Origin of the sequence: Agathobaculum ammoniilyticum (assembly GCF_025567315.1) — a bacterium.
Classification (GTDB): Bacteria; Bacillota; Clostridia; order Oscillospirales; family Butyricicoccaceae; genus Agathobaculum; species Agathobaculum ammoniilyticum.
On the sequence record NZ_JAOQJE010000001.1, the window covers coordinates 204433 to 433950 of the forward strand.

Genomic DNA, 229518 nt, shown 5'->3' on the forward strand with positions numbered 1-229518 from the left:
AAGCAGGCGACGCAGATGGCGCGGGCGATGGTGACCAGTTACGGTATGAGCGAGAGGATCGGGCCGATTGATTACGGCGCGGACAACGGCGAAATATTCCTGGGCCGTGATTTTGCGGCAGGGAAGGGCTACTCCGAGGTCAAGGCAGCGGAGATCGACGATGAGATCCACCGTATTATCGAGGAGGCGCACCACGCCTGTGAGAAGCTCCTGACCGAGCATATGGAGGAGATGTCCCGTGTCGCGGAGTATTTGATCCGTAATGAAACAATGGACGGGGAAACCTTCCTTAAGGTCTATAACAATGAGATCGTTCCGGACAAGGTACTCGGCGAGGATTTGATGCCTGAGCTTCAAAAGGAGCTGGATGAACAGGCACAGAAAAAAGACGACGGCCAGGAAACAGAATAAAAAGAAATCCCACGGGAACCCGTGGGATTTCTTTTGTGGAGAAAAGTCAAAAACTCTTGACATTTTTAAAAGTGTGAGGTATGCTGAAAATGTAAAATAAGTTTGACACTATGCAAAGGGGAGGGAGAGCTTGATATGGGTGCAAAGAGCTATATTTTGATGGCGCTGCCAATAGTGTTTCTGGTTGGCTTTCTTGCGCTGTTTATATGGATTGGGAGGAGGCGGCCGCTGCGTTTCACCGCATTGGCCAATAAGCTTGGTTTGCAGCCCGGGATGCAGCGAGCGGACGAGATGGAGCGGCTGATCCAATACAAAGCAATCTCTATTGCATACACGGTTATGCTGTTTGGTTTGCTGGGATGTACATTTTACAGCGTATTTGTTAAAAATGAAAGCATACCGCTTTCCAACGGCGTTCTGCTTCTGGGCGTGCTGACACAATCGATCGCCACACTTGCGCTGCGGCATCGGTATACGGAGGGAGACGAGGAATATAAGCCCTATCCGCTGTGGAAGACTCTGATGATTGTGCTGGTATTCAGCCTTGCAGTCGGTACGCTGGGAGCGATGCTTGCTATTGGGATTATGATGATATAAGTGAAAATATATGAAGAACGGCATCAAAGCGCTGCGGAAAGCTCACGGCCTGCGGCAGGAGGATATGGCAAAGCTGCTCGGTGTTTCGCGCCAGACCGTAGTTGCAATGGAAAATAACAAATATGACCCGACCCTGGAATTGGCGATGAAGGTTGCCCGCTTATTGGAGCAGCCGGTAGAAAGTATTTTCTTTCTGGAAGAATAAAAGAGCTTCCCCTTAAGGGGAAGCTCTTTTATTGTCCAATATGGTCCCCGCAATAAACGTCAGCCAATGCCACCGGGGATCAGGAAGCTGAATACGACGACGAGCGCTGCCAGGAAAACATAAACATATTTTGCGAGAGGATCAAATACACGGCTGAGCGTTTTTTCCCGACCAAGCATAAGCTCTTTTTTGATTTCCTTGACGCCCAGCACCCAATAAATCATGACCGCGCCGAGAATCGCGCCGATCGGGACCACATAGATCGTAATAATATCCATCCATCTGCCCATAAGCGCCTCCTGCTCGATCAGAAGGCCGACAGCAAGCGTTGCAACGCCGGAAAGCACAACAGCGGTTTTCCTCTTGAGCTTGAGACGGGTCTGCGCCGCTTCGGAAACCGCCTCGAGCATGTTGGCAAGCGACGTGATGCCGGCAAAAAGGACGGAAAGGAAAAACAGGAAAGCAAACAGCCGCCCCATCGGCATTTGCTGAAAGACGCGGGGCAGAGTGATAAACAACAGTTTGGGACCGGATGCAGGATCAAGCCCAAATGCAAAGACCGATGGGATAACGGCAAAGCCGGCGAGCATAGCTGCGCAGGTATCGAGCAACGCGGTCATTGTGGAGGAGTGGACGATATCCTCTTTTTTGCTCAGATAGCTGCCGTAGATGATCATACCGGAGCCCGTGACGGAAAGGGAAAAGAATGCCTGCCCCATCGCCATGACCCAAGTTTTGGGATTCAAAAGGAACTCCCATTGGGGGACAAACAGATACCGGTAACCATCCAACGCGCCGGGCAGGAAAGCGACGCGCACCGCGATAATCAAAAACAGGATAAAAAATGCGGGCATCATAACTTTATTGATTTTTTCGATGCCGCCCGACACACCGTAAATCAGTATGGCGACCGTCATCAGTACAACGATCGTGTGCCAGGGGACGCTGGACAAATGCGCGCTGCTCATTTGGGAAAAGAATACTTCCGGCTCCGTGCGCATCAAGGTGCCGGTCAGTGCGCCAAACGCGCTGCGGACCACCCAACCGACAATAATGGCGTAGCCGATCGCAATGCCGAGCGACCCGAACAACGGGATCGCACCGAGAAAAGCGCCGCCTTTTTTGCCGCGGCTTTTCATCGCGTACTCATATGAGCCGATCGGTCCGGTGCCGGTCAGACGGCCGAACGCAAATTCGCCCGACAGGCCGACGTATCCAAACAGAGCGACAAACAGCAGGTAAGGAATCAGGAACGCCGCGCCGCCGTACTGCCCTGTGCGGTATGGAAACATCCAGATGTTTCCCATGCCGACTGCGGAGCCGACTGCGGCAAGAACAAAGCCTACTTTCGAGGTAAAGGTTCCATTTTCGTTTTTTTGTTTCATAGTACGATTCTCCGTCTCTAATTTCACATGTTTTTTTAGTATATCATAGTTTAGGAAATTAAGCCATATTGGATTTGCCAATAAATCGGATACAGCTTTGTCGAATCATACAAAAGGATTTTGTGAAAAACAAGAATTTTATCACATATTCCCTTGCTTTGCAGGGGTTCATATGGTATGATAGGAAAGCGTGAAAAAGACATCTGTCTTTTTAGGGAGGACAACGCATGATTAAGCCAAAATATTATCTGGTCGAGCGGACATTACTGCCCGAGGTGTTTCAGCGCGTGATCGAAGCAAACGAAGCGATTGCCTCCGGAAAAGCGGCTACCGCAAGCGAGGCGGCGAAAATAGCAGGACTGTCCCGTAGCGCCTATTACAAATATAAGGATGGCGTCCGGCCATTTTTTGAGGCGACGACCGACCGGATCGTAACATTCCATTTCATGTTGCATGATCAGCCTGGGATGCTGTCGAGTATCCTGGGGCTTATGGCGCGGTCCGGCGCCAACCTGCTGACGGTGAACCAATCCATCCCCATGCGGGGGCAGGCCTCGGTCACGATAGCCGCGCGCACCGGTGAAATGAAATATTCCGTCGAAGAACTGGTGCATCGGGCAGAAGCGCTGGAGGGCGTAAATAAGGTGGAAATTTTAGCATCCGAATAAGAGAACAGCCGAAAGGAAGAGAATGACGTATGGTGAAAGCAGCTATCATGGGCCATGGCACGGTTGGCTCTGGCGTATATGAGGTATTTGAAATGAACGCGGAAAAAATCACCCGCGTGCTGGGGGTGCCGGTTGAGGTGAAATATGTACTCGACCTGCGCGATTTTTCCGCATTGCCGTATGGGAATAAATTTGTAACGGATTTTTCTGTTATAGAAAACGATCCGGAGATTTCGGTCGTAGCTGAGGTCATGGGTGGCGTCGGCGCAGCGTATGAGTTCACCAAGCGTTGTCTGCAGGCCGGCAAGAGCGTTTGCACCTCCAACAAGGAGCTGGTCGCGACCCGAGGGGAGGAATTGCTCCGGATTGCGCAGGCGCACGGTGTAAATTATATGTTCGAGGCATCGGTCGGCGGCGGTATCCCAATCATCCGCCCCATGCTGCAGTGTCTCGCGGCAAATGAGTTCGACGAGATCTGTGGTATTCTCAACGGAACGACAAATTATATCCTGACCCAGATGATCCATAACGGCGTCACTTTTGAGGACGCGTTGAAGCAGGCGCAGCTCAACGGCTACGCGGAAAAGGACCCCACAGCGGATATTGAAGGGCATGACGCCTGCCGCAAGATCTGCATTCTTTCCGACCTGGCTTTTGGAGATAAGTTTGATCCGGATGCGGTTTCCTGCGAGGGCATCACGAAAATAACGCTTGAGGATGTGGCTAACGCGGATAAGCTGGGCTGTGTGATCAAGCTGCTGGGCCGTTCCGTACGCTGCGAGGATGGAACCGCGTATGCGTATGTTGCGCCGCACCTGATCCACAAAGAAAGTCCGCTGGCTGCGGTGGAGGATGTGTTCAACGCAATCATGATTAACGGCAATGCCACGGGGGAGGTTATGTTCTACGGAAAAGGAGCCGGCAAGCTGGCGACAGCCTCCGCAGTCGTGGCGGATATGATGGACTGCATGGAACACCGTGACCATCGCCGCCGTATTATGTGGGGGGATGGCTCGCGCTGTTTGCTTCGGCCGTTGGATACGCTGCAAAGCGCATGGTATGTCCGGTTCAAGGGCAGCCAGAAAGATATGGAGGCGGTTTTGCCGGTCGAAAGCGTGACAGAACCGGTTGACGGCGTGGTTGTTGTGAAAACCAGCAAGCTGGCGACCGCCGATATGCAGAAAAAAATCCAGCAGCTCAACGCCTGCGGCAAGGTCTGCGCAGCGATGCGCATGCTCTAAGGGGGGAAACACATGGTAAGGGTAACGGTACCCGCGACAAGCGCGAATATGGGGTCGGGCTATGACAGCATCGGCATTGCGCTTGAGCTTTATAATATTATCGAGATGGAAGAATGCGACCACATTGATATTTCGGATAAAAACGGTCAGTTAATTCCTAAGGATTCGCGGAATTTGATTTACCAATGCGCGAAAAAGGTGTATGATGAATGTGGCTACAACCTGAACGGGCTGCGCATCGTCGAAGACTGTGCGATCCCGCAGACAAGAGGGCTCGGTTCTTCCTCTGCCTGCACAGTGGCGGGGATTATGGGAGCGAATGAGATGCTGGGCGAGCCGCTTGACCGGCAGGCTGTGATCGATCTGGCCGCAACGATCGAAGGGCATCCGGATAATTCCACACCGGCGATTCTCGGCGGCTTCTGCGTCGCGCTGCTGGAAAACGGGCATGTACACCATGTGCGTGTGCCGGTACACAGCGCCATTGACTTTATTGTGTTTATCCCTGACTTTAAGCTGTCAACGGAAAAAGCGCGCGCCGCGCTGCCCAAGACGATCGCGCATCATGACGCGGTCTATAATTTAGCGCGTGCCGCCCTTCTTGCAGGCTCGCTGACGACCGGAAAGCTGGATAATCTGGATGTTGCGACAGGGGACTGCCTGCACCAGCCGTACCGGTTCGGCCTGATCGAAAACGGGGAGGACATCATACAGGAGGCAAAGGAACTGGGGGCGTTAGGCGCATTTATCTCGGGCGCCGGCCCGTCTATTATCGCAATGGTCTATAAGGGGGACCGTGACTACGCCGCGCGAGCGCAGGCCTTGTGTGCGGAAAAATATCCACATTGGCATGCGATGCAGCTTCGCTGTGACGAGGTCGGCGCGACAGTCAAGCGTATTTGAAGCAGGACCGTTTTTGACGGTAGGCGATATAAGGAGGAAACGTAACAAGTATGAGTCTTATTGTGCAGAAATTTGGCGGAACCTCGGTAGCAAATACCGAACGTCTGAAAAACGTGGCGGACATTGTGACGAAAACGGCACAGGCGGGCAACCAGGTTGTTGTCGTCGTATCCGCGCAGGGCGACACAACGGATGACCTGATCGCAAAGGCGGCGGAGCTGAACGACCATCCCTCCAAACGGGAGATGGATGTGCTGCTCAACACAGGGGAAATGATTTCCATGTCCCTGCTCGCGATGGCGATTCAGAAGCTCGGTTTTTCCGTGGTTTCGCTGACCGGCTGGCAGATCGGGCTGGAAACCAACAGCAATTATTCAGACGCGCGCATCAAGCGCATTTCGGGCGACCGGCTGAAGGCGGAATTGGATAACGGGAAAATTTGCATCGTTGCAGGCTTCCAGGGCTTGAACAAAATGGGCGACCTGACAACGCTCGGCCGCGGCGGATCGGATACGACTGCGGTTGCGATCGCAGCGACGCTGGGCGCGGACCTGTGCCAGATTTATACGGATGTGGACGGTGTGTACACGACCGATCCGCGTATCGTACCCGGCGCGCGCAAGCTGGAAGCGATCACCTATGATGAGATGCTGGAGCTGGCCTCGCTCGGCGCGCAGGTCCTGCACAACCGAAGCGTTGAGATGGCAAAGAAGTATAACGTCGACCTGGAGGTCATTTCGAGTTTTACCCGCAATCCGGGTACAAAAGTCAAGGAGGGTTCTCACATGGAAAAAATGAACGTTTCGGGGGTTGCCCGTGACAATAACTGCGCCCGTGTTGCGATTATCAATGTTTCCGATACACCCGGCACCGCGTTCAAGGTGTTTTCGCTGATGGCTAAGCATAATGTAAATATCGATATTATCCTGCAGTCCGTCGGTCGCGATAATAAAAAATCCATTTCGTTTACCATACGGCAGGATGATGCGGACCGTGTGGGAAAAATCCTGCGGGACAATGCCGAAATGCTGGGATATGAGGACGTGTCGATCAGCACCAAAGTGGCGAAGGTTTCCATTGTTGGCGCAGGCATGGCGTCTTCCGCAGGCGTGGCCTCCAAAATGTTTGAAGCGCTGGCCATGGCTGGAATCAATATCCGTATGATCTCCACTTCGGAGATCAAGATATCCGTCCTGATTAACGAAGAAGACAGCGAAAAGGCAGTCAAAGCCATTCATGAGGAATTTTTTGGCGAATAACCGCTATTGATATTTATTTGTCAATCTCGTTGACAATCGGTTGGACGCACGCTATAATTAAACCAGAGTTTGACGACAAGAAAGGGAGAATTACAAATGAAGAAGCTTTGGTGCCTGTTCCGCCGCCGCTTTGCAACGGGGACGGAAAAGCTTTGTGTAGCGTTTTCCGAAACAGAGGGCCGCGTCCGTGCCTGTCCTTACGCGACAGAGGAAGAAGCGAAAGAAAAGTGCGCGGAATATGCTTTCAACAACCGCTCCGAAGGGGAAAATGAGGGCATAGAATAAACCGGTTTACATAAGGCTGAAAAAAGCTCCGGAAGAGACGTCTTTCGGGGCTTTATTTGTCCCTTTCGCGCATGTCAACCGTTGGTTGACAAAAAGAAACGACCGGTTGGTGGCATTTTCAGAGGAAAAGCGGTAGCCTGAAATAAAGAAAAGGCGGTGATCAAATGACTACGGGTGAAAAAATAGCAGCCCTGCGCCGGAAGGCAGGCATGAGCCAGGAGGCGCTGGCGGACCAACTGGGGATATCGCGCCAGGCGGTATCCAAATGGGAAGCGGATCAGGCAGTGCCGGGTATGGATAATCTGGTGGAGCTGGGGCGGATATTTGGCGTGCCGGTCGATGCGATTCTGCGTCCGGACAGCAGACTGCCGGAAAGTGAATCCGCAGAACCGGAAAACGCAGCATCCCCAGGCGTCCCTCTGAAGCGGCCGGTGCTGACAGGGAAAATCAGGTGGTTTGCCATCGCGGCTGTGCTGCTTGCTCTGGCAGGGGCTTTGTGCAATCTTGTGTCCCTCATATGGATTGGACGCCTGCAGGAGCGCGTGGAGGCGCTGCAGGCGCAGGTCAATGCCATACCGGAACGGACGGATACCGTTTATATCCCGCAGTCCGGCGCGCAGGAGGAAAGCGCGCTGGCAGATTTCGATGTATCCTATGATTTGCAGTATGACCCGAACGCACAGACAGCGGAGATGCTGCATGTGTCAATTTATGCCCGGCCGAAAGAACTGCATCCGGAAAATGAAACCGCGAAGTTCTCCATCCAAAGCGGTTCATCAAGCTGGACCTGCAGTGCGCTGTTGGGCCAGGACAACGCTTATTCCGGCGATACGGAAATCCCCATGCGGGATGCGTTTTCGGTTTATCTGGTGCTAACAGATGAAGAAAGCGGCATGGTCCGTAATATTTTGGTGGATCATTTGACAGGCGTGGAGGACGCATATACGCTGCAATTCAGTTCGAGATGGCAAACCGGAGGTATTGCATCCGATTGGGGCGGGACACATGTGTCGGGGTATTTGGAAATTCAAGTGTATTCCCTTGCTCCGTCCATGCGTGTTGCACCCCAGAGCGCGGCGCTCGTTCTGCGCAAAGGGGATGAGGAACTCGAACGCATGGGCGTAATGGTTAACGCAACGGAGGAGGAGTTAGCGCTCCATATGCTACATGAAATCTACCTGTATGCGAAGCCGGACTGGACGGTCAGGGAACCGTTGGAGACGCTGACGGTAGAACTGGAAATTGTGGACGACTACGGCCGTATCACTGTATGGGAGATCGATTAAAGGGAAAAGAGGGACCGCCTAAACGGTCCCTCTTTTCAGCGGTTGATTACGGTCATTTGCAGCCCCTGCATCACATCGAGCGCCTTTTCATGCAGGACAGGGTCAAAGCTGCGGCACAGGGAAGCGTCCACGATAATCTGGGCTTCCGGCCATTGCGCCTGCAGGAGCGCGGCATTGGAAATGACGCACATGTTCGTCACAACACCTACGACCATGATCTCCTTCAAATCGGGAAGCTCACTTCCCAGCTTGGTAAGCTCTGCCGGCGGCATGCCAAAGGTGTGCTTGCAGATGTTGTGAATTTGATGATTGGCACAGGTCTCACAGCATAACTCCTGCGTTTTCCCGTAAAGGCGCCAGCCCTGTTCTTTTGGATTGCAGTGGGGAATGGGCAGCGCGCGTCCTTCCCGCGTCTCCAAATACAGGTCGTCATGGGTGTCATAGGTGAATAAGACGTGATCCCCCTGCGCCAGATAAGCCTGGGCCTGGTGGGCGATCCCACCATCGATCGCGGCGGCCCCGTCAAAGCCGAGCGAGCCGGTCACAAAGTCATTTTGATAATCGATCACTGCAAGAAGCTTGTTCATAACCCATATCCCTCCATTTTTATAATTTTATCATAGCATGATTTTGTGCCGGCAACAACGATTTTATTGCACCGTGCTATGAAGTGGATTATAATAAAAGCACGTCGCGCATATGTTTGGAGCACGGAGGTGCGCGCGATGCAGATCAAGATGGGAAAAAGAATGGTGCTTTGCGTAATGGTTGGATTGCTGGCCGGCCTGACCGCAGTTCACAGCAGCGGTATTGTGCAGACAATAGCGGAAAGCCGCGCCTCCCGCACACTGGTGATCGATGCGGGACACGGCGGTTTTGACGGCGGTGCGGTTGGGTCGAACGGCACCGCCGAACAGGACATCAATTTAAGCATTGCGCAACGGCTGTATGGCTTGGCCGGTTTTTTCGGTGTGCAGGCAGTGATGACACGGCCGGATACGAACGCCTTGGATTACGACCCCTCCCGACCGGTGAGGGAAAATAAAATTTCGGATATCAAGGCGCGGGAGCAGATCGTGCAGCAGGCGGCAAATCCGATCTTTCTCAGCATCCATCTGAACAAGTTCAGCGACCCGCAATACCATGGGGCGCAGGTGTTTTATTCCGCCAACCATGCGGGCGGCCGCGTTCTGGCGGAATATCTGCAGAATAGCCTGATTTATGGCTGCGATCCGGAAAACCGGCGTCAGGCCAAGCAGGCGGAAAGCTCGATCTATTTGATGAAAAAACTCACCTGTCCGGCGGTAATCGTCGAATGCGGGTTTTTATCCAATGCGGAAGAGGAAATGAAGCTGAACGATCCGGACTACCATAAAAAACTTGCCGCCTGCATATTGCGCGGATACCTACAATATGCAAATGGCGACTGACGGAGGAATTATGAAGCAAAAATCGGTTTATTTGTGCAGCGATTGTGGCTATGAAAGCCCGAAATGGTTCGGGAAATGCCCTTCGTGCGGCGCCTGGAACACAATGAGCGAGTTCAAAATACAGCCGGAATCAGCGGCCCGCGGGACCAACAGCTTCCCGCGCGGCGCATCGCGGCCGGTGCCGCTCAGCGAGATTGAAAGCGGGGATGAGGCGCGGTTCCATTCCGGTATCGGGGAGCTCGACCGCGTTTTGGGCGGCGGCGCGGTACATGGCTCCTTTGTTTTGGTCGGCGGCGAACCGGGGATCGGCAAATCCACGCTTTTGCTGCAGATGTGCCAGGAGATGTGCCGGAACGCCAAGGTGTTGTATGTATCGGGTGAGGAATCCCTTCGGCAGATCAAGCTGCGCGCGGCGCGACTACAGATTTCTTCGCCGGAGCTATACATTCTGTCCGAAACGGATATGGAGCAGATCATCCAGGAAACTGAGCAGATGGAACCGGATATCCTGATCGTGGACTCGATCCAGACCGTTTATAAACGGGATCTGACCGCCGCGCCGGGTGGTACAACGCAGATCAAGGAATGTGCGATGAGCCTGATGCAGTACGCCAAAAATAAAAATGTGACTATTTTTATCGTCGGCCATGTCAACAAAGAGGGAACACTGGCGGGGCCAAAAATTTTAGAGCATATGGTGGACTGCGTGCTGTATTTTGAGGGAGAAACGACAGGGCCGTTTCGCTGTCTGCGCGCGGCAAAGAACCGTTACGGCTCCACCAACGAAATCGGTGTATTTGAGATGAGCGACCATGGCCTGCTGGAGGTTAACAATCCTTCGGCGGCCATGCTGGCCGGACACCCACAGGGTGCCTCCGGTAACTGTATCGCCTGTGTGATGGAGGGCAGCCGTCCTCTGCTTGCCGAGGTGCAGGCGCTCGCGGCAAAAACACAGTTCGGCGTGCCGCGGCGCACGGCGGCTGGGGTGGACTATAACCGGATGGTTCTGCTGCTGGCGATTCTAGAAAAGCGCTGCGGCTTTTTCCTTTCGTCCTCGGATGTATATGTCAATGTGGTCGGCGGCATGCGCCTGGACGAGCCTGCGGTTGACCTGCCCATGGTTCTGGCGATTGCGTCCAGCTTTCGGGACAAGCCCCTGCCGGAAGGGGTAATGGGCTTTGGGGAGATCGGGCTTACCGGCGAGCTGCGCGCGGTGTCGGGCGCGGCGCAGCGGATCAACGAAGCGTACCGGCTTGGCTTCCATACCTGCATCATGCCGATGCAGGACATCGACGAGACGTTGACGAAAAAAATGAATATCGTGCGGGTGCGCACGGCCGCCGATGCGATTCGCGCGGTATTATAAAACTGCAAATTACTACAAAAAATACGAGAGTAAATCCGACCTTTTTGCCGCAGACTATCAGTAGTCTGCGGCGGGAGGTCGGTTATTTTATGGAAAAACAAGCGCGTATTGTTTTAGCTATGACTGCGGTGGTGCTATCGGTAATGCTGGGGGTGGCCTGCTTTTTCCGCGCGCCGAAGCCGGCAGCCGTACAGACGGCGGTCGCTTCCGCACAGGATATTTACAACAGCATCACCGTACAGGGTATTGTGGAAGCGGCCGACAGTGTTGCGGTATGTCCCTATGAAAACGCGGTGATAACAGCGGTATACGCTGCGGTAGGTGATTCCGTAGAGGCTGGAGACATCCTTTGTTCGCTTGTGCCGAGGGAAGGCAAGGAGCTGGAGGCATCAAGCCTCCAGAGCGTTTGGAAATCTTTTTCCGAATCATCCGATCAGACGGTGGCCGCGGAGGAGCGGGATGCGATACGGGCGCCTGTTTCAGGGACGGTTCTTACGCTTCCGATGGAGAATGAACAGGTGTGGTCGGAGGTACCCTGCGTGCAGATCGCGGACCTGAACAATATGCAGGTTCGGGTGCGCACCCCCGAGGTCTATGCAGGCAATCTGCAGCGCGGCCAGATGGCGAACATTACAGCGTCCGCTGCCGGGGAACGGGTGTACAGCGCATCGGTCGCTTCAATATCACCGGTTGCGGTCCGCACGGTTAGCTTGACAGGAGAGAGCGGGGAGGCCACGGTGGAAGCGGTGCTGCCGTTGCGGGGAAGCACCGAAGGACTGCGGCCCGGCTACTCCGTTACGGCTAAAATATTTACCGACTATCATCCACAGGCGGTTGCCGTACCCTATGAAGCGGTATGCCAACGCGGCAAACAGGAATATGTATTCTGTGTGCAGGATGGCAGGGCAGTGCAAAAAGCGGTCACGACAGGTTATCTGTTGGAGGAAGTCACGGAGATCACCGAGGGGCTAACGGCCGGAGAGCTTGTGATCCTCTCGCCGTCGGACGACCTGACGGACGGTACACCGGTCGAGGTGGCGGCATGAGGCTTGTCGATTTATTTCGGCTGGCCCTTGGAAATCTGCGGGAAAACCCCTTGCGCACCGGACTATGCGCCTTATCGGTTGCGGTTGGCACCGGCGCCTTGCTCCTGATCGCCTCGATCGGGCTGTTTGGCAAAACGCAGGTAGATGTGACGCTACAGACGCTTGGCGTGAGCGGGCTGACCGTTTATCTGGACAACCACGGTTCCGGCAATCCGCTGTCCGCCGAGCTGGCCGATCAGATGGGACAGGCGGTGGAGGAGATTGAGCAGGTAATGCCGATCAAGGCCAAAACAGGAACGATCCGCGCGGGATATGTGAGCGAGAACGCTGTGTTTCTCGGCGCGGATGAGCGCCTCGGGGATGTGATGCGGCTGGAGGTGCTTTTCGGCAGCTTGCTTACGGAGCGTCAGGCCGCGTCCGGCCAGCCGGTGGCAGTCGTTGGGGACGATCTGGCGCAGGCGCTTTATGGGCGCGCCAACATTGTAGGGCGCACCGTGCGAGTCCGTTTGGACGGAGTGGAGCAATATTTTACGGTCTGCGGCGTTGTTCGGGCACAGACAAGCGCGCTGGGCGGCGCGCTTTCCTCCTTTGCGCCGCACCTGATCTACATTCCTTATGCGTATCTGGCATCACGACAGGAGAATGCGGATCAAGTGTTTGTCCAATGCGCTGCGGAAGCGGACCTGTCCCATGTCAGTAGCCGGATATCCGGCTACCTGACCGATCGGGGAAAGGTGGACGGGACCGTGCGGGTACAAAATATGTCGGGCATGGTGGACGCGGTGGAGCAAATGGCCAACCTGTGCATCCTGCTGTTCCTTGTTGTGGGTGGGATCACATTATGTGTGGCATTGATCGGCGTATTATGCAGCATGCTGGCCGCGACGCACGAAAAAACAGGGGAGATCGGTGTGTTTTTGGCGCTGGGGGCGCAGCCGCGTGATATCCGGCGTCTGTTTTTGCTGCAATCCGCTCTGCTGTGCGCTTTTGGCGGCGTCTGCGGCTGGGGATCGGTTTGCCTGCTGCTGTTGTTCGGTGGTACTGTTTTACTGCCGGGCTGGATGCTGTCTGCGGCGATCCTGCTCCTTTCCCTCGTCTGCGGAGCGGTGGCAGGCCTGCTGCCAGCCATTCGGGCGGCACGGCTCGACCCGATCGACGCAATCCTGAAATAGGCCTTTCCTTTCAAATCCCCCTGTGTTAAAATGGATAGGGAAAACAGACATGAGGAAAGGTTGAAAACCATGCGCCATATCATTGATCTTAGCGATTTAACAGAAAAAGAGTTCGCTGATCTGTATAAACTGACAACAAATATAATCGATCGTCCGGAAGGCTATACGGATGCCTGCCGCGGCAAGGTGCTGGGCAGCCTGTTTTACGAACCGTCGACACGGACAAACCTGTCGTTTTCAACAGCGATGATGCGGTTGGGCGGCAGTGTGGTTGGCTTTTCCGATCCTGGCTCCTCCTCCACGGCAAAGGGGGAGACGCTGAAAGACACGATCAGCATGGTATCCAGCTATGCGGACCTGATTGTCATGCGCAACCCGCGCGAAGGTGCGGCGAAAGCGGCTTCGATGTACTCTTCGGTTCCCGTGATCAATGCCGGCGACGGGGGACATCTGCATCCCACACAGACTTTGACCGACATGGTGACGATCCTGCGTCTGCGCGGCTCGGCGGATGATATGAAAATCGGCCTGTGCGGGGACCTGAAATATGGGCGCACGGTCCATTCGCTGCTGCATTTTCTGGAGCGCTACCATAATGTGCAGGTTTATCTGATTGCACCGGAAGCGCTTAAGCTGCCCGACTATATGATTCGCTTCCTGAACGATCACAGCATGCCGTATTGTGAAGTGAACAGTATTGACGAAGTCCTGCCGGAACTCGACGTGCTTTATATGACCCGTATCCAGCGCGAGCGCTTTGTGACTGCGCAGGAATATAAAAACCTGGAAGGCAGCTACCAATTGACTGCGGAAAAAATGAAGCGCGCCAAAAAGGACATGCTGGTGCTCCACCCGCTGCCACGTGTGGACGAGATCGCGCAGGACGTGGACGAGGATCCGCGTGCGGTTTATTTTCGTCAGGCGAGGTTTGGGATGTTCGGCCGTATGGCGTTGTTGCTGACGCTTTCCAAATTGCCATTCATCCGTGCAGGACATCAGGAGATCGGCGCGCACGGCGTCCGTTGCTCCAACCACAAATGTATCACCAAGACCGAACCATACCTGCCGCTGGAAGGTACACCCGGCAGCCGTTGTCCCTATTGCGACGCGCCGTTGGAGATGCTGCTGTAAAATCAAAAGCCCTGACCCGAACGGGTCAGGGCTTATTCTATTTGTCCCAATCCACCTTGTGCTGCAGTGGACCGGAGCCATGCCCCAGCGCCAGGCCATAGCGGATACAGGCGGTCAGATAGCGTTTGGCGCGTTTAACGCTGTCGGCCAGGGGGATTCCCTGCGCCAGCCCGCAGGCAATTGCGGAGGAGAGCGTGCAGCCGGTGCCGTGGGTATTGGGATTATCGATGCGGGGCGCAGACAGCCAGTGGAGCTGGCCGTCCGCAAACAGAAGGTCGTCGGCACAGTCCCGCAGATGCCCGCCCTTGACCATCACAGAGCCTTGGGTCAAGGGGGCGATCGCCTGCGCGGCCTGTTCCATGTCCGCACGGCTGCGGATGGTATGGCCGCATATCGCGGCCGCTTCCTGCAGATTGGGAGTAACGAGCGCGCACAGGGGGAACAACTCGTCCAAAAGCGTTTTGGCGGCGTCAGGGCGCAGCAGCGCGCTTCCGCTGGAAGAAAGCATCACAGGGTCGAGCACGATGTTTTCAGCATGGTAGGCGCGCAGCCGCTCCGCCACCGTGCGGATGATATTGGTATCATACAACATACCCAGCTTTACGGAGTCCGGACGGATATCCTCAAAAACGCAGTCGATCTGTTTGGCGACAAGCGCTGCGGAAACAGGCTGCATATCAAAAACGCCTGTTGTATTCTGTGCGATCACGACCGTGATAACGGCCATACCATACAGGCCGTACGCCTCGATTGTTTTCAAATCGGTCTGGATACCGGCGCCGCCGGTGGGATCGGTGCCGGCGATGGCGAGTACGGTTTTCATTTTTCTTCCTCCAATCCACTTCCGTCAAACGCAGGAATAAAGCTCTCTCCAACTGCTTGCTCCTGCTGAAAAAAGCCGCTCAGCCCGAGCGAGCGGAACAGCGTGCAGGCATCCTCATACTCTTGGTCCGTGACCGTGCGGTTCAGTTCGGGCCAACACTCCATGTCAAACGGCGTATACTGCCGCATCAGGCTCACCAGCACAGTATCGCTGAATCGGACCGCGATATCACGAAGCACCTGGGCGGTATCGCCGGCAAGCCCCGGCAGCATCAAATGCCGGATAATTGTTCCGCGAAGGAGCAGACCGTTGGCATCATACTGGGGCGGCCCGCTCTGCCGTACCATTTCCGCAATCGCGTCAACAGCGGTTTCACGGTAGTCCTCTGCATGGGAATAGCGCGCAGCATAATAGCTGCTGTAATATTTATAATCCGGCAAGTAAATATCGATCCATCCGTCGAGCAGGGCGAGCGTATCCTCGCTTTCATAGCCGCTGGAATTGTAAACAATAGGGATATTCAGCCCCAGCAGCCTGGCCTGTGCCAGCGCCTCGATGACCTGTGGCGCATAGTGCGCGCCGGTGACCAGGTTGATGTTGTGCGCGCCTTTGTTCTGAAGCGAAAGAAAGGTTTTTGCCAGCTCGGCTATAGAAACGGTCGTGCCGCTCGCCGCGCGGCGGCTGATCTGGCGGTTTTGGCAGAACACACAGCCCAGGGAACAATGGGTAAAAAATACCGTGCCGGAGCCGTGCGTGCCGGAGATCGGCGGTTCCTCCCACAGGTGCAGCGAAGCGCGGGAGGCCTCCACCTGCGCGCCGGCGCCGCACAGGCCGCGTGTGCGTGTCCGGTCGGCACCGCAGGCGCGCGGGCATAATGTACAGTGTTTGAGCAGACCTGTCAAATTTACCCCTCCAATGAAGTATATTATAGCGTATTTTGGTCTGGAAATAAAGACGGGATTTATGCTATACTAAATGAAAAGCAAAACTGTAGGAGATAACCGACATGAAAATATCTGACATCTTAAAGCAGGACAAGGTGACGCTGTCCTTTGAAGTGTTTCCTCCAAAGAACGGCAGCAGCTATGAATCGGTTGCGCAGGCCACGCAGGAGATCGCGGCACTGCGGCCGGACTTTATGAGTGTGACCTATGGCGCGGGCGGCGGTACGAGCGAGCATACAGTACATATCGCATCTGATTTGCATAAAAAATACGGCGTTACCGTATTGACGCATCTGACCTGCGTATCCTCGACGAAAGCGCATGTATCCTCTATGCTGGAAGCGTTCAAGGCGCATGGCCTTGAAAATGTGCTTGCGCTGCGCGGCGATATTCCGGCAGGCGGCGCCCCTGCAAACGATTACCGTTTCGCGGCCGAACTGGTGTGCGATATCAAGGAGCAGGGAGATTTTTGCGTGGGCGGCGCGTGCTATCCGGAAGGGCATGTCGAGGCGTCCAACAAAACCGAGGATATTCTCCGACTCAAGGAAAAGGTGGAGGCGGGCTGCGAATTTTTGACGACCCAGATGTTTTTTGATAACAATATCCTGTATAATTTCCTGTACCGGATCCGCGAAAAGGGGATCACCGTACCGGTGGTCGCGGGCATCATGCCGGTAACGAATGTAAAACAGATCAAGCGTATCACCGCAATGTCTGGTACTTATCTGCCCGAACGCTTTAAGGCGATCGTCGACCGCTTTGGCGACAATCCAGCGGCGATGAAGCAGGCGGGTGTGATTTATGCCACCGAACAAATCATTGACCTGATCGCCAATGGAGTAAACCATATCCATGTTTACTCGATGAACAAGCCAGAGATCGCTGCGGAGATCCAGGCAAGCCTGTCGGAGATCCTCAAGTGATTACGTTCGACCGCAGCGAAGCGCTTCGATATTTGGGCTACCGCGGAACCGAACCGGATGCGGCGGTGGAGGAAAGCCTTGTCCGCTGCGCGGAGGGATTGCAGGACGTCATCCAGCCCCAATCTGTCTTCCGGCGGTTCCCGCTGCGCCATCCGGCTGAGAATATGCTGGATGTGGCGGGCGTTGCAATTCACAGCAATCACCTGGCGCGCAACCTGAAAGACTGCACAGACGTTTACCTGATGGCGGCAACGCTGGGGATAGGGGCGGACCGGCTGATTGCCCGTGCATCTGCCGTGCGCATGAGCGACGCGGTGATTTATCAAGCTGTCGCCGCCGCGATGATTGAGGCTTATTGCGAGGAAGTGAACGATATGCTGCGTCGGGAAGCCGGCAACTACGGCCTGTACTGCCGGCCGCGCTTCAGCCCCGGGTACGGCGATTTTGACATCGGTCACCAGCGGGATTTGAGCCGTCTGCTGGATACGCCGCGAAAGATCGGGCTGACGGTAACCGAAAGCTGCCTGCTAGCGCCGATCAAATCGGTGACCGCGGTGATCGGGCTGTCCGCCACGCCGCAGCCCTGCCACCGAAAGGGTTGCGAGGAATGCGGAAAAACAGACTGCGCTTTTAGGAGATAAGGAATAATGGAACTGAAAGAACGCTTAGGGAAAGAATGGTTGTTTTTTGACGGCGGCACAGGCACGATCCTCCAGGAACGCGGCCTTGCGGCAGGGGAACTACCGGAAACCTGGAACCTGACGCATCCGGAAGAAATCATATCGCTGCATTGCGGCTATTTCGAGGCGGGCAGCGATATCGTCAACACCAATACCTTCGGTGCGAATGCTCTTAAATATCCGCATAACCTGCGTCGGATTGTGCAGGCGGCAGTAGCGCATGCCAAAGAAGCAAGGCGGCGCACCGGACGGGAGGACGCCTATATCGCGCTTGATATCGGACCAACCGGCCGGCTACTGCAGCCGATGGGCGACCTGCCGTTCGAGCGCGCAGTTGAATTGTTTGGGGAAGTCGTGCGTATCGGCGCTGCCGCCGGCGCCGATCTTGTTTTGATTGAAACAATGAGCGACAGCTATGAGGCCAAGGCCGCCGTGCTTGCGGCAAAGGAAAACTGTCGGCTGCCAGTGCTTGCAACAATGATTTTTGACGAGAAAGGCAAGCTGCTCACCGGCGGTACGGTGGATTCCACAGCGGCCATGCTGGAGGGCCTGGGAGTGGATGCGCTCGGCGTTAACTGCGGGCTTGGACCAAAGCAAATGCAGCCGATTATAAAGCGGCTGACCGAGGTCAGTTCACTTCCCATTATTGTCAACCCCAATGCAGGCCTGCCGCGCAGCGAAAACGGCAGGACTGTATTTGACATCAACGCGGATGAATTCGCCCGCCTGATGGGGGAAATCGCAGAGATGGGGGTACACCTGCTCGGCGGTTGCTGCGGCACCACGCCGGAGCATATCCGAAAAATGATCGCCGCCTGCAGGACAAAAAGCTTTGCCCCCGCGGTCAGGAAGCACCGCACAGTCGTTTCCTCCTTCTCCCAGGCGGTCGAGATTGGCGGTAAACCGGTCATTATCGGAGAGCGGATCAACCCGACCGGAAAAAGCAAATTCAAGGCAGCGCTGCGGGAAAATAACATTGAATATATCCTTTCTGAAGGGATGGCGCAGGAGGACAGAGGCGCGCATATTCTGGATGTCAACGTCGGCCTGCCGGAGATCGACGAGCCGGCTATGATGGCACAGGTGGTGACCCGACTGCAGAGCGTAATCGCGCTGCCGCTGCAGATCGATACCTCAAGCGTTGAGGCGATGGAGCGCGGCATGCGGCTGTATAACGGCAAGCCAATGATTAATTCGGTCAGCGGAAAACGGGAGAGCATGGAGGCAGTGTTTCCGCTGGTGAAAAAATACGGCGGCGTGGTGGTCGGTCTTGCGCTCGATGAAAACGGCATTCCCTATACCGCAGAAGGGCGCGTGCAGATAGCCAAAAAGATATATGAGACAGCCGCGTTCTACGGGATTGCAAAGGAAGACATTGTGATCGACGGTCTGGCGATGACAATTTCCTCTGACAGCGGCTCAGCGCTTGTTACATTGGAAACGCTGCGCCGGATTCGCGACGAACTGGGTGGGCATACGATACTTGGTGTGTCCAATATCTCGTTCGGACTGCCGCAGCGGGAAATTATCAATGCTAATTTCTTTACCATGGCGCTGCAGAACGGGTTATCTTGCGCGATCATCAATCCAAACGCCGAATCGATGATGTGTTCCTACCGGTCTTTCCTTGCCTTGAGCGGGCAGGACGAACAGTGCGCGGGCTTTATCACAGCGTATGGAAATCAGCAGGCGGCCTTGCCGGCTTCAGCCGGGGCGGTCATGGCGCTGGGCGAGAGTGTGGAACGCGGCCTTCGTGAGCGCGCTGCGGAAGCGGCGCGGGACCTGCTGCGGACCGTGCCGCCGTTGGAGTTGGTGAACAACGAGCTGATTCCGGCGCTTGACCGCGTGGGAAAGGGCTTTGAAAAGGGGACGGTATTCCTCCCGCAGCTCCTGATGAGTGCGGAGGCGGCAAAAGCCGCGTTCGAGGTCGTCAAGGACGCGATGCGCGGCGCACCGCAGGAAGTGAAAGGCAGAATCATCCTGGCGACCGTAAAAGGGGATATCCATGATATTGGGAAAAATATCGTCAAGGTACTCCTCGAAAACTACGGTTATCAGGTCATCGACCTTGGAAAAGATGTGCCGCCGGAAACGATTGCCGACACAGCGGTCAGGGAAAACGTGCCGCTGGTGGGTTTGAGCGCGTTGATGACCACCACGGTCGTCAGTATGGAGCAAACAATCCGGCTGCTGCGCGAACGCAAGCCCGACGCAAGGATCGTGGTTGGCGGCGCGGTGCTGACACAGGAATATGCGGATTCCATCGGCGCGGACTGCTATGCGCGTGACGCAATGGCGACCGTGCATTACGCCGACCATATTTTTGAAAGCTGATAAACAGGGCTGCGGAAATATTCCGCAGCCCTGTTTTCGGGTATATTGTAGTTAAGCGGCTCCTGCCAGCTCTTCCAGCGCTTCCTGCTTGGTATCGGCGGAAAACAGAAACGCGCCGGTATCGTCGTATACCTCGATGTGTCCGTTTACATATTCGATCGAGTAGCTCATATTCGGTTCTCCTTTCTTTGTTGTACTTATTGTACCAAGAAAAGAGTCCGATAATCAGGACTTACTCAAGCATGGCTTGTAATTGGTGTTGAAAAGCGGCGCGTACCTCCTCGGGCTCGACGATCTGTACCGCACCGCCTAGGCCAAACACCCAAGAAAAAAACTGCGGACTGACCGCAACATCCACACGGATGAAAAAATGCGCTTCATCCGCTTTTTGTACCATCAGTTCTGCGCCGAAACGGTCGCGGAGCACGCCGATAAACCGGTTTTCACATCGCAGGCGCACCGTTTTTTCCTCGCCGGAAAACATGCCGAACACTTTGCGCGAATAGGCGGCGATGTTGAAGCGGTCCTGAAACAGACGGCGCCCTTCGCGCAGCTTGTCAGTCAAAGAAATATGCTCCATTTTATCCACGCGATAGTGGCGGATAGAGTCCGATAGGTGATCGTATGCCACCAGATAATAATTTTCATCATCCCAAGTCAATGCCCATGGGCTGACCTGGTAAAGCGCCCCATCCTTGCGATAGCGCTTGCGGATACGCTGCGTGGAGGAAAAGTCAAGCGCCCACTCAAAATATTGGAACGTAATCTGCACCCCTGCGGAAACTGCGGTGTGCAAGGTGTCAATATTGTAATAGATGCTCTCGTTCATGGTTTTCACACGGTCGGAAACATAGACCTGCCGCTGCAGCGCGCGGGCTTGCGGTTCGCTGGCAAGAGCCTCTATTTTTTTGATCAGCTCATTGGATTTCTTTTCCGTAATAAATCGGGAGCATTGGATCGCGTCCACCAGCAACTTGAGTTCGGGCAGTTCAAAATCACGGGACGCAATATAGTACCCGCCGTTGGGACCGCGTTGGAGCATGACATCCAGACCGAAGTCCTGCAGGGCGGCAATATCGGAGTAGATGCTTTTCCGTTCCGCTTCAATCCCGCAGCGGGAAAGCGCGGAGAGAAGCTCATCCATGCTGAGCTTATGCCCCTCGTCCGTCTTTTGCAACAAGATTTTACAGAGATACAGCAGCTTCAGCTTTTGATTTGGATTTTTAGCCATCTGCCTGTCCCGCTTCTGCCAATGCGTCCTGATAGACGGCAAGCGTCGCGCGGTCAAAGCAGACCATGGTGACGCGTTCGATCTCCGGATGGGAGGCGAGGAAGTCTCCAATAGCAGCGATTGCGATGCGGGCCGCGCGTTCGACCGGAAAATGATAGACGCCGGTGCTGATGGAGGGAAAGGCAACAGTCTTGCAGCCCAGTCCGGCTGCGGCGGCCAAGGAATTGCGGTAGCAGGAAGCAAGCAGCGCATCCTCTCCGGATTTTCCGCCATTCCAGATCGGCCCCGGGGTATGGATGATATAGCGGCAGGGCAGGCGGTAGGCCTTGGTTGGCTTTGCCTCTCCGGTTTTGCAGCCGCCGAGCGTGCGGCATTCCGCGAGCAGCTCCGGTCCGGCCGCACGGTGGATCGCGCCATCCACACCGCCGCCGCCAAGCAGGGCGGTGTTGGCCGCATTGACGATCGCGTCCGTTTGGCATTTGGTGATATCGCCCTGAACGATTTGCAGGCGTTTCATATGCAATCCTTCTTTCTGGGAGTCTTATTGGACATATTATACGGCGAACCGAACCAAATTGCAAGTTTGACGCAAGGCATGCGAAAGGATATAATAATAACAGAATGACACAGCAGGGAGAGTGGAACAATGGAAAAGCCCATGTCGCAATACGCTGCGGATGCGCCGCGCGTGCTGCGAGATTTTCTCACCTATATTTCGACGATACAGGGAAAATCATCGAAAACCGCGCATGAATACTACCTCGATCTGCGGCTTTTTTTTAGGGTGTTAAAGCACAACAAAGGGTTGGTCCCGAAAGACCTGCCGCTGGATCAGATCCCGATCGAGGACATTGATATTGATTTCCTGCGGGATGTTACGCTTTCCGATGCCTATGATTATCTGGAATATATGTCAGGGGAGCGGCCGACGCAGCAAAACAGTACCGCGACGGATTTTGGTCTGAGCGGCACCTCCCGCGCGCGTAAGGTTTCGGCGATTCGCGCGTTTTTCCGATACCTGACGGATAAGCGGCATTTACTGGACAGCAATCCGGTCAGCAATCTGGAATCCCCAACCATTCGGAAAACATTGCCTGTTTATCTGACAACGGATGACAGCGTCCGCCTGCTCGAAGCCGTGCAGGGTGAGTATGCGGAACGGGATTATTGCATCCTGACATTTTTTCTAAACTGCGGGCTGCGCGTTTCAGAACTGGTGGGCCTGAACCTGACGGACTTCCAGGGGGATACAGTGCGTGTGCTGGGTAAAGGAAACAAGGAGCGCACGGTATATCTCAACCAGGCGTGCAAGGCCGCGCTCGAACAATACCTGCCCAAGCGTATCACACCGCACGAAAAGGATAAAAACGCGCTGTTTATCAGCCGCAACCGCAACCGTATCAATGTGCAAACCGTTAAATGGCTGGTTAAAAAGCATTTAGGGCAGGCGGGGCTGGATACACAGAAGTACTCGGCGCATAAGCTGCGCCATACGGCGGCGACGCTGATGTACCAAAACGGGGTGGATATCCGTACGTTGCAGAATATCTTAGGCCATACCAGCGTCAATACCACAATGATCTATACGCATATTGAGGACAGCAGCCTGCGGGAAGCGGCGGCAAAAAATCCGCTTGCCTCGGTAAAGCCAAGCCGAAAGCAGGAAACAGACAAGGAAGAGGGAAGCACCGGATAGTGCTTCCCCTTTTATTCTTATTGGAGTGCGCCATAGCCGGCGTTTCGAACACAGCGCTGGCCGTTTTCGGAGAGCATGAACGAAGCGAGCCGTCGGGCAAGCATATCCGCCGGAGTGTCCTTGCGCAGGACGACATAGGCAGAGGGTAGCTGCCATCCGCGATAGTTTCTTCCGTGGGTGCGATACCGTCCCCAGAAAGCAGCTTGATGTATTGCTCCGTATCCAGAACTGCATTGGAAGCGCAATAGTAGTAAAAAATACTGTAGCCGAGTCCATATCCCAGAGGAGCTTCGGTTCCGGCGCTCACGACATCAGTCAGGATGCTTTGCATCGCATAGGAGGTCGTCATGGCGGATGGTTTCGTTGACCTCGTTGCCATGCGCAATGGCGCTCCATCTGGACATGGCTGCCGCTTTCATTGTTGCGGCATAGGCCAAGCAACCTATGTGTACAGAAGACAAGCTACAAACCGGGAAAATGAACCAAAAAAACAGGGAGATATGCGGAAAGCATACCTCCCTGTTGTATAGGCAACGGAATTATTTGCGCTTGATGGTCTCCTTGGCGGCTGCGACGATATCCTCCACCGTCATGCCAAAAATCCCCTTCAAATAATCGATGGAACCGACTTCGCCAAAGCGGTCCTGCACGCCGATGCGCTTCATCGGAACCGGGCAATGCTCGCCAACCACCTCAGCCACAGCAGAACCAAGGCCGTTGATGACATTATGGTTCTCTACTGTCACGATCGCGCCGGTCTTCTGTGCGGCGGCAACAATCGCCTCAACGTCGAGCGGCTTCCAGGTGAACATATTCAGAACCTTGGCGGAAATGCCTTCCTTTGCCAGGATCTCGGCAGCCTTGATGGTATCCGTGGTGCAGTAGCCGGAAGTGATCAGCGTGACATCACTGCCATCTCGCAGCTCGACCGCCTTGCCAATTTCAAAGGTAGAGCCATCCTCGAAAACCTTGTCCACAACCTTACGGGTGATGCGGATATAGAATACGCCGTACATATCCTTAGTCTGACGCATCAAATCGGCCAGCATGACCGAATCGGTAGGCTCAAGCAGAGTGACCTCCGGAATTGTGCGCATCAGGCCCATGTCCTCAATCGGCATATGGGTGCCGCCATTGTAGGAAGCGGTGACGCCGGCGTCCGAACCGATCATGCGCACATTGAGCTTTGCGTAGGCAGCGGAGATGTAAACCTGGTCAATGACACGGCGTGCGGCGAACGGACCGAAAGTATGTGTGAACGGCTTGAGGCCGACCGCAGACGCGCCCGCGGCGACGCCGATCATATTTGCTTCCTGGATGCCGCAGTCAATGCAGCGGTCCGGATACTTTTCTCCGAAACCGACCATGCCAATGGAGTTGATAACGTCGCAGTCAAAGTATACGACGGCATCGTCCTTTGCGGCCATCTCTTCCATGGTGTCCGCAAAGGTCTTTTTCATCTCGACCTCTTCGGGACGAATCTCTTTAACAACTTTGTACATGCGATTAACCCTCACTTTCCAGCTTTGCGATCTTAGCGTCCAGTTCCTTGATGGCAGCCTCGTAATCCTCTTCCGGGAAACGGACGAAATGGTTGTAGAAAGTATCGGCAAAGCAGCAATCCTTGCCCTTGATCGTATTGAGAACGATCATCGAGGGCTTGTCAGCAACCTTTTTTGCTTCCTCGATCGCGGCGACGATAGCGGGGATATCGTGGCCGTCAACCTCCTGGGAATGCCAGCCGAAGTCCTCAAACTTCTGACGGAGGTCGCCCAGATCGCAGATGTCCTTGGTATATCCATCAAGCTGCTTTTTGTTGTAATCAACAAAGCCGATCAAGTGGCCGAGCTTCTTGGTCGCTGCGAACAGCGCCGCCTCCCAAACCTGGCCTTCGTCGCACTCGCCGTCGCCGAGTATGGTATAAACATAGTTCGGCTTTTTCTGATACTGCATGCCCCAGGCAATGCCGACTGCGGCGGATACGCCCTGGCCAAGCGAGCCGGTCGTCATATCAATACCGGGCGTGCGGTTGCGGTCGCAGTGGGAGGGGAGGCGGGTGCCTTCCTTATTCAGCGTATCCAGCTCGTCCTCGGGGAAATAGCCCATCAGTGCCAGCGTGCCGTAAACTGCGGGACCGCAATGGCCTTTGGATACGACCAGCCAGTCGCGCTCTTCCCACTGGGGGTTTTTCGGGTCTACCTTCATGACTTCACCATACAGCGCCGCCATCAGATCGGACATGGACATCGAGCCGCCGACATGGCCGCCGTGGAACGCGTTCATCGCGCGCAGGGCAGCTTTGCGGATCTGAGCGGCGAAGATGTTCATTTCTTTGAGACTTTTTTTCATTTTGCCCTCACTTCGCTTTCTTTGTTATTAATATACCGACTTATAGATCTCAACCATATCTTCAATGGTGAGCGGTACATAGTTGTTATTCAGCAGACGGGTCTGGCCAGCCATGACGCCCTCTGCAAAGCCCTGGAATTCCGCATCCGAAATGCCGAATTCCTTCAGCGGCTTGCGCGGCTGAACCTGGTCGAATAACTGGAACGCTGCCTCCAGCGCCTGATCAGCCGGAACGCCGAGCAGGTCGCCCCACATCTTTTCGAGATCGTTGATCTTGCCCACCGGCTGCTTTTCCTTGTACTTGCGGAACGTTGCCGCGAAAACAAGCTGGTTGGCTTCGCCGTGCGGGATGTGATAGCCGCCGCCGAGCGGATAGCTCAAAGCATGCACTGCGGCACAGCCCGCCGAGCAGAACGCAAGGCCTGCGAAGTTGGAAGCGTTGATAAACTCCTGCGCACGGTCCGTCCACTTGTCCAGGCCGTTTTTCACGATGTACTGATAGCCTTCGAAGATCAGGCGAATCGCTTCCTTGGAGAACAGCTCGGAAACCGGACTGGCCTTGGGGGAGAGGTAGGACTCAGTCGCATGGATAAGCGCATCGATCGACGAAGTAGCAAAGAACTTATACGGCAGGCCGGAAATCAGCTCCGGAATCAGCACAGATTTTGCGGGGAACATCAGAGGGCTGTTCAGGCCGCGCTTGGTGTGCAGGCTGGACAACTCGACGGCACAGGCGTTCGTCACTTCGGAACCGGTGCCACAGGTAGTCGGGATTGCATATACCTCATAGATGCGGGTGGGCTTCTCTGCGTCCGGACTCAGGTCGAACAGATCCTCGGTCTTGTTGGAGGAAACATGCAGGGAGCACATCTTCGCAATATCGATGACCGAGCCGCCGCCGACCGCAATCAGGCGCTTGACACCAGCCGGAATTGCCTTTTTAATTTCATCAACCATCTCGGTGGTCGGCTCGCCCTTGCCATACGCCTCGATGAAAAGGGAGCCGCAGTTGGGGTTGAGCGGCTTGACATACTGGTTGTACAGGAATTCATTTGTTAAAATAAAATCCTCTGCACCGACATTTTCTCCTTCCATAAATTCCTGAAAGGAATCATGGTAGACGATGTCGGCATACATCTTGAATTCTTTCATGGGGTATCCCTCCTATAAAATTTGCAGTACATGCGTGTGTAAGCGCAAAATCGCTCGCGGGAACGGTGCCGGACGCGGCAAAAAGAAAAGCTGCTCTAATGCGCTCGGTGCAGTGGCAGCCGCTGAAATAACATTTTGTGCTTTACATGGTCACTATACCACATTCCATGGCAAAGTCAATCCTAAAAAATAAAATTTAATGAAATTCGGTATTATGTCCAGAGCGGGGGATTGTAAATTTGACAGTCTGCACAAAAAACAAAGACAAAAAATGACGCATACCAGTCCAATATGGCTTCGGGAACGGTTTTATACGAAATAAACGAAAGAATTTCAAGGAAAATATACAATTCCCACAAAAACAAAACCGGCGACGAAAAGTTTTGAAAATTCTATTGACATTCCGGTCTGTTGCGTTTATAGTTTGTCACGGTAACCGAACCAAATTAGTACGCGGTCACGGTACCAAATGCGGCAAAATACCGTAATTACTAAAATTTTGCCACAAAAAAACCCTCTTACTTTCTCTCTTAAAAACAGAAAAGCCCAAAGGACAGAATTGTGCCTTTGGGCTTTTCTGTTTTACTTTTGCAGGGAAATTAGGGAAATTCAATATTGCGGGCTGCAATCACATCGTTCATATCGTATATCCCAGGCTTTTGGCAACCGACCATAAAGGCGGCTGCATCAACAGCGCCAACCGCAAAAACCTCGCGGGAGAGGGCGGTATGCTTGATCTCGATGATTTCGTCCCGTCCGCAGAACAAAACGGTATGTTCGCCAACAATCGTACCGCCGCGGATCGCAGATATACCGATTTCATGCGCAGGACGCTTTTCGCGGCGTTGGTGGCGGTCGTACACATAGGTGGCGTTATAGGGAAGCGCTCCTGCCACGGCATCGGCAAGCATCAGAGCCGTGCCGGAGGGCGCGTCAAGCTTCTGGTTATGATGCTTTTCGATGATCTCCACATCATATTGATCGCCTAAAATAGAGGCGGCTTCGCGAAGGAGAGCGGTCATCAGGTTGATACCGATCGACATATTGCCGGAGCGGAACACGGGGATTTTAGCCGCCGCGCTGCGGATCCGGTCGAGTTGCTCTCCGGTATGGCCGGTGGTGCAGATTACAACCGGAAGATGGTGCTTTTCACAATACGCCAGCAGATGTTCCGTGCTGGAAGCATTGGAGAAATCGATGATTACATCACAGTCAAGCGTACACTCAAAGGGGTCGGAAAAAACCGGAAAATCCGCATATTTTGCCGTATTGACATCAAAACCGGCAACAATCTGCATCGTATTACGGCTGGCGACAATATCGGCGATCACACGGCCCATCCGGCCGCTGCAGCCGGAAAGCGCGATTTTTAACATCTTTTCAAAACTCCTTTAATTTATAACTCGATCCGGCAGCCCACAGCCGCAAGCTCGCGCTGAATATAAGCGGTGTGCTCTTCACTAGGCTCGACAAGCGGAAGGCGCAGCGGCCCAGGATTCCAGCCCAACAGCTCCATAGCCTTCTTGACGGGGATCGGGTTGACTTCACAGAACAATGCGTCGATCAGGTTGTGGTACTTGAGCTGCATGGCAGCGGCTTCCGGATAGCGGTTTTCAAAGCACAGCTGCGTCAGGTCATGCGTTTCCTGCGGGGCAACGTTGGAAAGGACCGAGATGACGCCCTTGCCTCCCAGCGCCATCATGGGGACAATTTGGTCGTCGTTACCCGACCAGACGTTAAGGTCACCCCCGCATTTTGCCATGGTTTCGGCAAGAAGCGTGAAATTGCCGGATGCGGCTTTGATGCCGTTGATGTTCGGATGCTTGGAAAGCTCAAGCAGCGTGTCTGCCGTAAAGCATACGCCGGTCCGGCTGGGAACGTTGTAGAGAATGATCGGCAGGTCGCAGCTGTCGGCAATCGCAGTGTAGTGGGCGAGAAGGCCCCGCTGCGTCGTCTTGTTATAATAAGGGGTAACAGAAAGGCCGCCTTCGGCGCCACACTCCTTGGCAAACCTGGTCAGTTCGACTGCATAATCCGTGTGGTTCGAACCGACGCCGGCAATAACGGGAACCCTGTGGTTGACATACTCGCAGCACCAGGCGAGAACCTCGCGATGCTCCTTGTCGTGCAGGGCGGATGATTCGCCCGTTGTGCCGCAGACAATGATGGCGTCCGTGCCATGCGCGATCTGATAGTCGATGATGCGTCCGAATTCGTCATAATTTACCGCACCATTCGCCTTGAACGGTGTAATGATCGCAACACCGGCACCGGTAAAAACAGGCTTTTTCATAATTGTCATACTCCTCCTTATCGGTCCATATAGCCTTCGGCGCACAATAACTCGGCCATTAATACGGCACCGCCCGCTGCGCCGCGCAGGGTATTATGTGACAGGCTCACAAATTTATAGTCGTACAGGGCGTCCTCGCGCAGCCGGCCGATCGAAACGCCCATGCCGTTCTCCAGGTCGCGGTCGAGCCTGGTCTGGGGCCGGTCGTCCTCTTCGAAATAGGTCAGGAAATGCGCGGGGGCAGAGGGAAGCGCGAGCTCCTGCGCACGGCCCTGATAGCCACGCCAGCGCGCAATCATTTCTTCCTTGGCGGGTTTGTTTTTGAATTTGACGAACGCTGCCGCCATATGACCGTCCGAGCATGCCACGCGCAGGCATTGTGCGGTGATAACAGGGGAGGAGGCAGGCTCGATATGGTCACCTGCGACGCGGCCCCACACCTTCATCGGCTCTTTTTCACTTTTTTCTTCCTCGCCGCCGATGTAGGGGATAACGTTATCAACCATTTCGCGCCAGCTCTCGAAGGTTTTGCCGGCGCCGGAAATTGCCTGATAGGTGCAGACGGCAACCTCGGTCGGCTCAAAATCCAGCAGGGCGGAAAGGGCGGGTACATAGCTCTGAATCGAACAATTGGACTTGACTGCGATAAAGCCGCGCTTTGTCCCCAAGCGCTTGCGCTGCGCCGGAATGATCGCCGCATGCGCCGCGTTGATTTCCGGAATGATCATCGGCACATCGGGCGTCATGCGGTGAGCCGAATTGTTCGAGCAGACCGGACACTCCAGCTTTGCGTATTTTTCCTCCAGCGCACGGATCTCATCCTTTTTCATGTCCACAGCGCAGAAAATAAAATCCACCTTGGCGGCGATCTCCTCCGCGTCTTCCGTTGCGTCGTACATCACCATGTCCTTGAACTTTTCCGGCATCGGCGCGGTCATCTTCCAGCGGCCCGCGCAGGCTTCCTCATAAGTTTTGCCGCGGTTTCGGCCGGACGCCGCAAGCGCGGCGACCTCAAACCAAGGATGGTTTTCCAGCAGCAGGGAAAAACGCTGCCCGACCATGCCGGTCGCACCGACGATGCCAACTTTGTAATGCTTCATTTCCACATTGTCCTCCCCAAAATTACAAATCGTTGGATAATTTCCGCCAACACGGCAATAAAGAAAAAAACCGGTTGAAAAACCGGTATGATCTATACTATAATAGAAAAAGCGGACAATCCGTATTCTTCTAAAAAGGATAGCTCTCCACCGGCATTGCTGCTGATGACAGACGCAGGGATGTTTTCCTCGACGTCCAGCCCGCCCTGCCGTAACAAGGAGAAGGCTTCGGCGGCAGACCCTTTCTCGTCTGATCAAACGGGGTTACGGCCCCTTCCAGACGATACTGATGAAAACCGCGCCTCTATCGTAGTGACGGAATATACATATCGACTTTATTTTAGAATATGGTCTGTTATTTGTCAATAGAAGCCAGAAGAAATTAATAGGAGGACTTTAATGAAATGAACCGTATGAAAAAAATCCTATCCTTGCTGCTTTGCGTCACAGTGGTGACCGCCTGCTTCACCGGCCTGCCCGCGTCAGCGGCCGATACCAATGTAACGCTGCGCGTCGGGCTTACCATCAGTGGGGAAAACGCCTTTGCTGACCCAAAGCTGGAAAATGTATCCGGCGAGGAGGCCGGCTACACGGTCGGCACGATGGACGGCACCACATTTTCCGGCGGCACGGCTTTATCGGATACCCAGCTTACCGTGAAGCTGGTGAACGATGCTTTCCAGGTGTCGAACACGGCGAACGGTAAGGTCCTGTATACCTCGGCGGCGGGCGCGGATCATTTGGCCATCCGTCCGAACAGCGAGCTGACCTGGTTCAGGGGCTATCAGTGGCGCGGGGATTTTGTGTACAGGCGTTCTTCCAGCGGAAACCTGACTGTTATAAATTATGTTGGATTAGAAGATTATGTGAAGGGCGTTCTTCCGTACGAGATCGATCCGGAATGGCCGGAGGAAGCGCAGAAAGCACAGGCGGTATGCGCACGGTCTTTCGCGCTGGGAACGCATAAGCATACAAGCGACGGGTACGACCTTTGCAATACCACAAACTGCCAGGTCTATCTGGGCGCCAATAAAGCGACCGCGGCTTCTGATGCGGCGGTGGACGCCACAAAGGGGGAATACCTGACCTATGAGGGGGAGCCGGTCATCGGGTATTTCTTTTCATCGGATGGCGGCGCGACCGAGGATGCCGCGAACGTCTGGGGTGGTGACTATCCTTACCTGAAAGGCAAGATCGATCCTTACGAGGAATACGACAGCTCGTGGAGCGTGACCCTCACTGCGGCAGAAGTGCAGAAAAAGCTGATAAGCGCCGGATACACGATCGGCACCGTGGCAAATGTGGAAGTCACCAAGCGGACCGCGACGGACAACGTCAATGAAGTGACTGTGACGGATACGGCTGGCAAACAGGTGATCATTGAGAAAGACGAGGTGCGCACAGTATTCGGACTGGACAGCATCCGGTATACGATCACGCCCAATACCTCTGGCGCCGCGGCCGTCCTGCCGCAGCGCGCAAGCTTGAAGATCAGCCCATCCACGCATAAGGTAACCGCGGATGGCAAGCCGGTCGAGCCGCAGGGCTATAATATCAATGACAACAACTACTATAAGCTGCGCGATATCGCCTACATATTGAATGGTACGGACAGCCAGTTCAATGTGGCATGGGACGGCAGGAACAACCGCATCGAGCTGACCAAAGGTGCGGCCTACCAAACGGTCGGCGGTGAAATGGCTGCGCCGGGTACGACTGCGGTCGAAAGCTGTACGCCCTCGGATTCCACGATCCTGCTGAACGGGAAGGGGATTTCCCTGACAGGCTACCGTGTCAATGGGAACAACTATTATAAGGTGCGTGACATAGGGGAGGCGTTAGGCTTCTCGGTGGGCTTTGAAAACGAAACGGTTCTGATCCGCACTACGGAGGACGCGGAAGAGCAGGTTCCCGTTACGAATGCCGCGAGCTATACGTTTCAGGGCTCCGGCTGGGGCCACAGCGTAGGCATGAGCCAGTGGGGCGCCTATGCGATGGCCAAGCAGGGCTTTGACTATGAAGAAATACTCAAATTCTATTTTACCGGCGTTTCCGTTGCCGGATAAACGCGGAACAGACAGTAAAGGAGGAAAGCAGCATGGGCGCTCCGCGCGGGCGTCCATGCTTTTATGATGAAAAAAAGCGATTTTTATTTTGATCTTCCAGAGCGGTTGATCGCGCAGCATCCGCTGGAACAGCGTGACGCGTCCCGTCTGTTGGTACTGGATCGGACGGACGGGTCGGTCTCGCACCGGCATTTTCGCGACCTGCTGGCCTATGTCGAGCCGGGGGACTGTATGGTGTTCAATAATTCCCGCGTGATTCCGGCGCGGCTGATGGGGCATGCGGTCGGGCATACGACACCGATCGAGGTACTACTGCTAACGGATAAGGGCGAAGGGCTGTGGGAGTGCCTGACGCGGCCGGGGCGTAAGACACGCACCGGCGTGGAGCTGACCTTTGGGGATGGTATGCTCACCGCCACGGTTGAGGCCGTTCAACCAGACGGGAACCGCCTGATCCGATTCCACCATGAAGGGATTTTCCTGGAAATACTGGATCAGCTCGGCACGATGCCGCTGCCGCCGTATATCAAGGAACAGCTGGATGATCCGGAGCGGTATCAAACGGTTTATTCCAAAACGCCCGGCTCGGCCGCTGCGCCCACGGCAGGCCTCCATTTTACGCCGGAACTGCTGGAGGCGTTGCGGAAAAAGGGGGTAAAGCTTGCCTTTGTCACGCTGCATGTTGGCTTGGGGACGTTCCGGCCTGTCAAGGAGGAGGAGATCACCGACCATGTGATGCACGCCGAATATTATATCATGGATGCGGAAACCGCTGGCCTGATCAACGGTACGCGGGCTGCGGGCGGTAAGATCTGGGCCGTCGGCACGACCGCCTGCCGGACACTGGAAACAATCGCGGATGAAAGCGGGCAGGTACGGCCCCAGTCGGGCTGGACGGATATTTTTATTTACCCGGGCTACCAGTTCAAGGCGGTCGATCACCTTGTGACAAACTTCCATTTGCCGGAGAGCACGCTGATGATGCTGATTTCCGCGTTCGCCACGCGGGAGATGGTGATGAATGCATACCGGCAGGCGATTGGCGAGGAATATCGATTTTTCTCGTTTGGCGATTCCATGCTTCTCTATTAAAATGGGTAAAGGAAAAGAAACAGCGCCGGCAGATGCCGGCGCTGTTTCTTTATATCAGGTCTTGAACCATGCGTGGCCAAACCGCTCGAGCAGCCGGTCGGCCTGCACGGGTCCGGAGGAACCCGTAGGATAGCTGACAAGAGGCAGCCCTGCTTCGCGGTATGCGGTGCGGAGCTGCTCGACGTATTCCCAGCCGGTTTCGATCTGGTCCCATTGGGAGAACCAAAAGTGTTCGCCGCGGATGCAGGCGCCGATCAGCCGTTCATATGCCTCCGGTGTGTTGATGCGGTTTTCCAGCAGGCAGCTTTGGCAAAAATCCATCTTTGCCTGGGTGATATCAGTGGTATCGCCCGGTTTTTGGATATTGAACTGCAGATAGACGCCCTCGGTCGGCTGTATGCGGATGACAAGAACGTTATGCGCAACATCCGGACGGGGGCGCCGGAATGTTACGACGACGTTCATCTCCCGCTCGCCCAGCTTTTTCCCTGTGCGGATATAGAAGGGTGCGCCGCGCCAACGGTCATTGTCAATAAACAGACGTAAAGCAGCGTAGGTATCTGTCTGGGAATGGGCGCCCACCAGCTTTTCCTGCCGGTAGCCCTCATATTGGCCAAGGACGAGCGTATCCTTGATCGGCTCCTGGCCGACCGGACGCAGGGCATGCAAAACCTTGAGCTGTTCCGCGTGCATATCCGAGCCGATATAATCGCTGGGCCTCTCCATCGCCACGATAGAGAGAATTTGGAACAAATGGTTTTGCACCATGTCTTTCATGGCGCCGGCTTCGTCATAATAGCCGCCGCGGGATTCGACGCCAACGTCCTCCAGCGCGGAGATCTGCACGGATTCAATGAAGCGCGCATCCCACAGGTTGGTAAAAATCGGATTGGAGAAGCGGATTGTTTCAATGTTGCGGACCATTTCCTTGCCGAGGTAGTGGTCGATACGGTAGATCTGGTCCGGAGAAAAAATCGTTTCCAGCCGGCGGTTTAAGTCCTTTGCCGCTTCGAGCGTTTCACCGAACGGCTTTTCCAGAATCACCTTGCCGCGGGAGGCGCCTGATACCGACGCCAGATTTTCGGCGATCAGACCGAAAAAGCGGGGCGCGACTGCAAGGTAAAAAATAAATTCCTCAATTCCGTGCGCGCTGAAATAGTCATTCAGCTCCTGATAGGCGGCAGGGTCGGAGAAATCCATGCGGTAGTATGCGATGCGGGAGGCAAATCGCCCGAACGCGCGATCCGAGTAGGGCAGGCGCGCAAACTTCTGCACCCATTCACGGGCAAGCGCACAGTACTGCTCAGTGGTATACTCCCGCCGCCCGATGATAATGATTTGATAATCCTCGGATTCCGCGCCGGAAATGCTTCCGTTGTAAAGCGCGGGCAGGAGTTTGCGGAAGGTCAGATCGCCAGTGCCGCCAAAAATAGTAAAGGCCTTGCTCATTCCGTTTTCCTCCATTCGTGATGAAATGCTCCGGTACGGTCGGTGCGCTCATAGGTGTGCGAGCCGAAGAAGTCGCGCTGTGCCTGGATGAGGTTCGCGCCTGTATGCGGGGAACGGAACGCATCCAGATAGGAGAGCGCGTTTGTCATGGCAGGCAGGGGCAGCCCTGTCCGGATGCCCGAAGCGGCCGCGCTGCGCAGGCTTTGATGGTTTGCGGCAATTTTTTCGTGGAAAAAGCGGTCGAGCAGGAGGTTCCCGAGCAGCGGATCGCGCCGGAATGCGGCGGTGATATCGTTCAGAAAGTCTGCCTGAATGATACAGCCGGCGCGGAAAATAGCGGCGATCGTTCCCAGGTCAAGTGACCAGTGATAGCGTTCGGAAGCGTCCCGCAGCAGCGAAAAGCCCTGGGCGTAAGCGACGATCTTCGCGGCATAAAGCGCGCGGCGGATCTGTTCGGCAAATGCTTTTCGGTCCTGCACCGGAGGAACTGCGTCCACCTCAAGCAGACCAGCCGCCTTTTCGCGGGTTTCCAGCGCATTGGACATGACGCGCGCGCCTGCCGCCGCTGTGATCATGGAAACATCCACGCCCTGGCGAAGCGATTCCATACTTGTCCAGCGTCCGGTGCCTTTTTGAGCCGCGCTGTCAAGAATGTGGTCGATCAGATCGCCGTCCGCAAGGTCGTCCCTCTCCCGAAAAATGTCTGCGGTGATACCGACCAGAAAGCTTTTCAGCTCTCCCTGATTCCAGTCCGCATACAGCTCTGCAAGCGCAGCGTTGGAAAAACCACCGCAATATTTGAGCAGCAGGTAGCTTTCCGCGATAAGCTGCATATCGGCATATTCGATACCGTTGTGGACCATTTTCACATAATGTCCGGCACCATCCGGTCCGATATAGGCACAGCATGGCATTTGCTCCGCGGTCGCCGCGATGGATTCGAGAATAGGCTGCACCGCGGGATACGCGTCCGCATCGCCGCCCGGCATGATGGAGGGGCCGCGGCGGGCGCCTTCCTCTCCGCCGGAAATGCCAACGCCAAAGTATTGGATGCCTTTTTCGGAAAGCATCCGGCTTCTCCGTCGGGTGTCTTCAAAAAAGGAATTTCCCCCATCCAGAAGAATATCACCTGTGGCCAGCAGAGGGAGGAGCTGATCGATCACAGCGTCGACCGGTGCGCCCGCCTGGATCATCAGCATGACGCGGCGCGGCCGCTTGAGGGCGGAGACGAACGACTCCAGTGTATAAAACGGCATAAGATTGGGATGCGGGTGCTCCAGCACCACCGCTTCCGTGACCGAACGGCTACGGTTATAGCCGGCAACGCAAAAACCGTGGTCAGCCATATTGAGCGCAAGGCTACGGCCCATAACGGAAAGTCCGATAATGCCGATATCACAAAGCTTCATTTTTCATGTTCCTTTCTTTCTTGGGCATCAAAAACAATACTGACGCCTTGGTGGATGATTGTATGGCCGCAGGCCGCGCCGAGGCGGCCGGTGGCAGAGTCGCGCGGGAAGCTGACCAGATCGCCGGAAAAGCGGTTTGCCGCGAGCAGCCAGCGTCCGTCCGGCGAGAGGGCGATATCACGCGGATGTTCGCCTCCGGAGGGAATGCGCTGAATGACCTGCAGTTTGCCGTTCCTTCGCTCCAAAACGACGATCTGGTCTGCGCCGCGCACCGAGATATACAGGAACCGGTGGTCCGGTGAAAGACGGATCGCGGCGGCTTCGTCTCGCGCGGGGTCGGGGGAGACCAGCAGCGGAACACGCTGAAATAGGCGGAATTCTCTGTTTCCGCAGATATGGAAGCAGTAAAGGGAATTATCCTTTTGGGCGGCTACATACAGGGCTTGGGATGTCTCATCCAAAACGGCGTGCCGCGGGCCGCTGCCCTGCGGAAAGGGGATCGTGCCGCAGGGGGTGTGATCGGGAATATGGAACATGCGAATCTCGTCCAGCTCCATGCAGGGGACCAGCAGCGTATCCGCGTGAAAAAGGACCTGATGGCAGCCCGCGCCGGGCGCTATGGGTATTGTGTACTGAAAAACCGGTGTCTTATCAGCAATCCGGTAAAAAGAAACCGTTCCGGCGTGAAAATTGGCGGTATACCCATACGTCTGATAGAACGCCGCATGGCAGCCTGCGCTTCCCTCGGTGAGGGCTTCCACCTGAAAGGGGTGGGAAGACTGGCGCAGATCCGCCACACAGAGTCCGGCCTTACCTGCACGCCCTACGACCGACGCCAGCAAACCGTCTTGGCGTATGGCGAGGTATTTGGAGTCAGGCACGTCTAAAACGCAGTTCTCTCCTGCCAATTTACCGGATTCGGCGTCCAGAAAAAAACGATAAATCCCCTGCGAGCGGCTGGAATGGTAGGTGCCGACATAGCCTGTAAAGCGATCCATAAGCATTCTCCTTTGGTAAGCCTGCAGTAACTCCTGTTACTGTAATTGTATGGGCTGCGGATGAAAAAAACAAGTCAAAACGCAAACAATACCTAACAAAAAGATGCCAATCAAATATCCTGGGAATTGCTATAGTATACAATTCTGATAGAATTTTGTCAAAGCGCCGCGTTTGAGGCGGCAAAGCAGCCATTTCAGAGAGAAAAAACGAATTATTTGCGGTGCAACATTGAAACGGCTGGCGGTTTGTGGTAAAATAGACCCACTGCTTGAAAAGTAACGAGGGAATTATGAAAATAGGAACTTTTAATCTGCTCAAAACAGAGGGATACGCCAGAAGAGGGGAATTTTGCACCGCCCACGGCGTTGTGCAGACACCGGTGTTCCAAAATGTCGGAACGGCCGGCGCGATCAAGGGCGCGGTTGATGCGTTTGACCTGAAAGCGCTCGGATGTCAAATCGAACTGTCCAACACCTATCATCTGCATGTGCGGCCGGGGGATCAGATCGTCAGGCAAATGGGCGGGCTGCACCGCTTTATGCGTTGGGACGGCCCCATGCTGACCGATTCCGGCGGCTTTCAGGTGTTCTCTCTGGCTACGTTACGCAAAATCAAGGAAGAGGGCGTGACGTTCCATTCACATGTCGATGGGCGCAGGATTTTTATGGGGCCGGAGGAAAGCATGCGGATCCAGTCGAACCTCGGCTCGGATATTGCAATGGCGTTTGACGAATGCATTGAAAATCCGGCACCGCGCGAATATGTTAAAGACTCGATCGACCGGACAACCCGCTGGCTGCGGCGCTGTAAGGCAGAGCTTACGCGGCTCAACAGCCTGCCGGATACGGTAAATCCGCAGCAGATGCTGTTCGGCATCAATCAGGGCGGCACCTATGACGACCTGCGCATCGAGCATATGCAGGCGATTGCAGAGCTTGACCTGCCCGGCTATGCGATCGGCGGCCTCGCGGTGGGCGAAAGCACCGAGGTCATGTATCACATCCTGGATGTGGTGCTGCCGCATGCGCCGGAAAACAAGCCGCGTTATTTGATGGGGGTTGGCACACCGTCCAACATTATCGAAGGCGTGGCGCGCGGCGTTGATTTCTTTGACTGCGTCATGCCGACCAGAAACGCAAGGCATGGACACCTGTTCACGCATAATGGTATTTTAAACATTATGAACGCAAAATATCAGACGGATGACCGGCCGATCGAGGAAGGCTGCGGGTGCCCGACCTGCCAGAGATTCAGCCGTGCTTATCTCCGCCATCTGCTCAAAAGCGGTGAAATGCTATCTCAGCGCCTGTTGGTCATGCATAACCTGTGGTTCTATAACCATTTGATGCAGGAGATCCGTGATGCACTCGAACAGGGCACATTTGCTGCGTTCCGCGCGGAATACAGCGAAAAAATGAGCAAAAGGATATAAGGGTATACCAGGCTTTCTCCTATGTGGAGAAGGCCTTTTTCTTTCATATCCGTGCATAACTCGGCATAGCCTTAAAGTGAAATGGGGTCATGCCGTGCGGATTCAGAAAAAAACGATTCTATATGCGGCCGGAATCCTTGCCTGCGGCAATTTGGCGCTGCAGGCGCTGGGATTCCTTTATCGCGTTATCCTCAGCCACTTTGCCGGCGCGGAGGGGCTTGGCGTTTACCGCCTGGTCAATTCCGCCTATCTGGTACTCAATGCCGGCTGCCTTTCCGGCGTGACCATGGCCTGCTCCCGTCTGAGCGCGGCCAGCGAGGCAAGGGGAGAGCGCGGAAAAATCGGTGCGATCCTCCGGCTGGCGTTCACAGTTTTTTTTACACTATGTACATTCTGCGCGGCGGTCATCCTGCTTTTCGGAAACAGGATCGCGGCCGGATGGCTGGGAGATATCCGGTGCGCCAAGGCGTTCCCGTTCGTTCTATTATGCCTCACGCTGACCGGTGTGGAGAATATCTTCAAGTCCCTGTTTATCGGCCTGGAACAAATGCAGTTTACCGCCTATTCCGAGGTAGGAGAACAACTGATCCGGATTTTATCAGTCGGTATCCTGTTATATGAATACCAGGGAGAGGATTACGGAACGATCGCTATGCTGATTTTTGCTGGCATGGTGGTGAGCGAAGTGTTCAGCGCTTTGTTCCTGACACGTCTGTTCCAGAAAAATATAGCGGCTGGTCAGCGCGCCGGAAGACTCGACGCAGAGACAAGCAAGCAGTTTTTCTTTATCGCGTTGCCGCTTTCCGCATCGGCTTTGGTCGGCAATATCATCAGCTCGGCCGGTTCGGTCCTGCTTCCGCAGCGGCTGATGGTGGCCGGACTGACCTATGAACAGGCACTCTCGGCACTCGGTGTAATCTCCGGTATGGCGATGCCTCTGCTTCTTCTTCCAGTGGCGCTGGTCAGCTCAGTCTGCACCGCTCTGCTTCCGGCAGTCACCGCAGCGCAGGCGGTCGGGAATATCAAGCGCGTGCAGGCGTTAATCGGCAGATCGGTTTCCACCGTCGGCCTGATTGCGCTGCCTGCTACAGCGGTGCTGATTCCGCTTGCGCCGCAGTTGAGCGAGTTCTTCTTTGGCCAGCCGTTGACGGCCGGTTATGTAGCCCTGCTGGGAGCGGTCGCAATCGTCAGTTACTACCAGATGTCGTCCGGCAGCCTGTTGAACGCGCTCGGGCTGCAGCATTTGAATGTGGTCACGGCAGTCAGCGCGGAGCTGGTCCAGCTCTGCCTGATGTATCGCTGGTGCGCACGGCCGACACTCGGCATTTACGGTTATCTGCTCGCCATGCTGCTGACCAGCGCGGGTGCGTTTCTAATCAATTTCTGCATTTTGCAGCGGCATACCGGCTTCGCGGTCCGGCCGCTGCGCCGCTTTGGCGTTCCGCTACTATGCGGCGCTACCCTTTTTTGCTGGACGCGGATTTTCTACTCTGTTCTGCAAGAGTACCTCATGAATGATATTGCTGCACTGGGGGCGACAGTGTGCGGCGCAGGGCTTCTATACGTCGTTGTGCTGCGGCTGTTGGGCATACGTCTGATCCGATATCTGTCCCGCAGAATCGAAAAGCCACAGATGCCAAACGTCTGTATGTGGTAGACCGTCTTGACAAAATACCCCTGAACGGATAAGATTAAGTACAACAGAACGGCTCCTGCCCGGCAGCGGCAGGGGCTTTTTTTCGGAAGAAAAGAGGGAATCGAATGGAACTGACCATGTGCTGCCCGACTCTGTTCGGGCTGGAAGGGATCGTCGCGGACGAACTTCGGTTCGGGGGAAAGCTGGAGGAAGTGCATGCCGAGAACGGCAGGGTTTTATTTGCGGGAGATGAAAATACGCTCGCATGGGCCAATCTGAACCTGCGCTGTGCGGAGCGCGTCCTGATCCGTCTCGGCGTGTTTTCCGCGAAAAGCTTCGACGCTCTGTTCGAGGGTGTGCGCGCGCTGCCTTGGGAGCAGTTTATTCCGAGGGACGGGTCCTTCCCCGTCAAGGGGTACAGCCTGGATTCGGCGCTCCACTCCATACCGGACTGCCAGCGGATCGTGAAAAAAGCGGTGGTGGAACGTTTGGGACATGCCTATGGTCTATCCTGGTTCGAGGAAACCGGCGCGAAATACCAGATACAGTTTTCCATTATGCGCGATACAGCGGAGGTATTTCTGGATACCTCCGGCCTGGGGCTGCATAAGCGCGGATATCGCGCAAACAGCAACGCCGCGCCGTTGCGGGAGACGCTCGCGGCAGCCATGGTCAAGCTGGCACGCTGGCGTGGACGAGAACCGCTGCTGGATCCATTCTGCGGTTCGGGAACGATTGCGATTGAAGCGGCGATGATCGCCCAGCGGCGCGCGCCCGGGCTGCTTCGGTCATTTGAGGCGGAGAAATGGGGTTGCCTTGACGCAGACGCCTGGCGGCTGGCTCGCGAAGCGGCCATCGACCTGACGGATGGCGGCGCGCGGTTTTCGATTGTTGGAAGCGATATCGATCCAGCATGCGTCCAGCTTTCCATGGAGAACGCACGGAAAGCGGGCGTTGCGGGTACGGTGTTTTTTGAGCAGGTAGATGCTGTGCAGCACGATTACAGCGGGGAAGGGGTGGTGTTTGCCAATCCCCCATATGGCGAACGGCTGCTCGATGTGCAGCAGGCGGAAGCGCTCTATCGTGCGTTCGGACGCGCAACAGGGAAATCACCGATGAAGCAGTATATTCTAAGCTCGGACCCGCTGTTTGAGCGCTGTTACAGCCGGCCAGCGGATAAAAGGCGGAAGCTGTATAACGGCATGATCAAATGCGAGCTTCATATGTACTATAAGCACTCAATGCATTCGTCTGCTAAAAAACGAGAAAACGGGTCAAAGTGATTCACAAAAAATTCATAAATTTTATGTCAGTTTTTCCAAAAAAACTCTTGCACAACGAAAAGAGTTGATGTAATATAATAATCGAGTTAGCACTCAGGACGAAAGAGTGCTAAACCCTGATTCAGTCAACTTTAATTTTTATAGGAGGAACCCGTTATGAAACTCAAGCCCCTTTCTGATCGTGTTGTTATCAAGATGATCGAGGCGGAGGAGACCACTGCCAGCGGCATCATCCTCACCGCGTCTGCGCAGGAAAAGCCGCAGGTCGCTGAAATCATCGAGGTCGGCCCGGGCGGCGTTGTCGATGGTAAGGAGATCAAAATGGAGGTCCAGAAGGGCCAGAAGGTCATTACCAGTAAGTACACCGGCACAGAGGTCAAGCTGGACGGCGAAACCTACATCATCGTTCGTCAGGGCGATATTCTTGCAATCGTAGAGTAATTTGAGGAGGTAATTTATCATGGCGAAACAGCTTATTTACGGCGAGGACGCGCGCAAGGCGCTGCAGCGCGGCATCGATCAGCTCGCCGATACCGTTAAAGTTACGATCGGTCCGAAGGGCCGCAATGTTGTTCTGGACAAGAAGTACGGCGCGCCGCTGATCACCAACGACGGCGTCACCATCGCCAAGGAGATCGAGCTTGACGATCCCTATGAGAACATGGGCGCGCAGCTTGTGAAGGAAGTTGCGACCAAGACTAACGACGTGGCGGGCGACGGCACCACCACCGCGACCGTGCTCGCGCAGGCGTTCGTGCGAGAGGGTCTGAAAAACGTGGCTGCGGGCGCAAACCCGATGGTCATGCGTCGCGGCATTTCCAAGGCGGTCAATGCGGCGGTAGAAGCGATCGCCAAGAATTCCAAGGCGGTTGACGGCTCCAATGATATCGCCCGTGTCGGTGCGATCTCTTCCAGCGATGACGAGATCGGCCAGCTGATCGCGGAGGCGATGGAAAAGGTTTCGACCGACGGCGTAATCACGGTGGAAGAGTCCAAAACTGCGGAAACCTATTCCGAGGTTGTCGAGGGCATGCAGTTTGACCGCGGCTATGTCACCCCCTATATGTGCACGGATACCGAGAAGATGGAAGCAAATCTGGACGATGCGCTGGTCCTGATTACGGACAAGAAGCTGTCTAACATCCAGGAGCTGCTGCCGATTCTGGAGCAGGTTGTTAAGTCCGGCAAGAAGCTGCTGCTTATTGCCGAGGATATCGAGGGCGAGGCGCTGTCCACCCTGATCGTTAACCGCCTGCGCGGCACGTTCACCTGTGTTGCGGTCAAGGCGCCGGGCTTCGGCGACCGCCGCAAGGATATGCTGCGTGATATCGCGATCTTGACCGGCGGCACGGTGATCTCCGAAGAGATCGGCATCGAGCTTAAGGACGCCACCATGGATATGCTGGGTTCTGCGCGTCAGATCAAGGTCACCAAGGAAACCACTACGATTGTGGATGGCGCGGGCGACAAGCAGGATATCGCCAACCGCGTAGCCGAGATCCGCGGCGCGATCGAGCGCACAACTTCCGACTTTGACCGTGAGAAGCTGCAGGAGCGCTTGGCGAAACTGGCGGGCGGCGTAGCGGTCATCAAGGTCGGCGCTGCTACCGAGACTGAGATGAAAGAGAAGAAGCTGCGCATCGAGGACGCCCTCAACGCGACCCGCGCGGCTGTTGAGGAAGGTATCGTAGCCGGCGGCGGCGTTGCGTATGTCAATGCGATCGCAGCAGTCGAGGCGCTGGCCGAGACCGCCGAGGGCGACGAAAAGACCGGCATGCAGATCGTTGCGCGCGGCCTTGAGGCGCCGATGGCACAGATTGCGATCAACGCGGGCATTGAAGGCGCAATCGTTGTCGATAAGGTCAAGAATTCCGGCAAGGTCGGCTATGGCTTTGACGCGGCGACCGAGACATATGGCGATATGATCACCAATGGTATCGTCGACCCGACCAAGGTTAACCGCTCCGCGCTGCAGAACGCGGCGTCCGTGGCTTCCATGGTGCTGACCACCGAGAGCCTGGTTGCGGATAAGAAGGAACCTGTGGCTCCGGCTCCGGCTGCACCGGATATGGGCGGCATGTATTAATCCAAATTCCCGTTCGGTTGAAAAAATACTCCGACAATTAAAGTCGGAGTATTTTTTTCATAGGCACGGACACAGCCCTCATTTGTTTTTGCTGTACTTTTACCGCCGGTCATGATATACTGGAGCAAAGGAGGGGATAGTAAATATGATTTTTGGCGTTGACAGTCTCTATATCTGGGTGGCTGTTATCATCATCGGCGTTGCGGTTGAAGCTTTTTCGCTGGACCTGTCGGCAATCTGGTTTGCGGTCGGCGGCGTTGCAGCGTTGATCGCCGCGAGTATTGGGCTGGAGATGTCCGCGCAGTTGGTCATCTTCGTTTTGTTCTCCGCGGTTTTGCTTCTGCTGGTCCGTCCGTTTTGCCGGCGCTTCCTCAAGACCAAAAAGGAAGCGACCAATGCAGACCGCATCATTGGTCAATCTGCTATCGTAACGGAGGGGATTGACAATATCCGCGAAACTGGCGCAGTCCGTATATCGGGAAATATATGGACTGCACGCAGCGCGGATGATTCCCTTGTCCCGCAGGGCGCAATGGTCGAAATTTTGGAAATCCGCGGCGTCAAGGTGATCGTAAAAAGGTTGGATAAAGATTCAGTTAAGTAAAGGAGAACACTATGCCTTATTTAGTTCCGATGATTTGGATTGTTTTGGCGATCCTGCTGATTGTTTTTCTGGGCAGCAATATTGTTATTGTACCGCAGGCGAAAGCCTTTATCGTGGAGCGGCTTGGCACATACCGCGGCACATGGAACACAGGCCTGCATTTTAAGGTGCCGCTTTTTGAGCGGATCGCCCGCAAGGTGACGCTCAAGGAGCAGGTCGTCGATTTTCCGCCACAGCCTGTGATCACGAAGGATAACGTAACCATGCAGATCGATACTGTTGTCTATTTCCAGATTACGGACCCGAAGATGTTCACATACGGTATCGAAAGCCCGATGGCAGCGATCGAAAACCTGACGGCAACGACGCTCCGCAATATTATCGGCGATTTGGAACTGGACCAGACGCTGACCAGCCGGGACATCATCAATACCAAAATGCGCGCGATTCTGGACGAGGCTACGGATGCGTGGGGCATCAAGGTCAACCGTGTGGAGCTGAAGAACATCATCCCGCCGGCGGCAATTCAGGAATCCATGGAAAAGCAGATGAAGGCCGAACGCGAGCGCCGCGAATCCATCCTGGTGGCAGAAGGCAAAAAGCAGTCCGCTATTCTGGTAGCGGAAGGCGAAAAGGAAGCGACCGTTCTGGCGGCAGAAGCCAACCGCCTGGCAAAAATCAAGGAAGCGGAAGGCGAGGCGGAAGCCCTGCTGACCGTGCAAAAAGCGCTGGCTGATTCGATTTCCCTCCTAAACAACGCTGCTCCAACCGAACAGGTCATCAAGCTGAAATCGCTGGAAGCGTTCAGCAACGCAGCGGACGGCAAGGCGACAAAAATCATTATTCCGAGCGAAATACAGAGCCTTGCAGGATTGGCAACTTCATTTAAGGAAGTTATGACTGATCCGAAAACCGAAAAGTAAGCCGTGGCGGCCAGCCTGCCGGATATGCTCCGGCGGGCTGGTTTTTTGCTGTATTCTTGACAGATTGGCTTTTGAATGATACTATACTTTAATAGGTACTTATGTGTCTCGGGAGGGGTTTCGTTGGCAGTCAGAAAGAATCAAACCGAGGTGGAATGCTGCGAGGAGCATATCGTCCATACGGATGCTGTACGGCAGGCGCGCAGCACGATGCCGGGAGATGAGATCACATCGGCCGCTTCAGATTTTTTTAAGGCGTTTTCCGATAAAACACGGCTGCGCATCCTGACCGCTCTGGCAATAGAGGAATTATGCGTTTGTGATATTGCGTCGCTGTTGGGGATGAGCCAGTCCGCGATTTCCCACCAGCTCCGCTTTTTGAAGCAGGCGCGTCTGGTAAAGAGCCGGAAAGATGGAAAAACCGTGTATTATGCGCTGTGCGATGACCACATTCAGACAATTTTGGCACAGGGCATTGCGCATGTACAGGAGGGATAGACGATGGACGAAAAGAAAAACCGGTCGGAGGATCAGCCGGCTGGAAATCGTGAAGAAGGGCAAACGCCGCAGAATATGGGCGCGCCGGAAGAGCTTCTGGCGCAGGTTTCCGCAGGGCCGATCGCTTTTCCCGACGATTTTGTGGAAAATATTTTGTCCGATCTTGAAGAAAGCGCTTCTGATTTTCCAGAGCTTCCGGTAGAGCCGCTGACAGCGACGCCGATTGCCGGTTCCGCGCCTGCACAGACTCCTCCGCAGGAGGCAGAGGAAAAAACAGATTCGGCGCCGCAGGAAGAACTGCCGCAGGACGAGGAGCAGCCGGAAGCGAAAGAGGACGTTCCTGAGGAGGGACAGCCGGAAGCCGCGGAAGAGGAGGAACTGCCCGAACCCGAGAGGGAGACGGCTGAAGAGGAGAATACCGAAGCGCTTCCTCCGCTGGATGAAAGCCTTGCTCTGGTGCAAAATGAACCTGAGCAGCCAGATGAGACAGAGGGCATGTCTCTGATCGAACGCGCGCGGTATCACGCCCGAATGCGGCGGCGGGAGCAGACCCGCCTGCGCAGGGAAAACGCGCGACGCGGCGGCGCGGAGCCTTATCAGCCCATGTCTATGATGGATGTTCGCTTTACTTCGGTCCGTTTGGCAGTGGCGGTGGTTTTCCTGCTGCTAGGGCTGCTTTTGCAGCGTACCAGCGACACGGTCGCGTTCATTCTGTATCTGATCGCCTATCTGATCACGGTTCTGCCGATCGCCGCGAATGTGGCGCGCAACTTTACCCACGGGAAATATTTTGACGAATACCTGCTGATTCTGGTTTCTTCGTTCGGTGCGTTCCTGCTTGGGCTGCACGCGGAAGCGAGCGTGGTCCTGATCCTGCATGGCGTAGGCAAAATGATCAGCGATCTGGTGCTCAGTTCCACGCACAAGTCGCTTTCCCAGCAGGTTGATTTCATCCCAGAACGGGCGTCGGTCGTCAATATGCAGGGAGAAGAACGGCAGGTCACACCCGCCGAGATCCGTGTGGACGACTTTGTTCTGGTCCGGACGGGCGAGCGCATCCCGATTGACGGCATTGTATTGCGCGGCGAAGGCATAGTGGATGATACGGTCTTGACTGGCGACAGCGAGCCGGCACCGGTGGTTAAAAACGCCAAGGTACTGGCCGGCAGCCTGTATACCGGTTCTTTGCTGCTGCTGCGGGCGACCGCAAAATTTGAGGACTGCGCGGTCAGCCAGATCATGCGTGTACAGGAGGAGGGGGCGGGCCGGAAAGCCTCTCTGGAGGACAGTGTGATGCATGGCGCGGCGCGCTTTATTCCGGTCATTGTCGTTTTGGCGATACTCCTTTCGGTCATCCCGCCTCTTTTCAATTCCAGTACCCCGATGCAGAATTGGGTCTACCGCGCGCTGACGATTCTTGTGGTATGCTGCCCGACCGCGCTGGTAATTTCGGTCCCGCTCAGTTTTATGGGAGGAAGCGGCCGCCTGTCGCAAAAGGGCATCCATGTCAAGGGCAGTGAAGCGGTAGAGAAAATGGCCGAGTTGCGTATGGTTGTTTTCGATAAAACCGGAACCTTGACCGAAGGGAACCTGCGTATCAAGGAGATCCACGGAACACAGGATTTTAATCAGGAAAGCATCCTTGCGCTGGCCGCCGCTGCGGAGCAGCTCTCCAAGCATCCGGTCGCCCGCGCGGTCGTTTCCGCTTATCAGAGCGTGCCGCAAAAGATCAGCGAATTTGAGGAGTTCCCGGGACGGGGCGTGCGCGCGCGCATCGGCAACCGGAACCTGCTTGTCGGCAACCGCCGGCTGATGGTATCGCGCGGCGTAAAGGGCGTGCCGGATATCCGCGGCACGGTCGTTTATGTCGCCTATGAAGGCGATTATGCCGGCGCGATCGTGCTTGAGGATACCGTCCGTCCGGAAGCGGCGGAGGCGGTTTCCGGCCTCAAGAGCCAAGGGGTCCTGCGCACGGTCATTTTGACCGGCGATACCGAATCGCCTACCCAGCAGACCGCGGACGCAGTCGGAATCGATACGGTCCACTATGGCCTGCTGCCCGAGGAAAAGGCATCGAAAATGGAATTCCTGCTCCGCACGATCCCAACGGACGGTACGGCGGCTTATGTGGGTGACGGCGTAAACGATATCGAGGAGCTTAAGCTGGCGGACGTCGGTGTGGCGATGGGTGTAGCCGGATCACAGGAATCCGCGGACGCCGCCAATGTGCTGATTATGACCAACAGCCTGACTCGCCTTTCCGACGCCATGCGGGTCTGCCGCAGAACGCACAATATCGCGCTGCAAAACATGGTGCTGGTGCTGGCGATCAAAGTGATCCTGGTCCTGCTCACCATCCTGGGCGTGACAAGCATGTGGCAGGCAATCGCGGCAGATGTTCTGCTTACTATCCTGACCGTACTCAACGCGGCCCGCATTTTAGGCATCAAATAAAGAAAAAGACCATGCCAGATTCAAGATGGTATGGTCTTTTTGCTCGATTTATGTTATACTGATTCTGTATCTTGTTTTGGAGGAAAACGACTTGCACAAAAAGATGGAAGCCATCCTGTCCCGCGTACAGAAGCCGGCGCGCTACGTCGGCGGCGAATGGGGATCAGTGATGAAAAATAAAAAGGACGTAGACCTCAGGTTCGCTTTCTGTTTTCCGGACACCTATGAAGTCGCCATGTCTCACTTGGGTTCCCGCATTCTGTACGGCCTGCTCAACGACCAGAAAGGAATCTGGTGCGAGCGCATCTGCGCGCCGTGGATCGACATGGAGGAGGAAATGCGGCAGGCGGACATCCCGCTTTACGGTCTGGAAAGCGGCGATCCGCTTTATGAATTTGATATCATCGCGTTCACCCTGCAATACGAGCTTTCCTTTACCAATATTTTGAATATGCTCGACCTCGGCGGTGTGCCGGTGCTGGCGAAAAACCGCACGGAGCTGAAACATATGGTCGCCTGCGGTGGGCCGTGTGCTTACAATCCAGAACCGCTCGCGGATTTTGTCGACCTGTTCATGATCGGCGACGGCGAGGAGATCATGCTCGAGTTCACCGACCTGTACCGCAGGGCCAAGCGCGAGGGCTGGACCAAGCAGACCTTCCTGATTCAGGCGGCACAGATCGAGGGCATGTACGTTCCTTCGCTATACGAGGTCGCTTACCACGAGGACGGCACCATCGACCGCGTTACGCCCACGCATGGCGCGCCCGCGCTGGTGCAAAAACGCATCGTCAGTGATCTGGACACCATGTACTATCCGGAATCCTTTGTTGTTCCTTCGACCGATATCGTGTTCGACCGCGCGATGATCGAGCTGTTCCGCGGCTGCCCGCGCGGCTGCCGCTTCTGCCAGGCAGGGCATACCTACCGGCCGCTGCGCACCAAGTCCAAGGAGGTGCTGCTGAAGCAGGCGGAGGCCGTGCTCAAAAACTCGGGCTATGAGGAGATTTCGCTTTCCTCGCTGTCCACCAGCGACTACGGCGACCTGTCCGGCCTGACCGAGTGCATGCTCGACTACTGTGAGCCGCGGCACATCAGCCTGTCGCTGCCCTCGCTGCGGGCGGACAGCTTCAGCGCCGAACTGATGCAGCGCGTGCAGAAAACGCGCAAAAGCGGCCTGACCTTTGCCTGCGAGGCAGGTACCCAGCGCCTGCGCGACGTGATCAACAAGAACATCCGCGAGGAGGACGTGCTGCACGCGTGTGAAATCGCGTTTCAGGGCGGCTGGAACAATGTAAAATTATACTTCATGATCGGCCTGCCGACCGAGACTTATGAGGATCTGGACGGTATCGCGGAAATCTGCAAAAAGGTGGCCTACTGCTGGCGCATGAATACCAATAACCGTGCGCGCGGCGTGCGCATCACAGCCTCGGCCTCCTGTTTTGTACCCAAACCGCAGACCCCGTTCCAGTGGGACGCGCAGGATACGCTCGAGCAGTTCCGCGAGAAGCAGGCACATATGAAGGTCATCATGAAGACCAAAAACGTCACCTACAACTGGCACGACGCCGAGACTTCAGTGCTTGAGGGCGTGATCGCCCGCGGCGACCGGCGGCAGGGAAAGGCGATTTACCTCGCTTGGCAGCGCGGCTGCAAGATGGACAGCTGGGATCAGTGCTTTGACTATGAAAAATGGATGCAGGCCTTTGCCGACTGCGGACTTGACCCTGCGTTCTACGCGTCCCGCCAGCGCCCGCTGGACGAGATATTCCCGTGGGACCACATCGGCTGCGGCACACGCAAGGAGCACCTCAAGCGCGAATGGGAGCTGTCCCGCGAAGCGGCGGTCACGCCCGACTGCATGCACAAATGCGCGGGCTGCGGCGCGAACGCCCTGCTGAAGGGAGGGAAGTGCTGTGTTTAAGGCCAGAATGAAATTTGCCAAGGAGGGGCGGGCAAAGTATATTTCCCACCTCGACCTGATGCACACTATGCAGCGAGCGATGGCGCGCTGTCAGATGCCGCTGTGGTTTACCGAGGGCTTCAACCAGCACGCCTATGTGTCGGTCGCCCTGCCGCTCTCAACCGGTTATTCGGGCGAGTGTGAATTCCTGGATTTCAATATCACCTCCGAAGTAGTGCCAGAAAACGCGGTGGAAGCGCTCAACGACGTGTTCCCCGCGGGATTGCGCGCGATTGAGATTTATCCCCTCGAGGATGGGGGAATGAAGGTCGGCGCGATTGCATGGTCGCAGTACCGCATCACCTGGGGCTTTGAGGATGCGGCTCCCGCAGGCTTTACCGGCGCAGTGCGCGCGCTGTTCTGTCGCCCGTCGGTCGAAATCATCAAGCGCTCCAAGCGCGGGGAAAAGACGGTCAATATGAAGGACCTGATGTGCGATTTAACCGTTTCCGAAAGCGGAGACGAGGTGACCGCCGTCGTCACCACCGCCGCGGGCAACAATAACATGAGTCCGGAATACCTGACAAGGGCGATCCGGCAGTATCTGCCGCAGTACGATATCCCGTTCAGCGCGTATCACCGCATGAACGTATTTACGGCTGACGGCACCCCATTCCGATAAGAGGAGGCATAAAATGCCCGCTCCAGTTACTGTTTCTAAAGAACAGCTTGATAAACAATTTACCTATATCGATGCGGTAGCGGGGCTGATCCGAGACAAACGCCCGCGCGCCTATACGCACACCTTTGGCTGCCAGCAGAACGAGGCGGACACCGAGCGCATCCGCGGCATGCTGCACGAAATGGGCTACGAGATGACCAACAATGCCGATGAGGCGGATTTTATCCTGTTCAACACCTGTGCGGTACGCGAGCATGCGGAGGACCGCGCGTTCGGCAATATCGGCGCGCTCAGCCACCTGAAAAAGCGCCGGCCGGAGGTTATCATCGCCCTGTGCGGCTGTATGGCGCAGCAGGAGAAAAACGTAGAAAAGATCAAAAAAAGCTATCCGCAGGTTAGCCTGCTGTTCGGTACGCACGCACTGTGGCGGTTCCCGTCGCTGCTGTACCGCGTGCTGACGGAAAAAAAGCGCGTGTTCGATATCGGCGGGGAGGACGATATCGCGGAGGGCCTGCCTGTGTTGCGCGCACGCGGCGCGAAAGCGTGGCTGTCCATCATGTACGGGTGCAATAATTTCTGCACCTATTGTATCGTCCCTTATGTCCGCGGCCGCGAACGGAGCCGCCGGCCGGAGGAAATCGAAAGGGAACTGCGCGAGCTGATCGCCGCGGGATACAAGGAGATCACGCTGCTCGGCCAGAACGTCAACTCCTATGGTAAGGACCTGGGGCTAAATATCGATTTCGCCGGCCTGCTGCGAAGGCTGAACGCCGTACCCGGCGATTTCTGGCTGCGGTTCATGACCAGCCATCCCAAGGATGCTAGCCCCAGGCTGTTCGACGCCATGGCGGACTGTGAAAAGGTGGCAAAGCAGTTGCATCTGCCGTTCCAGTCGGGAAGTAACGAGATTCTGCGCCGCATGAACCGGCATTACACTGCGGAAAGCTATCGTACCCTGATCCAAGACGCGCGGCAAAAGATGCCTGATATCACCCTTTCGAGCGATATCATCGTCGGCTTCCCGGGTGAAACCGAGCAGGACTTTGCACAGACCCTTGCGCTGGTCGACGAGGTGCGGTTTGATCTGCTTTTTACCTTCCTGTACTCCCCGAGAAGCGGCACGCCGGCGGCCTCGTACGAGGATCCGGTGACGCCGGAGGAAAAACAGCGGCGCTTTGAACGGCTGCTCCGCGTACAGGACGAGATCGTCGCGGAACGGCAGGCTGCCTATCAGGGGAAGCGGCTCCGTCTGCTGGTGGACGGTATGGCCAAAGGCCCCGACTATCCCTATACCGCGCGCACGGAGGGGAACCTGCTCGTTTGCGTATGCGGAGACGGTATCCAAACTGGGGAATTTATCCAAGCTGAGATCGAAAAGACAACGCTTCGCTGCCTGTTTGCGCGAAAATTGTAGAAAGAGGTACGATAATGGCTGAACTCACGCCCATGATGAAGCAGTATTTCGAAATCAAAAACAAAAATAAGGACTACATCCTTTTTTACCGTCTGGGTGATTTTTACGAGATGTTTTTCGACGACGCCAAACTGGTTTCCCGCGAACTTGAGCTGACGCTGACCGGCCGTGACTGCGGCCTGGAGGAGCGCGCGCCCATGTGCGGCGTGCCGTACCACAGCGCGGAGGGGTATATCGCAAAGCTCGTGCGAAAGGGGTACCGCATTGCCATTTGCGAACAGATGGAGGACCCCAAGCTGGCAAAAGGACTGGTCAAGCGCGAGATTATCCGCAGGGTGACGCCGGGTACGGTCGTCGAAGCATCAATGCTGGATGAAAGCCGCAACAACTTCCTTGGCTGCATCTACGCGGAACAGGGCGGTATTGGCGTATGCTTTGCGGATATCACGACCGGAGAGGTCTATGCGACCGGCTCGGAAAGCTGGCAGCATATTTTCAGCGAGCTGGGACGCTTCGGTCCGCGTGAGGTACTGGTCGGCGGCATGGCAGTGGCTGACGCAACGCTGCTTTCTTTTTTGAAGGAACGGCTGGAAGCGCTGGTAGAGCCGATGCCGGAGGATTGTTTTGGCGCGCAGCGTGCTTCCGAGCGCATCTCCTATTATTTTCGCATAGAGGATTTCGATGCGGCGGGCCTGACTGCCCTACCTCGGGCCATACAATGTCTGGGCGGCCTGCTTGACTATCTGGAGCAGACCCAGCAGGCAAGCCTTGCCGCGCTCAATCATCTGGAGGTATACCACCAGGGGCAGTATATGGAACTGGATCTGATCGCGCGCCGCAATCTGGAGCTTTGTGAAACCATGCGCACCAAGGAAAAAACAGGGACGCTGCTCTGGGTGCTTGATAAAACACGAACCGCGATGGGCTCGCGCCTTATCCGCCAATGGCTGGAGAAGCCGCTGTACAACCCGCTTCAAATCGTGCGCCGCCAGCAGGCGGTCGGGGCGCTGTGCGACGATTTGATCGCCCGTACGGCGCTGGGCGACGCGCTTAAAAGGGTGTTCGACATGGAGCGGCTGATCGGCCGCGTGACATATGGCACGGCCAACTGCCGCGACCTGCGCGCACTTTCGTCCACGATCGCGTGCCTGCCTGCGATCAGGGAGCAGGCGGCGCTGTTCGGTCAGGCCATGCTGCAGGAGCTGACGGCCAACATCGACCTGCTGGAGGATATCCGCGCGCTGGTCGAGACTTCCATTGTGGACGAGCCTCCCATCCTACTGCGCGAGGGCGGCCTGATCCGTGCTGGCTACCATGAAGAAATCGATTACCTGCGCGACCTCGCCTCCGGCGGCAAGGGGAAGATCGCGGCGATCGAGCAGCGCGAGCGTGAAAGGACCGGTATCAGCAAGCTCAAGATCGGCTATAACCGCGTATTCGGCTATTACATAGAGGTCAGCAAATCCAACGCGGACGCTGTGCCGGAGGATTATATCCGCAAGCAGACGCTCGCCAACGGCGAACGCTATATCACTGAGGAACTCAAGCAGCTCGAAAGCACCGTGCTGGGCGCGCAGGAGCGGCTGACAACGCTGGAATACGAGGTCTTCGTAACGATCCGCGAACAGATCGCCGCCGAGGTGCATCGCGTTCAGAAAACCGCGCAGGCGGTCGCTGCGCTTGATGTGCTGTGCGCGCTGGCAGAGGTAGCCTGCGACAACAACTACACCTGTCCGATCGTGGATTTTACCGACCGCATCGAGATCAGGGATGGACGTCATCCGGTGGTGGAAAAAATGCTGGCGGACAGCCTATTCATCCCCAATGATACAGTGCTGGACAGCGGGGAAAACCGTGTCGCCATCATCACCGGCCCCAATATGGCGGGGAAATCGACCTATATGCGCCAGGTCGCGCTGATCACAATTATGGCGCAGATCGGCTCGTTTGTGCCCGCCTCCTCCGCGCATATCGGCGTGGCCGATCGGGTGTTCACACGCGTCGGCGCATCCGACGACCTGGCCAGCGGCCAGTCCACCTTTATGGTCGAGATGAGCGAGGTCGCGGATATCCTGAAGCATGCAACCAAATCCAGCCTGCTGATTCTGGACGAGATTGGCCGCGGCACCTCGACCTATGACGGCATGAGCATCGCCCGCGCGGTGATCGAATATGTCGCTGACAAGAAAAAGGTGGGCGCGCGCGCCCTGTTTGCCACACATTACCATGAGCTGACCGTTCTCGAAGAATTGGTAAAGGGCGTCAAAAATTATAACATCGCGGTCAAAAAGCGCGGTGATGACATCACATTCCTGCGCAAAATTGTGCGCGGTGGCGCGGATGACAGCTATGGCATCGAGGTTGCCAAGCTCGCGGGTGTTCCGAACGCGGTCATCAAGCGCGCCAAGGCCGTGCTATCGGACCTGGAAGCGACCATGCCCAAAATCGAGCTGCGCGCGGTCGCGGAAGAGGACGAAGTGCCGCAAATGACAATGGACAGCCTTTCCGGAAACGCGGTCGCCGAACGGCTGCGCGCGCTTCAGGTGGATACAATGACCCCGATCGAGGCACTGAACGCGCTGTATGAGTTGAAAAAGCTGGTTTGATAGGGTGTCTTATTATGCTTGACCTTGTATCCTGAAAGGAAGTAACGATGGCAATTATCCATGAATTATCCCCGCATCTGGCCGACCTGATCGCGGCGGGCGAGGTGGTCGAACGACCGGCCTCCGTCGCCAAAGAGCTGATCGAAAACGCGATCGACGCGGGTTCGACCCGCATCACGGTGGAAATCGAAAGCGGCGGCATCACTTATCTGCGCATCGCGGATAACGGCTGCGGCATGTCGGCGGAGGACGCCCCCATCGCATTCCGCCGACATGCGACCAGCAAGCTGCGAACAGAGGAAGATTTGGCCGCAATCGGCACGCTGGGCTTCCGCGGAGAGGCGCTCGCGGCGATCTCATCGGTCACGCGCATCGACCTGTTCACCCGCCAGGGGGGCGCGCTCGCCGGCCTCCATCTGCATCTGGAAGCAGGGGAAATACAGGCAAACGAGGAAGCGGGCTGTCCGGAAGGCACAACAATCGTTGTGCGCGACCTGTTTTACAACACGCCCGCGCGCATGAAATTCCTCAAAAAGGATTTCACCGAGGCAGGCTATATCCTTGGCGTGGTGCAGCATGCCGCGCTCTCCCATCCGGAAATCGCTTTTACACTGATTCGGGACGGAAAACAGGTATTTTCCACGGACGGGAAAGGTAAGCTTCTTGCGCCGGTATTTTCTGTATTCGGCAAGGAGATGACCGCCAATATGATCGAAGTGCCGAAAACCGAACGCAACGGCATGACCGTATACGGCTATATTGTGAAGCCGCACGCAGGACGGCCCAACCGATCGATGCAACATTTCTTTGTCAATGGGCGTTATGTCAAAAGCCGCTTGATGCAGGCCGCGCTGGAGGAAGCCTATCGCAACGCTATCATCACCGGCAAATATCCCTCCGGCGCGGTGTTTCTCGAGCTGCCGCTCGCAGCGGTGGACGTAAACGTCCATCCCGCCAAGACCGAGGTAAAGTTTTCACAGGAAAAGCCGGTGTTTGAGGCAGTTTATATTGCCTGCAAAAACGCGATCTCGGCGAATGACAATATGCCGCGGCTCGAACACAGGGAAAAGGAGGCTCCCGCCAGACCAAGAGAGGACCATTTGACGCAGGAGCAGCAACGGTTCGCGGTTCCGGCCCCCTCTTTTTCCACTGCACCCGTATCCAAGGCCACTGCCGAAGAACCGCCTGAACTGGAAGACTTTTTGGTTTCCGTGCCGCCGCGTGCGCAGAAGCCGCGCCCCTATACCGGCTATGCTGCCGCGCCGCGCATCTGGGAGGGAGACCCGCCGAAGCACACATTTCGTCCCTATCCGGTCCATGAGCCTGCGCCTGCCGCTGAATCGCGTCCGGAAGCGCAGGAGCAGCAGTCCACCGCTCCTGCGCCGCAGGAGCCGCGCCTTGAACCGCTTGACACTGGCGCGCGTGTGATCGGAGAATGCTTTCAGACCTATCTGATCGCGGAGGACAAGGATGGATTGATTCTGATCGATAAACATGCCGCGCATGAACGCATCCTGTTCAATAAAATGCGCGCGGAAACCGATATGCCGCAGCAGGAGCTGCTTGCGCCGGTAATCGTGGAGTTGACCGGAGAGGAAGCGGCGGCGATACAGGCTCGGCTCGGCGATATTCGGAAAGCGGGGTTTTCCATCGATCCGTTCGGTGAAAACAGCTTTGCCGTGCGCAGCGTACCGGCCTATCTGGACAGCGGAGACGTGCAAAGCGTGATCGGCGAGCTGGCTGAAAAGGCGATGAACAGCCGCGCAACCGTGCCGGACCAACTGGACGACCTGATCCATACGGTCGCCTGCAAGGCGGCGATCAAGGCTGGCAGGGCAACGACGCAGATTGAATTGCAAGACCTCTGCGACCGTGTTCTGGCAGACGAAAATATCCGCTCTTGCCCGCACGGGCGCCCAACCACCGTGCGGCTAACGAAATACGAATTGGATAAGCTCTTCAAGCGCGTCAATCAATGAGGGAGAAAGCCATGGAAAACCGTCTGATCTGCATCTGCGGCCCTACCGCGAGCGGTAAAACAGCGCTTTCTGTTGCACTGGCGGAACAACTGCATACCGAGATCATATCAGCCGATTCCATGCAGATATACAGGGGAATGGACATCGGCACAGCCAAGCCGACCACAGGGGAGCGGAAGGGCGTTCCGCATCACATGCTGGATATCTGTGCGCCTGACGAGCCTTTTTCCGTTGCGCGCTATGTGGAATTGGCGGATGCGGCGGCACAGGACATTCTGGCGCGCGGCAGGATACCGATTGTCGCGGGCGGAACCGGTCTGTATATGGACGCGCTGATAGAATGCAGCACTTTTTCCGGCGACGAAACCGATCTTTCCGTGCGGGAAAAATATCAGAGGATGGCGCGGGAGCAGGGGAACGCGGCGGTACATGCCTGCCTGTCCGCAGTTGATCCGGAAAGCGCGGGCAAGCTTCATCCCAATAACCTCAAGCGCGTGATCCGCGCGCTTGAGGTGTACGAACAGACCGGCATGACGATCCAGCAATTGAACCGCCTGCATAAACGGTCCGCGCCAAAGTATCGGGCGGCCAAGATCGGCGTCTGTCCGGCAAGGCGGGAAACGCTGTATCAGCGGATCGACAGCCGCGTCGATCAAATGCTGATAGACGGACTGCTGGAGGAGACACGACGCCTCTGGATGCAGGGCGCGCTGACCGGAACAGCCGCGCAGGCCATCGGCTACAAAGAGCTTTTGGGATATCTGGAGGGTCTACAGTCGCTCGAGGAATGCGTTGCACTCCTCAAGCAGCGCAGCCGAAATTATGCAAAACGGCAGCTTACCTGGTTAAAAAGAGATGACAACATCCACTGGATTTATTATAATAATAGCGAGGACTTTGCTTCCGTATTACAGGATGCGACAAATTATCTGCAAAAACTCGGTGTACAATGATACCAGAAAATGTAAATTATTGGAGGAATCATTGTGCGAAACGAAATCAATCTGCAGGACAGGATGCTGAGCGTGCTGCGCCAGCAGGGACAAACGATAACGGTTTTCCTGACAAACGGTTTTCAGATGCGCGGAATCATCCGTGGATTTGATAATTTTATTGTCATACTGGAAACCGATGGGAAACAGCAGATGATCTATAAGCATGCAATATCAACGATCATTCCGCAGCGGCGTGTCGATCTGTTTACTCAGAGGGAGGAGCACCTGCCGGCGGAATAATACATATGAGGACTCAGCATGGAAGAAGAAAGAATTCCCCAGCGAAAAAAGAAGAAACGCCGCAATTATGGAAACCGGCTCGCCTTTGTCATCGCCGGCGCCGTTATCTTTGCCTATGTGTTTTTTGAAATCTTTTCCGCTTATTTCGGCGGGCTGGAAACCGAGCCGGCCGTTCAGGTTTCGGTCAACGACAGCTTTAACGCAGTCGGTTGGTTTTTCCGCGATGAAGCGCCCATCGAGGGACGGACGGGGGAATCGGCCAAACATATCGTTTACAGCGGGGAGCGCGTCCAGAAGGACGCGCCGCTCGCAACCATCTATGCGGATGAAGCGGCGCTTGCCATCAGCCGGCAGTTGGAGCCTCTGGAAAATAAAATTGAGCTTTTGGATGCCGCGCTGCAATCGTCGAACGACGAAGCGGATTCGGCAAAGATTGACCAGTTGATTACGCTTGCCCTGCAGCAGATGGCCGGCCAGGTCCGCAGCGGTTCGGGGATATCGCTGTCCGCTTCTGCGGATTCCCTCCGTACCCTTTCACTCCGGCGGGAATCAGGGCATATCGATACCGCTGCAATTACTGCGGAGCGGGATGCACTGGCAGCCGAACGGGACAGCCTGAACGCGCAGCTTTCCGGCAAGACAAGCCAGCTTACTGCACCGTTTTCCGGCTATTTTTCGGATAATGTGGATGGGTATGAACAAATATTGACGCCGGAAGTGCTGGATGAGCTGACAATCGACACATTCCACGAGCTGACGCAGCAGGGAAAGGTACAGGCGGATTCCTCTTCCATGGGGAAAATCATTCAGGGATTCAGCTGGTATCTTGTTTCAGAGGTTTCCACCGAAGACGCGAACCGGCTTACAGAAGGGCAAAACCTGCGTATAAACTTCACACAGGCCTCTATGGAAGCGCCGGTATCGGTATATTCCATCATCAAGGAGCATAACAGTGAAACCGCTCTGGTCGTGCTGGAGGGGACAAGCTTTGACAATGAGATGGTTTCTATGAGGAGCCAGCCGATAGAGATCATTATCGCCTCCTATACTGGCCTGCGCGTTCCCAAGCAGGCGGTGCGCATGGATGGCAATGAAATCGGCGTATACATTTTAAGCGGCTCGGTTGAAAAATTCAAAACGATCCATAAATTGTACGAAACAGATTCTTATTATGTTGTGGAGCAGAGCGCAACGGATGCGGGCGCGCTGGTTGCAAAGGATCAAATCATTGTCCGCGGTAAAAATCTGCAAAATAATATGGTGGTGAGAACATGACAGAACAGGAAAAAAGCGAGCTTTACAGCCGGATACAGGCCGTACAGGAAAGGATCGACACCGCAGCGGAAAAAGTCGGCCGCGACCCGAAGGATATTATTTTGGTTGCCGCGTCCAAAATGAATGACGCTGAACGGGTGCGCACCGCTATCGCATGCGGCATCCGCGTCTGTGGGGAAAATCGGGTGCAGGAGCTGCTCGATAAATACGAGCAGAATGCCTATGCAGGGGCTGACCTGCAGTTTATCGGTACACTGCAGACCAATAAGGTCAAATACCTGATCGGCAAAGTATCCCTGATCCAGTCCGTTGGGTCGGTGCGCCTTGGCGAGGCGATCGCCAGGGAAGCGGAAAAGCGCGGCATCCGACAGGATATTCTTCTGGAGGTCAATATTGGCAGAGAGGCTGCCAAAAGCGGCCTGCTACTAGAAGAACTGGATGACGCGGTTTCCAGATTGTGTGAAAAAAAGTCGCTGCACATCCGCGGCCTGATGGCGATTCCGCCGATCGCTGACCAAACATCAAAAAACTTGAGCTATTTCACCGAAATGCACCAAGTATTTGTTGACATTTTGACGAAAAAATACGATAATGTAAATATGGATTATTTGTCTATGGGTATGACAAATGACTTCGAAACGGCGATTGCGTGCGGTGCGAACATGGTTCGCATTGGCACGGCGATCTTTGGCGCGCGGCCTTATCAGATCGTCTCGCCTTAAAACGTAAGGAGGAACTTGGTATGGGTTCGATCAAAGGCTTTATCGATTGGGTAAAGGGCGAGGAAATCGAAGATGAGTTCGAGGAGGAACTGCCCCGTAAGCGCAGCGAAGAGCCTGTGATGGGCAGCTCGCCTTCCGCTTATGACAGTATCGCTTCCGACACGGTTTCGTCCCGCCGCAGCAATAAAGTTGTCAATATCAACGCCACAACGCAACTGGCTGTTGTTCTTGTAAAGCCCGACCGCTTTGAGAATGCGGCGGAGATCGCAGACCATTTGAAAGATAAGCGCACGGTTGTCCTCAATTTGGAGCAGACCAATAAGGATGTTGCCCGTCGTCTGGTTGATTTTTTGAGCGGCGTGGCATACGCAAATGAGGGGAAAATAAAAAAAGTTGCCAACAGCACATATATCATCACGCCCTATAACGTCGATATTATGGGGGACCTGATCGATGAGCTGGAAAGCAGCGGCATGTATTTTTAAGGTTGGTCCGCTGTGATAAATCTTTTTATTTTGAATTTTGTCACGTCGATCGTTCGATGTTTGGAATTTTTGCTTTTCGCGCGGGCAATTATGTCTTGGTTCGCTCAGGGCAGGGATTCAAAGATATATGAATTCCTTTATACGGTCACAGAACCGCTGGTATTACCGTTCCGCCATTTGCTGGACGGGGTCCGGTCGTTGCGAAACGTTCCGATTGACATTGCTTTTTTGCTCGCTTTTTTTACCCTTGAGTTGGTTTTGATGCTGCTTTACAGCTTGTAATTTATGGGGAAAGCGAAGTGGTCGGGCAAAGCCCGGCCATTTTCCCGTAAAACGGCGGATATAGAATATAACGGAGGAAAACTATATGACGGTGCAGGAAATTCAGGAAATTGGTTTTGAAAAAGCGGTTTTCGGCGGATACGACATGAAATCAGTCGATACGTTCTTAGAGCGGGTCGCCGAAGAATTCGCCTCCATGCAAAAGGAAAACGCTGCACTCAAAGCGAAAATGAAAGTACTCGTCGATAAAATAGAGGAGTACCGCGGTGTGGAGGACGGCATGCGCCGGGCGCTGATGAGTGCGCAGACCATAGCGCAGGATACGATTGACAAGGCGAAAAAGGAAGCGGAGGAAATCGTTTCCGTCGCCAAAAATGAAACCGAAAACAAGGTGAAAAGCACGCAGGACGAGATACAGCTTGAGGAGCAGAAGCTCGAGGCTGCAAAAAAGAACACCATCGAGTTCATAGCGCGCGTTTCCGCTGTTTATCAGGCGCAGGCCAAGGCGCTTGTAGAGCTGGCGAAGGGGGAGAAGTTAGTCCGTCCGCAGCCGGCGTCAGCCGAGCAGGCATCGGAAAAAGCACCGCAGGCTGCTGCGGCGCCATCCAGTGCGGAAGCGGCTCCGCTGGAAAAGGCTGATGCGCCGATCGCGGATGCGACACGCAAATTTGACTTTGGCGAGCTGAAATTTGGCGCGGATTACGATCCGAAAGAAGTAAAGTAAAAGCGAAAGGACTGACACTGCAACATGCAGCAGGATTACAATAAGACGATCAATCTTCCCAAAACCGATTTCCCGATGCGCGCCGGCTTGCCGAAGCGCGAACCTGGCTTTTTAGAGGGCTGGGAAAAGCAGGACATCTATCATGAGATGATGAAAAAGAACGAAGGCAAGCCGCTTTTTGTGCTGCACGACGGCCCTCCTTATGCCAATGGCAATTTGCATATGGGCCATGCGCTCAATAAGATCTTAAAGGATTTTATTGTGCGCTCCCGCAATATGATGGGGTATCAGGCGCCGTATATCCCGGGCTGGGATACGCACGGTCTTCCGATCGAGCGACAGGCAATCAAGGCATACGGCATGGACCGTGATAAGGTTTCCACTGCGGAATTCCGTTCCAAATGCGAGGAATTTGCGCATAACCATGTGAACACGCAGCGGACGCAGTTCAAGCGTCTGGGCGTAATCGGCGACTGGGAGCGTCCATACCTGACGCTGACACATGATTACGAAGCCGCCCAGATTGAGATTTTCGGCGAGATGGCAAAGCGCGGGTACATCTACAAGGGCATGAAGCCGGTCTACTGGTGTCCGCACGATGAAACTGCGCTGGCTGAAGCGGAAATCGAATATCAGGATGAGCCCTGTTCCTCGATTTATGTCAAGTTTCATGTAACGGATGACAAGGGCGGCAAAATCGCCTCCATTACCGGCGGGCTGGAAAATGTCTATTTTGTGATCTGGACCACAACCACCTGGACGTTGCCGGGCAACCTTGCGATCTCGGTCAATCCGGTGTTTGAATATGATCTGGTCAAGGTTCCGTCAGGCGATATTTATGTGCTCGCCAAGGAACTGGTCGAAGCCGTTATGAAAGCAGCCAGGATTGATTCCTGGGAAGTGCTGGGTACGCTGCTGGGCTCCGATTTGGAGCTGATGCACACCAAGCACCCGATCATGGATCGCGAGAGTCTTGTGATTTGCGGTAACCATGTTACACTGGACGCCGGTACTGGCTGCGTTCATACCGCGCCCGGCTTCGGCGCGGATGACTTCATTGTCTGCCAGAAGTACGATATTCCGATCATCGTACCGGTTGATGGCAAGGGGATGACGACCGCCGACGCGGGCAAATACGCAAATCTGTATTATGAAAAGTCCACGCCAGTCATCTTGGAAGATCTCAAGTCCTGCGGCGCGCTGCTGGCAATCGAAGAGATCGTACACAGCTATCCGCACTGCTGGCGCTGCAAGAACCCGATCATTTTCCGTACGACCGAGCAGTGGTTCTGTTCAGTGGATGCACTCAAGGATGATGCTGTCAAGGCATGCGAGCAGATCAAATGGATTCCGGCCTGGGGCGAAGAGCGCATGACTTCCATGATCCGCGAACGTTCGGATTGGTGTATTTCCCGCCAGCGCGTATGGGGCGTGCCGATCCCGATCTTCACCTGCAAAAAATGTGGCAAGCCGCTGGTGAACGAGCGGACGATTCAGCTTGTTGCGGACCTGTTCCGTGACAAGGGATCGAACGCCTGGTTCGATATGCAGGCATCTGAAATTCTTCCATCGAATATCAAATGCGAGTGCGGCTGCAGCGATTTTGAAAAAGAAACCGATACTATGGATGTCTGGTTTGACTCCGGCTCATCCTGGCGCGCAGTCATTGAAAACCGCGAGCATCAGGCGACACCGGTGGATGTATATCTGGAGGGCAACGACCAGTACCGCGGCTGGTTCCAGTCTTCCATGCTGACGTCGATTGCCACGCAGGGCAAAGCTCCCTATAGGACGGTTATCACCCACGGTATGATCGTGGACGAGGAACGGCAGAAAATGTCCAAATCGCGCGGCAACGGCATTTCGCCGGATGATATTCTGGCACAGTACGGCGCGGATGTAATGCGCCTGTGGGTTGCATCCTCGGATTACCGGCAGGATATGCGTATTTCCAAGGACATGCTGGGGCATTTGTCACAGAATTACCTGAAGATTCGCAATACAGCGCGTTATATCTTGGGCAATCTGTTTGACTTTAATCCCCAGACTGATAAGATTGCGTATACGGAATTGCCGGAGCTTGACAAGTGGGCGTTGATGAAACTGAACGAACTGGTTGCCAAGGTTCGCGAGGGATACGATTCCTATGAGTTCCACACGGTATTCCATACAATCCATAAGTTCTGCGTTGTTGATATGTCCAATTTCTATCTGGACGTGATCAAGGACCGCCTGTATTGTGATGATACGACGGGCCTGAGCCGCCGTTCGGCCCAGACCGCAATGTATAATATCCTCAGCGCGCTGGTGCGCATGCTTTCCCCGATCCTGTGCTTCACTGCGGACGAAATCTGGCAGGCTATGCCGCACACAGAGGAGGACGACATCCGCAACGTAGCGTACAATGAAATGCCTGCTGTAGACGATTCCTTGGCGTTCAGCGAGGAGGATTGTGAAAAGTGGAACAAGCTAACCGCATTCCGCGATGATGTCAACAAGGCGCTCGAAGGCGCTCGGAATGAAAAAGTCATTGGCAAGCCGCTGGAGGCCAATGTCACTGTGTATGCAAACCAGGATACGGCGGCCTTCCTCATTGGCTGCGGCCAGGATTTGGCTGATCTGTGCATTGTTTCCGAGCTTGCTGTTGTCGCGGGTGAGGGAAGCGGCATGGTGAGCGAATACCTCCCTGGACTGAAGATTGCAGTCGGCCGCGCTGCGGGTGAGAAGTGCCTGCGTTGCTGGAAGCAGTCCCAGTCAGTCGGGGCCAACGCGAAGCATCCCGCCTTGTGCGCGCGCTGCGCCGAGGTTGTCGGCTAAATGAAAGCGAAAGGGGAACAGAATTTTCTGTTCCCTTTTTATGATAGGAGTCAATATGTATGCCATTATTTGTCTTCGCGGCACTGATTATGGTCGAAATTGACCAGCTTGTTAAATCTTGGGCGCTGAATGAACTGAAAGATCTGCGCACCCTACCGATTATTGGCGACGTATTCCATCTGACCTATGTAGAGAATCGAGGCGCCGCATTCAGCCTGTTCTCCCAGTTTGATTCCCGATGGATCTTTGTTGCGCTGGCTTGCGTTATCACCGTGGTCATTCTGGTTCTGCTGCAAAAAAAAGTAATGCAGACGCAGCTTGGACAATGGTCCCTGGTCCTGATTGCCGCAGGTGCGGTGGGTAATGCGATCGACCGTGTGATACACGGTTTTGTCGTGGATTTATTCGATTTTCGTCTGATCCATTTTCCAGTATTCAATGTCGCGGACATCTTTATTTGCACGGGCGGCGTGCTTTTCGTCCTGTATGTCATGTTCCAGCACAAAGAGAAAGAAGAACAGCCGCCGAAAGAAGCTGCAAAGCTCACAGAAGAGGACGAACAGACAATTTCGGAGCAGGCGCATGAAGAATAACTTTCGGTTATCCGTACCGGATACGGAATCCGGTCAGCGGATCGACAGCTATTTGGCGGAACAGATTCCAGGCTTGACCCGCTCTACAGTGCAGAACCTGCTTGCGGAACAGGCTGTCACCATTGCGGGCAAGGCTGTAAAAAAGAATTATAAGCTGTCGGGTGGAGAGGATATCCTGGTCCAGCTTCCGGAAGTGCGGGAGGTAGACCTGAGTCCCGAGGATATCCCGCTGGATATTATATATGAGGATTCAGACATCATTGTCGTCAACAAACCGCGCGGGATGGTCGTTCATCCCGCTGCCGGAAACTGGTCCGGCACTCTGGTAAACGCACTGATGTTCCATTGCGGGACCAGCCTGTCGGGTATCAATGGCGAACTGCGTCCCGGCATTGTACACCGGATCGATAAGGATACCAGCGGGTTGCTGGTTGTGGCCAAAAACGACACCGCACATCAAAGCCTCGCGGCACAGATTGCGGCGCATACCGCGTTTCGTGGGTACGAAGCAATCGTCATCGGATCCCCTAAACTGGACAGCGGGACCATCGATAAGCCGATTGCACGCCATAAAACCGATCGCAAAAAAATGGCTGTGATGGAAGGCGGACGGAACGCCGTGACCCATTATAAGGTGTTGCATCGTTTCCGCAGTTATGCCCATATGGCCTTTCAGCTCGAAACCGGACGGACGCATCAGATCCGCGTGCATATGGCATCGGTCGGGCATCCGATTATCGGCGATCCGCTGTACGGCCTTGCCAAAGACCGTTTCGCTCATATCGGCGGACAATGCCTGCATGCCGCGCGCCTTACCTTACAGCATCCGCGAACAGAGGAAGTCATGTGCTTTTCCGCACCGCTCCCTGACTATTTTACGGATATTATTGCAAAACTGGAGAAGATGGAATGAATAAATTTGAGGGAATGCTGCTGGCCTGTGATATGGATGGCACCTTACTTGACAGCAGCCGACGGATATCAGAACGGAATGAACGCGCACTGCGGTATTTTACGGAGGAGGGAGGACGCTTTTCCTTAGCCACTGGGCGCGCGCCCGGGGCAATCCGCAGCTACCTGCCGCAGCTTCCGTTTAATGCACCGTACAGCCTTCTCAACGGGTCGTTGATTTTAAACGAACAGCATCAGGTAATGCGCTGCGCCGGCATGCCGGTGGAAACAAAGGAATTGATTCAGACAACTTTGTTAGAATTTTCACAAATAGGTTGCGAAATTTTTATTGGCGACCGTATCCTGGTATGCCAGTCAAGTGAAGTAACCGAACAGCATATGCGCACCCTGCATTTGGATTTCGAGACGGTTTCTTCGAACCGTCTTCCGGATACTACAAATTGGTGCAAAATCAATTTTACAGGCGATCCCGCGCTTATGAATCAGGTAAAGGCGTTTTTGAAGCCATATCAGGATCGGTTTTGCATGGCATCAAGTATGCCTTCATTTTGGGAGGTTACGGCGCAGGGCGTCAACAAAGGAACCGCCCTGGAAACGATCGCACAAAACTGCGGAATACCGCACGACCGGATATTCGCCGTTGGAGACAGCTATAATGATGAGGATATGATCCACGCAGCATATCTGGGTTTTGCACCAGCAAATGCGGACGATGGGATATTACAGGCGGCAGACGTCCATGTCCGAGAGAATGACCTGGATGCGGTCGCCGCAGTAGTCGAATATTTGGAAGCGCATTATTCATGATGCGCTTCTTTTCACCCTCCCTCAATTATACAAAACTTTTCTTTTGTATAATTGTATGTATCTTCTTTTTAGAAAGCACCCTCTCTATTGGGGAGCGATATCAACGACGACAATCTCCGGCGGATTAAAAACACGGGGCTTCCAATCCAATACCAGGCCGCGTCCCACAATTTCCGTCATAGCACCAATTTGATACTGGCCACCGGCGTATTCCGGAAAAAAGCCTTGATTGGGCGCAATCAGACCATTCATGATATACGGGATTCTCCATTGGCCGCCGTGTGCATGACCGCAAAGCGTTAAATCAAACGGATGCGCAGCGTATTCCTCTATATATTCCGGACGGTGCGCCAGCAGGATATGAAACGCATCATCCTTGAACAGGTCGTCAAAACTTTGCAGCGCTTTCCGGTAGGACGCTGCATTCCCATATGAGCTTGGCACGCGGTCGCCATAGGCTGCCGGATCATCCACACCGCAGATCACATATTCTCGGCCGTCCACTGTTATACGCTCCCGTTCATTATGTAAGACGTGTATTCCATAGGACTCTATCATCCGGAATATCTGCTCCGGCTCACTGCTCCAATATTCATGATTGCCGGATACATAATAGCATGGCGCGATTTCTGTAATCTGTTTTAGCAGCAGCTTTGCGCCGTCCTGCGGTTGTTTATCGTCAACAATATCGCCGCATAGTGCGATAATATCCGGCTGCAGCTCCTTCACCCTGCGAAGAAGCGGTGTCTGGTCATTTCCGTAAACATAGCTGTGCAGGTCGGAAAGCATGACGATTCGCAGCCTTTCCTCTGCGTTGAGTTTGGGCGTTGACACCGTATAGCGACGTGGCATCAATCCGCAATATAGGCCGCATATCCCCACGCCGACCGCGCACATCAGGACAGCGGACAATATCCGTTTTCTTTTCATTACTGGGACTCCTTTTTTCTTTATTTATTAAAAAAGCGCGGCAGGTCCTCTCCCCTCCGCGCTTTTTGGTTCAGCCCACCTGCTGGCTTTTATGATGCAGGTCAATCTGTTTGGATTTAATAAATACGCTAAGCTTTTTGTAAGCCAGCATCGTAATCACCGTCAAAATTACCCCCTTAATCAGATTGAACGGCAATATGCCAAACAACAAGTATGCACTCATCCCATCAATCGCAGGATTGACCGCAGCGCACATCTGGAATATCGCATCCAGATTCCACCCCATTCCGTTCACATAAAACGGAATAATGAGAAAATAGTTGGTCAGCATCCCCATGCAGGCCATGGCCACCGCGCCGACGGCGCAGCCGATAACCGCAAATTTACGGCTTTTGTGCATGCGATAAAGCAACACAGCAACAATCACCAGGGTGGAAAGCATCAGGAAATCCGCCAATTCTCCCGAACCGGCCGTTTGGCTCTGTGTTAAATGAATCAGATCCTTGATACCGATCATGGTAATCGCCGGGCCAATTCCAAAAATAAACGCGCCGATCAGGACCACCGCTCCGGAAAGGTCCACTTTGAGAAACGGCGGCATAAACGGGATCGGGAATTCAAAATACATAAGAACGGTAGCGATTGCCGCAAATACGGCGGTATAGGTGATCTTGCTTGCTTTTGTCATGGTTCTGTCTCCTTTGTAAGGAGTTCTGTTTGGTTGGGTAAATAAAAAGCCCTTGGAAATCTCCAAGGGCTTGCAGACGTACCGAGATACACCTGTTTCTTTCATCCGGACTATAACCGTCGGTTGGGATTCACACCCATCATGCCTTGCGGCTCGCAGACTATCAGGAACAACGCCCTGTATACTGCCGGTGGAGACTTTCACTCCGCCCTGAAACAGAACTGATTTAATTTACGCTTTTATTATAGGTCAATTAGGATGGTTTTGTCAATGGTTTTCAGAAAAATGCTGCAGGATAGCCTCAATTTCCTGCCGTGTTCCGACTGCATTGATAAATTCCAGCAGTGCGTTGGCCGTCATATGCGCGGGCAGCGCCAGCTCCTGCAGGAGCCGCTGCCGCCGCGCTGCACTGTCAGTCCGACCGGTCAGTCCCCATGTATAGAAATCCGCTTTCGTGATCGGGCTATCGGAGGTATCCCTCCCTTTTTGCGCCTCCCCATCCAGAAAGGTCGCACCAGCCCTGCGCAGCGCGTCGCACAGAATATCCGGCCGCATTCCTTCGACGCCGAGTTTGCCCTCTTTGGAAGCGTGCCGCTTGCGTTTTTCCTTTCCCCAAACATCCGGTACATACGCCTGCTTGATGCGATCCCGAGGCAGTACGCCTTTCAGATAATTCCGGATCACAAAGCCCGCTCCATCGCTATCCGTCAGGACAATCAACCCGCGTGCCTGCGCGATACGCCGCAGCAGCTTCAGCCGGTCCTTGTCATGGAAGATACGGAAGCCGCCGGTCTCTAATACAACGGTATCCACCACCTGTTTGAGCGTATTGATATCATATCGTCCCTCTACAAGGATCGCTTCCCGAATACGGATCATGCACGCTCCCCCTTCTGCGCGGATGCAAGCGCAAGCAGGGTCAGCTCGATCTGCTTCTGCCGGTCGACAGCGCTCCCTTTCAGCGCGGTATCCGTCTGCGCGCAAAGAGACGCCGCCTGTCGCAGCCAGTCGAGTGAAACGCGGCGCGCGGCATTCTGTATCTGTCGGGCATAGTACGGCGATTTGGAGCCGATCAGCTCCATCAGCAGCCGCTCCCCTCCCCTTGCGCTCTCACACAGCTTAGCGCCGTATAGACGCTGAATGTGGCGCGTAATGGTCGTGAAAATCATAACCTCATTGTTTTTTTGCGCAATCAGCTCGCCTACCAGAGAAACCGCCCTGTCGAATTTACCCGCCGTGATCGCATCCGTCAGATCGAAAATAACCGCGTCCAGAACCGGCGAGCATACCGCGTCGATATTATATTTGCGGATCTCCCCTGTTGTCGTATGCGCGGCCGCCTTATCGATTTCGCCGGCCAGATTGGTCATCGAATTTCCGCACAGGAATATCAGGTATGAAGCGTTATCCGAGGTAATCGTGCAGCCAAGCGACCGGACCCGCCGCTCAATCCATGCAACCAGCTCATTCTCCTCCAAACGGCTGCATTCCGCGATGCAGGCGGTTTTCTCAAGCGTTTTATAGAGCTTTGTCCGTTTATCGAGCTTGCCCTCCAAAATGTCATAATAAAACACCAAGCATACATAGTCCGGCAGATCGCTGAGCATCTCGGGCAGTAAATCACCAAATCCGGCCGGCGGCTTGGAAAGGTCAAAGTCGGTAATAATAATCAACTTTTTCTCCGACATGGCCGGATAACTGTCGATCGCCTCGGTAAGCTGCTCCGGAGTCAGGCCTTTCCCCTCATATTCCAGCAGATTAAAATCTGCAAAGGCAGCATCCACTACCTTTTCCTTGAGTTGGCGCAGGTAATGCGCTTTCATATAGTCCTCGTCACCCGTTATGATGTATAAAGGCGCAAAGGAACACTCTTTCAGATCGTGGATCAGCTTTGCCTTGCCGTTATTCGCGTTCTTTCTGGGTGCAGCCATGCGCTATCCCTCCTTTTTGTAGCGTTCCTGCAGTTCGCCGGTGAAATATGGGCTTTCAATCGGCGTTCCCTCAAATTTATGCAGCACGTCCCCTGTGCTGGACTGCAAAATGATCCGCTGCGCGTTTGTATCTGATATAAGCTGACGCAGCAGCACGGTATCCTCCATATTCCGTTGTGAGAGTACAATATCCGGTGCGGAATACGACTCGGTTTCAAAGAATGCCGCAAGCTGTTTTTGCGTAGGACTGTGCAGCACTAAAACATAACCGCCAATCTGCACGCCAAGCTTACCGTCACAGACAGGAAAAACCGTGACCGGCGCGGCGGCGTCCAACTGCACCGTATCCTCTACGATCTCCGCATCCGCCTCCGCAACCAATTGCAATAACTCTTTGTTGTGCTGCGTCTCTTTGCAGCCGTTCGGAATCAAGATTTGTTCGACCGACGTATGCTGCAGCAGTTCAGGTAGATCGCGGGCATGCCCCTTATCCACCGCAGTCAAAACCAGTGTGTCAACCTGCCGGAAGCCGTTCCACTGCATCCATTCCCGCACGGATGCCGCAGCATTACGATATCCTCCGTCCCCCGCGCAATCGATAAGCGTCATGTTGCCAACAGCGTCGGATACAATGATTGCCTGCCCGCTACCACACGGAAGATAAGTCACGGAGTAGTGCTGCCGGTTATAATATGCGCCCGAAGCCGTGATGCCAAACAGCACAAGGCAGAAAACAGGCAAAACATAGCGCCATTTGATATGAGCGCCTGCAAGCAGCCAGGCTAAAATTCCAGCTAAGGACAAAACAAGCGCGGCAATACCAAAGCTGTCCGCCCAGTTAATCAGGCCGAACGGCAGGCCTGCAATCCAGTTGCAGATATCGAGGATATAGGTCAGCAATGGAGTGATCGCTTTTGCGAACAGCGTTGCTAAAAATGGGAAGAACACCGATGTCAGGCAAACCAGAAAACCGCCGATAAAACATACGGCAGTCACGCCGACGACCAAAAGATTGCTGAGTAGCGACAGAACGGAGACATAACCGAAAGCGCTGAGGATAATCGGTGTGGTAAAAATCGTCGCACATACCGTGCAAGAGACCGATCCGACAACTACGGACAGGATGCGGTACACCATTTTCGGAAAAGGCCGGAACGGCTTCATCATCCGCCGCTGCATTTTGCCGGCCAACAGGATCAGCCCCAGTGTGGCGCTAAATGAAAGCTGCAAACTGAGACTTGCGATTGCGTAAGGATTGAGGATGAGCAAAAGCGCGAGTGCTAAAAACAGGGAATTCAGACTGCTTGCTTCTTTGCGCAGCAGAAAAGCGCCGGCCGTGACCAAATACATGACCGCTGCACGGATTACGGACGGGCTCGCTCCGGCGATCGGCACAAATAAAAGGATGAACGGAATCGAAACCAGCGTACCGATCCTGCGGCCTAACAACGAGCAAAACGCCACCAAAAAACCGATATGCAGACCGGAAACCGCGACAAGATGGCTCAGTCCAGCGATGCGGAGTGCCAGAGCATCCGCATCGCTGATCCCAGATTTGTCGCCCAATAAAAGTGCTGTGAGCAGGCCCGCCGGCCGCTCCGGAAGTGCGCCCGCAATCGCCTGCTTGCAGTAGCGGGCAATCCGCTGCGGCAGAAAGCGCGGCGTGTCCCGTTCGGTACCGGTCATCTCAAACCGGACGGGCGTGTCTTCCTCCGTTTGGTTATAAGAGGACGCAATAAAACAGCGGTTAGATGCCTGATATACCGCACGGTCAAATCCCTCGGCAGTGCCCGGCAAATAAAATCCAACGTTGACCACAATATGATCCCCTGCATAGAGCGGGGTATCGGTCAGCGGAAGGTAGCAAAAGGTACGGAACGTCTGCTCCACCTCTCCGTTATGGGTGACGGAAAGCAGAGCACGCTGGCTGTCCTCATAAACGTCTGGATCTTCCAACAAAACAGCCTGGATATCCAGGCTTTGTCCATTCAGATGCCGGATTGGCTCGACAATATACAGGTTATAAATCGAGAAGCCGCAGAAAGCCAGATGCGCTGCGGCCAGCATGCCAAACAGCGCAAACGCCTTGTTCCGGTAGATGAATATACCGGCGAGCAGCAAAAACACGGCTAGCAAAAGCAGCGAAACCATCGGACTGGGAGCCCAGTCAAGGCAAACCGCGCAGAAAAGAGCCGCCGCAATTGCCGGCACCAAATAAATCAGCGGACGCTCCAGCATAAAAATCCCCTTCCGGCTTTTCTGTTTCAAAAAAGAAGTGGCACGGTCGTGCCACTTCTTTGCAACTGCTGTATCAGCCCGGCGGCCAAGTCATATCGCGGCCGGAAAGCACATGGAAGTGCAGGTGGAACACGCTTTGCCCTGCCTGTTCTCCGATATTGGATACGATGCGGAAGCTTTCCATGCCCTGTTCCTTCGCGACTTTTGCGATCACCTCAAAACAGTGGGCAACTACCGCGCTGTTGGAATCATCCACCTCCGCAGCGGAGCGGATGTGCTGCTTGGGAATCACGAGGAAATGCGTCGGCGCCTGGGGATCGATATCATAAAAGGCATAGCACAGCTCGTCCTCATAGACCTTTTTGGAAGGGATATCCCCGGAAATAATTTTACAGAACAGACAATCGCTCATGACGACCTCTCCTTTCTGATACCAGTATACCGACTTTACAACAGCGCGTCAACAATGTTATTGACCGCTTCGAGCGCTTCCTCCAGTTTTTCTGGCTGCTTTCCGCCCGCAGTTGCACTGTCCGGACGCCCGCCGCCGCCGCCGCCAACGATCTTGGCGACTTCCTTGACAATCTTACCCGCATGCGCTCCCTTTTTGACCGCTTCCGCGCCGCAGACGCACAGCAAGCTTACCTTGCCGTCGTTGACCGAGGACAGTACAGCGACCATGTTCGGCGCTTTTTCCTTAATACCGTCGCCCATCGTACGCAGCACATCCGCTGAAGCGTCTTCCAGCTTGGTTGCGACCACGTTGACGCCCTTGACATCACGCGATACGTTGAACAGGTCGACCATCTGCATCGAGGCAAGCTTTCCGTTGAGCTTTTCCAGCTTTTTGGCCATCGTGCGCAGGTCAGCCATGGTCTGTTCTACCTTGGCCGCCAACTCGTTCGGGGAGGTTTTGAGCGCGGCTGCGGTTTCGTTCAATATATGCTGGCGCTCATTGAGGAAATCCAGCACCGCTCTGCCGGTCACGGCTTCGATGCGGCGTACACCGGCCGCAACGGAAGCTTCTCCAATAATTTTGAGCATACCCGCCTTAGCTGTGTTATCCAAATGCGTACCGCCGCAAAGCTCAATCGAATCGCCGGCCTGAACAACACGCACAACCGCGCCATACTTTTCACCGAACAGCGCCATCGCGCCCTTTTTCTTCGCCTCGTCAATGGACATTTCTTCCGTGACCACCGGATAGCCGGCAAGGATCGCGTCATTGACCAGCGTCTCCACCTGCTGCAGTTCGTCCGCTGTCAATGCCGCGAAATGCGTAAAATCAAAACGCAGGTGATCGTTTGCAGTGTAGGAGCCTGCCTGCTCCACATGATCGCCCAGCACCTTGCGAAGCGCTTTTTGGAGCAGATGAGTCGAGGTATGCGCACGGCAGATCGCCTGACGGTATTCCGCGTCCACCTTGGCCTCCACCTCGTCGTCCACGGAGAGCGCGCCCTCGGTAACTGTACCGATGTGCATATACTTGCCGTCCTTGGTCTTCTGCACGTCAGACACGGTCATCACGCCGTTTTTGCCGATTAGTACGCCGTGGTCGCCGATCTGACCGCCCATTTCCGCATAAAACGGCGTATGATCGAGCACGGCCGTAATCTTTTCGCCCTTTGCCGCCGCTCCGGACGGTTCGCCCTCATTGACGATCGCCAGCACCTTGGCGCTTTCTCCCAGTGTTTCATAACCGTCAAAACGGGTTTTGATCGCCTTGTCCAAGCCAAGATCCTCGCTCTGCCAGCCAAGGTCGCCCATTTTTTTTCGGTCCTCGCGGGCGCGCTCGCGCTGCTCGTTCATCAGGCGGTCAAATTCCGCGCGGTCGGTGGTCATCCCCTGTTCTTCCAGAATCTCAAGCGTCAGATCGATCGGGAAGCCATAGGTGTCATAAAGCTGGAATGCGTCCGCTGCGGGCAATTCCTTGCTGTTTGCCGCCGCAATGCGTTCGTTCAGAATAGACAGGCCGCTGTCAATGGTTTTGTTGAAGCTTGCCTCCTCGTTTTCAATTACCTTGTGGATATATTTCTGCTTTTCGACCAACTCCGAATAAGCGCCGCCGGATTCCTCAATAACAGTGGTCGCCACCTCGGACAGGAACGGCCGGTCGATACCGAGCAGCTTGCCATGGCGCGCTGCCCGCCGCAGCAGGCGCCGCAGCACATAGCCGCGCCCCTCGTTGGAGGGGATAACACCGTCGCAGATCATCATAACGGTCGAGCGAATATGGTCGGTGACCACACGGAGGGAAATATCAGTTTTCTCGCTTTCCCCATAATGCTTCCCAGCGATCTCGGATACCTTATTGGTGATATTCCGCACGGTATCCACGTCAAACAGGGAACCTACCCCCTGCACCACGCAAGCCAAGCGTTCCAGCCCCATGCCGGTATCGATATTCTTCTGCTTTAATTCGGTGTAATTCCCCTGTCCGTCATTATCGAACTGGGAAAATACATTGTTCCAAACCTCCATATACCGGTCGCAGTCACAGCCGACCGTGCAGCCGGGCTTGCCGCAGCCGAACTCTGGTCCGCGGTCGTAGTAGATTTCCGAGCAGGGACCGCACGGGCCGGAGCCATGCTCCCAGAAATTGTCTTCCTTGCCGAAGCGGAAAATCCGCTCCGCCGGAATGCCGATATCCTTGTTCCAGATTTCAAACGCCTCGTCATCATCCACATAGATGGACGGATACAAAAGCTCCGGATCAATGCCGACCCACTCCGGACTGGTCAGGAATTCCCAGCTCCAGGCAATCGCTTCTTTTTTGAAATAATCGCCAAAAGAGAAATTGCCTAACATTTCAAAAAACGTGCCGTGCCGCGCAGTCTTGCCGACGTTCTCAATATCGCCTGTTCGAATGCACTTCTGGCAGGTCGTCACACGATGGCGCGGCGGCTCCTGCTCGCCGGTGAAAAAGGGCTTCATCGGCGCCATACCGGAATTGATCAGCAGAAGCGACGGGTCGTTCTGCGGAATGAGCGAAAAGCTCGGCAAGCGCAGATGTCCCTTGGTTTCAAAAAACTTCAGATACATTTCGCGCAGCTCGTTCAAGCCTCTGTACTGCATAACATTTATCCTCCAAAATTTAATATGACAAATAAAAAAAGCCTCCGCCCAATCCTGTCAGGGGCGAAAGCATGCTTCCACGGTACCACCCTGATCTGCGCTGTAAAACGCATCTCAGCGGTTCGATATCGGGAACCTGACCGGCCTGTTTTTTACAGGCTGCTCGGAAGTGGCCGTTTTCCGGACTGAACAAGGGGTTGCACCAGATCCCTCTCTCTTTGGATCACTCCGTTGGAAAACTCGTTTCGTCATCGCATTTTCTATCGCGTATATTATACCGCTTTCCCAGCCTAATGTCAACAAAAACCGCCAAAGCTGACGACCTATAGGGGCATTTATTAAAGCAACAACACTCCCCCAAAAAATTTGCGATGCAACCGCCAGTTGCCATATAGTTGTAGCCAAAAACAATAATTTCCGGTATACTCTTGATTGAAAAGAGGTGTTTTCTATGACAGTGGGAGAAAGGATCAAAGCCTGCAGGCAAAATACGGGAATGTCACAGGAGAAGGTCGCTGATCTGATCGGCGTAAGCCGTCAGGCCGTCACCAAATGGGAAGCAGACCAGTCAGCCCCTAACACAGAGAACCTGTTCAAATTAGCAGAGCTATTCGGCACAACAGTCGATATGCTGCTCGATACAGGAAATGCTGCCAATTCATCTGCTGTTGAACAGTTTTATACTCTTTTCAGGATGGAAGACGAGAGGAAACGAGCAGACAAAAGGAAGAGACGGAAAGAGAACCTGGTTTCGGCCTTGATCGTTGTCTGCGCGTATCTCACGGTCTATCTGATTGGCCGTTTAATCTGGTGCGACCGGTCCAATGTCAGCCTGCTTGGTTGGCTGGTATCTGCAAAACTATCCGGAAGCAATAGTTACCTTTATGGCTGGCTGCTCAGCAGCAATCTGTTCTGGATTGCAATGGCAATTTCTGCTGTCCCTTCTCTTTTCGGCAAGCATCGGTTTTCATTTGTCACGCTGATTGCCTTTGCACTCGGTTTGCTCGCCGGCATTGTGTTTGGCCCTAATCCTGCGGGAGCGCCGTATGGACACGGCCATTACGGCTGGGCGATTTGGGGCGGTATCTATCTGCTATCCATTATTATTGGAATTGTGGCAGAACTGTACAATCGTAAAAAATAACCGTCTATCGGAAAAGGCTCCGCCAATGTGGCGGAGCCTTTTTATCCAGCTTTGAAACGGGATGCTAACCGGCTATAAAGTGATGACCTTTAGCCTCCTAAGATGCGATAATCATGCGGATTTTCCCGCCATCCTCCGCATTTTTATTTGCGTACAGGCGGAAATTCGTATAATTGGCTTTTGCATTTTGCAGGGAAATAAATTCCCTGCGGTCGGATACATAAACACCGATATCATCCGTCAGATTGTAATACCCGTCCCTGGTCCGAACGCCGGTAGCCCCGTCAAACGCGGAAACCGATACCGTATCGACCAGTTTGAGCGGAAGCGTTGAGAACGAGCGGTTCACAGCGCTGCTCCCGTTTTTATACCCCTTTGGTATGCCGATCGCACTCCCGTTCAAGCCGCCCGGCAGAGCGTCTACCCGATATTCCTCGGATACGGTTTTTGAGCCGTCCCAATACTTGATACCGGCATAGTATTCCTTGTTGTCATCCTCGCCGCGGCTGGAGCCGGAGCCGATACCATAAATCCAGCTATCGCCGGTTACGTCGCCTAAAATAATGTTGGTTACAGTACCCGCGTTGTCGATCACCGTATAACGGATCTGACTGGACGACACCGAAGCCAGATCGATATCCGACTGGGCGATTGCTGACAAGGGCGCGCCCGGCGCAACCTCTTCATAAATCCGAACCTTGGGCGATACCACGGAATTTCCGATCTTGCCATCTGCAATCGACCAGTTTCCGGATACCCTGCCGGTAAGCGCTCTTTTTGTCAGATACGCCGAACCGTTAGAGGACTGTCCGACCGAAACCAAGCGGCCCATCAGTTCGTCCAGGCTCTCCGCTTCGGCCTGGATATGCAGGGTCAACCCATTGGTCAGTACGACCGTCACCTTTTTCCCATCTACTGCGGTAACGATCCCCTGCATGTCCGCGCTGACCATGTTTTTCGGATAGGCGGCGATGACATCGCCCGCTTCGCTGAACAGCAGCGTGATATAATCCTTGAGCTTGATATCCTCGAACGAGGCAGCCGCGCGGTCGGAGATCGAATAGGACTGCCCGCCGAACAGCTCTACCGTCTGTGGATAGGCGAAAGACGGCTCGCCCTTAGTGTAGCATCCGCTGATCTTGGCATCCGAAACGACCGCCTGGCGATTTGCGGGATCGAGCGTAACCACATCGTATTTTTTAATCCTGGAGCGGTCGATCACCGCGCCGTTCTTGATGATCTGATATCCCTCCGGAATATTGACGGAGGTCGCAAGGCCGTAAACGAAAGAGGTGTCGCTGGACGAGGTCGCGGACGGCAGGACCGCCATCAGCTGCAGCGCGCCATACTCGTCGTAGTAGAGCGTCAGGGTGTCGCCATGTTGAATCCCCGCCCACATATTTGAAAACTTATCCAGCTTTTTCTCCCGTGCAACATAGAGATCTGTGTCTCGGTTGGGGCGGAGGGTCTGCGTGCTGGTCGAGATACTGTCGGCCGCCGCGCTCGTTACAGTGTAGCTCTCGATCTTATTATTGTTGGGAACGACGCCTACCGCGACCTTATCCCCTTCCTTGCCGATCACGATCGTTCCGTAAACGCCGATCAGGCTTTTGTCCAGCGTACCCGCGGTCTTGCGCGGGGACTCATTCAGAGAGCCGTTTTCATAGAAAATCGCTTCATTGGGTGCCAGCGAGGAATCCGTTTCGCTGGTCGCCAGCAAAATACAGTTTTCAATGGTAGAAGAGGATATCTTATTCAGCAGCATGCCGGAGTTATCGCCTTTCAGTTCTGTCCCCAGCGTATTGAGTAGCAGGGTCGCCGCATCGCCGCGCTTCACGGCCGCTGTGGCGTTGGTAAGCGATACGTTTTCCGTCAGGCCGAGGGACTGCGCGCGGGCGATATAGTCCGCCGGCCAAAACGGGCCGATGTCGGCCTCCGTATAGCCCAGCATACGCAGCAGCATGGTGCAGACTTCTCCGAAGTTAACAGTCTTGTCCGGACCAAAGGTGCCGTCCGCATAGCCGCGGATAATGGAGTATTCTTTCAGATCAGGATGGCGCACTGCGGCATTGATATATTGCGCGGCCCAATGTGAGCTTTTAACGTCCGGAAAGATCGTATAGCTGCCATAGGCGCTTACATCGGAAACGCCCAGCGCGGTCACCGCCAGCTTACAGAACTGCGCTCTTGTCAGCGCGCTATTTGGATCAAACCGGTTTCCCCCCACCCCCTGCATGATCCCTAACGCGTCCAAGACGGAGACGGTCTGCGAAAGCTTGCTGTCCGTGATGTCGGTAAACGATGCCGAAGCAGGGGTGATCGCAAAAAGAAATGCCAGACACAGGCTGAGTAATCTTTTTTTCATTCCTACCTTTTCCTTTCTTTACTGGGTGCGCAGCGCGTCAACCGGCTGCAGGTTGGATGCCTTGTTGGCCGGATACAGGCCGAATATAATGCCGAGCAATGCAGAGAACAGGAACGCCCCCAGAATCAGACCAATCGACGGCAGTACCGTAAAGTGCTCGATCGATGGTAGATAGGTGTTCTGCGCCATCTGCCGCGCGACCATGAAATTGCCCAATATGGCCGACAGGAAACAGCCGACGATAATACCGATCACGCCGCCGCAACAGGATACGACAGCCGCCTCCACCAGAAACTGACCGATAATATCGCGTTTCCGCGCACCGATCGCCATACGAATACCGATTTCGCGCGTGCGCTCCGTAACAGAAACCAGCATGATATTCATAATGCCGATGCCGCCGACCAGAAGCGAAATGCCCGCCACACCGCCGCCAAGCAGCGCGAGCAGGTTGGAAGACGCCTCCTGCTGCTCCTGATACTGGCTGTCTGAGTAGGCGGAAAAGGATTCGCACCGGCTCTGCATATACTCCGGAAGCAGCGTTTCGGTAAGCTCTGCGATATCCTCGGTGGCGGCTGCTTTGATAATATAATTTTTGCTGTCGAAATAGCTTGTACTCATCATGGAGCTTTGCAGGGTATATGGCATAACCAGCATCTGATCCTGCGTATTGAGCTTGCCGCTGAATTTCCCCTTGTACACACCGACGATTTCAAAGCTTTTGCCACCGATACGCAGTTCCTGACCAATCGGACTCATAGCACCGAAAAAGTATTTGCGTAGCGTTTCGCCAATAACGCAGACCTTTGCGCGGTTATCGCAATCCGCTTTGGACAGGTCGCGTCCGGCTGAAATTGTGAGGTTACTCACCTCTCCGTAATGCTCGTTGCCGAAATACATATTAGTCCAGCCGTTGTTATCGGAATCGTTGGAAAGCTTTTTCGTCCGGTATTGGACGCCGTCGCTCTGCCAGTCATAGTATTGGATCTGCGGCGACCAGGCGGAAACCTTGTCCGCCAGCTCGGTATCCAGATATTCCTCGAAATCCTTCCAGTCCTTGCTGCGTCCGCCGTAACCGAATACATCGATACGGTTGACACCCATTGCTTCGTATTGCAGGCGCTGCAACTTACTCGTACCCTGAATGGAGGACACGATTGCGATGACCGAGGCCACGCCGATAATGATGCCCAGCATGGTCAGGATAGAGCGGACCTTATTGTTCAGGATGGACTTGAACGCCATGCGTACGGTTTGGAGCCAGTTCATTCGTCAAGCCCTCCCCTTCCCGCTTCGTCGGAAATGATGCGGCCGTCCTGAATCGTTACGATCCGCCGCGCCATCTGCGCCAAATGGTTATCGTGCGTGATAAGGATAATGGACGTACCCTGCTCGTTGAGCGCGGTAAGCTTCTGCATGATATCCAGACCGGAGGCGGAATCCAGATTGCCGGTTGGCTCGTCCGCCATGATGATCGGCGGCTTTGCCGCAACAGCCCGCGCAATCGCAACACGCTGCTGCTGGCCGCCGGACATTTCCCCCGGACGGTGTGACATGCGTTTTTCCAGCCCTACCGATGTCAGCGCATCCACCGCGAGCTGGTGTCGCTCCTCCCGTCCAAGGCCGCGGTAGATCAGCGGCAGCTCCACGTTTTCCAGCGCTGTCAACGCGGGAATCAGGTTGAAGCCCTGGAAAATGAATCCGATCTCACGGTTGCGGATACCGGAAAGTACAGAGGGCTTCATGTCGCTGACCGCCTGGCCGTTCAGGTAATAGGTCCCATAGGTCGGAATATCCAGGCAGCCCAGAATATTCATCAGCGTGGATTTTCCCGAGCCGGACTGCCCAAGGATGCAAAGGAACTCCCCCCACGGCACGGTCAGGGATATATTATCAAGCGCACGTACTTCGTTCTCCTTGCCTTCATTATAAATCTTGCTCATCTGCCGCACATCGATCAGCAGGTCGGAAGAATAATCCGTCTGCTGCTCGGCAATGGGCGGTTTGTTCTTTCCAAACATCGCGCCCTCCTTTAGCCTACGGCTACGCCCATACCCATTTCAGCGTACAGGTCCTGCGGGCCGGACAGATACACCGTCGTCCCTTCCTCGATCCCCCACAGGATCTCGGTATTGGAGGAATCGGAAATACCCGTTTCAACCGGAACGAGCTGGAATTCGGGCGGGATGCCCTCCGTCCCCTCCGGAATAGGCAGCGTTTCGCTGAACGGAATCTCCTCGCCGTTTTCATCAACCAGCGGCTTGGCAAAAACCGCTGCGCCTTCTTCGGCGTATACGATCGCGGAGGATGGGACCATCAGACAATCTGAGGAGGATGCGGTCGTGATCTGATATTCCACGCCCATGCCGATGGAAATGGACTGTCCCTCAATCGGATCAATGGCAATTACAGCGGGGAACGTCGCCATGCTGCCCTGGCCGCCATTGTTGTTCTGAGTCGGTTCCAGCGCGATCGACTCCACGGTACCGGTCAGCGTCAGCGTGCCGTCGTTTGTATACATGGTCATCACCGCGGGCTGGCCGGGCTGTACGGCGGAAACGTCGGTGGACATGATATCCGCGTTTACAATGATATCGTTCAGGTCCGCGACCACGACGAGCGGCTCGGTGCCGCCGACATCCTGCTCCGTATACGCGTTCAGGCTGACGACCACGCCGTCGATCGGCGATTTGATGGTGGAATCCGCGATCAGCTTTTTCAGCTCCGTGATCCGCTCCTGCTTTGCCTGGACCTGCTTCTGCGCGTTTGTCACGCCGTTGCGTGCGGTCACCACGGTATTCTGCGCATTTTTCAGTTCGTCCTGTGCGCTGTCGCTCGTCAAGGTCATAATCGTGGCGCCGCTGCTGTAGCTGTAGTAATCCAGACCATTGAGCGTTTTGATCTCACCGCCGGTCTGCACGGTCACCGCTTCCTCGCGGCTGTATTCCAGCGTTCCGGATTCGGCCGGATAAACCTCTCCCGCGGAGCTGGTGGATATCGTCGCGGTCGCCATCATGTCCTTGGTGAGCGTTCCGGGATTATCCATGGAAATGACGACACGGAACAGCTTGACGCCTTCTGCAGAAACCTTCTGCGCGCTTTCGACCGCGGAAACCGTACCCGAGACCGAACTCATCGCGGACGGAACAGAAACCGTCGCAGTCTGTCCGCTTTTGATATCGTTCGCATACGCCGCGCTGAAATACAGCGAAAGCTTCATTTTGCTGTCGTCGACCATATAGCCGACGATCTCCCCTTCGCTGAGCTGCTGCCCGACATGGTAGGTCGTGCTTTTACCCTCCGAGTCAGTGACCGGAATAATCTTTCCGGTAAACGGCGCGGTGATTGCCAGCTTGCCGATCCGCTTCTGGGCCGTGCTGACCGCGTTCTGCGCCTTGGTCACCTCGGCCTGCGCATCAGTGACACCACGGCGTGCGTCTGCCAGCTCATCCTCTGCAGTTTCCAGCTCCTTGCGGGTTTCGGTCGGGTTGACGACAACAAGCTTGTCCCCTTTTTTGACCTCATCCCCTACCTCTACCAGAACCTCGCTGACCGTTCCCTTCAAATCTCTGCCAAGCTCCTCGCGCTTTTTGGCGGCGGTGCTACCGCTTCCCTCTATGTAGGTTTCCAGCATGCCCCGGCTGGCGGTCGCTGTTTGCGTAACCGTTTCCTCCGTCCCCGCATTGCGGGACTTCAGAACAAGGAAGATGCCCAGTGCGATCAGAAGCACCACCACCGCAACGCCGATGCCAATGCGCATGCCTTTGTTGAGCCTGCTCTTTTTCTGATTCATTTTATCGGCATATTTGTTGCGTTTCGGCATGCCCGACGCCTCGCTGTCAGCCCCCGCGCTTCCCCCCTGCGCGGAAACCGTGGATACGTTGGAGCCGCTTTTGGCGACGTGTGCGCCGCCTTTCTGGACCGGCATGTTCTGCTGCTTTTTTTCTTCGCTCATACTCGTATTCCTTTCTGTTCTCTATCCTGATGGGCATTAACCGTACCAGGCCGGTTATTGGTACGCTTCACTATACCGTGTCCCGCACGGGATTGTCAACCGATTCAACCAAACTGTAATAAAAATGCGCGCTTATCTCCCGAAAAAGGCACGAAAAAAAACATGCACCTTTTCAGGCAGGCCGTCCAAGTCGCCGTCATTCTGGAAAACACCATCGTAGGAATATTCCAGTACGCCGTCATCCGAACGGTTTCCCAAAGCGCCGCGCGCCTGCTCCAAGGCAGGGCGCCGCACCAGAATTGTGGAGCAGCTTTCCCCAACAGCCGACCGGAATCGGTCGATTTCCTCCGGCTCCCGAATATGGACAAACAGGATTTGGGCGTCTCCCTGCAGAAAGCGGTGGTACCGCTCCATACAATAGGAGAACGGCAGATCGTTGAATTCCGTGCATACCTCTTTTAAGCGGGACAGGAAGCGGCGCGCTTCCGGCGTTTTCCGTCCGTCCCATCCGGCCGCGTACGCGACATCCAGGATCGGAGTGATTGACGAGATGTTTTCCGCTTTCCAAAATCGGGCCGCCGCCACGCAGACAGTGTCTTTCCCAACGCCTCCGCTGCCATTGATGACAAAAACATGCTTGTCCAACAAACTCCCTCCAAGGTGTCGATATTCATACGGATTTATCATAACACAATATATAGCGATTGGCAAGGCTTCTGCCCTGCCTTATAAGGGGTTTGACAGAAAAAGCGCGCCCTCTCCTGAGGGCGCGCTTTTTCCAACATGACTTACAGGATAATGCAGATCAAACCGCCTGCGCTTTCGTTAATGATTTTTTCCAGCGTTTCCCGTATTTTCCCGCGTGCATCATCCGGCATGCGGCTGAGCTTATGCGATAATTCCTCCCGCACCAGCTCGTTGAGGGATTTCCCGAAAATATTGGTGTCCCAGATTTTTTCCGGCTGCTCTTCAAATTCACTGAGCAGATAATGCACCAATTCTTCGGACTGTTTCTCCGTTCCTACGATTGGGTTGACCTCGGCTTTGATATTGGCGCGCATCAGATGGATCGAGGGGGCGGACGCACGCAGACGGACGCCGTACCGCCCTCCCTGCCGGACGATCTCCGGTGCCTCCAGGGAAAGCTCGTCAACCGACGGCATGACAATTCCATAGCCGGTCTGATATACCTGATCCAGCGCACCTCGCAGACGCTCATACTGCTGCTTGACCTTGGAGAAATCATCGAGTACGGAAATCAGGTCGGCCGCATCCCCAATATGGATACCGGTCTGTTCCCCAACGATACTGTAGAACACGCTTTCCGGAATATCCACCTTAAGGCGCGCCGCGCCGGTACCCAACGCGAGCTGGTCGATATCCACCCTTCCGATATAATCATTTTCCGCAATCGCCCCGCACATGGCGCGGACATCGCGCATCCTCTGTCCTGCACGCGCCGAGGAGCGGATGGAGCGGTAAACGCTGGATTGTACGGGGTGTCCGTCAGGCAGGGCGCCGATATATCTCGGCAGAACAAATCCGATCTCTTTCACCGGAAATTCATACAGCACCTGCTGCAGGATATCCGCGATCCCCTTGTCGTCCAGTTCCATGCAGTTGACTGCGACCGGTTCAACCTGGTACCGCTCCCTGAGCGTACTGCAGACTGTCTGCGCTGTTTCACCGCGCGGGTCAGCGGAATTCACCAAAACGACAAACGGCTTGCCCATCTGGGTCAGCTCCTCGATCACCCGCCGCTCAGCCGGTTCATAGCTTTCCCTCGGTATCTCTGTAAAGCTTCCGTCGGTCGTAACGACAAGGCCGATCGTCGAATGCTCTCCGATCACCTTATGCGTGCCGACCTCGGCCGCCTCAGCCAGCGTCATCGCTTCCTCCCGCCACGGTGTGGATACCATGCGCGGCGCGTCGTCCTCCATGCTGCCCAGCGCGCCATCGACCAGATAACCGACGCAGTCTACCAGGCGGACCCGACAGGAGCCTCCGTCCGGAAGGGCGATCTCCGCCGCCTCCTCCGGAACGAATTTCGGTTCCGCGGTCATGATCGTCCGTCCGGTACCCGATTGCGGCAGTTCATCGCGCGCGCGTTCGCGTTTATAGACGTTATCCATGCCCGGCAGGACCATGGTCTCCATAAAACGCTTAATCAGCGTCGATTTGCCGGTGCGTACCGGTCCGACCACGCCGATATAAATATCGCCGCCGGTGCGGGCGCTGATTTGATTATAAATTTGATTTTCCATAATATCCCTGCCTTTCAAGCCTGTATCGGAATCAGGAGCATGGTTTTCGACGCGCTGACCGCATCCGGCGGTAAATCATTTGCCCGTCGGATTGCTTCCATGGTCGTGCCGCAGCTTTTGGCTACTTCCCAAAGCGCCTGCTCCTGATCGATGTAACGCAGCACCAATGTAACACCATCGTTGTTTTTTGGGGCTTCACTTTCCTCTAATGCGGTGATATTGCGGAACACGCAGCGCTCCTCCAGCGCTGCCATACCGGATACCGCCACTGATAGAAGCAGTCCGGTTTCGCCTGCTGCTGCGGCGCGGGCATTCAGTTCGATCTGGGACAGCTCGCCCATAGCGGTACAGGAGGCGGTCAAGGGCAGCGTGCGCTGCAACGCAGAAAGCTGCTGTTCATCGTTCAGATATAAAACCTGCACCGCCACCGTGAGCTGCAGCGTATTGGTCGTGGTATTTCTCTTCGCCCCGCAGCAGACAGCGCCGGCGTGTATGATATGGGACACATGCTGCGCGGTCTGCAGTGTTTCATTCACCTCCGCGGCAAACGGCGTCAGCGGCGGCATAGAATGGAGCGCCGCCTTTTCCTCTTGGATCTGCAACGTTTTCCCAGGGATATACATGTCGTCGATCTGCTGGATGCTTTTGGTGCCGCGCACCGTGAAAGCGGCCTCCGCCGATATCGTATACGAAAGCAGCCCATCCGACTCCAAACGGCAGTCGACCTCGTGCGCCGCCAAACGGACCGATACCGGATCGCTCTCTTCCAGGTCTGGGATCTCCAATATCTGCGTAAACGGCGTGCTGTTTGAAAGCACGCGAACCGCATCATCCTCCTGCAGCGCAAGGCATTGCAGGACTGCCTCGCCTTTCAGCACAACTTTCCCACGCATCGCGCGGCATTCCGTGCTTTTCAGCGTGCAGGCCGTATGCAGGAGCTGTAGGTCGTTCGCATCCTGCAGCGTCACGTCTTCCAAAATCGTAATCGGGCAGCTATGCGCCTGCTGTACAACGGTAACTGTATGGGGCGTGCGCAGCATCTGTATCTGCGGCAGCTCAACGCCCTCTGTAACCTGACAATCAGCCTTGCAATAGCATTCCACCTCAAAGCAGAGCTGAGCGCTGACGTTCAGTTTCCGGCTGTTGACCGGCACTGCGTCCACCGCCGCAACACGGCACGATACATAACAGACGGCATCCGCATCCAGCCCGTCACACTCCTCTATATAGGCAAAGCTGATGGGAACGGACAGCCTGCGCAGCCCTTCCGCGTTTTCCGGCTGGTACAATATGGTCGTCTGCACGGCACCGGAAATCAGCAGACGTCCGTTCTGCGGTGTGCGGTCCTTGACCGCTGCCGTTCCATACGCGCAAATGACCCTTCCGATGTCCGGAAAGGTATCCGGAACGATCGAGTCGGAAGACTCGGTGCAGGAGGAAATCCCTGCAAGCCTTTTGTCATAGTAGCAGATGCTTGTTTGATTCAGTTCCATTGATGCTGCCTCCTTTGTTTCACTGCTGCTCCTGTTTAACGATATGTTCCCTTTTTGCTGAATATGAAAAAAGCAGAGGCTTTTCTGCCTCTGCTTTTCCCTCATGTAATATGGAACAGCTTGCAAAGAATACCGCGCAGATATTTCGGGCTTTTCCAAATGACCACTTTCATGCCTCCACCTCCCCAGTTATCAGCATTGAAACAAAAACACGCCTGCCGCGATCAATGCGAGCGCCAGCAGCCACAGCAGCAGGCCGGACGGACATATGCTGCCGACAAACAGGCCAAGTCCCAAACTGATCAACGCCAAACCGATCGCTTGCCCACGGCAGAACATTGCACATCACGCTCCTGTCATCAGTATAAGCAGCGTATCCGGAGATGGTGACAAAAAAGGGACCGCCAGCCGGCGGTCCCTCTGTTATTTTGTTGTGCTGCCAAAGCCTCCGGTGCGTTCTCCGTCCGCGTCATCGTCTTCGGTTATGCCGAAAGGCAGGAAAATCCCCTGTGCGAACCCTTCTCCCCCCACGATGGAGAGCGTCTTCCCCTGTCGGTTGGAATTGGTCATTTTGATAAAGATATGTCCTTCATTTTTTGCCGTGAAGTAATCGCTGTCAATGATTCCCACCGTATTATCCATCTGCAGGCGGTATTTGAACCCCAGGCCCGAACGGGGATAGATTTGCAGGACCCATCCTTCCGCGATTTCCGCGCGGATACCGGTGGGGATTTTTATGGTTTCATGCGGCACGAGCGAAAAGGCTTCGGGCGCAAAGAAATCATACCCCGCAGAGCCTACGGTCGCGCGGCGCGGCAGACGGATTTTCTGGTAGACCATTCTTGCCTCGGATACCGAACAGCCGGTTTCTGCGCACCAGTCATCGATAAATTGTTTCTCCGATACCTTGTGAAATTTCGCGATTTTCTGCATATCTGCTCGTTCTTCCTCTCTATGTGTTTTCTTTCAGCAAAGCGGGAACACGCTGCGTCAGCGACCGCCGTACATCGATCAACCGCTGATTGGCGCTTCCTCGCCAATGGAGCTGCGGATCCGCCCGCTCCTGCACAAAGCGTCCGTCCACGACAACATCTACCGCGTCCAAAAATGGCAGGTTCTCGATTTCCTCCCACTGATAGCCCGTATACAGCCAGATGGTTTTTTTCGGAAAACGCCGCCGGATCTCGCGGCACAGCGCCCCCACCGTATCACGGTTCACCGGAAAAAGCGGATCGCCGCCCGAAAAAGTGGCGCCCGAAACATAATCCTTTTCCAACTCGGCAAACAGCTCGTTTTTTGCCGCCTGATCGAACGGAATGCCTCCCTGCGCGTCCCACGTCACCGGATTATGGCAGCCGGGGCATGCATGGCCGCAGCCAGCGACCCACAGCACGACGCGCAGGCCCTCTCCATTGAGCATATCGTCCTTTGTGATGTTGTGGTAGCGCATTACATGCTTTTCCTTTCCGCGATCTCCGCCATTTTTGCGTCGTTCAGGCGGGTGTCGCCCTTGACGCGTGAATAGGAAAGATATCCGTTCATACGGTCGATCTTGGTCAGGTTGCGGCTGCCGCACTTGGGGCATACATCCATCGCCAGCTCCTCGTGTCCGCAGTCGTCGCAGTAGGACAGGGACAGGTTGACGCCTTCATAATATCCCAGACGCATCGCGCGGCGCACCAGTGTGCGGATAGCCTCCAGATTATAATCGATCGGGTATTTTACATACTGGATCTTGCCGCCGTTGCACAGGTTCCAGAAGCGTCCCTCCAAGTCCTGTTTTTCGATCGGGGTCAGTTCTTCGGTCACATGGCAGTGGAAGCTGTTGGACACATAAGGCCGATCGGACACCCCTTCGATTATACCATACTTTTTCCGAAATTGCTCTACCTGAAGTCCGCAAAGGCTTTCGGCGGGCGTTCCGTAAATCGCGTAGAGGTTTCCGTCCTCCTCCTTGAACTGATTGACCCTCCGGTTGATGTATTCCAGGGTTTCGAGCGCAAAAGCGCCGTCCTCCACTAGGGATTTTCCGTTATACAGCTCCTGCAGCTCATTGAGCGCGGTGATACCGAACGAGGCAGTCGCGGTTTTCATGATGGGCTTGATCTTGTCCGACGGCTTGAGATGGCCGCCATAAAAGCCGCCCTCGCAGTAGGCCAGCGGGTTGGTGGAGGCGCGCATCTCCCCCAGGTACGCATATGTGCGGATATGCAGCTTACGGATCAGTTCGAGATAGTAGTCCAGCACCTCATGGAATGGGCGATTCTCCTGCTGCGCTCTGGCGTAAATCATCGGCAAATGCAGTGATACCGCGCCGATATTCCAACGGCCGATGAATACCGGCTTATCCTCTTCATCCGCCGGCTTCATGCCGCCGCGCTCATACCACGGGGAAAGGAAAGCGCGGCACCCCATCGGGCTGACGATTGCGCCGTATTTTTGATACATGCTGGGAACATACCCTTCCCCCGAAAGCGAGAGCCAGTCCGGATACATGGCCTTGGAGGAGCATAATATCCCCGCCTCAAACACATCCTCCAGCGGTTTGTCGGGGCCGTGCAGCTCCTCATCGTAAAGAAAAACGATTTTAGGGAACAGCACCGGCTTTTTCTGCCCCTTTTTTCCCTGCCCTTTCCGGCGGACATGCAGCATTGTGATCGAAGCGAGCTTAGCAAACCGGCCCGTACCGGTACCCATGGTCATCGTGATGAACGGATAGTCGCCGCGACTGGAGGCCACCGTGTTGAATTTGTACTCCCAGCCCTGGAACCCCTGTTCGAAATCATTCAGTATATCCGCCATGACCTCTTTTTCGACTGCATCCGCAGCCAGCCCCAAGCGGCTGTATTTTTCAGTCAGCAGGTTGTAGCTGCGTTCCGCGTACGGTTCCAGCAAAAGATCGACCGAGGGTACGGTAAAGCCGCCATATTGCTGACTGGCAGCGGACAGCACGATGTCCCCGATCACATCGAACGCCACGTTGAGCGTTTTCGGTTCGTTATACCACAGGTTTCCCATTTCAAAGCCGCCTTTGAGTACATGTTCTACGTCAAACAGGCAGCAGTTCATCGTATCGCGGCGCGCGGACATATCGTGAATATAAATATAACCGTCTCGGCAGGCCTGCAGCTCCTCCGTATTCATGAAAAACTTCTGGTACAGCTCCTTATTGAGCTGGTTGAAAATCAGGCTGCGCTTGGTGGAGACCAGCGCGGAATCCGTATTGGAGTTCTCCTTGTCCCCGATATACATGATGGACTGGCTCTTCTGATACACACTATCCAGCATGCCGACAAAGTCCTGCTTGTAGTTGCGGTAATCGCGATAGCTTTTGGCGACTTCCGGCCGCACGGCCTCCAGCGCAGCCTCCACAATATTGTGCATCTGCCAAATCTGCACCTCTGTCATGCCGTGATCTCGGATGTATCCTTCCACATGGCCGCAGATCGCTTTGAGCTCATCCTCCGTGAAGGTATACAGCACACGGTTTGCCGATTTATTAACGGCAATAACAACCTTTTGTATATTGAATGCTTCTTTGGTGTGATCCTTTTTGATAACGCGTACCATCATTTTTCCTCACTCATATTATTTAGTAGCAAAAATAATTATAGCATACCATATATAGTAGGAAAAGAGGTACACAGCCAAAAATATTCCACAAAAACAGCCGGCTGAATTTGACGGTTTTTGTCATGGTTCAGGTCACCCTTTCCGCGGAAAGCTGAGCGTCGCCAACAGCCCCGGCTGGGTATTGACAAACCGCGCCTTGCCTCCGTGTGCGCGGGTGATCTGGCGCACCAGCACAATCCCAAGGCCGTGCTGCGGCAGCTGCTCCCCAGCGGGGCGCCGCATCTGCGCCAGTGCCGCCTGCGGAAGACCGGCACCGTTATCGGCAACCGAGACCGACCAGGACTGCGCAGAAACGGAAAGGGACAGCTTGATATGAACGCTTCCAGTGTTGTGAAAGACGCTGTTGCGCAATAAATTATCCACCGCACGCCGGAGCAGCGTTTCGTCTCCTGTCACCGTCAAGGCGCCGGCCTCGGATGGGATATCCACCTCCAGCGATACCCGATCGTCTGACAGCATATTGAGCAGTTCGGCCGCCGCTGCGCGTAGCATCGCCGCTGGCCGAAAACTTCCCTGGTGCAGTGGTTGCAGCTCGTATTCCAGTTTGGAGGCCAGGTTCAGATCGCTCACCAGGCGACCAATCCGCTGGCTCTGTTCACGGATGATGCGCGCTTTGCGCCGCGCCTCCTCCGGCAGCACTCCGCTGCTTTCCAACTGCGCCGCATTCCCCTGTACCAGGGACAACGGGGTGCGGATATCGTGCGAAACGCCTGCGATCCACTCGGTACGTGTCCGGTCGCGCTTCTGCAGCATCGTCCGCTGCGTGGAAAGCTGGCGGGAGACCCGATTCAAGTCGGCGGAAAGCTGTCCCAGCACACCTCGTTCAGCAAGCTGCGTTCCCTCCCCCTTTGCCAGCGCGCCGATGCCCTCCGCAAGCGGCGCGGCGGCGCGGTACATGCGCCAACCAAGCAGCAACGCAAGCGCTAGCGCGACCAGCAGGTTCAGCGCCAGTACGCTGGGCGCCCATACCGACAATTGCTCGATCGTATAGGCGGAGGCCCGCATCAGGTATTTCCACTCGCTGCCCGGCTCACTGGCAAGTACCAGCAATCCATCCTCATCCGACCAAACATAAACCGGATAATCCTTCAGGTACCAGCGGGAAAAGGAGGCAATCTCTCCCGCCGTATACTGCCGGGGCAGGTTTTCCGGCATGCGGTCGCTCCAAACAACAGCGCCACTGTCGTCAAGTTGCATTGCCCAAGCATAACGCTCCTCCATTGCCCGACGCGCTTCTGCGGAAACAGCAAAGCATCCGTCCGTCTGACGCTCAATCCCGTCAGCGATGACCTCGACGCGGTCCTCCGGTCTGGGTTTCTCATCCGAACAATGCAAAATGAAGCCCAGCATCACACCTAGATTCAAGATCAACAAAAACAGCCCCACGCCGATTGCCGCGCCTACATACCGTCCGAGTATCCTGCCAAGACCCTTCATTGCCTATCCTCCCGTGTGAGCTTGTACCCAAGGCCGCGCACCGTCAGCAGCCAGCGCGGCTTGGAGGGATTATCTTCAATTTTTTCCCGCAGCCGGCGGATATGCACCATAAGCGTATTTTCGTATCCAAAATTTTCCTCGTCCCACACGGCGCGGCACAGCGCGTCTATGGTAACAATATTGCCCCGATTATCCGCGAGCTTGCGCAACAGCGCGTATTCCTTTGCGGTCAGCGGCGTGGAGTTCGCGTCACGAAGCACCAGCCCGCTGCCCCAATCCACAACCGTTTCCCCCAGCGATAGACACTCCCCCGCATTTTGCAGATTTGCGGCATAGGAACGCCGGAGCACCGCGGTCAGCCGCAGCACCAGTTCCTGCGGAAGAAAAGGCTTGGCGATATAATCATCCGCCCCTAAACCGAGTCCGTGCAGACGATCCGCATCCGCATCGCGTGCGGAAAGGAACAGAATAGGGATATCTCTTTCCTGCCGCAGCTCCTGCAGCAGCGAAAAGCCATCGCCGTCCGGCAGCATCACATCCAGCAGGATCGCCTCCGGCCTGATATCGCCCACCGCCCGCCGCGCCTCCGTACAGCTTTGCGCGGTATATACCGCGAGGAAGCCCGCCTGCATTAAAATCTCCTTTATCATATTGCAGAGCGCCGCCTCGTCATCCACAATTAATATTTTGCAGCTATAAATATCCCGCATATTGCATCACCCCAGCTATGATAACACATATTTCGGTCTATTTGTAAAAAAGTAAGGTAATTGTAAGGTAGGCTTCATCTAATTGTAATCTTCTCATCGTATCATTGTAATATAACAAAAAGAGAAATGGAGTGTTCCCCTATGACGCAAAATCTGGTTGAAACAAAAGGGCTTTGTAAGAGCTATGGCGGTGCGCTGCGCGTCAAGGACCTGCACATGCAGGTGCCAGAGGGCGCGATATACGGCTTTCTCGGCCCCAACGGCGCCGGAAAGTCCACCACCTTGAAAATGATCCTCGGCCTGGCGCATCCTACCGGCGGCGAAATAGACGTATTCGGCAAACGGATGAATGCGAAAAACCGACTGGATATCTTAAAGGATATTGGTTCCCTGATCGAATCCCCTTCTTATTATGGCCATTTGACCGGCGAGGAAAATCTGAAGATCCTGCAGACGCTGCGGAAGGTTCCGGAACAGAATATTCGCGAGGCGCTCGAAATCGTTCGCCTGACCAGCCAAAAGGACAAGCAGGTCGCACATTACTCCCTCGGTATGAAGCAGCGGCTCGGATTGGCCGCCGCACTGCTTGCGCATCCCCGCCTGCTGATACTCGACGAGCCAACCAACGGTCTGGATCCTGCGGGGATTCAGGAAATGCGTGAGCTGATCTGCGACCTGCCGCGCCGCTTTGGCATGACCGTGCTGGTATCCAGCCACCTGCTCAGCGAGATCGATCAGATGGCGACCCATGTGGGTGTAATTGCGGATGGCGCCCTAGTCTACCAAAATACGATCGACCGTCTCCACGAGAAAAGCGAACATCATCTGGCGCTTCGTACGCTTAACAACCCGCTGGCGCAGGCGATCCTGACCCATGACGGCGTAATTAATGACTTGGACGCCGACGAGATTATTCTGCCGCCGCTGGAAAACGAAGAAGTCGCGCACTGCGTCGCCCTGCTGACTGACAGCGGGATTGGCGTGCTCCGTATTGAAGAACGCCGCAAAAACCTGGAGGATATTTTCCTGGAACTGACGGAGGGGGCGGCAAGCTTATGAAAGCGCTCAAAATGGAGTTTTTCAAATGCAGGCGCCGCCGGATATGGCTCCCTCTGCTGGTTATGCTGGCGGCGCAGCTCGCCTGGGGGCTGTACAGCCTCCGCGCGCTGTCGGAGCGGGAGCTGCAGCAGGGCTGGGCGATGATCCTATATAATTTCCCCATGCTCAACGCAATGATGACGCCTGTAATCGCGGCCGTGGTTGCCTCCCGTCTGGCTGATATTGAGCATAAGGGGCAAACCCTCAAGCTGCTTGAAACCGTGCAGCCAACCGGTTCGCTGTTCGACGCGAAGCTGATCTGCGGTGCTGCATACATGACCGGTTTTCTCGCCGTGCAAATGGCGGTCGTCCTGCTGTTCGGCATCTGCAGCGGTTTTGCCGGAAACCCACCGGTGACAAAGCTGACGGAATATTTTTTCTCCAGTTTGGTCACAACCCTGGCGATCCTGCTCTTACAGCTTGTCCTGTCTTTGCAGATCCAAAATCAGATGATCGGCATGATCGTCGGGCTGATCGGCTCGTTTATCGGACTGTTCTCCCTGTTTTTCCCGCCCAGCTTTCAAAAGGCTTTCGTATGGGCGTATTACGCGCTCCTGTATAACACCGGCATGGCGTGGGACGCATCGACCCGTATCTCAGACTATTACTTCATCGATTTCAATCTCAGCGGCTTTCTTTGCCTGATCGCATATTTTCTGGTGATTTATGGGGTTGGCCGCGTGCTTTTTATCCGGAAGGAGGTCTAAACCATGCTGTTACGCACAATCTATGCAGAATTTTGCAAGCTGCATCACTCGTTTATCTGGCTCGCGCTTATCATTCTCCCCATCGTGTCCGCAGGATTGGGTACGGCGAATTATTTGAATAACCTGGGTCTGCTCACGGACCAATGGTATTCGCTCTGGACACAGCACGCCCTGTTTTACTGCGCGCTGTTCGCTCCTGCCCTGACCGGCGTCTACTGCGCTTACGTCTGCCGTCTGGAACACCTCAACCGCAACTGGAACACCGTGATGACCCAGCCGATCCCTATCAGCGTCATGCTGGTTTCCAAGCTTTCCGTCGTATCCTTTTTGACGCTGCTCACGCAACTTTTCATCGGTATACTGTTCCTGATTAGCGGTAAGCTTGCAGGGCTGACCGCCCCTGTTCCATTTGCGCTTGTCTACTGGGTATTCCGCGGCTGGTGGGCGCTCACGGTGCAGGCGGCGCTGCTGCTTTGCGTTGCGCTGGTCATCCGGTCGTTTGCCGTTCCCGTTGCCGCAGGCATCCTTGGTGGATTTTGCGGATTACCCGCGCTGGTCAAAGGCTTCGGCGTGTACTTTCCTTTTTCTCTGCTCAGTCTTGGGATGTGTTCCCACCATCCGACCGAGCCAATGGACTGCAGTGCGGCGGCATTCCTTATCAGCTCGTGCTTTTACCTGCTCCTGGGTCTTACTGCCAGCCTGCTTTGGCTGAAAAAAAGAGATATCAAAACAACATAAAAAGGAAGCGCGGCACGCCGCGCTTCCTTTTCCCTTATTTACAAAGAAAAGCCGTTTCTGAAGAAACGGCTTTTATGGTGGACATTGACGGGTTCGAACCGCCGACCTTCCGCACGTCAAGCGGATGCTCTTCCAGCTGAGCTAAATGTCCATAGAAAGGACGGTAAGCGTACCGTCCGTATTCGCTTGTGCAATCAGTTCTTGCAGCGCTCGAGATACTCGCCTGTACGGGTATCAATCTTGATGCGTTCGCCCTGTTCGATGAACAGCGGAACCTGCACCGTAGCGCCGGTTTCAACCACTGCGGGCTTGAGCGTATTGGTTGCCGTGTTTCCCTTGAAGCCCGGATCGGTTTCGGTGATCTCTAACTCGACGAACAGCGGGGCTTCTACCGCAAACACGCTGCCTTTATAAGAGCAAACCTTGACATTTTCATTTTCCTTGACAAAACGAAAATCATCACCGAGCGTGTCCTTACCAATCGGGATCTGCTCGTAGGTTTCATTATCCATGAAGTAGTAAAGGTCGCCCTCGTTATAGAGATACTGCATATCGCGGCGCTCTACATATGCGGTTTCATATTTATCAGTCGGATTGAAAGAACGCTCGGTGACAGCGCCGGTGATCACGTTCTTCATCTTGACGCGAACAAAAGCAGCACCCTTGCCCGGCTTTACATGCTGGAACTCGATAACCTGCTGCACCTGACCGTCCATTTCAAAAGTAACGCCATTACGAAATTCGCCTGCGGTCATAATCGGTATTCCTCCAAAGAAAAAATCCTCGTTTTGCTGTCCTCACGAACAGCGCTTATTTATATTACCCCAATTTTCCCGTTTTGGCAAGAGGATTTTTCAATTTTTATTAAAATTTTTTTCACCCCACAAAACAGGCAAACGGCGCCGTTTATGAAACGGCGCCGCGCAGGCCCTATTCCCTTATATGTCGTGGCAGGTTCAGCAGCAGCAACCGCAGTTGTTTCCGCAGTTGTTCATATCGCTGTATCCATTATTGTTCTGGCAGCAGCAGATCCAGATCAGGATGACCACGATAATGATCCACCACCAGTTGTTTTCGCCCCAAAGAGAATTAGAAGAACACATAAGTTATTTCCTCCTATCAAAGATTTCACTTCATACTATGGAGGAAGCAGCGCGTTGGTTACACGGCGTCAGAAATTTTTCCCAGCAGTCCGTCCCGAAACAGCCCCCGCACCTCTACGGCTACCGGCGTATTCTTGCAAATCCCTCCCCCCTCTATATAGATAGGAAAGCCATATTGTCCATGCGACATCCAGCGTCCGCCCACACAGTGTTCCGGCAGGACCTCCAGCGTTTTCCCCACAAACCGTCCAAGGTATTTCTCTGTGAGCGCAGCCGCAGCCTTTTTAGCACGCGCGGCTCGTTCCGCCTTCACCGCTTTCGGCAGCTGCCCGTCCATTCGGGCGGCGCGCGTCTTTTCGCGGATCGAAAACGGGAACACATGTACTGCGGAAAACGCGCATTTTTCCAAAAACGCAAGCGTTTGTGCGAACTCCTCTTCGGTCTCCCTGGGAAAACCAACGATCAGGTCGGTAGTCACCGAGCAGTCCGGAAAATATTTTTTCAGCAGTTGTACTTTATCATAATACGCTTCCGTTGTGTATTTCCTTCCCATACGCTGCAGTACACTGTCGCACCCGCTTTGCAGGGACAAGTGAAAATGGCGTGCAAGGTTGGAAAATCCTGCTGACCGCTCGCAAAACTCCCTGTCAACAATGCGTGGGTCGAGAGAACCCAAGCGGAAACGCATCGCGGGATTGGCGGCCAGAAGCCGGCACAGCAGATCGGTCAGGGACACCGGCGGAACCAGGTCGCGGCCATAAGAGGCGATCTCGATCCCTGTCAGGACGATTTCATGCACGCCCTCCCGCAAAAGGCGGGCGGCTTCCTGCAGAGCCTGCTCCGGCACCATGGAGCGTACCCTGCCGCGAGCATAGGGAATAATGCAGTAGGCGCAGAAATTGTCGCAGCCGTCTTCGATCTTCAGCAAGGCCCGTGTGCGCCCATCCGGCACACCGGCAGGCAGATATTCAAAGCAGCCCTGTCCGTCCCGTTCCTCTCCTGCCGGCGGCAAATGGAGAACCGCATTTTCACACAGGCCGATCACCGCGGCTCGGTCGCGCGTGCCGCATATGATATCGACCTCCTCTGTTTTTCGGATGCGCTCCGGATCGATCTGCGCAAAACAGCCGCACGCGGCAATCACGGCATGCGGATTTTCCTTGCGCAGCTTATGAAAAGCACGGATATTTTTGTGGTCCGATACCGAGGTGACCGTGCAGGTGTTAACAATGACAGCGTCAGCACCATTTTCCACAATTTCATGCCCACGTTCTTGTGCAAGCTGCTGTAACGCTTGCGTCTCAAACAGATTTACTTTGCAGCCCAACGTAAAAAAAGCAAATTTCATACAGCACTCCTACTGGGTAAATTGGTATATTTTTTCTGTATTATAGCATAAAATCGGTCACTTTTCCAAGGAAACTTAAATTTAATTTGACAAATCCAGGCATACATGATATACTGTTTCCGTAATGTAACCTGAGACTGTAATCACTTTGTAACTATTAAGGAGTGCATATCTATGCCTACCACCGCCAAGAAGAACGATCTTCTGGAATATAAAGGCCATCCGCTGATGCGCAAGGAGAATATCATTTACTATGGTTCCATGAGCGACTCTCACATCATTATGATGCAGATCTTGGATGCCGGCGAGGTCAAAGGGCTTCCTGTCGCAAAGCGCGTTTCCGTACAGCTCCAGCAGACAAACCCCAATGTCCGCATGAAAGAGCGTATTGTGAAAAAAACCGAAAAAGATAGCCTGTGGGCGGCGATGGATATCGCCTCGATTTGGCTCGGACGTGCGCTCAACAGCAAGTAAAAGCCGAAGCATGGTAAAACGAAGGAGCTTATCCATGAATTCACCAAAAAAACTGATTCGGATCGCTGTCTCGGCCGCTTTAGCGGCTTCAATGCTTCTGCCGAACGCTTTCGCATTGTATCCCGCAAAGGTCAAGGCGGACGCCCTGTATCTCCGTGAGGCCCCTGAGGGAAACATTATTGCAACCCTGCCGCAGGATACGGTGCTTGCCGTGGTCAACAACAGCAACAGTTGGTTCAAGGTCGTTGTAAATGGCCGCGAGGGTTATGTCAGTGGCGAATACCTGACCGGTACGCTGACCAGCGACTTTAATTTAGGGACCGGCCATATCGTCTGCGATACGACCGTCAACCTCCGCGAACAGCCCAACACCTCCTCCTCGGTTCTTGCCTCCCTGTCCAACAGTACCGCCGTTTCTGTGACTGGCGTATACCAGGGATGGTATAAGGTGTCCTGTAATGGCAAAAACGGATACGTCCATCCGGATTACATAACGTTTGCCGCAGTGCAGACGCCGGCTCCGGCAGAGAACAAGGCTCCGGTCACCCCAGATTCCAACGTTGTTTCCTATACCGGAACAAGTGAAGCGCGGGCTGAGGTTCTGGAATACGCAGCCCAGTTCCTCGGGACGCCCTATGTTTACGGCGGAAGTTCTCCCAGCGGTTTTGACTGCTCCGGCTTTACCTCCTATGTATTTAACAATACGGTAGGATCCATCCCCCGGGTGGCGCAGTCCCAGTTTAACGCCACAACGCATGTTTCCCGTGAGGAGCTGTTGCCCGGCGATCTGGTGTTCTTTGGGAGCAGCGCTTCTTCCATCAGCCATGTCGGCATCTATGTGGGAGACGATACGTTTATCCACTCCCCCCACACAGGCGATGTGGTAAAGTATGAATCTCTCTCCGGTAACTATGCGTCCCGTTTCCAGGGCGGCGGACGAGTGATTTTCGATTGATCAAAAGCCTTTCGCTGTATACAGCGAAAGGCTTTTTCTATGCCTCCAGGGAAATGGCTCCATCCGCAAAACGGATTGCTTTCGGTTCTATCCCCCATGTCATGAGCTGACGGTTCAGGCTGTCCGCTATTTGCTCGGATATCTTTGCTGCGGTTTCCTCTGGTAAAACAATCCCGGCAATTTCCATCGTGGCGCAGTCCAGCTTTATACTGCCTGATTCCGCGGATATATTCCAAACGCTATACACCTTGCAGGGGTCTGGCAGAAACAATACCGCCGTTCTCATCCCCCCTGTTGCAAGCCCGCTGTCCACCAGGCTCTGCTTCTGCACGGACGCCCCCAGGGATACGATTCCATCCTTGCTGATTTTTGCAGTGATGCCGTCCGGTGAAAACGGAAGCGCCTGCACGATCATCGTACACAGGTCATCCTCGCTGAGCTGCATTTTCATCTGGAGATCCTCCTCTTCTTCTGTTTGCGGCGCCGGAGCCGGATTTTCCGGCTCCTTTGTCTCTATTTGATCGGCAGGGTGACCAAGCAGCATCCTGCCGATCATCAGCAGGCACAGCAGCATGCAGACACCCAATATCAGCGTATATACGAAACTGCGTTCCTCATCCATAAGGTGTTCCCGCCTCTTTTCATTCTGTCGTTACCGAATTATATGCATATACACCGCAGCATATGAAAAAAACCTGCTGGGAGCATCCCAGCAGGTTTTTCCATTTTACTCAGTTGCAGCACTTAGAGGAATTCTTATTCCCGCAGCCGCAGCTTCCGCAGGCGTTGCCGCCGCCGACATTGCCGGTCATGCAGTCCGAAAACTCCTGCTTGGGCGGGAAGAATTCATCGATCGGGAACTCAAAGTTCGCAAAGATCGCACACGGATCCTGCGCTTCACCAGCACCGCTGTTCGAGCAATCGCGGCGCGGCAGGCAGATATCGTAAGCCGGCATCAGCAGTTGGATATCACGTTCCAGACGAATGATCGAGAACTGGCCCAGCGTAATGAACAGCTGGTAGCCATCGGTACCCAGAACAAGATCGTCGCCCTGGAAGCAGCCGCCGATCGCGCGCGGCACTTCGTTCAATGCACAGCAGCAGCAGTTGCAGGAAACCTCCGGCGCTACGACGCGGGCGTCCAGCAGGATCGGGTCAACAACCTCCACCACCGCGGTCGGTTTGTTGCTGTCCGGACAGAGCTGGACATCCATGCCATCCTCTACAAAACGGGACGAGAAAATGCGTGCGCCGCCCTCGCCGCCGAACAGAACAACGCGCTTATCAAAGACGGACAGACCATCGATGATGCGGGGGCGTCCGACCAGGCAGCTGACTTCGCACTCGATCTTATAGAAGAATCGAATATCAATCGTGTAGAACCCGCGGTTGAACTGCACCTTCTCCACATCGATCTTGACGCAAAGCAGCTCTGCGGAACGCGGCTTCACCGATACGATGCCGCCGGAATTAAGCAGTTCCTGCGCATCGCGGCACAGATATACCCGAATATCGCGCAGGCATTCCTTGCTGCGGCAGGAATCATAAACTTTACTGGTGTGAACACAAACCGCCTCACGGATACCGCCGGCAACGTTATTATTACCATTGCCGCAGATCGGGCCGGGGCAGCAGACTTTATCAGCCATGTATATTACCTCCAAATAGTGATTGAAGAGACTTCAATACCAGTCTATTCAAAGGTACGCCGTGTGTTACTGCACCAAATCCTCGTCTGTGACAAAGAACTCCTGATCCATATCCATGCAGCGGCGGTCCAGCTCGGAGGTCGTGCCAAGCCGCCGCCGCACAGCGTCATATTCCTGCCTTGCCCTGGGATTCTCTTTCCCTGTGCGTACCGCGCGTATCAGCAGGTTTTTCGGCGTATCGAGCGGCGAAATATATTCAACCACAGAAACGCGGTAGCCCTCCGCCTCCAGTTTGAGCGCGCGCATACTATCGGTCAAAACATCGTTGAATCGTGCTTTGAATACCCCGTGTTTGGTCAGGGGGGCGAGGTCGGGCAGACGGTACTGATCCAGCAATTCCTTGTGGCAGCACGGCACACAGGCAATATATCTTGCCCGCGCGCGTATCGCGGTCGCCAATGCAAGGTCGGTCGCGATATCGCACGCATGCAGTGAAATCACCGCCGTTACATTCTTCGGCGGCTGGTAGGCTCTCAGATCCGCGCACTGGAATACCATATTATGATAACCGAGCCGCTTTGCCATTGCCCTGCTTTCTTCAATAACATGCTCATTAATGTCAACGCCGATCACGCGGCACCGCCGCCGCAGCACATTGTGCAGGTAATAATTCATCACAAAGCTGAGATAAGATTTTCCGCAGGCGCAGTCCAGAAGGACGATTTCCTCCCCGTCGTCTTTTTCGAACATGGGGGCAACCAGTTCAACATAGTGGTCTATCTGGTTATATTTACGGATCATATCGTTTTTGAGCTTTCCGTCTGCTGTGAGGATGCCTATTTCCCGTAAAAGCGGCGCTGCATGGTCAACGCGGATCAAATACTGCCGACCGCTGTCCAGCAGGGGATTCGCCGCAGTCGCCTGCTCTTCGGTTGTCGCTTCCCGCTCCGCCTGCTTCATCTGTACGCCGCGCGCGTCTACCGTCAGCGACACGACGGTACCGCGTTCGGTGTAGGACAAACGTGCTTCGTCGAATTTCTCCGCCTGCTGGGAGAAAAAAGCACAGAAAGCCACGGAGTCGACCGCCGTCTCCGTCCCTTGGAAGCGGAGCGTATAGCCTGTCTCCGCCCGTGCCAGGCTGGCGTCAAATTTCTTTTTCCCAGATAGGAATATGCAGTCTGCCCGCACAAAGTAATCCCTGTTTTTTGTCAGCCGCGCCGCAATACCGGTCAATAACAGCTTCAGCTTGGCCTGATCGCCTTTTTGCATACTATTCGCACCTCTTGCCCGCCCTGGCCGGCGGTGTTTTCCATTGTTTTAATATAACATATCACGCTGGTTTTTGCCACGCTGAAAACCGTTTCACAACGACAATGTGTGCCAATCTGGAAACAGCTTTTCGGTCTCGTGGGAAACCAGAACAACCGCGCGCCCCCTCCGGTACCGGCGCAACGCTTCTGCCGCATGCCAGAGGGTCTGCGCGTCCAGACCGGCAAACGGTTCATCAAGCACCAGGATATCTCCCTGCGCCGCAAGCGCCCGTGCCAGCGCGACCCGTCGACGCATCCCGCCGGAAAGCGTACAGACCGGCTGTTCCAGAGCACTGTCGGGAAGCAGCGTGTTCAGAATGCGGAACGCGGATGGACTGTCGTCGCAGACCAGCGCTACGTTCTGCAAAGCACTCCAATTTTCGACCAGACGGTCCTCCTGAAACACTGGGCAAAAGCGAACCGCAGCTGGTATGATCCGCTTTCCGCTATCGGGTTGCTCCAGCCCCATCATCAGCCGCAGAAGCGTTGTTTTTCCAATGCCGGAAGCGCCGGTTACCTGCCAGCACTCCCCTGGCCCGAGCGTCCAGCACAGGTCATGAAGCACCGCGTTTCCGTCAAACGCCTTATCAATATGCTCTATCCGCAGCATCATGCGGCGATCCCCCATTTCCTTTGCACAGTGGCAAGCGCGAAAACCAGCAGCCGCTCCAGCGCCAGGCTGAGCAGGATGATCACCAGCGACCACGCAAACAAATCCGCCGTATTTAGATAGAGCTTGGATAAATAAAGCTGCTCCCCAATCGACCAGCGCGGAAGCCCGATGATTTCACCCGCAACGCCAGCCTTCAGCGCCATACCGACGGATACACGGCAGGCGGACAGCAAATACGGCAGACAGGCGGGCAGCCACACGGCCCGCAGGCGTTTGGCTGGCGTCAAATGAAAAAGCTGCGCCATTTCCAGCATCCCCTGATCGGTCTGCTGCAGACCCTCGCCCAAATTGATGTATACAGCGGGAAAAACAACAAAAAATGCGGTTAAGACGGAAATCCATTCCGAACGAACCCAAATCAGCGCCACCACGATGAAACACGCCACCGGAAGGCTTTTCATCACCTGTATCAGCGGCCCGAGCAGCATACGGAGAACCGGCATCCGGCGGCAGGCGATGGCAAGCAGACAGCCTGTGCTAAAGGCCAGCAAAAAACCCGACGCGATTTTCCCCAACGAATGCGCGATCGAAAACCAGAATTCACTGTTCCGCAATAGGGAAAGCAGGCTCCGCACCGTCGGTACGGGACCTGCAAATAACAGCTTGGGCAAAAGCACAGCCGCCGCCTGCCAAACAGCCAGCCAGAAAAGCGCGGTCACACCGATGCGAAACCAGCGCTTAGCCCAAATAGTAGAAACCTTCATCGGGCAGCGTTCCCCCTACCGCGTCCGGCGCGATCCCGTAAAGCATTTCCAGATAATCCGAAACCCAGCCCTTCATCTCCTGTCCCGACGCTGCCGCCACAGGGTTGAAATTGGTCAACACGAGCTGTGCTACTGGCGCCTTGACGATACCGTATGCTTCGATCAACTGCGCGCCTGCCTCCGGATCGGAAACAACCGTTTCAACAGACTGCTGATGATCCTGCACGAACTGCGCCACCGCCGCAGGATGCTCATCCGCAAACGCCTTGCGGACGACCGTGACGCCGGTCGCGATCCCCTGCCCATTCGGGCTGTACGTTTTCCATGCGTCTTCCAGCGGGAAATTAATTGATAGTTCCTGATCCTGCATCAATGCAACGGTTGCGAAAGGCTGCGGCAGGATGCCGACCGCTTCTGCATCCTGCGACAGTGCGGATACCACCTCGGTCGCCTCGCTTTTGAATGCAATCGTCAAATCGCTTTCCTCGATACCGCTTTTGTCAAGCAGGTAACGCAGCGTCCACTCCGGTGTAGTCCCCTTGCCGGTCATATAAATGGTCCTGCCCGCTAAGCCCTCAAGCGTATTCAGGGCTTCGTCGTGAGAAACCGCGTATAATACGTTTCCGGCGTTGACGTCCAACACCTGCACGCCGCCCTCGGTCCTCTGGTACAGGGTTGCCGCCAGATTGGTCGGGATAAGCGCGATGTCCACCTCGTCTTTACCGATCAACGGGACGATCTCGTCCGCGGAGGTATAGAGATCGAACTGGTAATGTGTCTCGTCCCCCTCGTTATCCTTTATCATCTGAACCAGCCCCATGGCTGTAGGTCCTTTCAAGGCGGCGACGCGGATACTTACCCCGTCTTCGTAACCGGCTTCCACCGTCGCTGTTTGCTGCTGCTCAGGCTCCTGCAGCGCCGTATCGCCCTGTCCACAGCCCGCAAGCAGGGATAACGCCATCACTGACGCCACTAAACCGGATAAAATACGTTTCATTTCCATTCTCTCCTTATTTTGCCATCATGGATTTGACCTGAACATGCTTCAGCCGGCCCAGCTTGCCGCACAGTGCGTTGATCGTATCGATCGTGCTGTCCATCACGATCGTAATAATCGAACAGCTTTCACGATAATGCGGAAGCCCCATGCGCCCAATGATTGAGGCACCATATTCGTGAAGCAGGGCGTTGACTTCGCCGCTGGATTCGCGGTCCTCGACAATAATGCCCAAAATCGCAATACGGTTTTCCATTTTATTCCTCCTGCAACAAAAAACGTCCTGCATCCACACGACACAGAACGCCCGTTTTATGGTTTTTCGCTCTTTCATCGCAGATCGAATCTTTGACAGCAGACACTGATTTTATGCAGACGCTCGCCCGGCAGCGCATGCTTTCGGGAAAGGAAGTCCTTGAAAAAAGTATACCCCAGTTTGCTCGATTTTGTCAATGTATATTTCGCCCGTGATCGGAGAGACTAATGGGGAAATCAAAAAAGGAGGTCTTTCTTATGGATCGTTCAAACTGCAACAAGGCAATCCGCTGCACTGTCAATCAGTGCGCCAATCACAGTGACGGTGCAGAGTATTGCGCGCTGGACTGCATCACCGTAGGCACGCATGAGGCCAACCCGACGGTCGATCAGTGTACTGACTGCAAATCTTTCCAGAGAAAGTGCTGCTGATCTCGATTTCCCGATGGAAAGGAGCGGATGCCGCTTGGTACCCGCTCCTTTCCATTTATTTTTTTCGCAGCAAAACCTTATATGTGCGCTCAACGCCAAATGCGCCGAGCGGGGCGGTTATCAGGATCGACAGCACCGCGACGGTCAAAACAATCTGTCCGCACGCCAGGCCCATAGAAAGCGGCACGGCGCCGATCGCAGCCTGCACCGTTGCCTTCGGCATATAAGCTATCATACAGAACAGCCTCTCCTTTGCGTTCAGCACAGTCCCCAGCATACAGCAGAATATGCCGGCCATCCGGAATAAAAGCACACAGCATAGCAGTAATACAACGGCAGGGCCAGCCTGCGCTGCATAGCGGATATCGACAGCGGCACCCACCAGCACAAACAAAAGCACCTCTGCCGCGACCCATAGCCTGGAAAACTTGGCCGACAGACGCACCGCGACTTCAGGCCTGTTACGCTGCAGCAAGATGCCAAGGCACATAACAGCGATCAGGCCGGAAAACGGAACAATGCCTTTCACACGGTTTTCCAATGCCACCAGCAGGAATGCGGCGCTCAGGATTATCAGCACCTTTGCCGTATCGCGCATATGCTTTTTTCGAAAAAGCAATGCAAGCAGGTGCCCCAGCGCTGCGCCGCACGCTATGCCGAGCAGGATCGACAGCGGGACCTGTAAGAAATCCATCACGGCAACCGTATCTCCTTGGGAAATGCCTGTGAAAGCGGTAAATAGCACAATGACAAAGACATCGTCCACCGATGCACCCGCGAGAATCATCTGCGGTATGCTTTTGGCTGTTCCATAGCCTTCCTCCATCAGCCGGAGCATTTTAGGTACAATAACCGCGGGCGATACCGCCGCAATTACCGCTCCCATGACCGCTGCTTCCAGAGCAGTAATCCCCAGCATCTTCGGCGCCAGCAGCACCATGCCACATATCTCAAAGCAGGCCGGCACAAAGCACATAAGCACAGCCGGCCGCCCCACGCGTTTCAAATCCGCGATATTCAGCGACAGTCCAGCCCTTGTCAGGATGATGATCAGCGCGAGCTGCCGCAGGTCGGCGCTGATTCCCAGTAGCGCAGGGTCTAATAGGTTGAGTACACAGGGGCCGAGCAGGATGCCTGTAACCAGCATACCGAGCAGGCTTGGCAGGCCGATCCGGCTAAACACCCATCCGAGCAGCATCCCTAACAGGAACACATACGCCAAACTTGTTAACATTAACTTTTCCCTCCATTTTTGGCGGAGCATAAAAAAAGCTGATGCCCCGCACGTTTTTTCGTGCAGAAGTCATCAGCTTTTTCAAGCGGTTCAGGCAGTATGCGCCAAGGGAGAACTTCATTCCCTTTTGTTATTATATCAGGCTTCCTCTGCGTTTTCAAGATTTTTTGTATCGCCGGCGATAAATGTGATCGCCCGACTGAAGTTTGTAATGTCCGCGTGCTTTACCGCACCGCCAAACTCCCCGTCCAGCGTCCACAGGACATCGTTCTTCGCATCAAACGTGATCTGCGACGTCCGGAAATACACAAAGCGGCTGGAGTCCACATTTCCCGTCAGCAGGTCATTGGCAAGCCACTGAAGCTCCATGGGGTTTTCTACCGGATAGACCAAAAGCACCTCATACAAGCCATCGTCCAGCGCCACATCATCCGTTGAAATTGTTTTGAAGCCCCCGACGGAGACGGTATTGGACACCATGCCGAAAATAAAATCGTCCTCTACCGTCATTTCCGCGCTGTTCACACACATATGGTGTTCCCTGATGCTGGTCAGTGATTTGACACCTTCTATGATATACGCTGCGCGGCCAAAGACGTTTTTAGTCTGCTGCGGCGTTGCGTAGGATACCTCAGTAAACACGCCGAACGCCGCGATATAGTTGAAATACCGTTCGTTGAACATCCCGATATCGAGCGCTTGCAAATTGTCGCTGGCTGCGACAGCCGCCGCCTCCACCGGAGATTTGGGTATGCCCAGACTGAGTGCAAAATCGTTTGTCGTACCCGCAGGGATATAACCAAGCGGCGGGCGGGTCTGCGCTTCCATCAGGCCGGTGACCACTTCGTTGAGCGTTCCATCCCCGCCCGCACAGACAATGCGGTCAAACTCCGCCGCCCTTTCCCGCGCAACGCGGGTTGCATCTTTCGTCCCCTGCGTGGCATAGAGGGTAACGTCATAGCCCGCTTTCTGGAACGTACTCACGCAATCGACGACCTTGCCAGCGATCGCGCCGCGTCCCGCATGCGGGTTGACGATCCAAAGCAGCTTTTTCATCCAGGCATACCCTCTCCTCTAATTTATGAAATTAAACCGCACACCGCGTTGGCATAGGACACCGGATCATCAACCGGCAGGCCCTCGATCAGAAGCGCCTGCGTATAGAGTATTTCCGCGTAGACCGCAACTTTATCCGAGTTTTGCTGCTGCAGCTCGCAAAGCTTTTTGAAAACCGGATGCTCCGCGTTCAGCTCCAAAATGCGCTCCGCGTGTACGCGCTGGCTATCGTCGAGCGCCTGCTGGTTGAGTACCTTTTCCATCTCCAAGGTCACAGGCCCTTCCGCGCGCAGGCAGCACGGATGACTTTTCAGGCGGCCGGTTAATTCCACTTTCTTTACCTTACCCTCCAGTGCTGTTCCCAACGCAGCCAAAAGCGTCTCATTCTCCTCGGTCAGCTTTTTGATTTCCGCCTTTTCATCTTCGCTCTCCAGTCCGAGATCCGCGTCAGCGATCGACTTGAATTCTTTCTCCTGATAGCTTGCCAGCATTTTTATGCAGAACTCATCGATGTTATCATCCAGGCACAGAACCTCATAGCCCTTGTCGCGCAGCGTCTCCATCGCCGGCAGCAGTTTGATCTTATCGATCGTTTCCCCGCAGGCATAGTAGATATATTTCTGTTCCTCTTTCATGCGGGAAACATATTCCTCCAACGTGACCAGCTTATCTTCGGTGGAGGAATGGTAAATCAGAAGATCCTGCAGTAAGTCCTTATGCGCGCCGTAGTCCACATATGCACCATATTTAATCTGGCGTCCAAATGCCTTCCAGAACTTTTCATATTCCTCGCGTTGGTCTTTCTGCATTTTGAGCAGCTCGCTCTTGATTTTCTTCTCAATGCTCTGCGCAATCGCTTTCAGGTGACGGTCGTGCTGCAGCATCTCACGGGAAATATTGAGCGAAAGATCCGCTGTATCCACCATACCGCGCACAAAGCTGAAATGGTCGGGCAGCAGGTCGGCGCACTTATCCATGATCAGAACGCCATTGGAATAAAGCTGCAGCCCTTTCTCATAGTCCTTGGTATAGTAATCCATCGGCGCGTGCGCAGGGATGAACAGCATCGCCGTATAGGTCACCGCTCCCTCCACGCTGGAATGGATATGGCAGAGCGGGGGCTGGTAATCGTAAAATTTGGAAGTATAAAACGAATTGTATTCCTCCTCCGTCAAATCCTTTTTGGACTTTTTCCAAATCGGGACCATGGAGTTAAGGGTTGTGTTTTCCGTGTATTCCTCCCATTCCGGCTGGTAATCCTCCCCTGCATCCGCCGGCTTTTCCTTCATACGGGAGCGTATCATGTCCATCTTGATCGGATACCGAATATAATCCGAATACTTCTTTACCAATGCTTGTATCCTGTATGGTTCCAGGAATTCGTCATAGGTTTCGTTTTCCGTATTTTCCTTGATTGTAAGCGTAATACGGGTGCCGTTTTCCTCTTTTTCACACGGCGTTACGGTATAGCCAGCCGTGCCGTCGGATTCCCAACGGTTTGCCTGGTCGCTGCCGATCGCACGGGATACAACCTCAACATGGCTTGCGACCATAAATGCCGCATAGAAGCCAACGCCGAACTGGCCGATAATATCAATATCCGCCTGATCCTGGTTCTCTTTCTTAAAAGCAAGCGAGCCGGAACGGGCGATCGTACCCAGGTTGCTTTCCAGCTCCTCCGCTGTCATGCCGCAACCGTGGTCTTCAATCACAAAGCGACGGTTTTCCTTGTCAAGCGTCAGCTCGATCGGTAAGCTGTCGCGCGTGATGCCGGTCTTGCCATCTTTCATTGCGTTATAGTAAAGCTTATCCGTTGCATCCGAAGCGTTGGAAATCAGCTCCCGCAGGAAAATTTCTTTATGTGTATAAATCGAATTGATCATTAAGTCCAACAGGCGCTTGGACTCCGCCTTAAATTGTTTCTTTGCCATGATCGATGCACCTCTATTGATGAAATGATGTTAGCACTCTAACACTTCGAGTGCCAACACTGTAATGATAATACCATGGAAAGGAAAAATCAAGCCCTCCCTCCAAAATTCATTTTTTATTCAAAAAGAAATGGAAGTCGCATTGCAACAAAATAAAAAGGGCCACATCATAGCGATATGCCCCCTTTCTGCTATTTTGCTGCTTGTACTGCGTGAATTTTTACGGACTGCCTTTTCCTTTCTGCACGACGACCACATGAGGATAGGCGATTTCGATTCCTTCCTGCTCGTAGATTTTCTTGATATTTTCCTGCACCGTGCATTTCAGACTGAACGCAGTACCGTTGTCCTTGGCCCAAAGCGACGCGCGCAGCGTGACTGCGGATTCCGCCAGCGTCAAAACGACCACCTGTACCAGCGACACGCCGGCCGCAACCTGTTCGGGCGTACGCACATCAAGGAAGTCCGGCTGGCGGGCGATCTCCTGCGCGAGCAGCTCCTTTGCGCGGGCGATATCGGATTCATAGGTTACACCGATTTCGAGGAATGCGCAGACGCGGCTGTCGCCATAGTCCGCATTTTCGATAATCGAATTGTTCATCACGCTGTTCGGCACGATCACGCGCTTGTTTTCGTAGGTGCGGATAGCGGTGTGGTGCAGGGTGATCTCCTCGACCACACCGGAAATGTCGTTATCCACACAGCGCACCACGTCTCCAATCACAAACGGTTTGAACGCCAGAATCATCATCCCGCTGACTATGCTGCCCAGCGCCTCCTGCGATGCCAGACCGCCGACCACCGCGAGCACGCCGCCCGCGGCCATCAGCTTGTTCATACCCGCGCTGAGCGCCGGTATGTTGGAAACGATCACCGCAAAACCTGTGAAATATAAGGCTGCGATCGCAAGATACCGGCAGAACGCCAATATCGTCGCGTTGCCGCTGCTGACCTGCTTCTGCCGGTCGATCAGCCGGAGCATAATCCGGTTAACCACCCGCACGCAGACCAGCGTCACAATACTTGTGGCCGCGATAAACAGTGCGGTCAGCGCGATGCTGGGCAAGCCGTTCTCTATCAAGTTTTCCTGCCAGCTCACCCAAGCATCCCTCCTTCCACCGAATCTTTAGTACGCAATACCCCAAACGACCATTTTATGCGCCGGTTTCCCGCATACCGGACATACGTCCGCGATATGCTCCTGCTCGAACGGCATGCAGCGGCTCGGCATACCGGTTTCCTCCTTGATCTTTTCCTCGCAGGCTAGGTCGCCGCACCACATGGATTTGATAAAGCCCGTATGCTCGGTGAGGATCGACTTCATCTCGTCAAGCGTCTTCGCGGTATAGGTGTGCTCCTCACGGTTTTTCAGCGCCTTCTGGAACAGGGCATCCTGAATTTCCTGCAGCAGCGCCGGAATTTTTTCCGTCAGCTTTTCAAATTTCACAACGGTCTTTTCACGGTTGTCACGGCGTACCAAAACACACTGCCCGTTTGCGATATCGCGCGGTCCGACCTCCAGCCGGAGCGGCACGCCCTTCATCTCGTACTCGGCGAACTTCCAACCGGGGCTGTTTTCGGACAGGTCGATCTTTGCGCGCACACCAGCTGCTTTTACCATTTCATAAATCTCCTGCGCCTTTTCGGTCACGCCCGGCTTATGGCTTGCCACCGGAATGACAACAAGCTGTGTCGGCGCAATACGGGGCGGCAGTACGAGACCTTCGTTGTCGCCATGTGTCATAATAATCGCGCCGATCATGCGCGTAGACATGCCCCATGAGGTCTGGTACATATATTGGAGTGTATTGTTCTTATCCGTGTACTGCATTCCGAACGCGCGCGCAAATCCGTCGCCGAAGTAGTGCGAGGTGCCGGACTGCAGCGCCTTGCAGTCATGCATCATGGCCTCGATGGTGTAGGTTTTCTCTGCGCCCGCAAAGCGTTCCTTTTCAGTTTTCTCCCCCTTGATGACCGGAATAGCGAGCCATTCCTCCGCAAACCTGGCGTAAATATTCAGCATACGGAGGGTCTCCTCCATCGCTTCTTCCGCCGTTGCATGGACAGTATGCCCTTCCTGCCACCAGAATTCCCGGCTGCGCAGGAACGGACGGGTGGTTTTTTCCCACCGGACCACGCTGCACCACTGGTTATACAGCTTTGGCAGGTCGCGCCAGGAGCGAACGATTTTCGCGTAATGCTCGCAGAACAGCGTTTCCGACGTCGGACGGACGCAAAGACGCTCTTCCAGCTTTTCCGAGCCGCCATGCGTGACCCAAGCCACCTCGGGCGCAAAGCCTTCAACATGGTCTTTTTCCTTCTGCAGCAGGCTTTCCGGTATAAAAATCGGCATCGCGACATTTTCATGTCCGGTCTCTTTGAACATACCGTCCAGCGCCTGCTGGATGTTTTCCCACAGCGCCTGCGCGTACGGGCGCATAATAACGCAGCCCTTGACCGAGGAATAGTCGATCATCTCCGCTTTTTTCACGATATCGGTGTACCACTGCGCAAAATCCACATCCATGGATGTGATCTCGCTGACCAGCTTCTTCTGTTCTGCCATAATTGTATTCCCTCACCTTTTCCAAATAGATTTCATAAAATAACAATAGATTCTTATGTATCAAACAAAGGGGTAATCACTATGAACCTTTCTCAGTCCTTTTATGTCAAGCCTGCGGCTCATGAGGTCGTCGATACCACAGTATCCCTATATCTGGATCAGCGTCCCGCGGTTGTCGGGACAGTAGTGGATCAGAACGGGAAACCGGTTGAGGAAGCGCTTGTAACCTTTTACCGCGCAGACGCGCCCGCCACGCCTGTGAGCGCACTGTATACCGACGAGCTCGGCCGCTTCACCTTCGGCCCGCTGGAAGCCGGCCAGCTTTACCACGTGAAAGTTTTCAAGCGTTCCGACGCGATCCGCGCTCTGGAACAGGGGAACTAAGCCCTACCGCCGCCCCCCAAGAAGCGTATCGCGTACAAAAAACTTTTTCATCCTTTACCCCCGATGCGCCAGACTATGAGTTGACCCCGACGCCGAGCGCGTCCAGCCGTGCCTGCTCGACCGCGCATTCCTCTTCCGTATAGCCGGAAAATCCCATGCCCGGCGTGTTGACCAGCGCGCGCAGCCGGCCGTTCTCAATCGCATATTCGTAGGAGTGGTAATCCGCCATCCCCATCACATAGGTGTACTGTACACGCACCACACCCGCCTCCGCACAGGTGATCCGGTCAAAGGTCAGTCCATGCGCGGGCTGGTTCGCCAGCAGCACGGTTTCCGTACCGTCCGCCGCAATGCGTATCGCTTCGGTACCCGCCAGCGTAAAAACACCTGCACCATAATACCCTGGGCGTTCGTCTGCCGGCGAGGCCAACAGCACATAGCTGCCGTCTGCGGGGTCGATCTCACAGTCATATACCGGCTTGTCTGTGATCTGCAGCAGCTTGCCATCCTCTGCCCGATACAGCCCCGCCGTACCCCAGGCGCAGGAGCCGTTATCTGACAAGAGCTTCGGCGCATTCTCGCCCTGCCAGTAAGCCAATTCTTCCTCTGTCCTCTGTGCCGCATCTTTCGGCAGGGGATATAGGTTTTCTACCGTGTAGCTTCCGGCCGGCTCACCGTCCCAGCTCCAGCCCGAGATCACCGTGTGTTCGGCCGTGATATTTTCCGTCAGCAGCAGGCCGCTGCTCAGGACAACGGACAGCCGATCCCCTGCTGCAAGCGGCAAGGCGCTGGCGCCGTTTTCGTCCAAACGGTAGAATTTATGCTCACCGGCCTGGAACACACAGCCATCATCCCCCTGCAGGCAGGACAGCAATGCGTCGCTCCCTTCTTCCTTTGTCAGAGAAAGCACCGCTTCAGTCTCCGCGCCGCGGACCGCATAGACCGTATCCCCCTCCGGCTCGCGGAACAGGAGGTAGTCTGTCTCTCCCGCGTATCCCATGATTTTCGCCGTGCTGCCCTCCGGACCGCGCAGCAGCTCTTCCGCTTCCAGCGTCTCCTCATCGAGACGGAAGCATACATAGTTCTGCCCTTCCGACGCTTTCTCGCCATACAGTTGATTCAAGGAGGATTCGTAATAATAAATTACATCGATTTCAGCATCCGCACAACGCACCACCGGCACGCCCGCAATCACACAGGACAGGCGGTAATCCATATCATTGAATCCGTGTAATGTATCCTGCATGTATGCGCGCGGCAAAACGTCCCACGCCGCCTTCTTGAACTGCTCCAAGGAGAATACGCTGCGGTCGATCAGCTTCTGCGCGACTGTAATGCCGTTTGTGTCCTCGCATTTGAGATAGTATTCTCCCAGCAGGCGTGCGGACAACGATACCGCGTCCCCGCGGACAAACCCCGCCCTGTCGCAGTTGCCCTCCTCATCTATGCCGTAAAGCCCCAGAAAGTCATAGTTTTCCTCATCCGTTGAGGCGCGCGCAAGAAATGTGCAGTACTGCCCATAGGTCACGCTTTCCTCCGCTCCGTATCTGGTTGCGGATACGCCGCGCGTCAGACCGCTTTGATACAGCCAGGCAATATAGGGGGCCGCCCATTCGGGTACATCGGTAAAGGGGTGCGTCCACGCTCCTTCCAGCGCGGTCTGCTCTGCGCCGAGGAAGCGCGTCAGCATCACAGCCGCCTCTGCGCGCGTCATGGGCTGTTCCAGCTCAAACCCCTTTTCCGTCCCTCGAAACAGGCCGAGGTCGTACAGCATCTGCGCCTGCGCTTCCGTGTCGCCCGGATAGGCGTTGTCGATCGTGCCGACGTTTGCCGCCCCTGCGGCAAACGTCATCAACAATACTGCAAAACAAGTGGCAGCCAGCTTTTTCATAGCCCTATCCCCTTTCAGTGGATTACCGCAGCTTTTCTTTCACCTCATAGGACAGCTTTTCGATGAACTCCACCAGCTCCATCGGCGTGGTCTCGCCGGTTTTGCGCTCGCGCACTGAAATGATGCCTTTCTCCTCGTCCTTGTCACCGATAACGACCATATACGGCACCTTATGCACCTGCGCCTCGCGGATCTTGTAGCCGATCTTCTCGTTGCGGTCATCCATGCTCACGCGGAAGCCCGCTTCGGTGAGCTGCCCCACGACCTCCTGCGCGCAGGGGATATTGCGGTCGGTCATGGGCATGACGCGCACCTGCTCCGGAGCGAGCCAGGTGGGGAACGCGCCTGCAAAGTGCTCGGTGATGACGCCGATGAAGCGCTCGATCGAGCCAAGCACCACGCGGTGGATCATAATCGGGCGGTGCTTTTCGCCGTCCGCGCCGATATACTCCAGCTCAAACCGCTCGGGAAGCTGGGAGTCCAGCTGAATCGTGCCACACTGCCAAGTGCGGCCGAGCGAGTCGGCCAGATGGAAGTCCAGCTTGGGGCCGTAGAACGCGCCGTCGCCCTCGTTGACCACATAGTCCTTGCCCATCTCGGTGATGGCTTCCTTGAGGATATCCTGGTTGTGTTCCCACTGTTCGACCGTGCCGATGTGGTCCTCCGGCATGGTGGACAGCTCGATCTTATAGCTCAGGCCGAACACCGAGTACACCTCGTCGAACAGCTTGACTGTGTTTTTAATCTCATCCTTCATCTGGTCTGGCGTCATGAAGATATGCGCATCGTCCTGCGTGAAGCAGCGTACGCGGAACAGGCCGTGCAGCGCACCGGACAGCTCGTGGCGATGGACAAGGCCAAGCTCGCCCACGCGCAACGGCAGTTCGCGGTAGGAGTGCGGCTGGGACTTGTAGACCAGCATACCGCCTGGGCAGTTCATGGGCTTGATGGCAAAGTCCTCGTCGTCAATGACCGTGGTGTACATATTGTTCTTGTAGTGCTCCCAGTGGCCCGAACGCTCCCAAAGCTTGCGGCTGAGGATGACCGGCGTGGAAACCTCGACATAGCCGTACTTCTTGTGTACCTCGCGCCAGTAGTCGATCAGGGTATTCTTGAGCGTCATGCCGCCCGGCAGGAAGAACGGGAAGCCCGGGCCTTCCTCAGTCAGCATGAACAGGCCAAGTTCCTTGCCCAGACGGCGGTGATCGCGCTTCTTGGCCTCCTCCAGCATGTTCAGGTAGGCATCCAGTTCGTCCTTCTTGGGGAAAGCTGTGCCGTAGATACGCTGAAGCATCTTATTTTTGCTGTCGCCGCGCCAGTATGCGCCGGTGACGCTCATCAGCTTAATGCCGTTTCCCTTGACGCGGCCGGTGGTATCCAGATGCGGGCCGGCACACAGGTCGGTGAACTCACCCTGTTTGTAGAACGAGATGGTCGCGTCCTCAGGTAGGTCGTCGATGAGCTGCACCTTATATGGCTCGTCCTTTTCCTCCATCAGCTTGCGCGCCTCGGCGCGCGGCAGCTCGAAGCGTTCGAGCGGCAGCTTCTCCTTGCAGATCTTCTTCATCTCGGCCTCGAGCGCGTCCAAATTCTCCTGCGTAAAGGAGAACGGTGCGTCGAAATCGTAGTAGAAGCCGTTTTCGATCGACGGGCCGATGGCAAGCTTGACCTCGGGATACAGGCGCTTGACCGCCTGCGCAAGGATATGGGATACCGTATGACGGTAGGTGTCGCGGTATTCCGGATTTTCAAACGTGTACTTGTTTTCTTCGGACATAACAGTGTTCCTCCTTTTGTATTTTGGGGGGAGAACGAAAAAGCCCACCCCCGACATAAAATCAGGGGTGAGCATAAACCCACGGTTCCACCCTGCTTGCAAGCCCGTTTTCGGGCTTACCGCTCTGGAGTCCGTAACGAGGACGACACGCCGCGGCATACTGCGCTTTTCCGCCGCGGGGCTCGGGAATCGGTGCCGCTTTCTCCGCGCCTGCGGACGCTTTCAGCCGCGTCGTCCGCTCTCTGCCAGACGCTTGTTAGATACTTACGGGATTTCCGTCATCGCTTTTGCTTATGAATACATTTATATTATACCCCAATCCTTGCTTTGTCAACCGTTAATTCGCCGTTTCGTAGCGGCCGACAAACAAAATCTCGCCATTTGCGTTATCACGGATAACAAACCAGAACGGCTCATCCGCGGTGAACGTGCGCACCAGTTCGGGGCGGGACGGCAGCGCTGCGCCCGCACCATCCATCGCGGCGGTCACCGCCGCGGCTTCCGTGCCTTTTTCATCCACTGCGACGTATGTTTTGTGTACCACCGTGTCCAGGAAATGCTGCCTGGCCGGCAGTTCGGAGGGGTCGAGCATCGCGGTCAGATCCGCTTTTTCCGGCTCATACGCTGTCCGCACACCGAGCGCCTGCAGCGCTTCGTCCAACGGTGCGCCGTACTCCACCTTGAATCTGGGTATGGAGACCCGTACGTCACTATAGGTAAATTCCGCGTTATCCAGCAGGTTCTGCACGTCCAGCTCATCGTCCGCTTTAATCAGGTACATGCTGAAATCCGCGTCGCGGAAGTATTTCCAGTTGTCGCCCTCCCAATTGTCCACCGCGTATTTGCGGTAATCCATCCTGAGCGCTTCCACACCCGGGGTGGAATAATAGCCGAAGACATCGGTCTGGTGCATCATGTCTACCGTGCCGGCCGTACCATCCGCATTCGTAAAGTCCGCCTTTTCCGTATGTGCGGGGGAAAACTCTTTTTCCCAAGCGGCCTTGAAGTACACCGCGTTGATCAGCGCGGTGACAAACTCGCGGTTGTCCTCGGTCAGGATGGTCGGGATCTTGCCATGCGTTTTCTCGTCCGCCCAGGCGTTGACCCGTTCGACCGAGTCCGCATTTGTGACCTCCTCCACCACGGCGCGGAAATATTCGTCCATTTCGCGCGCATAGTCCGGCAGGAACTCGCCCGCCCCGTCAAACCAGCTTTGATTGATCCAAAGGGAATTGGCGGTTTCGAGCGACATAATGCGCGCGTAGCCGTCATAGGTCGCAAGCTGCTCTTTCACAGTCTGGTTAAACGCCTCCAGATCCTCGATCTGCAAGGCATCGAGCAGCTCCCGCTGCGTTTCCCCCTTCGTACCATTCGCCAGCATGGCCAGGCACATCCGGATGGAATAAGGCGACAGCGACCAGTTGCCCTCCGCATCCACCGCACGGATAAGGGCGTCAGCGAAACCCGGCTTCTCCGGTGCGGCGACCGCGCTCATATCAAGCGCATTTGCGTTTGCAATCCACTGCGCCGCCTCGCTGCCGGCAACCAGATCATTCGGCCGGAAATCCAATGCGCTGGATGTCGTGCCATCCGGATAGCTGACATTACTTTCATCCGACATATCGATCACACCGTACATCCAGCACTTGCTCACACCGTTCTGCGCCCATTCCGCAATATTATACGGGTCGGGCGAACCGGTGCCGCAGCCCGCGGGGAGCGCGGTGTATCGATAATCCAAATACCGTCCGAGCAGCGCCGCCGCTTCCTGCCGCGTGATCAGGTCGTCCAAGCGCAGCACCGCTTTTTCCCCGTCCTGCGCCGCTCCGTTCAGGATCCATTTTGCAAACGTCCACTTGACCTCGTCGGATGCTTCCACGCCGTCGGTGAAGTATTCCTCCATGTCGATCCACGCGCTGTCTGACACGTCCTCGCCGGACGCCGACGCAAGCGCTTCCAAAAAGTCGCCGCGCGTGACCGTTTTTGGCAGTTTCCGCAGAGCATCCTCTGTCGGGTAGCCGTACACCTCCTGCTCCTGCGCTGCACCGGCGCATACTGGCACCCCCATGCACAACGCAAGCACCCAGGCCATTATCCGTTTTTTCACTTGAAATCCCTCCCATTCTTTCAGTTTACTGGTTAGACGACCGCCTCTTCCAAGTAGTTCCCATATTTAATGTCAAAGCTCCCTATATAGGGAGCTTGTTTAACATTTGAGCGCCTCGTCAGTGATATGAGCCGTGATCCGCTCATAAAAATCGCGTTTCTGTCCCTCGTCCGTAAAAGCAGAAAAAGGCACGATGACCGCGGAAAATTCATCTACGAAAATATAGTAATGGGCAGCATCCGACGCTGTGCGCTGGACCGCTTCATATTGATAGGTCGTATCCTCGTTTTCCCCCGCAAGCTCGAATTCATTTTCCCGCAGGGTCAATGTTTTGGGTCCGCAAAGCTGCTTGTTGTTGGCCCTTTGCAGGATGCGCTCCACATTTTTTACAACCTTCCGCTTCATATACCACGGCGTGCCGAAAAAACAGACCGCCGCAAGCGCCAAATATCCGACAACGGATACCACGCTCAGCGCCTTGAGCCAATACATCAGCGCCGTGCCGCCCAGCGCGACGATCACTGCGGAAGCGATCCGCGTCGTCAGGATGCTGCGCTGTACGACTGCGTTATTGGTATAGTAATTCAAATTGAAGTCGATATAGTCCTGCTTGGTGATATCATAATGAAGTTCCATAAAGCGGGCTCCTTTTACAATCTGCTCTTATTGTACCGAATATCTGCGCCAAATGCAAGTAAAAGCGGCGGCCTTTTCTCCGCAGTCTGTATGTCTGCTCGCTTGACAGACACAGAATATTGGCATAGTATTATTTCCGGAAAGGAGATGTTCCATGAAGCGCGTTTTCCCTCGCATATTCCTGCCGCTCGTCTGCCTGCTGTACGCCTGCTTTCTGGTTCTTGACCTTACGGCGTTGGCCGACAGCACTTGGATCAAATACGTTTCCATACTGCTCTGCTTTTCCACCGCCCTGCTCAACCATTCCTCTCAGGATGGGAGGCTTGTCGTACTCGCCCTGCTATTTACCGCCGCCGCCGATTGGTTTTTATTGGTCCAAAACCGGAATTATCTGTTCGGCGTATCGCTTTTCTGCATCGTGCAGTTTATCTACAGTATTCGCCTGTACCGACTGCGGGGCAGGCTGTGCTTTGCATCGCTTCCATTCCGCATACTGCCTTTGTCGGCGTTCTTTTTCGGTATCGATACGCTTTCCGCGCTTTCGGTCTTCTATTTTTCCAACCTGGCTGTCAACGCATGGGAAGGTGTGCTTCTGCGGTCCTGCGGCCGGAAGCATCGTCTGTTTGCCTGCGGGCTGCTTTTGTTTGTCTGCTGCGACCTCTGCGTCGGCGCATGGAATCTGGGGATCTTCCCGTCCTGCACGCATTTTGGCATGTGGCTCTTTTATTTGCCTTCACAGGTCTGTATCGCCCTTTCATCCTATCCACAAGGAGCAACAAAACAATGAAACCATCAAAATCCCTGTCTATCCTGCTGTCAGTTGTATTGGCGGTATTCTTTCTGTCTGCCGCAATCGCTTTCCCTATCCTGTGCCGCCCGTTCTATTATCAGCAAATCCACTTGCTTCAGCTCACCGAGCGGACTGGCTGGAGCGAGCAGACGATCCGTGAGGCTTATGATGAGGTCATGGATTATCTGGTGTTCGACGCCCCATTCGGCACGGGCGACCTCGCCTGGTCGGAGGATGGCCAAGCACATTTTGCGGACTGTAAGATATTGTTCCAGCAGGACTTTGTCCTGCTGGGCGGCTCAGCCGCCGCGTTGGTTTTGCTTGCGCTGCTTGGCCACCGCTGCGGGCTCCGGTTTTACCGGTTCCGCGGGCGCGGGCCTGCATTTTGGTCGGCTGCCGCCATGGGCGTTGTTTACCTTATCACTGCGATTTGGGCGTTCTGCGATTTCAACAGCATGTTTACTGTTTTCCACCAGGTCTTTTTTCCCGGCAAGACCAACTGGGTATTCGACGCGCGCCTGGATGAAATCATCCTCATCCTGCCGGAAGCTTTCTGGGCAAGGACCGGCGCATTGGTCCTATTGCTCTCCTTTGGCGGGCTTTGTCTGGCCGCACTGGTCGGCGAACTGCTGTATCGGAAGAAAAAGCAGGCATTGCAATAAAAAGGACACAGGGTGCTTACCCTGCGTCCTTTTTTCGCATTATAGCTTACTTGGCCATGGAAGCGACTTCCGCCGCGAAGTCGTCCTGCTTCTTTTCAATACCCTCGCCCTTTTCAAAGCGCACGCACTTGGCCAGCTTGATCTCGCCGCCGAGCTCCTTGGCCACAGCCGCGATATGCTGTTCTACAGAAACCTTGTTCTCCTTGACAAATGCCTGCTGCAGGAGGCAGTTCTCCTCATAGTACTTGCCGATACGGCCCTCGACCATCTTGTGAATAATCTGCTCCGGCTTCGGCTTGGCAGCGGTCTTATTCTCTTCAAGCGCCTGCGCCAACAGGATTTCTTTCTCCTTGGCCAGAGTCGCCTCGTCCACCTGGGACTTATCCATAAAGGACGGGTTCATCGCAGCCGCCTGCATGCCGATGTCCTTACCCAGCTCCTTAACAGTCGCATTATCTTTCAGATTGTCCGAAACCTGTAGGCCGACCAGCACGCCGATCACGCCGCCCATATGGTTATAGGCTACGTTGACCGTGGATTCGTCAAAGCGCTCAAAGCGGCGGATCTGGATGTTCTCACCAATCGTCAGTACCTTCTCCTGCAGGGCTTCCTGAACGGTCAGGTCGCCCATCTTGCAGGTCTTCAGCGCTTCCACATCAGCGGGCGCCTCCCTGGTCACAACGCCAGCCAGATCAGCAACGAACTGCTGGAAGTCCGCGTTCTTGGCAACAAAGTCGGTTTCCGAGTTTACCTCGATAATCGCGCCCACGCCGTACTTATCGCATACGGTCGCGCAGACAACACCCTCGGCCGCGATGCGGTCCGCCTTCTTGGCAGCCTTGGCCAAGCCCTTTTCGCGCAGGAGCTCGATCGCCTTGTCAAAATCGCCGTCAGACTCGGTCAGCGCCTTCTTGCAGTCCATCATACCCACGTTGGTCATTTCGCGGAGCTTTTTTACGTCAGCAGCAGTAAAAGCCATTTTTATATTCCTCCATCATTCTATTTCAAAACAAAACCGTAGGGCGCGACGACCTCGGCGCGCCGGGTCGTCGCGCCCTACGAACAACTCACTAATTTCTATGCAGTTATGCTTATGCCTGCGCGGAAGCCGCTTCAGTCTCTTCCGCCTTTGCTTCAACCTCAAGCTGCTCGCCCTGCTTGCCTTCCAAAACGGCGTTCGCCATGGTCTGGGAGATCAGCTTGATCGCGCGGATGGCGTCGTCGTTGCCTGGGATGACATAGTCGATCTCGTCCGGATCGCAGTTGGTGTCAACGATCGCAACGATCGGGATACCCAGCTTGCGAGCCTCGGCAATCGCGTTCTTCTCCTTGCGGGAGTCGACCACGAACAGCGCGCCCGGCAGCTTCTTCATTTCCTTAACGCCGCCCAGGTACTTTTCGAGCTTGGCGATTTCGAGCTGGAGCTTGATGACTTCCTTCTTCGGCAACAGGTCGAACGTGCCGTCCGCCTGCATCTTCTGCAACTGGTTCAGACGCGCGATACGGGTACGCATAGTCTTGAAGTTGGTCAGCATGCCGCCCAGCCAGCGCGCATTGACATAGAACTGGCCGCAACGCTCCGCCTCTTCCTTGATCGCGTCCTGCGCCTGCTTCTTGGTGCCGACAAACAGGATAGACTCGCCCGCAGCGGCCATATCGCGCACGAAGAAGTATGCTTCCTCAAGTTTCTTTACAGTTTTCTGCAGGTCAATGATATAGATACCATTGCGCTCGGTGAAGATGTAGGTCGCCATCTTCGGGTTCCAGCGGCGGGTCTGGTGGCCGAAGTGTACACCGGCCTCCAAAAGCTGCTTCATAGAGATTACTGCCATTTTCATTTTCCTCCTTGGTTGTTTCCTCCATCCCTGATCATCTGACAGCGGCAACAGGCCGTTCGGCCCGTCACCGGCCGCTTTCATCACAGGATGTGCGAATTCATGCTCTAATAGTATAGCGCTGTACGCATCCAATGTCAAACATTATTTACTGATTTTCGCTTATTTTTTCCAAAAGCAATACGGTCTATACGCTTATCCCCACGCATCTTTCCATGCGCTCCCGCTTATTTTTTCCAGCGGACCAGGATATAATCCTCTCCCAGCGTTTCGATGCAGTTCCAGGGGATCACACAGTCGTCGCGCGAAAACAGGCTCATGATGCCGCCTTGCCCTGGGACAACGATCGCCGTGATCTGTCCGCAGACCGGATCGAACACTAGATCGCATACTTCCCCCAAACGCGCTCCATCGCACAGGTTGATCACTTCCCTGCAATGCAGCTCGGAAAAACGCATCGCTCCCATCCCTTCACTCTCCCAACGCCCTTTTGAGATAGCTTTCTGTGCTTTCCCCTGACGCACGATTATACCGCCCCATTTCATACAGGCATGATGGATCGCCTGTAACCAAATTCATCCGTTCCTCACATCCGAGCGTACATAGAAACCCCATTTCGCGCAGCACCTGCTCGCTTTCATCCGAGCATGCGCCAAACGGATAGGTATAGCACTGCGGCTCCGGCAGCCCATTCTCGGATAACAGTTCCTGTGTCTGACCGGTATCCTCCCGCAGCAGGCTTTCATAGGTGGTCTGGTCCTCCCCCCGCCTGCGCAGGCAGCCGCGGCGCTCCCCGTATTCGTGCAGGTTCCAGGAATGGTTCTGCACCTCAAAAACATCCTGCATTTCGCGCAGCCTGTCGATCGTCAAATGCGACCAGTAGGCGTTTTCCACGCCGCTTTCCGTATACTGGTCGGTCTGGCAGCCTATGATCGAAACGACCGCCCGCATGTTCCGCTGCTGCAGCAGCGGATATGCGTAAACATAATTGTTATAATACCCGTCGTCAAACGTGATCATCACAGGCTTTTCCGGCAGTGGCTCACCTTTATGTACATAGGCGAGCAGGTCGGAAACCGTAACTGTCTCGTAGCCCCGTTTTTGTAACGCATCCAGGTCCTCTGCCAGCACGGATGGCGAAACGACATATTTCCCCTGACGGGCGCTGTCTTTTAAAATGCTATGGTACATCAGGATCGGCAGCCTGACGCCGTTCTGCTCCCCAAACACCGCGTTTGTGTCGCCGCGCTGCAGCAACACCAGCGCAAAGCAAAGCACGATAACCGTACACACCGCCTGAAATGCTGTGTGACGAAAGCCCAGCTTCAAAAAAAATCCCCCCTCGGACCGCTTCCATGCTTCTCAGCACAGCGTATGCCCGCCGGGGGGATTTTATGAATCCGCAGCGCTCCGCGCCACGCGCTATTTTTTATATTTTGCAACGCCTTCCGTATAGAGGTTACCGCCGACGCAGTCCTGTGAAACAATCGCGCTGAAGTTTTCCACCGTCAGCCGCTTGACCGATTCGCAGCCCAGTTCCTCATAGGCGATCACTTCCACCCTTTTGATAGACGCCGCCTTGGCCGCGCCCGCGCCGCCGATCGCGACCATATACACCGCTCCGTTGCGCGCCATCGCATCCTGCACTGCTTGGCAGCGTATGCCCTTGCCGATCATGCAGGAAAGGCCCGCATCCAGAAGTCGCGGCGCAAAGGGATCCATACGGCCCGATGTTGTCGGTCCGACCGAACCGATCACCTGCCCCGGCTTGGCCGGCGTTGGCCCCGCGTAGTAGATTGCCGCTCCCTCTAACGCAAACGGGAGCGCTTCTCCCGCATCCATAGCCGCGACGATTTTTTTGTGCGCCGCATCACGGGCGGTATACACTGTTCCGGTTAGGGAGACCGTATCGCCGGCACGGAGCTTGGAAGCCATCTGCTTTAGCTCCTCTGTTTTCAGGTCATAGTGCGCCATTGCTCATTCCTCCGTCTTGATCCGCAGATTACTCAGTACATCGCGCAGGCCGGATTTGCTTTTGTCCGCTTCGCTCTTTCCAAGCGCGGCCGTAATGCGGTCGATCTCTCCCAGCACTTCCCCCGCTTTGCGCGCCATTTCCGCCGATTCCTGCTGACTGCGCGCCAAAACCGTCCGATAGTTCTCTTTCGCCGTATCGAGCTGGCGTTTGACCTGCTCGATCATCTCAAGCGACTGGCGGCGCAGCTTTTGCAGCTCGCTTTTGGCATCCTCCTCGATCTGCTTCGCCCGCCGGTAAGCCGAAAGCTCCATCTCTGCGATTTTCTCCTTGGAGGCATCGTACTCCCCGCATTTCTGCGCCAGCTTGGTATTTTCCGCAGTCAGGCGGTCATTTTCCGCCGCAAGCGATTCCGCCCGCGCGTTCTGTGCTTCGATTTCGGTCGTCTGCAGGGTAAAGCCCTTTTCGATCTCATCGAGCTTCGCTCTGATTTTATCGGTATCCAGCGTCATCTGCCCTAGCCGTTCCAGCAGCTCCGCGTTTTTCTCCGTCAGCTTTTCATTTTGCCCGCGCAACTCCCCCATCGCGGCCTGCGCCTCCGCCAGCTGCCGGCGAAGCTCCTCGGTTTCCGAAAAGTACCTGGTATCTGTTTCCTCTATGTATCGCAGCACGTCTTCCCGCTTAAACCCACCGAAAACGACGCCGCGGAACCCCTTGCTCTGCTCATCCATGACATTATCCTCCACTATACGATCTTCTTTAAGTATAGCAAAGCCGGACCTTTCTGGCAATAAAAAGATCATCCCCCCCTCGTTCTTCCCCATTTTATCGGGCAAAACAGACGCGCATCCTCGGATTTCCGCTTGCAATCCCGAAGCAAAAGTGCTATGATAAGTTCATCACGCTAAATCGGAGAAAGATATTATGTTAGAGCTGAAAGATTTCGAAGCGGCGGCCGACCGCCTGAAGAATGTGATCCATAACATCCCGCTGTCCACTTCCGGCACCTTTTCTGCCATGAGCGGCGCGGAAGTCTATCTGAAGTACGAGAACCAGCAGAAAACCGGTTCATTCAAGGTGCGCGGCGCATACAACAAGATTATGAAGCGCTACGCCGAGGGCGACCTCCATGCGGTCGTCGCCTCGTCCGCAGGCAATCACGCGCAGGGCGTCGCGTTCGCAGCCAGTTCGGTCGGCGTAAAGTCTACCATCGTCATGCCCCGTTCCACACCGATTGCAAAGGTGTCCGCGACGCAGGGCTACGGCGCTGAGGTTGTGCTTGCCGGCAATATCTATGACGAAGCCTATGCCAAGGCCTGTGAGATCTGCGAGGAAACCGGAGCCGAGTTCATCCATCCGTTTGACGACGAGGATGTTATGGCCGGTCAGGGTACGATCGCACTCGAGATTCTGCGCGATCTTCCGTTCGTCGATATCATTTTTGTCCCTGCGGGCGGCGGCGGGCTGATCTCCGGTATCGCGGCCTGCGCCAAGCAGATCAATCCGCGCATCCAGATTGTCGGTGTACAAGCAGAGGGCGCGCCGGCCATCGCCAATTCTTTCCGCGCGGGTACGCTCCAGCCATCGGATACGGTCCGGACCATCGCGGACGGTATCGCGGTCAAGTGTCCCGGTGAAAACACGTTCCGGTATATTCAGCAATATGTCGACCGTGTTGTCACGGTCTCCGATGAGGAGATTGCTTCCACCGTACTCCTGCTGCTTGAACGCTGCAAGCAGGTCGTGGAAACCTCCGGCGCGGCGCCCCTGGCGGCCGTACTCAACAACAAGGTGGATGTCAAGGGCAAAAAGGTCGTCTGCGTGCTTTCCGGCGGCAATATTGATGTGTCTTTCATCCATAAGATCGTGGAAAAGGGGCTTGTCACTCGCTGCCGCCAGTTGAAATTCTCGGTGCTGATGCCAGACGTACCCGGCGCGCTCGAACGTTTTGCACATCTGGTGGCCGAGCAGAACGCCAACATCATTCTGTTCCAGCATGACCGAGTGCAGGCTGATCTGGATATCGGCGAAGCGATCATCCAAGTCGTCTGCGAGGTCGGCGGCGTTGAGCACGCCAAGCGTCTGCTTGACGACTTGAGCAGGCAGGGCTATCAGGTTTTCACCTCACAGATTTAAAGGAGAAATAAATAAAGCTGCAGACATTGAGTCTGCAGCTTTATTTATTTGCGATTACGGATTGGGGGAGGTCGTTACGCCGGTCCCATTATCCACAGCCGCGCCGTTGTTGTTATTGTTATCGTTTCCGGTCAGTGCATCGCCGACATCCTCGGCGCCGTCTTTGATGGCGTTGCCCGCGTCGTCCACGCCATCGACTATGTCGTCTCCGACTCTATCCGCATCATTTCCAATGCTGTTATCCATCGTGTCGTTTTGATCATTCTGGCTGTCCGTAACCGTATTATCCGCATCGTCTTTATTTTGGTCGTCGGACGTATTGGAGCAGCCGCAGCCAATCAGCATTGTCATCATGGCCAGTAACGCAACAAGCTTTTTCATTGCATTTCCTCCTTTATATTTGCTCATAGTATAGGAGGATGCAAAAAAATTTATACATGAAACTCGATTTTTTTCATATGCGCAAGCACAACGGAACAAGTCAGGCCGGTCACAAGCCCAAGCGGGACGCTCATCACCAGCAGGAAAGGCAGATACGCCGCAACTGCCGCTGTCTGCATCCAGAATATTGCCGCAAGCACCTGCCCGATATTATGTGCCGCCGCCCCGGCCACACTGACACCCAGCAGAGAGCAGAACCGCCCTTCCAGCCGCAGCAGCAGGTACATGGCAACCAAGGAAAGCAGCCCCCCAAGCAGGGAAAACAGAAACGCGGTCACGCTCCCCATCAGTACCGAGGAAATCGTCACGCGGCATACCAAAATAAAAAACGCGTCCCGCACCGAAAGTCTTGTCAGCGCAAACAGGGTCACCACGTTTGCAAGGCCGAGCTTGACGCCGGGTACCGGCACGACCGCATCCAGTGGAAACAGCCGCTCGGCCAGCGACAGTACGATCGCGAGCGCGGTCAGCAGGCCGCAGAACGATACCTTTTTCGCTTTCATTCTTCCGCACACTCCCCTCTAACTTACGATCGCGTCAATATCGCTCTGCCCGCCTGTGATTTTCAGCACAACGCGGTTCGGGAGACAGACCGCCACCTGGCCGGCACGCGTTAATGTTCCGGTCCTGACGCAGACCTGGTCGCGGCAATCCGCATACTGCATTTTTGCCGTTTTGCCAAGCAATACCACTGTATTATGTCCATCAAGCTCAATCGTCCGGTCGGTCTGTTCCTCCAGTGCGACCCGCTCCACCAGACTGCCGTCTTTCCAGACCTCCGCATAAAGCCGGTCGCCCACCGCCTGCATTGCCAGCACAGCGGCCAGCGCGGCCGCCACCAGCAGCACCGCGCCGATAATCACGGCGTCTCCCCACTTCATTCTACTGCGCATAGGTATACCCTTTTTCCTCACCTAAAAACGAAAAGGTACAGAGCTCGCCGACCTGCTGCGTCGTGTAAACCTGCCGGTCCGCTGTGATGAAAACAGCGGCGATCTGATTTTCGGCGCAAAACATCATTCCCTCCTCAAGCCCCATGACAAACAGCGCGGTCGTCAGCGCATCCGCACGGGTAGAGCTTTCGTCGATCACGGTCACGCTGCGCAGGCCGCTTTCCGCCGGATAACCAGTAGCGGGGTCAAAAATATGGTGGTACCGTTTCCCATCCTGCTCAAAATAGCGCTCATAGTCGCCCGAGGTGACAACCGACAGGTCTTTTACCGCGACCGTTGCCAAATAATCCGCGCTGTTATCCGGATCTGCAATACCGACAACCCAGTTCCCTCCGTCGCGGTCGGAATTCTCGCCGAACGCCCCAACATTGCCGCCGAGACGGGCCAGCACGCTCCATGTCCCCGAACGGTCCCGTTGTTCCCAAGCCGCCTTAACCTCGTCCGTTGCAAACCCTTTGCCAATGCCGCCAAGGTCAAGCTGCGCACCGTTCAGCAGGCGCACTCGTCCGTCTCCTAGAAGCTCGATATTCTCATAGCCTACGCCGGACAGCGCCTGCTCGATCTCATTCTGGTACGGTACCCTGGCGTCCTCCGTATTGATACCCCACAGATCGGTCAGCGCAGCCATCGTTGGGTCAAACGCGCCGCCGGTCAGCTTCGCGTACTCCACCGCATCAGCGATTGCCGCATAGGTATCCTCAGCCACCGTGCAGACCGCCCCCTCCGCGTGGTTCAAACGGTAAAGGTCGCTGTCCTCTCTTGTGCGGGAAAGCGCCGGTTCCAGTACGTTTACACGCTGTTCCAACTCCGTTGCCAGTTCCTGCGCCGCTTCGGAATCCTCCGCGCCTTCCCCGCATACCGCTATGGACATAAACGTGTCCATGGCAAAAAAATCTGTGCTGCAGACGTTTCCGCTGCCGGAGCACCCTGACAGGCACAAAAGCGCCGCAAGCAGCGCAACTATCCGTTTCATCGCAATACCATTCTCCCGCATGCAAAATATGTATCATTATAATACAATCGTGAAAAAAACACAAGCGCGCCGCTCTCCAAAGTAAAACAGTACGCACCGCCGGCCGGCAATGCGTACTGTTTTGTTGTAACTTTAGACGTAAAACAGGATATCGGAATACGTCGGGAACGGCCAGTATTTCTTGCCAACCAGCAGCTCCAGATCGTCCGCAGGCTGACGCACTGCGTTCATGATCGGGATGACCATATCATGATAGTAATTCGACAGGCGCTTGGCATCGGCCTGCGGCGCCTGTGCAATGGCGTCGCTCAATTCGCCGCATTTTCTGTACAACTCCTCTGTCAACCCACAGACCTTGCGCAGCAGGTCAACCTCCATCGTATTGGATACGCCGACCTCTTTTTTGTTCCTTGCCGTTTGCGCCAACTCATTCTGGAACGTCGTGCAGGCGGGGAGTATCTCTTCCCGCGCCATATCGGCCATTGTCAGCGCTTCGATATGCAGCGTCTTATAATATTCCTCCAGCAGCGCCTCTTCGCGGGATTCCATCTCGATGCGGGTATAAACGCCATGCGTTGCAAACAGGCGGATGTTTTTCTCATCCGTGTAGTGCGGCAGCGCCTCGGCAGTCGACTTCAGGTTGAGCAGGCCGCGCTTTTCCGCTTCTGTAATCCAAGCGTCGTCATAGCCGTTGCCGTTGAAAATAATTCGCTTGTGAGCCTTGATCTCGCGCTTAATCAGCTCATGTAGCGCGCTCTCAAAGTCGGCGGCGCTTTCAAGCTCATCCGCAAACAGGCGCAGCTCCTCCGCGACCGCAGTATTAATCATGATATTGGGGCAGGCAATGTTGATCGCCGAGCCCAGCATGCGGAATTCAAACTTGTTTCCGGTAAAGGCGAACGGGGAGGTGCGGTTGCGGTCGGTTGTATCCTTCGGAATGTCCGGCAGCGCGGATACGCCGAGATCCATCTTGGTCTTGGTCATATCCGTATAGTCCGCATCCGACTCAATCGCATCCAGGATTGCCTGCAGTTCGTCGCCAATGAACATGGAAACGATGGCGGGAGGCGCTTCGTTCGCGCCCAAGCGGTGGTCGTTGCCCGCGGACGCAACCGAGATGCGCAGCAGGTCCTGATATTCGTCCACAGCCTTGATAACCGCAGTCAGGAACAGCAGGAACTGCGCGTTTTCGCTCGGCGTCCTGCCGGGCTCGAGCAGGTTTTCGCCCGTATCCGTGGAAAGCGACCAGTTGTTGTGCTTGCCCGAGCCGTTGACGCCCTCGAACGGTTTTTCATGCAGCAGGCAGATAAAATTATGCTTCTGCGCGACCCGCTTCATGACCTCCATGGTGAGTTGGTTATGGTCGGTCGCAATATTGGCTGTGGTAAACACCGGCGCCATCTCGTGCTGGCAGGGCGCGACCTCGTTATGCTTGGTCTTGGAAAAGATGCCGAGCTTCCACAGTTCTTCGTCCAGTTCCTGCATGAACGCCGCCACACGCGGGCGGATGGAGCCGAAGTAGTGGTCCTCCATCTCCTGTCCCTTCGGCGGCTTTGCCCCGAACAGCGTGCGGCCGGTGAAAATCAGGTCCTTGCGCTTGGCGTAGTCCCGTTTATCGATCAAAAAGTATTCCTGCTCCGGCCCGACCGTCGTTGTGACGTGGCGGACCTCCTTGCCGAACAGCTTCAGCACGCGGCAGGCCTGTGCGCTGATCGCTTCCATCGAGCGCAGCAGCGGCGTCTTTTTATCGAGTATCTCACCCGTATACGAACAGAACGCAGTCGGGATATACAGCGAGCCATCCTTGACAAAGGCGTAGCTCGTCGGATCCCAGGCCGTGTAGCCACGCGCCTCGAAGGTCGCGCGCAGGCCGCCAGAGGGGAACGAAGACGCGTCCGGCTCGCCCTTGATCAGTTCCTTGCCGGAAAACTCCATCATCACGCCGCCGTCGTCCGTCGGAGAGATAAAGGAATCATGCTTTTCGGCCGAAATGCCGTTGAGCGGCTGGAACCAGTGGGTATAGTGCGTTGCGCCCTTGGAGAGCGCCCAGTCTTTCATCGCTGTCGCCACAACGGCGGCAACGTCCGCATCGATCGCAGTCCCTTCCCGCATGGTCTTTTTGAGCTTGCGGTAAACATCCTTCGGAAGACGCTCCTTCATCACGGTCTCGTTAAAGACCATGCTGCCAAAAAGCTCGGGGACGTTCCTTGCCGTGTTCATACACATATCGCTCCTTACTACTCTGATATAGATTTTTCGTGATAACAATAAATAATCAGCCTGTTATTTGCTGCCCATATAACCATATAAAACAAGCGCTGCGGGGATGGTTTCCCACAGCGCGTTCTGCTGTTTACAAAAGAATTATAATCCGCATGCTTCCGGCTTGTCAAGGCCTCCTCCTCGTCTTTTTCCTCTTTGTTTAATCTGTACAGGTATCTTACGCGCGGGCGGTCCGTATTTTTCAGAATCCGCAAAGCGCCCGCTTCTTCCCTTTCCGTCGCATTGTCCGATTTCTTCATTTTTTGTATGATACCACCCAAAACCAGCCTTCGGGATACGACAAAATTTTTCCGGTTTTTTTCAATTGGGTAGAGAAATCGGAAAGGAATTATGCTATACTAAATTACATATGGGTTGCGGTGCGTGAAACGCGTATGCACGCCTCGAAAAATGATCTTCAAGGAGGGGAAACCGCGTGAAGCTGTCTTTTACCAAAATGCACGGCTGCGGCAATCATTATATTTATTTCAACTGCTTCGACCAGGCTGTACCCGATCCGGAGGCGCTTTCCATCCGGCTGAGCGAGCCGCATTTCGGCATCGGTGGCGATGGTATCATCCTGATATCTCCATCCGACCGGGCAGACGCGCAGATGCGGATTTTCAACGCGGACGGTTCGGAGGGCCGGATGTGCGGAAACGGCATCCGCTGCGTCGGCAAATACCTGTATGACAACGGCATGGTAAACGGACGGACAGCGGTCACGGTTGATACGCTTTCCGGTGTCAAAAGGCTCGAACTCGACGTTCGGGACGGCAGGGTTCAGTCTGTCCGCGTGGATATGGGCGCCGCCATTCTCCTGCCGCGCGATATACCGGCCGATTTCGAAGGCGATTCCGTCGTCGGCGCGCCGCTTGTGGTGGATGAAAGGGTTTATCACGTCACCTGTGTCTCCATGGGCAATCCGCACTGCGTAATCTTCCTGTCCGAGGATATCGATAGTCTCGACCTCGCGCGGATCGGACCCAAATTCGAGCATCACCCGCTCTTCCCTGCGCGCATCAACACGGAATTTGTCAATATCCAATCCGATGGCAGCCTGAAAATGCGCGTGTGGGAGCGCGGCTCGGGCGAAACTTGGGCCTGCGGCACCGGCGCGTGCGCCGTGGGCGTCGCGGCCTGCCTTACAGGGCGCGCGGAAAAAGGCAGCGATATCACCGTCCGCCTGCGCGGCGGTGATCTGAACATTCAATATACCGACGAAACCGTGTTCATGACGGGCGCGGCAACCACAATTTTTGAGGGGGAAATCGAGATATGACAAAGTACATCTTCGTAACCGGCGGCGTTGTTTCTGGTCTGGGCAAGGGCATCACGGCCGCGTCGCTGGGACGCCTGCTGAAAAGCCGCGGCCTCAAGGTGGCCGCGCAGAAGCTCGACCCCTACATCAACGTCGACCCGGGTACGATGAGCCCGTTCCAGCATGGCGAGGTCTATGTAACGGACGATGGTGCGGAAACCGATCTCGACCTCGGCCACTATGAACGCTTTATCGACGAGGACTTGAACAAATTCTCCAACCTGACCACCGGCAAGGTCTACTGGAACGTGCTCAACAAGGAGCGCGCCGGGGAATACCTGGGCGAAACCGTGCAGGTCATCCCCCATATTACCAATGAGATCAAGTCTTTCATTTATTCGGTCGGCAAGAAGACCTCGGCCGACGTTGTCATCACCGAGATCGGAGGTACAACCGGCGATATCGAATCCCAGCCGTTCCTTGAGGCGATCCGCCAAGTCGCGACCGAGGTCGGCCGCCGCAACTGCCTGTTTATCCATGTAACGCTCGTCCCCTACATCTCCGGCTCGAACGAGCCGAAAAGCAAGCCCACCCAGCATTCGGTCAAGGAGCTGCGCGGCCTCGGCATTTCCCCGGATATTATCGTAGCGCGCGTCGATCAGCCTATGGATGACGACATCAAAAGGAAGATCTCCATGTTCTGCACCGTGCCGGAGGACTGCGTAATTGAAAACCGTACGCTTCCCGTACTGTATCAGGCGCCCATGATGCTGGAGGAAAGCCACCTGTCCGATATCGTCTGCCGCGAGCTGGCCATCGGCGCGCCCAAGGGCGACATGAGCGAGTGGGTCGCCATGCTCGAGCGCATCGCAGCGCGCAAGGCGCATGTCCGGATCGCGCTGGTCGGCAAATACGTTAAGCTGCACGACGCATACCTGTCCGTTGCGGAAGCCCTGCAGCACGGTGGCTATGAAAATGAATGCTTTGTCGATATTGAATGGGTGGATTCGGAGGAGATCAACGACTCGACCGTGGACAAGCTGCTCGGCGAGGTCGACGGCGTCATCCTCCCCGGCGGCTTCGGCCCGCGCGGCATTGAGGGCATGATCTGCGCCGCCAATTATGCGCGCACACAGGGCATCCCCTATTTCGGCATCTGTCTGGGCATGCAGATTGCGGTCATGAGCTATGCGCGCAACGTGCTGGGCTTTGAAGACGCTAATTCGAGCGAGTTTGATCCGGATTCCACGCATCCGGTCATCGACCTGATGGAAAGTCAGCAGGGCGTTTCCAAAAAAGGCGGTACGATGCGTCTGGGCGCTTATCCATGTAAAATTCGTCCGGACACCATCATGTCTGCGGCCTATGGCACGGAAATGATTTCCGAGCGCCACCGCCACCGTTATGAATTCAATAATAATTTCCGTGAGCAGATCGAAAAACAGGGTATGCTGATTACAGGCACCTCGCCCACCGGCGAGCTGGTTGAAACAGTCGAGATCCCAAACCATCCGTTCTATATCGGCGTACAGTTCCACCCCGAATTCAAGTCCCGCCCCAACCGCGCGCATCCGCTGTTCAAGGCGTTTGTTGCAGCATCGCTGGAAAGGAGCAAAAAACATGCAGATTAATCAAAATTTTGACAATATCGCGCAGAGCTATCTGTTTTCCACCGTAGCCAAAAAGCAGCGCGAATTTCAGGCCGCCCATCCGGAAGCGGATGTGATCAAGCTGTCCATCGGAGATGTAACCCGTCCCCTGGTTCCTGCTGTGATCGACGCGCTGCACGCGGCGGTCGAGGATCAGGCCCGGCAGGAAACCTTCCACGGCTATGGCGACGAGCAGGGCTACAGCTTTCTGCACGAAGCGCTGGCCGGCTATTACCGGACGCATGGCGTTTCGCTTGATACCGATGAAATCTTTATTTCGGACGGCGCAAAAAGTGATCTCGGCAATATCCTCGACCTGTTCAGCGCAGATAATACCGTCCTGGTTCCCGATCCGGTCTATCCCGTCTATGTCGATACCAATGTCATGGCCGGCCGCAAGGTGATTTTTGCGGACGCCAACGCGGGAAACGGCTTCCTCCCGCTGCCGGATGCCGGCACAGCGTGTGATATCATCTATATCTGCTCCCCGAACAACCCGACCGGCGCCGCATATGACCGTGCCGGACTTCAGGCATGGGTGGAGTACGCCAACGCGCAGCATGCTGTTATCCTATATGATGCGGCTTACGAATGCTTTATCGAAGACACCGGTCTCCCCCGCTCCATTTATGAGATCGAGGGTGCCAAAACCTGTGCGGTCGAGTTCTGTTCGTTCTCCAAAATGGCCGGCTTCACCGGAACGCGCTGTGGCTGGACGATCGTCCCTAAGGCTTTGGCTGATGGAAAACTCAACAAAATGTGGCTGCGCCGCCAGACCACAAAATTCAACGGCGTACCCTATATCGTACAGAAAGGTGCGGCGGCCTGCTTTACCGAAGCGGGCATGCAGCAGATTCGGGAAACGCTCGGCTATTATAAGCAGAATGCCAAAGTGCTCAGCGAAACGCTCGATTCGCTCGGCATCTGGTACACGGGCGGTAAAAACAGCCCATATCTCTGGCTGAAATGCCCGAATAGCATGGATAGCTGGACGTTCTTTGACTACCTGCTGGAACACGCCCATGTGGTCGGCACGCCCGGCGCCGGCTTTGGCAAGAACGGCGACGGTTTCTTCCGCCTGACCGCGTTCGGCGACCAGCAGCGAACGGTTGAGGCGGCAGAGCGCCTGAAAAAGCTGCTTGGATAAGATAAAAAGGGCTGTCTCTTCGGAGTCAGTCCTTTATCCTTTGATCGGAGGGGTGTTATGGGTCTTATTTTTACAAAAACCTGTGTACTTTGCTGCAAAACCTTGGATGCTGACGCTGGGAAAGCCGCCATGCTTTGTCCTGCCTGCGCAAAGGCCGTGCGGGAGCAGTACCGATGCACCGAGCGGTTCCAGATCGACGGAGCCGATGATGCCGCCGCACCGCTTCTTTACACCGGTGCGGTCGCGGACGCGGTCAAGCGTTTCAAATTCAAGCACCGCCAGCACTATGCAGACTGGTTCGCCGCGCAGACCCTGCCGGTCTTAGCGGAGCGACTGGACACCTGGATGCCTGATCTTGTCACATTTATCCCCATCGGTGTGCTCCACTGGTACCAGCGCGGCTATAACCAGGCGGAGCTGCTCGCGCAGCGGATCGCCGCCCCGTTTTCGCTTTCCTGTGCCGCCACGCTGTGGAAGCGGCCGTTTACCCCCAAGCAGTCTGGCCGAAAGGACGCGGCGGCGCGGGAGAAGAACGCGAAACGCGCTCTGTGGATACGCGCCGGCATCGACCTTTCCGGTAAATCCGTTGTCCTTGTAGACGATATTATCACAACCGGTTCGACGGCTGCCGCGGCGGTCAAGCTGCTGCGCGAAATGGGCGCGACGCATGTTTATGTGCTTGCCCCTACCAGAACGCCGTCCGGCCGCAGAGATTAAAAAAGCAGGGAGATGGTGCTACCATCCTCCCTGCTTTTTCCATTTCAGTCGTCCCGCTCATCTCCCCAGAAAAACAGCGCAACCGTCCCTGGGCCGGTATGCGCACCGATTACTGTGCCGATACTGTTTATGGAGACCCTGCCGTTCAGATGCGGGAATCGCGCCTCTACCATATCCGCTACCGCGCGCGCATCTTCCATGCATGCGGACTGCGAAATAAAGCATTTTCCGCTGTAATCCAGTCCATTTTCCGCATGCTGCTCCATCATTTTAACAATTTCGGAAACGACCGCTTTTTTGCCCCGTATTTTCTTCCGAGGAACCAGACGGCCCTCAAAATCCACGTTGAGCAGCGGACAAATCCCCAGCAGCGTGCCAAAGGTTGCTGCAGCGGGCGAAATTCGGCCACCGCGCTTAAAGCTGGTCAGGTCGGTCGCAAAAAACCAGTGGTGGAGCCGGAGCTTGTTCTGTTCCACCCATGTGTGCAATTCATCAAGCGACATACCCGCGTCGCGCTTATCGCAGGCCGCATCCACCAGCAGCCCATAGCCGGAGGATGCCGCCAGCGTATCCACCACATAAATCTTCCGTTCCGGATATTTCTCCCGCATTTCTTCGGCCGCAATACAGGCGGACGCGCAGGAGCCTGACAGTCCGCTAGAAAATGACAGATGCAGGATGTCTTTCCCCTCCTGCAGCAGCGGTTCGAACAGCCGCTTGTATTCCTCCACATTTACCTGCGCCGTGGTGGGCTGCGCCCCCGCGGCTATTTTTGCAAAATACTCCTCATAGGGTATGGTTTTGCCGAGATCGTCCAGGTAATCTTCCCCCTCCAACTGAAAATGAAAGCTGGCGAAGGGTACCTGCCTCATCCGAAAGAATTCGGCGGGCAGATCTGCTGTCGAACAGCAGGTAAGCGCATATGAAACCATAAAACATTCCTCATCATTCCATCATTTGTTTCCAGTATACCATGAAACCGCTTTTCTGAAAAGGCATATACCGTAAAACGTCGACGCCTTGAAAGGCGGCAGAAAACCCGTTTCGGGAACGGTCCAGACATTTCTTTTCTTGACCTTTTCCCCCATCCATGTTATCTTTTGATTAGGATAACGCACGCAGGCACCGCGATTGAAGCACGCTTTCAATCGCTTTTTTTCTGCAAAGCAAGGAGCTGCCGCTATGGAAGAAAATATTAAATGGACCAAACTTACTCGTTGCGCAGGCTGCGGCGCCAAGGTCGGCGCCGGTATTTTGGCACAGTTGCTCGACGGCATAGAGGTCCACCGCGATCCTGATCTGCTGGTGGGCTTTGACAAAAGCGATGACGCCTCGGTTTACCGGCTGTCGGACGAGCTTGCGCTGGTGCAGACCGTGGACTTTTTTCCACCCATTGCGGACGATCCGTTTCTGTTTGGCCAGATTGCGGCCGCCAACGCCCTGTCTGACATTTACGCCATGGGCGGCGAACCAAAGCTCGCGCTTAACCTGCTCTGTATACCGGAGAAGATGCCCCAGAGCGCGGTCCATGCGCTTCTCAGGGGCGGCTATGGCAAGGTATATGAAGCCGGCGCGCTCATCACCGGCGGACACAGTATTTTGGATGAGGAGCCAAAATACGGCCTGTCCGTCACTGGCTTTGTCCATCCCGAGCGGCTGCTGACAAACGCAGGGGCAAGGCCGGGGGATATTATGTTTCTGACCAAGCCCCTCGGAACCGGCGTCCTCACTACCGCCGCCAAAGCGGAGCTTTGTCCCCCTGCCGCGCTCGCGCAGGCCTATCGCCTGATGGCAACCCTGAACAAAGCCGCGCGCGATATCATGGTGCGGTATCGCGTCCATGCCTGCACGGATGTAACCGGCTTCGGCCTTCTCGGCCATGCGGTTGAAATGGCGCAGGCAAGCGGGGTTGCGCTGACGCTTGACGCAAAAGGGTTCGACCTGCTGCCCGAAGCCCTCGCGCTGGCGCGCACCGGCATCCTGCCGGAAGGGATGTATCGCAACCGCACCTTTGCCCAGCCCTTTGTCGATGCGGGACAGACCGAGCTGGCTGTACAGGACCTGCTGTATGACCCGCAGACCTCCGGCGGGCTGCTGATCGCCGTCGATCCGGCGGACGCGGACGCGCTTTGGGACGAGTTGCGGCCATCCGTACCCAGCGCGCAGCGTATCGGCAAAGCGGCCGACTATACCGGAGGCGCAAGAATCATCCTGCGCTGACCGCGGCAATGGCTTCCAGCGCACGCCCGACCTCTTCTTCGGTCGTGAACCAACCGAAAGACAGCCGCACGCTTCCTCTTGGGAACGTGCCAAGCGTTTTATGAGCGGATGGCGCACAGTGCAAACCGCAGCGTGTCAAAATTCCATATTCGCACTCCAGCCGGTACGCCGCTTCCGCATTATCTTTTCCAGGGAAATCTAGGCTGAATACCCCTACCCGCCCCGCGGCGGTTCGGGGGCCGTACAGCACGACGCCCGGCACTCTCTGCAAGCCGTCCAGGAACTGTTCGGCCAGCACCCTGTCATGTGCGGCGACCGTCTCCACCGTAACGCCCTGCAGGTATTCCAGCGCCGCTTCCCAGCCGTAAATCCCCGGCACATTCGGTGTTCCCGACTCAAACCGGTCGGGCATATAACTTGGCTGTTCCTCGCTGTCTGACGCGCTTCCCGTCCCACCGGAAACAAATGGTTCCAGAGCCGCCGCGAAATCCGGCCGCAGAATCAGCGCCCCGATGCCCTGCGGCCCCATCAGGCCCTTATGCCCGGGAACGGATAGCGCCGCAAGCCCCAGCCTGCCGAAATCAATCGGCAGGTGTCCGGCCGTCTGCGCGGCATCCAGCGCAAACGGAACACCATGCGCAGCGCAGACCTGTCCCGCCCTTTCGGCGTCCTGCACCGTGCCGGAAACGTTGGAGGCGTGGCAAAGCAGCACCAGCCTCGTATCCGGCCGCAGCATCCGCTCCAGCGCCCGCAGGTCAAGGCATCCCTCCGCGTCGCACGGCACGCGCTCAAACCGCACGCCGTGCTGCGACATCTGCTGTAGCGGACGCATGACCGCGTTGTGCTCCATCGCGGAAACCAGACAGTGATCGCCCGGGCGCAGCGCGCCGTGCAGCAGCATATTCAGCCCCCAAGTATTGCCGGGCGTCAGCACCACATGCGCAGGGTCGGGAAAAGAGAACAGCGCACCCAGCCTTTGCCGCAGGCGCAGCGCGACCATACCCGCCTCCTGCGCGGCGCCATAGGACGACCGGTTGACCGTCGCGCCCACGGTTTCCACATATTCCTGCATCCGTTTCCCTACCGCCGGCGGTTTGGGGAACGACGTCGCGGCATGATCCAGATATATGGTTCTCATCGGCATCCCTCCATTGCCCTCTCTGTACAGGGCTCTGTTTTGACCAGTGTAGCACAGCCTGCAGCAAAAGTAAAATTTCGACCTCATTTTATTAAAGGAGATTCCCTATGAGCAAACACCACCGTCTCATCCTTCTGGCCGGTTTTATCACCGGCCTCGCTGCGCTGGGGCTTACCGCAGCAGGCAATCCCGCCAATATGGGCTTCTGCATCGCCTGCTTCCTGCGTGATATCGCGGGCGGGCTTGGTATGCACAGCGCCGCAAAGGTCCAATACATACGCCCGGAAATAATCGGGCTCGTACTGGGCGCGCTCCTGTCCGCCACGGCCGGCCGTGAATTCGAGGCGCGCGCCGGTTCCGCGCCCGCGCTGCGCTTTGTACTGGGTATGATTGTCATGGTCGGAGCGCTCGCTTTCCTCGGCTGCCCGCTCCGCATGGTGCTTCGGCTGGCCGGGGGCGACCTTACCGCCGTTTCCGGCTTTGCCGGCTTCGCGCTCGGCATCGGCATCGGTGTGTTGTGCCTGAAAAAAGGATTTTCCCTGGGCCGCGCCTATAAAGTAAAGCGGTCTAACGGCTTCGTCCTGCCCTGTTTTATGGCCGCCCTTCTTGTCCTTCTGCTTGCCGTACCTTCTGTGCTGCGCTTCTCCGAGGAAGGGCCGGGCGCGAGCCATGCCTACTGGCTGGTTTCCCTCGCCGGCGGGCTGATCGTCGGCGGGCTGGCGCAGAAAAGCCGGCTGTGTATGGCAGGCGGCATCCGCGACATATTCCTGTTCCGCGACTTCCATTTAGTGAGCGGCTTTGCGGCGATCTTCGCCACCGTGCTGATCGGCAACCTGCTGCTGGGCGGATTCCATCCCACGCTTGCCGTGCAGCCGATTGCCCATCATGATTATCTGTGGAACCTGCTCGGGATGGCAGCGGTCGGCTGGGGCGCTGTTCTTCTGGGCGGATGCCCGCTCCGCCAGCTCATTTTGGCCGGAGAAGGCAACGGGGACAGCGCGGTTACCGTATTCGGCATGCTGACCGGCGCGGCGCTCTCCCACAATTTCGGCATGGCCGGCAACGCGGATGCCATGACGGGCGGCGCCTTTGTCGCTGGAGGTGTGGGAACGCCCGGACAGATCGGGATACTGATCGGCCTGATCCTGCTGTTTATCATATCCGTCGTGAATCTGCACAAGGAGGAAAAAAACAATGGTTGATGCAAGAGGATATTCCTGCCCCATGCCGGTGGTCATGGTGCAGAAGGAAGTCAGCCGGAGCGCGCCCGACCAACTTGAGGTGCTGGTGGACGACCGCTGCGCGGTCGAAAATATTTCCCGCTTTGCCGGTCACAGCGGTTATGCGGTAGAGATTCGCGAGGTTGCGGATGATGAATTCTCTCTTCTGCTGACTAAACTGCCATGAATCGATATATTGCGACGTTCTACACCCACCTGAGCGCTCTTTTAAGCTTCCAAGCCCTGCAAAACGCGGATATTCCCGTCCGGATGCTGCCAGTCCCGCGCACGCTCAGTTCGTCCTGCGGCACCTGCGTCCAGTTTTCCGCCGAAACTGACTGCCGCGCGCTGCTGGATACGGATACCGAGGCAATTTACCTTGCGGGAACCACTGGTTATATTCTGCTTTGGCGCAGCGAAACCTGAAAGGAGTGACACCCATGTCGCCTTTCGTAATTGCCGCCGTAGGGGCCGGCGGGAAAACGACCGCCCTGCTTCATCTGGCACGCGCCCTCTCCCACCGTGCTGTCCTGCTGACCACCACGACCCATATGTTTCCAGTCCGTCCGCCGCTGTGCCGCAGCCTGCTGCTCGATCCCCCCCCCATCCAGCTTCAGGAACAGCTTCGCCGGACCGGAGTTACCTGTGCGGGTACGCGTTCTACAGACGGGAAAATGGGGGCGCTTCCCGCTGCCTTGCTGCAGCAATCCATCCGCGCTTCCGATATTACGCTTTGCGAAGCGGACGGCGCGCACGGCTTACCGCTCAAGCTGCACCGTCCGGATGAACCGGTACTCCCGCCGCAAACCAGCCTTTGCCTGATTGTTGCCGGCCTGTCCGCGCTTGGGCGACCGGTCGGGGCAGCGGTACACCGTTACCAGCTCCACCCCGTCTGGGCGCAGGCTCCCAGCCAGCGGATCGGTCCGCAGACCATGATATCCTGCATTCGGGAAACCGTCGCCGCGGTCGGACTTCCCCCTGACAAGCTGCGCGTCTTCCTAAATCAGTCGGATCTTACCGGTGTTCGGCCGCAGGCGAAGGAAATTTTGCAGGCGCTTTCCTCTGACGGCCTGGACTGCCGCATGGGAAGTCTACACGACACCCCTGCCCACTTCATCGACTGGCTGCTTCCCTTGACCTAAAAAACGGGCTGATACCAGCCCGTTTTTGTCGTTGCTTACAGTAACTCGATCCCCTTTTCTCCGGATAGCTCGAGAAGCGCTTCCACCACGCCGCCGCCGATTGCACGCGCCTTATCCGATATGGTATCGCAATAGGCCGCCTGTTCCGGCCGTGGGTCGATATCCGCGATCTTCAGCCCCGCCGATACCGGATAGCCCTCCCGAATCAGGCCGCGCAGAACGCCGTTTATCGTCGCGGAAACCGGCGTTTCTCCAATACGGGCGATGGTCTGCCCCGCGCGGACAATCGCGCCGATATCCACTGCCGCACCAGTTTCATCCTTAACAAAGCGCATCCGCCCTGCCGCCGGCGCGTGAATGACCCGTTCCACCGTATAACCCGCAATCGCCCCCGGCACACCCGTATCTGGTATTGCCGCACCCTGCCGAATCACACGCCCCAGATGGTGTCCCCGCATGGTCTCCACCACTGCGTCCACATCCTCGCCCGCAGTAAAGCCTGGGCCAATGCCAATCGTGATTTGAGCCAGGCTCCGGTCGGTACCCAAATTGTGTTTGGCCAAAATGGCATCCACCACTGCGGCGGGCCGCAGCACCCCGATGCAAGCCGCGCGTTCATCCACCAGCAGCGGCACTTCGCCCGTGCGGGATACCGCTGCCGCCTGCGCCACATCAGAAACGCAGCGGCAGCGCACGCCCTCCACCTTGGATGTCCCCCGCCAAACAGCCTCGCACAGCGCCGCCTTGCGCCGAATCGCGGAAGGGTCCGCACATTCAGTCGTGATCACCCTGAAGCCGCAGCGGTACAGGCGAACGATCACTCCGGTTGCCAGATCTCCTGCTCCCCGCACCAGCACCCACGGCCGCACTTCACGCTTTAACATTCCAGTTCACTCCTGCCCCAACAGATCCGTAAAATATTCCTGCGCCATCTGGTCGAGCATCTCATGTGCCTGTCTGTCGAACGCACGGTACCGCGCCAGAAGCGCGCGTCCTTTTTCAGTCAGCGACGCGCCGCCGCCCCCCGCTCCGCCGATGCGGCGCTCCAACAGCGCAAAGCCAAGCTGCTCCTCGCAAGCATGTACCACGCTCCATGCCTTGTTGTAGCTCATCTCCATGCGTGCGGCGCTGCGCCGCAGGGATCCCAGTTCCGCGACGCCCTCGAGCAACTGCGCCGCGCCCGGCCCGAAAAGCTTTCCCTCCCGCACAAGGCGCAGGCTTGCTTTCACCCGAATCCGCTCCGCCATTAGGTTTTCCTCCATCCGCCAATATGCCATCATTATAGCATGTCCCCTGTTCAAACGCAACGGCCCACCCGTTTTGCATACCTTTCGTTATATATTAATTAATATAACGAAAGGTGCGACAAAAACGCCCTGCGCTTTTCTATTCCTTATTTGTTGCCGAAATAGATTGCAGTATGGTATAATCGTGTTATACAAATGCCGCTGGACGCTTTTGTGAGCAGTCCGCAGCTTACCGCAGGAGGCTTTCCCTATGAAATTGATACGCACGCAGGACGCGGTCGGGCAGGTGCTCTGCCATGATATCACCCAGATTATCCCTGGCATCACAAAGGACGCGGTGTTCCGCAAGGGTCATATCATCCGCGAGGAGGATATCCCTATCCTCCTCAGCGTCGGCAAGGAGCATATCTATATTTGGGAAAATAACGAAACCATGCTGCACGAAAACGATGCAGCGGATATCCTGCGTGCAATCTGTCAAAACGCGCATATGCGCGCCACCCCTCCTAAAGAGGGGAAAATCGAGCTGATCGCTGAAGCCGACGGCCTGCTGCTGGTCGATATCGAGCGCCTGCGCGCGGTCAATGCGCTGGGCGAAATGATAATCGCCACGCGCGCCTCGGGCTTTCCCGTCAAGGCGGGCGACAAGCTGTGCGGCATGCGTGTGATCCCTCTTGTGATCGAAAAAGAAAAAATGGAGCGGGCTGCACGAACAACCGGAGACGAACCGCTCCTCCGACTGCTTCCATTCCGTCCCCGTTCTTTCGGCGTGGTCACAACTGGAAACGAGGTATATCATGGCCTGATTCAGGATGCATTCACGCCGGTGCTCGTGCGGAAAATGGCCGAATACGGCTGTAAAATGACCGCACATACGGTTTGCAGCGACAACGCGGGACAGATCACGGACGCAATCTGTCAGATGGCGGCCAGCGGCGTGGAGCTGATTCTCTGTACCGGCGGCATGAGCGTCGATCCGGACGACCGCACTCCGCTTGCCATACGGAATGCGGGCGCGAAAGTGATCAGCTACGGCGCACCCGTGCTGCCGGGCGCGATGTTCCTTGTTTCCTATCTGCCGGACGGGCATCCGGTCTGCGGCCTGCCGGGGTGCGTGATGTACGCAAAGCGTACCATCTTCGATCTGGTCCTGCCTCGTCTGCTGGCAGACATGCCTGTCACTGCAGACTGGCTCGCCGGTCTGGGGCATGGTGGGCTGTGCCTGAACTGTGCGGACTGCCATTTCCCGAACTGCGGCTTCGGCAAGGGCATATGACGCATCGGCTTCATCGTGGGAAACAGGAGGACGTTATGGCTTTTACCCATATTGATGCAAACGGCAATGCCGTGATGGTGGATGTAAGCGCGAAGCAGTCCTCTGTGCGCACGGCTTCCGCCTCTGGACGCATCCGCATGAGCGCGGAATGCTTTTCAGCTGTTCAAAGCGGCACATCCCAAAAAGGCAATGTGCTTGGCGTAGCACAGGTGGCGGGCATCATGGCTGCTAAACACACCGCCGACCTTATTCCGCTGTGCCACCGGCTGAACCTTACCAAATGCGAAATCGCATTTACGTTTTTGGAAGAAGAACGGAGCATCCAGGCTGTCTGCACCGTGCGTTGCGCCGGCCCGACCGGTGTGGAAATGGAAGCCCTGACCGGCGCTTCCACCGCGCTGCTCACCATTTACGATATGTGTAAGGCGATCGACAAGCGCATGGTGATCTCGGACATCCATCTGCTGAAAAAGCAGGGCGGCAAGAGCGGAGATTTCCGCTTTGCGGACAACAGCCATGCGTGACGCGCTCGGCCGCGAGATTAACTACCTGCGCTTATCCATTACCGACCGGTGCAACCTGCGCTGCCGCTACTGTATGCCAGCCGGAGGCATCCCGCTTTCCGCGCACAGCGCTCTGCTTCGGTATGAGGAGCTGCTGCGCGTCGCACGTGCGGCGGCGGCGCTGGGCATTGACCGGTTCAAGGTCACAGGCGGCGAACCGCTTGTCCGCCGGGGCTGTACGGATTTTATCCGCGCGCTGAAGGCAGTTTCCGGCGTGCGTCAGGTAACGCTGACCACCAACGGCCTCCTGCTCCCGCCTTTGCTGGACGAGCTGTGCCAAGCCGGTCTCGACAGCGTCAACATCAGCTTGGACACCCTCGATAACGCGCAGTATCAACGCATCACCCGCCGCATGCACACAGCAGACGACGTGCTCGCCGCCGTACGCCAATGCGCGGGGCGGCTCCCTACCCGCATAAACGCTGTGCTTCTGCCGGAAACAGCAGATCAACTCATCTCACTCGCGCGGCTGGCGGAGCAGCTCCCTGTAGACGTGCGTTTTATCGAACATATGCCGATTGGCGGCAGGAAAGCGCTTTCCGCCGCGTCTTCTTCCGTTCTTGACCGCCTGCGCACAGTCTGGCCGACGCTTGCGCCTTTTGGGGAGCGGCGCGGCAACGGACCTGCACGCTATTATTCCACGCCCGCTCTTCAGGGCTACATCGGACTCATCCAAGCGGTCAGCCATTCGTTTTGCGCAGACTGCAACCGCGTGCGCCTGACCAGTACGGGCATATTGAAGCCCTGCCTTTGCTATCCGCAAGGTACGGACCTGAAGCCGCTCCTGCGCGGCGGCGCGGCGGAAAACGCGTTGAGTACGGCCATCGAACAGGCAGTTTGGGCAAAACCTGCCGCCCATTGTTTTACCCGAACGCAGTACCCCGCCGAGCAAAGAAGCATGAACCAGATCGGAGGATAGTCAATGGGAAAGATAATCGCCGTATGTACGAGCGAAACGCGCGGCGTACAAAAGCAAAGCCGAAAGGAAGCTCTGCTGGAAAAGGATTGGGGTATCCGCGGTGACGCACACGCCGGACACTGGCACCGGCAGGTCAGTCTGCTTTCCGCAGAGGAGGTTGCTGCTTTTAACGCAAAAGGCGCGGATGTGCGCTCCGGCGCGTTTGGGGAAAATCTCGTGGTGGAGGGCATCGACTTCCGCAGCCTGCCGGTCGGCACATTGCTGCGCTGCGGGGATGTGCTACTTGAGCTGACACAAATCGGCAAGGAATGCCATCACCACTGTGCGATTTACGAAAAAATGGGGGATTGCATTATGCCGCGTGAAGGTGTGTTCGCCCGCGTGCTCGCAGGCGGGCAAATCTCCGCAGGCGATGAAATGACAGTCGAGCCGCGCACCGCGCCCTTACCATATCAGGCGGCGGTCGTCACCCTGTCCGACCGCTGCGCTTCAGGCGAGCGAGAGGATAAAAGCGGTCCTTTGGTCGCCGCACGGCTGGCCGCGGCCGGATTCGTGGTTGTCGAGCAGCTTGTCCGGCCGGACGAACGCGAACTGCTTGAGCGCAGCCTTATCCGCCTGTGCGACCAGCGGCAGCTCGACCTGATTCTGACCACGGGCGGCACAGGCTTTGCCCCGCGCGATATCACACCTGAGGCGACACGCGCTGTCGCGGAACGCGACGCGCCCGGCATCGCGGAAGCGATCCGCGCCGCGAGCATGCGCATCACGCCGCGCGCCATGCTCAGCCGCGCGGCGGCGGTCATCCGCGGCAAGACGCTGATTATTAATCTGCCCGGCAGCCCCAGGGCGTGTATGGAGGGCATGGACGTATTTCTGGACCAGCTCCCCCATGCGCTTGACCTCCTGCGTGGCATGCCGCAGGACTGTGGGCGCTGAGTTCTCTACATCAAAAAAGGAGGCTTTGATGCATACCATACCTCTTGAAACAGACCGGCTAATCCTGCGCAAATTTGAAGACAAAGATATGCAGCCTCTGCATCTTCTTTTGATGGATGAAACGGTAAACACGTTCTTACCCTGGTTCCCCGTCAAAAGTCTGGAGGATACCAGGACATTTTACGAAACGCATTTTGCAGGCAAGGCATATCATTTCGCAATTTGTCTACAAAGTGATAACATTCCGATCGGCTATGTAAAAGCAGATACGGACGACAGCCATGATTTCGGCTATGCGCTCCGCCGTGAGTTCTGGCACAGAGGGATCGCGACCGAGGCAGGCAAGACGCTTGTCGCGTATCTGCGAAAGGACGGTGTTCCTTACATCACGGCAACGCACGATAAAAACAACCCCAGAAGCGGAAAAGTGATGCGACAGATCGGCATGCGATATTGCTATTCTTACGAGGAGCAGTGGCAGCCTAAAAATATTCGGGTCGTATTCAGAATGTATCAATTGAATTTTGACGGACAGGACGACCGCGTATACCGGAAATACTGGAACCTTTATGATGCGCACTATGTTGAAAAGCATCTGTAATCTTGTCCGTATGCTATATTCCACCAAGAAATCCATGAAAAAGAAAAGAGAATCCCCTATGGAAAAACACATTGTATGGTTGCTCACGGCAGCAACGGCGCTCAGCCTGACTGCCTGCGACGGCACGGAAGCCGCATCCGGCGACGTCGCAGCAGGGCAGGAAACTGAACTGGTCGTTTTCGCAGCGGCCAGCCTTACCGAAACCCTGGACCAGATCGCCGAGGACTACAAAACCGTCGCGCCGGACGTGACGCTGACCTTTAACTTTGACTCCTCCGGTACACTCAAGACCCAGATCGAGGAAGGCGCGATGTGCGACCTGTTTATTTCCGCCGGCCAAAAGCAGATGGATCAATTGGATGCGACGGCTGACCCATCGGTCAACACCGACGGGCTGGATTTCTTGCTGGCGGGCAGCCGTGTCGACCTGTTGGAAAACAAGGTGACGCTCGCCGTGCCGGAAAATAACCCCAAGGGCATCGACAGCTTTGACATGCTGGCCGCGCATCTGGAAGCGGGGGATATCCTGCTCGCCATGGGCAACAGCGATGTGCCGGTCGGTCAATATACGCAAAAAATCCTTGCCTACTATGGCCTGGATGAATCAGCGCTCACCAATGCACAGTGTATCACCTACGGCAGCAACGTCAAAGAGGTCACCACTCAGGTCAGAGAGGGCAGCGTGGATGCGGGCGTTATTTACTGCACGGACGCTTACAGCGCGGGCCTGACCGTTGTCGATGAGGCGACACCCGAAATGTGCGGACAGGTCATTTATCCGGCGGCCGTGCTGCAAACCTCCGCGCATCAGGATGCGGCGCGGTCTTTTCTGGACTACCTTGCCGCAGACGAGGCCATGTCAGTGTTCGAAGCGGTGGGATTCTCTAAAGTCGCCTAACGGCGCAGGCTGGGTTCGGACAGAGAAAGGGATCCAGTCCCACACTGGTATCTGAGGAGGTAACGCGGGTGGACTGGTATCCGCTTTGGAACTCGCTGCGCATCGCGGCGATCAGCATCGTGCTGGTATGCTTTACAGGCATCGCGGCGGCATACTACGCCGTGCGCCTGCCCCGTGCGCTCAAAGGCGTTTTGGACATGATACTGACCTTGCCGCTCGTATTGCCGCCTACGGTCGTCGGATATTTTCTGCTGCTGTTGTTCGGCAGCCGGCGGCCACTGGGCATGGCGCTGGAAAGCGTCGGAATAAAATTCGTGATGACCTGGTACGGCGGTGTAATCACGGCGGCGGTCGTCGCGTTTCCCCTACTGTACCGCACCGCGCGCGGCGCGTTTGAAGCGTTCGACGAGACCTTAGCGCAGGCTGGGCAGACGCTTGGTCTCTCCAATTGTTACATATTCTGGCGTATCCGGCTGCCTGCCTGCAGGCAGGGGATTTTCGCGGGCGTCGTATTGGCGTTCGCCCGCGCGCTGGGCGAGTATGGCGCGACCAGTATGCTGATCGGCTATACGCCCGGCCGTACCGCGACCATCTCCACCACCGTCTATCAGCTGTGGCGCACCGGCGACGAGCTGCACGCATTTTACTGGGTACTGGTCAACCTTGCGATCTCGGCAGCAGTGCTGCTGACCGTGAGCCTGCTTGAGCGTCGCCAGCGGAAAGGAGGACATGTCGGGTGAACTTATTTGTCGATATCCGCAAGCGGCTGGGCTCTTTCACATTAAACGCTTCGTTTGAGACTGCGGACGCTGTTACCGGCCTGCTGGGCGCCTCCGGCTGCGGCAAAAGCATGACGCTCAAATGTATCGCCGGCGTGGAAAAGCCGGACGAAGGCTGGATCGTGCTGGACGGTGAAACGCTGTTCGATTCCGCTCGCGGCATCAACCTGCCGCCGCAAAAACGGCAGGTTGGCTATCTGTTCCAGCACTATGCCCTGTTTCCCCATATGACGGTGGAAAAAAACATCCTGTGCGGCCTGCACGCGGAAAAGGATAAGGCCACCCGCCAGCGGTGCCTGCGGGAAACGCTCGAAATGCTGCAGCTCACCGGTTTGGAAAAACACCGCCCAGCCCAGCTTTCGGGCGGACAGGCGCAGCGGGCAGCGCTTGCCCGCATGCTGGTCAGCCAGCCGCGCCTGCTGCTGCTGGACGAGCCGTTCTCCGCGCTGGACAGCCATTTACGCGACCAGCTCCAGCCCCAGTTCATGTCCCTGCTGCGCTCCTACGGGCGGCAGGCGGTGATGGTGACGCACAGCCGTGACGAAGCCTATCACCTCTGCACCCGTCTGTGCATTATGGAGGATGGCCGTATCCTGCGCGCGGGCGGCACTAAAGAGGTTTTTGCCGCCCCTGGCAGCGAGGCCGCCGCACGTCTGACCGGTTGCAAAAATATCTCCCGCGCGGTCAAAGCGGGCGCATATACCGTCGAGGCGCTCGACTGGGGCGTCTGTCTGACTGCCGCGCAGCCTGTGCCGGACAACCTGAAAGCGGTCGGCCTGCGCGCGCATGCTTTCCACCCGCAGGTTCCGTCCAACCGCTTGCCCGTGTTATGGGCAGACGCGTTGGAAGAGCCGTTTGAATGGATCCTGCTGTTCCGCTACCAGAGCCAAGCCGCAAGCGCGCCTGCGCTCTGGTGGCGCTTCCCCAAGGACAGGAAGCCGGCCGCGCTCCCTGATTCGCTCGGCATCGCGCCTGAGCATGTATTGCTGCTGACTTGAAAACGGAGGGTATCCCGCATGATCGAACTACTGCTGCAAACCGCGCTGTGTGAAATACAGGCCGGCCGGCCCGCGATGCTGGTATCCATCGTCCGCTCCACCGGTTCCACGCCGCGCAAGGCCGGCGCCCTGATGCTCGTTGGAGAAAACGGCCTGCTGTGCGGCACAATCGGCGGCGGACTGCTTGAGCATCGCTGCCTTGCGATCGCCTCGTCCGCCCTTACCGTACCGCGCTGTGAAGCCTTTGTGCTGGACAACCGGCAGGCGGGTAGCTTGGGCATGGTATGCGGCGGTACTGCCGAGGTTCTTTTTACCCCGCTTACCGACGCTGCGCCGCTGCAGCAGGCCGTGGACAGTTTCCGTGCTGTCCCGCCTGTCCGATTCTGCCTGCCGCTGGACGGCTCCGCGCCTCTACTCTCGCAGGAGCAGTCCATCCGCTCCTGCCCCGCTGTCGTCCTTCTGGAAGAGCGTCCAGTCCTGGCGATCCCCTTATCTGATGCCGGTCGGGTGTTTGTGCTGGGCGGCGGGCATGTGTCACTCGCCCTTTCCCCGCTCCTGTATCATCTGGAGTTTCGCCATATTGTCATTGACGACCGCGCGGCGTTCTGCTCGCCGGAACGCTTCCCCCATGCCGAGCATACCCTTTGCATCCCATTTTCCCTACTCACCCAAACATTGGCCGGTCCGATTTCCCCTGCCGCCGACGATGCTTTCTGTATCATGACGCGCGGCCACGAAGGGGATACGGACGCGCTCCGTTTCGCCCTCTCCACCCCCGCTTCCTACATCGGCGTAATGGGCAGCCGTCGCAAGCGGGAGTCAGTCTTTTCCCTATTGGAAAGCGAGGGCTTCCTCCATGTGCGGCAGCGTGTCATCACGCCGATCGGACTTGCTATCGGCGCGCAGACCCCCGCAGAGATTGCGGTATCGATTGCCGCGCAACTCATCGCATGGCGCAGCTCAAAGACCGCCGCCGCCAAGCTGTGAGCGGCAGCGGCCGCCGTATTTCCTCCCGCTTAGTTCCTCGCTCTGTCCCGCTCTTCCTGTTTTTTAAAACTTGTGGAAAAAGTCTTGACATATCTGCTTATCCGAGATATAATATAAAAGCTGTCACGGTTGGAAAACATTGCGACGGATATAATTCGAGGTGTGGCTCAGCTTGGTAGAGCGCTTCGTTCGGGACGAAGAGGCCGCAGGTTCAAATCCTGTCACCTCGACCATAAAAAGGTTTTGCATCTTGCAAAACCTTTTTGTTTTACGCAGGAAAAAGCGGGTCCAGAATGGACCCGCTTTTTTCACACGGTGCTTCGGTCATAATCCCGCTATCAGACAGTGCATAAAGCGCCGGAATTCTCCCCCGCGTTGTTCCGCAATCTGATTGACCTCCGCGCCAGAAAGCGGCTGCATCAAAACCCCCGCCGCCATATTGGTGATCATTGCAACCGCAGCTACCGGCAAGCCGCAGTGCGCCGCTGCGACCACTTCAAATACCGTGGACATCCCAACCGCATCGGCTCCCATCGCGCGAAACATCCGGATTTCCGCAGGTGTTTCAAACTGCGGCCCATTCACGCCGCAGTAAACGCCGGACCGGAGCGTCACACCACAGGATAATGCGGCCTTTCGTGCGGTATCCCGCAAAGCAGGTGCATACGCAAACGTCATATCCGGAAAGCGCACGCCCAAGCTGTCGTCATTCGGTCCGGTGAGCGGGCTTTTTCCCGTCATATTGATGTGATCCTCAATCAGCATAAGATCGCCGACCGAAAACGATGTATTGATCCCCCCCGACGCATTCGTCAGCACCAGCGCGCGCACGCCAAGCGCTTTCATTACATAGACCGGATACGCGATCTCCTCGGGCGCATAGCCCTCGTAGCCGTGCAGGCGCCCCTGCATACAAAGAACCTTTTTCCCCTCCAGCATACCGCAGATCAAACGTCCGGTATGGTCCGGCGCGGTGGATACCCGAAAATGCGGTATCTCTCCGTACGGGATACACACCGCAGCTTCCAGCTCCTCCGCCATCGGGCCGAGTCCGGATCCAAGAACCAATCCGATTTCCGGCACAAACGGCAGCCTGCTTTTCAAATAATCCGTCGATTCATCCACTTTTGTTTTTTTCATACGATATGCCCCCTTACAGTGCGGACAAAATCCGGCTGGTACGTAACCGTACCTCTGCCTTAACCTTTTCCAGATCGATCGTGGTATACGAACCGTCGCGGTATAATACCTCGCCATCCACCATCGTCAGCCGGATATCCGCCCCCTGCGCCGCATATACCACGTTGCAGGCCGCATCCGTCATGGGTGTGAACTGCGGCGTATCCGTATTGATGACGCACAGGTCGGCCTTGCAGCCAACTTTGAGAAGGCCGCTGTCCGTCCGCCCCTGTGACAAAGCGCCTGCGCGTGTCGCCGCATACAGCGCCTGCGCGGGAGTAATTAACGTCGCATCGCGATAATACCCTTTATATGCCACAGCAAACAGGTACAAATCCTGCAGGATATTAAGATTATTGTTGGAGGCCGCGCCATCCGTACCCAACGCGAGGTTAATACCCATATCGAGCATCCTGGGTACATTGGCATAGCCTGACGCGAGTTTGAGATTACTGGCCGGACAGCAGGCAACGGTAACGCCATGCTTCTTGAGGATGTCGAAGTCTTCCCCCTCCAGCCAAACGCAGTGCGCCGCTGTGGTCGGCACGTCGAATATGCCGTGTGCCTGCATATAGGCCGCCGGCGTCATGCCGTGCCGCTGCTTGCACGCCTCATGCTCCTCCTGTGTTTCCGAAAGATGAATATGCATCCGCGCGCCGCATGCCCCGGCCTGCGCGGCAACCGCCTCCACAACCTTGGGGGTCGAGGTGTACTCTCCGTGGATGCACAGGTCGCCCCGCAGCCGACCCTGATTCGCGCCGTTCCACTCGCCCAGCAGCCGCAGGTTATCCTGATATGCCGGCAGCGCTTCGTAAGAACTGTCGTCAAACACGGTAAGCCCCCTGCTCAAATTACATTTGATGCCGCTTTCCAGAATCGCCCTAGTCATCCCATCCAGAAAGAAATACATATCCGTGAATGACACCGTGCCGCAGGCCAGCATTTCAGCAATCGCAAGTTGTGTGCCGTGGTAAGCGGCCTCATCATCCAGCTTATCCTCAAATGGAAAGACCTTTTCATTCAGCCAGCGCTGCAGCGGGAGGTTCTCCGCATAGCCGCGCAGCAGGGTCATGGGCGCATGGCTGTGTACATTGTAGAAGCCGGGCAGCAGCAAACGGTGACACCCATCGTACCGCTCACCATAATCCGCGTCCGGCGCGGCCGGCCCGATATAATCTATCATACCATCCCTTGTTCCTACATATTGCCCCCTTTTCAAAATGAAGCCTTCATCCAGTACATCAATGTTACAGAACAGCATTGTTTTCTCCTTTACCTTGGGTATGTATGGCGCGGTCTTTTTTCATTTGGTTGGAGGTTTCCCCAAACAACGTTCATCGGCACGGCATAGGTGGAAAAACGCACGCCGAGATCGGTGTTAAAATGATCGATCGATTTCATCAGCCCGATACAGCCCACCTGGAACAAATCATCCGGCGATTCACCGCGGCCCTGAAAGCGCTGCACGACTGACAAAACCAGCCGCAGGTTACCTTGGATCAACTCGTCCCTCGCCTGCTTGTCTCCCTGCTTCACGCGCAGCAGCAGTTGGTCGGTCTTTTTGGCCGACAGCACCGGCAGCCCTGATGTATTTACCCCGCAGATCTCTACTTTGGTTTGCATGGAAAATCCTCCTGCCTCATGCACAGGTTGTGCGTTCTATCAGGATTTTCCCCGCGGTTCGGAAAGAATATACCGACGAAATTTTTTGCCAGCCGACATGCTTCGACCGGATTTTCCGTCCGGATATGCTTGGCCGGAAAATATTTCTCAGCCGCTTCCACTTTTATTTTACCTTATTTCATCCGTATTCGCAAGGCAGCAAAGGAAAAAGACCACCGACAGCCGTCGGTGGTCTTTTGGTGCGGATGGGGGGACTTGAACCCCCACGTCCTTGCGAACACTAGCACCTGAAGCTAGCGCGTCTGCCATTCCGCCACATCCGCATATTCTCTTGTCTCGCACCTGAGAGAGTGGTGCGAGTGACGGGACTTGAACCCGTACGTCGATTGACACACGCCCCTCAAACGTGCCTGTCTACCAGTTCCAGCACACTCGCATTTGCTTTCTCATCGAGTCGCCTCACTGTCAGCGACAATATGTATTATATCGAATAGAACGAAGTTTGTCAACAGCTTTTTTCAAAAATTTTCCCAGACAACAAAGAATTCTGTCTGCTAAAAATCCGTTAAATTTCATCCACGCTACGTCTTCTTTTCAACACAGCGTTGACTTTTCCTATTCATCCTGATAGAATAGCAACAGTCAGGAGGAACCGCATCATGCCAGAAAAGAAAGTCAGCCGCCGTGTGCTCTATACGCGCAACGCGCTGCGCGACGCCTTTATTGATTTGATTACCGAACAGCCGTTATCCGATATCACCGTGACCGATATCTGCGCGCGGGCCGATATCAACCGCAGCACGTTCTACCTTCACTATCGGGATGTCGATGCGCTTCTGGTCGAAATTGAAAATAATATCATCGACCATATCGAGCAGGAGTTTTCCCGTGCGCCTCATGAGCATGTGTTCGAGGAGCTGGTAGCCTTTCTAAAGCTTCTACAGCAAACACCGCGCATTCCCAAGCTGTTGTATGCGCTTACCGGCGAGCAGGGTGATCCCCGCTTTATCCGCCGCCTGCAGCAGTTGCTCTTCAACGCTTTCCAGCAGGGATGGGACTTGCTCATGCCGGAGAGCTCCCGCAGCTATAAGTTTTTGATTTATTCCTATACTCTCCCCGGCGTCATATCCCTGCTGTCATCTTGGTTGCGCGGCGACGCGCCTGATATGACAGCCGAGCAAACCGTGGAACTGCTCCATACGCTGATTACGCATGGCATGAGCGGTATTTCACCGCTTTTCCTTCGCCCTGGCGCTGGGGTTCTCAATTTATCTTGACAAGCTTTTCGCAGGGTGCTATATTAAAAAAGCTGCAAACCAAATATGCTCGCGTTTTTATCGCCGGATAAAAATTGCTGCGCCAGACTTTCTATCGTAGGCCTTAGAAGATAGAAAGCGCTGGCGTTTTTTATTGGTTAAAGGAGAACATCAAAATGGAACATACTGCTGATCTACGCTCCTTCGGGCGCTACGCCTCACTGAACGTGCTTGGCATGCTGGGGCTTTCCTGCTATATCCTTGCGGATACCTTTTTCGTCTCCTGCGGGATGGGCGCGAACGGGCTTGCCGCTCTCAACATCGCTATCCCCGCCTACAATCTACTCAACGGCCTGGGGTTGATGATTGGTGTCGGTGGCGCGACCCGCTATACCGTCAGCTGCGCCCAATGCGACAACATATCCGCGGATCGCGCGTTTACGCATGCCGTCGGACTCGGCCTTGCAGTAGGCTTGCTTTTTATGCTGATCGGGCTGGCTGGCGCGGCACCGGTTTCTCGTCTTTTAGGCGCAGATGCCGACACCTTTCCCCTGACCAGCGTTTATCTGCGCACCCTGCTCAGTTTCGCGCCTTTTTTTGTGATGAACAATGTATTACTTGCCTTTGTCCGCAATGACGGCGCGCCTGGGCGCGCTATGTGCGGTATGATAGTCGGCAGCTTGTCCAATGTTGTTTTGGACTATGTATTCATTTTCCCCTGCGACTGGGGCATGTTTGGCGCGGCTTTCGCCACTGGGCTTTCCCCAATTATCAGTCTGCTGATCCTTTCCGGCCATCTGCGCAGCCCTGTCCGCGGCTTTCATCTGTGCCGAGTGCGGCCGCAGGGCCGCCTGCTCGCTTCGATCTGCGCGTCCGGCATCTCTTCTTTCGTCGGGGAGCTTTCCTCCGCCGTCGTGCTGTTTTTATTCAATTTCGTCCTGCTGCGGATTTCCGGCAATACCGGCGTTGCGGCATACGGTATCGTCGCCAATCTGGCTCTGGTGGCCATCGCGATCTTTCAAGGCCTGTCGACCGGCATGCAGCCCCTTGTCAGCCACAGCAGCGGCCTGAACGACCACGGCGCGCTTCGCCGTTTCTACCGGTACGGCATCACGTCATCGCTCGCGATTGCCACGCTGCTTTATGTGCTGGTTTTCGTATTTGCCGCCCCCATTACCGCAGTGTTCAACAGCGAAAACAACGCGGTCCTCGCCGGCTACGCGGTCACCGGACTGCGCATCTATTTCTGCGGCTTTTGGTTCGCCGGCTGCAATATCGTCTCTTCTATCTTTTTCAGCGCGTCAGGGCGTTCCGCACAGGGATTCCTGCTCTCCATGCTCCGCGGCGTAATTGCAATTGTGCCGTTCCTCTTCCTTTTGACCGCATGGTTCGGTATCACGGGCGTTTGGGTCGCCTTTCCGGCAACCGAGCTGTTCACTTTCCTGTTCACCGCCGTATGCGCTGCGAAAGCGTTCCGTCGCACTGCGTAAAAAGACAGCCTCCGGTTATCCGGAGGCTGTCTTTTCATTTTGCTCACATACGGTTTTAAAGCGCTTCCACCAGTGATTTGAACAGCTTGCCGCGCTCCATAAAATTTTTGAACCGGTCAAATGACGCGCTGGCTGGACTCATGATGACCATATCGCCCGACTGCGCCTGCGCCTGTGCTTCGCGCACGGCGGTTTCGAGGTCCGGAACCTCAATGATCGGCGGGTGTTCCCCTTCGGCCGCCAGCACGCAGTCGCGTATCTTTGGTGCGGTCGCGCCGGTCAGGATCAGGGTCTTGACATGGGTGCAGATCGGCCCGCCCAGCACATCATAAGGGATGTGTTTATCATAGCCGCCCGCAATCAGGATCACTTTCTGCTGAAAGGATTCCAGGCCAGCGATCGTGCGCGTTGGGCTGGAAGCAATCGAATCGTTATAATATTTGACGCCGTCCTTTTCCCGCACGAATTCGATCCGGTGCTCCACCCCGCCAAAGGTCGTCGCAACCGCGCGGATATCGTCGTCCGGCACATACCCCTGCACAACGGCCGCAGCCATCATCATGTTGTATACGTTGTGCGCGCCGGGAATACGGATATCCGCCGCCGACATCAGCGCACGGCGCGTACCGTCCTCCGAAATATACAGCATATCATCTTTCAGAAACACACCGTTCGCAAGCTCCTGCGTTTTGCTGGTGCAGAACAGGTTGCCGGAAGCGTGCAGCGAACGGGTAACCTCGTCATCCAGATTGAGCACCAAACGGTCATCCGCTTTCTGGTTAAGGTAAATAGCCGTTTTCGCCTGCACATACTCGTCAAAATCCTTGTGGTAATCCAGGTGGTTGGGCGTCAGATTGGTAATCGCCGCAATGTGCGGCGAATGCCGCATCCCCATGAGCTGGAACGACGAAAGCTCGACAACAGCAAGATCCCTTTCCTGCATCTCATTTACGCGCGGCAACAGCGGTGTGCCGATGTTGCCGCCCAGATGCACGGTGTAGCCCGCATGCTTTAACATTTCGCTCACCAATGTTGTCGTGGTCGTTTTGCCGTCCGAGCCTGTGATACCGATGATCGGACACGGGCAGACCGCGAAGAAAAGCTCCATTTCGCTTGTGATCTCCGAGCCATTCTGCCGCGCATTTTCCAGAAAACGCGGATGCACGCCCGGCGTGCGGAAGATCACGTCCTCGTCCAGCGCTTCCAGGTAATGCTCGCCCAGCACGAAGTCCACGCCCAGCGTCGCCAGCGTTGCATAGCCGTCGCCAAGCTCTGTCGGGGTCTTTTTATCATGTACCGTCACACAGACTCCCGCCGCGCGCAACATGCGGATGAGCGGCATATTGCTAACGCCCGCGCCGATTACGCCGACCCGTTTATCCGACAGGCCGCCGAGATATTGTTCCAAAGCTGTCATAATAATGCGTCCACCGCCTTTTTCTCGATGTACAGTATAACCGATTTCATCCAATTTTGCAAGTACAGGTTTGACGGGAACGCTTTTTTGGGGTATACTGGATACCGTGACTGGTGCAGACGGTCGCGTGCGTTATGCATGAGGAAAGTCCGGGCTGCGCAGGGCAAGGATAACGGATAACGTCCGCCGGGGGCGACCCCAGGAATAGTGCAACAGAGAAATACCGCCGCGTCTCCGTAATGAAGACTCGGTAAGGGTGGAAAGGCGAGGTAAGGGCTCACCGCGCCCCATGGCAACATGGGGGGCCTGTAAACTCTATCCGCAGCAACGCCGACAGGGACTATGGGCGGCCCGTCCGTCCCGACTGGCGGCTTGAGGCGCGCGGCGACGCGCGTCCCAGATAGATGACCGTCCAATACAGAACCCGGCTTACAGCACCAGTCATGACACGTCAAAAAAGCGCTCCATACGGAGCGCTTTTTCCTTTTCTTCCCTATCAGTTCAGCAGCCAGATGGCGCAATTCAGATATCCGGCAAACAACAGCCACAGGATGTAGGGTGCGAGCAGCCATGCCGCCAACTTCCGTATCCTGCCAAACGCCGCCACGGCAGCCAGTACCAGCGCAAGCAGAAGCAGCAGCCACAGGAACGACACCCCATACCAGCCGCGGCCAAAGAAGAGTAACGGCCAGACAAAATTTACCGCAAGCTGTCCACCGTACAGTGTCAGCGCGCGCTTCTTGTCCTGACGCGCCGCGTCCGATTTCCAGACCAACCAGCACGCGACCCCCATCAGAATATATAGCACCGTCCATACCGCTGGAAACACCCATGCCGGCGGCGCAAGCGGCGGCTGTATCAAAGCCCCATACTGGTCCATGCTGCCCATGGTGAGCCATGCGGACAGCCCGCCGACCGCAAGCGGCAGCAAAATACTGGCAACCAGCAATTTGCATCAGCTCCTTTCCCCTGCTGTTTCAGGGTATGGAGCTTTTCCGGCGTTTATGTATTTTTCTCTATCCAAAGGTGCGCCGCAGTTTTTCCCGCTCCTCCGGTTTTTCCACCCAGTTCTCAACATAGCCGCAGTCATAGCAGACATAGCGGATCACCGGTACCTTGCCGAGCAGCGTCGCCCTTGTCGTGTAAATATTGTTTCCGCTGGCATAGCGGTACGGATTATCAGAGATGCGGATGCTGTGGGTCCCGCCGCACTTCGGGCATTTTGCGCCGTTTTTCATACCGGTTCCCTCCTTCCCTCAGAGCAGGCCAAGCAGCAGCATTTTCGTTACCTACAGCGCGTCGTCCGTAACCTTCCTATCCTCCTCGTACTCCGCAACCGGACAGGTTTCCGCATCCGTGTCGCAGGCTTTTCCACAGTATTCGCAAAACTTCATTTCAAAGCTCCTTTTTCCGGTAAAGCCGCACGCTGACCCGATAACACAACAGGTATACCATCAGCGCGACCGCCAGACAGCCCAACAGCAAAAAGACAAAGCGCCTTTCATCCACTCCGGCAAGCCAGCGTCCCGCTGCCGCCAGCAACGGTATCCGGATTTCCAGGCTTACTGCGGCAAACACCAGCGCCAGCGGAAGAAAAAATGCAGCCAGCATGATATACCCCGCCTTTTGGATGCCCCATTTAAACGCTACCGCCATCTCCACACCGATCATAATAACCGCGACCGCTTCACAGGCCAGCACGGACACATAATTTTCCATCAACGCCTGCGGCTGCCCATGCGCCAGACAGTAAAACGTGGCAAATACCAGACTGCACGCAAACAGCGTCAGATTGACGGCCAGCGCCAGCAAAAAACGGCTTGCCACCACCTCGTGCCGCAGGATGGGCAGCGACAGGCTCAGACGGTCCCAGCCGGCGGACTGCTCCGCCGAAAAAGCTGTACTGGGGAACATATACCCCATAACGACAAGCATGGAAAAGAAAAAGATCGGCTGCTCGGCTATGACCGCCCATACCAGAAAAATCACCGGCGCAAGCAGCATAGACTTGATGGAAAGGCGAAAATTCATCCAGTCCGCATATAATATCGCTTTCATCGAGCGCTCTCTCCTTTACAGCTCAGTCCTTTGATAGATTTTCAGGCTGATCAGATAGCAGATAAGGTATACGGCGACGCCGACCGTTACCGCCGCCGTAATCAGCAGGCCGAGCCGCGCTTCTTCCGCCGCATCCAGCCATCGGGCGGCCGCCTCGAACACCTCGCCAAAGCCGGGCAGCTTTTCGAGTACAAACATCCCCAACACCGGCACCCAGACGCACGCCATAACGATATACCGGCCTTTTTCGATGCCAAACCGAAAGGTGACCGCCATCAGCACCCCCATCAGGAGCAGGGATACCGCCTCGCACACGAGCAAGCCCGCCAAAACCTCGGCTAGACTGGTTGACGAGTCATAAAACACGCAGTATGCCGACGCCAGCGCCGAACCGATCCCCAGCAGTGCCAAGTTGATCAGCACGCCGATCAAAAATTTGCTGCCGACCACATCGCGCCGCAGGATGGGCAGCGACAGGCTCAGGCGGTTCCATCCATACGCCTGATCTGCGGCGAACAGCGTCGTCGGTATCATGATGCTGAGCATCACTACGATAAAGTTGAAAAACATCAGCTTGTTCCACACCAGCGCGGTCGCGGCAAACACCACCAAGACGAACAGAATCGAGCGGATAGACTGCCGGAAGTTCATCCAGTCCGCATACAGCATCGCTTTCATCGCTGCTCCTCCCCTCTGGTCAGGAACAGCATAATCTGCTCGATATTGGCGGCCTCGACCGGCCAGTTTGCCGGCACACTATCCCTGCGCACCAGCGCCTCGCAGCCAAACGCCCCAATCCTTTTCGCACGCATGGCCGACGGCTCCAGCGCGGAAAGCTGCTCCGCCGTGCAGCGCAGCACGCCGAAAGTATCCAGCAGCTCGTCACGCGGCTCGCTCAGCAGAACGCGCCCCTGATGGATAAAAGTGATATGATCCGCGATCTTATCCAGATCGCTCGTGATATGGCTGGACAGCAAAATCGCGTGGCTGTCCTCCTGCATAAAATCGTAGAACAGGTCGAGCACCTCGTCGCGCACCACAGGGTCCAGTCCGCTGGTCGGTTCGTCCATAATCAGCAATTCCGCTCCGTGCGACAGCGCCGCCGCGATGGAAACCTTCATCCGCATCCCCTTGGAATAATCCTTGATCTTTTTATTACGGTCGATCCCAAAGCGTTCCATAAAGCGGAAGAACTGCTCGGACTGCCAGCTTTGATAGGCCTTGCCCATCAGCACATCCACATGCCGGGCGGTCAGCGTGTTCAGGAAGCAGCCGTCCTCGAGCACCACGCCGATACGCTCCTTCACCGCGCGCTCTTCTGCTATATTGTCCAGCCCCAGCACCTTGATCGCACCCGCGTCCCGCCGGATCAGGTTGAGCACCGCTTTGATCGTGGTGGTCTTACCCGCGCCGTTTTCCCCGATGAAGCCCATCACAACGCCGCGCGGAAGCATAAAGCTCACGTCCTGCAGGGCAAACCCATCATAATGCTTGTACAGCCCATTTATCTCCAATGCGTTTTCCATCATGTTTCCTCCTCAAACAATGTTTCCGCGATCCCCAGGAACTCCGCCTTATCCAGATTGCCCAGATGGGCGGCGCGCACCGCCGCTATCAGGTGTTCCTCCACCACGCGGAGCTGCTCCTCGCGCAGCAACTCGGTATTGCACGGCGCGACAAAGCTGCCGCGGCCGGTCTGGGTAATGATAAAACCCTCCCGCTCCAATTCCTCATAGGCGCGCTTGGTTGTGATCACGCTGATGCGCAGCTCCTTTGCCAGCAGGCGCATGGAGGGCAAAGCCTCCCCCGCAGTCAGCTCCCCGCCGACGATCTTGGCCTTGATCTGCCGTACGATCTGCTCATAAATCGGCGTTCCATCCATATTGGACAGGATTATCTCCATTCCATCCTCTCCTCCCATTTTGTATATATCCATTATATACAATAGTCACGCCATGTCAAGAGGGTTCTTCAAAATATTTTTTGTTTGAAATGACGAAATCTTTTTCTTGTGTTTGTGCAAAAAGCACGTTATACTATTTAACGCGGACAGGATTGTCCCGATTTCAAACGATACAGGCATTACGTCCGCGTTACCGGACAACTTACATTTTTTACAATTTGCTATCTCCTTTTACCTTTCTTTTTTACTTTTTACAGGAAAAGGCAGCCGGAAACCGGCTGCCTTTTCTCTTTCTTATTTTCCTCCGCGTAAAGCATAGAGCGGGAATTGAATGCGGACCTTAAACAAATCCCCGTCCACATCGACTGACAGCGTGCCGCCGCAGGCCTCCACATAGCTTTTCGCAATCGCAAGCCCCAGGCCGCTCCCTTCAGTCGAGCGCGCTTCGTCGCCGCGGACAAACCGCTCCGTGATTTCGCTCGCGTCAAAATCCATCGCATAGTTTGCGGTGTTTTTGATTTCAATCACTGCGGTTTCCTCCCGTTCGTAAACCGAAACGAAGACGCGCGTACCTGCCAACGCGTATTTCACGCAGTTCCCGATCAGGTTTTCCAGCACACGGGACATTTTTTTGCCATCCGCCCAGACCGGCACCTCATGCTCCGGTATATCCACCTTGAGCGTCAGTTTGCCTCCCACGATCGACTGGTCCTGTTCGCCAAGCGCCTGCCGGACGAGCGTGCAGGCGTCCAGCCGTTCGCACTCCATCTGTTCCGCGCCTGACTGTACCTTGGAGATATCGAACAGGTCGCTCGTCAGGTTTTTGAGCCGCAGCCCCTTCTGATGGATGATTTTTGCATAGTCGTTTGCTTCCTCCGGCGTCAAATGCTCCTGACACAGCAGGTCGGCGTAATTCAGGATAGAGGTGAGCGGGGTTTTCAGGTCATGGCTGACATTCGTAATCAGCTCGCTCTTCATCCGTTCCGCGCGGATCTCGTTCTGCAGCGCGGTCTGCATCCCGTCGCCCAGGGAGTTGATATCCTCCGCCATCTCGGAGAAGACGCCGGCCGGCATGTTTTCCAACTTATATTCCAATTCGCCGCCGCGCAGACGCCGCAACGCTTCCACAACACATTCAAAGCCATTGATACGGCTGAGCAGGAACCATGCCGCCGCCGCAAACCAGACCACGCCGAGGATAAAGACCAAAACGCCCTCACCGTAATCTATCATCAGGCCGAACATCATCGCCAGAAGGGAAAGTATGACCGAATATCCCAAAAATATCAGCAGTACATTGCGGGTCTTGTAATTTTTCAGGATTTTTCTCCATACGCTGTTCCCGCCGCGGCCAATGGCATGCCAGCCGCGGCGCAGCAGGTCGGCCAGCCAGAACCAGAGCCGTTTAACCGTCCTCCAGCACCAGCGGCAGGCCCTAAGAATGAACGAGTGCTGTACAAAGCTCCGGTTTTTCAAATTCCGCACCAGAGAAAGCGACAGCTCGACTGCCAGCGCGAACGCGCCGATAAACAAAATGATGCTCGGCAGCAGGAACCACCACATGCCGCCCATGTCCCTTTGCTGCATCCCTTCAAATATCACATAGATATTGAACGCCCCTGCCGCGATCGGCAGTCCAAACAGCAGCAGCAAATTAAGCTCGATAAAAAGGCGGTCAATGGTGACCAGATGGACAGCTTCGTCCTCCCCTGTGCGTCCGGTAACAAACAGCAGACAGATATACGCGATCACCGCCAGCAGGCACAAAACGACCAGGTTACGCAGTATCCCCATCAACGCGCCGCGCTGCGCCGACCATTGCGCCGCATATTCCGCGGCCTGTTCTTCTGTGATGCGCACATAGATCACGCTGTTTTCCGGCACATCCTCTTCCCTGTATACTCCCGACGACGGATCGACATAGGAATACTGCAATGGCATAAACATGTAATCCCCACTAAAATACAAGGTACCGTCCGCCTGCGCCACGGCAAAAAACAGGGACGACGCGGCCTCTTCCTCCGTTAAATCGCTGTTTTTCAGTACACGGTCGCCCATGCGTCCATAATAGTCGCCGATAAAATTCGCCCCACTGAACCGCCGGTCGAAAGTCTCCTGATCCAGCCCCTCGTGCAGCGCGTAGTCTAAATCCGCTACCGTGGTACTGACCAAACCATTCACCAATTGGGAATCCTCAAACCGGTCTTCCAGCCGGTATACCAGCTCGCTGTCGTTCGACCAGCGAAGCATATTCATTATCCCATATTCGGCCTGCGTGACCGCGCCCGCCACGCAGCCAACAACAACCAGAAACGCGACCAGCTTTGCCGCTGTGCTGCGGAATATCTTTTTCACCGTCATGCTCCTTCGCTCCTCTCTATCTTATAGCCCACGCCCCATACAACCTTGAGGTATCGCGGCTCTTTCGGGTTGATCTCGATTTTTTCCCTAATATGACGGATGTGTACCGCAATTGCATTGTCCGACACGATCTCGTCGTTCCACACTTGCCGGTATATTTCCTCGGTTGAGAACACCTTGCCCGGGTGGCGGCAGAGCAGCTCCAGTATTTTATATTCCAGCGGCGTGAGCCGGACGCTTTCCCCATCTACCGTCACAATCTTGCTCTCGATATCCAGCACCAAGCCGCGAATCGCAATCTGCTTTTCCGTTACCTGCATCGCGCCCAGCTGGGTGTACCGCCGAAGCTGGCTTTTTACGCGGGCAACCATCTCGGAAGGATTGAACGGTTTTGTGATATAATCGTCCGCGCCCGCCGTGAGGCCAAGTATCTTGTCCGCGTCCTCACTTTTTGCGGATATTAAAATGATTGGTATATTTTTGCTCTCCCGCACCTTGAGCAGCGTCTTGATCCCATCCATTTCCGGCATCATAATGTCAAGCAGCAGCAGATGCACCGTGCGGCTCATCAGGATATCGAGCGCTTCCAAGCCGTTATATGCCTTTTCCACCGCATAGCCTTCTGCTTTCAGAAATATCCCGATACTGTCCACGATCTCCCTATCGTCGTCCACCACCAGTATTTTCAATTGCTCCATGCTTTCCCCCTCCTCTGCGTTTTATCTTATCAGAGCTTTCTGTTGATTTCCGTTATAAAATTCTTGAGATTTTATTAAGATTTTGCTTTCTTCCGGATACAAAAAAAGAGACGCCCCAAGGCGTCTCTTCTTTCAGTTGGAGGTACCACCCAGAATCGAACTGGGGATCAGGGAGTTGCAGTCCCACGCCTTACCGCTTGGCTATGGTACCATTCCAGTATAAGGATTGTAATGGAGCGGCTGACGAGGCTCGAACTCGCTACCTCCACCTTGGCAAGGTGGCGCTCTACCAGATGAGCTACAGCCGCATATAAATGGTGCCTCCGGGCGGAATCGAACCACCGACACGGGGATTTTCAGTCCCCTGCTCTACCGACTGAGCTACAGAGGCAAATCTTCTTCAGCCGATTCCGACCAAAGAAATGGCGACCCGGATGGGACTTGAACCCACGGCCTCCAGCGTGACAGGCTGGCGCTCTAACCAACTGAGCTACCGGGCCGGATCGCCGCCGCCGTACTCACCAGCGGCGAGATTTATTATATCGAAGATTACGCAAAATGTCAACAGTTTTTTTGCTATTTTTTCATTTTTCCGCGTGCGCCAAAAGCTGCTGCAATTCCCCGCGGCTGAAGGTATATATCTTATCGCAGAACTGGCAGGTCACTTCGCTTTTTTCCTGCTCCGCCGCCATTTGAGACAGTTCCTTTTTCCCCATGCTGATCAGCGCACGCTCGACCTTTTCCCTGCTACAGGCACAGCGGTAGCCGATCTCATCGGTCTGCAAAAAATCCACATCAAACCCATCGAGTACCGCCTGTATAATCTCCTCCAGGGTCATCCCCTGTTCGAGCATGGCAGTCATGGGCTGGAGCTTGGCAAGGTTGGCCTCCAGCCGGTCGATATCCTTGTCCTGCACGCCCGGCATTAGCTGCACCAGCCAGCCGCCCGCACACTTTACTGTCCGGTCGGTATCCACCAGCACGCCCAGCGCGCAAGCGGAAGGAATCTGCTCACTCTCCGCGAAATAACGCGTCAGATCCTCGGCTATCTCGCCGTTTACCAGCGCGACTGTCCCTGTAACCGGATCCTTCAGTCCAATATCTTTAATAACCATCAGGTAGCCGCGACCCACGCCGCCGCCCACATCCAGTTTGCCATCCGCCCGCAGCGGCAGGTCGGCCGACGGGTCCTGCAGGTAGCCGCGCACATACCCATCCGCATCGCCCACACAGACGATCGCGCCCAGCGGGCCGTTTCCCTTGACCTGTACGGTCACGGAGCCGTCCGGCGTCTTAAGCTGGCTGCCCATGATCGCAGTCGCAGTCAGCGTGCGCCCAAGCGCGGCGGTCGCCAGCGGCGTTGCGCTGTGAATCTGCCGCGCGCGTTCGACCAGACCGGTCGTTCTGGCTGCGGAAATTTGAATGCCTGCGTCGCGGGCAAGCGCGCGGAGTAATAAATCGCTCATAAATTTTTAATCTCTCTTTCGTGCTGTAAAATAAATCCGGTCTTCGCCGCCACGAACCGGCGCAAATTCCTGATCCCCATAGATTTTGATTTCGCTGAAACCGGCTCGTTCCAGCATCGCGGTCAGCATTTCAGCCGTATAGATTCGCTCCTCATGCGTTTCCTGCGCACGTGTCCAGTTTTCCCCGCTGCGCTCGAAGATATCGAACTGATAGGCGCACAATCCGTCCTCCACCGCGGCCTGCCATGCGCAGAACACATCCTCGTCCTCCCGCACATAGCAATTTCCGTCCATGCGCGCGAACTTTTCCGGTGTATTGATATCGAACACAAAAAGGCCGCTCCCCGGCTCGAGAAAAAGATGCACCCGATCGAACGCCTGCTGTAATGTTTCCGGCTCGGTCACATAATTAACGCTGTCCAAGCAGCACAGGCATACGTCCACCGTACCATACAGGTCGAGCGCCTCCATCCGTTGATTGAGAAACAGCGGCCTGGGATCGCAGTTCATCGTATTCTGCATGGCCTGCATCAGCATATCGGGCGACGCATCCACCCCGATCATCTCATAGCCGCGCTGGGCGAGTATGCCGGTCAGGCTTCCCGTGCCGCAGGCCAGGTCGAGCACCAGCTTCGGCTGCATCCCTTCGCGCGCGAACAGGCGCTCAAAAAAATCCGCCCAGCGCGCATAGCCCACGTCATCGGTAAACCGGTCGTAGTATGCCGACAGGGTTTGATAACTATTCATGGTCTTCTTTCAGGCGGTCCAGCATTCTGCGGTAGCCATCCGAGCCATACACCAGGCATTTATTGACGCGGCTAATCGTCGCCGTGGATGCGCCGGTTTCCTGCACAATGTCGCTGTAAATGCGCCCCTCATCCAGCATGCGCGCCACCTGGAAGCGCTGCACCATCGCGCGCAATTCAGCGATCGTACACAGGTCCTCAAAGAAGTCGTAGCATTCCTCTACCGTTTTGAGCTTCAAAATCCCTCGAAAAAGGATATCCATATCCTCGTCTTTCAATTTCCGGTTCAACCCCATTTCCTCCTTTCGAAAAATCTTTCTCATTATGATGTATTTATTATAGCACAGCGCTTTCATAGTGTAAAGTATGAAAAAAGCGAACCGCCCCTCCTGACCGCTGCACAGGCTGCCTCAAGAGAAAAACAGGCCGCATCCTTGACGGATACGGCCTGTTCTTATTGCAATTTACAGCTTACGCCTTGCCGTTGCAGCCCAGAACGTTGATCAGCTTGTGGGTGACCATGTCCTTGACAGCCTGGCGCGCAGGCTTGAGGTACTGGCGGGGATCGAAGTGATCCGGATGCGCGTCAAAGTACTCGCGAATGGTAGCGGTAATCGCCAGACGGATATCAGAATCGATATTGATCTTGCAGACGGAAAGCTGTGCGGCATGGCGCAGTTCCTCTTCCGGAATACCGATCGCATCCGGCATCTTGCCGCCATGCGCGTTGATCATCTGGACGAAATCCTGCGGAACCGAGGAGGAACCGTGGAGTACGATCGGGAAGCCCGGCAGGCGCTTAGATACCTCTTCCAGAACGTCGAAGCGCAGCGGAGGCGGAACCAGAATGCCCTGCTCGTTGCGGGTACACTGGTCGGGCGTGAACTTATAAGCGCCGTGGCTGGTGCCGATCGCAATTGCCAGCGAGTCGCATCCAGTGCGGGTGACGAACTCCTCAACCTCTTCCGGATGGGTGTAGGAGGAATCCTCCGCGGACACCTTAACGTCGTCCTCAACGCCGGCCAGCGTTCCCAGCTCAGCCTCTACGACAACGCCGTGCGCATGCGCATACTCAACGACCTTTTTGGTGATCTCAACGTTCTCATCAAACGGCTTGCTGCTGGCGTCGATCATAACTGAGGTAAAGCCGCCGTCGATGCAGGCCTTGCAGGTCTCAAAGTCCGGACCATGATCAAGATGCAGCGCGATCGGGACATCCGGACACTCAATAACTGCAGCCTCTACCATCTTGACGAGGTAGGTGTGGTTCGCATAAGCGCGCGCGCCCTTGGAAACCTGCAGAACAACAGGGGCTTTCTGCTCCTGGCAGGCCTCGGTGATGCCCTGAACAATTTCCATGTTGTTCACGTTGAAAGCGCCGACAGCGTAGCCGCCGTCATAGGCCTTCTTAAACATCTCAGCAGTAGTAACTAATGGCATGGTAAACTTCCTTTCCTAACAAACAAATTAGCCTAAGCTGAATTCTCCCTTTATTTTAGCAGGGTACATTCATAAAATCAAGTCCAGCGCACAAAAAACCAACCAAAAATTGCTTGCTGTTCCCGTGTCCGGCAGCCTGTCCAAAAAATTCGGATTTGCATTGATTTTATTGCGTTTTTATGATACCCTTTAGAATGAAAGAGAATGCAGAGTATTGCGCCCTGATTCTCAACTTTGTTAGGAGGTATATCATTATGAGTGAACTGAAAGGCGCTTGCGTCATCGGCCAGTCGGGTGGCCCGACTTCGGTCATCAACTCTTCTGTTCTGGGTGCGCTGGAAACCGCGCTGGACAACCCGTCCATCACCCGTGTCTTCGGCATGGCGCACGGCATCAAGGGCTTGCTGAACGACGAACTGTACGATATCGATAAGGAAGACCGCGAGGAGCTGGCGCTCCTGCGTTACACCCCGTCCTCTGCCCTCGGCTCCTGCCGCTACAAGCTGGCCGATCCCGATGTGGACGACACCGATTACAAGCGCATTCTTGAAATCTTCAAAAAGTACGACATCCGTTATTTCTTCTATAACGGCGGCAACGATTCGATGGATACCTGCAACAAGGTTTCCAAGTATATGATGAAGTCCGGCTATGAGTGCCGCGTCATGGGTATCCCGAAGACGATCGACAACGACCTGTTCGGCACCGACCACTGCCCGGGCTTCGCTTCCGCCGCCAAATATATCGCCACCTCTTGCATGGAAATCTACCAGGATGCGCGCGTGTATGACACCGGCATGGTCTGCATCGTCGAGATCATGGGCCGCCACGCCGGCTGGCTGGCCGGTGCGGCCGGTCTGGCTACCGCTATGGGCGCGGGTCCGGATCTGGTCTACCTGCCGGAGACCGACTTCGACATGAAGAAGTTCCTGGCCGACGTCAAGCGCATTTATGAAGAGAAGGGCAACTGCTTGGTCGCGGTTTCCGAAGGCATCCACTATGCGGACGGTTCTTTCGTATCCGAGGCAAAGACCTCCGCGACCGACGGCTTTGGCCACGCCCAGCTTGGCGGTCTGGCCTCCATGCTGGCCGATACGGTCAAGAACGAGCTTGGCTGCAAGGTCCGCGGCATCGAGCTGTCCCTGCTGCAGCGTTGCGCGGCGCACTGCGCTTCCAAGACCGACGTGGACGAGTCCTATATGGCGGGCAAGGCTGCGGTTGAAAACGCGGTAGCAGGCAAGACCGACTATATGCCGGGCTTCCAGTGTACCCGCGACGAGAACGGCTACAAGTGCGAAATCGAGCTGCTGCCGCTGAGCCAGGTTGCCAACACCGAGAAAAAGGTGCCGCGCGACTGGATCAACGAAGAAGGCAACGGCGTAAACGAAAAGTTTATCGAGTACGCAATGCCGCTGATCAACGGCGAAAACGTAGGCCCCAAAGTGAACGGCCTGCCGCGCTTTGCCAACCTCAAGAAGATCAAGGCGGAAGCGTAAAACAAAAATACGCGCTCTGCTGCGCGAAACAATGCCGAAAACAGGCAGAGCCGCCAGGCTCTGCCTGTTTTTATTTTCAAGGGGAGGGAACCTATATGACCAAACGCTATGTTACACCTCTGCTTGTCTCCTTATCAGTGGTTGTATGGCTGGCTGCCAGCCTGTATCTGACTGAAGTTTCCGTCCAGTATGACGACGCCGTCCTTTCCAATTCCTACTATTTTTGGTTTTACGCGCCGGCGGCGCTGATCGCAGGCTGCCTGAACAGCAGCAAAGCCGCGCCGCGAAAACCATCCCGCGCGGGCGATGTGCTGATCTTTTTTGTTTTCACAGGGCTTGCTTTCCTGCTTTTTTATCAGCCGGGCGGGATGCGGCGGCTGCCCTATCTGCTGTATGTCTGGTGGCTTGCCTTGCTGCTCCTTTTGCTGCTGCTTGCGGCACTGTACTGGCACATCCCATGCCGCCATCCCCAAAAGAAGCAGCGAACACAGACTCCTCTGCATGGGGCAGCCATCGTGGTGCTGCTGCTGTATCTCTCCATAGCGCTTGTCACTGCGCTCTATCTTGCCGTGCTGCATCCCGTCAGCGTGGAGCAAATCACGCCCATCGGCGAAGCGGAGGGCGGGCGCTTTATAGGCCGCATCACCGGCGACCGGTCACAGAATCCGCTCGGCGTTTACTTTTTCGCGGACGGCGACCGCTGGTACTATTACGACGTTTTGACCGGCGCGCCTGTCAGCTACGACTCCCCTGCACATCTTCATCCATCAAGGTGATCTAAGTATGATAGACATTATACAAGACACCTCCTTTTCCGCTCGCGGCATTCCTTTCGGCATCGCCGAGGTCGTTTATCCCGCGCGGCGCGAATGGGAGGAAGCCGCGTTCCGTGCGCTTGCCGAAAAAGAGCTTTCCGCATGCAAGGCCTGTTATGCAGATTACAACCGCAAGGCAGTCTTTGGGGAAAACCCTTATTTCCGTTTTTTCCGGAAATTTCGGAAAACCTATCCGGTTATGCAGCAGTTTGAATCCGTCCTGTTCAAGGGACGCCCATTTCCGGAGGTCAACCCGATCACTGAGGTACCATTCCTGCTCGAACTGTGTACGTTTGTCCTGTCCGGCACGCATGATATCGACCGTATGGACGGCCCCCTCACCCTGTTCTCTCCTGACGCCAGGCTACCGTTTGCCGGCATGCGCAGCGACAGCACGCACACCTATCCCGGCGACCTGTGCGGCCGCGACCACAGCGGGATCATCTTCAGCATGATCGCGGGCGCGGATACGCGCACCTGTGTTTGTCCGGAAAGCTTTCATGTGTTTTACCCTGTTTTCGGCACGCCGGACACGCCGCGGGAGCTGCTGCGGGACGCGCTGAACCGGCTTTCCGGCTACATCCGCACGCTCGCCCCCGATGCGGCGGTCGAGACTTGCCTGCTATGACCGCGTTACCGTTTTTCCGCTTTCAGGAGGCTTTTCAAAAAAGTCTCTTTTTTCTTGCAGTAATCCGCTCCTTTCACGCGTCAAATGATTGGAAAGGATGTGGAGCCGCTGTGGAAGCTGTCGAAAGCAACGCCCCCTCATACCTACAGGACGAGGACGGTTTTGCGCGCCTGCTCGACGACTGGGGCGACCAGCTGCTGCGCCTATGTACGCTTTATCTGAAAGACGTGCATTTAGCCGAGGACGCAGTACAAGAGACAATGCTCAAGGCGTGGCGCAGCGCCGGACAATTCCACGGCGGGGGCAGCGAAACGACCTGGATCACCCGCATCGCCATCAACGTATGCAAAAGCTATCTGCGCTCCCCTTGGAAGCGCCGCCGCGCACCCGCCGAAGAACTGGACGCGCTGCTTGCCCCCGCAGATGACCCTCATGTGGACGATACCCTGCCCCGCGCCATTCTGGCGCTTTCCCGCCCTTACCGCGAAGTCATCATCCTGCACTATTATCAGGAACTCAAAGCGCGCGAGATCGCCGATATCCTCCATGTGGATATCTCGACCGTCACCGCCCGCCTGTCCCGTGCCCGCAACAAGCTGCGCGAGAGCCTGAAAGGATGGTACTATGATGAATAAGCGCAATATGAGGAGGGATCTCGATATGACCATGGCAAATATCACACTTTCACCCGAACGGCGCGCCCAAATCCTGCGCGGCGTCCGGCCACGCCGCGGAAAGGCCCTGTGTTGGACGACCGGCCGCATCCTGGTGGCCGCTGTTCTGGCGGTGCTGCTGACCTTCTCGGCGTTCGCCGCCGCTGTCCCTGCGCTCCGCACAGCGCTACAGAACGCGCTTGGCAGCTTCGCCGGACAAAGCCAAAGCCTTACTGGCATCGCTATGGAATACGACGGCATCGAGGTGCGGCCGGTGTCCGCACTCTCCAGCAGCACCTATGTCCGCATCTGGGCCGAGGTGCAGGACAAGACGGGCGACCGGTTGCGCGCGGATATGGATATTGACGGGTATGTCGCCGATGTCCCCACTTTGGGCGTATCGCAGTTCAGTCTGCCGCAGGTCATCTCGTATGATGAAGAAACCCACACCGCATTGATCGAATTTTCCAGCACCGGCTATGGCGTTACGGAAAACGTCCCTGTCTCTATTTGCTTTGATCGGTTCCAGCCCCGGCAGAAGATTTCCGACGTTTCGGTTCCGATCGAGCTGGTAACGGCGCAGACGTTGGCCAGCACCACCGCCCCTGACGGTTCGGTCGTCCTGGTCCCTGAGCAAACGCCTGTCGCGCTGGAGCATACCGATTCTGTTCGTTTGTCCTCTTTCGGCTTTGCCAACGATGGACGACTCCATTTGCAGTTGGCTTTCCTCAACGCTGCGAACAGGGAAGACAGCTATCTGATCACGACCGCGCGCAGCATTTCAGGGGGGAAAGACGATGCCGTCTACAACCAGGAGCTTGGCAACAGTATGTTTGAGGAAAACGGGATCTGGTATCAGGATATGTCTTTCAGCGTGTCTCCCTCGGATTTGGGCGACGTTACCTTTGACGATTTAGCTGGCACATTGCTTGTCCTGCCCCCGGTCACCGGCGAATGGTCCACGGATATCACCATCCGGCCGGTTGAAGAGATCACCTACTATCCCAACGTTCAGGTAGGCGGCGCTTTGGTGAAGGAGATTCGCGTCTCTGAAATCGGCTTCTACGCGCTCTCCTCCAGCCAAGGTACGATTTTAGGGTATCGTCCAACCTTTGCCATGACCAAGGACGGCAAAAAGCTCTATCTGACGAATAATTGTATTGAAAGCGGCTGGTGCATTGACGATTGGAATGGCAGCAGTGGAGCCGGCCACGCGATCGACCAATGGCTGTTTGACGAGCCGATCGACCCTGCAAGCATCGCTTCCCTCAATTTTGACGGAGTGACCGTTCCCCTGCAGTAAGCCTGTTGTAAAAAAATCCCCTCTTTTCAGAGGGGATTTTTTACGTCCTCCTTGCAGGAACATTTGTTCGGTGGTATAATAGCCACAGAACGTCCGGCACCGCTGCACGCCAGGCATCGGCAGTACCACAGAATCATCACCAAACGGAAAGGAGACGCGCTATGGAGCAGCAGACACTTTTCGGCGGGGACGATACCCGTCCGCTCGCGGCGCGGCTGCGGCCGCAGGAGCTCTCCGAATTCGCTGGGCAATCCCACCTGCTTGGGCCGGGCAAGGTGCTGCGCCGCCTGATTGAAAGCGACCGCATCAGCTCGATGATCTTCTGGGGGCCGCCCGGCGTGGGCAAAACCACGCTCGCGCGCATCATCGCGAACCATACTCGAGCGTCGTTCATCGACTTTTCCGCAGTCACCAGCGGCATCAAGGAAATCAAGCAGGTCATGCAGCAGGCGGAAGACAATCGCCGTTTCGGAGAGCGTACGATCGTATTCGTGGACGAGATACACCGCTTCAACAAAGCACAGCAGGATGCGTTCCTGCCCTTTGTCGAAAAAGGCAGCATCATCCTGATCGGGGCGACGACCGAAAACCCCTCCTTTGAGGTCAACGGCGCGCTTTTATCCCGCTGCAAGGTGTTCGTTTTGCAGGCGTTGGGTACGGACGATCTTACTTCCCTGCTCTCCCGCGCGCTCACTGACCCGCGCGGCTTTGGCGGACAGAAAATCCACATTGCGCCCGATATGCTGGAGGCGATCGCGAATTTTGCCAACGGCGACGCGCGCAGCGCGCTTTCCACACTCGAAATGGTTGTGCTGAACGGCGACGAGGCGGACGGCACGGTCACGGTAACGCCCGAAACGCTTGCGCAGTGCATTTCCAAAAAATCGTTGCTGTACGACAAAACCGGCGAGGAGCATTATAACCTGATCTCCGCGCTGCATAAGTCCATGCGCAACTCCGATCCGGACGCGGCGGTCTACTGGCTTGCGCGCATGCTCGAAGCGGGCGAGGACCCGCTCTATATCGCGCGCCGCGTGACCCGCTTTGCCAGTGAGGATATCGGCCTAGCGGATTCCCGCGCACTCGAGGTCGCGGTCGCGGCTTATCAGGCGTGCCATTTTATCGGCATGCCGGAATGCTCGGTCCACCTGACGCATGCGGTGGTGTATCTGTCGCTCGCGCCCAAGTCAAACGCATTGTATATGGCCTATGAAAGCGCGAAAAAGGACGCGCTTACCCAGCTCAGCGAACCAGTTCCGTTGGTCATCCGCAACGCGCCCACCCGCCTGATGAAAGAGCTGGATTACGGCAAAGGCTACCAATACGCCCATGACGCCGCCGATAAGCTGACCAATATGCAATGCCTTCCGGACTCTCTTGCAGGGCGGGAATACTACCGCCCGACCGAACAGGGACTGGAAGCCAAATACAAGGCCCGTCTGGAACAAATCAAGGAATGGAAGCGACAGCACCGCGCGAAATGAAAGGAGCCCCCTAATGAGAAAACGCCTATTCCCCTGTGTTTTCCTGCTGGCTGCGACGCTGCTCTGCGTCGCGCTCCCCTCTACCAGCTACCCGCTTTCCAGCGCAATCCCGACAGAATTTACCGTGTCGCCCGACGGCACGGCAACCGTCCGCGTATCGGTGGTTTCCAGTGTGGGCTATGTACGCGACTGCCGCATTGATACGCGTGACGACGGGCTGTATCTGACCTTTTACTCTACCTATGGTCTGAACAATCCAAATGGAGCACGGGATACTTTTACCATTTCCCTGCCCGCAGAATGCGATAGAATTTTCACCTACGGCGGCGGCCACAGCTATTATCCTGTCTATCAAAAGCATACTGAAGCCGAGGAATGGCAGCAGGTCTGAATCACAACAAGCAGGCGGCGGGAATTTCCCGCCGCCTGCTTGTTTTTTACTTTTGCAGCGTCTTGGCGAAGCTGTCCTTGAGAGTGACAATGCGGTTAAACCGCCCTGACTCCCGATCCTTGACATAATAGCCCATACGGACGAACTGAAAGCGCTCGCCCGCTTTCGCGTCCGCGAGAGCGGGCTCGAGTTTGCAGCCGGTCAGCTTTTTGAGGGAGTCCGGATTGAGGTAATCCAAATAGTCTTTCCCCTCAGGCAAATCGTTCGCGTTCTCAATCGTCAGCAGGTTATCGTACAGGTACAGGTCCGCATCGACCGCATGCGCGGCCGACACCCAATGGATCGTACCCTTGACCTTGCGGCCGTCCGCGGGCATCCCGTTCCCTGTCTCAAGGTCGGCGGTGCAGCGGATCTCGACGATCTCGCCGTTCCCGTCCTTGATAACCTCGTTGCATCTCACAATATACGCGCCCATCAGGCGCACCTCGCCGTCCGGCTTTAAGCGCTGGAACTTCGGGGGCGGCACCTCGGCAAAGTCGCTCTTTTCGATATACAACTCGTGCGTGAACGGCGCCTTGCGTGTACCAGCGGCCTCGTCGCGCGGGTTGTTCGGCACCTCAAATTCCTCGCACTGGTTCGCCGGATAGTTGGTAATAACCAGCTTGACCGGCTCGGTGACCGCCATGCGGCGCAGCGCGGTGTCGTTCAGCTCCTCACGGATACAGTGCTCAAGCAGCTTGATATCCACCAACGAATCCGCCTTGGCCACGCCCGCGCGCTGGACGAAATCCAGGATGGCGCTCGGCGTGTAGCCGCGGCGGCGTAGCGCGCACAGTGTGGGCATACGCGGGTCGTCCCAGCCCTCCACATGGTGCTCGAACACGAGCTGGCGCAGGTAACGCTTGCTCATGACCGTATGCGTCATGTTCAGACGGGCGAACTCGCGCTGCTTGGGATGATGCGGCAGCGGGCAGTTGTCCACGACCCACTCGTACAGCGGGCGGTGGTTTTCAAACTCGATCGAGCAGAGCGAATGCGTGATACCCTCGATCGCATCCTGAATCGGGTGGGCAAAGTCATACAGCGGATAGATACACCACTTATCCCCCTGACGGTGGTGGTGCGCCCGCACGATACGGTAAATCGCCGGATCGCGCAGGTTCATGTTCGGGCTGGCCATATCGATTTTGGCGCGCAGCGTTTTGGAACCATCCGCAAACTTGCCCGCGCGCATATCCGCGAACAGCTGCAGGTTCTCCTCCACCGGACGGTCGCGGTAGGGGCTGGGCTTGCCCTGCACGGTCAGCGAGCCGCGGTAGCTGCGCATCTCCTCCTGCGTCAGGTCGTCCACATAAGCCTTGCCAGCCTTGATGAGCGCCACCGCGCAGTCGTAGCAGGTTTCAAAATAATCCGATCCATAGAACACACCGCCCGTGGGTTCCTCGCCGGTCAGCCATTTGATATCCTCCCAGATGGAGTCCACATACTCTGTGTCCTCCTTAACCGGATTGGTGTCGTCATAACGGAGGTTGAATTTTCCGTTATACTTTTTCGAGATCGACCAGTTAATAAAGATCGCCTTGGCTGAACCGATATGCAGATAGCCGTTCGGCTCGGGTGGGAAGCGGGTATGGATCTGCTCGTTCAGCCCCGCCTCCAGGTCTGCGTCAATGATCTCGGTCAGAAAGTTACTTACGTTTTCCATCATAGCGTTATTAATTCCCCCAAAAGCGGATCAAAGCACATCCGCACATTTTTTCAGGCGCTCGAGTACCTTTTCGCGCCCCATAATGCTCATGACCGTCTGTAGGTCGGGCGCGTTCTGCCGTCCGGCGACCGCCACGCGCACCACCATGGACACGTCGCCCACCGCGCCCTTGTAGGCGGACGGGTCGGCCTTATACGCTTTGGTGTCCGTTGCATAACCGTGCTGGGACGCGATCTGCTTCATTTTTTCAAAAAAGCTGTCCGGCGTGTCGTCTTCGTCAAACACGGCCGCGAAGTCAGTCAGGATGATCCTGGCATCCTCCGCAGGCACGCGCTCGGGCATAGTGTAGTCCGGCCGGAACAGCTCGTCAAACATAAAGTCCATATAGCCCTTGGCATCCGACCAAAGCGCCAGGTCCTTGCGCGGCTTTTTGCCGCCGCGGCCGATCGCGAGGTACGCCTTGGAGCGCGCCGGATCGCGCGTGAGCAGTGCGTGGAACGCGGGATCGTTTGCCGCGCTCCAGTCCGCGATATAGCTGTATACGGTATCCGCATCCATGCGGGAGATAACGTTTTTGGACACGTCGCGCAGTTTTTCGATATCGAACAGCGCGCCCGAACCGCTCATCTTCTTGGTCGAGAACGGGAAGTCGTTCATCGGCGCGTCCGGATTGGCGCGCCGCCACTCCTCAAAGTTAGAATTTAAAAGCGTCATCAGGTATTCCAGCACCGCAGGTACCGGATACCCCTCCTGCGCGTAGAACGTGAGCGCGAGCTCTGGGTCCTTGCGCTTCGACAGCTTGCGCTTTCCGCCAGTCTCCGGATCGATCTTCATCAACTGTGCGGTGTGCGCGTACTTGGGCGCTTTCCAGCCCATAGCACGAAACAACTGCAGGTGTACTGGCAGGGTTGCGAGCCACTCCTCGCCGCGCACAACGACCGTCGTACCCATCAGGTGGTCATCCACCACATGCGCGAAATGATAGGTCGGGATACCGTCCGACTTGAGGATGACCACGTCCTGATCATTCTCCGTGACCTCCATCTTACCCTTGACCAGATCCTCATGACGAACCTTGTTTTCAATGCTGCCCTCCGAACGGAAACGCACCACATAGGGCGTACCCTTGTTCAGTTCGGCCTCGATCTCCTCCATCGGCCGGTCGCGCCACACGGCATATTTGCCGTAGTAGCCGAAGTTCTCCTTGTTCGCTTCCTGTGCGGCGTGCGCCGCGGCCAGCTCCTCCTCGGTGCAGAAGCACGGATAGGCCATGCCGCGCTGCACGAGCGACTTGACAAAGGTCTGGTATATCTCCGCGCGCTGGGACTGGCGGTAGGGGCCGTAAACACCGTTGTCGCCATCGAGCGACGCGCCCTCGTCGAACGGCAGGCCAAACGAGGAGAACGCCTCGATGATGGTCTGCACGCCGCCCTCTACCTCGCGCTTTTTGTCCGTATCCTCAATACGCAGGTAGAACACGCCGCCCGACTGATGCGCCAGACGCTCGTCCACCAGCGCGCCGTACAGGTTGCCCAGGTGCATGAAGCCCGTGGGGCTTGGCCCCATGCGGGTCACCTTCGCGCCCTCCGGAAGCTGGCGCTTCGGGTAGCGCGCCTCGATCTCCTCCGGCGTGGTATGGATATGCGGAAACAGACGTTCCGCCAACAGATGATAGTCCATGATATTCACTCCAATATTCCTGCAAGGGTATAATTGCCCAGATTATGATTATTTTATCACACCGGACGTTCTCATGCAATGCAAAAACCATATAAAAAGCAGCCGGAACATGCCGGCTGCTTTTCCTTATTTCTTTTCCTCGAAGATTTCGCTGGTGCCGGAAAGCCGGTCATGCAGCATACGCCTGCTCGGCGTATACATGCCCAGCATGATCGAAACGATCGTCACCGCCACCATCACGATCCGCAACGCGTTCGCGGCGCTGTCGCCCGCCGCGCGGGCGATCAGTTCCCGCAGCAGTTGACTGGGGAACGCGATCGCGCCCTCCACCAGCAAAATTCCGACGATCTGCCGCAGGGCGAGCGCGCCCGCCCCCACTCTACCCGCACCCTCTGCGCGAACAATGCGCAGGCGGAACAGCCGTTTTCCCGGCGTCCGTCCATCCCAGAGGAGCGGGATCAGCCAATAATACAACATGCCCAGCAGGAGCGCGACCGTTCCCCAAAGCCAGCCGGCAGCGCCGTCTGGGATAGAGGTGTCGATTGCTGTGGAGCCGGTACGCATGGAATTGACGAGCAGGAGCGGCGCGCCGCATGCCATCGTCGCCAGATACCAGTCCACCGCGTAAGCGGCCAGCCGCCGAAACGGCCCGACTGCATTGGTTTTCATGCAAACGCCTCCCCGCAAACCTGTTCCAGCGCTTCCCCTACTGTTTTCACCGTCCATGAGGCAGCCCGCCGGACGCATTCCTCCGCGCGGGACATGGCAAAGCCGCGGAAGCGGGACAGCATCTCCATATCGTTCCGTCCGTCCCCCGCTGTATAAACCCGCCCGGACGCAACCCCGAAATGCGCGGCAACCGCCGCAACAGCCGGCGCTTTGCCTACGCCCTTCGGCACCACATCCACATATTCGCAGTTCGGCCAGGCGGACAGGCCGAACCTGTGTAGCTCATCCGCCAGCGCGACCGCTGCGCGGCCGTCCTGTGTGCGGCAGCTAATCTGATAGACCGCCGCCAGCTCCTCCGCACACCGGCGCATGGCGTACATCCGCCCGATCGCATCTATGTAAGCCTGCTCCCCTGCGGACACCTCTGCGGTGCGCACTTTGCCGCTGCGGAACATATACGCTTCTTCCCTGCTGAGCATCGTGAAGAACAGACACCGCGCCCGCAGCAGAGGCAAAGCTTTCTCCCAGCCGGAAAGCAGCTTTTCTTGCAGGCAGTCCGCGCCCGCCTCTATCCGCGCGCCGTTCATCAGGATGAGGAAATCACAGGCCAACCCATGCTGGGAAAGCTCGTCTTTCAGGGTTCCCGGGTCCCGCCCGCTACATACGCCGAAGCGTCCGCCTTTTTGACGGAACCGGCTGACCGCAGCCAAGGTCTGCGCGTCGATCTCCTGTCCATGGGACAGAGTACCGTCAAAATCGCTGGCAAACAGCACCGCGTGCATCTTATCCCCCGATCTCTTCGGCCGGCGCAGCCTGTTCTTCCTTCAGATACTGCTTATCCAGCGCCGTAATGAACGGGTAATAGATCAGACCGCCGATCAGCAGCACCACCAACTGCAGCACGCCGCCGCGCCAGTCGTTGCACATCATCCAGCCTCCGAACGGCGCGGGCAGCGTCCACGGCACGGTCACGCCCGTCGGATACGGCACCAGGCCGAAATACATGGCGCAGAAGGAAATCAGCACAGTGACAGGCGGCACAATGAAAAACGGGAGGGCCATCATCGGGTTGAGTACCATCGGCAGACCAAAGATAACCGGCTCGTTGACGTTAAAGATGCCCGGCAGCAAGCTGAGCTTGCCCAACGACTTGATGCGCTTGGAGCGGCATTTGAACGCCATGATCGCCGCCAGCGACACCGTGTTGCCCGTGCCGCCTAGGAAGATGATGTGGTTGGCGAAATCCTGCGTCACGATATACTGGCGCGCCGCAGTAACAGAAGCCTGAAACATATCAAAGTTGGCAAAACGCGCCGCATACCACAGCGGTCCCATGAACGAGTCGATGACCGCCGTGCCATGGATGCCGAAAAACCACAGGATAGAGTTCAGTATGGTGATAAACAGCGTGCCAATCAGCGTCGTACCGATATCGGTCAGCGGCATCTGGATCATGGTCACGATGAAGTTCGTCACAGTGCCGAACGGTGTCGCTGCAAAGACCAGGCGGATAAACAGGAACAGGACAACGATCACCGTTGCCGGAATAAGCGCCTCAAACTGCCGGGACACAAAGCTCGGCACCGTGGAGGGCATCTTAATTTTCACATTCTTTTTCAGCAGCACCGCATACAGCTTGGTCGCCAGCAACGCGGTGAGCATGGCGGTAAACAGCCCGCCCGATTCAAAGCTCGACGCGGCATAGCCGCCCTCCTCCATTTGCTGCAGCAGCAGGAAGTAGGCCGAGATCGAGATCGCGACTGCGGGCAGCGGCTCGACCTCCTCCTCCGACGCGAGGCTGTGCGATACGCCGACCACCGCAAACAGGGCTACCAGGCCCATCGTCGCCGGATTGACCATATCCCAGCACCAGGAATACCATACGTCACCCACGATAGAGGCCATGAAATCATGGAAAGCCTGCACTGGGAAGTCGCCGATGACAACGGCGATCGATCCAATAATCAACAGCGGCATGGAAAGCATCAGGCCGTCGCGCAGCGCGACCAGATACTTATTGCTGGAGAGCTTCTGCGACAGCGGCATCAGATGCGTCTCCATAAATCCCGTCATTTTACTCATTTTTGTTCCCCCTCGGTTTTCTGGTTTATATCTATTTCAAAACAGGGAAATGCTCCCCGTTGACCGCGATATATTCGTCCAAAATCCTGCGCGCCAAGTCGGTATCCACCACCGTGCGGTTGACGACAAGCGCCTGTAACGCCTTTTGGTAAGAGCCTTCGAGCGCCGCGTCCACCGTCAGCTTTTCATAGGCGTACTGCCCTTCCAGCAGGCCCTTTTCGAAAGTCCCTGCAGGCTGTATCCGCAGCGGCTCGCCGCCCCGCGCCCCCACGCGGCAGGCGACCTCCAACATCATCCCATCCGACAGGTTGGGGACAATGCCGTTGTTCTCAACCATCAGCAGGAATACTTCGTTTTGGTTATAGGCAATGCTCATTGCCAGTTCCACAATGTAGGTCGCATGCGCGTCATTGTGCGCGATCGTCGCGGATTCAAATTCGCCGTCTGCATTTTTATGCGAACCCGCGCTGTATTTCCGATCCAGGTCAAATTTTGTACCGCGTATCTTCCCCAGGGACATAATCTCGTCACAGTACGCCTTTACGCGCTTTTCCCGCCCGTCAATAACGGTGTTCGCACGGGTATAATTGGGATCGGTATGCGAAACCATGGTCTGCGGGTACAAATAGTATTGCAGATAGGTATTCGGCAGGGAGTGCGGAAAATCCTGCACCATTTTTTCCAGATGCTTGAACGTGAAATTCCAGTAGGCGTCGTTTTTGCCGGAAAAGCCAAGCTCATCGTCGCAGTTGCCGCGCTTGAGCTTTTCCAGTATCTCCGGCAGTACATCCTCGCCCGTTTTTTTATCATACATAGCGGTAAACCAGCCGAAATGGTTAAGCCCATAATAACGCGGTTCCACATCGGTCCGCTTGCGCCCGCCGGCCAGCGGACAAAAAATATCCATGATCGAGATCGGCATATCGCAAATGTTGATCAGGCGGAAATCATCCGGAAAAACGCGCTTGGTCGCCTCCGCGACAATAGCGGCCGGATTGGAGTAATTGAGGATCCATGCCTCCGGCGACCAGCGGCGGATCGCACGCACCAGCTCGATCATCGCAGGGACCGAGCGCATCCCGTAGGCAAAACCGCCGGGGCCGCAGGTCTCCTGGCCGATCACGCCGTATTTCAGCGGGATTTTCTCATCCATTTCGCGCATTTTCAAGCCGCCCGGCCGAATCTGCACAAGCGCAAAGTCAATATCCGTAAACGCGGTTTCCTCATCTGTTGTATAGACGAATTCAGCCTCCGGATAGTATTCGCGGTAAAGTATTTCGCCAAAACGGCCGATATGCTCCTGCCTTTCCGCGTCGTTGTCATACAGCACGACCCGGCGAAGCGGAAAATGCTCCCGCACCAGACAAAGCATCTCCAGCATATCCGGCGTATAGGTGCTGCCGCCGCCTGCGATCACAATCGAAAATTGCTTCATGACAGCCACTCCTCCTTTTATATCCTTATATTAGGGCACAAAAAGCCCGTATTCCTTTCATGTCTTTAAGCATAAAGAATACGGGCTTTTTTTCAAGCATTTCAAATGAATAAAAAATTTGTCAACTGTATAAAAAACATGTTTCCGATTTTTCCGCCGCGGTTGCAGCCCGCGTTCCCGCCTGTTAAAATAGAAATAGCAGTCATATCGGTCAGCTTTCCTGCTGCAGCCGATCCACCAGACGGGACAGGATATATTCGAACAGGATGATCGTCCGCCCGATAAAGAAATCAGGAACGTTATACGCTACCGACCCTCCGGTCCGTATCACCAGGCAGTTGTCGCTCATGCGTCCCAGCGTGGAATCCCCATGCGCCGTGATGGTATACAGCTTGTGCCGCAAGGTCTGCGCATGCAGGGCTACGTCCACCAGGTCGCGCGTTTCCCCGCTCTTAGACAGAATCAGCGTCAGGCTGGGCTGGTCTCCGCCCCGCATCATATCAACCGGCGCGCCGTCGTACGCAAGAATGCCCAGTGTCGCCAGCCGACGCATAAAGTATGACGAGGCGATCGTTGAAAAGCCAAGCCCCACGATAAAAATGCAGTTGTCCCGACACCGCAGAATCTCATTTGCAAAGGCTTCAATGCGCGCTTCATCCACGGTTTCCAAAATGCTTGTCAGGTCGATTCCGGCCGCGGCATTCCGCTCCTCCTCCGCATGACGGCGGAGCGAATAGATCATATCGCTGTAGCCTTGGTATCCCAGCTTTTTGGAAAGCTTGATAACCGTGGTCGTGGACACATAGGACTGCTGCGCGACCGAACGGATATTGATTTTCGTATCATGTTCCACCGCGTCAAGTATCTGCTCCAGCACCCTATGCTCAGTTTCGTTGAGCAAATGCCGTTTGGACAGATCGATCAAATTCACCAACAGCACCCCCATTTCATTATTCTGCTGTTCTTATCAGTATAACATATTGTGTCGAAAAATAACAGAGGAGGCTTTTCATTTATGAACGTATTACTGCTTTGCTCGCAGGGCATGTCGACCGGCATGCTATGCGACCGGATTGCGGCCGCTGCCAAGGAGGATGGCTGCGAAATGACCGTATGGGCCGCCAGCGAAATCAAGGCGCGCGAGCATGTCGGCAAGGCCGACATCATCCTGCTCGGGCCGCAGGTCCGCTATCTCAAGAGCCGCATCGAGGAAATGGCGGAGGGCAAGCCGGTCGAGGTCATCGATATGATGGCTTACGGCACGATGGACGGCAAAAAAGTTTATAACGATATCAAAAAGCACATGGGAGACAAGTAAATGGCAATTACACAGGAGCAGCTTGAGCAGGCCTGTTTCCAGCTCATCTCATTCAGCGGCGCGGCGAAAAGCGATTTCCTCGAAGCGGTTGAGTACGCAAAAAGCGGCGATTTCCCCCAGGCTGAGGCCGCTGTCGAACGGGGAAACGAAGAATACCTGCAGGCGCACAACGCCCATTTTGATCTGATCCAGGAAGAGGTCAACAGCGAAAACGGCCTGCTGACCCGTCTGACGCTGGTCCACGCAGAGGATCAACTTGCCATGGCGGAATCCACTCGCATCCTTGCCGAGCAGTTGATCGAACTGTACCGGCGCCTGCAGAAATAAGGCCCACCCGTTAAACAGAAAAGCAGCCTTTCCACACAAACAAGTGCGGAAAGGCTGCTTTTTATTTTCGCCTGCAAAAACTTGAAAAATTTCCTTGACAATTATCCGAAATCGGACTACAATAACAAACAGTCCGGTTTCGGACATGAAAGGAGCTTGCCCTATGGACTCGATTTCTTATCCGGAATTCAGCCGAATCTATAATGGCCTGCAAAAGGAAAGCAACCAGCTTTACCGTCTGCTTTCCAAGCATTACGGTATTTCCGACAGTGAGTGCTGGATCCTTTATGTGCTGCGGGAAGAGGGCCGCCCCCTTACCCAGACCGAGTTATGTAATACCCTCTATCTCAGCAAGCAGACCGTCAACTCCGCGCTCAAATCTCTGGAAGCGGATGGTTATATCCGTCTGGAATGTGCGTCCGGCAACCGCCGGAGCAAAAATATCCACTTGACCGAAGCCGGTCTTGCGCTTGCCATGCGCACGGTCGATAATGTGTTCAAGATGGAGGAACGGGCTTTTCTTCGTCTTTCGGCATCAGAGCGCGCCGCGATCCTTTCCCTTGGGCAAAAACACCTGAACCTGCTGCGCGAGGAGGCATGCAGGCTTTTATCCGGAAAATCTTTTGGAGGATAACTTTTATGCAAATCAGACTTTCCGATCACTTCAGTTACCGAAAGCTGCTGCGCTTCACCCTTCCATCCATCGTCATGATGATCGTCGCTTCCATTTACAGCGTGGTCGACGGGCTCTTTGTCTCCAATCTTGTAGGGGATCTGGCGCTTTCAGCGGTCAATATTATTTTCCCCGCCACCATGATCATCGGCGCGGCCGGATTCATGCTCGGCACGGGCGGCAGCGCGATCGTCGCGCGCACGCTGGGCGAGGGCGACCATGAGCTGGCCAACCGCTATTTCTCCATGATTATTTACAGCGTAATCATCTTAGGCGTAATCCTGTCCGTCGCCTGCGCGATTTTTATTGAGCCGATCGCGAGGCTGTCCGGCGCCAGCGACCTGCTGATGGACGATTGTATTGCATACGGCCGCATCATGATGCTCGGCAGTGCAGCGTTTATGCTGCAGGTTTCGTTCCAAAGCTTTTTGGTCGTTGCGGAAAAGCCGCACATGGGGCTTGTGCTGTCCATCTCGGCCGGCCTGACCAACATGGTGCTCGACTATGTGTTTATCGCCGTTTTTGAGATGGGCGTTGTAGGCGCGGCGCTGGCCACGGTGGCAGGATACTGTGTCGGCGGTCTGATCCCGCTGGTCTACTTTTTCCGTGCGTCTCCCGACCGTCTGTGTCTGTCCAAAACGCAGTTTTATCCCAAGGAGTTCCTACACACCTGCACCAACGGCTCCTCCGAGCTGATGAGCAATATCTCCGCCTCCATCGTGGGTATCCTGTTCAATATCCAGCTCATGCGGATCATCGGCGAGGCGGGCGTAGCGGCGCATTCGGTCATGATGTATGTGGATTTCGTCTTTATTGCTGCGTTCCTCGGCTTTTCGGTCGGCAGCGCGCCAATCGTCAGCTATCATTACGGCGCTGCCAACCACAGCGAGCTGAAAAATGTTTTCCGCAAAAGCATCACCATCATCGCGGTCACCTCGGTCGTCATGGTGCTGATTTCCGAACTGCTCAGCCGCCCCCTGTCCTTTGCCTTTGTGGGGTACGACGCCGACCTGCTTGATATGACGGTACATGGCTTCCGCTTGTTTGCACTCTGTTACTTTTTCTGCGGCATCAACATCTACGCCTCCGCGTTTTTTACCGCGCTCTCCAACGGCATCATTTCCGCATTTATCTCGTTCATGCGCTCCCTGGTGCTGCGCGGCGGCTTGGTTCTTCTCATGCCGATCTGGCTCGGCCTGGACGGCGTATGGACCTCGGTCATCGCCGCTGAGGCGCTCGGCGCCTGCATTGCCGTGTGCTTTTTCATGATGCAGCGGCACAAATACCATTACCTGTAAGGCAGCATTTCCATACAGCAGAACAGAGGGGACGAAAGTCCCCTCTGTTCTGCTTCTTCATGGTAATATGCGCCCATATGTCCGTTCACACCAGAATTTCAAATATCCCCAGCCCGACCATCAGCAGATTAGCCACGGGTTCGGCTAACCATCCGATTGTGCCGCCTTCCCGCAGGCCGCCGATCCAATTCCCGCCGAAAAAGAACAGCAGGCTGCATAAAAAGGCGCAGGCCGCCGTTGGAACGAGCCGCATGCCGGTAATGCTGGCGCCCACGCCAAGCCCAATGTTGTTTACCGCCAGCGCCGCGCCCAAAAGCAGGGTGCTTTTCAGCGTCAATGCACGCGGAACACGCTCCCTGCCATCCTTTCCCTTTTGGGAAAACCAGGGCCGCAGTAGGCTGAACAGTCCGATGCCCATGATAATACCGCCACCCAATACATTTTCAAACCGGTCAGGCAGCACCGGCAGGAGCATCCGCCCTAAAATCATGGAGCAGACTGTCCCCGCGAGTGACAGCAGAGCCACCACAAGATTGGATTTCCAGTCGACCTTTATTTTCCGCAACCCATAGGATAACCCCACGACCAGGCTGTCCGCGCTTGCCGCTGCGGAAAAAGCCAAAACCGAAAGCATCTGTATCCGCACAAAAACACCCTTTCCCGAAAAACGCAATACGCTTCCGTAAGGCATTTTATTGCGGAACGAACCGATCGGTTCCTTCCTCACTTTTTCCGGATAAACTCCTTAGGATTGCGCCCAAATTCCCGTTTGAACGCCTTGATAAAATTGGAGTAATCGTTAAACCCGCACTGCATGCAGGCGGTCATGACCGGCACCCCCTCGCACAGCATGTTGCGCGCAACCGTCAGGCGCTTCTTTATAATGAATTGATAGAGCGTCAGCCCCGTATAGAGCTTAAATTGATGCGCCAGATAGGATTTGCTGATAAAAAACACGTCCGCCAAACGGTCAAGTGTCAAATTATCCGAAAAATAATCGTTAATATAGGCCACGACCTCGTTTATTTTTTCATTTTCCGTGACATCCTTTCGAATAGCGTCCGGCGTGGCAAAATAGGCGCGATTGAGGTAAACCAGAAATTCCAGCAGGTAGATTGCCGAAAGCGTGCCGCTTCCGAACTCCTCCTCGTCCCGACTGTGCAGCATTTTTTCGCAGATCCCTTTCAGCCGCGAAAGCACATTGCTCTCCGGCCGGATCAGCTTGTACTTTTTCTGGCTCGCATCCGTAAAGCAAGCGGTCAGGTCCGCGCCTTTCCCCGCAGTCTGCGCCAGGAAATCCGGATGGATCCAGATCACAAAGCGTTCATACGGCCTGCCTTTTCGAATGTCCGGCTTGTGAATATCCCGATTATCCGTGAGCAGGATATCCCCCGGCCGCAGCTGATAGGTGCGGCCTTCGATGCTGTAGGACACCTCGCCGGACAGGAAAAAGAAAATCTCATAGAACGCATGCTCATGGAAATCCACCTCGGGAGGAACAACGTCCAGATAGTGATAGCATTCAAAATCCGTCCGCTCCATCGTTTGTCTTTGAGTAAAAATATCTTTATGCAAATCCAACAATTTCTCCTCCCCTCTTTTGTATGTGTTTATATTATATAGCAATATTCACCATATTTCAAGCAGGATATCCCGAGAATCGACTTTTGCAAAACGGTATAATAAGAGTACAAAAAGAGGGAAAAAGAAATCATTTCCCCGATATTATATTCAGAAAGAGAGGTTTTACAGATGCAAGGTTTCATTCACGACGATTTCCTCCTGACCACAGAGCCCGCACGCAGGCTGTATCACGAGCATGCGGAGCGCATGCCGATTTTCGATTATCACTGCCACCTCAGCCCGGCAGAGATCTACGAAAACAAGCAGTTCTCGGATATCGGCGAGGCCTGGCTTGCGGGGGACCACTACAAGTGGCGTGTCCTGCGCGCAAACGCCGTGCCGGAGAAATACGTCACCGGAAACGCCAGCTATCGGGACAAGTTCGACCGCTTCGCTGCGATTATGCCCTGCCTCATTGGGAACCCCATTTATCACTGGTCCCATCTGGAGCTCAAGCGCTTCTTCGGCATTGACGAGCTGCTGAGCAGCCAAACCGCCGATTCGGTGTGGGAGCGCGCGAACAGCAAGCTGAAAAGTCCGGATGGCGCGGCACGGTCCCTGATCTCTGAAAGTAATGTACGCGCCCTTTGTACGACGGACGATCCGGTTGATGACCTGCGCTACCATCGTCTGCTGGCGGAGGACAACAGCTTTACAACCAAGGTGCTGCCTACCTTCCGTCCGGAAAAAGCGCTGGATATCCTTTCCGCTGGCTATCCCGCCTATCTGCAGAAGCTGGGCGCCGCGTCCGGAATTTACGTCCGCACGCTTGACGACGTCAAGCAGGCGCTGGCCGCCCGTGTAGAGTATTTTGCCTCATGCGGCTGCCGCCTATCCGACCATTCGTTCGGCGCGCCCGATTTCACCGTCTGGGATGAAGGCGCGGCGGAGGAGGCCATGTCCAAGGCGCTGGCCGGCGAGCAGCTGCTCGATTACGAGGTCGCGGCCTATCAGTCGGCTATCATGGACTTCCTGGGCGGCCTGTATGCGGACAAGGGCTTTGCTATGCAGCTCCATATCGGCGCGATCCGCAATCTGAACACGCAGCGCTTCCGCTCGATCGGCGTGGATATCGGCTGCGACTCGATTGGCGATACCATCCCCGCCGCTTCGCTCGCCGCCCTACTCGACCGTATGGCGGTACGCGGCAAGCTGCCCCGCACCATCCTCTACACGCTCAACGCAGCGGACAACGACAAGCTCATTGCCGCAGCGGGCTGCTTCCAGGACGAAAGCACGGCGGGCAAAATCCAGTTCGGTTCCGCCTGGTGGTTCAACGATCATTTCGACGGTATGACCGCCCAACTCAAGAGCCTAGCCAATATTGGCGTGCTCAGCCGCTTTGTCGGCATGCTCACGGACAGCCGTTCGTTCCTTTCCTATCCGCGCCACGAATATTTCCGCCGCGTGCTGTGCGAGCTGGTCGGCGGATGGATTGCCTCCGGCATGGCGCCCGCGGATTACGACGGTATCGGCAAAATCATTGAGGATATCTGCTTCAATAATATCTGGCAGTATATCGGGCTGGAATAAGTGCATTATCTTGCGGCAACTGAAAGAATAAAAGGGAGACGCTTATGAAAAAAAGATTTCGTGCGGCGGCGCTGGCATTGTCTGCAACGCTGATGCTCGGCGCGCTCGCAGGCTGCGGTAACAGTTCGGCCGCAGACCAGCGGGAAATCATCCGAATTGGTCACAACCAATCCACCAACCATCCGACGCATCTTGCGCTTGTTGCTTTTGAGGAGTTCATCGAAAGCAAGCTCGGCGACAAGTATGACGTCGAGGTTTTCCCCAGCGAGCTGCTCGGCTCGCAGAACGAAATGGTGCAGTTGACCCAGACGGGCGCCATCAACTTCTGTGTGGCCAGCAATTCCTTGCTGGAAACCTTCAGCGATAACTACACACTGTTCAACCTACCTTACCTGTTCGCCTCCAGCGAAGCGTACCACGCCTCTATGGACGACGAAGCCATTACCGGCCCGATTTTCGAATCCACCAAACAGGCGGGCTTTGAGGCCGTGACCTGGCTGGATGCGGGTACGCGCAACTTCTATACGGTCGATAAGCCGATCGAGACCCCCGCCGACCTGAAAGGCCTGAAGATCCGCGTGCAGCAATCCCCCACCAACGTGCAGATGATGAGCCTGCTGGGTGGCTCCGCCACCCCGATGGGCTTCGGCGATGTTTACACCGCGCTCCAGTCCAAGATCATCGACGGGGCGGAAAATAACGAAATGGCCCTGACCGACAACGGTCACGGCGACGTGTGCAAATATTATTCCTACGACATGCACCAGATGATACCGGATATCCTGATCGGCAATATCGCATTCCTTGACGGGCTGAGCGAGGAGGAGCGCGCGGTCTTCGACGAGGGCTTCGAGCTGGTCAACCAGGTTCAGCGGGAAGAGTGGGTAACCGCGGTCGAAAACGCTAAGGACCGCGCGGAAAACGAGCAGGGTGTCCATTTCATCTATCCCGACACGGCGCCATTCCAGGTGGCCTGCGCGCCGATGCACGACGCCATGCTCGAGCAATACCCTGACCTGAAGCCTATTTATGACGCAATACAGGCTTATAACAAGCAGTACCCGTCGACTGAGTCCTGAGGGAGGTGTCAGAAAAATGAAAGCGCTGAGAAATGTACTCACCAAACTGCTCAATGTGCTTGCCGGCGTAAGCTTTATCGCAATGGTCGTCCTGACCTGCTGGCAGGTCTTCACCCGCTATGTGCTGCAGGATCCCTCTCCCTGGTCTGAGGAGCTGGTTTCCTACCTGTTTGCTTGGGCCAGCCTTTTGGGCGCGTCCCTAATTACGGGCGAGCGCGGCCATATGAATATCCCGATCGTCGTAGAGCGCGTGGGCGCGGGCATGCAGAAAACGCTCGGTATCCTCGGCGAGCTGGTCGCCTTTGCTTTCTCCGCCATCATTCTGGTTTATGGCGGCGTGCAGATCTCCCAGCTTGCCTTGGGACAGATGACCTCGTCGCTCGGCATCGCTGTCGGCGTATTCTATGTCGTGCTTCCCCTTTGCGGCGTGTTGAACATGATCTATACCGTGTTGAATATTGCCGATATCTGCAAAAACGGCACAGAAACAAAACAGGAGGGGGCATAAACTATGGCTATTGAATCCTTGCTGATTATCATCGGCGTGCTGGCAGTACTGCTAATCGTCGGCGTACCGATCTCGTATTCCATTGGTATCGCGTCCCTAGTCGCGATTTTGCAGACCGTTTCGCTTGACGTATCGGTCGTTACCGGCGCACAGCGTATCTTTGTCGGCATGAGTAAATTCAGCCTGACCGCAATTCCTTTCTTTATCCTCGCCGGCAACCTGATGAACCAGGGCGGCATCGCTAAACGCCTGGTGGATTTTGTTATGGCGATACTGGGCAAGCTACCCGGCGCGTTGCTCGTGACCAATATCGGCGCCAACGCGCTGTTCGGCGCGATCTCGGGTTCCGCTTCCGCGGCGGCCGCTGCGGTCGGCAGCATGGTGGAAAAAGGCGAAGAGGAGCAGGGCTACGACAAGGCGCTCTGCGCCGCCACGAACGGCGCTTCCGCCCCGTCCGGCCTTTTGATTCCCCCGTCCAACGCACTGATTACCTATTCTCTTGCCGCGGGCGGCACCTCTGTAGCCGCTCTGTTCCTGGCGGGCTATATCCCCGGCATCATTTGGGCGCTCTGCTGTATGGTTGTTGCCGTAATCATCGCTACCAAAAAAGGTTATAAAGGCATCCCAGGAAAATTTGACTGGAAAAACCTTGGCGTTGCGACATTACGCGCCATTCCTTCGCTTTCTCTGATCGTTGTTGTCATCGGCGGTATCGTCGGCGGCATCTTCACCGCAACCGAAGGCTCGGCCATCGCGGTCGTCTACGCACTGATCCTGGGCATCTGTTACCGCAACATCACCTTAAAATCCTTCTGGAACATTGTTGTGGACAGTGCGAAAATGAGCGGCATGGTCGTCTTCCTGATCGGCGTATCCAACATTCTCGGCTGGGTCATGGCATTCACCCAGATCCCGCAGGCAATCTCCGAGGCCCTGCTCGGCCTGACGCAGAACCCCATCATCATCCTGCTGATCATGAACGTCATCCTGCTCATTGCCGGTACGTTCATGGACGTTACGCCGGCGATCCTGATTTTCACGCCGCTGTTCCTGCCGGTTGTCAAGACCTTTGGTATGGATCCTGTACAGTTCGGCCTGATTTTGGTCTACAACCTGTGCATCGGCAATATCACTCCGCCAGTCGGCAACACGCTTTTCGTCGCAATCAAGGTAGGACGATCGACGCTATCCGGCGTCATGCCCTATATGCTATGGTATTACGTCGCTATTTTGGTCGGCCTGTTGCTGGTCACTTATGTTCCTTTCATCAGTTTGGGACTGCCTATGGCCGCCGGCTTGCTATAAACGGAAAAAAACAGAAAACCGCGGAAAACCGTGGTTTTCTGTTTTTTATTTTATACCTCCGAGAGCTTTTCCAAAAGCTCGGACTGGATGCGCAGCCGGATATCGATTATCTCGCCGCGCTTTTCCTGGGAGAGTTCCTCGCCGCCTGCTGCCGTTCCATCGGCGGCAGACGCCTCCGCACTGCCCCGTGTTTTTCCCGTTCCTGTGTTCAGGCGACGCTCGGAGAGCTGCGCGATTTCGCTTACCGGCAGCATATCCTTCCGCCTGCCGCGTCGGTCAAGCAAGCCTTTTGGACCCTCGGCCTCAAACTTCCGCAGCCATCCATAAATCTGATAATAGGAAACATGGTATTCTTTTATTGTCAGTGCATAGTCTTTTCCATGCGCGATGCAGTAGCTTACAATTTCTATCCGCTCTTCCAACGTGGTTTTTCTTCCCTTTTCCATACGACCACCCTTTCGACTTAGCTTTTCTTCTTAATACAGATAGTTGCACGCAGCCGCACAAAAGAGGGGCTGATTCCACAAACGCCGTCTTAACACCGGCAGCCGCTTCTCTAATATTCCGAACAGACTGCGGATATCCGCTTCCTGACACAACACTGGTTTGAAGTATGCGGCCGCATTTGCACCGCTCTATCCAGTTGCAAAAAATGAGCAGGACCTCAAGGTGGGAGGGCCTGCTCATTCTATCAGGAAAGGCGGCGCACCCTCCCCAATCATCTAAACTGCTGCGAATAAATAGAAACCGCAAAGGGGTTCTATGACAGACTCCACCGCTTATCCCAGCGGTACAAAAATAGCATCAATAAAACAGCAAGTCAAGCGACCTTAAGGAAATTGGCAGGTTAGCCGCATTTCTATACGGTATCTTAACGACCGTTTTTCCCTCTTTTTTCATCGCGCTGTGAAAGAGTAAACGCCTTCCCTTTCCTGCAAGCACCACTTGGCTGCCCAACCTTTTACAGTTTTGCGCAAACAAACAAATTTTTTTTATCGCAGATCACCAATTACGTGCAATATATCACTAAATAAACAAAAAAAATTTATATATTTATACAAATTGCATAAAACACCTTGACAAATAATTCTCCTCATAATAAAATAATCTCAGAAAAAACGAAGGAGGAGGGTGAAAGATGAAAAAGGAGATAAATACGGAACGGGCGCCGGCGGCGATCGGGCCGTATGCACAGGCGGTAGCGGTGGATGGGCTGGTGATCACATCGGGCCAGCTGCCGATCGACCCGTCGACAGGAAGCTTTCCGGAAGGGATCGCAGAGCAGACGAGACAGTCTCTGACGAACGTCAAGGCGATACTTGCGGAAGCGGGGGTCGGGATGGACCGCGTGATTAAGACCACGGTGTTCCTGAGCGACATGAACAACTTCGGTGCCATGAACGAGGTATACGCCACCTTCTTTGGTGAAGGCGGTTACCCAGCCCGTTCGGCGGTCGAGGTGGCGCGCCTGCCGAAGGACGCCCTGGTAGAGATCGAAGTCATCGCGGCCCTGTAAGCGTTTTCCCCCTGTTCCCCTTGTAAGGTACTGTCCGCCAGTCGCGACGCCGGAGACGCAGGCCGGCATACGATGACCGGGGTATCCTCTAACAAAAGGCGCATACCGCGCCGTGATCAATTGGAGGTAATAAATATGGACAAAAAAATGGCTCACTATCCGCTGGATGTACCTGCACCGCATCACTATACGTTCGCTGTTCGTGACATCCCCGAAGTCACGATCGAGCAGCGCGAGCGCGCGCTGAACGCGACGCACTGGAACGAGTTCGCGTTTCCGGCCGCTATGCTGACGGTCGATATGCTGTCCGACTCGGGTACCACCGCGATGACCAACCACCAGTGGGCGTCGCTGTTTCTGGGCGACGAGGCGTACGGCCGCAACACGGGGTATTATGTACTGCTGGATACCTTCCGCGACATTTTTGAGCGCGGGGGCGAGAAGAACTGGAAGAAGATCATCGACCTGGTGCGCACGGACTGCCGCGACGTAGAGAAGATGATGAACGAGGTATACCTGTGCGAGTACGAGGGCGGGCTGTTCAACGGCGGCGCCAAGCAAATGGAGCGTCCGAACGCCTTTATCATCCAGCAGGGCCGCGCGGCGGAGTCCGTGCTGATGGAGATTGTCCGCAATATTCTGGCCCGCCGATACCCGGGCAAGAAGTTCACCATCCCGTCCAACGGCCACTTTGACACGACCGAGGGCAACATCAAGCAGATGGGCTCGATCCCGCGCAACCTGTACAACAAGGAGTTGCTGTACGAAGTACCCGAAGGCGGCCGCTACGAGAAGAACCCCTTCAAGGGCAATATGGACATCGAGAAACTCGAGCAGCTCATCCAGGGCGTCGGTCCGGAAAACGTGCCGCTGGTATTCTGCTGCATCACGAACAATCCGGTATGCGGCCAGGCGGTTTCCATGGCGAACATCAAGGAGATCAACCGCGTTGCGCATAAGTACAATATCCCGCTGGTATTCGACGTAGCGCGCTGGGCGGAGAACTGCTACTTCATCAAGATGAACGAAGAGGGCTACGCCGACAAGTCCATCGCGGAGATCGCGACCGAGATGTTCCAGTACTGCGACGCGTTCACCATGTCTGCCAAGAAGGACGGCCACGCCAACATGGGCGGCATGCTGGCGTTCCGCGACAAGGGCCTGTTCTGGAAGAACTTCTCCGACTTTGACGAGAACGGCAACATCATCACCGATGTCGGCGTTACGCTGAAGGTCAAGCAGATCTCCTGCTACGGCAACGATTCGTACGGCGGCATGTCGGGCCGTGATATCATGGCGCTGGCGGTCGGCCTGTACGAGAGCTGCGACTTCAACTACCTGAACGAGCGCGTTGCACAGTGCAACTACTTGGCCGAGGGCTTTTACAAGGCGGGCGTCAAGGGCGTCGTGCTGCCGGCCGGCGGCCACGCGGTGTACATCAACATGGATGAGTTCTTCGACGGCAAGCGCGGCCACGATACCTTCGCGGGCGAGGGCTTCTCGCTGGAGTTGATCCGCCGCTACGGCATCCGTGTTTCCGAACTGGGCGACTACTCCATGGAATACGACCTCAAGACCCCTGAGCAGCAGGCTGAGCTGGCGAACGTGGTCCGCTTCGCGATCGACCGCAGCCGTCTGACCCAAGAGCATCTGGATTACGTCATCGCGGCGGTCAAGGCGCTGTATGAGGATCGCGAGTCCATCCCGAACATGCGCATCGTTTGGGGCCACAAGCTGCCGATGCGTCACTTCCATGCCTTCCTCGAGCCCTACCCCAACGAAGAGAAGTAAGCTCATCCGTATGAAAATCTGGGCGTAACCTGCGCCGCGTGGAAAGCGCGCAGGGCAAGTGTGATGAATCGGGCCGCGGATAACTGAATAGTTTCCGCGGCCTTGTTCTTTGGGGGCAACCGAAAAAGAAAAGGGGTGCAAATTATGAGTAATGAAGAGACCAAACGCGATGGCTTTTCAAGCAAATGGGGATTTATTTTAGCTTGTATCGGTTCTGCGGTCGGTATGGGAAACATTTGGCGCTTCCCGATCATGGTGCAGAAATACGGCGGCATGACCTTTTTGATCCCATACTTTATTTTTGTGATCCTGATCGCCTCCTCCGGCGTTATGGAGGAATTCGCGCTTGGCCGCCGCGCGGCGGCCGGACCGGTAGGCGCTTTCGGCATGTGTACCGAGGAGCGCACCGGTAAACGGCGTCCTGGTGAGTTGATCGGTGCGATTCCGATTATCGGCGCTTTGATGCTGGCCATTGGCTATACGGTTGTGCTTGGCTGGATCTTTAAGTATACTTGGCTTGCTATCTCAGGCGGCCTGTTTGCGATGGGGCAGGACATGAGCATCATCGGCCCTGCGTTTGACGCAACCTCGGCCACGCTGACGAACGCAAACGGAGAAGCGTTTTCGTTTGTGCAGTCTGTCGGTGCGATGTTCTCGAGCGGCCTGTTTGGAATCGGTAACGGCGTGTGGCAGCTCATTGGTCTGGTCGTCTCCATGGCGATCATGGCGATGGGCGTTGCAGGCGGCATTGAAAAGGCCAACAAGGTCATGATGCCGGTGCTGTTTTTCCTGTTCCTTGGCTTAGGCATTTACATCGCCACGCTGGATGGCTCGTCCGAGGGCTACAAATACATATTCACGATCAATCCCGCAGGGTTGGCGAGTGTTGAGGTATGGGTGTTCGCATTCGGCCAAGCGTTCTTCTCGCTCTCCGTCGCGGGTAACGGCTCGGTGATTTACGGCTCGTATTTGAGCAAAAAGGAGGATATCCCGGGTTCCGCGCGCAATGTGGCGGTGTTCGATACACTGGCGGCGCTGCTGGCCGCGTTTGTCATCATTCCGGCCATGGCGGTCGTGCTGGGTGCTGGGATCAACGATGTGAATGGCGGCCCTGGCCTGATGTTCGTCTACCTTGTCAACGTGTTCAATGCGATGCCCGGCGGCCGCATCATCGGCCTGATCTTCTTCATCTGCGTGCTGTTCGCGGGTGTGTCCTCGATCGTTAACCTATATGAAGCGCCAGTTGCGTTCCTGCAGGAGAAGTTCAAGTTCAACCGCGTCGCGGCCGTGGCTGCGATCGGTGTGATCGGCGCGCTGGTATCGCTTTCTATCCAGCCGTGGACTTCTCAGTGGATGGACGTTGTTTCGATCTACATCTGCCCGCTTGGCGCGATGCTGGCCGGCATTATGTTCTTCTGGGTACTCAAGAAAGAGACTGCGATGGACGCGGTCAGCGAGGGCGCGAAGAAGCGCGTAGGCGACTGGTTCCACACACTCGGCAAATTTGTTTATGTGCCGTTGGCACTGCTCGCCCTGATTCTGGGCGCATTCTATGGCGGTATCGGCTGATTCACGCCAGCCTTGTTAATCGTTGTTCCCCCCTTTTCCCACGCGAAATCAACCGCCGCCTGTTGCAGACGGCGGTTGATTCATGTTATAATTAAAATGCCGGAACAAAAAAACCAGCCGGAAATGAGGAAAAAGAGAAAAAAGAAAAGGAGAGAAACATGGGATCTGACGTTCGAGACAAGATATCAAATGCGGCAACCGTAATCGAAATCACGCTTGGGCTGATCATCCTGATCGCCTGTGTAGTATCCAGCCTGGGCATTGTTTTCACAACGGACATTCAACTGCTGTTTTCCGTGCCGGATTACTTACAGGCCCGCTTGAGCGACGCCTGCCTGATTATTATTGGCATCGAGTTGATCAAGATGATCACGAGCTATACGATTGATTCGGTGGTTGATGTGATGCTGCTGGCGGTCGCGCGCCAGATGGTGGTGGAGCATACCTCCCCGCTGGAAAATATGCTGGCGGTTCTGGCGGTAGGCGCGCTGTTCGTGATTCGGAAATACCTGTATATTTCCCACCTGGACGGCCCTAAGAAAAAGCGCGACGAAAAAAAAGCAAAGGAAAAAGAACAGGAACACGAAATCGAATATCATATTTGAATTCAAAAATGCCGCGGCCTTGCACCGCGGTATTTTTTTCTTCAGAGGTTATTCTTGCGGCGGGATACAGCCGACGCCGTCCAGAATATAGTGCGGACGGTATGCATAGTTTTCCACATCCCCGCGCGTGGTGCAGCCGGAAAGCACCAGCACGGTATCCAGGCCGGTTTCGATGCCGGCAACAATGTCGGTATCCATGCGGTCGCCGACCATGACCGCCTCATGCGAATGCACGCCCAGCAGACGCAGGCCGGTGCGCATCATCAGCGGGTTGGGCTTGCCGACATAATAGGCCTGTTTGCCAGTGGCCAGCTCGATCGGAGAAACCAGCGCGCGGCACGCGGGGATAATACCCTGTTCGGATGGACCGGTCAGGTCGGAGTTGGTCGCAATCAGGCGTGCGCCCTTGTTCACCAGATCGACCGCCTTGAGGATGGTCTGATAGTTGTAGGTATTGGTTTCGCCCGCGATGACATAGTCCGGATCCACGTCGTTCATCACGATGCCGGCCTCGTACAGCGCGCCGACCAGGCCGGGCGCGCCGATCACATACGCCGAAGCGCCGGGCTTCTGGCTGGCGACAAATTTTGCGGTCGCGAGCGCGGAGGTATAGAAATGCTCCTCCCCGATTTCCAGCCCCATACGGGCGAGCTTTTGCTGCAGCTCGAGCGGCGAGCGCTCGGAAGAGTTGGTCAGGAACAAGAAGCTCTTATTTTCCTTTTGCAGCCACTCGACGAATGAGGGAACCCCGTCGAGCAGGCGGTTGCCGTGATAGATGACACCGTCCATATCGCAGATAAAGCCTTTTTTGGAGCGGAGCAGCGAAAGCGTATCGTTCATAAAGATCACCTTTCCGGAAAGCATGCTTTCCACGTTCTATTATGCCTAACGGACGGCGGCCGCGTCAAGGGGAAACGCAGGGGAAACTGTTAATTCCGTGTAAAAAAACAAGGGGCTTTGCGCGTATCGGAAAGCGTGGTATACTGATACTATGGAAAACGGGAGGGGGAAGCCGAATGGCGATCAGCAAGGCGATGCGCGCGGCGCTGCATACCCTCAGCTATGCCGCGAATATCGATGTGGGCAGGACCTATAAGGTAGAGCGCGTGTTGCGCGGGCTGCGGACGCCGCTTTCGCCGCTGTACCAGCTGTGGGACCGCAGGGTCGAGCGGGACGGGCATGAGGTGCGCGTGCGCATCTACTCTCCCAAAAAACAGACGGACAGCCGCCTGTTGCTGTTTTTTCACGGCGGCGGCTGGGTGCTGGAAAGCGTGGACACCTATAACAGCGTGTGCCGCAGCCTTGCGCGGAAAACGGGTTGCCGCGTGGCGTCGGTGGAATATGGCCTGGCGCCCGAGCATACGTTCCCAGAGGGGCTGGAGGACTGCTACGCTGCCGCGCGCGAGGTATACCGGCATCCGGAGCTGTTCGGCGTACGGTCGCAGGAGATTACCCTGATCGGCGATTCGGCGGGGGGCAATCTCGCGGCCGCCGTTTCGCTCATGGCGCGCGATCGGGGGGAGTTTACGGTCGCGCAGCAGATATTGATTTACCCCGCGACGTACAACGACCATTCCCCGCACACGCGCTTCGACTCGGTGCGGGAAAACGGGACGGATTACCTGCTCACCGCCAAGCGGGTGAGCGACTATATGGAACTGTACGCGGGCGGCGACCCCCAAAAGCTCAACGACCCGTATTTCGCACCGCTTTTGGCGGCGGACCTGTCCCGCCAGCCGCGCACGCTGGTGATCACCGCGCAGTATGACCCGCTGCGTGACGAGGGCGAGGCGTATGCCCGCGCGCTGCGGGACGCAGGCAATACAGTCATGCTTTACCGCATGCCGGGCGCGCTGCACGGGTATTTTTCGCTTCCCATGCGGTTCAAGCTGGTGCGGCGTACCTATGATATGATCGATCATTTCCTGAATGGAGACAGCGCTCATGCCGGATAACAGACAAAACCGAAAAACACTAAGCTGGAGCCGTTTGGACAACGCGGCCAAGATATTCCCGCCCACCTCGCATGGGTCGGATACCGGTGTGTTCCGCCTTTCCTGCGAATTCACCGAGCCGGTCGCGCCAGACGTGCTGCAGGAGGCGCTCGACCGCACGCTGATGCAGTACCCGCACCTGCTGATGGTCATGCGGCGCGGCGTTTTCTGGTACTACCTGGAGCAGACGCCGCTGCGTCCGTCAGTAGAGCCGGAGCATGCGCCGCCCTGCGCGCCGCTGTATAACGGCAGCAAGTCGCTGCTGTTCCGCGTCAGCTATTGGCGGCGCAAGGCCAGTCTGGATATGTACCATGTGCTTGCGGACGGGGCGGGGGCGATCGGCTTTTTTGAGGCGCTGGTGACCGCGTACCTGGCGCTGCGCCATCCGGAGGCCGGTGTGGACGGACAGCCTCAGGCCTCGGTCTTCCAGCGCGGGTCGGACAGCTTCCAGAAGTATTACAGGCCGCACGGCGGCAGTGCGGCCGAGCGTTCCGCGGGTAAGGCGTACCGCCTGCGGGGCGCAAAGCGGCCGGATGGTGCGCTTATGATCCTGGAGGGCGTTGCGGATGTGCGGCAGGTGCTGGACGCGGCGCACCGATATGGCGCCACGCTGACCGTTTACCTGGCCGCGGCGCTGTTTGCCGCCATTCACGGGGAGATGTATGTACGGCATGAAAAGCGGCCGGTCGTGCTGACCATCCCAGTCGACCTGCGCGGCTTTTTCCCCTCGCACACAACGCGCAACTTTTTCGGCACGATACGGGTGGGGTACGACTTTTCCCGTCGGGACGGCACGCTGCCGGATATTATCGCGTGCGTGGCGCAGTCGTTCCGCGACGAGCTGACGCCTGAACGGCTGGGCGCACGCATGAATAAGCTGGCGGCGCTGGAACATAATCCGGTGCTGCGGCCGATCCCGCTGGTACTGAAAAATCCGGTACTCCGCATTTCCGGCGATATTGCGGAACGGGGCGAGACCGCGGTTTTGTCCAACGTGGGAAAATTCCGGCTGCCCGAGGCGCTGCACCCGTTCGTGCGCGGGTTCGGCGTGTTCATGTCCACCCACGCAACCCAGCTCTGCACCTGCTCCTTTGGGAACAGCCTGCATTTCGGCTTTACCTCCGCGTTTGAGAATACCGAGGTTCAGCGCCGTTTTTTCGAGCTGCTGGTCGGCGAGGGGATCGATGTGGAGATCCGCAGCAACGAGTATCACGAGGAGGAGGATGCGCTATGCAGCGATGCCCCAACTGCAAGGTAACGGTTGCCGGACACAAAGCCTGCTGCCCACTGTGCGGCGGCCGGCTTTCCGGTACGCCCGAACCGGATACCGAGGTGTTCCCATCGCTCGAGAAGCCGCGGTTCACCGGCAGCTTTGCGCTGCGGCTGCTGGGTCTGCTGGCGATCGCCGTGACCGTGGTGTGCCTGCTGGTCAACCTGGCTCTGGGCATGGATGACTGGTGGTGGATATTCGTCGCGGTGGGCGCGGCGTGCGTGTGGTCGGCCGCGGCGGTTGGCATTGCCTACCGGCGGGATATTGCGCAGAATATCGGCTGGCAGGTGCTGTTGATCCCAGCGTTGAGCGTGCTTTGGGACATTTGGACCGGCTGGCGCGGCTGGTCGGCCGATTTTGTCCTGCCCTGCGTATGCGCGGTCGGCCTGCTGGCAATGCTGCTGTTTGCCGTGCTGTTCAAAATGCCGGTGCGCGCGTTTGCAGGACCGTTTATCGGGGCGTGCGTGCTGGGCATCGTACCTGCAGTGCTGGTGGCGTGTGGCGTGGCGAAGGTCAAGCTGCCCTCCTTGGTCTGTACGGGGCTGGCGGTTGTGCTGCTGGCTGCGCTGCTGCTGTTCCAGTGGCAGACGATCAAGGCCGAGCTGCAGCGCCGGTTCCACCTGTAACGCGGGAAAAGAAAAAAGACGGCGTAAGCCGTCTTTTTATGACAGGGGAAAGGCGGGATCGGTTTCCCCTCCGCTCAGCGCTTCCAGCATGGCGGAGGAGCGCTCCGCCATATCCCGTAGCGCGCCCAAGAGACGCTGCTTCTCCTCCTCCCGCAGGCCGCGGGTGAGCGCCTCGGTCCAGTAATCGCGGATCTGGTAAACATGGTCGATCAGGGGACGCGCCCGTTCGGTCAGGTAGATATGCCGCACGCGCTTGTCCTGCGGGTCGGCTTCCGTGCGGACGTAGCCCTCGATGACCAGCTTTTGCACCGCGCGCGTTACCGTACCCTTGTCAAAGCTGCCAAGACGGGCAAGATCCTGCATGCTGATTCCGTCATTCTCAAAAATACGGAGCAGGAAAAACTGCTGCCCGCTGCCGATCTGGTCCTGTTCGAGCATGAGATCGAAATAGCGGCGCGTGTTGCGCTGTAGCAGGGAAATATAGCGGAGAATGGTGATGGCCTGGTGCTCCATTGAGGGGCGCTCCTTTCGGACGGCTGCGCATGCAACAGCGGTACTGAATGTATTGTACTGCAAAGCCTGTTTCTTGTCAATTCGGCTGCAGCCGCGCAGCGGTAATTCTTTCCGCCAATGCCGCTGCGGTTGTTGACACCGCGCGGAAAAGTGATAAAATTGGTATAGGTTAGAGAAACCCATACAGAACACAGCATTGGACGTTGAAAGGACGGAGCCATAAAATGTTGGTACTAAAAGATATTTGCTGGCGCGTGCCGGAGAAGGAGATTCTGGACAGCGTGAGCCTGACCGTGCCAGACGGGAAATGCGTGGTTGTGACCGGACCGAACGGCGGCGGCAAGACCAGCCTTGCTAAGATTATTGCTGGCATTGAGCAGCCGGACAGTGGGAAACTCCTGCTCGATGGCCGCATCATCAACCGCATGAGCGTGACCGAGCGGGCGCGGAACGGGATCGCCTATGCTTTCCAGCAGCCGGTGCGTTTCAAGGGATTGACCGTGCGTGACCTGATGGAGCTTGCGGTGGGGGAGGCCATGGATGAGGACGCGCTGTGCGACAGCTTATCCCAGGTGGGTCTGTGCGCCAGGGAGTATATCGACCGCGAGGTGAGCGGAAGCCTGTCCGGCGGTGAGATCAAGCGCATCGAGATTGCGACCGTACTCGCGCGCCGCGCGCGTCTCTCGGTGTTCGACGAGCCGGAGGCGGGCATCGACCTGTGGAGCTTCAACAATCTGATCGATGTGTTCCGCAAGCTGCGCAGCGAGGTGGACGGCTCAATCCTCGTTATTTCGCATCAGCGGCGTATTCTGGAGATCGCGGACGAAATTGTGATTATTTCGGGCGGCAGGGTGTCCGCGCAGGGAAGCAGGGAGGAGATGCTACCCCGTCTGTTTGACGGACAGACGCAGGGACGCCCCTGCCCGCTGGAAAGGGGGGGCGCCTGATGAACCGGATTACGGAAAAGCTGCTCGCGGCCGTATCGAACTGGACGGGCGTACCCAGGAACGCGGCCTATAATATCCGCGAGGACGGACAGTGCGCGGGCCGTCAGTCGACTGCGCATATCCGGATCACCTCCAAAACCGATAAGCCGGGCATCGATATCACCGTGGCGCCCGGCACCAGGGGGGAGCAGGTGTATATTCCGGCATGCGTGACGCACAGCGCGGAAAACGACTTGGTGTACAATGATTTTTATATTGGGGAGGATGCGGACGTGACCATCGTGGCGGGCTGCGGCGTCCATTCGGATGGCGAGGGCGAGGCGCGGCACAACGGCGTCCACCGCTTTTTTCTGAAAAAGGGCGCGCGGGTGCGGTACCTGGAAAAGCACATCGGCACGGGCGGCGGAACAGGGGCGCGGGTCATCGATCCGGTCACCGAGGTGGAGCAGGCTGAGGGAAGCACGATGGAAATGGAAACCACCCAGATCGGCGGCGTGGATTCCACCCGCCGGACCATGAAAGCCGTATTGGCGGCGGGCGCAAAGCTGCGCGTGCGGGAACGCATCCTCACGGATGGGGAGCAGCGCGCGGAAACCGATTTCGTCGTGGAGCTGAACGGGAATGATTGCGGCTGCGACCTGATTTCACGCTCGGTCGCCAAGGGGCAGTCGCATCAGGCGTTCCGCTCCCTGATACGCGGCAACTGCCGCTGCACCGGACACAGCGAGTGCGACGCCATTATTATCGGGAACGGCACGGTGAACGCTGCGCCGGAGCTGGGCGCGAACCATGCGGACGCGGCGCTGATCCATGAGGCCGCGATCGGCAAGATCGCAGGGGAGCAGATCCTCAAGCTGTGTACCCTGGGGCTGACGGAGGAGGAGGCTGAGGCCAAGATTGTCGAGGGCTTCCTGCGCTGAGGAATAGCAATAAAGAGAGGGGCTGCCGGGCAGCCCCTCTCTTTAGTTTATGCGGTTTATTTACGAGCCAGGTACTTGCGCATGTCGATCGCGCAGGCGATCAGGATAATCAGGCCCTTGATGATATACTGCCAGTTCGCGCTGACCGAAAGCACGGTCAGGCCGACAAAGATGATGCGGAGCAGCAGCACGCCGACGATGATACCGCCGATCGAACCGATGCCGCCGACAAAGGACACGCCGCCGATAACGCAGGCCGCGATTGCGTCCAATTCATAGTTCTGGCCGGTGGACGGGCTGTTCGAGCCGATACGCGCGGCTTCGATAAAGCCGGTGATCGAGTACATGATGCCCGCGAGGATAAATACCATCATGGTGTTTTTAGCCACGTTGACGCCGGATACGTTGGCCGCTTCTGGATTGGAGCCGCAGGCGAACATGTTTTTGCCGAAGCAGGTCTTGTTCCAGATGAACCACATCACAACGGTCAGGACCAGCGCATACCAGACGAAGTTCGGAATCGGGATCTGATCCTTGCCGATCTTGACAACCGAACCGTTGACGAACTGCTTGAACGGCTCGGACAGGCCGGAGATCGGCGCGCCGCTGTTGCCGTTCATATTGGTGAACAGGAGCAGGACGCCGTAGGTGATTAACTGGGTCGCCAGGGTGACGATAAACGGATGCAGGCCGAACTTCGCGACCGAGAAGCCGTTGACCAGGCCGATCACGGCGCCGACAATCATTACGATGACCAGCGTACCCGCGATCATGATTGCGGGATGGAACTGCGGGATGCCGGGGAACATCTTGCTCGGATAATCCGCCGCCTGCAGCAGCGCGGCGGACATACAGGCCGTCAGGCCGACGACGCGGCCGGCGGACAGGTCGGTGCCGGTCAATACGATCGTACCCGCGATGCCGAGCGCGATCGGCAGGTTGGCCGCGGTCAGCGAAAGCATATTGATCAGGGAGCGCGGCGCGATAAAGGACGGCTTATAGATGGCGATGCCGATGATCGCAATAATCAGAAAGATGTACAGGGAATAGCTGATCAGCCATTCTTTCCAGTAATTGCGCTTTTCGGAAGCGCTCATCGCCTTGTAATCGGCGTACTTGCGCTTCATATTATCGATAAAACGGATGTTCATGCTCTTTTCCTCCCCTTAAGCATACTTGGCGGCCAGTGTCATGATCTCTTCCTGCGAGGTGTTGGCAGCGTCCACCTCGCCGGCCAGCCGGCCTCCCGACATGACCAGGATGCGGTCGCACACGCCGAGCAGCTCGGGCATTTCCGAGGACACCATGATGACCGCCTTGCCGCGGCAGGCCAAGTCGATGATCAGCTGGTAGATCTCGTATTTTGCGCCGACGTCGATGCCGCGGGTAGGTTCGTCCAGCAACAGGACCTCCGGATCGGTCAGCAGCCAGCGGCCGAGGATGACCTTTTGCTGGTTGCCGCCGGAGAGTGAGCGGATTTTGGTTTCCTGCGTCGGGGTCTTGATACGCATGGCCTGGATGGCCCAGTCGGTATCCTTTTTCATTTCCTTTTCGCTGAGAAGGCCGCCCTTCAAATATTTCTTCAGGCTGGAAATGACGGTGTTTTCACGGATGTTCAGGATGCCGAAAATACCGGTCGCACGGCGTTCCTCGGTCAGCAGCGCGAAGCCGTTTTTGATGCTTTCGGTCGCGCGGCGGTTATGTACCTCTCGCCCGTCCAAGCGGAGGGTGCCGGATTTACGGGTGGCGATGCCGAAGATGTTTTCCAGAACCTCGGTACGGCCGGACCCGTCCAGGCCGGCAATGCCGAGGATCTCGCCCTTGCGCAGGCGGAAGGAGACGTCGCAGACGTGAGAATACATCGCGGTAAGGCCCTCGACCTCTAGCGCGACCTCGCCGGGGGTATTGGTCTTGGGCGGGAAGCGGTTGGTCAGCTCGCGGCCGACCATGAGCTTGATGATCTTTTCCATCGTCAGCTGGCTGGCCGGCTCGGTGGCGATCCACTGGCCGTCGCGCATGATGGTAACGTCGTCCGAGATGCGGAGGATCTCCTCCATCTTGTGCGAAATATAGATGATGCCGCAGCCCTGGTCGCGCAGCATGTTGATGATGCGGAACAGGTGCTCGACCTCGGTTTCTGTCAAAGAAGACGTCGGTTCGTCAAAAACGATGACCTTTGCGTCGTAGGAGACCGCCTTGGCGATCTCGACCATCTGGCGCTGGGAAACTGGCATGGTGCTCATCACCGTGCGGGGGTTGACGTGTACGCCGAGCTTTTCAAACAGCGCCAGCGAGTCCTTGTACATTTTCTTTTCGTCGATGCAGTTTGCGAATTTTAACGGATACCGGCCGAGCCACAGGTTTTCCATAACCGTCCGTTTGAGAGCCTGGTTCAGCTCCTGATGCACCATTGCGACGCCGTTTTCCAGCGCTTCCTTAGAGGTTTTGAAGTTGACCTCCTTGCCCTCCAGTTCAATGGTGCCGCTGTTTTTTTCATAAATGCCGAACAGGCATTTCATGAGCGTTGATTTTCCGGCGCCGTTTTCGCCCATCAGCGCGTGGACCGTGCCGCGCCGCACGGTCAGTGATACGCCGTCCAGCGCCTTGACGCCGGGAAACTGCTTACAGATATCAGTCATTTGCAGCAGGACGTCGTTTGCCATATGGATTGCTCCTCCCCTTTGTTTTGGATGAAAAGACGGCCGCCGCCGCTTGTGCGCGGTAGCGGCCGTTGGTTGCATGAAGTGCAGCGTTAGCGGAAAGGCTTATTCGCCGAGGTAGATCTGATAGGGGATGCGGATCTTGTTAACGCTGTCGTCAACCGTGTACTTGTCGGCAATACCGTCCATCATGTCCTTGCCGGCTGCGACGTTGGAGATGATATCGGTGATGCACTGCGCCATACCGTCGGCATCCTGCTTGATGGAGCCGGCCATCTGGCCCTTGGAGATCAGAGACTTTGCCGCGTCGGTCGCGTCAACGCCGAACACGGGGATGGTCTTATCTCCGCCGTCCTGATTGTAGCCGATGGTGTTGAGCGCGGTGATCGCGCCCTCCGCCATGGAGTCATTGTTGCAGATAACAAGCTCGATCATGTTGTTGTTGCTGTCATTGTTGGTGGAAAGGGCGGTGGTCATGTATTCCTGCGCGGCTGCGGCGGACCAGGAGCCGTTGCGGTCGACCAGGTACTTGTCGGAGTTGTTCGGATCGTAGAACTCAAGCTCCGGCTTGCCGGCCTCGGTCAGAAGGGCGTTGGCGTCTTCCACCGCGTACTGGGTGCGGTATTCCGCCTCGGCGTTGCCCTGCTCGCCCTTGAACAGGATATAGGAGATCTTGCCGTCACCGTTGAGGTCATATGCGTCATAGTTTTCCAGCAGGTATTCGCCGATCATCTGGCCCTGCAGGTGGCCGGCTTCGGGTGCGTCCGTGCCGACAAACGCGGCCTTGTCATAACCGCTGATTACAGCGTCGGAAACCTCGCGGTTGAAGAACAGGACAGGCAGGTTGCTTTCCTTGCCCTTATCAATAATGCCGTTCGCGGCGTCATCCGAGGACGTGTTGACCAGGTTGACGACCAGCATTTCCGCGCCGGCGGTGAGAACGGTCTGCACCTGCTCGGTCTGTGTGGTCTGGTTGTTGTTGCCGTCCTGGTCGTTGTGCTCGATGCCCGCGGCATCCAGCTTTTCGGACAGAGCGGCGCGGACGGAAGCGATATAGGTGTCCGCGTAGTTATAATACAGAACGCCTACGTTCAGGTCGTTGGAAGCCGCGTCCCCGCCGCCGCCGTTGTCGGAAGCGTTGTTGTCGCCGCTGCCGCACGCGGTAAGGGACAGTGCCATCGTTGCCGCCAGACCGGCCGCCCAGAATCTCTTCATGTTCATGGTAGGTTACCTCCTTCAGGACTCTCTTTTCTTCTCTTCGGCAGATTGCCTTTCGTTGTGCTTTCATTATAGTAGTAAAACAGCGCAAATAAAATAGAATTCTTTACTGATAAAGTTTGAATTTTTACTAAAAAAAGAAAAAGGATGTCGAAAAAATCGACATCCGTTGGTTAAAATATACAATTCAAATCATTGATTTTGTGTGAAGCTAAATAGGAATTTCTGATTTTGTTCGGTATACATATCCTCGCGGCCGATGGCGCGCACCTCAGTATCGATGTGATCGGCGTCCGGCTGCTGGCCGTTAATCAGCCGGAAAGCGGCTTCCAGGCCCAAATATCCCATGGCAAACGGGTTTTGGACGATCAACACGTCGATCTCGCCGGTTTCGAGCATGCCGACCGAAACCACATTATTGTCAAACCCTACGACGCGCACCGTGTCCTGCAGGCCAAGCTCCTCGATGGCGTGTCCGACGCCGAGGGTGGTTAGCTCGTTGAAGGTCACGATCGCGTTGATCTCCGGATGGCGGAGCAGCAGGCTGCGTGTTTCTGCCTGCACGGTTTCGCTCTGCGAGGAGCAGTTGATCTTTTCCACAATATGCGCACGGCTTTCCCGCGCGGCAGCGGCCTCAAAGCCCTGCTCCCGCTTCTGGCCGTTTTCACTGTGGATATCGAAGCCGACAATGCCGATATACAGCTTGTCCCCGCCGCCGTCGAACAGCGCGCGCGCCGCCGCCTCGCCCGCCCTGTAATTGTCCGTCCCGATGCGGATAGCGGCGCGGTCGGTCTGGATATCCGAATCGATGATAATGATATGGACGCCCTGGTCGGCCGCCTGGTCGATCAGCTCGGCGGGCGCCGTGTAGTCGATCGCGGAGATCACGATGGCCTGTGCGCCGTTATCGATCGCATTTTGGATCAGCACATTCTGATCCTCCCAAGCTTCCTCGTTCGCTGGCCCCTCAAACGTGTAGTCCAGATTATATTCGCTGGCGGCGGCCTTCACGCCGGACTGGACGGATTTCCAAAAGGCCGAGCTGGTGGATTTGGTGATTACGGCGACATAGGGCTTCTGCGTCTGCACGCTGCCGGACGGGATGGAACAGCCGGCCAGCAGGAACAGCAGCGCGCCGGCAGCGCCGATCAAATTACGGATTTTCATGCGCATTCCCCCCAGACTGCGGCAGGCGGATGATGACGCGCGTTCCCTGATCGGGCTCGCTCTGGATGGACAGGCCGTAGGGCGCGCCGAAGTAGATGCGGATGCGGTCGCTGACGTTTTTGATGCCGATGCCGCCCGGGCCGCTGCGGTCATGTGACAGGATCGCCCTGCACTGGCTCTGCTCCATGCCCACGCCGTTGTCGGTTACGGTCATCAGGATATCCGTCCCGTCCGGCCGGACGGAAACGGTGATCTCCCCATCCTCGACAAATTCGCCGAAGCCGTGCAGGATCGCGTTTTCCAAGATGGGCTGTAGCGTAATCTTGCTGCACAGGCAGTCAAGAAGCGACTCGTCCACGTCGAAGCGGTAGGAGAACTGGTCCTTATAGCGGAATTTCTGGATAATCAGATAGCATTCCGCATGCTCCAGTTCCTTGCGGATGGGGATCAGGTCCTCGCCGCGGGAGGTGCTGATGCGGAACAGGCGGGCGAGCGCGCTGACCATTTTGACTGCGTCCTGTGTGCGGCCAAGCTCGCACATCCACTGGATAGAGTCCAGCGTGTTATACAGGAAGTGCGGGTTGATCTGCGCCTGCAGGGCTTTGAGCTCGGTTTTGCGCAACGTTTCCTCCTCGCTCTTCACCTCGTCCACGAGCTTCTGGATGCGGCCGACCATATGCTCAAAGGAATCGGACAGCACGCAGATCTCCCGTGTGCCGCTGACCGGCGTATAGACAAAGTCGGGCGCGGCGGTTTCAAAATCGCGCATCTCCCCTACCAGGCGCAGGATGGGGCGCGAAACCAGCCGCGCGATCAGAAGCGCCACGCCGAGCAGGATGAACAGGGCGATGGGAACGGCGAACAGGAGCATTTGCAGCGCGGTCTGCTGCGGCTGGCGGACCAGCTCGTCCAGATAGCTGACGCCCACAATGCGCCAGCCGCCCTGCGGCAGGGATTTGATGACCCGAATGAGATCCTGATCCGCATGCACCCCGTCGCCCAGCGCCGCGAGCGGCGCGGTATCCTCGGTTTTGAGGCCGGAATAGATGAGCTGCTGCTGCGGATGGTAGACCAGGCGGCCGTCGCTGTCGATGATAAAACTGTAGCCGTGCTGGCCGATGCCGACCGCGTCCATATAAGCGGCGATGGAGGAAAACTGCAGGTCCATGGACACAAAAACCTCCCCGCCGTAGCGGTCGAGCGCGGCGGGACGGGCGATGGTGACCACCCAGGGATAATAATCCGCATACAGGTTCTGTACATGCGGAGGGGTATAGTACAGGCCGGAGGGGTCGGGCTCGACGCCGGTAAGGTCGAGCGAACCGGCCTGCGGCTTGCGCGTGCGGCCCGAGGTCCAGCAGGAAAGCAGCCGGCCGGAGCTGGTGTAAACGCCGATGCTGGTCAGGTCGTCGCGCATCTGCACCATGGTGCTGAAGGTTTCCGCAAGCGTCAGGTCGTCCGCCTCGCTTTGCAGCTCGCCGGTGATGCGGCGGATCAGGGTGCTGGCATCCGAGGTGTAATCGGATATCGCACCCGCCGCCTGTGCGACCGACTGCTCCGAGCTTGCGGCTGCGTTGGAGCGGAGCGCGTTCGCGTACAGCGTCGTATACACCAAGGTGGAAATCAGCACGGTGATGGCGGCCACGCCGCTGACCAGCAGCACCATCAGGCTGGACAGGGAAAGCGGCTGCTGTTTCATGCGCCATCCTCCGCGTTCTGCCGCCGCAGGGCGAGCGGCGAGATGTCGAACCGCTTTTTGAAGCAATAGCTGAAATAGTGCTGGTCCGCATAGCCGCAGCGCGCGGCGATTTCCATGACCTTGAGCGAGGTGCATTGCAGAAGCTCCTTCGCCGCGTCCAGACGCTGGGCGGTGAGCAGGTTGACAAAGGTTTCGCCGGTGTTTTTGCGGATCAGCGCGGACAGGTAGTTCGGGCTGATATGCAGCGCCTCGCTGATCGAGGCGAGGGAAAGCGTTTCGTCCCCATACTGGGCGCGGATCATGCCCAGCGCCTGGTCGCACAGCAGCTTGCCGCTTTCCCGACACTGCTGGGAGATCGCGTCGTTGACCTGCAGGCAGAAGTCGGTCATTTTCGCGCGCAGCTCGTCAAAGGAGCGGTAGGAGAGCGAGAGGCCGGCGAGCGGGGAAGCGCGCCAAAGTTCGTCCACCGTGGACGGGTCCACGATCGCGCCCGCGGCCCGGCAAAGCGCACTAAGGAGCTGGATCATCATCAGGTCGGTTTCCAGCGCGGAGCGGCGGGCGGAAAGCAGGCTGTCGAACAGATTGTCCAGATACGCGGTGAGCTGCGCGCGGCTGCCGCTTTTGACAACGCTTTCCAGCCTGGCCGCCGCGTCCGTAAAATCCGAGCGGATGGAGCCGCGCGCCTCCAGGTCATCGACAAAACGGGAGCTGCCGTCCCCCAGCCCAGCGGGATAGGCAAGCACGCCGATCGCCTCGCGGTAAGCCGTATGGCAATCTGACAGCGCACCGACCGTGCGGCTGACGCCGACCGTGCAGCGCGCCTGCATCACGCGTTCGATCGACTGCACGATTTCGCTGACCGCGATATGCAGGTATTTATTCAAATCGAATTCGCTTGCCATCACAAGCGAGACGATGCGGCCGCCAATAAAGCAGGAGGCGCTGTGAAGGTATTTTTGCAGCACCAGCTCGACCGCATGAACATGCGCGCGCGAGGTGAGCGGCGTGCCGTCCCGTCCGGCGATCGCTGTGACAAGCACAACGTAGCCGGGCGGGATATCCTGTGCGGTGAGCAGGCCGCACTCCACAGCCTGCCCGTGCAGGTATTGCTCGAGCGCGGCGTCTGCCAGCGGCGGGTTGGCGCCGAAAAACAGCGGCATCAGAAAATCGGCCGGCCGCGGCTGTCCGGCGCGGCCCTGCGCAATCTCCTGATAGCGCAGGGAAATCTTTTCTCTAATGACGCAAAGCTCTTTTTTCAGCTCCTCGAGCGTGATCGGCTTGAGCATGTAGCTGATGATATTATACTGGATGGCCTGCTGCGCGTAGGTGAAATCGTCATACCCGCTGAGAAAGGCGATGTGCATGGCGGGCCGGATCTCGCGCACCGCGCGCGCCAGCGCGATGCCGGACAGGAACGGCATGCGGATATCGGTCAGCAGCAGGTCGGGCTCGAGCTTTTCGACCAGCTCAAGCGCCTCCATGCCGTTTTCCGCTTCGCCGACCACGGTAAAGCCGCATTCGGCCCAGGGGGTGCGCTCGACCAGCGAGCGGCGCAGCTCGGGCTCGTCGTCCGCGACGATCACAGTATACATGGCAGGGCCTCCTTTTTTTGTAAATCGGGTTGCTTTTAGTTTAGCGGGTTTGCGGCCGCTTGTCTATAGAAAACCGCCGAAAGCAAGCGTTAGCCTGTTTCCGGCGGTTTTCCGCAGAGGGCGTTAACAATGGGAAGAAAAGCAGAATTGCGTGAGGCGCCGGTATTCCCCGCCCGCGCGGAGGACGGGCTGCGGGAAATGCGGCAGGGCGGGCGCGTTCGGCCAGAACTGGGTTTCCAGGCAGAAGCCATGACGCCGGCCGTACCGCACGCCGCCTTTCCCAACGGGTAGGTCCGCGCGCAGGTAATTGCCCGAATAAAGCTGCATGCCGGGCATATCGGAACGCACGGAGAGCGCGATGCCGGTCGCGGGGCAGTATGCCTCGGCAAACGGCCGCAGTCCCGTGCCATCGATGATATAATTGTGGTCGTAGCCGCCCGCGCGCGCGATCTGCGGGCAGGCGCTGTCCCAGCCCGCGCCGAGCGGGGCGGGCTGACGCAGGTCGAGCGCCGTGCCGGCGACCGGAGCGATCTCGCCCGTGGGCGCGCCGGTCCCGCCGAGCGGGGTGAAGCGCTCCGCGTGGACGCAAACGGTCTGTGCGCCCACTTCGCCGGAGGCATGCCCGCCCAGGTTGAAATAGCTGTGGTTCGACAAATTGCAGAGGGTATCCGCGTCGCTTTCCGCCGTATATGCGATAGACAGCGTGCCGCCGGACAGACGATACGCGACGCTTGCGCGCAGCCGGCCGGGATAGTTTTCCTCTCCAGCGGGGCTGTCATAGCGCAGCAGCAGGCCGTCCGACAGGACGGAGGCGCGCCAGATGCGCCGGTCGAAGCCGGCCGTGCCGCCGTGCAGATGGTTGACGCCGCTGTCGTTGCAGGCGAGCTGGTACTGCCTGCCGCCAAGGGTGACGCGCCCCTCCGCGATGCGGTTGGCGCAGCGGCCGAGCAGCGCGCCGATGTAGCAGTCCTGCGCCTGGTAGTCCGCGGCCGTGTCGAAGCCAAGGACTACGTCGGTCGGGACGCCGTTCCGGTCAGGCACGATGAGCGACTGCAGGACGCCGCCGAGCGTCAGGACAGCGGCCGAGAACGCGCCGTCCGTCAGCGTATAGCGCTCGACCGGCCGCCCGTCATGGGTGGTTCCGAATGGGGTGCAGCGGATATCCATGTCACTTCACACTTTCCGCGAACCGCAGGAACGCGGCCCGTCCCTCGGCGGTACGCTTGTACACGCCCGCGTGCTCCAGCACGGTTGCAAACACGAGGCCGACTTCCTTTTGGATAATCTGCATGGCGTTGTCCGCGGTGATGGTATAGCGCGGGGCGAAGCCCTCCGCCCAGTCCGCGTGGGACGCGGTCAGCGGGTCGGCGCGCAGGTCACGGCCCGCCGCGAGCGCTTCGCCCAGCGCCGTCAGCTCGGTTTTGAGCCGTGCGGGCAGCACGGCGAGGCCCATCACTTCGATCAGGCCGATATTTTCCTTTTTGATGTGGTGCAGCTCGGCGTGAGGGTGGTACAGGCCGAGCGGATGCTCCGCGGTGGTCAGGTTGTTGCGCAGTACCAGGTCCAGCTCATAATCCGCGCCGCGCCGCCGCGCGATCGGGGTGATCGTGTTGTGTGGCACGCCCTCGGTCTCGGCAAGGATCATCGTGTCCTTGTCCGTGTAGCCGCGCCACGCGGCCAGAATACGGTCGGCCAGCGCGGCAAGGCGCGCGGGGTCGCCACCCGTCAGACGGATGACCGACATCGGCCACTTGACGATACCAGCGCGGATATCGGCAAAGCCGGGGAAAGCCAGCGCGGTCTCGACCGGCGCCTTGGCCATGGCGAATTCATAGCGCCCGCCCTGAAAGTGGTCGTGCGCGAGGATCGACCCGCCCACGATGGGCAGGTCGGCGTTCGAGCCGACAAAATAGTGCGGGAACTGGCCGACAAAGTCGAGTAGCTTGCGGAAACAGGCGTGGTCGATCTTCATGGGCGTATGCGCTGCGTTCAGGCAGATGCAGTGCTCGTTATAATACACATAGGGGGAATACTGCAGGAACCACGGCTGGCCGTCGATCGTGATAGGGATGATCCGGTGGTTCTGCCGCGCGGGGTGATTGACGCGGCCCGCATAGCCCTCGTTTTCCGCACATAGCTGACATTTAGGATAGGCCGAGGCGGGCAGGTCGCGCGCGGCGGCGATGGCCTTGGGGTCTTTCTCCGGCTTGGACAGGTTGATCGTGATATCCAGCTCGCCATATTCGGTGGGCGCTTTCCATTGCATATCCTTTGCGATGCGGTCGCGCCGGATATAATTGGTGTCTTGGCTGAACTGGTAATACCAGTCGGTCGCGCGGGACGGGCTTTCGTCATACAGCGCGCGGAAGCGCGCGGCGACCTCGCGCGGCGGCGGGGTCAGGCGGCCCATCAGCGCGGTGTCGAACAGGTCGCGGTAGACGATGGAGTTGTTTTCCAGCACGCCGCGGGCGTGCGCGTCGTCCAGCAGCGCGTCCAGCACGGCGGGCAGGTCGATGGGCGTGTCGGAGAGGGCGGGTTCCGTATAGCTGTCCAGCCGCAGCATTTCCAGCAGGCTGTTAACCGCCCAGACATGGTCCTCAGGCGCTATCAGGCCGGTTTGCTCGGCATAGCGGACGAGCTGCGCCACTGCGTTATCGATCATAGCCGCGCCTCCTTACGCTCCGTAGCCATGCGGGTGGGCCTTGTGCCAATCCCACGCGGTCTGGATGATGGTATGCAGGTCGTTGTACTGCGGCTTCCAGCCGAGCACGGCCTTGGCTTTTTCGCTCGAGGCGATCAACTGGGCGGGGTCGCCCGCGCGGCGAGCCTCCACCCGCGCGGGGATTGGGTGGCCGGTCACACGGCGAGCCTCCTCGATGACCTCCCTGACCGAAAAGCCGACGCCGTTGCCCAGATTGAACACGTTGTTTTCCCGTCCCGCAAGCAGATAGTCGAGCGCAAGGATGTGCGCCTGTGCGAGATCACAGACGTGGATATAGTCGCGGATGCAGGTTCCGTCCGGCGTGGGGTAATCGTCGCCGAAGATAGAGATGGCCTCGCGCTGGCCGTTCGGCACCTGCAGGATGAGCGGAAGGAGATGGGTTTCCGGATTGTGCGCTTCGCCGATCGAAGCGTCCGGCTGCGCGCCGCAGGCGTTGAAATAGCGCAGCGCGACAAAGCGCAGGCCATGCGCGGCCGAAACCCATTTCATCATTTTTTCCATCGAGAGCTTGGTCTCGCCGTAGCAGTTGGTCGGCTCGGTGCGGTCGTTTTCCAGGATCGGAACGCGTTCGGGTTCACCGTAGGTCGCGGCGGTGGAAGAAAAGACGATAGTGAGCACGCCGTGGGCGACCATGCTTTCGAGCAGCGTTTTGGTGCCGCACAGGTTGTTGTCGTAATACTTGAGCGGCTTTGCCATGCTTTCGCCGACCTGGGAATTGGCGGCGAAGTGGATCACGCCCTCGATCCGCTCGTTTTCAAACAGGCGGTCGACAAAGGCGCGGTCGCGGATATCGCCCTCGTAAAAGCGCGCGCCCGCGGGAACCGCGGCGCGGAAGCCGGTTTCCAGGTTATCCGCGACAACCACTTCGCGTCCGGCCTCAACCAGCGCGCGCGCGGTGTGCGAGCCGATATAGCCCGCGCCGCCCAGAACAAGAATAGACATAAAATACCCTCCCAGTAAGTTAGATATGGGGAACGCTCCGGACGCCGTTACGCAATCACGGCGCCGCCCTCCGGACGGATGTGCAGGAAGTGGCAGCAGCCCTTCCCCAGCACAGCCTCCATGCCGGCGCGGAACTGCTCCTTCCTGCCGTTCGGCACAAAGGCCTGCACGGTACCGGCAAAGCCGCCCCCGTGGACGCGGGCCGCGCCCTCCCCAGCGAGAAGCTGCTTGGCGAGCGCGATGGTGACGCATACTGCCTGCTCCTGCGGACGGGCCGTGCAGTAGAGGTTCTGCAGCAGCAGGCCGGAGGAGATGCCGGATTGGTTCACAAGGGAGAGGAAGCGGAAGAAATCGTCGCTTTCGAGCGCCTGCGCCTGCTTGACGGCGGTCAGGTTATCCATAAAGAAGTGCATGGCGCGCAGCGCAGCGCGGTCACCGGCCTGTCGGCGGACAAGGGCGAGGTTGTTCCAGAATTCATGGTAGTCCACGTCGCGCAGCACGGACTTGCCGAAGCATGCGGCGGCCGCGCCCATCTCCGCGGGGATTGCGGCGTATTCGTCGGTCAGGTCCGCGTGGTCCGCGCCGGAATCAATGATGCAGAGCGCATGGCCGGAAGAGAGCAGGTCGTAATCCAGCTTGCGGACCGCAGGCGACGCGGGGTTCTGGAAATCGATGGACACAATGCCGCCGACCGCGCTGGCGAGCTGGTCCATCAGGCCGCAGGGCTTGCCGAAAAACGTGTTTTCCGCATACTGGCCGATTTGCGCAATCTGGACCAGGCTGACCGCGTCCCCGCAGAACAGATGGTTGAGGATCACGCCGATCAGCACTTCATACGCCGCCGAGGAGGACAGGCCCGAGCCGCCGAGAACAACGGAATCGATGCAGGCGTTGAAGCCGCGCACCGGATACCCGAGGAAAATGAAGCGGCTGGCGATTCCGCGTACCAGCGCGGCCGAGGTACCCGCTTCCGCAGGCTGTGGCGCGAGCATGGTCAGGTCAATGTCAATGTCGGGATAGCCCGTCGAGCGGATGCGCGCGGTCATGCTGCCGTTGGGGCCGGCGCAGGCGAGCGCGTCCAGATCGATTGCAGCGGCCAGCACGCAGCCGTGCTGGTGGTCGGTGTGGTTGCCGCCCAGCTCGGTGCGGCCCGGGCCGGAAAACAGACCGACCCGTCCCTCTTTGCCGAAAGCAGCGCCGTAATTGTGCAACAGGCCGGACAGGCGGGCGCGTTTGTGTGCAAGTCCCTCGGCGCCGCAGCCGCAGACATCGGACAGACGGGCGTCGAGCGCGCCGCTGTCGATCGCCTGAAGAAGGATCGATTGCTCTTCCATACGGCTCATCTCCTTTTTGATCGCAATTTCAGGATGATATCCTGGTGATTTAAGCATACTCAATTTTTAGTAAAACTTCAAGTATTGTTTTACTAAAAATATGAACAAAAATCCAGGGGACGTTTTGGGTAAAAAAGCGGCCGGTCTGGTAGACCGGCCGCCTGGGATCAGCGAATGGGGGCGTATACGCTTTCCCGCTCGATCAGCGAGGGGGGGACAACGATTTTTACAGGCAGTGCGTCCGCATCGCGGCGGCTGCGTGCAAGCAGGTCGACCGCCGTGGCGCTCATGGCGGCGACATGGGTGCTGACGCTGGTGAGCGGCGGGTCGGTGAGGGTGGAGAGCGGGGTGTCGTTAAAGCTGATGATGGACATATCGCGCGGAACGTGCAGGTCGTTTTCCCGCAGCGCGGCGCACGCGCCGATTGCGGCTTCCTCGTTGGCGGCCAGCAGGGCGGTCGGCAAAGCGCCGCCGGACTGAATGCGGGCGGACAACGCGGCGCGGGCGTCCGAGGAAGTCATTTTCGCTTCAAACAGGAATGCGGGGTCGAACAGACCCTTGCGCGTCATATAATCGATGAAAAACTGGCGGCGCACCTCGGGCGCGGGACGTTTCTTCTGATCGAGCTTGCGGTCCGGACCCAGGAAGCCGATATACCGGTGGCCACGTGCGAGCAGGTAATCGAGCGCCTGCTCCACCCCTAACTGGAAATTCAGCACGACCGAGGGGAACTTCAGCTCATCCGGTGCGGAATCCAGGAACACAAGGTTGGACGACAGGGCGGACAGGTTTTGTATCTGCGCCTCGGAAAAAATGCCGATGGCCAACAGGCCGTCAAACGAGGTGGGGACGGGCGCGCGATAGGCACCGGCCTGCTCGGACAGGTGGATGACCGAATAGCCGCAGTCGCAGCAGCGCTGCTCTGCGTAGTTTTTGAGATAGAGGTAATAAGGATCCACCAACTGCTCCGCCGGAGAGAGCATCTCCGCGATGGCGATGCGCAGCGAGGAGGGCGCGCCCGTCCGGATCCGGCGCGGGCGGGTGGAGGAGCGGTAATGCAGCTTGCCCGCGGCCTCCAGGATCTTGGCGCGGGTGGCGTCGCTGACGCTCATGGTCGGGTCGTTATTGAGCACACGGGAGATGGTTGTGATGGAAAAACCGGTGTATTCAGCTAATTCTTTAAGCGTTGACATCTCGATCCCCTGTTTTTAGTAAAATAAGTTGCTTTCATTATATCCAATGCGGGGAAAGGTTGCAAGCGTTAAATCAGCGAAAAAGAAACTGGAAAAAATTTCTTTACTAAAAACCATGCCGGCGGGATGCGGGAAGCATGAAATTGTTGCCGAACAGACAAAGCTGACTGGATGGCAAATTGACGCGGGCTGATGAACTGTCGTATAATAAAAAGCAGAATATCATTGATCTGGAGGGGGAGCAAGACAAGGTGATAACGATACCAGAGAGGAAGGAGCGCGAGTCGGCAAAGGAATATGTCGTTCGCGTATTGGTGGACAATATCGTCAACACAGGACTGGAGCCGGGGGAAAAACTGATCGAGCAGGAGCTGTGCGAAAAGCTGGGCGTCAGCCGCACGCCGTTCCGCGAAGCGGAGCTGGAGCTGGCACAGCGTAAGCTGATCGATATCCGCCCGAAAATCGGTACCTATGTCGCTTATATCGACGCGGAGTTGGTTGAGGAAGTGCGGCACCTGCGCAGTGTACTTGAGGCAGAGATTGCAGGGATGGCATGCCGTCTGCTTTCCGCACAGGATATTGACCGGCTGTGGGAAAATATCGCACTGTGGCAGCTTTATATCAAGCGGAAGCAGGAGGATAAGATATTCCTGCTGGACAAGCAGTTTCACAGTATGCTCTACCATCTGTGTGGACGGAGACACTGGTATGAACTGGTAGAAAGCATTGCGCCGCATTTTGACAGGACTACTATCCTCAGCTTCCGCTGCCGGCCGGCGCAGATGATCCTACAGGATCACGAAAATCTGATACGAGCCGTGGAAGCGCGTGATGAAGCACATGCTCGCATGATAGCGGACCAGCACATGAACCGCTATACGGAGAATATCGCAGCCATCCGCGCGGCATTCCCTAAATATTTTAAGGTTGAAAATAGATGAGACAGAAGCCGCTGTGCCGGAGTGTTTCCCACCGGATACGGTGGCTTTATTTTTTTTCAATAAGTGCTTGACAAATGAAAACGAATGTTATATATTTTGATCAATGAAATATATAACATTCGTTGTGTGTGAGGCGAATACTATGCAAGAGCAATATGATGTAATTGTGATTGGCGCAGGCGTTGTCGGGAGTGCGATTGCGAGGGAGCTTTCCCGATACCGGCTGCGTATAGCGGTACTGGAAAAAAATCTGGATGTATGCAATGAGACGAGCGGACGCAATTCCGCTGTGGTACACGGCGGCTTCGCCAATCCGGTCGGGAGCCTGAAGGCGCGCTTCTGCGTATCAGGAAATAAGATGATGGATAAGCTGGCGGCAGAACTGGATTTTCCTTTTAAGCGGTGTGGCAAGGTGCTGGTCGGTAATACACCGGCGGATATGGAACAGCTCCAGCGCACGATGGAGCAAGGTGCGATAAACGGTATGGACGGACTGGAACTGGTAGACGAGGCGCGTCTGCATGAGCTGGTGCCGGCGGTTGTGGGAAAATTTGCAATGTGGTCGAAAAACAGTGGTATCATGGACCCGTTTTTGTATACGATTGCGCTGGCGGAAAACGCTCATGCTAACGGGGTATCCTACTTTTTCGATCACGAGGTGACCGGCATCCACAGAGAAACAGACGTCTATGTCCTGCAGACCGGTAAGGGAGATTTCCGGACACGTTGGGTGGTCAATGCTGCGGGGCTGGGCTGCAAACGGATATCCGATATGCTGGGAATTACGGGTTACCGCGTGGTTGGTTCGCGCAGCAATTATATTATCCTGCATAAGCGGATGGGGAGACTGCTGCCTATGCCGGTTTATCCGGTACCGAATAACGTCTACATGGGAATCCATGTGACGCCGACAGTGGACGGGAACGTTACGGTTGGGCCAGATGCCGAGAATACGGATAAGCTTGATGACTACACTGTCCCACAGAAGAATATAGAGGAGCTGGCCGCCAGTGGTACGGTGCTGTGGCCGCATATCCACAAAAAGGATCAGATTCGCACGTTCGCCGGCATCCAGCCTAAGCTGGTGGATGAGAACGGTACGGTACAGGACTACAAAATCGAGATCAGGGACGATATTGCGCCGCAAGCGGTCAACCTGGTGGGGATCGAATCGCCCGGCCTGACTGCATCCGTGCCGATCGCACAATATGTCGTTGAACTGATGCGCGAGCGCGAGGCGTTTGCGGAAAATCCGGCGTTTAACCCTTGTCGAAAGGGAATCGTCCGGTTCGCGGACTGCACTCCTGCGGAGCAGGCGCGCCTGATCGCCAGCGATCAGGATTATGGTGAACTGGTGTGCGGTTGTGAGGGGGTTACCAAAGCCGAACTCCTTGCAGCGATTCACAACCCGCTGGGCGTTGTAACTATGACGGGTATCAAGTACCGCACCCGTGCCATGATGGGCGGCTGTCAGGGCGGCTTCTGCCAAATGAAGATCGAGCAGATGATTGAGCAGGAGCTGGGTTGCAGGCCGCAGGAGGTCTGCTACAGCCGGAAAGGCTCGTGGGTGCTGACCGGCAATATGAGAGGGGAGGCGTGATAAATGGAACGGAAAGAGGTTGTAATCATAGGCGGCGGCCCCGCCGGATTAGCGGCGGCAGTCGAGCTGCATAAGCAGGGCGTGCGGGATATGGTAATACTGGAGCGTGAGGACAGACTTGGCGGTATTCTGCGGCAGTGCATCCATGATGGCTTTGGACTGGGGCGGTTCGGGGAAAGCCTGTCCGGACCCGAATACGCGCAGGCGTTTATCGACGAGGTTCAGGCGCGCGGCATCCCGTATGAGACTGGAGCGGCCGTACTGGAGCTGACATGTGACCGGAAGGTTACTGCGGCTACACGCAGCGGGCTTCGGCAATATGAGGCCAAAGCGGTCGTGCTTGCCATGGGGTGCAAGGAGCGTAGTCGCGGCTCGCTTGGCATACCAGGCGAGCGCCCTTCCGGCGTGTTCACCGCAGGGTCGGCACAGGCGTACATGAACCTGTATAACCGCATGCCGGGCAGGGAGGTCGTTATTCTTGGCTCAGGTGATATTGGCATGATCATGGCGCGCCGACTGACGCTGGAAGGTGCGCATGTGCAGGCAGTATTCGAGCTGCTGCCGCATCCGAGCGGCCTGCCGCGCAATATCGTGCAATGCTTGGACGATTACGACATCCCGCTGTATCTCAGCCATACAGTCACGGAGATCCACGGCCGGACGCGGTTGACCGGTGTCACGGTAGCTGAAGTTGACGTGGACAGACGCCCGATCCCAGGCACAGAACAGGAGTATACATGCGATACGCTAATTCTGTCGGTCGGATTGATCCCAGAGAATCAACTTCTGGAGGGCGCGGGTATTGTAATAGATCCTCGCACGAACGGAGCAGCCGTGGATGAAGCGCTGCAGACCAGCGTGCCGGGGATCTTTTCAGCGGGTAACGTGTTACATGTGCATGACCTGGTCGATTTTGTGTCGCTGGAAGCGGAGACGCTGGCGCGTAGCGTGGCGGCGTATGTCGCGGGAACTCCGCCCGTACCCTGCAACCTGGCGGTCGAAGCCGGCCGTGGAGTGGGACATACCGTGCCGCAGCGGGTGAGTGGAACGGCGGATTTCACACTTTCGCTGCGCGTGACAGGGCATTATCGGGACTGCCGCCTGGTCGTGCGGCAGGACGGGCGTGAGGTCGTGTCGAAACGTATGAAAAAGGCGATCCCCGCAGAGATGGTCCAGCTTGCGGTTAAAGCGGGAAACCTGCGCCGGATAGGCGCGCTGGAGGTGTCAGTGGAATGAAAAAACAGTATACTTGTATCATTTGCCCGAACGGCTGTGAGATCGAGGCTGAATGGGACAATGGAAAAATTTTGTCGGTCGTGGGACACACCTGCCCGAAAGGGGAACAGTATGTGCGGCAGGAGTTGACTGCTCCTAAGCGGACGATTGCGAGTTCGATTCTGGTGGAAAATGGCGTCCTGCCGCTTGCGAGTGTGAGACTGACCGCACCTATCCCCAAGGAGATGATCTTTCCGGTGATGGAGCAAATCAGGCAGATCACGCTGCGGGCGCCCGTTAAGGCGGGGACGGTGGTGTGCCGGCATGTCTGCGGCCTGGAGAGCGACGTGGTGGTCACAAAGAACGTGGAAGAACGAAAACAGGAAGAATAGCAATCGAAACATCGGAAAAGGGTAAGCGCTTCAGGATATATGAGAGCGTGACTGGGGGAAAAAGCTTTTATTTCCCGTGGTAAGGAAATTATTCCACTATAAACTATAAAAATTCAATTTTGCTTTTCGTAGCGTTACGATTCCGTATCAAAGGTAAGATAGAATTGGTTAAAAGCGCAAAGCAAAGGGTACCGCGTTTGCGGTACCCTTTGCTTTGCGCTGTCGCGCGATATTGAAAAAGAGGTTAAGTGATATGGTCTTAAAATGGGTAGTCCACCTGATATTTTTCAGAAAGTTCGCGGAACTCCTTTAGGACTGGCTCGGAGAGTTCGATACCATCCTCCCTGTTTTTTTGCGCTGCGGCATATTCGATTTCACCAGGGATGAGTACGCCGGTCGAACCCTCGGCGGGCGGACAGGCTTTGATACTGTCGAACAGATCGTCTACGCTCTGCTGGAACTCCGCGAGTGGGAGGAACTTGCTAATATCAATTACGCACATGCAATAGCCGATGTTGGAAGGTTCCTCCAGGTTTTCAAATACGCGCGGGATATGCTGGCTGTCGTTTGCACCGGCAAGACTGTGGCACAGCACATCGATAATCAGTGCAAGCGCATATCCCTTGGGTCCCCCGAAAGGAAGAAGCACGCCGGTGTTTGCCGCAACGGGATCGGTCGTTTTGCGGCCCTCGGCATCCAAGGCCCAGGTATCAGGGATCGAACGGCCTTCCTTTATAGCCAGCGCGATTTTTCCTTTTGCCACAACACTGGTTGCCATGTCGCAGACCAGCATGGGGCGCCGGCCGGCGGGAATAGCGATCGACATCGGGTTTGTGCCCAGCAGGGGCTTTGCGCCGCCGAACGGGGCGACCAGTTTGGGCGAGTTGCAAACCTCAAAAGCGATCATACCCTGCTCGGCGGCATGCATGACATAGTAACCGCCGAAGCCGTGGTGGGAAGCATTTTTAATTGTGGCGAAGGCTACGCCGTTTTCACGGGCGGTTTCGATACAGGCTTCCATCGCTTTCCAGGCGATCGTGGTACCCATGCCGTTGTTCCCGTCTACAGCAAGTGCGGCGGGTGCGGTTCGGACGATAGTCGGCTCGGCCCTGATATCAGATACGCCGTGCTCGACGCGGGATAGATAACCGCGGAATTTGGTGATACCGTGCGAGCGCACATTGCGCAGGTCGGCATTGATCATATTATCGATAAAGATTTTCGCGTTTTCCGGAGACATACCGGCCTTGACCGACACGGCTTCTCCGAATGTGCGGATGGTTTCAACAGGGAATTTCATAGGGCAGGACTCCTTTTCAACGTTTTCGCTGGGCTGCGGATGGGATCCCAAGCGATTCACGGTATTTTGCAATTGTGCGGCGGGCAAGCGGGATACCCTCCGCCTTCAGCCGTTCCATCAGCGCCTGATCGCTCAGCGGCGTGTGTTTATCTTCCTCCTCAATCAGCTTTCGCAATGCCTGCATAGCCTGCGCCTGACTGATGCCCTGTTCTGCATCAAGAGACACGGTGAACAGGTCGCGCAGCGGCAGGGTTTTACGCGGGGTCTGGATATATTTGTCCCGCACACCGCGGCTGACGGTAGATTCATGCACACCCATCGCTGCCGCCAGCTGATGAAAGGTAAGAGTTTTCAGCGGCTTGCCATATAGCAGATAATCACTTTGCCAGACCACAACGCGGCTGGCGATTTCGGTAAGGGTTGCGCGGCGTTTTTCGATGCAGGTAAGCACAAATTTGGCCTGTGCGAGCCGTTCGGCATAGTAAGCCTTGACCTCCGGCCGGTCGTCCGAACGGAGCAGCCTGTCATACAGCGTGGATATGCCAACCGAACCCATCCAGCGGTCATTGATATGTATATTCCATTCTCCATCGGTGTAGCTGCACACCAGATCCGGAACGATGTATTGCGTCTGGCCACCGGTAAAGGCTGCGGCGGGATGCGGGTCAAGATGGCGGACCGCCTCCAGGCAGCGCCGCTGGACAAGCTTGGAAATACCGGCTTCCTGTGTGATTTTGGAAAAGCGCCCGGCTGCGAGATCCTCCAGGTAGGAGTGCAGCAAGGTATCAAAGGCGGTATTCCCGAGACCCAGCCGCTCCAGTTGCAGAAACAGACAGTCGCCGATGTCGTGCGCGCCGATGCCTGGCGGTTCCAGAGAGCGGAGACGCGCCATGCAGCGCGATACCTGCTCAGGATGCAGATGCAGGAGTTGGGAAACCTCTTGTGTGGAAACGTCCAGAAAGCCCTGCGCGCTGAGCGAATCAATCAAAAACTGCATGCAGCCCCATTCGGCAGACGACATGGAGCGCTCGTTGAGCTGGCTGAGCAGATGGTCGCGAAGGGACGGACGATCGGGGAGCGGGATGTCTCCGTGTTCCGGAGCTTCGGAGGGTGCGCCGTGTCCCGAAAGGGAAAATGGTTCGGAAAAAGAGCTGTCGGTGTATTCGGGCGGTTCGAGTAACGGGTTATCCTCCAGCTCGCGCTGGAGGAACCGCTCGAGTTCGTCTCCGGTCATGGCAAGCACGTTCAGAGATTGTACCTGTGCGTGGGACAGGGTTTGCTTTTGCGAAAGGCTTTGTTTTGCATGGATATCCATGACAACTCCTGTTCTTAAGGGGAAATTTTTAACGGGACGTTTTGCGCTGCACGGCCCGCCGCGCTGCTGCGCACAGGGAATCTACGCCGAGGCCGTACTTGTCGATCAGCTCCTCCGGAGTGCCGGATTCGCCAAAGCTGTCCTGCACGCCGATACGCTCGACCGGTACGCAGACGCTCTCCGAAAGCGTCTCGCATACCGCGCTGCCCAGCCCACCGATGACCTGATGCTCCTCGCAGGTAACAACAGCGCCGGTTTCCGAGGCGTGCCGGATGACATCCTCACGGTCAAGAGGCTTGACGGTATGCACGTTGACGACGCGGGCAGAAATGCCTTCGGCAGAGAGCTGCTCCGCAGCCCGCATCGCCTGATGGACAAGGTAACCGTTTGCGAGGAATACCATATCGCTGCCGTCGCATACCAGACGGTTTTTACCGAGTACAAAAGGAGTGTCCTCATCCGTTATGACAGGGACCGCTTCGCGGCCGAAGCGGATAAAGCACGGCCCAGGGTGGTCATACAGGGCAAGCGTCGCCTTGCGGGTCTCGATTGCGTCGCAGGGGACGACAACCGTCATACCCGGCAAAGTGCGCATCAGCGCCACGTCCTCAAGCGCCTGATGTGTGGCACCATCCGGCCCGACCGAGATGCCGCCATGCGCCCCCGCGAGCTTAACGTTCAGGTGGTTATAGCAGACGGTGTTGCGGATCTGATCCCAGGCGCGGCCCGCAAGGAACACGCCGTAGGTTGATACAAAGGGGGTAAGCCCGGCAAGGGCCATGCCGGCGGCTGTGCCGACCATATCCTGTTCGGAAATGCCGCAATCCAAAAAGTATGAGGGGTTTTCCTGCTTGACCCATTCCGAACGGGTGGATTTAGCCACGTCCGCATCCAGAACCATCACATCCTCATGCAGACGGCTGAGTTCAAGGAGCGCTTTGCCGTATCCGTCGCGCATAGGCGTATCCTTCATGCTTCCACCTCCAGCTCTGCCATCGCCTGTGCATATTCTTCATCATTTGGCGCGGTTCCATGCCATTTTGCGCTGTTTTCCATATAGGAAACGCCCTTGCCCTTTACGCATTGGGCGAGTATAACGGTCGGCCTGCCCTTACAGGCGCGTGCGGCCTGATAGGCGGAGTAAATCGCGCTGACGTCGTGCCCGTCCGTTTCTATCACGTTCCAGCGGAAAGCCTCCCACTTTTCGCGGAGCGGCTGTACCTCCTTGATCTCATCGACGCGGCCGTCAAGCTGAACGTTGTTGTAGTCGACGAGGGCGCATATATTGTCCAGCCCGTGCTGGGGGGCAAACATTGCCGCCTCCCATGCCTGGCCTTCCTGTAGCTCTCCATCACCCATCAGGCAGTAGACGCGCGCGTCCGAACCGCGCCGCTGCAACGCAAAGGCAATACCGTTTGCAATGCTGAGCCCTTGACCGAGCGAACCGGAGGAACAGTCCAAGCCGGGCGTCGCATCCTTTTTGGGGTGTCCCTGAAGGCGGGAGCCGAAGCGGCGCAGCGTGAGCAGCTCCTCAGGAGGGAAAAAGCCACGGCGTGCGAGCACACTGTAAATTACCGGCGCGGTATGCCCCTTGGAAAGGATGAACCGGTCGCGCTCTGCCCAATTCGGGGAGGAAGGGTCGCAGCGGAACTGGTCCGTGAAATACAGCGTCGCGAGCAGATCGGCGGCAGAAAGAGAGCCGCCCGGATGACCGGAGCCGGCTGCGTGTATCATGGTAACGATATCGCGGCGGATCTGCCGGGCGATTTCCTTAATTTTTTGTTCCTGAAACATACGGCCTCCTTTACTTGCCGATTGCGGCGCGGCGGCGGGTCATTTCCGCACGCCATGCCATGACTTCATCCGCAGTGACGCGGCGGCCCTCCGACAGCGCTTTCCGGCAGGGGAGCAGAAGGGCGTCCTCTGCCTCTACCGCCTGCCGGCACGCGGCGGCCAGACGGGGGGCGATCTCGTGAGGAATTACGATCGCGCCATGACAATCCGCGTGGATCAGGTCGCCGGGATGGACCTCCATGCCGCAGACCTCCACCGTTCCACCGGCCTCGACCATATGGATGTACGCGTGGGAGATCAGGATCTCCCGGGAGAACAGGTAGAAGCCAACCTTCGCGACCTCCGCCACATCGCGGACGCCGCCCGAGGTGACCGTACCAACGCAGCCGAGCGCCCGATGGACGGTCGCCTGCACGTCGCCCCAGAACGAGCCGACCGGCTGCGGGTCGAGATCCTGAATCACCGCGACCTGCGGCTGATCGAAGCCTTCATACTGCTTGTAGTATGCCCGCATCACCTCATTGTGCCGGGTGTCCGCCGGATACCGTGCGGAAATGATGCCCGTTCGGGCATAGCCGACCATCGGCTTATCCTCCATGCTGACGCGCAGGCGCAGACTGGTATCGGTATAGCCTGTGGTTTTGGCGCGCACGCCGAAGCCTTCGATGGCGTTGCAGATGGTCGGGGTGTCAAATTCGCGCAGCGCTTCCAGCTGTGCATTTGTCAGACATTCCATTTTCGGAGCCCCCTTGCTGTGTTCTGGCTCAATAGGCCTGTCCAAGCGCGTCCAGAGTCTCATGTGTGCCTTTCAGGACCGCCTTGCCGCCGTTAACGATGTAGTTAAAGTCGAAGTTCATGCACAGCCAGTTGGCACCTCGGCCGAGCCAATCCTTGACAAACTGTTCGCTGTATGCGCCGGAAACACCGAAAGGCTTGCCGGTCTTACGTAGGATTTCACCGATCCTGTCAAATTCAGACTTGGCTTCAGGGGAAGCGGCTGTATAGCGGTGCTCCTGCGTGTTCATGCTCATGGCATAGTCGTTCGGGCCGATGACAAAGCCAGAGATGCCGGGCAGTGCCGCGATAGCCTCCAGATCCTTGACCACGTCAACATGCTCGATTTGCACGATCGTCCAGATGTGCTTATCCTCATTGGCGGTGTACTCTGCCTTGTCCCACATCGAGTAGTTGACCGCACGGCGTGTTCCCATGCCGCGTACACCGTTCGGAGGATAGTGCGTTGCTGCGGCGGCTGTTCGGGCCTCCTCCAGCGAGCGCACCATCGGCACGATGATACCGTCTGCACCCATGTCGAGAACGCTTTTGATAAAAACATGATCGTTCCACGGGACACGGACGATACCGGCCACACCTGCTGCGCGGCATGCGAGCAGATGGTTTTGGATATCTTTCTTGTCGATGGCGGAATGCTCCGCATCGATCCAGATGAAATCGAAGCCGCAGCCTGCGAGAGCTTCGGTAAGAAACGGGCTGTCAAAGCCAACGTGGGAGCCAACCGGAACCTTTCCGGCAGCGATTTTATCGGTGATTTTTTGAAGATTAAACATTAAAGAACCTCTTTCCAAGTCTTATTGTCAGTTGATGGAATATAGAAAGGATGGGGCAATCATCCGCCCACAAGGGATGGCAGGAATGTAATTAAACCAGGGATATAGGCACACAGGATGCAGATGATAACACAACATATAATCATAGGCGCTGCACCCTTGGTAGCCTGTTCAAAAGATACGCCCGACGTGGACGATATTGTAAACAGGTTCAGCCCGAATGGCGGTGTGATCAGGCCGCAGATCATAACGATACACATCAATACGCCGAGATGGAGTTCGCTCAGTCCGAACTCTACGCCGATAGGGACCAGGATAGGCGCCAGAATAAGCAGTGCTGGCGCAGTATCCATTAGTGCGCCTGCAATCAGGAATATAATGATTACAACTGCCAGATAAATGTATGCATTACCTAACATGGGAACAACGGCCGATGTCAGTTTGGACGGGATACGTTCCTTGGTCAGCAGGAAAGAAAATGCGTTGGAAAGTGCAACAATTAGCATAATAACGCCGGTTGTGCTTGCTGTACGCTTCATAACCTGCAGGTACCGCTTGAAAGTGAAGCGGCCGTACGCGATCATTAGAGCTGTAGTATAAGCGATTGCAACTGCAGCTGCTTCAGTGGGGGTGAAAAGGCCGGAATATATACCTCCGAGAATAATAACTGGTAGCATCAGAACGCCCAAGCTGTGCCATGTTGCTTTCAGAATGTCGTATAGAGAATATTTTGTTGTGCTGCGTGGTAACTGATGCTTAATCGCATACCAAGTGTTGTACAGCAGGAAAGAACCTGCCATAAGAACTCCAGGAATAACGCCGCCAAGGAACATGTCCGAAATGGATACGCCCATGGCAGAACCGTAAATAATCATCGGGATACTGGGAGGAATAACTGGGCCGAGTACCGCGCCGGAGGCGATAATACCGGCAGATGCGTCTTTGCTGTACTGTGCCTTGATCATCAGCGGGAACATGATAGCGCCAACGGCTGCTGTCGTTGCAGCGCCCGAGCCGGTTAATGCTGCGAAAATCGCACAGGTGATAATCGCGACCGCACCCATACTGCCAGGAAGACGGCCGAATACCTTGTTGACCCAGTCGACCAGACGCTCAGTGATATTGCCGGCTTCCATCAGGTATCCTGCAAAGGTGAACATCGGGACCGCTAAAAAAATAAAGGAATCGTTGCCGGTAATCATCTTGGCCGGGATCATGGATAAGTCGCAGGTTCCGGTAAATAACGCAAGGCCGCAGCATGCCAAACCAATGGCATATCCTACCGGCACACAGAGTGCAAGCAGGAGGAACAACAAACCAAACAGGATAAGAGCCGATGTCATTTGTTTTTCCCTCCTTCTGCCTGCTGTGCAGCAACAATCTGAACTTCTTCGATTTCTGTGCTGCGCTTGTCATCGCCGCATACGATTAGCTGGATCACGTTATTGATCGTGTTCCCAGTAATAAAAATGCCGCCCAGCACCGCTGAAAAATAGATAATCGGCATTGGAATGCGCCAAGACGTAGAAATTAGCTTGCTGACGCCCATAGCAGCCTGATAACCGCAAACGATGAAAATA

General features: G+C 56.1%; 219 protein-coding genes, 8 tRNA genes, 1 other RNA gene, 1 pseudogene and 3 riboswitches (2 of these 232 cut by a window edge). Of the genes and pseudogenes, 106 read left to right on the forward strand and 123 right to left on the reverse strand.

Annotated elements, in window-relative coordinates; genetic code table 11:
• The 3 genes from ftsH to OCV66_RS01030 form a co-directional block, all read left to right on the forward strand.
• Positions 1 to 411 carry the final stretch of an ATP-dependent zinc metalloprotease FtsH gene (gene ftsH, locus OCV66_RS01020; protein WP_054325911.1) on the forward strand. Its footprint begins 1497 nt before the window's first position, so the window shows 411 of its 1908 coding nt (coding positions 1498-1908); its start codon lies off the left edge, out of view; it ends in the stop codon at positions 409 to 411.
• Between the two features lie 135 nt (positions 412 to 546).
• Positions 547 to 1008, forward strand: a complete 462-nt coding sequence (locus tag OCV66_RS01025; RefSeq protein ID WP_107630465.1) for a hypothetical protein — start codon at positions 547 to 549, stop codon at positions 1006 to 1008.
• A 10-nt stretch (positions 1009 to 1018) separates the two neighbouring features.
• On the forward strand, positions 1019 to 1213 hold the full coding sequence (locus tag OCV66_RS01030) for a helix-turn-helix transcriptional regulator (RefSeq protein WP_054325913.1): 195 nt from the start codon (positions 1019 to 1021) through the stop codon (positions 1211 to 1213).
• 59 nt (positions 1214 to 1272) lie between these two features.
• Here OCV66_RS01030 and OCV66_RS01035 read toward each other — a convergent pair whose 3' ends face one another.
• Positions 1273 to 2598, reverse strand: a complete 1326-nt coding sequence (locus OCV66_RS01035) for a sodium-dependent transporter (RefSeq protein ID WP_054325914.1) — start codon at positions 2596 to 2598, stop codon at positions 1273 to 1275.
• A 227-nt stretch (positions 2599 to 2825) separates the two neighbouring features.
• Here OCV66_RS01035 and OCV66_RS01040 point away from each other — a divergent pair, with 227 nt between their 5' ends.
• From OCV66_RS01040 to OCV66_RS01065, 6 genes are all read left to right on the forward strand, one after another.
• Positions 2826 to 3266, forward strand: coding sequence for an ACT domain-containing protein (locus OCV66_RS01040; protein ID WP_107630467.1), 441 nt, complete (start codon positions 2826 to 2828; stop codon positions 3264 to 3266).
• Positions 3267 to 3295: 29 nt separating this feature from the next.
• Complete coding sequence (locus tag OCV66_RS01045) at positions 3296 to 4507, forward strand: homoserine dehydrogenase (RefSeq protein ID WP_107630468.1); 1212 nt, start codon at positions 3296 to 3298, stop codon at positions 4505 to 4507.
• A 12-nt stretch (positions 4508 to 4519) separates the two neighbouring features.
• On the forward strand, positions 4520 to 5410 hold the full coding sequence (gene thrB / locus OCV66_RS01050; RefSeq protein WP_054325915.1) for a homoserine kinase: 891 nt from the start codon (positions 4520 to 4522) through the stop codon (positions 5408 to 5410).
• A 50-nt stretch (positions 5411 to 5460) separates the two neighbouring features.
• A complete protein-coding gene (locus OCV66_RS01055) occupies positions 5461 to 6669 on the forward strand; it encodes an aspartate kinase (RefSeq protein ID WP_054325916.1) in 1209 nt (402 codons plus the stop codon).
• A gap of 96 nt (positions 6670 to 6765) precedes the next feature.
• A complete protein-coding gene (locus OCV66_RS01060; RefSeq protein ID WP_107630470.1) occupies positions 6766 to 6954 on the forward strand; it encodes a hypothetical protein in 189 nt (62 codons plus the stop codon).
• A gap of 164 nt (positions 6955 to 7118) precedes the next feature.
• Complete coding sequence (locus tag OCV66_RS01065) at positions 7119 to 8240, forward strand: helix-turn-helix domain-containing protein (protein ID WP_054325917.1); 1122 nt, start codon at positions 7119 to 7121, stop codon at positions 8238 to 8240.
• 35 nt (positions 8241 to 8275) lie between these two features.
• On the opposite strand, the gene OCV66_RS01070 is transcribed toward OCV66_RS01065, so the two are convergent.
• Positions 8276 to 8827, reverse strand: coding sequence for a cysteine hydrolase family protein (locus OCV66_RS01070; protein ID WP_054325918.1), 552 nt, complete (start codon positions 8825 to 8827; stop codon positions 8276 to 8278).
• 138 nt (positions 8828 to 8965) lie between these two features.
• On the opposite strand from OCV66_RS01070, the gene OCV66_RS01075 reads away from it, so the two are divergent.
• The 5 genes from OCV66_RS01075 (at position 8966) to pyrB (ending at position 14385) form a co-directional block, all read left to right on the forward strand.
• Entirely contained in the window at positions 8966 to 9670 is a 705-nt protein-coding gene (locus OCV66_RS01075; RefSeq protein WP_159068016.1) for an N-acetylmuramoyl-L-alanine amidase, read from the forward strand.
• 10 nt (positions 9671 to 9680) lie between these two features.
• Positions 9681 to 11036: a DNA repair protein RadA gene (radA, locus tag OCV66_RS01080; RefSeq protein WP_107630473.1), complete on the forward strand. Its 1356-nt coding sequence runs from the start codon at positions 9681 to 9683 to the stop codon at positions 11034 to 11036.
• Between the two features lie 89 nt (positions 11037 to 11125).
• A complete protein-coding gene (locus tag OCV66_RS01085) occupies positions 11126 to 12082 on the forward strand; it encodes an efflux RND transporter periplasmic adaptor subunit (RefSeq protein WP_107630474.1) in 957 nt (318 codons plus the stop codon).
• Positions 12079 to 13254 carry an ABC transporter permease gene (locus OCV66_RS01090; RefSeq protein ID WP_147573675.1) on the forward strand — a complete coding sequence of 392 codons (1176 nt, stop codon included), beginning with the start codon at positions 12079 to 12081 and terminating at the stop codon, positions 13252 to 13254. Before OCV66_RS01085 ends, OCV66_RS01090 begins: the two co-directional genes overlap by 4 nt.
• Before the next feature lie 69 nt (positions 13255 to 13323).
• Entirely contained in the window at positions 13324 to 14385 is a 1062-nt protein-coding gene (gene pyrB, locus OCV66_RS01095; RefSeq protein WP_054325923.1) for an aspartate carbamoyltransferase, read from the forward strand.
• A 37-nt stretch (positions 14386 to 14422) separates the two neighbouring features.
• Here the strand turns inward: pyrB and thiD are convergent, their stop codons facing one another.
• Positions 14423 to 15208 (reverse strand): bifunctional hydroxymethylpyrimidine kinase/phosphomethylpyrimidine kinase, encoded by a 786-nt coding sequence (gene thiD, locus OCV66_RS01100; RefSeq protein WP_054325924.1) that lies wholly within the window; start codon positions 15206 to 15208, stop codon positions 14423 to 14425.
• On the reverse strand, positions 15205 to 16110 hold the full coding sequence (locus tag OCV66_RS01105; RefSeq protein ID WP_054325925.1) for a radical SAM protein: 906 nt from the start codon (positions 16108 to 16110) through the stop codon (positions 15205 to 15207). Before OCV66_RS01105 ends, thiD begins: the two co-directional genes overlap by 4 nt.
• A 104-nt stretch (positions 16111 to 16214) precedes the next feature.
• On the opposite strand from OCV66_RS01105, the gene metF reads away from it, so the two are divergent.
• From metF to OCV66_RS01120, 3 genes are read left to right on the forward strand one after another with little or no spacing between them, the layout of a single operon-like run.
• Positions 16215 to 17075, forward strand: a complete 861-nt coding sequence (gene metF / locus OCV66_RS01110; RefSeq protein ID WP_054325926.1) for a methylenetetrahydrofolate reductase [NAD(P)H] — start codon at positions 16215 to 16217, stop codon at positions 17073 to 17075.
• The gene (locus OCV66_RS01115; RefSeq protein WP_054325927.1) at positions 17072 to 17716 is read left to right on the forward strand and encodes a vitamin B12 dependent-methionine synthase activation domain-containing protein; all 645 of its coding nucleotides are present in this window, start codon (positions 17072 to 17074) and stop codon (positions 17714 to 17716) included. The genes metF and OCV66_RS01115 overlap by 4 nt, the downstream gene beginning before the upstream one ends.
• Positions 17717 to 17722: 6 nt before the next feature.
• Positions 17723 to 20089: a homocysteine S-methyltransferase family protein gene (locus OCV66_RS01120; protein ID WP_054325928.1), complete on the forward strand. Its 2367-nt coding sequence runs from the start codon at positions 17723 to 17725 to the stop codon at positions 20087 to 20089.
• 232 nt (positions 20090 to 20321) lie between these two features.
• Here OCV66_RS01120 and OCV66_RS01125 read toward each other — a convergent pair whose 3' ends face one another.
• Both OCV66_RS01125 and OCV66_RS01130 read right to left on the reverse strand, forming a co-directional pair.
• The gene (locus tag OCV66_RS01125) at positions 20322 to 21320 is read right to left on the reverse strand and encodes a helix-turn-helix transcriptional regulator (protein WP_147573676.1); all 999 of its coding nucleotides are present in this window, start codon (positions 21318 to 21320) and stop codon (positions 20322 to 20324) included.
• Entirely contained in the window at positions 21313 to 21837 is a 525-nt protein-coding gene (locus OCV66_RS01130; RefSeq protein WP_054325929.1) for an O-acetyl-ADP-ribose deacetylase, read from the reverse strand. Before OCV66_RS01130 ends, OCV66_RS01125 begins: the two co-directional genes overlap by 8 nt.
• 129 nt (positions 21838 to 21966) lie before the next feature.
• Here OCV66_RS01130 and OCV66_RS01135 point away from each other — a divergent pair, with 129 nt between their 5' ends.
• Positions 21967 to 23016, forward strand: coding sequence for a tyrosine recombinase XerC (locus OCV66_RS01135; protein ID WP_147573677.1), 1050 nt, complete (start codon positions 21967 to 21969; stop codon positions 23014 to 23016).
• Positions 23017 to 23555: 539 nt separating this feature from the next.
• On the opposite strand, the gene OCV66_RS01140 is transcribed toward OCV66_RS01135, so the two are convergent.
• The 6 genes from OCV66_RS01140 to asd form a co-directional block, all read right to left on the reverse strand.
• Positions 23556 to 24518, reverse strand: coding sequence for a transketolase family protein (locus OCV66_RS01140; RefSeq protein WP_054325930.1), 963 nt, complete (start codon positions 24516 to 24518; stop codon positions 23556 to 23558).
• 4 nt (positions 24519 to 24522) lie between these two features.
• Positions 24523 to 25365 carry a transketolase gene (locus OCV66_RS01145; RefSeq protein WP_107630481.1) on the reverse strand — a complete coding sequence of 281 codons (843 nt, stop codon included), beginning with the start codon at positions 25363 to 25365 and terminating at the stop codon, positions 24523 to 24525.
• 27 nt (positions 25366 to 25392) lie between these two features.
• A complete protein-coding gene (locus OCV66_RS01150; RefSeq protein ID WP_054325931.1) occupies positions 25393 to 26517 on the reverse strand; it encodes an iron-containing alcohol dehydrogenase in 1125 nt (374 codons plus the stop codon).
• Positions 26518 to 27116: 599 nt separating this feature from the next.
• A complete protein-coding gene (gene dapB, locus OCV66_RS01155; RefSeq protein ID WP_054325932.1) occupies positions 27117 to 27893 on the reverse strand; it encodes a 4-hydroxy-tetrahydrodipicolinate reductase in 777 nt (258 codons plus the stop codon).
• A 20-nt stretch (positions 27894 to 27913) separates the two neighbouring features.
• Complete coding sequence (dapA, locus tag OCV66_RS01160; protein WP_054325933.1) at positions 27914 to 28810, reverse strand: 4-hydroxy-tetrahydrodipicolinate synthase; 897 nt, start codon at positions 28808 to 28810, stop codon at positions 27914 to 27916.
• Between the two features lie 17 nt (positions 28811 to 28827).
• A complete protein-coding gene (gene asd / locus OCV66_RS01165; RefSeq protein ID WP_107630484.1) occupies positions 28828 to 29910 on the reverse strand; it encodes an aspartate-semialdehyde dehydrogenase in 1083 nt (360 codons plus the stop codon).
• A 132-nt stretch (positions 29911 to 30042) separates the two neighbouring features.
• Positions 30043 to 30225: riboswitch (Lysine riboswitch) on the reverse strand.
• Positions 30226 to 30314: 89 nt separating this feature from the next.
• Here asd and OCV66_RS01170 point away from each other — a divergent pair.
• The gene (locus OCV66_RS01170; RefSeq protein WP_054325934.1) at positions 30315 to 31976 is read left to right on the forward strand and encodes a SpoIID/LytB domain-containing protein; all 1662 of its coding nucleotides are present in this window, start codon (positions 30315 to 30317) and stop codon (positions 31974 to 31976) included.
• 66 nt (positions 31977 to 32042) lie between these two features.
• Entirely contained in the window at positions 32043 to 33068 is a 1026-nt protein-coding gene (queA, locus tag OCV66_RS01175; protein ID WP_107632107.1) for a tRNA preQ1(34) S-adenosylmethionine ribosyltransferase-isomerase QueA, read from the forward strand.
• A 54-nt stretch (positions 33069 to 33122) separates the two neighbouring features.
• Here queA and zwf read toward each other — a convergent pair whose 3' ends face one another.
• From zwf to OCV66_RS01190, 3 genes are read right to left on the reverse strand one after another with little or no spacing between them, the layout of a single operon-like run.
• Entirely contained in the window at positions 33123 to 34517 is a 1395-nt protein-coding gene (gene zwf, locus OCV66_RS01180; protein ID WP_147573678.1) for a glucose-6-phosphate dehydrogenase, read from the reverse strand.
• Positions 34514 to 35926 carry an NADP-dependent phosphogluconate dehydrogenase gene (gene gndA / locus OCV66_RS01185; RefSeq protein WP_054325935.1) on the reverse strand — a complete coding sequence of 471 codons (1413 nt, stop codon included), beginning with the start codon at positions 35924 to 35926 and terminating at the stop codon, positions 34514 to 34516. The genes zwf and gndA overlap by 4 nt, the downstream gene beginning before the upstream one ends.
• Entirely contained in the window at positions 35923 to 36924 is a 1002-nt protein-coding gene (locus tag OCV66_RS01190) for a lactonase family protein (protein ID WP_186949442.1), read from the reverse strand. The genes gndA and OCV66_RS01190 overlap by 4 nt, the downstream gene beginning before the upstream one ends.
• Before the next feature lie 290 nt (positions 36925 to 37214).
• Here OCV66_RS01190 and tgt point away from each other — a divergent pair, with 290 nt between their 5' ends.
• The 25 genes from tgt (at position 37215) to OCV66_RS01310 (ending at position 66280) form a co-directional block, all read left to right on the forward strand.
• Complete coding sequence (tgt, locus tag OCV66_RS01195; protein WP_107630488.1) at positions 37215 to 38357, forward strand: tRNA guanosine(34) transglycosylase Tgt; 1143 nt, start codon at positions 37215 to 37217, stop codon at positions 38355 to 38357.
• Between the two features lie 94 nt (positions 38358 to 38451).
• Positions 38452 to 40014, forward strand: coding sequence for an oligosaccharide flippase family protein (locus OCV66_RS01200; protein ID WP_147573680.1), 1563 nt, complete (start codon positions 38452 to 38454; stop codon positions 40012 to 40014).
• Positions 40015 to 40118: 104 nt separating this feature from the next.
• Entirely contained in the window at positions 40119 to 41276 is a 1158-nt protein-coding gene (locus OCV66_RS01205; protein WP_147573681.1) for a THUMP domain-containing class I SAM-dependent RNA methyltransferase, read from the forward strand.
• Between the two features lie 156 nt (positions 41277 to 41432).
• Complete coding sequence (locus tag OCV66_RS01210; RefSeq protein ID WP_054325939.1) at positions 41433 to 41717, forward strand: co-chaperone GroES; 285 nt, start codon at positions 41433 to 41435, stop codon at positions 41715 to 41717.
• Positions 41718 to 41736: 19 nt separating this feature from the next.
• Positions 41737 to 43362: a chaperonin GroEL gene (groL, locus tag OCV66_RS01215; protein ID WP_054325940.1), complete on the forward strand. Its 1626-nt coding sequence runs from the start codon at positions 41737 to 41739 to the stop codon at positions 43360 to 43362.
• Positions 43363 to 43507: 145 nt separating this feature from the next.
• Positions 43508 to 43966 (forward strand): NfeD family protein, encoded by a 459-nt coding sequence (locus OCV66_RS01220; RefSeq protein WP_054325941.1) that lies wholly within the window; start codon positions 43508 to 43510, stop codon positions 43964 to 43966.
• A gap of 29 nt (positions 43967 to 43995) precedes the next feature.
• Complete coding sequence (locus OCV66_RS01225; protein WP_054325942.1) at positions 43996 to 44889, forward strand: SPFH domain-containing protein; 894 nt, start codon at positions 43996 to 43998, stop codon at positions 44887 to 44889.
• A 123-nt stretch (positions 44890 to 45012) separates the two neighbouring features.
• The gene (locus tag OCV66_RS01230; protein WP_242977793.1) at positions 45013 to 45387 is read left to right on the forward strand and encodes an ArsR/SmtB family transcription factor; all 375 of its coding nucleotides are present in this window, start codon (positions 45013 to 45015) and stop codon (positions 45385 to 45387) included.
• Positions 45388 to 45390: 3 nt separating this feature from the next.
• Positions 45391 to 47841, forward strand: coding sequence for a heavy metal translocating P-type ATPase (locus OCV66_RS01235; protein WP_054325944.1), 2451 nt, complete (start codon positions 45391 to 45393; stop codon positions 47839 to 47841).
• Between the two features lie 103 nt (positions 47842 to 47944).
• Positions 47945 to 49768 carry a TIGR03960 family B12-binding radical SAM protein gene (locus OCV66_RS01240; RefSeq protein ID WP_054326077.1) on the forward strand — a complete coding sequence of 608 codons (1824 nt, stop codon included), beginning with the start codon at positions 47945 to 47947 and terminating at the stop codon, positions 49766 to 49768.
• Positions 49761 to 50429, forward strand: a complete 669-nt coding sequence (locus tag OCV66_RS01245) for a TIGR03936 family radical SAM-associated protein (protein WP_054325945.1) — start codon at positions 49761 to 49763, stop codon at positions 50427 to 50429. Before OCV66_RS01240 ends, OCV66_RS01245 begins: the two co-directional genes overlap by 8 nt.
• Before the next feature lie 13 nt (positions 50430 to 50442).
• The gene (gene miaB / locus OCV66_RS01250; protein ID WP_107630494.1) at positions 50443 to 51843 is read left to right on the forward strand and encodes a tRNA (N6-isopentenyl adenosine(37)-C2)-methylthiotransferase MiaB; all 1401 of its coding nucleotides are present in this window, start codon (positions 50443 to 50445) and stop codon (positions 51841 to 51843) included.
• A 14-nt stretch (positions 51844 to 51857) separates the two neighbouring features.
• Entirely contained in the window at positions 51858 to 54449 is a 2592-nt protein-coding gene (gene mutS, locus OCV66_RS01255) for a DNA mismatch repair protein MutS (protein ID WP_147573682.1), read from the forward strand.
• 47 nt (positions 54450 to 54496) lie between these two features.
• A complete protein-coding gene (gene mutL, locus OCV66_RS01260) occupies positions 54497 to 56428 on the forward strand; it encodes a DNA mismatch repair endonuclease MutL (RefSeq protein ID WP_147573683.1) in 1932 nt (643 codons plus the stop codon).
• Positions 56429 to 56439: 11 nt separating this feature from the next.
• Positions 56440 to 57381, forward strand: coding sequence for a tRNA (adenosine(37)-N6)-dimethylallyltransferase MiaA (miaA, locus tag OCV66_RS01265; protein WP_054325948.1), 942 nt, complete (start codon positions 56440 to 56442; stop codon positions 57379 to 57381).
• A gap of 30 nt (positions 57382 to 57411) precedes the next feature.
• The gene (gene hfq, locus OCV66_RS01270; RefSeq protein WP_199855207.1) at positions 57412 to 57663 is read left to right on the forward strand and encodes an RNA chaperone Hfq; all 252 of its coding nucleotides are present in this window, start codon (positions 57412 to 57414) and stop codon (positions 57661 to 57663) included.
• A gap of 18 nt (positions 57664 to 57681) precedes the next feature.
• Complete coding sequence (locus OCV66_RS01275; RefSeq protein ID WP_054325950.1) at positions 57682 to 58938, forward strand: HlyD family efflux transporter periplasmic adaptor subunit; 1257 nt, start codon at positions 57682 to 57684, stop codon at positions 58936 to 58938.
• A complete protein-coding gene (locus OCV66_RS01280) occupies positions 58935 to 59660 on the forward strand; it encodes a YggS family pyridoxal phosphate-dependent enzyme (protein ID WP_107630499.1) in 726 nt (241 codons plus the stop codon). The genes OCV66_RS01275 and OCV66_RS01280 overlap by 4 nt, the downstream gene beginning before the upstream one ends.
• Positions 59661 to 59680: 20 nt before the next feature.
• A complete protein-coding gene (locus tag OCV66_RS01285) occupies positions 59681 to 60145 on the forward strand; it encodes a cell division protein SepF (RefSeq protein WP_054325952.1) in 465 nt (154 codons plus the stop codon).
• 12 nt (positions 60146 to 60157) lie between these two features.
• Positions 60158 to 60427: a YggT family protein gene (locus tag OCV66_RS15585; RefSeq protein WP_082396650.1), complete on the forward strand. Its 270-nt coding sequence runs from the start codon at positions 60158 to 60160 to the stop codon at positions 60425 to 60427.
• A gap of 85 nt (positions 60428 to 60512) precedes the next feature.
• Positions 60513 to 61151, forward strand: coding sequence for a DivIVA domain-containing protein (locus OCV66_RS01290; protein ID WP_054325953.1), 639 nt, complete (start codon positions 60513 to 60515; stop codon positions 61149 to 61151).
• Between the two features lie 24 nt (positions 61152 to 61175).
• Entirely contained in the window at positions 61176 to 63968 is a 2793-nt protein-coding gene (gene ileS / locus OCV66_RS01295) for an isoleucine--tRNA ligase (RefSeq protein WP_147573685.1), read from the forward strand.
• 59 nt (positions 63969 to 64027) lie between these two features.
• The gene (gene lspA / locus OCV66_RS01300; RefSeq protein WP_107630502.1) at positions 64028 to 64561 is read left to right on the forward strand and encodes a signal peptidase II; all 534 of its coding nucleotides are present in this window, start codon (positions 64028 to 64030) and stop codon (positions 64559 to 64561) included.
• On the forward strand, positions 64551 to 65474 hold the full coding sequence (locus OCV66_RS01305) for an RluA family pseudouridine synthase (RefSeq protein ID WP_147573686.1): 924 nt from the start codon (positions 64551 to 64553) through the stop codon (positions 65472 to 65474). Before lspA ends, OCV66_RS01305 begins: the two co-directional genes overlap by 11 nt.
• Positions 65471 to 66280: an HAD family hydrolase gene (locus OCV66_RS01310; protein WP_147573687.1), complete on the forward strand. Its 810-nt coding sequence runs from the start codon at positions 65471 to 65473 to the stop codon at positions 66278 to 66280. Before OCV66_RS01305 ends, OCV66_RS01310 begins: the two co-directional genes overlap by 4 nt.
• Before the next feature lie 84 nt (positions 66281 to 66364).
• Here the strand turns inward: OCV66_RS01310 and OCV66_RS01315 are convergent, their stop codons facing one another.
• From OCV66_RS01315 to alaS, 7 genes are all read right to left on the reverse strand, one after another.
• On the reverse strand, positions 66365 to 67210 hold the full coding sequence (locus OCV66_RS01315; RefSeq protein ID WP_054325959.1) for a metallophosphoesterase: 846 nt from the start codon (positions 67208 to 67210) through the stop codon (positions 66365 to 66367).
• A 70-nt stretch (positions 67211 to 67280) separates the two neighbouring features.
• Positions 67281 to 67898: an ECF transporter S component gene (locus tag OCV66_RS01320; protein ID WP_054325960.1), complete on the reverse strand. Its 618-nt coding sequence runs from the start codon at positions 67896 to 67898 to the stop codon at positions 67281 to 67283.
• An 89-nt stretch (positions 67899 to 67987) separates the two neighbouring features.
• Positions 67988 to 68120, reverse strand: a riboswitch (FMN riboswitch).
• Positions 68121 to 68165: 45 nt separating this feature from the next.
• A complete protein-coding gene (locus OCV66_RS01325; RefSeq protein WP_107630506.1) occupies positions 68166 to 68777 on the reverse strand; it encodes a toprim domain-containing protein in 612 nt (203 codons plus the stop codon).
• Positions 68774 to 69829 carry a DNA polymerase III subunit delta gene (holA, locus tag OCV66_RS01330; RefSeq protein WP_147573689.1) on the reverse strand — a complete coding sequence of 352 codons (1056 nt, stop codon included), beginning with the start codon at positions 69827 to 69829 and terminating at the stop codon, positions 68774 to 68776. The genes OCV66_RS01325 and holA overlap by 4 nt, the downstream gene beginning before the upstream one ends.
• A gap of 3 nt (positions 69830 to 69832) precedes the next feature.
• Positions 69833 to 72067: a ComEC/Rec2 family competence protein gene (locus tag OCV66_RS01335; protein WP_107630508.1), complete on the reverse strand. Its 2235-nt coding sequence runs from the start codon at positions 72065 to 72067 to the stop codon at positions 69833 to 69835.
• Between the two features lie 73 nt (positions 72068 to 72140).
• Complete coding sequence (locus OCV66_RS01340; protein ID WP_054325965.1) at positions 72141 to 72479, reverse strand: histidine triad nucleotide-binding protein; 339 nt, start codon at positions 72477 to 72479, stop codon at positions 72141 to 72143.
• Positions 72480 to 72514: 35 nt separating this feature from the next.
• Complete coding sequence (alaS, locus tag OCV66_RS01345) at positions 72515 to 75142, reverse strand: alanine--tRNA ligase (RefSeq protein WP_147573690.1); 2628 nt, start codon at positions 75140 to 75142, stop codon at positions 72515 to 72517.
• Between the two features lie 451 nt (positions 75143 to 75593).
• Here alaS and OCV66_RS01350 point away from each other — a divergent pair, with 451 nt between their 5' ends.
• Positions 75594 to 76286 carry a helix-turn-helix domain-containing protein gene (locus tag OCV66_RS01350; RefSeq protein WP_107630511.1) on the forward strand — a complete coding sequence of 231 codons (693 nt, stop codon included), beginning with the start codon at positions 75594 to 75596 and terminating at the stop codon, positions 76284 to 76286.
• 97 nt (positions 76287 to 76383) lie between these two features.
• On the opposite strand, the gene OCV66_RS01355 is transcribed toward OCV66_RS01350, so the two are convergent.
• The 13 genes from OCV66_RS01355 to OCV66_RS01415 all read right to left on the reverse strand — a co-directional run bounded on the left by OCV66_RS01355 (position 76384) and on the right by OCV66_RS01415 (position 92143).
• Positions 76384 to 78651, reverse strand: coding sequence for an S-layer homology domain-containing protein (locus tag OCV66_RS01355; RefSeq protein ID WP_147573691.1), 2268 nt, complete (start codon positions 78649 to 78651; stop codon positions 76384 to 76386).
• An 18-nt stretch (positions 78652 to 78669) separates the two neighbouring features.
• Complete coding sequence (locus OCV66_RS01360) at positions 78670 to 79920, reverse strand: ABC transporter permease (protein ID WP_054325968.1); 1251 nt, start codon at positions 79918 to 79920, stop codon at positions 78670 to 78672.
• Complete coding sequence (locus tag OCV66_RS01365; RefSeq protein WP_054325969.1) at positions 79917 to 80672, reverse strand: ABC transporter ATP-binding protein; 756 nt, start codon at positions 80670 to 80672, stop codon at positions 79917 to 79919. Before OCV66_RS01365 ends, OCV66_RS01360 begins: the two co-directional genes overlap by 4 nt.
• An 11-nt stretch (positions 80673 to 80683) precedes the next feature.
• The gene (locus OCV66_RS01370) at positions 80684 to 82606 is read right to left on the reverse strand and encodes an HlyD family efflux transporter periplasmic adaptor subunit (protein WP_147573692.1); all 1923 of its coding nucleotides are present in this window, start codon (positions 82604 to 82606) and stop codon (positions 80684 to 80686) included.
• A gap of 132 nt (positions 82607 to 82738) precedes the next feature.
• Complete coding sequence (locus OCV66_RS01375) at positions 82739 to 83251, reverse strand: hypothetical protein (RefSeq protein ID WP_147573693.1); 513 nt, start codon at positions 83249 to 83251, stop codon at positions 82739 to 82741.
• Between the two features lie 143 nt (positions 83252 to 83394).
• Positions 83395 to 84870, reverse strand: coding sequence for a stage IV sporulation protein A (spoIVA, locus tag OCV66_RS01380; protein ID WP_147573694.1), 1476 nt, complete (start codon positions 84868 to 84870; stop codon positions 83395 to 83397).
• Between the two features lie 14 nt (positions 84871 to 84884).
• Positions 84885 to 86363, reverse strand: coding sequence for a DUF3794 domain-containing protein (locus OCV66_RS01385; protein ID WP_054325972.1), 1479 nt, complete (start codon positions 86361 to 86363; stop codon positions 84885 to 84887).
• Between the two features lie 192 nt (positions 86364 to 86555).
• Complete coding sequence (locus OCV66_RS01390) at positions 86556 to 86702, reverse strand: hypothetical protein (protein ID WP_262563558.1); 147 nt, start codon at positions 86700 to 86702, stop codon at positions 86556 to 86558.
• An 84-nt stretch (positions 86703 to 86786) separates the two neighbouring features.
• Entirely contained in the window at positions 86787 to 87296 is a 510-nt protein-coding gene (locus OCV66_RS01395) for a dCTP deaminase/dUTPase family protein (RefSeq protein ID WP_054325973.1), read from the reverse strand.
• A gap of 19 nt (positions 87297 to 87315) precedes the next feature.
• Positions 87316 to 87813, reverse strand: a complete 498-nt coding sequence (gene nrdG / locus OCV66_RS01400) for an anaerobic ribonucleoside-triphosphate reductase activating protein (RefSeq protein ID WP_147573696.1) — start codon at positions 87811 to 87813, stop codon at positions 87316 to 87318.
• Positions 87813 to 89936 (reverse strand): anaerobic ribonucleoside-triphosphate reductase, encoded by a 2124-nt coding sequence (gene nrdD, locus OCV66_RS01405; RefSeq protein WP_054325974.1) that lies wholly within the window; start codon positions 89934 to 89936, stop codon positions 87813 to 87815. The genes nrdG and nrdD overlap by 1 nt, the downstream gene beginning before the upstream one ends.
• Before the next feature lie 132 nt (positions 89937 to 90068).
• On the reverse strand, positions 90069 to 91433 hold the full coding sequence (locus OCV66_RS01410; RefSeq protein ID WP_054325975.1) for a sensor histidine kinase: 1365 nt from the start codon (positions 91431 to 91433) through the stop codon (positions 90069 to 90071).
• The gene (locus OCV66_RS01415; protein WP_054325976.1) at positions 91430 to 92143 is read right to left on the reverse strand and encodes a response regulator transcription factor; all 714 of its coding nucleotides are present in this window, start codon (positions 92141 to 92143) and stop codon (positions 91430 to 91432) included. The genes OCV66_RS01410 and OCV66_RS01415 overlap by 4 nt, the downstream gene beginning before the upstream one ends.
• Positions 92144 to 92284: 141 nt before the next feature.
• On the opposite strand from OCV66_RS01415, the gene OCV66_RS01420 reads away from it, so the two are divergent.
• Genes OCV66_RS01420 through OCV66_RS01430 form a run of 3 tightly spaced genes read left to right on the forward strand, consistent with a single transcriptional unit; the run spans position 92285 to position 94686 of the window.
• A complete protein-coding gene (locus OCV66_RS01420) occupies positions 92285 to 93202 on the forward strand; it encodes an ATP-binding cassette domain-containing protein (protein ID WP_054325977.1) in 918 nt (305 codons plus the stop codon).
• On the forward strand, positions 93199 to 93948 hold the full coding sequence (locus OCV66_RS01425) for an ABC transporter permease (protein WP_054325978.1): 750 nt from the start codon (positions 93199 to 93201) through the stop codon (positions 93946 to 93948). The genes OCV66_RS01420 and OCV66_RS01425 overlap by 4 nt, the downstream gene beginning before the upstream one ends.
• Positions 93949 to 93951: 3 nt before the next feature.
• Positions 93952 to 94686 carry an ABC transporter permease gene (locus OCV66_RS01430; protein ID WP_147573697.1) on the forward strand — a complete coding sequence of 245 codons (735 nt, stop codon included), beginning with the start codon at positions 93952 to 93954 and terminating at the stop codon, positions 94684 to 94686.
• Between the two features lie 75 nt (positions 94687 to 94761).
• On the opposite strand, the gene OCV66_RS01435 is transcribed toward OCV66_RS01430, so the two are convergent.
• From OCV66_RS01435 to mtaB, 4 genes are all read right to left on the reverse strand, one after another.
• Positions 94762 to 94837, reverse strand: a tRNA-Val gene (locus tag OCV66_RS01435).
• A gap of 43 nt (positions 94838 to 94880) precedes the next feature.
• Positions 94881 to 95444 carry an elongation factor P gene (gene efp, locus OCV66_RS01440; protein WP_054325979.1) on the reverse strand — a complete coding sequence of 188 codons (564 nt, stop codon included), beginning with the start codon at positions 95442 to 95444 and terminating at the stop codon, positions 94881 to 94883.
• Positions 95445 to 95642: 198 nt separating this feature from the next.
• Positions 95643 to 95789: a hypothetical protein gene (locus OCV66_RS01445; RefSeq protein WP_162838358.1), complete on the reverse strand. Its 147-nt coding sequence runs from the start codon at positions 95787 to 95789 to the stop codon at positions 95643 to 95645.
• A gap of 58 nt (positions 95790 to 95847) precedes the next feature.
• The gene (gene mtaB / locus OCV66_RS01450) at positions 95848 to 97137 is read right to left on the reverse strand and encodes a tRNA (N(6)-L-threonylcarbamoyladenosine(37)-C(2))-methylthiotransferase MtaB (RefSeq protein WP_147573698.1); all 1290 of its coding nucleotides are present in this window, start codon (positions 97135 to 97137) and stop codon (positions 95848 to 95850) included.
• Between the two features lie 174 nt (positions 97138 to 97311).
• Between mtaB and OCV66_RS01455 the strand changes: the two genes are divergently transcribed.
• Entirely contained in the window at positions 97312 to 97611 is a 300-nt protein-coding gene (locus tag OCV66_RS01455; RefSeq protein WP_054325982.1) for a hypothetical protein, read from the forward strand.
• 34 nt (positions 97612 to 97645) lie between these two features.
• On the forward strand, positions 97646 to 98566 hold the full coding sequence (locus tag OCV66_RS01460; RefSeq protein ID WP_159068019.1) for a C40 family peptidase: 921 nt from the start codon (positions 97646 to 97648) through the stop codon (positions 98564 to 98566).
• A 37-nt stretch (positions 98567 to 98603) separates the two neighbouring features.
• Here the strand turns inward: OCV66_RS01460 and OCV66_RS01465 are convergent, their stop codons facing one another.
• The 7 genes from OCV66_RS01465 to OCV66_RS01495 form a co-directional block, all read right to left on the reverse strand.
• Positions 98604 to 99188 (reverse strand): hypothetical protein, encoded by a 585-nt coding sequence (locus tag OCV66_RS01465; protein WP_054325984.1) that lies wholly within the window; start codon positions 99186 to 99188, stop codon positions 98604 to 98606.
• A gap of 109 nt (positions 99189 to 99297) precedes the next feature.
• On the reverse strand, positions 99298 to 100215 hold the full coding sequence (locus OCV66_RS01470; RefSeq protein ID WP_174887839.1) for a hypothetical protein: 918 nt from the start codon (positions 100213 to 100215) through the stop codon (positions 99298 to 99300).
• A 66-nt stretch (positions 100216 to 100281) separates the two neighbouring features.
• The gene (locus OCV66_RS01475; RefSeq protein WP_054325985.1) at positions 100282 to 101484 is read right to left on the reverse strand and encodes a class I SAM-dependent methyltransferase; all 1203 of its coding nucleotides are present in this window, start codon (positions 101482 to 101484) and stop codon (positions 100282 to 100284) included.
• 93 nt (positions 101485 to 101577) lie between these two features.
• On the reverse strand, positions 101578 to 102138 hold the full coding sequence (locus OCV66_RS01480; RefSeq protein WP_054325986.1) for an ABC transporter ATP-binding protein: 561 nt from the start codon (positions 102136 to 102138) through the stop codon (positions 101578 to 101580).
• Entirely contained in the window at positions 102135 to 102902 is a 768-nt protein-coding gene (locus OCV66_RS01485; protein WP_107630527.1) for an ABC transporter permease, read from the reverse strand. Before OCV66_RS01485 ends, OCV66_RS01480 begins: the two co-directional genes overlap by 4 nt.
• Positions 102877 to 103899 carry an ABC transporter substrate-binding protein gene (locus OCV66_RS01490; RefSeq protein WP_054325988.1) on the reverse strand — a complete coding sequence of 341 codons (1023 nt, stop codon included), beginning with the start codon at positions 103897 to 103899 and terminating at the stop codon, positions 102877 to 102879. Before OCV66_RS01490 ends, OCV66_RS01485 begins: the two co-directional genes overlap by 26 nt.
• Positions 103900 to 103912: 13 nt before the next feature.
• Entirely contained in the window at positions 103913 to 104155 is a 243-nt protein-coding gene (locus OCV66_RS01495) for a TM1266 family iron-only hydrogenase system putative regulator (RefSeq protein ID WP_054325989.1), read from the reverse strand.
• 257 nt (positions 104156 to 104412) lie between these two features.
• Between OCV66_RS01495 and OCV66_RS01500 the strand changes: the two genes are divergently transcribed.
• Positions 104413 to 104586 carry a DUF1540 domain-containing protein gene (locus OCV66_RS01500; RefSeq protein WP_082396669.1) on the forward strand — a complete coding sequence of 58 codons (174 nt, stop codon included), beginning with the start codon at positions 104413 to 104415 and terminating at the stop codon, positions 104584 to 104586.
• Between the two features lie 55 nt (positions 104587 to 104641).
• On the opposite strand, the gene OCV66_RS01505 is transcribed toward OCV66_RS01500, so the two are convergent.
• The 5 genes from OCV66_RS01505 to proS form a co-directional block, all read right to left on the reverse strand.
• On the reverse strand, positions 104642 to 105820 hold the full coding sequence (locus OCV66_RS01505; RefSeq protein WP_147573699.1) for a cation:proton antiporter: 1179 nt from the start codon (positions 105818 to 105820) through the stop codon (positions 104642 to 104644).
• 56 nt (positions 105821 to 105876) lie between these two features.
• Positions 105877 to 105954: riboswitch (Fluoride riboswitch) on the reverse strand.
• 4 nt (positions 105955 to 105958) lie between these two features.
• Complete coding sequence (locus tag OCV66_RS01510; protein ID WP_107630530.1) at positions 105959 to 106876, reverse strand: diacylglycerol/lipid kinase family protein; 918 nt, start codon at positions 106874 to 106876, stop codon at positions 105959 to 105961.
• 23 nt (positions 106877 to 106899) lie between these two features.
• The gene (htpG, locus tag OCV66_RS01515; protein WP_054325990.1) at positions 106900 to 108807 is read right to left on the reverse strand and encodes a molecular chaperone HtpG; all 1908 of its coding nucleotides are present in this window, start codon (positions 108805 to 108807) and stop codon (positions 106900 to 106902) included.
• A 220-nt stretch (positions 108808 to 109027) separates the two neighbouring features.
• Entirely contained in the window at positions 109028 to 109906 is an 879-nt protein-coding gene (locus OCV66_RS01520; RefSeq protein ID WP_054325991.1) for a mechanosensitive ion channel family protein, read from the reverse strand.
• 27 nt (positions 109907 to 109933) lie between these two features.
• Positions 109934 to 111373 carry a proline--tRNA ligase gene (gene proS, locus OCV66_RS01525; RefSeq protein ID WP_147573700.1) on the reverse strand — a complete coding sequence of 480 codons (1440 nt, stop codon included), beginning with the start codon at positions 111371 to 111373 and terminating at the stop codon, positions 109934 to 109936.
• Positions 111374 to 111454: 81 nt separating this feature from the next.
• Here proS and OCV66_RS01530 point away from each other — a divergent pair, with 81 nt between their 5' ends.
• A complete protein-coding gene (locus OCV66_RS01530) occupies positions 111455 to 111757 on the forward strand; it encodes a carboxypeptidase-like regulatory domain-containing protein (RefSeq protein WP_054325992.1) in 303 nt (100 codons plus the stop codon).
• 73 nt (positions 111758 to 111830) lie between these two features.
• On the opposite strand, the gene OCV66_RS01535 is transcribed toward OCV66_RS01530, so the two are convergent.
• The 4 genes from OCV66_RS01535 to OCV66_RS01550 all read right to left on the reverse strand — a co-directional run bounded on the left by OCV66_RS01535 (position 111831) and on the right by OCV66_RS01550 (position 118168).
• Positions 111831 to 113648 carry an S-layer homology domain-containing protein gene (locus OCV66_RS01535; protein ID WP_147573701.1) on the reverse strand — a complete coding sequence of 606 codons (1818 nt, stop codon included), beginning with the start codon at positions 113646 to 113648 and terminating at the stop codon, positions 111831 to 111833.
• A 22-nt stretch (positions 113649 to 113670) separates the two neighbouring features.
• Positions 113671 to 115425 carry a threonine--tRNA ligase gene (gene thrS / locus OCV66_RS01540; RefSeq protein WP_054325995.1) on the reverse strand — a complete coding sequence of 585 codons (1755 nt, stop codon included), beginning with the start codon at positions 115423 to 115425 and terminating at the stop codon, positions 113671 to 113673.
• Between the two features lie 337 nt (positions 115426 to 115762).
• A complete protein-coding gene (locus OCV66_RS01545; RefSeq protein ID WP_054325996.1) occupies positions 115763 to 117532 on the reverse strand; it encodes a serpin family protein in 1770 nt (589 codons plus the stop codon).
• Between the two features lie 99 nt (positions 117533 to 117631).
• Positions 117632 to 118168, reverse strand: coding sequence for a YcxB family protein (locus OCV66_RS01550; protein ID WP_107630536.1), 537 nt, complete (start codon positions 118166 to 118168; stop codon positions 117632 to 117634).
• A gap of 154 nt (positions 118169 to 118322) precedes the next feature.
• Here OCV66_RS01550 and OCV66_RS01555 point away from each other — a divergent pair, with 154 nt between their 5' ends.
• Together OCV66_RS01555 and OCV66_RS01560 are read left to right on the forward strand one after the other, a co-directional pair.
• Positions 118323 to 118955, forward strand: coding sequence for a lysoplasmalogenase family protein (locus OCV66_RS01555; RefSeq protein WP_054325999.1), 633 nt, complete (start codon positions 118323 to 118325; stop codon positions 118953 to 118955).
• A complete protein-coding gene (locus OCV66_RS01560) occupies positions 118952 to 119620 on the forward strand; it encodes a TIGR01906 family membrane protein (protein WP_054326000.1) in 669 nt (222 codons plus the stop codon). Before OCV66_RS01555 ends, OCV66_RS01560 begins: the two co-directional genes overlap by 4 nt.
• A gap of 46 nt (positions 119621 to 119666) precedes the next feature.
• On the opposite strand, the gene tsf is transcribed toward OCV66_RS01560, so the two are convergent.
• From tsf to OCV66_RS01590, 6 genes are all read right to left on the reverse strand, one after another.
• Positions 119667 to 120599, reverse strand: coding sequence for a translation elongation factor Ts (tsf, locus tag OCV66_RS01565; RefSeq protein WP_054326001.1), 933 nt, complete (start codon positions 120597 to 120599; stop codon positions 119667 to 119669).
• A 112-nt stretch (positions 120600 to 120711) separates the two neighbouring features.
• Positions 120712 to 121452 (reverse strand): 30S ribosomal protein S2, encoded by a 741-nt coding sequence (rpsB, locus tag OCV66_RS01570; protein ID WP_054326002.1) that lies wholly within the window; start codon positions 121450 to 121452, stop codon positions 120712 to 120714.
• Between the two features lie 230 nt (positions 121453 to 121682).
• Positions 121683 to 121922, reverse strand: coding sequence for a YlmC/YmxH family sporulation protein (locus OCV66_RS01575; RefSeq protein ID WP_242977794.1), 240 nt, complete (start codon positions 121920 to 121922; stop codon positions 121683 to 121685).
• 4 nt (positions 121923 to 121926) lie between these two features.
• Positions 121927 to 122784, reverse strand: a complete 858-nt coding sequence (locus OCV66_RS01580) for a polysaccharide deacetylase family protein (RefSeq protein ID WP_054326003.1) — start codon at positions 122782 to 122784, stop codon at positions 121927 to 121929.
• A gap of 93 nt (positions 122785 to 122877) precedes the next feature.
• Entirely contained in the window at positions 122878 to 123429 is a 552-nt protein-coding gene (locus OCV66_RS01585; RefSeq protein WP_107630540.1) for a FumA C-terminus/TtdB family hydratase beta subunit, read from the reverse strand.
• Positions 123430 to 123432: 3 nt separating this feature from the next.
• Positions 123433 to 124158, reverse strand: coding sequence for a coiled-coil domain-containing protein (locus OCV66_RS01590; protein ID WP_054326004.1), 726 nt, complete (start codon positions 124156 to 124158; stop codon positions 123433 to 123435).
• A 193-nt stretch (positions 124159 to 124351) separates the two neighbouring features.
• Here OCV66_RS01590 and ilvA point away from each other — a divergent pair, with 193 nt between their 5' ends.
• A complete protein-coding gene (gene ilvA, locus OCV66_RS01595) occupies positions 124352 to 125563 on the forward strand; it encodes a threonine ammonia-lyase (RefSeq protein WP_054326005.1) in 1212 nt (403 codons plus the stop codon).
• Between the two features lie 54 nt (positions 125564 to 125617).
• Here the strand turns inward: ilvA and OCV66_RS01600 are convergent, their stop codons facing one another.
• From OCV66_RS01600 to OCV66_RS01620, 5 genes are all read right to left on the reverse strand, one after another.
• Entirely contained in the window at positions 125618 to 125944 is a 327-nt protein-coding gene (locus OCV66_RS01600) for a hypothetical protein (RefSeq protein WP_107630541.1), read from the reverse strand.
• Between the two features lie 50 nt (positions 125945 to 125994).
• Positions 125995 to 126507 (reverse strand): Gx transporter family protein, encoded by a 513-nt coding sequence (locus tag OCV66_RS01605; RefSeq protein WP_107630542.1) that lies wholly within the window; start codon positions 126505 to 126507, stop codon positions 125995 to 125997.
• Between the two features lie 18 nt (positions 126508 to 126525).
• Positions 126526 to 126897 carry a NusG domain II-containing protein gene (locus OCV66_RS01610; RefSeq protein WP_107630543.1) on the reverse strand — a complete coding sequence of 124 codons (372 nt, stop codon included), beginning with the start codon at positions 126895 to 126897 and terminating at the stop codon, positions 126526 to 126528.
• A complete protein-coding gene (locus OCV66_RS01615; protein ID WP_262563563.1) occupies positions 126887 to 127930 on the reverse strand; it encodes an FAD:protein FMN transferase in 1044 nt (347 codons plus the stop codon). Before OCV66_RS01615 ends, OCV66_RS01610 begins: the two co-directional genes overlap by 11 nt.
• Positions 127931 to 128062: 132 nt before the next feature.
• Positions 128063 to 130150 carry a glutamine synthetase III family protein gene (locus tag OCV66_RS01620; RefSeq protein ID WP_054326008.1) on the reverse strand — a complete coding sequence of 696 codons (2088 nt, stop codon included), beginning with the start codon at positions 130148 to 130150 and terminating at the stop codon, positions 128063 to 128065.
• Between the two features lie 478 nt (positions 130151 to 130628).
• Here OCV66_RS01620 and dapF point away from each other — a divergent pair, with 478 nt between their 5' ends.
• The 4 genes from dapF to OCV66_RS15590 all read left to right on the forward strand — a co-directional run bounded on the left by dapF (position 130629) and on the right by OCV66_RS15590 (position 134966).
• Positions 130629 to 131474, forward strand: coding sequence for a diaminopimelate epimerase (gene dapF / locus OCV66_RS01625; protein ID WP_082396678.1), 846 nt, complete (start codon positions 130629 to 130631; stop codon positions 131472 to 131474).
• The gene (locus tag OCV66_RS01630; protein WP_147573703.1) at positions 131471 to 133084 is read left to right on the forward strand and encodes a CTP synthase; all 1614 of its coding nucleotides are present in this window, start codon (positions 131471 to 131473) and stop codon (positions 133082 to 133084) included. The genes dapF and OCV66_RS01630 overlap by 4 nt, the downstream gene beginning before the upstream one ends.
• Positions 133074 to 134249 carry an LL-diaminopimelate aminotransferase gene (locus OCV66_RS01635; RefSeq protein WP_054326010.1) on the forward strand — a complete coding sequence of 392 codons (1176 nt, stop codon included), beginning with the start codon at positions 133074 to 133076 and terminating at the stop codon, positions 134247 to 134249. Before OCV66_RS01630 ends, OCV66_RS01635 begins: the two co-directional genes overlap by 11 nt.
• A gap of 345 nt (positions 134250 to 134594) precedes the next feature.
• Positions 134595 to 134966 (forward strand): ComF family protein, encoded by a 372-nt coding sequence (locus OCV66_RS15590; protein WP_390126339.1) that lies wholly within the window; start codon positions 134595 to 134597, stop codon positions 134964 to 134966.
• Positions 134967 to 135010: 44 nt separating this feature from the next.
• On the opposite strand, the gene OCV66_RS01645 is transcribed toward OCV66_RS15590, so the two are convergent.
• Positions 135011 to 135898 carry a DegV family protein gene (locus OCV66_RS01645; protein WP_054326012.1) on the reverse strand — a complete coding sequence of 296 codons (888 nt, stop codon included), beginning with the start codon at positions 135896 to 135898 and terminating at the stop codon, positions 135011 to 135013.
• A 250-nt stretch (positions 135899 to 136148) separates the two neighbouring features.
• Between OCV66_RS01645 and selD the strand changes: the two genes are divergently transcribed.
• Positions 136149 to 137186: a selenide, water dikinase SelD gene (gene selD, locus OCV66_RS01650; protein ID WP_054326013.1), complete on the forward strand. Its 1038-nt coding sequence runs from the start codon at positions 136149 to 136151 to the stop codon at positions 137184 to 137186.
• Here selD and OCV66_RS01655 read toward each other — a convergent pair.
• The gene (locus tag OCV66_RS01655; protein WP_147573704.1) at positions 137173 to 138324 is read right to left on the reverse strand and encodes an aminotransferase class V-fold PLP-dependent enzyme; all 1152 of its coding nucleotides are present in this window, start codon (positions 138322 to 138324) and stop codon (positions 137173 to 137175) included. The two genes, selD and OCV66_RS01655, sit on opposite strands and share 14 nt — an antisense overlap.
• A 107-nt stretch (positions 138325 to 138431) precedes the next feature.
• On the opposite strand from OCV66_RS01655, the gene yedE reads away from it, so the two are divergent.
• The 4 genes from yedE to yqeC are packed head-to-tail and all read left to right on the forward strand — an operon-like array spanning position 138432 to position 140686.
• A complete protein-coding gene (gene yedE, locus OCV66_RS01660) occupies positions 138432 to 139526 on the forward strand; it encodes a YedE family putative selenium transporter (RefSeq protein WP_054326014.1) in 1095 nt (364 codons plus the stop codon).
• On the forward strand, positions 139519 to 139731 hold the full coding sequence (locus tag OCV66_RS01665; protein ID WP_054326015.1) for a sulfurtransferase TusA family protein: 213 nt from the start codon (positions 139519 to 139521) through the stop codon (positions 139729 to 139731). The genes yedE and OCV66_RS01665 overlap by 8 nt, the downstream gene beginning before the upstream one ends.
• Positions 139728 to 139970, forward strand: a complete 243-nt coding sequence (locus tag OCV66_RS01670; protein WP_054326016.1) for a DUF3343 domain-containing protein — start codon at positions 139728 to 139730, stop codon at positions 139968 to 139970. Before OCV66_RS01665 ends, OCV66_RS01670 begins: the two co-directional genes overlap by 4 nt.
• Before the next feature lie 14 nt (positions 139971 to 139984).
• On the forward strand, positions 139985 to 140686 hold the full coding sequence (gene yqeC, locus OCV66_RS01675) for a selenium cofactor biosynthesis protein YqeC (RefSeq protein ID WP_147573705.1): 702 nt from the start codon (positions 139985 to 139987) through the stop codon (positions 140684 to 140686).
• 35 nt (positions 140687 to 140721) lie between these two features.
• Here the strand turns inward: yqeC and yqeB are convergent, their stop codons facing one another.
• On the reverse strand, positions 140722 to 141570 hold the full coding sequence (gene yqeB, locus OCV66_RS01680) for a selenium-dependent molybdenum cofactor biosynthesis protein YqeB (RefSeq protein ID WP_054326018.1): 849 nt from the start codon (positions 141568 to 141570) through the stop codon (positions 140722 to 140724).
• 6 nt (positions 141571 to 141576) lie between these two features.
• Positions 141577 to 141966, reverse strand: a complete 390-nt coding sequence (locus tag OCV66_RS01685) for a winged helix-turn-helix domain-containing protein (protein WP_242977796.1) — start codon at positions 141964 to 141966, stop codon at positions 141577 to 141579.
• A gap of 217 nt (positions 141967 to 142183) precedes the next feature.
• Here OCV66_RS01685 and OCV66_RS01690 point away from each other — a divergent pair, with 217 nt between their 5' ends.
• The 10 genes from OCV66_RS01690 to OCV66_RS01735 all read left to right on the forward strand — a co-directional run bounded on the left by OCV66_RS01690 (position 142184) and on the right by OCV66_RS01735 (position 150123).
• A complete protein-coding gene (locus OCV66_RS01690) occupies positions 142184 to 143209 on the forward strand; it encodes a molybdopterin-binding protein (protein WP_054326020.1) in 1026 nt (341 codons plus the stop codon).
• 35 nt (positions 143210 to 143244) lie between these two features.
• Positions 143245 to 143733, forward strand: coding sequence for a cyclic pyranopterin monophosphate synthase MoaC (gene moaC / locus OCV66_RS01695; RefSeq protein WP_082396680.1), 489 nt, complete (start codon positions 143245 to 143247; stop codon positions 143731 to 143733).
• Positions 143711 to 144691: a GTP 3',8-cyclase MoaA gene (gene moaA, locus OCV66_RS01700; RefSeq protein WP_242977797.1), complete on the forward strand. Its 981-nt coding sequence runs from the start codon at positions 143711 to 143713 to the stop codon at positions 144689 to 144691. The genes moaC and moaA overlap by 23 nt, the downstream gene beginning before the upstream one ends.
• 3 nt (positions 144692 to 144694) lie before the next feature.
• Positions 144695 to 145627, forward strand: a complete 933-nt coding sequence (locus OCV66_RS01705; RefSeq protein ID WP_054326023.1) for an MOSC domain-containing protein — start codon at positions 144695 to 144697, stop codon at positions 145625 to 145627.
• A gap of 28 nt (positions 145628 to 145655) precedes the next feature.
• Positions 145656 to 146228, forward strand: coding sequence for a GNAT family N-acetyltransferase (locus OCV66_RS01710; RefSeq protein WP_107630553.1), 573 nt, complete (start codon positions 145656 to 145658; stop codon positions 146226 to 146228).
• A 58-nt stretch (positions 146229 to 146286) separates the two neighbouring features.
• On the forward strand, positions 146287 to 147126 hold the full coding sequence (modA, locus tag OCV66_RS01715; protein WP_107630554.1) for a molybdate ABC transporter substrate-binding protein: 840 nt from the start codon (positions 146287 to 146289) through the stop codon (positions 147124 to 147126).
• 68 nt (positions 147127 to 147194) lie between these two features.
• On the forward strand, positions 147195 to 147866 hold the full coding sequence (gene modB / locus OCV66_RS01720) for a molybdate ABC transporter permease subunit (protein ID WP_054326026.1): 672 nt from the start codon (positions 147195 to 147197) through the stop codon (positions 147864 to 147866).
• A complete protein-coding gene (locus OCV66_RS01725) occupies positions 147863 to 148903 on the forward strand; it encodes a sulfate/molybdate ABC transporter ATP-binding protein (RefSeq protein WP_054326027.1) in 1041 nt (346 codons plus the stop codon). The genes modB and OCV66_RS01725 overlap by 4 nt, the downstream gene beginning before the upstream one ends.
• Positions 148904 to 148921: 18 nt before the next feature.
• Positions 148922 to 149890, forward strand: coding sequence for an XdhC family protein (locus OCV66_RS01730; RefSeq protein ID WP_147573706.1), 969 nt, complete (start codon positions 148922 to 148924; stop codon positions 149888 to 149890).
• Positions 149891 to 150046: 156 nt separating this feature from the next.
• A tRNA-Pro gene (locus OCV66_RS01735) sits at positions 150047 to 150123 on the forward strand.
• Between the two features lie 91 nt (positions 150124 to 150214).
• On the opposite strand, the gene OCV66_RS01740 is transcribed toward OCV66_RS01735, so the two are convergent.
• The 5 genes and pseudogenes from OCV66_RS01740 to OCV66_RS01760 form a co-directional block, all read right to left on the reverse strand.
• Positions 150215 to 151030 (reverse strand): purine-nucleoside phosphorylase, encoded by an 816-nt coding sequence (locus OCV66_RS01740; RefSeq protein WP_147573707.1) that lies wholly within the window; start codon positions 151028 to 151030, stop codon positions 150215 to 150217.
• 13 nt (positions 151031 to 151043) lie between these two features.
• On the reverse strand, positions 151044 to 152252 hold the full coding sequence (locus tag OCV66_RS01745) for an amidohydrolase (RefSeq protein ID WP_262563575.1): 1209 nt from the start codon (positions 152250 to 152252) through the stop codon (positions 151044 to 151046).
• A gap of 152 nt (positions 152253 to 152404) precedes the next feature.
• Positions 152405 to 152692 (reverse strand): annotated as a pseudogene (locus OCV66_RS01750) (sigma-70 family RNA polymerase sigma factor); the annotation flags it as partial.
• A 237-nt stretch (positions 152693 to 152929) separates the two neighbouring features.
• Positions 152930 to 153015 (reverse strand) — tRNA-Leu (locus OCV66_RS01755).
• Between the two features lie 28 nt (positions 153016 to 153043).
• A tRNA-Leu gene (locus OCV66_RS01760) sits at positions 153044 to 153128 on the reverse strand.
• A 223-nt stretch (positions 153129 to 153351) separates the two neighbouring features.
• Between OCV66_RS01760 and OCV66_RS01765 the strand changes: the two genes are divergently transcribed.
• Both OCV66_RS01765 and OCV66_RS01770 read left to right on the forward strand, forming a co-directional pair.
• Positions 153352 to 153969, forward strand: a complete 618-nt coding sequence (locus tag OCV66_RS01765) for a TetR/AcrR family transcriptional regulator (RefSeq protein ID WP_147573709.1) — start codon at positions 153352 to 153354, stop codon at positions 153967 to 153969.
• Positions 153970 to 154124: 155 nt separating this feature from the next.
• Positions 154125 to 155438 carry an MATE family efflux transporter gene (locus OCV66_RS01770; RefSeq protein ID WP_054326031.1) on the forward strand — a complete coding sequence of 438 codons (1314 nt, stop codon included), beginning with the start codon at positions 154125 to 154127 and terminating at the stop codon, positions 155436 to 155438.
• Between the two features lie 55 nt (positions 155439 to 155493).
• Here OCV66_RS01770 and murD read toward each other — a convergent pair whose 3' ends face one another.
• On the reverse strand, positions 155494 to 156855 hold the full coding sequence (gene murD, locus OCV66_RS01775; protein WP_054326032.1) for a UDP-N-acetylmuramoyl-L-alanine--D-glutamate ligase: 1362 nt from the start codon (positions 156853 to 156855) through the stop codon (positions 155494 to 155496).
• Between the two features lie 107 nt (positions 156856 to 156962).
• Here murD and rnpB point away from each other — a divergent pair.
• An RNA gene (gene rnpB, locus OCV66_RS01780) (RNase P RNA component class A) lies at positions 156963 to 157303 on the forward strand.
• A gap of 48 nt (positions 157304 to 157351) precedes the next feature.
• On the opposite strand, the gene OCV66_RS01785 is transcribed toward rnpB, so the two are convergent.
• The 16 genes from OCV66_RS01785 to fba form a co-directional block, all read right to left on the reverse strand.
• Positions 157352 to 157804, reverse strand: a complete 453-nt coding sequence (locus OCV66_RS01785) for a TspO/MBR family protein (RefSeq protein WP_054326033.1) — start codon at positions 157802 to 157804, stop codon at positions 157352 to 157354.
• A gap of 67 nt (positions 157805 to 157871) precedes the next feature.
• Positions 157872 to 158093, reverse strand: coding sequence for a hypothetical protein (locus OCV66_RS01790; protein WP_054326034.1), 222 nt, complete (start codon positions 158091 to 158093; stop codon positions 157872 to 157874).
• Between the two features lie 157 nt (positions 158094 to 158250).
• Positions 158251 to 158913 carry an ABC-2 transporter permease gene (locus OCV66_RS01795; protein ID WP_054326035.1) on the reverse strand — a complete coding sequence of 221 codons (663 nt, stop codon included), beginning with the start codon at positions 158911 to 158913 and terminating at the stop codon, positions 158251 to 158253.
• Between the two features lie 15 nt (positions 158914 to 158928).
• Positions 158929 to 159591 (reverse strand): ABC-2 transporter permease, encoded by a 663-nt coding sequence (locus OCV66_RS01800; protein ID WP_147573710.1) that lies wholly within the window; start codon positions 159589 to 159591, stop codon positions 158929 to 158931.
• Positions 159588 to 160442 (reverse strand): ABC transporter ATP-binding protein, encoded by an 855-nt coding sequence (locus OCV66_RS01805; RefSeq protein WP_242977799.1) that lies wholly within the window; start codon positions 160440 to 160442, stop codon positions 159588 to 159590. Before OCV66_RS01805 ends, OCV66_RS01800 begins: the two co-directional genes overlap by 4 nt.
• Positions 160439 to 160816 (reverse strand): GntR family transcriptional regulator, encoded by a 378-nt coding sequence (locus OCV66_RS01810; RefSeq protein WP_054326038.1) that lies wholly within the window; start codon positions 160814 to 160816, stop codon positions 160439 to 160441. The genes OCV66_RS01805 and OCV66_RS01810 overlap by 4 nt, the downstream gene beginning before the upstream one ends.
• A 294-nt stretch (positions 160817 to 161110) precedes the next feature.
• Positions 161111 to 163177, reverse strand: coding sequence for a sensor histidine kinase (locus OCV66_RS01815; protein WP_147573711.1), 2067 nt, complete (start codon positions 163175 to 163177; stop codon positions 161111 to 161113).
• Positions 163174 to 163866, reverse strand: a complete 693-nt coding sequence (locus OCV66_RS01820; protein ID WP_107632109.1) for a response regulator transcription factor — start codon at positions 163864 to 163866, stop codon at positions 163174 to 163176. The genes OCV66_RS01815 and OCV66_RS01820 overlap by 4 nt, the downstream gene beginning before the upstream one ends.
• A gap of 146 nt (positions 163867 to 164012) precedes the next feature.
• Positions 164013 to 164086: transfer RNA gene (locus tag OCV66_RS01825), tRNA-Cys, on the reverse strand.
• A 21-nt stretch (positions 164087 to 164107) separates the two neighbouring features.
• Positions 164108 to 164183: transfer RNA gene (locus OCV66_RS01830), tRNA-Gly, on the reverse strand.
• A gap of 7 nt (positions 164184 to 164190) precedes the next feature.
• Positions 164191 to 164266 (reverse strand) — tRNA-Phe (locus tag OCV66_RS01835).
• A 32-nt stretch (positions 164267 to 164298) separates the two neighbouring features.
• Positions 164299 to 164375, reverse strand: a tRNA-Asp gene (locus tag OCV66_RS01840).
• 84 nt (positions 164376 to 164459) lie between these two features.
• Positions 164460 to 165341, reverse strand: coding sequence for an Hsp33 family molecular chaperone HslO (gene hslO / locus OCV66_RS01845; protein ID WP_147573712.1), 882 nt, complete (start codon positions 165339 to 165341; stop codon positions 164460 to 164462).
• Between the two features lie 6 nt (positions 165342 to 165347).
• Positions 165348 to 166088, reverse strand: coding sequence for a class I SAM-dependent DNA methyltransferase (locus tag OCV66_RS01850; protein WP_147573713.1), 741 nt, complete (start codon positions 166086 to 166088; stop codon positions 165348 to 165350).
• The gene (locus tag OCV66_RS01855) at positions 166081 to 166377 is read right to left on the reverse strand and encodes a YerC/YecD family TrpR-related protein (protein WP_054326081.1); all 297 of its coding nucleotides are present in this window, start codon (positions 166375 to 166377) and stop codon (positions 166081 to 166083) included. The genes OCV66_RS01850 and OCV66_RS01855 overlap by 8 nt, the downstream gene beginning before the upstream one ends.
• Before the next feature lie 181 nt (positions 166378 to 166558).
• Positions 166559 to 167527 carry a class II fructose-1,6-bisphosphate aldolase gene (fba, locus tag OCV66_RS01860; RefSeq protein WP_054326044.1) on the reverse strand — a complete coding sequence of 323 codons (969 nt, stop codon included), beginning with the start codon at positions 167525 to 167527 and terminating at the stop codon, positions 166559 to 166561.
• A 254-nt stretch (positions 167528 to 167781) separates the two neighbouring features.
• Between fba and OCV66_RS01865 the strand changes: the two genes are divergently transcribed.
• The 7 genes from OCV66_RS01865 to OCV66_RS01895 all read left to right on the forward strand — a co-directional run bounded on the left by OCV66_RS01865 (position 167782) and on the right by OCV66_RS01895 (position 174297).
• A complete protein-coding gene (locus tag OCV66_RS01865; protein ID WP_054326045.1) occupies positions 167782 to 169023 on the forward strand; it encodes a 6-phosphofructokinase in 1242 nt (413 codons plus the stop codon).
• A 95-nt stretch (positions 169024 to 169118) separates the two neighbouring features.
• Complete coding sequence (locus OCV66_RS01870) at positions 169119 to 169799, forward strand: hypothetical protein (protein WP_054326046.1); 681 nt, start codon at positions 169119 to 169121, stop codon at positions 169797 to 169799.
• A 7-nt stretch (positions 169800 to 169806) separates the two neighbouring features.
• Positions 169807 to 170466, forward strand: a complete 660-nt coding sequence (locus OCV66_RS01875; RefSeq protein WP_147573714.1) for a hypothetical protein — start codon at positions 169807 to 169809, stop codon at positions 170464 to 170466.
• A 110-nt stretch (positions 170467 to 170576) separates the two neighbouring features.
• Positions 170577 to 171101 (forward strand): RNA polymerase sigma factor, encoded by a 525-nt coding sequence (locus tag OCV66_RS01880; protein WP_054326048.1) that lies wholly within the window; start codon positions 170577 to 170579, stop codon positions 171099 to 171101.
• A 25-nt stretch (positions 171102 to 171126) separates the two neighbouring features.
• On the forward strand, positions 171127 to 172422 hold the full coding sequence (locus tag OCV66_RS01885) for a hypothetical protein (protein ID WP_054326049.1): 1296 nt from the start codon (positions 171127 to 171129) through the stop codon (positions 172420 to 172422).
• A gap of 161 nt (positions 172423 to 172583) precedes the next feature.
• Positions 172584 to 173906, forward strand: coding sequence for a replication-associated recombination protein A (locus OCV66_RS01890; protein ID WP_054326050.1), 1323 nt, complete (start codon positions 172584 to 172586; stop codon positions 173904 to 173906).
• Positions 173907 to 173919: 13 nt separating this feature from the next.
• The gene (locus OCV66_RS01895; protein WP_054326051.1) at positions 173920 to 174297 is read left to right on the forward strand and encodes a hypothetical protein; all 378 of its coding nucleotides are present in this window, start codon (positions 173920 to 173922) and stop codon (positions 174295 to 174297) included.
• Positions 174298 to 174343: 46 nt separating this feature from the next.
• On the opposite strand, the gene OCV66_RS01900 is transcribed toward OCV66_RS01895, so the two are convergent.
• From OCV66_RS01900 to OCV66_RS01930, 7 genes are all read right to left on the reverse strand, one after another.
• Complete coding sequence (locus tag OCV66_RS01900; protein ID WP_054326082.1) at positions 174344 to 176002, reverse strand: glutamine--tRNA ligase/YqeY domain fusion protein; 1659 nt, start codon at positions 176000 to 176002, stop codon at positions 174344 to 174346.
• 30 nt (positions 176003 to 176032) lie between these two features.
• Positions 176033 to 177685: a glutamate--tRNA ligase gene (locus OCV66_RS01905; RefSeq protein WP_186949466.1), complete on the reverse strand. Its 1653-nt coding sequence runs from the start codon at positions 177683 to 177685 to the stop codon at positions 176033 to 176035.
• Positions 177686 to 177811: 126 nt separating this feature from the next.
• Positions 177812 to 178354 carry an RDD family protein gene (locus tag OCV66_RS01910; RefSeq protein WP_054326052.1) on the reverse strand — a complete coding sequence of 181 codons (543 nt, stop codon included), beginning with the start codon at positions 178352 to 178354 and terminating at the stop codon, positions 177812 to 177814.
• Complete coding sequence (locus tag OCV66_RS01915; RefSeq protein ID WP_147573715.1) at positions 178351 to 179136, reverse strand: HAD family hydrolase; 786 nt, start codon at positions 179134 to 179136, stop codon at positions 178351 to 178353. The genes OCV66_RS01910 and OCV66_RS01915 overlap by 4 nt, the downstream gene beginning before the upstream one ends.
• Before the next feature lies 1 nt (position 179137).
• Entirely contained in the window at positions 179138 to 180436 is a 1299-nt protein-coding gene (locus tag OCV66_RS01920) for a PTS sugar transporter subunit IIC (RefSeq protein ID WP_107630575.1), read from the reverse strand.
• 31 nt (positions 180437 to 180467) lie between these two features.
• The gene (locus OCV66_RS01925; protein WP_054326054.1) at positions 180468 to 181871 is read right to left on the reverse strand and encodes a family 4 glycosyl hydrolase; all 1404 of its coding nucleotides are present in this window, start codon (positions 181869 to 181871) and stop codon (positions 180468 to 180470) included.
• 211 nt (positions 181872 to 182082) lie between these two features.
• Entirely contained in the window at positions 182083 to 182802 is a 720-nt protein-coding gene (locus tag OCV66_RS01930; RefSeq protein ID WP_159068025.1) for a MurR/RpiR family transcriptional regulator, read from the reverse strand.
• A gap of 84 nt (positions 182803 to 182886) precedes the next feature.
• Between OCV66_RS01930 and OCV66_RS01935 the strand changes: the two genes are divergently transcribed.
• From OCV66_RS01935 to OCV66_RS01950, 4 genes are all read left to right on the forward strand, one after another.
• Positions 182887 to 183189: a PTS sugar transporter subunit IIB gene (locus OCV66_RS01935; protein WP_054326056.1), complete on the forward strand. Its 303-nt coding sequence runs from the start codon at positions 182887 to 182889 to the stop codon at positions 183187 to 183189.
• Positions 183190 to 183516 carry a PTS lactose/cellobiose transporter subunit IIA gene (locus OCV66_RS01940; protein WP_054326057.1) on the forward strand — a complete coding sequence of 109 codons (327 nt, stop codon included), beginning with the start codon at positions 183190 to 183192 and terminating at the stop codon, positions 183514 to 183516.
• A gap of 163 nt (positions 183517 to 183679) precedes the next feature.
• A complete protein-coding gene (locus OCV66_RS01945) occupies positions 183680 to 184150 on the forward strand; it encodes a MarR family winged helix-turn-helix transcriptional regulator (protein WP_107630576.1) in 471 nt (156 codons plus the stop codon).
• 5 nt (positions 184151 to 184155) lie between these two features.
• Positions 184156 to 185487 carry an MATE family efflux transporter gene (locus tag OCV66_RS01950; RefSeq protein ID WP_054326059.1) on the forward strand — a complete coding sequence of 444 codons (1332 nt, stop codon included), beginning with the start codon at positions 184156 to 184158 and terminating at the stop codon, positions 185485 to 185487.
• A gap of 85 nt (positions 185488 to 185572) precedes the next feature.
• Here the strand turns inward: OCV66_RS01950 and OCV66_RS01955 are convergent, their stop codons facing one another.
• The gene (locus OCV66_RS01955; RefSeq protein ID WP_054326060.1) at positions 185573 to 186214 is read right to left on the reverse strand and encodes a manganese efflux pump; all 642 of its coding nucleotides are present in this window, start codon (positions 186212 to 186214) and stop codon (positions 185573 to 185575) included.
• Positions 186211 to 187068, reverse strand: coding sequence for an AraC family transcriptional regulator (locus tag OCV66_RS01960; protein ID WP_242977800.1), 858 nt, complete (start codon positions 187066 to 187068; stop codon positions 186211 to 186213). Before OCV66_RS01960 ends, OCV66_RS01955 begins: the two co-directional genes overlap by 4 nt.
• Positions 187069 to 187239: 171 nt before the next feature.
• Between OCV66_RS01960 and uxaC the strand changes: the two genes are divergently transcribed.
• Genes uxaC through OCV66_RS01980 form a run of 4 tightly spaced genes read left to right on the forward strand, consistent with a single transcriptional unit; the run spans position 187240 to position 191535 of the window.
• A complete protein-coding gene (gene uxaC, locus OCV66_RS01965) occupies positions 187240 to 188643 on the forward strand; it encodes a glucuronate isomerase (RefSeq protein ID WP_054326061.1) in 1404 nt (467 codons plus the stop codon).
• 44 nt (positions 188644 to 188687) lie between these two features.
• A complete protein-coding gene (locus tag OCV66_RS01970) occupies positions 188688 to 189722 on the forward strand; it encodes a TRAP transporter substrate-binding protein (protein WP_147573716.1) in 1035 nt (344 codons plus the stop codon).
• Positions 189723 to 189738: 16 nt separating this feature from the next.
• Positions 189739 to 190230 carry a TRAP transporter small permease gene (locus OCV66_RS01975; protein WP_054326062.1) on the forward strand — a complete coding sequence of 164 codons (492 nt, stop codon included), beginning with the start codon at positions 189739 to 189741 and terminating at the stop codon, positions 190228 to 190230.
• A 3-nt stretch (positions 190231 to 190233) separates the two neighbouring features.
• The gene (locus OCV66_RS01980) at positions 190234 to 191535 is read left to right on the forward strand and encodes a TRAP transporter large permease (RefSeq protein WP_054326063.1); all 1302 of its coding nucleotides are present in this window, start codon (positions 190234 to 190236) and stop codon (positions 191533 to 191535) included.
• Positions 191536 to 191585: 50 nt separating this feature from the next.
• Here OCV66_RS01980 and OCV66_RS01985 read toward each other — a convergent pair whose 3' ends face one another.
• Complete coding sequence (locus OCV66_RS01985; RefSeq protein WP_107630582.1) at positions 191586 to 191981, reverse strand: helix-turn-helix domain-containing protein; 396 nt, start codon at positions 191979 to 191981, stop codon at positions 191586 to 191588.
• 692 nt (positions 191982 to 192673) lie between these two features.
• Here OCV66_RS01985 and OCV66_RS01990 point away from each other — a divergent pair.
• The 4 genes from OCV66_RS01990 (at position 192674) to OCV66_RS02005 (ending at position 197016) form a co-directional block, all read left to right on the forward strand.
• Positions 192674 to 193051: a RidA family protein gene (locus OCV66_RS01990; protein WP_054328573.1), complete on the forward strand. Its 378-nt coding sequence runs from the start codon at positions 192674 to 192676 to the stop codon at positions 193049 to 193051.
• 135 nt (positions 193052 to 193186) lie between these two features.
• Positions 193187 to 194842: a tryptophanase gene (locus OCV66_RS01995; protein ID WP_242977896.1), complete on the forward strand. Its 1656-nt coding sequence runs from the start codon at positions 193187 to 193189 to the stop codon at positions 194840 to 194842.
• A 144-nt stretch (positions 194843 to 194986) separates the two neighbouring features.
• A complete protein-coding gene (locus OCV66_RS02000; protein ID WP_147573717.1) occupies positions 194987 to 196411 on the forward strand; it encodes a sodium-dependent transporter in 1425 nt (474 codons plus the stop codon).
• A 158-nt stretch (positions 196412 to 196569) separates the two neighbouring features.
• Entirely contained in the window at positions 196570 to 197016 is a 447-nt protein-coding gene (locus OCV66_RS02005; RefSeq protein WP_107631543.1) for a phosphate-starvation-inducible PsiE family protein, read from the forward strand.
• A 48-nt stretch (positions 197017 to 197064) separates the two neighbouring features.
• Here the strand turns inward: OCV66_RS02005 and OCV66_RS02010 are convergent, their stop codons facing one another.
• On the reverse strand, positions 197065 to 197856 hold the full coding sequence (locus OCV66_RS02010; RefSeq protein ID WP_054327877.1) for an HAD-IIA family hydrolase: 792 nt from the start codon (positions 197854 to 197856) through the stop codon (positions 197065 to 197067).
• Positions 197857 to 198032: 176 nt separating this feature from the next.
• On the opposite strand from OCV66_RS02010, the gene OCV66_RS02015 reads away from it, so the two are divergent.
• The 3 genes from OCV66_RS02015 to OCV66_RS02025 are packed head-to-tail and all read left to right on the forward strand — an operon-like array spanning position 198033 to position 200906.
• Positions 198033 to 198971, forward strand: a complete 939-nt coding sequence (locus tag OCV66_RS02015; protein WP_147573718.1) for an alpha/beta hydrolase — start codon at positions 198033 to 198035, stop codon at positions 198969 to 198971.
• Positions 198961 to 200268, forward strand: a complete 1308-nt coding sequence (locus OCV66_RS02020; protein ID WP_054327816.1) for a hypothetical protein — start codon at positions 198961 to 198963, stop codon at positions 200266 to 200268. Before OCV66_RS02015 ends, OCV66_RS02020 begins: the two co-directional genes overlap by 11 nt.
• Entirely contained in the window at positions 200241 to 200906 is a 666-nt protein-coding gene (locus OCV66_RS02025; RefSeq protein ID WP_054327817.1) for a DUF6320 domain-containing protein, read from the forward strand. The genes OCV66_RS02020 and OCV66_RS02025 overlap by 28 nt, the downstream gene beginning before the upstream one ends.
• 36 nt (positions 200907 to 200942) lie before the next feature.
• Here OCV66_RS02025 and OCV66_RS02030 read toward each other — a convergent pair whose 3' ends face one another.
• A complete protein-coding gene (locus OCV66_RS02030; protein ID WP_054327818.1) occupies positions 200943 to 201419 on the reverse strand; it encodes a MarR family winged helix-turn-helix transcriptional regulator in 477 nt (158 codons plus the stop codon).
• A gap of 224 nt (positions 201420 to 201643) precedes the next feature.
• On the opposite strand from OCV66_RS02030, the gene OCV66_RS02035 reads away from it, so the two are divergent.
• Together OCV66_RS02035 and OCV66_RS02040 are read left to right on the forward strand one after the other, a co-directional pair.
• Complete coding sequence (locus OCV66_RS02035) at positions 201644 to 202366, forward strand: ABC transporter ATP-binding protein (protein ID WP_054327819.1); 723 nt, start codon at positions 201644 to 201646, stop codon at positions 202364 to 202366.
• Positions 202366 to 203286 carry a SufB/SufD family protein gene (locus OCV66_RS02040; protein ID WP_107631555.1) on the forward strand — a complete coding sequence of 307 codons (921 nt, stop codon included), beginning with the start codon at positions 202366 to 202368 and terminating at the stop codon, positions 203284 to 203286. The genes OCV66_RS02035 and OCV66_RS02040 overlap by 1 nt, the downstream gene beginning before the upstream one ends.
• A 56-nt stretch (positions 203287 to 203342) precedes the next feature.
• Here OCV66_RS02040 and OCV66_RS02045 read toward each other — a convergent pair whose 3' ends face one another.
• The 11 genes from OCV66_RS02045 to OCV66_RS02095 form a co-directional block, all read right to left on the reverse strand.
• Positions 203343 to 204437 (reverse strand): galactose/methyl galactoside ABC transporter permease MglC, encoded by a 1095-nt coding sequence (locus tag OCV66_RS02045; protein ID WP_054327820.1) that lies wholly within the window; start codon positions 204435 to 204437, stop codon positions 203343 to 203345.
• A gap of 15 nt (positions 204438 to 204452) precedes the next feature.
• Complete coding sequence (locus tag OCV66_RS02050; RefSeq protein WP_107631556.1) at positions 204453 to 205949, reverse strand: sugar ABC transporter ATP-binding protein; 1497 nt, start codon at positions 205947 to 205949, stop codon at positions 204453 to 204455.
• A 102-nt stretch (positions 205950 to 206051) separates the two neighbouring features.
• Positions 206052 to 207167, reverse strand: coding sequence for a galactose ABC transporter substrate-binding protein (locus OCV66_RS02055; protein WP_307718892.1), 1116 nt, complete (start codon positions 207165 to 207167; stop codon positions 206052 to 206054).
• A gap of 189 nt (positions 207168 to 207356) precedes the next feature.
• A complete protein-coding gene (locus OCV66_RS02060; RefSeq protein ID WP_161804764.1) occupies positions 207357 to 208331 on the reverse strand; it encodes a substrate-binding domain-containing protein in 975 nt (324 codons plus the stop codon).
• Positions 208318 to 210030, reverse strand: a complete 1713-nt coding sequence (locus tag OCV66_RS02065; RefSeq protein WP_054327822.1) for a sensor histidine kinase — start codon at positions 210028 to 210030, stop codon at positions 208318 to 208320. The genes OCV66_RS02060 and OCV66_RS02065 overlap by 14 nt, the downstream gene beginning before the upstream one ends.
• The gene (locus OCV66_RS02070; protein WP_054327823.1) at positions 210027 to 211622 is read right to left on the reverse strand and encodes a response regulator; all 1596 of its coding nucleotides are present in this window, start codon (positions 211620 to 211622) and stop codon (positions 210027 to 210029) included. Before OCV66_RS02070 ends, OCV66_RS02065 begins: the two co-directional genes overlap by 4 nt.
• Positions 211623 to 211745: 123 nt before the next feature.
• A complete protein-coding gene (locus tag OCV66_RS02075) occupies positions 211746 to 212789 on the reverse strand; it encodes an aldose epimerase family protein (protein ID WP_054327824.1) in 1044 nt (347 codons plus the stop codon).
• Position 212790: 1 nt separating this feature from the next.
• Positions 212791 to 214284 (reverse strand): UDP-glucose--hexose-1-phosphate uridylyltransferase, encoded by a 1494-nt coding sequence (gene galT / locus OCV66_RS02080; protein WP_054327825.1) that lies wholly within the window; start codon positions 214282 to 214284, stop codon positions 212791 to 212793.
• 12 nt (positions 214285 to 214296) lie between these two features.
• On the reverse strand, positions 214297 to 215286 hold the full coding sequence (gene galE, locus OCV66_RS02085) for a UDP-glucose 4-epimerase GalE (RefSeq protein ID WP_147573719.1): 990 nt from the start codon (positions 215284 to 215286) through the stop codon (positions 214297 to 214299).
• Between the two features lie 47 nt (positions 215287 to 215333).
• Positions 215334 to 216620, reverse strand: coding sequence for a galactokinase (locus tag OCV66_RS02090; RefSeq protein ID WP_054327827.1), 1287 nt, complete (start codon positions 216618 to 216620; stop codon positions 215334 to 215336).
• A gap of 167 nt (positions 216621 to 216787) precedes the next feature.
• Entirely contained in the window at positions 216788 to 217813 is a 1026-nt protein-coding gene (locus tag OCV66_RS02095) for a LacI family DNA-binding transcriptional regulator (RefSeq protein WP_054327828.1), read from the reverse strand.
• A 179-nt stretch (positions 217814 to 217992) separates the two neighbouring features.
• Here OCV66_RS02095 and OCV66_RS02100 point away from each other — a divergent pair, with 179 nt between their 5' ends.
• From OCV66_RS02100 to OCV66_RS02115, 4 genes are all read left to right on the forward strand, one after another.
• A complete protein-coding gene (locus tag OCV66_RS02100) occupies positions 217993 to 218754 on the forward strand; it encodes a GntR family transcriptional regulator (RefSeq protein WP_242977904.1) in 762 nt (253 codons plus the stop codon).
• A gap of 142 nt (positions 218755 to 218896) precedes the next feature.
• Positions 218897 to 220354: an NAD(P)/FAD-dependent oxidoreductase gene (locus tag OCV66_RS02105; RefSeq protein WP_107631563.1), complete on the forward strand. Its 1458-nt coding sequence runs from the start codon at positions 218897 to 218899 to the stop codon at positions 220352 to 220354.
• A gap of 3 nt (positions 220355 to 220357) precedes the next feature.
• Positions 220358 to 221590 (forward strand): NAD(P)/FAD-dependent oxidoreductase, encoded by a 1233-nt coding sequence (locus OCV66_RS02110; protein WP_054327829.1) that lies wholly within the window; start codon positions 220358 to 220360, stop codon positions 221588 to 221590.
• Complete coding sequence (locus OCV66_RS02115; protein WP_107631564.1) at positions 221587 to 221961, forward strand: DUF1667 domain-containing protein; 375 nt, start codon at positions 221587 to 221589, stop codon at positions 221959 to 221961. The genes OCV66_RS02110 and OCV66_RS02115 overlap by 4 nt, the downstream gene beginning before the upstream one ends.
• Before the next feature lie 259 nt (positions 221962 to 222220).
• Here the strand turns inward: OCV66_RS02115 and OCV66_RS02120 are convergent, their stop codons facing one another.
• The 8 genes in view from OCV66_RS02120 to OCV66_RS02155 are tightly spaced (at most 59 nt apart) and all read right to left on the reverse strand, a layout consistent with a single transcriptional unit that may run on beyond the window.
• A complete protein-coding gene (locus OCV66_RS02120; RefSeq protein ID WP_107631565.1) occupies positions 222221 to 223261 on the reverse strand; it encodes an Ldh family oxidoreductase in 1041 nt (346 codons plus the stop codon).
• Positions 223262 to 223277: 16 nt separating this feature from the next.
• Positions 223278 to 224576, reverse strand: coding sequence for an RNA polymerase factor sigma-54 (gene rpoN, locus OCV66_RS02125; protein WP_147573720.1), 1299 nt, complete (start codon positions 224574 to 224576; stop codon positions 223278 to 223280).
• A 28-nt stretch (positions 224577 to 224604) separates the two neighbouring features.
• Positions 224605 to 225549 (reverse strand): transketolase family protein, encoded by a 945-nt coding sequence (locus tag OCV66_RS02130; protein ID WP_054327833.1) that lies wholly within the window; start codon positions 225547 to 225549, stop codon positions 224605 to 224607.
• Positions 225546 to 226370, reverse strand: a complete 825-nt coding sequence (locus OCV66_RS02135) for a transketolase (protein ID WP_147573721.1) — start codon at positions 226368 to 226370, stop codon at positions 225546 to 225548. The genes OCV66_RS02130 and OCV66_RS02135 overlap by 4 nt, the downstream gene beginning before the upstream one ends.
• A gap of 10 nt (positions 226371 to 226380) precedes the next feature.
• Complete coding sequence (locus OCV66_RS02140) at positions 226381 to 227106, reverse strand: RraA family protein (protein ID WP_054327835.1); 726 nt, start codon at positions 227104 to 227106, stop codon at positions 226381 to 226383.
• 28 nt (positions 227107 to 227134) lie between these two features.
• Positions 227135 to 227938: an HpcH/HpaI aldolase family protein gene (locus OCV66_RS02145; RefSeq protein WP_107631567.1), complete on the reverse strand. Its 804-nt coding sequence runs from the start codon at positions 227936 to 227938 to the stop codon at positions 227135 to 227137.
• A 59-nt stretch (positions 227939 to 227997) separates the two neighbouring features.
• Positions 227998 to 229281 carry a TRAP transporter large permease gene (locus OCV66_RS02150; protein ID WP_054327838.1) on the reverse strand — a complete coding sequence of 428 codons (1284 nt, stop codon included), beginning with the start codon at positions 229279 to 229281 and terminating at the stop codon, positions 227998 to 228000.
• Positions 229278 to 229518: the 3' end of a TRAP transporter small permease gene (locus tag OCV66_RS02155; protein ID WP_054327839.1), read on the reverse strand. It continues 317 nt past the right edge of the window; 241 of the gene's 558 nt are visible here — the last part of the coding sequence; the start codon falls outside the window, past its right edge; its stop codon occupies positions 229278 to 229280. The genes OCV66_RS02150 and OCV66_RS02155 overlap by 4 nt, the downstream gene beginning before the upstream one ends.

Excerpts from the sequence above, each read along its gene's own strand:
- mutS (WP_147573682.1), top strand. The coding sequence starts at position 51,858 with ATGGCTGAACTCACGCCCATGATGAAGCAGTATTTCGAAATCAAAAAC.
- OCV66_RS01220 (WP_054325941.1), top strand. The coding sequence starts at position 43,508 with ATGATTTTTGGCGTTGACAGTCTCTATATCTGGGTGGCTGTTATCATC.
- rpsB (WP_054326002.1), bottom strand. The coding sequence starts at position 121,452 with ATGGCAGTAATCTCTATGAAGCAGCTTTTGGAGGCCGGTGTACACTTC.
- OCV66_RS01980 (WP_054326063.1), top strand. The coding sequence starts at position 190,234 with ATGGCTATTGAATCCTTGCTGATTATCATCGGCGTGCTGGCAGTACTG.
- OCV66_RS01935 (WP_054326056.1), top strand. The coding sequence starts at position 182,887 with ATGAACGTATTACTGCTTTGCTCGCAGGGCATGTCGACCGGCATGCTA.
- OCV66_RS01910 (WP_054326052.1), bottom strand. The coding sequence starts at position 178,354 with ATGAAAACCAATGCAGTCGGGCCGTTTCGGCGGCTGGCCGCTTACGCG.
- OCV66_RS01490 (WP_054325988.1), bottom strand. The coding sequence starts at position 103,899 with ATGAAACGTATTTTATCCGGTTTAGTGGCGTCAGTGATGGCGTTATCC.
- OCV66_RS02130 (WP_054327833.1), bottom strand. The coding sequence starts at position 225,549 with ATGAAGGATACGCCTATGCGCGACGGATACGGCAAAGCGCTCCTTGAA.
- moaC (WP_082396680.1), top strand. The coding sequence starts at position 143,245 with ATGGCTTTTACCCATATTGATGCAAACGGCAATGCCGTGATGGTGGAT.
- OCV66_RS01945 (WP_107630576.1), top strand. The coding sequence starts at position 183,680 with ATGGACTCGATTTCTTATCCGGAATTCAGCCGAATCTATAATGGCCTG.
- OCV66_RS01415 (WP_054325976.1), bottom strand. The coding sequence starts at position 92,143 with ATGCGGGATATTTATAGCTGCAAAATATTAATTGTGGATGACGAGGCG.
- OCV66_RS02110 (WP_054327829.1), top strand. The coding sequence starts at position 220,358 with ATGGAACGGAAAGAGGTTGTAATCATAGGCGGCGGCCCCGCCGGATTA.
- OCV66_RS01475 (WP_054325985.1), bottom strand. The coding sequence starts at position 101,484 with ATGCAAAAAGGCGATCAGGCCAAGCTGAAGCTGTTATTGACCGGTATT.
- mutL (WP_147573683.1), top strand. The coding sequence starts at position 54,497 with ATGGCAATTATCCATGAATTATCCCCGCATCTGGCCGACCTGATCGCG.
- yedE (WP_054326014.1), top strand. The coding sequence starts at position 138,432 with ATGAGCAAACACCACCGTCTCATCCTTCTGGCCGGTTTTATCACCGGC.
- thiD (WP_054325924.1), bottom strand. The coding sequence starts at position 15,208 with ATGAAAACCGTACTCGCCATCGCCGGCACCGATCCCACCGGCGGCGCC.
- OCV66_RS01590 (WP_054326004.1), bottom strand. The coding sequence starts at position 124,158 with ATGGATGAGCAGAGCAAGGGGTTCCGCGGCGTCGTTTTCGGTGGGTTT.
- modA (WP_107630554.1), top strand. The coding sequence starts at position 146,287 with ATGGAAAAACACATTGTATGGTTGCTCACGGCAGCAACGGCGCTCAGC.
- OCV66_RS01555 (WP_054325999.1), top strand. The coding sequence starts at position 118,323 with ATGAAGCGCGTTTTCCCTCGCATATTCCTGCCGCTCGTCTGCCTGCTG.
- OCV66_RS01615 (WP_262563563.1), bottom strand. The coding sequence starts at position 127,930 with ATGAAACGGATAGTTGCGCTGCTTGCGGCGCTTTTGTGCCTGTCAGGG.
- OCV66_RS01990 (WP_054328573.1), top strand. The coding sequence starts at position 192,674 with ATGAAAAAGGAGATAAATACGGAACGGGCGCCGGCGGCGATCGGGCCG.
- OCV66_RS01120 (WP_054325928.1), top strand. The coding sequence starts at position 17,723 with ATGGAACTGAAAGAACGCTTAGGGAAAGAATGGTTGTTTTTTGACGGC.
- OCV66_RS01610 (WP_107630543.1), bottom strand. The coding sequence starts at position 126,897 with ATGCGCAGTAGAATGAAGTGGGGAGACGCCGTGATTATCGGCGCGGTG.
- OCV66_RS01280 (WP_107630499.1), top strand. The coding sequence starts at position 58,935 with ATGACAGAACAGGAAAAAAGCGAGCTTTACAGCCGGATACAGGCCGTA.
- OCV66_RS01890 (WP_054326050.1), top strand. The coding sequence starts at position 172,584 with ATGGAGCAGCAGACACTTTTCGGCGGGGACGATACCCGTCCGCTCGCG.
- OCV66_RS02025 (WP_054327817.1), top strand. The coding sequence starts at position 200,241 with ATGCAGCGATGCCCCAACTGCAAGGTAACGGTTGCCGGACACAAAGCC.
- OCV66_RS01685 (WP_242977796.1), bottom strand. The coding sequence starts at position 141,966 with ATGATGGCATATTGGCGGATGGAGGAAAACCTAATGGCGGAGCGGATT.
- OCV66_RS01900 (WP_054326082.1), bottom strand. The coding sequence starts at position 176,002 with ATGGAAAACGTAAGTAACTTTCTGACCGAGATCATTGACGCAGACCTG.
- spoIVA (WP_147573694.1), bottom strand. The coding sequence starts at position 84,870 with ATGGAAAATCAAATTTATAATCAAATCAGCGCCCGCACCGGCGGCGAT.
- OCV66_RS01090 (WP_147573675.1), top strand. The coding sequence starts at position 12,079 with ATGAGGCTTGTCGATTTATTTCGGCTGGCCCTTGGAAATCTGCGGGAA.
- OCV66_RS01670 (WP_054326016.1), top strand. The coding sequence starts at position 139,728 with ATGAATCGATATATTGCGACGTTCTACACCCACCTGAGCGCTCTTTTA.
- OCV66_RS02030 (WP_054327818.1), bottom strand. The coding sequence starts at position 201,419 with ATGGAGCACCAGGCCATCACCATTCTCCGCTATATTTCCCTGCTACAG.
- nrdD (WP_054325974.1), bottom strand. The coding sequence starts at position 89,936 with ATGATGGTACGCGTTATCAAAAAGGATCACACCAAAGAAGCATTCAAT.
- OCV66_RS01905 (WP_186949466.1), bottom strand. The coding sequence starts at position 177,685 with ATGGACTATCATCTGTTGGCGGAACGTCTGTTTCCGCATATCCATACC.
- OCV66_RS02015 (WP_147573718.1), top strand. The coding sequence starts at position 198,033 with ATGGCGATCAGCAAGGCGATGCGCGCGGCGCTGCATACCCTCAGCTAT.
- OCV66_RS01460 (WP_159068019.1), top strand. The coding sequence starts at position 97,646 with ATGAATTCACCAAAAAAACTGATTCGGATCGCTGTCTCGGCCGCTTTA.
- OCV66_RS01040 (WP_107630467.1), top strand. The coding sequence starts at position 2,826 with ATGATTAAGCCAAAATATTATCTGGTCGAGCGGACATTACTGCCCGAG.
- OCV66_RS01710 (WP_107630553.1), top strand. The coding sequence starts at position 145,656 with ATGCATACCATACCTCTTGAAACAGACCGGCTAATCCTGCGCAAATTT.
- OCV66_RS01505 (WP_147573699.1), bottom strand. The coding sequence starts at position 105,820 with ATGTTAACAAGTTTGGCGTATGTGTTCCTGTTAGGGATGCTGCTCGGA.
- OCV66_RS01485 (WP_107630527.1), bottom strand. The coding sequence starts at position 102,902 with ATGAAGGTTTCTACTATTTGGGCTAAGCGCTGGTTTCGCATCGGTGTG.
- OCV66_RS01940 (WP_054326057.1), top strand. The coding sequence starts at position 183,190 with ATGGCAATTACACAGGAGCAGCTTGAGCAGGCCTGTTTCCAGCTCATC.
- gndA (WP_054325935.1), bottom strand. The coding sequence starts at position 35,926 with ATGAAGCTTTGTGATATCGGCATTATCGGACTTTCCGTTATGGGCCGT.
- rpoN (WP_147573720.1), bottom strand. The coding sequence starts at position 224,576 with ATGGATATCCATGCAAAACAAAGCCTTTCGCAAAAGCAAACCCTGTCC.
- tsf (WP_054326001.1), bottom strand. The coding sequence starts at position 120,599 with ATGGCTTTTACTGCTGCTGACGTAAAAAAGCTCCGCGAAATGACCAAC.
- yqeB (WP_054326018.1), bottom strand. The coding sequence starts at position 141,570 with ATGTTAAAGCGTGAAGTGCGGCCGTGGGTGCTGGTGCGGGGAGCAGGA.
- OCV66_RS01085 (WP_107630474.1), top strand. The coding sequence starts at position 11,126 with ATGGAAAAACAAGCGCGTATTGTTTTAGCTATGACTGCGGTGGTGCTA.
- OCV66_RS01170 (WP_054325934.1), top strand. The coding sequence starts at position 30,315 with ATGAACCGTATGAAAAAAATCCTATCCTTGCTGCTTTGCGTCACAGTG.
- OCV66_RS01055 (WP_054325916.1), top strand. The coding sequence starts at position 5,461 with ATGAGTCTTATTGTGCAGAAATTTGGCGGAACCTCGGTAGCAAATACC.
- OCV66_RS01805 (WP_242977799.1), bottom strand. The coding sequence starts at position 160,442 with ATGATGGAAAACGCATTGGAGATAAATGGGCTGTACAAGCATTATGAT.
- uxaC (WP_054326061.1), top strand. The coding sequence starts at position 187,240 with ATGCAAGGTTTCATTCACGACGATTTCCTCCTGACCACAGAGCCCGCA.
- OCV66_RS01920 (WP_107630575.1), bottom strand. The coding sequence starts at position 180,436 with ATGAGTAAAATGACGGGATTTATGGAGACGCATCTGATGCCGCTGTCG.
- OCV66_RS01550 (WP_107630536.1), bottom strand. The coding sequence starts at position 118,168 with ATGGAACTTCATTATGATATCACCAAGCAGGACTATATCGACTTCAAT.
- OCV66_RS01970 (WP_147573716.1), top strand. The coding sequence starts at position 188,688 with ATGAAAAAAAGATTTCGTGCGGCGGCGCTGGCATTGTCTGCAACGCTG.
- OCV66_RS01455 (WP_054325982.1), top strand. The coding sequence starts at position 97,312 with ATGCCTACCACCGCCAAGAAGAACGATCTTCTGGAATATAAAGGCCAT.
- OCV66_RS02105 (WP_107631563.1), top strand. The coding sequence starts at position 218,897 with ATGCAAGAGCAATATGATGTAATTGTGATTGGCGCAGGCGTTGTCGGG.
- OCV66_RS01030 (WP_054325913.1), top strand. The coding sequence starts at position 1,019 with ATGAAGAACGGCATCAAAGCGCTGCGGAAAGCTCACGGCCTGCGGCAG.
- lspA (WP_107630502.1), top strand. The coding sequence starts at position 64,028 with ATGCCATTATTTGTCTTCGCGGCACTGATTATGGTCGAAATTGACCAG.
- OCV66_RS01875 (WP_147573714.1), top strand. The coding sequence starts at position 169,807 with ATGATAGACATTATACAAGACACCTCCTTTTCCGCTCGCGGCATTCCT.
- OCV66_RS01975 (WP_054326062.1), top strand. The coding sequence starts at position 189,739 with ATGAAAGCGCTGAGAAATGTACTCACCAAACTGCTCAATGTGCTTGCC.
- OCV66_RS02060 (WP_161804764.1), bottom strand. The coding sequence starts at position 208,331 with ATGAAAATCCGTAATTTGATCGGCGCTGCCGGCGCGCTGCTGTTCCTG.
- OCV66_RS01885 (WP_054326049.1), top strand. The coding sequence starts at position 171,127 with ATGACCATGGCAAATATCACACTTTCACCCGAACGGCGCGCCCAAATC.
- OCV66_RS01575 (WP_242977794.1), bottom strand. The coding sequence starts at position 121,922 with ATGGGAGCGATGCGTTTTTCCGAGCTGCATTGCAGGGAAGTGATCAAC.
- OCV66_RS01390 (WP_262563558.1), bottom strand. The coding sequence starts at position 86,702 with ATGTTCTGCCGTGGGCAAGCGATCGGTTTGGCGTTGATCAGTTTGGGA.
- tgt (WP_107630488.1), top strand. The coding sequence starts at position 37,215 with ATGAAAATAGGAACTTTTAATCTGCTCAAAACAGAGGGATACGCCAGA.
- OCV66_RS01035 (WP_054325914.1), bottom strand. The coding sequence starts at position 2,598 with ATGAAACAAAAAAACGAAAATGGAACCTTTACCTCGAAAGTAGGCTTT.
- OCV66_RS01135 (WP_147573677.1), top strand. The coding sequence starts at position 21,967 with ATGGAAAAGCCCATGTCGCAATACGCTGCGGATGCGCCGCGCGTGCTG.
- OCV66_RS01630 (WP_147573703.1), top strand. The coding sequence starts at position 131,471 with ATGACAAAGTACATCTTCGTAACCGGCGGCGTTGTTTCTGGTCTGGGC.
- OCV66_RS01510 (WP_107630530.1), bottom strand. The coding sequence starts at position 106,876 with ATGAAAAAGCTGCTTTGGATCGTCAACCCGCATGCGGGACGCGGCGCG.
- OCV66_RS01075 (WP_159068016.1), top strand. The coding sequence starts at position 8,966 with ATGCAGATCAAGATGGGAAAAAGAATGGTGCTTTGCGTAATGGTTGGA.
- OCV66_RS02035 (WP_054327819.1), top strand. The coding sequence starts at position 201,644 with ATGTTGGTACTAAAAGATATTTGCTGGCGCGTGCCGGAGAAGGAGATT.
- OCV66_RS01125 (WP_147573676.1), bottom strand. The coding sequence starts at position 21,320 with ATGGCTAAAAATCCAAATCAAAAGCTGAAGCTGCTGTATCTCTGTAAA.
- OCV66_RS02010 (WP_054327877.1), bottom strand. The coding sequence starts at position 197,856 with ATGAACGATACGCTTTCGCTGCTCCGCTCCAAAAAAGGCTTTATCTGC.
- OCV66_RS01810 (WP_054326038.1), bottom strand. The coding sequence starts at position 160,816 with ATGGAGATAATCCTGTCCAATATGGATGGAACGCCGATTTATGAGCAG.
- OCV66_RS01500 (WP_082396669.1), top strand. The coding sequence starts at position 104,413 with ATGGATCGTTCAAACTGCAACAAGGCAATCCGCTGCACTGTCAATCAG.
- miaA (WP_054325948.1), top strand. The coding sequence starts at position 56,440 with ATGGAAAACCGTCTGATCTGCATCTGCGGCCCTACCGCGAGCGGTAAA.
- OCV66_RS01745 (WP_262563575.1), bottom strand. The coding sequence starts at position 152,252 with ATGATAGATTATATCGGGCCGGCCGCGCCGGACGCGGATTATGGTGAG.
- ilvA (WP_054326005.1), top strand. The coding sequence starts at position 124,352 with ATGTTAGAGCTGAAAGATTTCGAAGCGGCGGCCGACCGCCTGAAGAAT.
- OCV66_RS01385 (WP_054325972.1), bottom strand. The coding sequence starts at position 86,363 with ATGGAACTGAATCAAACAAGCATCTGCTACTATGACAAAAGGCTTGCA.
- OCV66_RS01235 (WP_054325944.1), top strand. The coding sequence starts at position 45,391 with ATGGACGAAAAGAAAAACCGGTCGGAGGATCAGCCGGCTGGAAATCGT.
- thrB (WP_054325915.1), top strand. The coding sequence starts at position 4,520 with ATGGTAAGGGTAACGGTACCCGCGACAAGCGCGAATATGGGGTCGGGC.
- OCV66_RS01445 (WP_162838358.1), bottom strand. The coding sequence starts at position 95,789 with ATGTGTTCTTCTAATTCTCTTTGGGGCGAAAACAACTGGTGGTGGATC.
- thrS (WP_054325995.1), bottom strand. The coding sequence starts at position 115,425 with ATGTCCGAAGAAAACAAGTACACGTTTGAAAATCCGGAATACCGCGAC.
- OCV66_RS02095 (WP_054327828.1), bottom strand. The coding sequence starts at position 217,813 with ATGTCAACGCTTAAAGAATTAGCTGAATACACCGGTTTTTCCATCACA.
- OCV66_RS02070 (WP_054327823.1), bottom strand. The coding sequence starts at position 211,622 with ATGTATACTGTGATCGTCGCGGACGACGAGCCCGAGCTGCGCCGCTCG.
- queA (WP_107632107.1), top strand. The coding sequence starts at position 32,043 with ATGAAAAAAAGCGATTTTTATTTTGATCTTCCAGAGCGGTTGATCGCG.
- OCV66_RS02005 (WP_107631543.1), top strand. The coding sequence starts at position 196,570 with ATGGGATCTGACGTTCGAGACAAGATATCAAATGCGGCAACCGTAATC.
- OCV66_RS02065 (WP_054327822.1), bottom strand. The coding sequence starts at position 210,030 with ATGAAACAGCAGCCGCTTTCCCTGTCCAGCCTGATGGTGCTGCTGGTC.
- OCV66_RS02120 (WP_107631565.1), bottom strand. The coding sequence starts at position 223,261 with ATGAAATTCCCTGTTGAAACCATCCGCACATTCGGAGAAGCCGTGTCG.
- OCV66_RS01870 (WP_054326046.1), top strand. The coding sequence starts at position 169,119 with ATGACCAAACGCTATGTTACACCTCTGCTTGTCTCCTTATCAGTGGTT.
- OCV66_RS02090 (WP_054327827.1), bottom strand. The coding sequence starts at position 216,620 with ATGGAAGAGCAATCGATCCTTCTTCAGGCGATCGACAGCGGCGCGCTC.
- OCV66_RS01275 (WP_054325950.1), top strand. The coding sequence starts at position 57,682 with ATGGAAGAAGAAAGAATTCCCCAGCGAAAAAAGAAGAAACGCCGCAAT.
- OCV66_RS01655 (WP_147573704.1), bottom strand. The coding sequence starts at position 138,324 with ATGAGAACCATATATCTGGATCATGCCGCGACGTCGTTCCCCAAACCG.
- OCV66_RS01325 (WP_107630506.1), bottom strand. The coding sequence starts at position 68,777 with ATGATCCGTATTCGGGAAGCGATCCTTGTAGAGGGACGATATGATATC.
- OCV66_RS01635 (WP_054326010.1), top strand. The coding sequence starts at position 133,074 with ATGCAGATTAATCAAAATTTTGACAATATCGCGCAGAGCTATCTGTTT.
- OCV66_RS01045 (WP_107630468.1), top strand. The coding sequence starts at position 3,296 with ATGGTGAAAGCAGCTATCATGGGCCATGGCACGGTTGGCTCTGGCGTA.
- OCV66_RS01600 (WP_107630541.1), bottom strand. The coding sequence starts at position 125,944 with ATGAAAAAGCTTGTTGCGTTACTGGCCATGATGACAATGCTGATTGGC.
- OCV66_RS01205 (WP_147573681.1), top strand. The coding sequence starts at position 40,119 with ATGGAACTGACCATGTGCTGCCCGACTCTGTTCGGGCTGGAAGGGATC.
- OCV66_RS01925 (WP_054326054.1), bottom strand. The coding sequence starts at position 181,871 with ATGAAGCAATTTTCGATTGTGATCGCAGGCGGCGGCAGCACCTATACG.
- radA (WP_107630473.1), top strand. The coding sequence starts at position 9,681 with ATGAAGCAAAAATCGGTTTATTTGTGCAGCGATTGTGGCTATGAAAGC.
- miaB (WP_107630494.1), top strand. The coding sequence starts at position 50,443 with ATGCCCGCTCCAGTTACTGTTTCTAAAGAACAGCTTGATAAACAATTT.
- OCV66_RS01950 (WP_054326059.1), top strand. The coding sequence starts at position 184,156 with ATGCAAATCAGACTTTCCGATCACTTCAGTTACCGAAAGCTGCTGCGC.
- OCV66_RS01730 (WP_147573706.1), top strand. The coding sequence starts at position 148,922 with ATGATCGAACTACTGCTGCAAACCGCGCTGTGTGAAATACAGGCCGGC.
- OCV66_RS01335 (WP_107630508.1), bottom strand. The coding sequence starts at position 72,067 with ATGCTGGAGCGTCCGCTGATTTATTTGGTGCCGGCAATTGCGGCGGCT.
- OCV66_RS01690 (WP_054326020.1), top strand. The coding sequence starts at position 142,184 with ATGAAATTGATACGCACGCAGGACGCGGTCGGGCAGGTGCTCTGCCAT.
- OCV66_RS02135 (WP_147573721.1), bottom strand. The coding sequence starts at position 226,370 with ATGTTTCAGGAACAAAAAATTAAGGAAATCGCCCGGCAGATCCGCCGC.
- OCV66_RS02000 (WP_147573717.1), top strand. The coding sequence starts at position 194,987 with ATGAGTAATGAAGAGACCAAACGCGATGGCTTTTCAAGCAAATGGGGA.
- nrdG (WP_147573696.1), bottom strand. The coding sequence starts at position 87,813 with ATGCGCTACCACAACATCACAAAGGACGATATGCTCAATGGAGAGGGC.
- OCV66_RS01470 (WP_174887839.1), bottom strand. The coding sequence starts at position 100,215 with ATGGCTGATAAAGTCTGCTGCCCCGGCCCGATCTGCGGCAATGGTAAT.
- OCV66_RS01985 (WP_107630582.1), bottom strand. The coding sequence starts at position 191,981 with ATGGAAAAGGGAAGAAAAACCACGTTGGAAGAGCGGATAGAAATTGTA.
- OCV66_RS02050 (WP_107631556.1), bottom strand. The coding sequence starts at position 205,949 with ATGGCAAACGACGTCCTGCTGCAAATGACTGATATCTGTAAGCAGTTT.
- ileS (WP_147573685.1), top strand. The coding sequence starts at position 61,176 with ATGCAGCAGGATTACAATAAGACGATCAATCTTCCCAAAACCGATTTC.
- OCV66_RS01145 (WP_107630481.1), bottom strand. The coding sequence starts at position 25,365 with ATGAAAAAAAGTCTCAAAGAAATGAACATCTTCGCCGCTCAGATCCGC.
- OCV66_RS01315 (WP_054325959.1), bottom strand. The coding sequence starts at position 67,210 with ATGAAAAGAAAACGGATATTGTCCGCTGTCCTGATGTGCGCGGTCGGC.
- OCV66_RS01815 (WP_147573711.1), bottom strand. The coding sequence starts at position 163,177 with ATGACGGTGAAAAAGATATTCCGCAGCACAGCGGCAAAGCTGGTCGCG.
- OCV66_RS01790 (WP_054326034.1), bottom strand. The coding sequence starts at position 158,093 with ATGAAAAACGGCGCAAAATGCCCGAAGTGCGGCGGGACCCACAGCATC.
- OCV66_RS01240 (WP_054326077.1), top strand. The coding sequence starts at position 47,945 with ATGGAAGCCATCCTGTCCCGCGTACAGAAGCCGGCGCGCTACGTCGGC.
- OCV66_RS01605 (WP_107630542.1), bottom strand. The coding sequence starts at position 126,507 with ATGAAAGCGAAAAAGGTATCGTTCTGCGGCCTGCTGACCGCGCTCGCG.
- OCV66_RS01495 (WP_054325989.1), bottom strand. The coding sequence starts at position 104,155 with ATGGAAAACCGTATTGCGATTTTGGGCATTATTGTCGAGGACCGCGAA.
- OCV66_RS02055 (WP_307718892.1), bottom strand. The coding sequence starts at position 207,167 with ATGAACATGAAGAGATTCTGGGCGGCCGGTCTGGCGGCAACGATGGCA.
- OCV66_RS01210 (WP_054325939.1), top strand. The coding sequence starts at position 41,433 with ATGAAACTCAAGCCCCTTTCTGATCGTGTTGTTATCAAGATGATCGAG.
- OCV66_RS01645 (WP_054326012.1), bottom strand. The coding sequence starts at position 135,898 with ATGGTTTCATATGCGCTTACCTGCTGTTCGACAGCAGATCTGCCCGCC.
- OCV66_RS01225 (WP_054325942.1), top strand. The coding sequence starts at position 43,996 with ATGATTTGGATTGTTTTGGCGATCCTGCTGATTGTTTTTCTGGGCAGC.
- OCV66_RS02140 (WP_054327835.1), bottom strand. The coding sequence starts at position 227,106 with ATGGAATGTCTGACAAATGCACAGCTGGAAGCGCTGCGCGAATTTGAC.
- OCV66_RS01410 (WP_054325975.1), bottom strand. The coding sequence starts at position 91,433 with ATGAAGGGTCTTGGCAGGATACTCGGACGGTATGTAGGCGCGGCAATC.
- OCV66_RS01070 (WP_054325918.1), bottom strand. The coding sequence starts at position 8,827 with ATGAACAAGCTTCTTGCAGTGATCGATTATCAAAATGACTTTGTGACC.
- OCV66_RS01895 (WP_054326051.1), top strand. The coding sequence starts at position 173,920 with ATGAGAAAACGCCTATTCCCCTGTGTTTTCCTGCTGGCTGCGACGCTG.
- OCV66_RS01430 (WP_147573697.1), top strand. The coding sequence starts at position 93,952 with ATGCTGTTACGCACAATCTATGCAGAATTTTGCAAGCTGCATCACTCG.
- OCV66_RS01530 (WP_054325992.1), top strand. The coding sequence starts at position 111,455 with ATGAACCTTTCTCAGTCCTTTTATGTCAAGCCTGCGGCTCATGAGGTC.
- fba (WP_054326044.1), bottom strand. The coding sequence starts at position 167,527 with ATGCCATTAGTTACTACTGCTGAGATGTTTAAGAAGGCCTATGACGGC.
- galT (WP_054327825.1), bottom strand. The coding sequence starts at position 214,284 with ATGATCGATAACGCAGTGGCGCAGCTCGTCCGCTATGCCGAGCAAACC.
- OCV66_RS01620 (WP_054326008.1), bottom strand. The coding sequence starts at position 130,150 with ATGAACACGGCAAGGAACGTCCCCGAGCTTTTTGGCAGCATGGTCTTT.
- OCV66_RS01320 (WP_054325960.1), bottom strand. The coding sequence starts at position 67,898 with ATGACAAAAGCAAGCAAGATCACCTATACCGCCGTATTTGCGGCAATC.
- OCV66_RS01560 (WP_054326000.1), top strand. The coding sequence starts at position 118,952 with ATGAAACCATCAAAATCCCTGTCTATCCTGCTGTCAGTTGTATTGGCG.
- metF (WP_054325926.1), top strand. The coding sequence starts at position 16,215 with ATGAAAATATCTGACATCTTAAAGCAGGACAAGGTGACGCTGTCCTTT.
- OCV66_RS01705 (WP_054326023.1), top strand. The coding sequence starts at position 144,695 with ATGGGAAAGATAATCGCCGTATGTACGAGCGAAACGCGCGGCGTACAA.
- OCV66_RS01350 (WP_107630511.1), top strand. The coding sequence starts at position 75,594 with ATGACAGTGGGAGAAAGGATCAAAGCCTGCAGGCAAAATACGGGAATG.
- OCV66_RS01865 (WP_054326045.1), top strand. The coding sequence starts at position 167,782 with ATGAGTGAACTGAAAGGCGCTTGCGTCATCGGCCAGTCGGGTGGCCCG.
- OCV66_RS01290 (WP_054325953.1), top strand. The coding sequence starts at position 60,513 with ATGACGGTGCAGGAAATTCAGGAAATTGGTTTTGAAAAAGCGGTTTTC.
- selD (WP_054326013.1), top strand. The coding sequence starts at position 136,149 with ATGGAAGAAAATATTAAATGGACCAAACTTACTCGTTGCGCAGGCTGC.
- OCV66_RS01850 (WP_147573713.1), bottom strand. The coding sequence starts at position 166,088 with ATGAATAGTTATCAAACCCTGTCGGCATACTACGACCGGTTTACCGAT.
- OCV66_RS01025 (WP_107630465.1), top strand. The coding sequence starts at position 547 with ATGGGTGCAAAGAGCTATATTTTGATGGCGCTGCCAATAGTGTTTCTG.
- OCV66_RS01465 (WP_054325984.1), bottom strand. The coding sequence starts at position 99,188 with ATGGATGAGGAACGCAGTTTCGTATATACGCTGATATTGGGTGTCTGC.
- OCV66_RS15590 (WP_390126339.1), top strand. The coding sequence starts at position 134,595 with ATGCCTGATCTTGTCACATTTATCCCCATCGGTGTGCTCCACTGGTAC.
- OCV66_RS01770 (WP_054326031.1), top strand. The coding sequence starts at position 154,125 with ATGGAACATACTGCTGATCTACGCTCCTTCGGGCGCTACGCCTCACTG.
- asd (WP_107630484.1), bottom strand. The coding sequence starts at position 29,910 with ATGAAGCATTACAAAGTTGGCATCGTCGGTGCGACCGGCATGGTCGGG.
- OCV66_RS01480 (WP_054325986.1), bottom strand. The coding sequence starts at position 102,138 with ATGATGCTGCGGATAGAGCATATTGATAAGGCGTTTGACGGAAACGCG.
- OCV66_RS01585 (WP_107630540.1), bottom strand. The coding sequence starts at position 123,429 with ATGGCGCACTATGACCTGAAAACAGAGGAGCTAAAGCAGATGGCTTCC.
- OCV66_RS01355 (WP_147573691.1), bottom strand. The coding sequence starts at position 78,651 with ATGAAAAAAAGATTACTCAGCCTGTGTCTGGCATTTCTTTTTGCGATC.
- OCV66_RS02020 (WP_054327816.1), top strand. The coding sequence starts at position 198,961 with ATGCCGGATAACAGACAAAACCGAAAAACACTAAGCTGGAGCCGTTTG.
- OCV66_RS02145 (WP_107631567.1), bottom strand. The coding sequence starts at position 227,938 with ATGTTTAATCTTCAAAAAATCACCGATAAAATCGCTGCCGGAAAGGTT.
- OCV66_RS01740 (WP_147573707.1), bottom strand. The coding sequence starts at position 151,030 with ATGAAAAAAACAAAAGTGGATGAATCGACGGATTATTTGAAAAGCAGG.
- holA (WP_147573689.1), bottom strand. The coding sequence starts at position 69,829 with ATGGCTGCACCCAGAAAGAACGCGAATAACGGCAAGGCAAAGCTGATC.
- OCV66_RS02075 (WP_054327824.1), bottom strand. The coding sequence starts at position 212,789 with ATGGATATCCGCTGCACCCCATTCGGAACCACCCATGACGGGCGGCCG.
- OCV66_RS01365 (WP_054325969.1), bottom strand. The coding sequence starts at position 80,672 with ATGTTTGGAAAGAACAAACCGCCCATTGCCGAGCAGCAGACGGATTAT.
- OCV66_RS01340 (WP_054325965.1), bottom strand. The coding sequence starts at position 72,479 with ATGAGCGATTGTCTGTTCTGTAAAATTATTTCCGGGGATATCCCTTCC.
- galE (WP_147573719.1), bottom strand. The coding sequence starts at position 215,286 with ATGTCTATTCTTGTTCTGGGCGGCGCGGGCTATATCGGCTCGCACACC.
- alaS (WP_147573690.1), bottom strand. The coding sequence starts at position 75,142 with ATGCAGTACAGAGGCTTGAACGAGCTGCGCGAAATGTATCTGAAGTTT.
- mtaB (WP_147573698.1), bottom strand. The coding sequence starts at position 97,137 with ATGAAATTTGCTTTTTTTACGTTGGGCTGCAAAGTAAATCTGTTTGAG.
- OCV66_RS02040 (WP_107631555.1), top strand. The coding sequence starts at position 202,366 with ATGAACCGGATTACGGAAAAGCTGCTCGCGGCCGTATCGAACTGGACG.
- OCV66_RS01800 (WP_147573710.1), bottom strand. The coding sequence starts at position 159,591 with ATGAAAGCGATGCTGTATGCGGACTGGATGAACTTCCGGCAGTCTATC.
- OCV66_RS01370 (WP_147573692.1), bottom strand. The coding sequence starts at position 82,606 with ATGAGCGAAGAAAAAAAGCAGCAGAACATGCCGGTCCAGAAAGGCGGC.
- murD (WP_054326032.1), bottom strand. The coding sequence starts at position 156,855 with ATGACAGCTTTGGAACAATATCTCGGCGGCCTGTCGGATAAACGGGTC.
- OCV66_RS01535 (WP_147573701.1), bottom strand. The coding sequence starts at position 113,648 with ATGAAAAAGCTGGCTGCCACTTGTTTTGCAGTATTGTTGATGACGTTT.
- proS (WP_147573700.1), bottom strand. The coding sequence starts at position 111,373 with ATGGCAGAACAGAAGAAGCTGGTCAGCGAGATCACATCCATGGATGTG.
- hslO (WP_147573712.1), bottom strand. The coding sequence starts at position 165,341 with ATGAGCGATTTATTACTCCGCGCGCTTGCCCGCGACGCAGGCATTCAA.
- OCV66_RS01795 (WP_054326035.1), bottom strand. The coding sequence starts at position 158,913 with ATGAAAGCGATATTATATGCGGACTGGATGAATTTTCGCCTTTCCATC.
- OCV66_RS02115 (WP_107631564.1), top strand. The coding sequence starts at position 221,587 with ATGAAAAAACAGTATACTTGTATCATTTGCCCGAACGGCTGTGAGATC.
- OCV66_RS01305 (WP_147573686.1), top strand. The coding sequence starts at position 64,551 with ATGAAGAATAACTTTCGGTTATCCGTACCGGATACGGAATCCGGTCAG.
- OCV66_RS01285 (WP_054325952.1), top strand. The coding sequence starts at position 59,681 with ATGGGTTCGATCAAAGGCTTTATCGATTGGGTAAAGGGCGAGGAAATC.
- OCV66_RS01360 (WP_054325968.1), bottom strand. The coding sequence starts at position 79,920 with ATGAACTGGCTCCAAACCGTACGCATGGCGTTCAAGTCCATCCTGAAC.
- OCV66_RS01140 (WP_054325930.1), bottom strand. The coding sequence starts at position 24,518 with ATGTACAAAGTTGTTAAAGAGATTCGTCCCGAAGAGGTCGAGATGAAA.
- zwf (WP_147573678.1), bottom strand. The coding sequence starts at position 34,517 with ATGAGCAAGGCCTTTACTATTTTTGGCGGCACTGGCGATCTGACCTTC.
- OCV66_RS01665 (WP_054326015.1), top strand. The coding sequence starts at position 139,519 with ATGGTTGATGCAAGAGGATATTCCTGCCCCATGCCGGTGGTCATGGTG.
- htpG (WP_054325990.1), bottom strand. The coding sequence starts at position 108,807 with ATGGCAAAGAAACAATTTAAGGCGGAGTCCAAGCGCCTGTTGGACTTA.
- dapA (WP_054325933.1), bottom strand. The coding sequence starts at position 28,810 with ATGAAAAAGCCTGTTTTTACCGGTGCCGGTGTTGCGATCATTACACCG.
- OCV66_RS02045 (WP_054327820.1), bottom strand. The coding sequence starts at position 204,437 with ATGAACATCCGTTTTATCGATAATATGAAGCGCAAGTACGCCGATTAC.
- OCV66_RS01995 (WP_242977896.1), top strand. The coding sequence starts at position 193,187 with ATGGACAAAAAAATGGCTCACTATCCGCTGGATGTACCTGCACCGCAT.
- OCV66_RS01065 (WP_054325917.1), top strand. The coding sequence starts at position 7,119 with ATGACTACGGGTGAAAAAATAGCAGCCCTGCGCCGGAAGGCAGGCATG.
- OCV66_RS01395 (WP_054325973.1), bottom strand. The coding sequence starts at position 87,296 with ATGCAGAAAATCGCGAAATTTCACAAGGTATCGGAGAAACAATTTATC.
- OCV66_RS01425 (WP_054325978.1), top strand. The coding sequence starts at position 93,199 with ATGAAAGCGCTCAAAATGGAGTTTTTCAAATGCAGGCGCCGCCGGATA.
- OCV66_RS01060 (WP_107630470.1), top strand. The coding sequence starts at position 6,766 with ATGAAGAAGCTTTGGTGCCTGTTCCGCCGCCGCTTTGCAACGGGGACG.
- yqeC (WP_147573705.1), top strand. The coding sequence starts at position 139,985 with ATGTCGCCTTTCGTAATTGCCGCCGTAGGGGCCGGCGGGAAAACGACC.
- pyrB (WP_054325923.1), top strand. The coding sequence starts at position 13,324 with ATGCGCCATATCATTGATCTTAGCGATTTAACAGAAAAAGAGTTCGCT.
- OCV66_RS01150 (WP_054325931.1), bottom strand. The coding sequence starts at position 26,517 with ATGAAAGAATTCAAGATGTATGCCGACATCGTCTACCATGATTCCTTT.
- dapB (WP_054325932.1), bottom strand. The coding sequence starts at position 27,893 with ATGTTAAAAATCGCGCTTTCCGGCTGCAGCGGCCGGATGGGCCGTGTG.
- OCV66_RS01420 (WP_054325977.1), top strand. The coding sequence starts at position 92,285 with ATGACGCAAAATCTGGTTGAAACAAAAGGGCTTTGTAAGAGCTATGGC.
- OCV66_RS01310 (WP_147573687.1), top strand. The coding sequence starts at position 65,471 with ATGAATAAATTTGAGGGAATGCTGCTGGCCTGTGATATGGATGGCACC.
- OCV66_RS01190 (WP_186949442.1), bottom strand. The coding sequence starts at position 36,924 with ATGGATCGCTTTACAGGCTATGTCGGCACCTACCATTCCAGCCGCTCG.
- groL (WP_054325940.1), top strand. The coding sequence starts at position 41,737 with ATGGCGAAACAGCTTATTTACGGCGAGGACGCGCGCAAGGCGCTGCAG.
- OCV66_RS01915 (WP_147573715.1), bottom strand. The coding sequence starts at position 179,136 with ATGCACGCGGTGCTGTTTGCCAGCGATTTTGACGGTACTCTGTCCCAT.
- OCV66_RS01130 (WP_054325929.1), bottom strand. The coding sequence starts at position 21,837 with ATGAAACGCCTGCAAATCGTTCAGGGCGATATCACCAAATGCCAAACG.
- OCV66_RS01765 (WP_147573709.1), top strand. The coding sequence starts at position 153,352 with ATGCCAGAAAAGAAAGTCAGCCGCCGTGTGCTCTATACGCGCAACGCG.
- OCV66_RS02150 (WP_054327838.1), bottom strand. The coding sequence starts at position 229,281 with ATGACATCGGCTCTTATCCTGTTTGGTTTGTTGTTCCTCCTGCTTGCA.